The sequence below is a fragment of the Clostridium sp. D46t1_190503_E9 genome, assembly GCF_015555225.1.
In the GTDB taxonomy this organism is placed as follows: Bacteria; Bacillota; Clostridia; order Clostridiales; family Clostridiaceae; genus Clostridium.
Genome location: NZ_JADNKB010000006.1, coordinates 57,672 through 270,434 on the forward strand (window position 1 = coordinate 57,672; position 212,763 = coordinate 270,434).

Below are 212,763 nucleotides of genomic sequence, written 5' to 3' on the forward strand. Positions count from 1 at the left end.
TGACATGTATCCTAGGCATTGTGATATAATTTACTTTGATTTAATTATAATGGGGGTGAAGTGACTATTAACCAAAAATCCGGTTGTAGTTTTATATATGAGTAGTAATAGACAAAAACATATTAGAAATTTTTCAATAGTTGCCCATATAGATCATGGGAAGTCAACCCTAGCGGATAGATTATTAGAAGCCACAGGAACTCTAACACAAAGAGAAATGGAAGAGCAAATCCTTGACAATATGGAAATAGAAAGAGAAAGAGGAATAACTATTAAGTCTCAAGCAGCAAGACTTATATATAGAAGATCAGATGGAGAAGAGTATATATTAAACTTAATAGATACTCCTGGTCACGTAGATTTTACATATGAAGTTTCAAGAAGCTTAGCTGCATGTGAAGGTGCAATATTAGTTGTAGATGCTACACAAGGTGTTCAAGCACAAACTTTAGCTAATTGTTATTTAGCATTAAACAATGATTTGGAAATAGCTCCAGTAATAAATAAAGTTGACTTACAATCTGCAAGACCAGATGAAGTTAAACAAGAAATAGAAGATATAATAGGAATAGAGGCACAAGATGCTCCAATGATTTCTGCTAAAACAGGGTTAAATATAGGAGATGTTTTAGAAACAGTAGTAGAAAATATACCTGCGCCAGATGGAGATGAAGATGCACCTCTTAAAGCTTTAATATTTGATTCATATTATGATAGTTATAAGGGTGTTGTTTCATATGTAAGAATATTCGATGGTGTAGTTAAGCCAGGAACTAAAATTAAGTTAATGGCTACAAATAAGGTATGCGAAGTTACAGAAGTAGGTGTATTTACTCCTAAGACACTACCGATAGGTGAATTACGTGCAGGAGATGTAGGATATATCGCTGCATCTATTAAAAATGTAAGAGATGCAAGAGTTGGTGATACTATAACTGAAGCAGATAGACCAACAGCTGAAGCTATGCCAGGATATAAGCCAGCCGTACCAATGGTATATTCAGGAATTTATCCTGTAGATGGAGCAAAATACCAAGAGCTTAAAGATGCTTTAGAAAAGCTTCAAATAAACGATGCTGCTTTAAGTTTTGAGCCAGAAACATCTATAGCTTTAGGGTTTGGATTTAGATGTGGATTCTTAGGATTATTACATATGGAAATAATTCAAGAAAGAATTGAAAGAGAATTTAATTTAGATATAATTACAACTGCACCATCAGTTATATACAAGGTAATAAAAACTAATGGTGATATAATAGAACTTACAAATCCTACAAACCTTCCAGAAGCAACAGAAATAGAATACATGGAGGAGCCAATAGTTAAGGCAAGTATAATAGCACCTTCTGATTATGTTGGAGCTGTAATGGAATTATGTCAAGAAAGAAGAGGAACCTTTATTGACATGCAATATTTAGAGGAAACAAGAGTTTCTATAAATTATGATATTCCATTAAATGAAATAGTATATGATTTCTTTGATACATTAAAATCTAGAACAAGAGGATATGCATCATTAGATTATGAATTTAAGGGATATACTCAAACTGAGCTAGTTAAGCTTGATATAATGTTAAATGGAGATGTTGTAGATGCTTTATCTATGATAGTACCAAGAGAAAAAGCTTACGAAAAAGGAAGAGGAATTGCTGAAAAGCTAAAAGAAATAATTCCTAGACAAATGTTTGAAGTTCCAATTCAAGCAGCAGTTGGTTCAAAGATAATAGCAAGAGAAACAGTTAAGGCTATGAGAAAAGACGTTCTTGCTAAATGTTATGGTGGAGATATATCAAGAAAGAAGAAACTATTAGAAAAGCAAAAAGAAGGAAAGAAGAGAATGAGACAAGTGGGGTCAGTTGAAATACCACAAGAAGCATTCATGGCAGTTCTTAAAGTAGATAAATAAATTTAAATATCAAAAAGGCTAAGTTTCATAAGGAGACTTAGCCTTTTTGATAGATAACTGTAAGAGTAAGGTGGTAATATTATAGTTTATTATATTCAAGTTTATCTAAAATTGTGAATGCGAATTATTTTAAATAAATGTTTTCGATGTAATTGTATAAAGATGATAAGTCATAAGTATCAGCTACTAACTTTAAATAAGGAATAAATTTATAATCATCCATTTCAATAAACTTAGATATTTTTGGATTTATTCTAAAATATTTAGATTTTAGAATTTCTTTGCAGTACATGTCTTCTAAATCTGACATCCCATCCATTAAAAGAGCTAATAATGGGGATTTCATTTTAGCTAATGGGTGGAATGACCATTGAAGTATTCCCCATTTTTCCGTTTTGCCATTGATTTTTTCAGGACTATCACCAGTACCTATTGAAAGTAGTCTTATTTGATCTAGGCTATAAGAAGGGCCAAGAGAGGCCAAAGCAGTTAATAATGAAATAGCAGTAGGAGAATTAGCAATAACGCCACCATCTATAAAACCCTTATATGATGGAAAGTATGTAGGAGCAGCTGAACTTGATAAAATAGTATCTTTTACACTAAAATCACATGTTGAATTTTTAGATAAATTATTAAAAAATACTGGTTCCCAAGAATTTCCGGTTAATCCCTTTACATGAAATGCGGGAATAAAAATAAATTTTTTTAAGTCTCCAATTTTTAGATTATCATCGAAATAATTCGAGATAATATTCTCTAAATTAATATTATTAAACTTCGGACGAAATAGATTAAAATGAGAGGGAGAAAAAATTTTTTTTGCAGTAGGATTACTATATAAATTATTTATTTCATTAATAGAAACCCCTGTTGCTAATAAGGAAGCAATTATTGAACCAGTTGAAGTACCGGTAAATAAGTCAACTTTATCTAAAAAGTTTGGATATTTAGAACAAATTCTACTTAAAATTTCTACACTTAAGGCACCCTTAATTCCACCACCATCGAAGGCGAGTATTTTAAATGTTTTCAAAATAGACATCTCCTTATACAAACTATTTTTTTAGTGGTAATCTATAAATAATATATTCAATAAAAGAATTATTGATATATAGTACAATAAAAATTTAGCTATTGTATGCCATTATTTGAATATAAAAATTTTTATAAAATTAACTACTTAATAAATATATTAGTAATTAAAGTTAATAAAAGAAAATATACTTAAATTGTATAAAATATTTAAGTGGGGTGTATATTATGTTAGAGGCAAAATTGAGAGACGTAAAGAAGAAGGGAAAGGTATTAAGAAATTCGGGTCTAGTAACTGGTACTATTAAAAGAAAAAATGGAGAAATATCATTAATATCAATGGTTGGTTATAAATTAGAAACATATATTTCAAGAAATGGATTAAAAACAAGAATGAAAATAAATTTTGAAGGCGATATAATTGATACAATTATTGAAAGAGCTCAGAAGGATGTAGTGTTACACAATATTATTAATATAGATCTTATAGAAGTATAAAAATAGGAGAATAAATTATATTATATAATTTATTCTCCTATTTTTATCTTTTCATTTTAATGCATTTCTGTATAATAGCAATAAAGAGAAATTTAAATGATAGAAAGAGTGATTAGAGAAATGAAAGATTTAAAAGAAGTAGCACTTTATATACATATACCATTTTGTAAACAAAAATGTTTTTACTGTGATTTCCCTTCTTATGCCTCATTAGATCATCTTAAAGATGATTATGTAGAGGCATTATGTAAGGAGATAGAAGAAAAAGTAATAGATTATAAAATTAAAAGCATATTTATAGGTGGAGGAACTCCATCATATTTAGAGACTAATCAAATATATAAATTATTGAAAACTATAAGTAAACTTAATTTAACAGAAAATATGGAATTTACAATGGAATGTAATCCTGGAGCCTTGGAAAAAGAGAAATTAGAAACTATGCTAAGAGGTGGAGTAAATAGAATAAGCATGGGACTTCAAGCAGTACAAAATTCACTTTTAAAGGATATAGGAAGAATACATAGTTTTAAGCAATTTGAAGAAAATTTCAATTTAGCTAGGGAGGTTGGATTTAAAAATATAAATGTTGATTTGATGTTTGGATTACCAAATCAAAAAGTAGATGAATGGAAAGAATCTTTAGAAGTAATTGCAAAGTTAAATCCAGAGCATATTTCTGCTTATAGCCTAATAATAGAGGAAGGAACAGCATTTTATAAATTATGGGAAAGAAATAAACTAATATTACCGTCAGAAGATGAAGAAAGAGAGATGTATTCAATTACTAAGGAAATACTTAAGGAGCATGGATACGAGCAGTATGAAATATCTAATTATGCGAAATCAGGATATGAATGCTATCATAATAAGGTTTATTGGCAATGTGATGACTATTTAGGAGTTGGATCTGCTTCAAGTTCGTTTATTGATGGTAAAAGAATAAAAAATATAGAAAATGTGAAACTCTATATAGAAAAAATTAATAATAATGAAAGTATTATAGAAGAAATAATTAAAAACTCTAAAGAAGATAATATAGAAGAGTTTATATTTATGGGACTTAGAATGAATAAGGGGATAAGCCTTAATGAATTCAAAAAAAGATTTGGAATAGATATAAATAGTATATATAAAGATATTATAGAGAAAAATATAAATAAAAAATTACTCGTATTAGAAAAGGATAATTTAAGGTTAACTGACAAGGGAATTGAGTTATCTAATTTAGTTATGAGTGACTTCATACTGTAAAATGTGGTACGTAGAAAACGAGAGCGTGTTTTAGAAAACGAAAGAAAAATAAAAATAAATTAATAAAATTAAATGAGATTATTTAATTTATCAGTTATTCCAATTGACAAAAAAGGTAATAAGGAATATATTGATATTGTAGTCATTAGCACTCGACGATAATGAGTGCTAACAGATAGAGGTGATGTAATGGCTATTGATGAAAGAAAAATAAAAATACTTCAGGCTATCATTAATGACTATATCATGACAGGGGAACCAGTAGGTTCAAGAACAATAGCTAAGAAATATGATTTAGGAGTTGGATCAGCAACAATAAGAAATGAAATGGCTGATCTAGAGGAAATGGGTTATCTAGAACAACCACATACATCCGCAGGTAGAATACCTTCTAATAAAGGATATAGGCTATATGTAGATAAGTTAATGGAAACTGGAAGATTAACTCGAGAAGAGGAACTCAAAATAAGGGAGTACATTATAAATTCAGCAATGTATGAGGTTGATAAGATAGTAAAGCAAGCTTGTTCATTGTTATCAGAGCTTACTAATTTAACGACTGTAGTACAGACTCCATCTGTGAGAAGTAGCTATATAAGATCTATTCAATTGCTCGCTATTGATAGTCATAATTTGGTTTCAGTAATAGTAGCAGATAGTGGAATTATTAAGAATCATAGAATAAGAGTAAACAATATGCCAAAGCCTGAAACTATTCAAATGATAAATGAAGTCTTAAATATGAGGCTAAGAAATTTAACCATTGAAGAAATTAACTTGGAAGTAATTAATAAGCTCAAAGTAGAATTAAATGGCTATGATGAACTATTTAATGGAATATTACCAGCTCTATATGAAACATTAAAAGAAGCTAACAATACAGAAGTGTTTGTTGAAGGTGCTACAAATATTTTTAATTATCCTGAGTATAATAATATCGAAAAGGCTAAGGAAATTCTTTCTTTAATTAATGATAAGGACAATTTGATAGATTTGATAGAACCTAGTAGTGATATAACCATAAAAATAGGCGATGAAAATTATTTTCCAGAGGCTAAGGAGTGCTCAATTATATCGGCGGAATATTCATTAGATGGAAGACCGATTGGTAAGATTGGATTAATTGGACCAAAGAGGATAAATTACTCTAAGGTTATAGCTATTATGGGGCAAGTTATGAAGGAGTTAAATAAGAGCTTAAGAAATCAAATTATAGAATAAAAGAGATGAGGTGTTGTTGTGGAAGATAACAAAGAAGTAATAGAAGACTTAGAAGAAACAATTGAAGCAGAAAATGTTGAAGATATAAATTCTACTACAGAAGAAGTAGAACAAGAAACAGATCAATCTTCAGATGATATAGTTGAAGAAAATAATGATAAGGAAAATGATCTAGATATTATGAGAAAATTAAAAGATGAAAATAAGAAGCTAAATAATGAAGTTGAAGCTTTGAAAGAAAGATTACTTAGAATATCAGCAGAATATGACAATTACAGAAAAAGAACAACTAAAGAAAAAGAAGGCATTTATACAGATGCATGTACAGATGTATTAAAAGAAATGATACCAGTACTAGATACATTAGAAAGAGCAATAGCTGTTGAAGGAAGTGTGGAAGACTTTAAAAAAGGAATAGACATGACTATAAAAGGATTTAAAGGCTCTTTTGAAAAATTAGGAGTTGAAGAAATAGATGCAACTGGTGAATTCGATCCAAATCTTCATCAAGCAGTCATGCACGTTCAAGATGAATCACTTGGTACTAACTCAGTAGTTGAAGTATTCCAAAAGGGATATAAAAGAGGCGAAAAGATAATTAGACATACAATGGTAAAAGTAGCTAATTAATTATTGATATTAACTAAACTTATATTAAAAAGATAGTTTTTAGGAGGAAATATATTATGGGAAAAATAATAGGAATTGATTTAGGAACAACTAACTCATGTGTAGCTGTTATGGAAGGTGGAGAACCAGTAGTAATCAGCAATTCAGAAGGTGCAAGAACTACTCCTTCAGTAGTTTCATTCCAAGCAAATGGAGAAAGATTAGTAGGGCAAGTAGCTAAAAGACAAGCGATTACAAACCCAGATAAAACAATAATATCAATAAAGAGACATATGGGTACAAATTATAAAGTTAATATAGATGGTAAAGATCATTCACCACAAGAAATATCAGCAATGGTACTTCAAAAAATAAAGGCTGATGCAGAAGCTTATTTAGGTGAATCAGTAACTCAAGCAGTTATAACAGTTCCTGCATATTTTAATGATTCAGAAAGACAAGCGACTAAAGATGCTGGTAAAATAGCTGGATTAGAAGTATTAAGAATAATAAATGAACCTACAGCTGCAGCTTTAGCTTATGGTTTAGATAAAATGGATACAAACCAAAAAATCTTTGTTTATGACTTAGGTGGTGGTACATTCGACGTATCTATCCTAGAACTTGGTGATGGAGTATTCGAAGTTTTATCAACAAATGGAGATACTAAATTAGGTGGAGATGACTTTGACCAAAGAATAATGGATCATATAGCTGAAACATTTAAAGCTGAAAATGGAATAGATTTAAGAAATGATAAAATGGCACTTCAAAGATTAAAAGAAGCTGCTGAAAAAGCTAAGATTGAATTATCATCATCAATGCAAACAAACATTAACTTACCATTTATAACAGCTGATGCAACAGGTCCAAAGCATATTGATATGAACTTAACTAGAGCTAAATTCAATGAAATTACACATGATTTAGTTCAAAGATCAATAGAACCAATGAAGAAAGCTTTATCAGATGCTAACCTTTCATTAAGCGACATCAATAAAGTAATATTAGTTGGTGGATCAACAAGAATTCCAGCTGTTGTAGAAGCAGTTAAAAACTTTACAGGAAAAGAACCTTCAAAGGGAGTAAACCCAGATGAATGTGTTGCAGTTGGAGCAGCTATTCAAGCAGGTGTATTAACTGGAGAAGTTAAAGATGTATTATTACTAGATGTTACTCCATTAACATTAGGAATTGAAACATTAGGCGGAGTTGCTACACCACTTATTGAAAGAAATACTACAATTCCAGCTAAGAAGAGTCAAACATTCTCAACTGCAGCAGATGGTCAAACATCAGTTGAAATTCACGTGGTTCAAGGTGAAAGACAAATGGCAGCTGACAATAAGACTTTAGGTAGATTTACATTATCAGGTATTGCACCAGCTCCAAGAGGAATTCCTCAAATTGAAGTTACATTTGATATAGATGCAAATGGATTAGTTAAAGTATCAGCAGTTGATAAGGCAACTAATAAAGAAGCTAATATAACTATTACAGCTTCAACTAACTTAAGCGAATCTGAAGTAGAAGCAGCAGTAAAAGAAGCAGAAAGATTTGCTGAAGAAGATAAGAAGAGAAAAGAAAAAATAGAAGTCAAGAATAATGCAGATCAAGTTGCATATCAAACAACTAAAACTTTAGAAGAACTTGGTGATAAGGTAACAGCTGACGATAAAGCTAAGATCGAAGCTAAACTTGATGAATTAAATAAAGTTAAAGATGGCGAAGATTTAGAAGCTATCAAGAAAGCAATGGATGAATTAAATCAAGAATTCTATGCAATATCATCTAAGATATATGCTGATGCTAATGCAAATGGTGCAGCAGGAGCAGGATTTGATCCAAACAACATGGGAGGAGCAGGTGCAAGCCAAACTCCACACGATGATAATGTTGTAGATGCAGATTTTGAAGTTAAAGAAGATAAATAATACTTTGAGACAATAAATAGTTGTAACCTATTAGTCTAATAGATATAATATATGAGGGAAGGCAAGAGTCGTCTTCCCTTTTATAAAGTAAAAAAATGGTGGTGAAAATAGATGGCAAATAAAGACTATTATGCATCCCTTGGGCTTGAAAAGGGAGCTTCAGATGAAGAAATAAAAAAGGCCTTTAGAAAGCTAGCTATAAAATATCATCCTGATAAAAACCAAGGAGACAAAGAAGCAGAGGATAAGTTTAAAGAAATAAATGAAGCTTATCAAGTGCTTTCAGATCCTGAGAAAAAAGCAAGATATGATCAGTTTGGAACGGCTGATTTTGATGGAAGTGGATTTGGATCAGGTGGATTTGGTGGCTTTGACTTCTCAGATATGGGAGGTTTTGGAGATATATTTGATAGCTTCTTTGGTGGTGGCGGCGGTGGCAGCAGAAGACGAAATGGACCACAAAGAGGTGCTGATTTAGAATATACAGTTAATTTAACGTTTGAAGAGGCAATATTTGGAGTAGAAAAGGAAATTTCTATAAATAGAAGTGAAACTTGTGATTCATGTAAAGGTAGTGGAGCTAAAACTGGAACTTCAGCAAAGACTTGTCCAACATGTAATGGGCAAGGTCAAGTAAGAGTACAAAGACAAACACCTTTAGGAAGTTTTGTTAGTACTTCAACATGTAATACATGTGGTGGTAGTGGTAAAGTAATAGATGAACCATGTAATACATGTCATGGAAAAGGAAATGTTAGAAAGAATAGAAAAATAACTGTTAATATTCCAGCTGGAGTAGATACAGGAAATGTTATGCCGCTTAGAGGACAAGGAGATCATGGAACTAATGATGGCACTCCAGGAGATTTATATGTAAGAATAAATGTTGCTCCATCTAAGAAATTTACAAGAAAGGGAAATGATATATATATAGATACTCATATATCTATGGGAAAAGCAGCATTAGGAACTGAAATAACTGTTGCAACTGTGGATGGAGATGTAAAATATACAATCCCAGCAGGAACACAATCAGGTACTTTATTTAGATTAAAAGGAAAAGGTGTTCCAAGAGTAAATTCATCAGGTAGAGGAGATCAATACGTTAAGGTAATTGTTGATATCCCTAAGAACCTAAATGACAAGCAAAAAGATGCGCTAAAGGCATTTATGGAAGCATGTGGAGAAAATGTTGGTGATGTAACTCCTCATAAAAAAGGACTTAAAGATTTATTTAAATAAAAGGATTAGCGTGACGCTAATCTTTTTTTATAAAATCTATAATATATGCACACAATACTAAAAGTGATATACTTACATTATAAGTTTTCCCTATCATTACTATAGGAATATCTAATAAATGCAGATTATATTTAGTGATATAATTAACAATAGTATGAATTTAATAAAGAGGTGGTAAAAAATGAATAAACTAAAAGAAGTTCTATATGGAGAAATAGAAGAATTTAGAAAAGAAGGACACAAATTTTTAAATGGGGAATTAAATGTAATGCAATTTAAACATGCATCTGGAGGATTTGGTGTATATGCACATAGGGGTGGTAAGGAATTTATGATAAGGCTTAGAATTCCTTCAGGTATAACTAATGTTGATGAGATGTATAAAGTCTATGGCTTTGCGGAAAAGTATGGATTAGATAAAATACATTTTACAACACGACAAGCAATTCAATTACACGGACTAAGTATAGATGAAGTTTGCGATTTAATGAAGGAAGCTTTAGATAATGATATATATACTAGAGGTGCAGGTGGTAATTATCCAAGAAATGTTGCTATGTCACCATTATCAGGTGTTGATCCAGAAGAGGAATTTGATGTAACTCCTTATGCTATAGCTGTAGGAAATTATTTTTTAGAAAGAATATATACTTATAAGCTTCCTAGAAAACTAAAGGTTTCATTTTCAAGCAGTGAATATGATGCAGCACATTGTACAGTTCAAGATTTAGGTTTTGTTGCGGTAAATAAGGATGGAAAAAAATATTTTCAAATATATTTAGGTGGAGGATTAGGACAAAATCCTAGAAAAGCAGTTAAATATTATGATTTAGTTGAAGCAAAAGATGTACTTTATTATGTAGAAGCAATGGTAAGCTTATTTAAAGCTGAAGGAAATTATGAAAATAGAAATAAAGCGCGTGTTAGATATATTTTAGATAGAATGGGCGAAAAGGATTTCTTAGAATGTTATAAAAAACATATCGAAGAAGTCATGGAAAAGGGTAATTTAGAAATACAAGTTGAAGATAAGGTTTATAATAAAGAAGGAATAGAAGTAGCAATTAATAATCCAAGAATTATCAAACAAAAACAAACAGGATTATATAGTGTTTATCTTCATCCAATTGGAGGACAATTACCTGTTAGTGATTTAAAAGCAATTTTAGATACTATAAAAAACTTTGAAGATGTAGAAATTAGATTAGCTATGACAGAAGGAGTTTATTTTAGAAACTTAAACGGCAATGAAGCAAAAGAGTTATTAGAATTAACTGAAAACATGGGTGCTAAAACTGATTTCGAACAAAGTGTATCTTGCATAGGGGTTCCAACATGTCAAATTGGTATATGCAATAGCCAAGGAACTTTAAACTCAATAATGGAATACTTTAAAGAAAAAGAATACAAATCAGATGTATTACCAAAAGTTTACATATCAGGATGCGGTAATTCTTGTGGAGTTCATCAAATTGGGGCTATAGGATTTACAGGAAAGAAAAAGAGAGTTGGAGAAAAGATAGAAGAGTGTTTTGCTATGTCTGCTGGTGGATCATTTGGTGTAGGAAAAACAAACTTAGGAAATCCTTATGGTGATATTCCAGCAAATAGGATTCCAGAACTTTTATATGAACTTTCTAAAGAAATAGAAGCTAGCAATTTAAAATTTGAAGAATATCTAGAAGAAAAAGAAGAAAGTTTTAAAGAAATAGTAAATAAATACGCAGTATAGATATTTAATTAACTACCTTCGCCTTATAGTAGAAAATAATTATGATAATAAATATTTACAAATAATTATTATCGGGTATAATTTAAATATATAATTATATGAGATTTTGGAAAAGATAAAATAGAAATCTTAAAGTAAGGAGAAGGGAAAATGAAACAAGTAAAATTTCAAGGATCACCAATAACATTAGAAGGAAATACATTAAATGTTGGAGATAAGTTACCAAACTTTTCAGTTACAACAAATGATTTAGGAGAATTTACTCTTAATGATACAAAGGGTGTTAGAGTATTTTTAACAGTACCTTCAATAGATACACCAGTTTGTGATATGGAAGTAAAGAGATTTAATAAAGAAGTAGATAGTTTAGATGGAGTAACTTGTTATACTATTTCAATGGATTTACCATTTGCACAAGCAAGATGGTGTGGATCAGAAGGAGTAGAAAAAGTTAAGACTTTATCAGATTATAAGGATAGAAGCTTTGCTAAGGCTACTGGAACTTATGCTAAGGAATTAGGTTTATTAACAAGAGCGTCATTTGTTGTAGATTCAAATGGTATTGTAACCTTTGTTGAATATCTTGATGAAATAACAAGTGAACCAAGTTATGATAAAGTTTTAGAAGCAGCTAAAGCAGCAAAATAATATATATTAAAAATTAAAAGTATTTGGGTTTACCAAATACTTTTAATTTTTATATTTTATTTAAAAGGAATTAATTACTTTAGTTTTAAATATAGACAGAAAGTTAACATAAGTGTAAAATAATAAATTAGTCAAAGTATGTTTGAAAGGACTGATTTAATAAATGCAAGGAACTTGGATAGAGGTTAGAGTTATAACTAAAAGTGAGGCACTAGAACCTGTTTCTGGAATATTTTATGGATTAGATTGTAAAGGAGTTGCAATTGAAGATCCAAATGACATATTAGAAAGAGAACAAGGACCATTAACTTGGGATTTTGCAGATATCAATGTATTAGAACATAAAGGAAAAGTTGCAGTGGTTAAAGCTTATTTTTCAGAAGAAGATAATATAGATGAGATAATAAATTATGTAAATGAAAAAATGAGTGAAATTAAGGAACTTGGAATTGATACAGGAGTAGCTAAAGTAGAAAGTGAAAAAATGTTTGAAGAAGACTGGGCTAATACATGGAAAAAGTATTATAAGCCAACTAAGGTTGGAGAAAAGATAGTTGTAAAGCCTATATGGGAAGAATATGATGCCAAGGGGGAGGAGCTAGTAATAGAGCTTGATCCTGGTATGGCATTTGGAACAGGTACACATGAAACAACAAGAATGTGTATGCAATCTTTAGAAAAGTATGTAAAGGAAGATAGTACTGTTTTTGATGTTGGATGTGGATCAGGAATTCTTGCTATAGCAGCAGCAAAACTTGGTGCTAAAATGGCTGTTGGAGTTGATTTAGATCCAGTTGCAGTTGAATCTGCTAAAGAAAATGTTGGATATAATAATTTAGATAATATACAAATACTATATGGTAATTTAGTAGAAGTAATTGATGGGAAAGCAGACATAGTTGTTGCTAATATAATTGCAGAAGTTATATGTATATTAACAGAAGATGTAAAAAGAGTTTTAAAGGATAATGGATACTTTATTACTTCTGGAATAATACATGATAGGGTAGATATGGTTACTAAAAAGCTTGAAGAAACTGGCTTTGAAGTAGTAGAGATAAATAAAGATGGGGAATGGAACTGTATAGTTGCCAAAGTAAAATAGTTTTAAGGAGAATGAACAATGCATAAATTTTTTACTCCTAAAGAAAATTTTATAGACAATAAAGCCAAAATCTTAGGTGATGATGTAAAACATTTATATAAAGTATTAAGGCTAAATGAAGGGGATAAAATAGTCTTAAATAATTGTGCTGGTGAAGAATTTTTAGCTACTATTTCATCTATAACAAAGCAAGAAGTACTTGTTGAAATAGAAGAAAAACTTCAAATAAACAATGAAAGTAGTGTAAAGATATATTTATTTCAAGGATTGCCAAAGGCGCAAAAGATGGATTTAATAGTACAAAAAGGTACAGAACTTGGAATTGCTGAGTTTATACCAACTTTAACAGAAAGAGTTGATATAAAGCTAAAAGGCGATTTTAAAAAGTTAGATAGACTAAATAGAATAGCTTTAGAAGCAGCTAAGCAAAGTAAAAGAAGTTTAATACCAAATGTAGTGGAGCCAATAACTTTTAATGAAGCTTTAGATAAAATGAAGAATTTAGATTTAGTTATAGTTCCATATGAAAACGCAGAAAACTTTGGAATTAAAACTTTATTTAATAGCACTGATATTGATAAGACTAAAATAAAAACTGTTGGAATACTAGTTGGTCCTGAAGGTGGATTTGAAGAAGATGAAATAAATAAACTAAAAGAAAATGGTGCTTATATAGTAACTTTAGGAAGTAGAATCCTTAGAACAGAGACAGCAGGTTTTGTAGCTACTTCTTTAGTTCAATATGAGCTAGGAGATTTAGGAGGAAATTAATAATGAAAGTTGCATTTTCTACATTAGGATGTAGAGTTAACGTATATGAATCAGAAGCAATGGCTGAAAAGTTTATAAGAGAAGGCTATGAAGTTGTGGATGCGAGTGAAGCAGCTGATGTATATGTAATAAATACTTGTACTGTTACTAATATGGGTGATAAAAAATCAAGACAAATTATAAGTAGAGCAAGAAGATTGAATGAGAATGCTACAGTAGCAGTTGTAGGATGTTATTCACAAATTGCACCTAAAGAAGTTTCAGAAATACCAGGAGTAGATGTAGTTCTTGGAACAAGAAATAAAGGCGATGTTGTTTACTATGTAAATAAGGCTAGAGATGAAGGAAAGTCACAAGTTCATGTTGAAGGTGTACTTAAAAATAGAAAGTTTGAAGAATTAAATATAGAAGAATATCAAGATAAAACAAGAGCATTCTTAAAAATACAAGATGGATGTAATAGATTTTGTACATATTGTATAATTCCATATTCAAGAGGATCAGTATGTTCAAAAGATCCTAAGAAAGTATTAGAAGAAGTTAATAAATTAGCAGAGCATGGATTTAAAGAAATAATATTATCTGGAATACATACAGCTTCTTATGGATTAGATTTAGAAGGAAGTGTAAACTTAATAGACATAATAGAAGAGATAGAAAAAGTAGAAGGAATAGAAAGAATAAGAATAGGATCAATTGAGCCTGCATTCTTTACTCCTGAAGTTATAGAAAAGATAAAGAAGTTTAAGAAGTTATGCCCACATTTCCATTTATCACTACAAAGTGGATGTGATGCTACACTTAAGAGAATGAATAGAAGATATACTGCTAAAGAATATGCGGATTCTGTAAAGCTACTAAGAGAAACTATGCCAGATGTATCTATAACAACAGATGTTATAGTTGGTTTTCCAGGAGAAACGGAAGAGGAATTTAATGAAACATATGAGTTCTTAAAAAATATTAAGCTTACTAAAACTCACGTATTTAAATATAGTCCAAGAAAAGGAACTAAAGCTGCAGATATGCAAGATCAAATTGATGGAAGCATAAAGGAAAAAAGAAGTAAGTTATTAATAGAATTAAGCAATAAAAATGAAAAAGAATTCATAGAAAAATTCATAGGAAAAGAAATGGATGCACTTATAGAAACAGAAGTAAAAGGTAAAGATGGTATCTATGAAGGATATACAAGAAACTATATAAAGGTTCAAGTACCATGTACATGTGCAGATGTTACTGGTAAAATAGTTGATATAGAAATTATAGAAGTAGAAAATGAAATAGGAATAGCAAAACTGTTATAGAATTGATAGGTTACAATGCATAATGGATAATTAAGGTGATAATTTAACTTTGTTAAATTATTGGAATAATTATTATATTTTATATAAAAATAAGTTTATAATCAAACTAATAAAAAATTATCAATTGTCAATTAACCATTATCAATTAAAGAAAGGGGTGAATTTATGGATTGTATTTTTTGCAAAATTATAAATGGGGAAATACCAAGTAAAAAGATTTATGAGGATGAAAAGGTCATAGCTTTTCATGATATAAGCCCTGAAGCTCCTGTACATTTTTTGGTTATACCTAAGGAGCATATACAAAATGTAAATGAATTAAATGAAGAAAATTCTAATATTATTTCACACATTTTCTTAGTTATTAATAAACTAGTAAAGGAGCTAAATATAGCTGAATCAGGATATAGAATTGTTAATAACTGTGGAAAAGATGGTGGTCAGACAGTTGACCATATTCATTTTCATGTGCTAGGACAAAGAGAATTAAAATGGCCACCAGGCTAAAGAGTTTTTTATCTCAGAGGTTGACTTTAAGATGTGCCTATTGTATAATATAGCGTGTGTTATTAAGCCCGTAGCTGAGTTAAATTAATTAATTTGAGCTAGCGGAGGGAGGGATAATAGATGTCAGAAATAAAAGTTGGAGAAAACGAAACACTTGAAAGTGCATTAAGAAGATTCAAGAGAAAATGCGCTAGAGCTGGAGTTCTTTCAGAAGTTAGAAAGAGAGAACACTATGAAAAGCCAAGCGTGAAGAGAAAGAAAAAATCAGAAGCTGCTAGAAAGAGAAAATTCAAGTAGGAACTATTTTGGTTTGAAATTTTAATAGAACTTAATTAGAAGCTATTATTGGAGGCTACAATTTATCCAATAACTCTGAATGTATTATTTATAATACATTAAGGTTGAGGACTATAGTTATATATTTTAGCAAAAATAAGTGTAAGAATTATTATACTTGAATTAAAGGGAATAAACAGGATTTAATTAATTGGATATTCTAAAGAAGTAGATCTTGTTATAGTACCTTCCTCAGCAGTTATAAAAGAAAAAATAAAATTATTAAAGGAACGGCTACACCATAGGTGTTAATAACATTTAAGATATAGCTAGGTTTTAATTAGCTTAGTTATGACAAATTAAAGTCAATTTATAATAAGAATATTAACTAATAAATAAAGCAAAAGGAACTTATTTAGTTCCTTTTGCTTTTTTGTTATTCAGAAATATATTTTATAAGGCATTGAAATTCTGACTTTATAAACTCAAATAAATTATAAGTAATTTTCTGTATATCTTTATCATAAAGTACTATTAGGAAAGATATAAGGAGAGAAGATTATGCAAAGAAAAATGGAGAAGAGCAGAGAAATAATAGCAGAAACTTTTGACTTACCTAAAGATATAGTTTTAAATGTTCCTAAAATAACTATTATAGGAAATGATGAAATAACAATAGAAAATCATAAAGGAATAATACTATTTGAGAGAAATATTATAAAAGTAAATACAAAAGTAAAGACAATTAATATTGAAGGTGAGAATTTTGAAATACTTTATATTGGAGACTCTACAATAACAATTAGCGGAAAATTTAAATCTATATCATACGAGGTGTAATATGGCAACAGGAGTTTTTGATAGTGGAAAAGTAGTAGTTGAAGTTAACATATTAAAACCAGAAAGACTTTTAAACATATTATGGAGCGAAAATATAAATGTTATAAATGTTAAGAGGATAGATATAGCAACGATTAGAGTAACAATTGATTATAATGATTATAGTGTTTTAATGGATGCTGTAAAAAGACTGAATGGAAAAAGTAGAGTTGTAGGAAGTACTGGTATCTTATTTTTTATAGGAAAATTAAAGAGTAAATTGTTTTTAGCCATAGGAGGAGGAATATTTATAGTAATGTTATTATATCTTTCTACTTATGTATGGAGTATAGAAATAACTACTAAAAAGAATGTATCACCTTATGAGTTAAGACAACAATTATATGAAATAGGAATAAAGCCAGGAATAAGCAAAGATAAAATAGATGTTAAAGATGTAGAGAAGAAACTAGAGGACGTGAATTCAGATATTTTATGGTTAAGAGCCAGAATAGAAGGTTCAACACTTAAGATATTTATAGAAGAGAAGGTAAATCCGCCAGAAGTTAAAGAAGCAAAACAAGGGAATTTAGTTGCAAAGATGGATGGAGAAGTAAGTAGGGTTTACGCTTTTTCTGGTAGATCAGCAGTTCATGTTGGAGATATGGTGAAAGCTGGGGATGTCGTTATAGAAGGAATTAACGGTAAAGAGGAAGATCCATATGAAGTTGTACCAGAAGGTGTAGTTATGGCAAATACTTTTTATGAAAAGAGTATGACTACTAAAGTAGAGGGAACAGAACTAAAAAGAAGTGGTGAGAAAGATAGTGATATATATATAGAAATATTAGGAAAAAAAATTTATCTGAAAAAAGCTATAAAAGATTTTGAAGAGTATGATAAAATAGAAGAGAGTGGAAAAATTATAAAGAAGGACAATTATTTTGAAAAGAAAGAGTTTCCGGTTACATACACAAAAGAAGAGGCAATTGATAATGCAGTAAAGCAATTAGAGGAATCTCTTTATAATAATTTAACTAGAGAGGCTAAAGTGGTCGATAGAATAATAAGCACAAAGGACAGTTCTGATGGGAATATAATAGTAAATGTAGTATTTGTTGTAGAACAAAATATAGTAAATAATGAGCCAGTAGATTATTAAAAACAAAAGGGATTAGAGGGTGATGGACTTGTTTTGGAATAAAGAAAAGAGAAAAGATGATATAAAATACAAAAGAGGATTTACTTATCTAACTGTATTCTTAGCAATATACTTACTTTTATTAACAGTGATTGCACCTAAAAGGCATAATCTTTCAGTAGGAGATATAGCAACTGTAGATATAAAAGCACCTATTGATACTGTTGATGAAATTGCAACTAAGCAAAAAGAAGAAGAGGCTATGGCCAAAGCGAGAGAAGATAAGCAGTATATAGTTAAAAGTGAGGTAAAGACTCAAGCAATTGAAAATGTTAATAAACTATTCAATAAGATTGTATCTGAAAATTCTTCTAACAAGGAAGAAAAGGATAAGATAGCTGAAATAAAAAAAATCGAAGAATTTAGTTTAACTGATGATGAGTATAAAATATTAGTTGAATTAAAGGAAAAAGCATCTGAAATACAACATTTAGTAGTAGATGTACTAGAGACAGTTTATAAGGAAGAAATAGAAGAAAATAAATATGAAGATTTATTAGAAGCAAAATCAATAGCAGATAACCAATTATTTAATAGTAATATAGACAGAGAATTAGAAGATGTTTTGAAGAATATATGCCATACGCAAATAAAACCAAATAAGTTTGTTGATAATGATAAAATGGAGGAAGCTGTTAAAGAAGCTCAAAAGAGCGTTCCAAAAGAAATAATAAAGAAAAATCAAATAATAGTAAAAGAAGGTGAACCTGTAACTGAAAGACAAATAGAAGTTTTAAAAGAATTAGGTCTTTTAAATAATGGTACAACAAAAAGTTATTTATTTTCATTTATTTCTTTAGGAATATTAGTTGCTTTAGTATTAGCTATTCAGTATAGATATATCTTTAAGGAAAAGCCTGAAGTATTTAAAAATACTAAAATGATAATACTTATAAGTAGTATAAATCTTATAATAATTTTGATTTCAATTGGATTAAATGTAATTTCTCCATATTTAATACCATTAGTTTGTAGTGCTATGCTTATGACAATATTAATTGATTATAAGATATCTTTAGTTATAAACTTATTAAACATAATATTTATAGCTATAATAGTTGGATTTAATCCATCGGTAGTTGTTTTATCTATATTAAGTGTTGTTCTTGGATCAACTGGTCTTAAAAAAGTTCAACAAAGAAATGATATTATATATTCGACTGTTTATATAACTGGTATATTAGCCTTATTCTCATTTACTTTAGGGATGATTTCATCCAATAATATAAAAGAGATATTGATTCAAACTGGATATACAGCAATAGGAATTTTGCTTTCAGGAATTCTAGCAGTTGGATTATTACCTTTCTTTGAGTCAATATTTGATGTAGTTACTAATATAAAGTTATTAGAATTATCAAATCCAAATCAGCCATTAATGAAAAAACTATTAATGGAGGCACCAGGCACATATCACCATAGTATGATGGTTGCTAATTTAGCAGAAGCTGCTGCGGAGGCTGTTGGAGGAAACCCAGTTGTTGCTAGAGTAGGTGCTTATTATCATGATATTGGAAAAACGAAAAGACCATACTTTTTTGGGGAAAATCAAATGGGAAAAGAAAATCCACATAATAAGATAACACCTAATTTAAGTACATTAATTATCTTATCTCATACAAAAGATGGTTTAGAAATGGCTAGGGAGCATAAAATTCCTAAGGTAATTCAAGATATGATAGAACAACATCATGGAACTACGTTAGTTAAATACTTTTATTATAAACTTAAGAATTCATCAGATAAACCAGAGGAAATTAAGGAAGAGGATTTTAGATATCCAGGTCCAATTCCATCTTTTAAGGAATCAGGAATTTTGATGCTTTCAGATAGTGTAGAAGCTGCTGTAAGGTCAATTAATGAGCCTACAAAGGGTAAAATAGAAGAGATGGTAAATAATATAATAAATGATAAACTTAACTCTAGACAGCTTGTGAATTGTGATTTAACATTAAAAGATATAGAGATTATAAGAAAGACTTTTCTTAAGACATTAGATGGAATATATCATCATAGAATTGAATATCCAACTGAAAAGAAAGTTAAATAACTAAGTAATTAAATTTTATAAGGGATTTGATAGGGGAGGGTATCATACCTTTCCCTTTAATTTTAGAAAATAATAAAGGAGATAAAAATGTTATATACTGAAAATAGACAAGATAAATTAGAGGTTACAGAAGATTTTATAGAAAGATTAAGTGATGTATGTGATTTTGCATTAAAAGAAGAAGGGGTAGAATGTCAATATCAAATTTCTTTATTGTTTGTTGATAATGAAGAAATAAGAGAAATTAATAATGAAACAAGAAATATTGATAGAGCAACAGATGTACTATCTTTTCCTATGTTAGATTTTGAAGATAAGAAAGTTTTTAATGAAATGTATTTAAACTATGATTTTGATGAGACTTTCAAAGATGGAGATGAATTAATTTTAGGAGATATGGTTTTATCTTTGGAAAGAGCTTTAGAACAAAGTGAGGAATATGGTCATTCATATGAAAGAGAAGTTGGCTATTTAGTAGTACATTCAATTCTTCACTTATTAGGTTATGATCATATGGAAGAGGATGATAAAAAAAGAATGAGAAAAAGAGAGGAAGAAATATTAAATAAATTGCAAATTAGAAGATAATACTATAAGTGGGGGTAGCTTATGAAAATAAAGAAGATGGTGGAGAGCTTTAACTATGCGATAAATGGGATTATAGAAACTGTGAGAACACAAAGGAATATGAAAATTCATATATTTGCAGCATTATGCGTACTTTTATCATGTTTTTTATTCGATGTATCGAAGATAGAATTTCTTATTTTAGCAATCACAATCACATTAGTACTCGGAGCTGAAATAATTAATACAGCAATAGAAGCAACTATAGATATGTCTACAAATCATTATCATCCTTTAGCAAAGATAGCAAAAAATGCATCAGCAGGAGCAGTATTAGTCACGGCTATAAATGCTTTGCTTGTAGGATATATAATATTTTGGGATAAGATATCTGATTTGTCTTATGATGTAATACACAAAGTAAAGCAATCAGAACCTTATATGATATTTATAGCATTAGTATTTGTAATTTTAGCTACTTTAATAATAAAATCTATTTTTGGAGAAGGAACGCCGTTAAGAGGTGGAATGCCTAGTGGACATAGTGCTCTTTCATTTTCAATAGCAACAGCAATTTCGTTGATAACAGAAGAACCTATATGTATAGTATTAAGTTATTTAATGGCATTAATAACAGCGCAAAGTAGAGTAGATTCTAACATTCACTCTATCTGGGAGGTTATTGTTGGTGCTCTATTTGGAACTTTATTAACATTATTGATATTTGTTATATTTAAGATATAATATAGTATCTCGGTACTTATATAAATCTTATTAACAATGCTTTAATTTTGTAAAAGTAATGATATAATAAAAGATACAATAATTTTGAAAATACAAAGAGCAAATAATATTAATAAAAATAAGGATAAATATCTAATTAAAACTTTTGAAAAGTAATGCTAAAAGCATTGATTAAAAGAATTAGATAATTAGGAGGAAAAATGTTTAAATCAGGATTTGTAACAATAGTAGGTAGACCCAATGTAGGAAAATCAACTTTATTAAATCATATAATGGGAGAAAAACTATCCATAGTATCAAATAAACCACAAACTACTAGAAATAATATACAAACAATATTAACAGGGAAAGATCATCAATTAGTATTCGTAGATACACCAGGAATACATAAACCTAAGCATAAATTAGGAGAATACATGGTTAACTCAGCAAAAGATTCTATAAAAGAAGTAGATCTTGTATTATTCTTAATAAATCCTGAAGAGGAGATAGGAAGAGGAGATAAATTTATAATAGAGACTTTAAAGAATCAAAAAGCTCCTGTATTTTTAGTAGTAAATAAAATTGATGAATTTACTCAAGAGAGAGTTGCAAAGACTCTTCAAATGTATTCATCAGAATTAGATTTTAAAGAAATAATTCCTATTTCAGCACTTAGAGGGAAAAATGTTGATAAATTAGTTGAATTAATGATTGAAACAATGCCAGAAGGACCTAAATACTATCCGGATGATATGATAACAGATGTACAAGAGAGGTTTGTTGTATCAGAGATAGTAAGAGAAAAGGCTTTAAGAACATTAAGAGAAGAAATTCCACATGGAATTGCAGTTGATATAATTCAAATGAAACAAAGTCCAAGTGGAACATGGCATATTGAAGTAGATATGCTTTGTGAGAAGGATTCACATAAAGGAATAATTATAGGTAAGAATGGTCAATGCTTAAAGAAAATAGGCGAAAGTGCAAGATACGAGATAGAAAAATTTTTAGGTGCTAAGGTTAATCTGAAAATTTGGGTAAAGGTAAGAAAAGAGTGGAGAGATAATCAAAACCTATTAAAAGAATTAGGATATAAAAAGGTTAAATAAAATAAGGGGATGGTGTTTCTGTCACTACATAAGTTAAATGCAGTAGTAATAAAAACTAAAGAATTTAAAGAAAATGATAAACTAGTATGGTTATATACAAATAAATTGGGAAAAATAACAGCTATAGCAAAAGGATCAAGAAAAAGTAAGAGTAAGCTTTTATCTCTTACTTTACCTCTATGCTATGGGGAATATGTTTTATTTAAAGGAAAAAGTTTATTTAATCTTCAAGAAGGTAAAATAATTAATTCTTTTCAAGGTTTATTAGATAATTTAGATAAATTGACTTATTCATCCTACATATGTGAGTTAATAGATATATGTGTAGAAGAAGGAGAAACTAATGAAGAGTTATTTAGAGATTTTCTAACTTGTATGTATCTACTTAATACAGATGCATTAGATTATGAAATGCTTATTAGATCCTTTGAACTTAAATTATTAAAAGCAACTGGGTATGGGTTAAACTTAGAAAGTTGTATAAGTTGTAGGAAAAAAATATCGGTATCAAATTATATATCTTTATCACATTATGGTGGGGTTTGTGAGGAATGTTCAAGAGAACATGGAATTTATATTTCAAAGCCTGCATATAATGCTATAAGGTTTTTGATGAAGACTCCTATGGATAAAATATATAAATTAAATGTAAATGCAGACGTAAAGAGGGATATAAGTAAGGTCACGACATTTATTATATCTTCAAACTATTCTAAAAAGCCAAAAAGCTTAGAAATGTTAAATTATATAAAGGAGTGAATAAATATGGGAATAACTTTAGAAAAGGTAGATCAAGTTAAAGAGAGAACTGGTGTAAGCTATGCAGAGGCAAAATATGCTCTTGAAGTAAGCAATGGAGATGTACTAGAAGCGATAATATATATTGAAGGAATAAAGGGAATTAAGCCGGATTATATAGAAGATAATCCAGGAAAAGAAAAATATGAAACTATAGATGAACTTAAAAAGTGGTTAAAAGACTTAATAAATAAGGGAAATGTCACTAGAATTAGAGTTAGCAAGGACGGAAAAGAACTTGTAGATGTTCCTGTTAATGCAGGGATAGCAGCAGGGGTAATTGCTATTATTATTCCACCTATATTAGCTTTTGTTGTTATTGCAGCAGTTGTAACGCAAATAACTATAGAAATAACTAAAGCTGATGGTAGTGTTGAAGTTGTTAATAAATATATAAGTAAGGCTGCAAATGAAATAAAGGATGCTGCTACAGATGTTGCTTGTATGGTTAAAGATAAAGTAAGTGAAGTTAAAAATGAAAAATTTAATAAGGCTAGTGACAATAATAATGAGAAAAAGCAATACGATAAAAATAAACAAGTAGATGAAAATGTATTTACATATACTGTAAATTTCGAAGATGAGGACTAAATTGAAGCAAAATTGAGATAAACAGGAGATACAGTAGAATAAAATAAACAGAAAAGGAATATTCAGCTAATATGACTAATTTTTCGGGAAATTAACTATAGTCAAAGTTTTATAAAATGTTATAATTATAGTGTAAATATCACACTAATCAAACAAATCAAAATTATCTGAATATTCCTTGTAAATGCAGAAAGAGGGATAAATTTGAAATTATCACAAAGGCAAGAGGAAATCATAAGGATAGTAAAAGAAGGACAGCCTGTTACAAGTGAATCTTTAGCAGAGCATCTTGGTGTAACTAGAGCAGCGTTAAGAGCAGATTTAGCTATTTTAACAATGATAGGGATACTTGATGCTAGACCTAAGGTTGGTTATGTATATTTAGGAGAGGCACAAAATACTAGAATATTAGAGAATATTTCTAAGGTTTTAGTTGGAGAAATTATGTCTAAACCGGTTACAGTAAGTGAAGAAACTACAGTGTATGATGCAATCGTATTCTTATTCTTAAATGATGTAGGAACATTGTTTGTAGAAAGTAACGGAGTTTTAGTTGGTGCAGTTTCTAGAAAAGATTTCTTGAAAAATGCTATAGGGGGAACCGATATTCATAAAGTTCCTGTTGGAGTTATAATGACTAGAATGCCAAATATTATATGTGGATATGCGGAAGATAGTGCTTATAGCTTAGCAAAGAAAATTATTGAGCATGAGATCGATAGTATCCCAATAGTAGAAAAAATAGAAACAACAGCTAATGAGAAAAGTCAATTTAAAATAATTGGGAAAATATCAAAAACTAACATAACAAAGCTTTTTGTTAAGCTTGGAGAAGGCAATTAAGAGAAGACTATGGGTAATTTATTAGGGTAACTACAGTGCAAAAGTACTGTTAGTATATATATTCAATTTGATTGAACGGAGGAGTATTGAGATGGAGAAAAAGAAGTACGTTTACCTTTTTAGTGAAGGAAATGGTTCAATGAAGAACCTTCTAGGAGGTAAAGGGGCAAATTTATCAGAAATGATTTTACTAGGAATTCCAGTACCACAAGGATTCACAGTTACAACAGAGGCTTGTAATAAATATTACGAGGATGGAAAAATAATATCACAAGAAGTTATTGAAGAAATCCACGAAAAAATTACAGAACTAGAAAAGCTAACAGGAAAAGAGTTTGGTAGTTTAACAAAACCATTATTAGTATCTGTAAGATCAGGTGCAAGAGTATCAATGCCAGGTATGATGGATACAGTATTAAATCTTGGACTAAATGATCAATCAGTAGTTGCAATGGCTGATTTAACTAATAACCCAAGATTTGCATATGATTCATATAGAAGATTCATTCAAATGTTCTCAGATGTTGTTATGGGTATTGAAAAGAGATTATTTGAAAATCTAATAGATGAGATAAAAGAAGAAAAAGGTGTTGAATTTGACACTGATTTAACAGCTGATGACTTAAAGGTATTGGTTGGAAGATATAAAGAGCTTTATAAAAAAGAAATGGGAGAAGAGTTCCCACAAGATCCAAAAACTCAATTAATTGAAGCTATTACAGCAGTATTTAGATCATGGGATAATCCAAGAGCGATAGTTTATAGAAGATTAAACGATATTCCAGGGGAATGGGGTACAGCAGTTAACGTACAAGAAATGGTATTTGGTAATAAAGGAGAAACTTCAGGTACAGGAGTTGTATTCTCAAGAGACCCAGCTACTGGAGAAAACAAAATATATGGTGAGTACTTAATGAACGCACAAGGTGAAGACGTTGTTGCAGGTATAAGAACACCACTTCCAATAGCTAAATTAGAAGAGCAAAATCCAGCAATATATAAACAATTTACTGATATAGTTCATACATTAGAAAATCACTATAGAGACATGCAAGACATGGAAATAACTATAGAAGAAGGAAAGTTATATTTCTTACAAACTAGAAATGGTAAGAGAACAGCTCAAGCAGCTTTAAAGATAGCTGTTGATTTAGTTGAAGAAGGAATGTTAACTAAAGAACAAGCAATATTAAAGGTTGAGCCAAATCAATTAGATTCTTTACTTCACCCAGCTTTCCATACAGAAGATTTAAAGAAAGCTACACCAATTGCAAAAGGACTTCCTGCATCTCCAGGAGCTGCTTGTGGTAAAATAGCTTTCACAGCTGAAGAAGCTAAGGAAAGAAAAGAAAAAGGTGAAAATGTTGTTTTAGTTAGATTAGAAACTTCACCAGAAGATATAGAAGGTATGATAGCAGCAGAAGGTATATTAACTGTTAGAGGTGGTATGACATCTCATGCAGCGGTTGTTGCTAGAGGAATGGGAACTTGCTGTGTTGCAGGTTGTGGAACTTTAAAAGTTGATGAAGAAGCTAAGACTTTAGAGGTTAACGGAAAAGTTTATACTGATAATGATTATATTTCAATAGATGGTTCAACAGGAAATATATATGGAGAAGCTGTTAAGACAGTTACACCAGAAATATCAGGACATTTTGCTACATTCATGGGATGGGCAGATGAAATTAGAAAATTAAAGGTTAGAACTAACGCTGATACTCCAAGAGATACTAAGCAAGCAGTAGAGTTTGGAGCAGAAGGTATAGGTTTATGTAGAACTGAGCATATGTTCTTTGCAGAAGATAGAATAATGGCAGTTAGAGAAATGATTGTTGCTAAGAATGAAGAGCAAAGAAGAAAAGCTCTTGAAAAATTACTTCCAATGCAAAGAGAAGACTTTATTGGAATATATGAAGCTTTAGGTGGAATGCCAGCAACTATAAGATTCTTAGATCCACCACTACATGAATTCTTACCACATAACGATGAAGACATAACATCATTAGCTAAGGAAATGGGATTAACATTTGAAGAGTTAAAATCAACTGTTCAAGAATTACATGAGTTTAATCCTATGATGGGTCATAGAGGATGTAGATTAGCAGTTTCTTATCCAGAAATAGCTGAAATGCAAACTAGAGCTGTAATTGAAGCAGCAATAGAAGTTAAAAACTCAAAAGGCTTTGATATTGTTCCAGAAATAATGATTCCACTTGTTGGAGAAATAAAGGAATTAAAATATGTTAAAGATATAGTTGTTAAGACAGCAAAAGAAGTTATGGCAGAAAAAGGTGTTGAATTAGAGTATAAAGTTGGTACTATGATAGAAATACCAAGAGCTGCATTAACTGCTGATTCAATTGCTAAGGAAGCAGAGTTCTTCTCATTTGGAACAAATGATTTAACTCAAATGACATTTGGATTCTCAAGAGATGATGCTGCTAAATTCTTAAAGGATTACTATGAAAAGAAAATTTACGAACAAGATCCATTTGCTAAGCTAGATCAAACTGGAGTTGGAGAATTAGTTAAGATTGCAGTTGAAAAGGGTAAATCAACTAGACCAAATATTAAACTTGGAATATGTGGAGAACATGGTGGAGATCCATCATCAGTAGAGTTCTGTCATAATATTGGATTAGATTATGTATCATGCTCACCATTTAGAGTTCCATTAGCAAGACTAGCAGCTGCACAAGCACAAGTTAGAAATAAAAGATAATTTATAAAAGAGGAGGTGTTAAACCTCCTCTTTAAAATTTTACATTATAATGTTTTTCAAATGAATTCATAAGCTCATAAATAAATTCTAATTGATTAGCTGTCCTATCTAAACCTTTTTCAAGAAGCTGAATAAAAGCATTTTTATTACATTTCCTTATATTTTTATAATAATCTCTTGATAATTTCCAAAATTTTTGAGGAAAAGCAATATAGGCTAAGATATATTTTAGGTCTGAACTAGTTAAAGTATTTTCCTCCATATATTTACCAAGAACTTCTAAAGTTAAATTTATTTGCCAATTAGTACTTTCTCTTTTCAATAATCTTCTTAAAAAATATGATATATCTCTAGAACAATAATCCATTTTACACTTATCAAAATCAATAAGAGATATTTTATTGTTGTCTATTAGTATATTTTTATTTACGTAATCTCCATGACAAAGAGATTTTGAAAGTTCATTAGGAATAATTGATGATGATACTTCAAATGAAATTTTGGCAAGTTCTAAGTTTTCATTAATATTTTCTAGGAATATTTTTGAAAATCTATCGTTGTATTTGTGAGCATTATTAATGCTTAATAGTAGTTGGTTAAAATGTTTTGATATAGTTTCGTTATAATTTTCAAAACCTTCTCTTAAGCTACTGCCAGCTATTGGAGAAAAGTTTTTAGAAGCTATATGTAGTTTGCCTAATGTTTTCGATGATAATAAAACATGGTCTAAGTTATCAAAATCACATTTTTCACCCTTAAGCCAAGGTGTCAATATAAATAGCATATCTTTATATTTAACATATCTATTTCCATCAATAGTAGGTAATAATTTAGGAACATTGATTCCATTCCTATAGCACCATTCCATAGCAGAATATACATATAAAAGATTTGCTTCATTATAATAAACTTTTTTCAAACAATAACTTTTGTTATTAAAATCTATTCTATATACAGCCCTTTGTTTTTCTGTATCTTTAAATTTAATACTGAATATAGATGCTTTCTGAAGGTTATAATGAGATAAAATATTATTCTTTATTTCATTAACAGGAAGCAGTTCTTCTCTTAAATCTGATAATAGGTTTTCCATTACTATCTCCTTATATAATTATTCATTATTAAGATATTAGTAAAAAAAGGAAAATATACTTGATATAAAGAAAATATAATTGGTATTAAATATATTATTATAAAATATGTTTAAATAGAGGAAAAAAGAGAAAAATATAGAATATGTAATATAGAGGTGAGATATATGAATGTAAGAGAAAAAATAGAGAATTTCGAAAGGTTGACATTAGTTCCTCATGCTACTTTTAGTACCTCAACTTTAGGAAGAAAAAGAGATGAAAAAAGTGATGCTATAAGAACCTGCTTTATGGTTGATAGAGATAGAATCATTCATAGCAAGTCTTTTAGAAGATTGAAACACAAGACTCAGGTTTATATAAAGACTTTTGGTGATCATTATAGAACAAGGTTAACCCATACATTAGAAGTATCTCAAATTGCAAGAACAATAGGCAGTGGAATTGGCTTAAATGAATATTTGATTGAAGCTATATCATTAGGACATGATTTAGGGCATGTAGCATTTGCACACAATGGTGAAGAAGTATTGAATGAGTTTTTGGAAGGTGGATTCAGACACAATGAACAAAGTGTTAGAGTAGTTGAAAAACTTGAAAAAAACGGCTTAGGATTAAATTTAACAACAGAAGTTATAGATGGAATATTACATCATAGTGGTCTTGATAATGGAAATAATAAAGCTAAAACATTAGAAGGAAGAGTAGTAAAGGTAAGTGATAAAATAGCATATCTAAATCATGATATCGATGATTCGATAAGGGCTGGACTTTTAAGTGAAGATGTATTGCCAAAGGAAGTAATAAAGGTATTAGGTAAAACTCATTCTCAAAGGATTGAAACTTTAGTTACAGACGTAATAGAAAATACTACACAGGCGTTAAATAACAATGAAGTTGATATAAAATTTAGTACTGAGGTTTGGGAGGCTATGACAGAGCTTAGAAGATTTATGTTTAAAAATATTTACTTAGGGGATATTTTAAAAGTAGAGAGAAATAAAGCAAAATTTATTTTAGAAAACATTATAAATTATTACTATACTCATGTGGATGAATTACCAACTATATATAAAGAAATAGCTAAAGAAGAAGGATTAAAAAGAGCAGTTGCAGATTATATAGCTGGAATGAGTGATGATTATTGTTTAAATAAATTTAACTCTCTATTTGTACCAAAATTAGTAATATATTAAATAAATGGGTACAATAAAAAGTGTAGATTTAAAAGGAATTTTGAATTTGATAAAGAATATAAATAAAGAAGATTTAATAAATTTTCATAAAAAATTTCCTTTAAAGAAGGAAATAGAGAAAAAATGTCGAAATGAATATAAGTTGACGAAAATTATTAGTAAGGAGGTGAATCTCCTTGCAGATTTCTGAAGAGATTCTAGAAAAGGTAAAAGAACAAAATGATATAGTAGATGTAATATCTGAGTCGGTTAGACTAAAGCGATCTGGAAGAAACTTTTCAGGACTATGTCCATTTCATAATGAAAAATCACCTTCATTTTCAGTATCACAAGATAAACAAATATATAAATGTTTTGGGTGTGGAGAATCAGGAAATGTAATTACTTTTGTTATGAAAAATAAAAATATGCCTTTTGTTGAAGCAGTTAAGTATTTAGCTGATAGAGTTAATATTACAATAGAAAGTGATAAAGGGAGAATAAGTCCGGCTGCTAAAAAGAGAGAATTACTCTATAAAGTTAATGTTGAAGCAGCAAGGTTCTTTTATTCAAACTTAAGATTAACAAAAGAAGCAAAGGAATATTTTTTAAATAGGGGTATTAAGGAAGAGACAATAAAAAGATTTGGATTAGGATTTGCAAAGGATAGTTGGAATAATTTATTGTTTCATTTAAGAAAGTTAGGTTTTAAAGATGATTTATTGCTTGAAGCTGGATTAATATCAACATCTGAGAGAACAGGCAATAAATATGATAGGTTTAGAAACCGGGTTATATTTCCCGTATTTGATTACAGGGGGAAGGTAATAGGTTTTGGAGGAAGGGTTTTAGATGATTCAAAACCTAAATATTTAAATTCTCCTGAAACCTTGGTCTTTCAAAAAGGAACTAATCTTTATGGACTAAACTTTGCAATAAAAAGCAAGATGCAAGAAAGATATTTCATTATTGTCGAAGGATATATGGACTTAATAACTTTGCATCAGTATGGAATAACAAATGTGGTGGCTTCATTAGGTACAGCTTTAACTACAAATCAAGCAAGATTATTAAGACGGTATGCAGATAAGGTAATAATCTCATATGATGCGGATATAGCAGGGCAAGCAGCAACTATGAGAGGTCTAGATATATTAAAAGAAGCAGGATTTGACGTTAGAGTTTTAAGTATTCCACAGGGAAAAGATCCAGACGAATATGTAAGAAGTAATGGAAAAGATGCATTTATAAAATTAATAAATAATGCTGAAGGCTTAATTGATTATAGGCTTAAGAAGGCAGAAGAAGGGATTAACATTAAAGATAGTAACGATTTAATTAAATATGGAAAAAGAGTTACAGAGATATTAGCAAGTGTTAATTCTATAGAAAAGGATGTTTATATTAAAAAAATATCTGAAAATACAGGTATAAGAGAGCAAACATTATATGATTTATTATCAAAAGAAATGACAAAAAATATAAAAGAAAATAATTTTATGAATAATAAGGAAGAAAATGGAACAAAATTATATTTAGAGCCAGCGTTTATAAAAGCTGAGAGATCTTTAATGAAATTATGTTTAAACGAGGAGTATTTTGATTATATTAGTCAATTAATAAGCCAAGATGAGTTAATTCTTCCAGAACATAAGGAGATTTTTTCTATTATTAAAGAAGCTAAAAAGGGAAATATAAATAATATAATTACTTTTTTAGAATCAAAATGTACAAATGTAAAGACAATCGAAGAAATTGTAAAAATAAAAGAACATCATGTACTAACAGGTAAAGATAATAAAAAATTAATACAGGATTTTATCAAGCAATTGGATAATTATAAATTGAATCAAAAACTAAATGAATTAAAACGCAAGCAAAAAGTATTGGAATCACAGGGGAAAATTGAAGAATCTATACAAATCGCAATTGAATTAAAAAGTGTTAATGATCAGTTAAAGAGAGGTGCAAAGTAGTAGGTGGCAATAACGGAAGGAGGTAACAAAATGGTAGATGAAAAAACAAAAGCTAAACAAGGCAAAAAAGAGAATGAGGACAAAAATAGCAAAATGACTATAGTTAAAAATCTACTAGATAAAGGAAGGAAAAGTGGTACTTTAACATATAAGGAAATAATGGATGAGGTTGAGCATATTGACTTAAGTCCAGAACAAATAGAAAAAATTTATGAAGTGCTAGAATCAATGGGAATTGAAGTTATAGGTGAGCCTAATGGAGCAGATGAAGTTGAAGAAGAATTAGACTTAGACTTAACTATTCCAGAAGGAATTGCAATAGATGACCCAGTAAGAATGTACTTAAAAGAAATTGGAAAAGTTCCTTTATTATCTTCTGAAGAAGAAATAGAATTAGCAAATAGAATAGAACAAGGGGACCAAAGAGCTAAGAAAAAATTAGCTGAAGCAAATTTAAGACTTGTTGTAAGTATTGCTAAAAGATATGTTGGAAGAGGAATGCTATTTTTGGACCTTATACAAGAAGGAAATCTAGGGCTTATAAAAGCAGTAGAAAAGTTCGATTATAGAAAGGGCTTTAAATTTTCTACTTATGCTACATGGTGGATAAGACAGGCAATTACAAGAGCTATTGCTGACCAAGCAAGAACTATTAGAATACCTGTACATATGGTAGAAACTATAAATAAGCTAATAAGAGTTCAAAGACAATTGTTACAAGAACTTGGAAGAGATCCATTCCCCGAAGAAATATCAAAGGTTATGGATTTACCAGTAGATAAAGTAAGAGAAATTCAAAAGATAGCTCAAGAACCAGTATCTCTAGAAACTCCTATAGGTGAGGAAGAAGATTCACATCTTGGAGACTTTATACCAGATGACGATGCTTTAGCACCAGCAGAAGCAGCTGCATTTACAATGCTTAAAGAACAATTAATAAATGTATTAGATACTTTAACTCCTAGAGAGGAGAAAGTATTAAGACTGAGATTTGGGTTAGATGATGGAAGAGCAAGAACTCTAGAAGAAGTTGGTAAAGAGTTTAATGTAACAAGAGAAAGAATAAGACAAATAGAAGCGAAAGCTCTTAGAAAGTTAAGACATCCTTCAAGAAGTAAAAAATTAAAGGATTATTTAGATTAGCACCAAAAGGTGCTAATTTTAATTTAGCAAGGAGAAGAATTATGGAACTAAGCGAAAGATTAAATTTTATAATTAAACACATTGAAAACACATCAGTATTAGCAGATATAGGAACAGATCATGGATATATTCCTTTATATGCACTGAAAAATGGAATTTGTAGTAAAGCAATTGCAGTAGACATAAATAAGGAGCCTTTAGATAAAGCAAGATTAAATGCTATATTAGAAGGCATGGGAGATGAATTAGAGTTTAGGCTAGGTGATGGGCTTAAAGCATTAGAAAAAGATGAAGTTGAAGTAACTGTAATTGCAGGTATGGGTGGGAATTTGATTAGAGATATACTTGAATCACAAATTGAAAAAGTTGACTCTATGAAATACTTAATACTTCAACCAGCACAAAATCCGGAAGTGTTGAGAGAGTATCTTTATAATAATAATTATGAAATAATAAGTGAAGATCTTTGTTTAGATGAAAACATATATTATGAACTTTTTAAGGTAAGACGAAAAGAGGGCGAAGCTACTAGTTTAGATTCAATATATTATGAAGTAAGTCCAAAACTTTTAATGCAAAAACATCCTTTAATGAAGGAATACTTAATTTCAAAAGTTGAAAACTATAAAAGAATTATTAGTTTTATTACAGAAAGTACTGTTAATGCAAGTGAAAGAAGAAAATCTATACAAGAAAAAATAGATGTTATTACTAATATGATTAATTTTCTATAAGGAAGATGCTTATGAAAAATGTTAAAGATATTATTAAGATAATGGAAGAATTTGCTCCTAAAACATTAAAAGAAGATTTTGATAACGTAGGATTAATGGTAGGGGATAAAGAAAAGAAGGTAGAAAAAATACTTTTAGCTTTAGATTGTACCTTAGATGTTATAGAAGAAGCAAAGGAAAAAAAGATAGATTTAATAATAACTCATCATCCTCTTATATTTAGAAAACCTAATAGTATAACTACTGATACTTTAATAGGTAGAAAAATAATAGAACTTATTAAAAATGATATCAGTTTATATTCTAGTCATACTAACCTAGACTCAGCTGAGAAGGGTTTGAATGAAACTATAGTAAATATATTAGGGTATGAATCTAAAGAACTTCTAGAGGTTAATAAGAGGGCTAGAAATAGTAATGAAGGTCTAGGAAGAATTATTAGATTAGAAGATTATATTCAATTGGAAGATTTAATTAAAGATATTAAAGAAAAGTTAAACATAAAATCTTTAAAGGTTGTTAGAGGTAGCGAAAAAGTAAAAAATATTGCAGTTATAAATGGAAGTGGCAGTGACTTTTTTGAAAGAGCATACCAAAAAGGAGCAGATTGCATAATAACTGGTGACACAACTTATCATTATGCATCTGATTATAAAGAAATGGGAGTATCTATAATAGATACAGGTCATTTTTCATCTGAATGGATTGTTTTTTTAGAAGTTATAAACAAAATAAAAGATAAATTACAAGACTTAGAAATATTAATATCTACTAAAAGTGAAGATCCTTACACATTTGTGTAAGGTCTTTTTTTATACACAAAATTTTGAGGTTAAGCATAATATTAATAATAAGAATATTATTGGGAGATGAACTATGAGTAAATCATATTATAAAAAGAAAAACAAATCATGGACAAAAGTATTTCAAGATGGTTTTAAAGATATATGTGATGGTATAGGTAAAAATATTGGAAAGGGTGGAGTCTTTTTTAAAAACTGCGTAAATCCAGGCGCTAGGTTATGTATATTCATACTTATATTATTAACTTTATTACTTTCTGGAATAGGATTTTACTCTTGGGTTATATTAATTATGTTAGTATTAATACTACAATTTGTGTAAATTGTAAAAAATATCATTTGCATTATTAATTAAATTATGTTAAGATAATCTTCGCGAGTAAGACATGCAATCGCTGCTAGACTAGATCTAGGAGAGGAAAGTCGGAGCTCCATAGGGCAGGGTGCTGGATAACGTCCAGTCAAGGCGACTTGAAGGAAAGTGCAACAGAGAGATACCGCCTAAATTTTTAGGTAAGGGTGGAAAGGCGAGGTAAGAGCTCACCAGCATCATGGTGACATGATGGCTATGTAAACCCCACCTGGAGCAAGGTCGAATAGGGAAACAATTAGGAGTTGCCCGCTCCGTTTCCGGGTGTACCGCTTGAGCTTATTGGCAACAATAAGCCTAGATAGATGATTGCTTAATACAGAACTCCGCTTACGGCTTATCTCGTAACATGAAAAACACTAGGTTAATGTCTAGTGTTTTTCTTTTTTTATGCACCATAATGTTTAACAAATATAAGCATAATATCATATTATGTTTATATAGATGAATCCTTTTAGTTATTAAGGAGTTTATCTAATTATGGAGGGAAACTTATGATGAATTTTTGTAGAACTTGTAATGAATTTGCTAGGATACTTGGTGCTAATATTTTAAGTAAAGATAATAATGTCTGTACAGTAACATTTATGAGAAATATAAGAGCAGAAATATTAGGAAGAAGAACACGATCACCATTAGCTTTGTCAGCATTATTTTCTTTTGAGTCTCCAGATAATAATGGTAGAACTCTTAATTTAGGAGAAACAGTTATACTTCAAAGTGAAATAAATGATTTTATATCTGCGTTAAGAGCGAGAGGAATACTAGTAACTGCATTGCATAATCATTGGCTATTTGATAATCCTAGACTTATGTATATTCATTTTGAATCAATAGATAGACCATTGGATTTTGCTAGAAAGGTTGCAGAAGCTTTAAAGGTATTAAGGAGATAGTATAATAGTTTAAACAATTTTTATGGGATATCTATATTTTTAGATATCTCATTTTTAATAAAAATAATAGAGAAAAATAATATTTTTTTATTAAAAAAATATCAAATTACATAGGCTATATTAGGATAAGTGTTAATTCGCTTAAGAGTATTAATGAGTATATTTTTACTAGCATAATATTTATCATTATTAGAAATATATTAGTTTTGTTTAAGCATATTAAAATTGTACACGAGATATGTAAAGGAGAATGATATTTATGAAAGTAAAGATTGTATGTGATAGGGATAATGAAACAAAAGAAGTGGATTTGCCTATGAATGAAGATATATTATTAAAAATTCAAGGCAGTGTACTTGATAGAGATACAGTAGGATACATAGCAGGAGCAAATGTGAAATATTATGATGAGAATGGTAATGAGATAGAAAATATTTTTCTTTTAAATAGATAGTTGAAAAAGTGAATATTTAGCATATAAATTTAATTTTGACTTGATAAAAATAAATAGCACTTAGGATTGATATCCTAGGTGCTATTTTTAGTTGAACTTTAAGTATCTTAGAATACCAGGTAGAAAGCAGTATGAAAAAAATCTACCTGGAAAATAATTAACTACTTGATATAGATAATAAATCAAAGACAAGTTTTATGTCAATTAGAACTTTAATAAATTAAGAAATTTTAGTTTTAATAATAATAAATTATGGTTATAAAAAGTGTATTTAAATAGTATTAAATAATGTATATAAATTATAAAGGAAGGGTACCTAATATTAGAATATAACTCGCAATATTAAATAAGTTAAAGAATATAAAAAGAGGTGAGTTTAATATGGAAAATTTGATAATATTAATTTTTGTTTCTTTATTAGCAGAAAGTGTTTGGGAAACTTTAAAAATGATATGGCAAAATGGTAAATTATCCATAGATAAAATAGGAGCGCTTTGTATAGCTTTAGTAATAACTTTTTCAACTAAATTAGACTTATTAGAGCTTTTAAGTATAAAGTCAAGTATACCATTTCTGGGAATAATACTGACTGGAATATTAATAAGCAGAGGATCAAATTTTATACACGATCTTTTAGTTACTATAGGAACAGTGAAGATAAATAAAAATGGAAGCTAGTTTTATATAAGGAATAATATGAAGTTTAATAATTTTTTGTAGTAGTATCTAGAATTAAATATAGTAACAAATTTAATTATTATATTAAGTGTATTTAAATAATAAAAATATATATTAATAAATTTATATTAAAATTAGATTTTAAGTTTTTTATTTAAGAAATAATTTTTTTAATTTAGTTAATACTATAAATAACTAATAAAATCTTACGAAGGAGGAATTATTATGGGACAAAATAATAATGTAAAAGAAAAGAATAATAGTAGCATCTTGGGATGGATTGGAAGATTAATATTAGTAGCAGTTATTTTAGGAATAACATCATTTTTAACTCCTGGATTTAGTATTCATGGATTATGGTCTTATTTATTAGCAGCAGTTGTTATAACTGTGTTAGATTATTTAGTAGAGGCATTTATGGGTGTAGATGCATCTCCATTTGGAAAAGGAGTAAAAGGGTTTGTAATTGCAGCTGTGATTTTATATTTAGCACAATTTTTGGTACCAAATATGAGAGTATCAATAATTGGAGCGTTAATAGCTGCAGTAGTAATAGGAGTATTAGATGCTATATTCCCATCAAGAGTTATGTAGATTTAATTAGTTTAATTATTATAAAATTGTAAAGTAATAGAACTCTCAGTTAGAGAGTTCTATTACTTTAGAAGTATACTAACTTAAAAGTGCGTACTTGATTTGTAAAAGTATATTTCTTATACTAAATATAGATTAAACTTATAAAGAAAGGTGATTAGAGATGAAGGATTTATTTACACCCTATAAGATAATGGGTTTAGAATTAAAAAATAGAATAGTTATGCCACCAATGTGTCAATACTCAGTTGAAAAGAAAGATGGAATAGCAACAGAATGGCATTATATGCATTATGTAAGCAGAGCAATAGGTGGAACTGGTTTAATAATAGTAGAAATGACAGATGTTGAACCAGATGGACGTATTACAGATTATGATTTAGGATTATGGTGCGATGAGCAAATAGAACCATTAAAGAGAATTATAGATGAATGTCATAAATACGGAGCAAAGGTTGCAGTTCAAATTGCTCATGCTGGAAGAAAAGCAGAAGATGCTGAAATCCCTGTAGCACCTTCACCAATACCATTTGATGATACTTGTAAAACTCCAAGGGAATTATCTACAGAGGAAGTAAAGGAAATGGTAGAAAAGTTTAGACTAGCTGTTAGACGTGCTGTTAAAGCTGGATTTGATGCTATAGAAATTCATGGAGCACATGGGTACTTAATACATCAATTCCATTCTCCATTAACAAATAAAAGAAATGATGAATATGGAAAAGATTTAACAAAGTTTGGTTCAGAAGTTATAAAAGCAGCTAAAAGTGAAATGCCAGAAAACATGCCTCTAATAATGCGTATTTCAGGAAGAGAGTATGTTGAAGGTGGATATGGAATAGAAACAGGAATAGAACTTGCAAGAGCATATCAAAAAGCAGGAGCAGATATGTTCCATATAAGTGCAGGTGGAGAAGGTCCAATAGCAGCAGCAGGAAGACCAGGTACTCATGCAGCTTATCAAGTTCCATATGCAAGAGCCATAAAAGAAGCGTTAAACGCAGAAGTAATTGCAGTTGGAAAGTTAGACGAGCCAGATCTTGCAAATGCTGTAATAGGTAATGAAGAAGCAGATCTTGTAGCAGTTGGAAGAGCTATGTTTAGAAATCCATATTGGGCATTGCAAGCAGCAGTTAAACTAAATAAGAAAACTGATTTACCTAAACAATATGAGTTAGGCTTTCCAAGAAGCATTCAAAATAAATAAGGAGAATGATATGAGAGATTTAAAATATCCAGCTATTTATAAGCATTTTAAAAATAATTATTATGCCGTTATGGGAATTAGTAATATTCAAGAAGATAAAAATATTCTTAATGATAGTGAGATACTTCAAGCTTTTCATACCGAATTAAATTCAACGATAGATATTTATAAAAAAGGAAATTTATATTTTCACTTAGAAAATTACTCAAAAGAATTGGTATTATATAAAGCACTTTATGATGATAAGGGAATATATGCAAGACCTATTGAAATGTTTTTAAGTGAAGTAGATAGAAAAAAATATCCAAATGTAGATCAAGAGTATAGATTTGAATTATTTAGATATTAATTAAAAATAGCTGATAGTAATGTTATTACAAGTACTATCAGCTATTTTTTGTTACAAACTCAAATATTTATGTATATTTTTATCTGTCTCTAGTATATGTACTTTTATCCAGTTAGAAACAACATCTAGTATATTATTAATATACTGTTTTTGATCGATATCTATTGAATAAATATCAAAAGAATTAATTTGTTCTATAAATGAATCATGAGCAAATTTATGAGATAAAAATTTGGAATACCCATTTTTTAGCATAAATTCTTCCTCAGTTTTAAAATGATAAATAGTATAATCTTTTAGTTGCTCTAAAATTGCTATTATCTTATCATATTTATCATCGTCATGATTCTTAAGTAATAGTTCATAGCAATTATCAAGGATATCGAATAATTCTTTATGTTGACTATCGATAACCTCTATGTTTACAGAAAAATTTTCGGACCAAGATCCCATATTATTATACCCCCCAGTATAATATATATGATTCAATTTTAAAATGATATAAAGTTTAATTTTAAATTATAAAAAATTATAGCATTTAAATAGTGTGCAAAATTGAAACATATATTTTATTTTTTATGTTAATCATTTAAGTGTATACTAAATGTTTAGTAAAAGTTTATAATATTAGTATAGCTTAAATAATTTACAAATTTATTATAATATGTGCAAATTAAATACACAATGATAAAAGAAGAACATAACAAAGAAGTTATAAATTAGGATAAATTAGTAATATATAATAAATTTTTATATAATTTAATTTAAAATATGGATTTGATATACATAATATAAAATATAGTAATAATTTACTATATAGAAAATATATCTATAGTAGATAATTAAATTATTATGAAAGAAGTAAAAAGTAATAAGAGAATATAGTAACTTTACTGAAAAATTAATTAACTAATTGACTCTTCTATTTTATGGGTATATATTATGGATATGGTAATAAAATTAGGTATAGAAATAAATTATAAATCCTTCAAATTTAGTATTAAAGATGAAGAGTAAGAAATCGAATATAGTTTAATAAAATATTTAAAAAGTTTAAGTTTTAGGAGTGAAACTATGGAAATTTTAAAGGTATCAATTGGAGAATTTAATGGAAGAGCTGTTGAAAGCTATAATCTAAGGAACTCAAAAGGATTTGGCATAAATGTATTGAATTATGGAGCGATATTAACTGATTTATTGGTGCCAGATAAAAATGGAGTAATAGAAAATGTAGTTTTAAAATATCAAGATTTAAATAAGTATGAGGAAAATCCTTCATATTATGGAGCTTTAATAGGTAGGACTGCTGGAAGAATAGCAAATGGAAAAGTTCATCTAAATGACAACGTTTTATACTTTAATAAAAATTATGGAGTAAATCAAGGGCATGGAGGAAATATAGGATTTAGTAAGAAGTTTTTTGAAATTGAAACATATGCAAATGAAAATGAAGCATATGTTGAACTTTATTACTTAAGTCCATCTGGTGAAGAAGGGTATCCAGGAAATTTAAATTTAACTGTAAGATATACTATTACAGAAAATAATGAATTTAAAATATCATATAAAGCAAAAAGTGATGCAGATACGCTAGTTAATTTAACAAATCACAGCTATTTTAATTTAAGTGGAAATTGCAAGGAAGATATACTAAGTCATTATTTATATATAGATAGTGATTTCTTAATTGAGCTTAATAAAAATTCAGTTCCAACTGGAGAAATTATAAATATTGAAGGAACTCCATTTGACTTTACAAACCCTAAGACAATAGGAAGAGATATAGAAGATGATGATTATCAACTTGAAATTGGACAAGGATACGATCATCCATGGGTTTTAAATGGAGGAGATGATATAAAGCTTAGATTATATCATAAAGCATCTGGTAGACAAATGGACGTTTATACAAATCAAAATAGTGTAGTGCTATATTCACTTAACTTCCCTGACAATGAGCTTTTAGATTGTGGGAAAAAGCCAGGAAGAAGAGGTGCATTGGCTATAGAAACTCAATGTCCACCTATAGGAGAAGATAATACTTTTGCTAAATACTCTATTTTAAGAAAAGGTGAAGAATATAATAAAGAAACAATATATAAATTCTCTATTATATAAACTGTAATATATAATAAGATAAAAGGCAGTACTATTAAAGTATTGTCTTTTTTTATAAAGAGAAATATTTGGTATTAAGAAAAAATAATTTAATCTATAGTGGTTTACTTAATTTTTTTAGTTATATTTTTGTTAAATATCATTTTTTCTAAAGTTACTATATAAAATATAAGTATATAACTGTGGGAGAGGTATTTATATGCAAAAGAGATTAGCTTATGATATATTTATTGGTTTACTATCGCTAATGAGTGCAATAATGATAATATTAGATCTTATGTATAAGCTTCCAATTAGTGTAATAGAAACCTTTTATTATATAAATTTAATAATTTGCTGTATATTTTTTATAGATTATTTATTAAGATTAGTTTTATCTATGAATAAGACTAAGTTTATAGTTAATAATTTCATAGATTTAATTTCTATAATACCTATTATTGGAGTAGGTAAATTTATTTATGCTTTAAATATAGGAGGAGCCATAGACTTAAAATTATTATTAAAGTTATTAAAAGTTATAATGTTGATAATTCTAATAATTAAGTTTAAAAATAAAATAAGGGAATCTATAAGATTAAATAAGTTTAATCATATGTTAATTCTAACAACTATTATAATAGTACTGGCAGCTGTAATTATTTCCTTATTAGAAAATATGAGTTTTGCTGATGCTATTTGGTGGAGCTTTGTTACATTTACAACTGTTGGATATGGGGATGTTTTGCTTACAACCAATTTAGGTAGAGTAGTTGCAATTTTTTTAATGGTTTTTGGAATTGGGTTTATAGGGGTAACGACAAGTACCATAGCTGCCTATATAATAAATAATGATGGAAAAAAGAAGAGAAAAAAAGATTTTAAGACTGAAACTATAGATTTTATTAAATACAAAATAGATAACCTAGATTCTTTATCTGACTCTGAACTTGATAATATATATAAAACATTAAAGACTTTAAAATCAGATAAAAAGAACTAATTAGAATAACATTTATAAGGAGAAAAAGATATATGAAAAAAACTAACAAATTAATTAGTATAGTAGCAGTAATATTACTATTTGTAACAATCTGCATCTATTTAAGTTATATATATTTATTTAAATATATAAAAAATATTGAAATAAACTCAGTTATATCAAGAGAAGAAGTAAGTAAAGAAGAAAATATATTAAATGAGTTTATAAGCAAAAAGTTAATGAGTGAATTAGGTGGTATATACACTAATTATAATAATATTTCTACAGAAGGAGATTTAACTAAAGGCCATGATATTTTATCTGAATCTCAAGGACTTATATTAAATTATTATTTATATAAAAATAATAAAGATGAGTTTTATGATTCATTTAAATACATAAAGGAAAATATGTTTTTAAAAAATGGACTTATTAGTTGGAGAATAGAAAATAATAAAAGTTCAGAAGTATCTGCAACTATAGATGATTTAAGAATAGCAAGAGCATTAATAATTGGAGCAGAGGAGTTTGATAATTTAAAATATAGATATTATGGAATAAAAATATCAAATGGAATTTATAAAAATTTAATTCAAGAAAATAGATTAATAGATTTTCATGATGGATATGGGAAAAGTAATGTAACTACACTATGCTATTTAGATTTATATGCATTAAAGTTGTTTTCTTTATTTGATGATAAATGGAATGATGTGTACAATAAATCAATTGAGATTATAAATGAGGGATATATAAGCGATGAATTGCCTTTATATAGAAAGTACTATGATGGTAATGTAGAAAGTTTTGATAATGAAGAAAATATCGATACTTTACTATCAATTTTAGTTATTCTTAATAAGGCTGAGGCTAATGAAGATATAAGTAAAAGTGTTGCTTGGATTAAAGAAAGATTGAAGTATATTGGTTATATATCAACATCTTATAATGTAAATACTATGGATGAAAGCAGAATAGAATCTACATCAATTTATGCAAATATAGCGCAAATAGCAAAAGTTATAAATGATGAAGAACTTTATGATATGGCAATTAACAAAATGAAAAATTTTCAAGTAATAAATGAAAAAAGTAATATATATGGAGCATTTGGTAATGAACAAACAGAAGATGTTTATTCTTATGATAATTTAAATGCTTTATTAGCATTTAGAAGAAAATTTAATAAATAAAAAGTGAAAAAAATTTAATTATAAGTCCATAATATTATTTAATTTTCATATTATTTATTAAGAAGATAACTTTATTAATATATTATTGTCTAGAGAAATTTTTATTGTCTAAAGAAATTTTAGCAAAGTAAAAAATCTTTATTTGTACTTATATAATAATTTAAATGCAAAATGAGAAAAATAGTACTGGTTGCAGATAACATTATTGGAGGATTACAAATGAAGAACATATTTAGAATATTTTCAAGAGATATAAAAAGCATAGCAACTAATTGGGTTGCATTAATAATTATTGTTGGACTTATGATATTACCATCTTTATATGCATGGTTTAATATTAGAGCTAGTTGGGATCCTTATGGAAATACAGGAGGAATAAAAGTAGCTATAGTAAATAAAGATAAAGGTGGTAGTCTTCAGGGAAAAAATTTAAATGTAGGAGATGAATTAGTAAATAAACTTAAAGAAAATGGTAGTCTTGGATGGAATTTTGTTAGCGAAGAAGAGGGAAATCAAGGCGTAGAAAAAGGAAAGTATTATGCAACGATAATAATACCTGAAAACTTTACAGAAGAAACATTATCTATAATTAGTAAAGAGATTAAAAGGCCTACTTTAATATATAAGGTAAATCAAAAAAGTAATGCTATCGCACCTAAGATAACTGATAAAGGTATAACTACAATTAAATCTCAAGTTGATAGTAATATAATTGAAACTGTAGATGGAACTATCTTTAAAATATTAAATGAAGCTGGGGTTAGTCTTGAAGGATCAAGAGATAAAATATTAAAGCTAATAAATGGTGTAATAAATATTAATAGCAGAATGCCAGAAATAGAAAATATAATAAATCAAGCTTATGATGGCAGTGCTAAAGCTGATGATTTAGTTAACAAAGTAAAGGATACTTTGCCTTTGCTACAAGATACATTAAAGACTAGTAATGATTTATTAGCTGACACTAAAAATGCATTAGAAAAGTCTAAAGAAGGTTTAAAAGAAGTTGCACCAGTAATAAAAGAAGATTTGGAATTTATAAATAATGCGTTAAGTGGAATAGAAGCTGGTATTGATGGTCTTATGAATATTAATATTGATAAGGATGCTATAATAAGGAGACTTGATAATGTGAGTCTACATATTACAGAGGTTAGCGATAAGATTAGTAATATAATAAAGGTTTTAGAGCCGTTATCAAAATTTAATGATAACTTAAAAGCTGTGATAAATGATTTAAATTTAGCAAGCTCAAAATTGCAATCAATTAATAGTATTATAGGTGAAATTCAAAACTCAGTAGGTGACAATAACCCGATTGATAAAAATAAACTTCAGCAAATTAAGGATTTAGTGACAAGCAATAAAAATATAATTTCTAATATTTTAAATAATTATGATTCACAATATATTCCTGCTATTAATAAAGCAATTGATCAAATGAATACAATTGCTGATAACAGTATTAAACTAGTTGGAGAAGCTACTACTTCTATTCCTGATATAGCAAGTTTATTAGAAAAGTTAGATAAAGGACTTAAAGTAGGAAGAGAAGATATAGGAAAGCTAAAAGAAGAAATGCCAACTATAAAATCAAGTTTAGCTAATATATCTTCAAAATTGTCTTCTATAAATAATGAAGAAGAAATAAATAAAATATTAAGTTTAATGAAGAATGATTGGCAAGCGATAAGTGATTTTTTAGGTAGTCCAGTAGAAATAAAAGAAGAAATATTATTTTCTATTCCTAATTATGGTTCTGCAATGTCTCCGTTTTACTCAACACTTGCTTTATGGGTGGGGGCCTTAATTTTAGTTTCTTTATTAACAACAAATCCGCATGGATTTAATGAAGAAATAAATTTTAAACCTTACGAAAAATATTTTGGAAAGTTTTTAACTTTTGCATTTATAGGAATATGCCAATCTTTAATATTAAGCTTAGGAGATATATATTTGTTAAAATGTTATGTGTTAAATAAGTGGTTATTTATAGGAATAAGTATTTTAAGTAGCGTAGTATTTATATTAATAGTTTATACTCTAGTTTCTATATTTGGAAATGTAGGTAAGGCAATAGCAGTTATACTATTAGTTATTCAAGTTGCTGGAGCAGGAGGAACTTTCCCAGTTGAAGTTATGCCTAGCTTTTTCAAAAAGGTAAATCCATTTTTACCATTTACATATTCAATTTCAGCTATGAGGGAGTCTGTAGCAGGAATTGTAAGGTCAAATTTAACTAGAGATATAACTATGATAGTTATTTATGGAGTAATATCTGTAATAATAGGATTATTCCTAAAGGGACCTATAAATAAGATAAGTAAAAAGTTTATTGAAAAATTAAATGAAAGTGGATTAGTAGGTCATTAATAATTAGTAATAATAAAGAAATATAAGGAATTCAGAATATCTGAATTCCTTATATTTCTATTAGAGTTTAGTAGAACATATCAATTAATAATTTTAGAAGTGATTTGATATAAAATTATTATAAATCTTTAATAGATTTAAGAAAGAATAATGAAATAATATCTGAAGGAAGTTTTCTCCCTGTATTAGAGGACCATTCAAAGATACTGGCTTATATTAGAGAGTATGAAGGTGAGAAAATCTTAGTTGCATGTAATTTTTATGGAGAAAAGACTATGGCATCTTTAAAGGAGATAGAAAATATAAAAACTACTGTAATGTTAAATAATTCAGACGAGAATAAAATTGTTGAAGATAAGATATTCTTAGCACCTTATGGATGCATAGTGGTTTCTTTAAATAAATAAGTGTTGTTTTAAACATATTTATAAATGAACAACCATGTATGAAAAAGTATATTAATCTTTCTTATACATGGTTGTTATATTTTTTATATAAGGATTTTATAAGTTAAATAATTTAATAAATGATTGAAAAGTAGTATTAGATAAATTAAAATAGACTATATAAGTTGTAGTAAATATTCTACATTTATCTTTACTATATTTATAATTGATAGTATTTAAGTAAAGTAATTATTATGCAGATGTGGCGGAATGGCAGACGCATCATCTTGAGGGGGTGACGGGGAATTCCTCGTGCGGGTTCAAGTCCCGCCATCTGCACCAGATTTATAGGAAGCTCGAACTTTCTATTCGAGATTAATAAAAAACTAGACGTTATCGTCTAGTTTTTTATTTTCTGTACTAGTATTACTTTATTAAAGCAGTTGGTAAAAACACTAAACCAATAAATGACAAGACAATAAATAATATACTTACTATTAAAAATATTTTTATACAAGGACTTTTTAGAAATCTTAATACATAACTTTCTTTTGGATTGCTTGGATTATAGTAAACATCTAATTCAGTTCCTATTGGAAATTTATCTTTTAATACATTTGTAGAAGTATGAATATTTTTACTAATAACTAAATTAGTATCTGAAATGTTATTTTCAACCTCTGAATTCACATTTTTAAAAGATGATGATTTGCTAATAACGAAGCTATATCTTAAACGTTGATTATAGGTTATATTATTTACAATGTATTCAACAATAGGAAAATATACTCCATTATTACTCCATAATGTATATTTAACAACTTTTCCTTTCGCAACTTGAGTACATCTTTTAAGAATATTTGTATCTCTATTCTTAAAAATTAGTGCTAACAATAAAAAAACTAACCCATCAATAAAAAACATTATAAAAAATAAAATGTTTATTTTTATAAATTCTCCCTACCTTTCTATAATAAATTTAACAGATAATCATAAAATTTTATCCTAAATTAGTAAATGCAATTTAGTTCGTTCATTATTTTTGCACCTATAGCAGTCATAGGTATTTTTTTCATTGGAGACGTATTAGATAAAATAACTACTCCAGTATTTTTTTCTTTATTAAATGCAATATAACTATTAAAATTACTCGTTCCTCCATTATGCCAAATAATATCATTTTTTGTGTCAATAATCCAAGCCATTCCTATCTTATCCATTTTTATATTCATTTTTTCATACATAAAATTATTAGCATTTATTTCTTTTAATTCTTTACTAGTATTATTTATATAATCTGTATCAGAATTCATATATAATTCCAAGTATTTTGCCATATCTTCTATATCAGATATAATCGCTCCAGCTGGAATATATCCATCATCTTGCTTCCAATTCCAATAACCTTTTAAATTTCCAGTACAAGTAGCAACTTTTGTATTTTCAAGATTTAATTCGTTGGTAATAAATTCATTCATTAGAGTTACAAAGTCTTTGTTATAGACTTTTTCTAAAACAAGTCCTATAACAGATATGCCAAAGTTTGAATATTGAAATTTATAATCTTTATCCTCTAAATCAATATTTTTTACTTTGTTTAGTATATTTTCTTTGCCAATACCATAAAAGTCGTTATCTTCATTAAACTGATTATTTATCATTTGTTTATCAAAATAATAGGATTTATAGCCAGATGTATGGGTTATAAGTCTTTCTATTGAAGGATAATACTTATCTTTGTCAAGTTCTAAATATTCATTAATAGAATCGTTAATGTCTATTTTGTTTTCACTCATAGCCTTTGAAAGAATTAGAGATACGAAAGTTTTACTAATTGAGCCAATTTCATAATCATATTTTGTATATTTTTCTTGTTTTCCATCTTTATTATAAATTTCATAATCTATTGTTCCATCTTTTATTATAGCAACAGAAATTTTACTATTATCATCATCTTTAGTTACATATTTTATCATATCCTTCGAACTCATTTTTTCTAGCCGACTTAATTGATACATTTTGTTGATAAATATTATTATTCCGATTAAAACAACTATTCCTAATAATATTAAAATAACTTTTAAAATCTTTCTTTTCACTCAAATACAACTCCACGTTAAATTAATTTTTTAATTAGTAATTAATATAAATATATTATTAAATTTAAATATATTTCCAAATTATATCACTTATACTATAATTTATTTAGTGATTGATATTTAAGGTTATGAATCAGCAGGCGCTCCTAAAATTCTTTGGAACGAGGTCCAGACACAAGTAAGAAGGATTTTAAAAGTGAAATTTGGATACCAGTAGTAAAATCTAATAATAATTTTTAAAATATTATAAATATTAAGAGTTTATAATATGAACATTACTATATTTATAATATAATATTTAATATGGAAAAAATAAAAAATGAATTTTATAGACTACATTTCTAATAATTAATTATAGAGTGTAGTCTTTTTAATATATGGGAAAGGATAGAACCTATATATTATTAATAAATTGTGTTTGGGTGATAATATGAAGGGAAATAGGCTATTTGAAATAATATATATTTTACTAGATAAGAAGAATGTTAAGGCAAAAGAGTTAGCAGAGTATTTTGAAGTATCACAAAGAACTATTTATAGAGATATAGAAGATTTATCTCAGGCTGGGGTTCCTATTTATATGACTAAAGGTAAAGGTGGAGGAATAAGTCTTTTATCTGACTTTATATTAAATAAAACAGTTTTATCACATGAAGAAAAGAAAGAGATATTAGCAGCTATGCAAGGTCTTAATGCTGTTAACCAAAATGAGTTTAATGGAGCATTATCTAAATTAAGTTCATTTTTAGGCTGTAATAATGAAAATTGGATAGAAGTTGATTTTTCAAATTGGGATAAAAATAATGATTTAGGAGATAAATTCACATCTATAAAGAATTCTATAATAAATAAAAAATTAATATCCTTTGAGTATTTTAATTCAAAGGGAGAATCACTAGAACGAAGTGTTGAACCTTTGAAATTAGTTTTTAAAGGCCAAGGATGGTATTTATATGCTTATTGTAAGCAAAGAAAAGATAATAGATTCTTTAAGCTTACAAGAATGAATAATGTAAAGATTAGTTCAGAGAAGTTTACTAGAACTGCTCCTAATAAATTATTTTCAGAAGAAGATATAGGATATTCTAATAAATTAATACATCTTAAATTAAGAGTAAATAAGAAGCTAGGCTTTAGGATATATGATGAATTTCAAAATCATTCTTTAGATGATAATGGTGATTTTATAGTTGATTTAGATTATCCATCAGGGGATTGGCTATTTGGATATCTAATGTCTTTTGGAGAAAATATAGAAGTTCTTGAGCCTTTACATATAAGAGAAGAAATAAAAAAAAGGCTAATATCTGCTTTAAATAAATATTAATATGACAGAATGGTGTCATATTAAAGCTTATATAATATAACTATAGTTACTAAAATTACTTTATCAATTGATACTTAGATATATTATAAAAGATAAGCTAGGGGGAATAGAAATGGAAAAATTAGATTATAAAAAAGCTTTTAAGGATTTATACTTACCTAAAACACAACCTATGGAAATAACTGTACCTGCAATGACATTTATAATAGTAGATGGAAAGGGAAATCCGAATGATAAAGATGGAGAATACCAAGCTGCCATTGAATTATTATATTCTTTGTCTTATACAATAAAGATGAATAAAGACATAAGAAATAAAATAGAGAACTATTTCGATTATGTTGTACTACCTCTTGAAGGACTATGGTGGTTAAAAGATGATGATATGGATTTTAGTAAAAAGGATAAATATATTTGGACTTCTATGATAAGACAACCGGATTTTGTAACAAAGGAAATATTTAATCTTGCTTGTGAAGAACTTAAAAAGAAAAAGTCTAATATTGATGTATCGAAAGCTAGATTAGAAATATTTAATGAAGGATTATGTGTTCAATGTATGCATATTGGACCATTTGACCAAGAGCACATAACTACTGAAAAAATTGATAAATATATTGAAGAAAATAACTTAATTAATGATATTTGTGGAATTGACGGAGAGGGTAAAATTAGAAGACACCACGAAATTTATTTATCAGATCCAAGAAAAGTTAATAAAGAAAAGATGAAAACTATTATAAGACATCCTGTTAGGAGGAAGTAATGGAGGAAATTATAACAGTAAGTTATAACAATATTGATTGTGAACATATTTGCTGCTCTTTATCAGATAAAAAAGGTGAATGTGGAGTATATTTAAAGAAGGAATGGTTAAAAGAAAGATTTAATGATGGATTGATATTTAATAAAATAAATGTGAGGGGTAAAGCATTTATTGAATATATTACAATAGAAAATGCATGGGTACCTATTGAAGGCGATAATTATATGTATATAAATTGTTTTTGGATATCTGGAAAATTTAAGGGCAAAGGGTATGCTAACAGATTATTAAATGAATGCATTGACGATTCAAAAAGAAAAGGAAAGAATGGTATTATAACTCTTTCATCAAAAAAGAAAATGCCATTTTTATCAGATCCAGAATACCTAAAGTATAAAGGTTTTAAAGTATGTGATATAGCTAATCCTTATTATGAGTTATTATATTTACCATTTTCAGATGAATATAATGTACCTAAATTTAAAAGTTATGCAAAGTATGGAATATGTGATGAGAATGGACTAATAGTATATTATTCGGATCAATGTCCTTATACAAGCAAATATGTTGATTTAATAAAGAAGATTTCAAGAGAAAATGGAATTGATATAAAGGTAATTAAGTTTGAAACTAAAGAACAGGCACAAAATTCTCCATGTCTATCTACAACTTATAGCTTATTTTATAATGGAGAATTTATAACAAATGAAATATTATCAGAAAGCAAGTTTAATAAATTTATTATAGAGAAAGGGCTTGTTTAGGAGAGATTTATATGGATTATATAGCTTCAAAAAGTATTATATCAGGATATAGGGAAAGTAATAATTGGTTTGGGATTAATTATAACATGAATATATACAAGGGATGCAGTCATGGATGTATATACTGTGATAGTAGAAGTGAGTGCTATGGAATAGAAAATTTTGATATTGTTAGAATTAAAGAAAATTCTTCAGAAATAATAAGAAGAGAATTAAAATCTAAAAGGAAAAAAGGAGTTGTTGGAACAGGGGCTATGAGTGATCCTTACAATCCTTTTGAAAAGAAGCTTTCTTTAACACGCAGTGCATTAGAAAGCATTGATAATAATGGATTTGGAATAGCAATTGCGACAAAAAGTGATTTGATTGTAAGAGATATTGATGTTTTAAAAAGAATTAAAAATCATTCACCTGTGCTTTGTAAAATTACAATTACAACAGCAGATGATGACTTGTGCAGAAAAATTGAACCTAACGTAGTAGCTACATCTAAGAGGCTTGAGGCAATAAAAAAATTATCACAAGAAGGCATTTATACTGGAATTTTATTAATGCCAATTTTACCATTTATTAATGATACAGAAGAAAATATAATTAATATTGTAAGGATAGCAAAAGAAAACGGAGCTAAATTTATATATCCTGCATTTGGTGTAACTTTAAGATCTAATCAAAGAAACTACTTTTTTGATATGATAGATAAATCTTTTCCAGGAGTTAAAGACAAATATATAAGAAATTTTGGGAATGAGTATAGATGTAGTAGCCCTAATGCTAGAAACTTATATAAAGTTTTTACAAATGAATGTAGAAGATTGGGGTTACTTTATAATATGGAGGATATAATTTATGTCTATAAAAGGGAATATAATAATGAGCAATTAAGCTTATTTAATATTTAAATATAAGGTTTAAGTATTTTAATTATGTATTCCTTATTTATAATTTCATTACTTCATATTTGGGTGGATATATGTAAATTTGTACTTAGTTTAAGTCACTAGGTAATAAGCCAATTTACATATGTCCATCTTTTTATTTCAATTAATATAGTTAATTTTGTACAAGCATCTTTTATATGTTATTATAATTATAAAGTTTATTAGCATATGATAAAGGTTAAATTTAGGAGGATAAACATGATTAAAGCAGTATTATTTGATTTAGATGGAACATTATTAGATACAAACGAATTAATATATAATTCATTTGATAAAACTTTTAAAGATAGATTAGGAATAGAATTAAAAAGAGAAGAAATAGTAGACTTTTTTGGAAGGCCTCTAGGAGAGCCATTTAAAAAGCATGCTAAAGAAGAAGATGTTGCAGATTTAGTAGCTTATTATAGAGAGTATAATGAAGCAATACATGATACTATGTGTTTTGCTTTTGATGGAGTTAAAGAACTTTTAACTAGTCTTAAGGAAAAGAAAATTAAGATAGGTATAGTAACATCAAAAAGAGCTGAGCTTGCTATAAGAGGAATGAAGATAGCAGGAATATATGATTTTATGGATATAATTATAACTCCAGAATCAACAGAGCTTCACAAACCAAATCCAGATCCAGCACTTAAAGCATGTAGTGAATTAGGAATAGAACCAAATGAAGCTATTATGGTTGGAGATAGTCATTATGATATATATTGTGGAAAATCAGCAGGATGCAAGACGTGTGCAGTAAATTATACTTTTATAGGAATAGATAAATTAGAAGAATCTGAGCCAGATTATTTTATAGATAAGCCAATGGAGATTTTAACTTTATTATAATTAGGAGGATAAAATGAAAAAAATAGTAATTTTAGATGGAAAAACTTTAGGGGAACTAGATTTTACTAAATTAAGAGAATTTGGAGAATTAGCTTATTATGATACTACGAGATCAGAAGAGGTAGTAGAAAGAATAAAAGATGCTAATATAATTTTAACTAATAAAGTAGTATTAAATGAAAATAATCTAAAAGAAGCTAAGAACCTAGAACTTATATGTGAGACTGCTACAGGCTTTAATAATATTGATATAGTTTATGCAAAGAAGAATGATATTGCAGTTACAAATGTTGCAGGATATTCAACAAATACAGTAGCTCAACATACTTTTGCAACAGTTTTATCTTTATATGATAAATTATCTTATTATGATAATTATGTTAAATCCGGAGATTATGCAAAGTCTGGTCTTTTCACTAATGTTAGTAAGCCATTTTATGAATTAGAAGGTAAAACATGGGGAATTATAGGTTTTGGAGCAATAGGAAAAAGAGTAGCAAAGATAGCAGAAGCTTTTGGAGTTAATGTAATTTACTATTCTACTTCAGGAAAAAATTCAAATAGTGAGTATAATAGAGTAAGCTTTGATGAATTATTAGATAAGTCTGATATAGTTTCTGTTCATGCGCCACTAAATAAAGATACTCAAGGTTTAATTAACTATGATGCTATTAAAAAGATGAAAAATTCAGCTATATTAGTTAATATGGGGAGAGGTCCAATAGTGGTTGAGGCAGATTTAGCAAAGGCAATGGATGAAGAGCTTATTGCTGGTGCTGCTTTAGATGTATTTGAAGTAGAACCTATTAAAGAAGATAATCCATTAATATCTATGAAAAATAAAGAAAATTTAGTTTTAACACCACATATTGCTTGGGCAAGTGTAGAAGCAAGAGAAAGATTGTTTGAAGAAGTGATTAAAAATATTAGAGCTTTCTATAATGATGAAATAAGAGGAAGAGTAGAACTATAAATATAATAGAATTATAGTTAGAAATATTTGACAAAAAAATAAAATTATAGTATATTACTAATTAACTCAATATTGAAAGGCTTAGAATGAGAATAGTAGAAAGTAAGAGATGTTAAAGAGAGTAGGGAGATGGTGAGAGCCCGCATATTATCGCTTTTGAACTCGCTCAGGAGCTACAAGACTGAATGGGGAAGTAGGTTTTGTCGGCATTGTTATGCCGTTATTTCAATTAAGTTAAAACTTGGATGGTACCGCGTAAATCGCTCCAATTAGGAGTGTGTTTATGCGGTTTTTAACTTTCCGTATTTATAAATAAGGGGGCATTAAAATGAATTATCAAAAGTATAAAAGGTTTCAAACAATCAAGTTAAAGGAAAGAACATGGCCAGATAATGAAATTAAAAAAGCGCCTATATGGTGTAGTGTTGATCTTAGAGATGGAAATCAAGCATTAATTAATCCTATGACAGTAGAAGAAAAAATAAAAATGTTTAATCTTTTAATAGAATTAGGATTTAAAGAAATAGAAGTTGGATTTCCATCAGCATCTCAAATAGAGTTTGATTTTTTAAGAACTTTAGTAGAAAATAACTTGATTCCTGAAGGGGTAAAGGTTCAAGTTTTAACACAAGCTAGGCCACATTTAATACAAAAGACTTTTGAAGCTTTAGAAGGAGTAAAAGAAGCTATAGTTCATATATATAATTCCACATCTATATTACAAAGAGATGTTGTATTTAATATGAGCAAAGATGAAATAAAGTCTATAGCAGTAGAGGGAACAAAATTAGTAAAAGAGTATGCAAACTCTTTTAATGGAAAGTTATACTTAGAATATTCACCAGAAAGTTTTACAGGAACAGAGGTTGATTATGCACTTGAAGTATGTGAAGCTGTATTAGATACATGGGGAGCTAGTAATGATAATAAAGTAATAATAAATCTTCCATCTACAGTAGAAATGGATACACCTAATGTATTTGCAGATCAAATAGAATGGATGTCTAGAAATTTTAGTAATAGAAATAGATTAATATTAAGTGTACATCCACATAATGACAGAGGAACAGGAGTTGCAACTGCAGAGCTTGCAATGTTGGCAGGGGCAGATAGAGTTGAAGGAACTTTATTTGGAAATGGAGAACGAACAGGAAATGTTGATATATTAAATTTAGCATACAATATGTTTTCTCATGGCATAGATCCTGAGCTAAAATTAGACAATATAAACAAAATAATAGATATATATGAAAAGTGTTGCAAAATACCTGTTCATATAAGGCATCCTTATGCAGGAGAACTTGTATTTACTGCATTTTCAGGTTCTCATCAAGATGCAATAAATAAAGGAATGAAAAAGTATATAGAAAGAAATAGTGATATATGGGAAGTACCATATTTACCTATAGACCCTAGTGATTTAGGAAGAGAATATGAAGCCTTAGTTAGGATAAATAGTCAGTCAGGAAAAGGTGGAGTAGCATTCGTTTTAGAAAGCCATTTTGGGTATAAGATGCCTAAGAGTATGCATAAGGAGTTTGGAGATATAATACAAAAGATAACAGAAAAACGTGGAGAAATATCACCAAAGGTAATTATGGAGAAATTTAAAGAAGAGTATTTAGATGTTGAAGGACCATTTAAATTATTAAAATTTAAGATAGAAGATAGTGATAGTTTAAATATTGAATCACAAAATACTAAAATAGATGTTACATTCTTATTCAATGGAGAAGAAAAGAGTTTTATAGCAGAAGGAAATGGACCAATAGATTCATTAAAGAAAGCATTAATTAAAAGTAATTTAATTAAAACTACAATACTAGATTATGCAGAACATTCTTTAGGAGAAGGATCAGAGGCTAAAGCAGCTGCTTATGTTGAGATGAAAAGGTTAGATAATTCTAAGGTTACTTTTGGAGTAGGGGTAGATAGTAATATAACTATAGCATCAATAAAAGCAGTATTTAGTGCTATAAATAGACTTTATAGAAATTAGAAAATTAGATATTAGATTATTTCAGCGAGCTCAAATTTGGGGTTGAAAATTTAAAAGCACATTAAATTTAGCATTAAAATTCAAATTCAAATAGCTCTAAAGCAACTATTTAACTAGTTTTAATGCTATTTTTTATAAAAAACACATGTAAATTAAAAACAAGTTCGCAGCGTTAATAAATTTATTAATGTTGTGAACTTTAATGTGATTTTTTAATGTGAATAAATTAGAAAAAATAAATGGAATATATTTGAAAATTGTGTTATTGTAATATTAAATAAGCATTTCGAAAGAGTATTAAATTATTCTCTATTTATATTTAAATGTGAGGAGTTATATGGTAACTAAAAAGAAAATAGAAAAATTAGGATATAAGTTAGCGATAATTTTTTTTGTAATACAAATAATAATTCTTTGCACATATAAAGAAATAACTGTTATTTCTAATGTGTTCTTAACTATCGCATCAATTTTATTAGCTACTACAACTGTCTATAAATATTTTTTTAACAAAAATGATTTCCAATAAAATATGTATCATAAAAGTAAGATTCAGATAATATTTTTATCGAAGGCTATGATAATAAACAACTTTAATATATTACAAACTAGAAAAGGTCGAGCATAAACCCGACCTTTATTTTTGTGATTTTTATTATATATTAAAGTATTAAATAGTTTTATAAATTTTCAGCTTTTTCTTCTGACCATTGATTTTCTTGCCATTCTTTAAGTAAATCATCAAGAATTTTTCTTAAAACTTTACCTATGATATAGTAGCAATTATCATTTAGATTAGCTAGTGAAACTCTTAGAGACCATTCAGAAGAAGCAAATCCATCTCCATTTAATAGAATCACAGAGTAATTTTTAGCTAAATCATATAATATATCAAATGGCGTATAATTTGATAATATATAGTTAGCAAAATCTTCATTAAATTTACTTCTTGCCCAATCAATTATGTTTAATTCAGTATAATAAGAAGCATCATTAGGATTTTCTACTAGGTCTAATTCCATACCTTCAAATAATAAAGCTTTACGTTTTTTGCATATCTCAATAGTGAAATTTTTATACCTATTATTAGAATCAACAAGAGCAAATGCACAAAATAATGCCATTTGAACTTGCTGTGGAGTTGATAAACCAGCAGTATGATTTAAGGCAACTTGTCTACTATCTGCAACTAATCTGTCAATGAATTTTATATAATTAGGATTAGATGACATATGTTTATATCTTTTATTTATTTCAATTTTATCATCAGAAGAAAGATTTAATAAAAGATTATTAAATACATTATTTTCACTTAATAATATTGTACCAAGTCTCCAACCTGTAACACCAAAGTATTTTGATAAAGAGTACACTCCTAATGTATTGTATGGTAAATGTGCAATTATAGATTTGAAATTATCTATAAATGTACAATAAACATCATCAGTTATTATCATTAAATTTGGATTGTAGTTTTTAACTACATTAACTAAGTTGTTTTTACATTCATAACTTAATGCTATTGAAGCAGGATTATTTGGATTAACAATAAATAATGCTTTTATGCCAGTATCTTTAAGTTTTTCTAATTCTTCAATTGGATACTGCCAAGTTGGATTATTATTTTCATCTAATTCATTTGCATGAATTCTTACAACTTCAAAATTATAATTAGGTAAGTGAGGAATTTCTAAGTATGGTGTAAATATAGGTGTCATTAAAGCAATTTTATCACCTTTATTTAACAGCTTGTTTGCTGTTAGAGAATCAAAAATATAACACATTGCAGCAGTTCCACCTTCTACAGCAAAAACATCAAATTTATTATTAAATTTAGTATCACCACATAATTCCTTTAGTAAGTATTTATTAACTATCTTTTCCATATGTATAAGCATTCTATCTGGAACTGGATAGTTATCACCAATAATTCCATCAGTAATTTCAAATAAAAAATCATCTGGATTAAAATTAAGTTCATCAATACAATAGTTTATTATTTCTTTTAATAAATGAATTCCTGGTAAATTAGTATTCTTATTATAATAATCTAAAAATCTTTCATAAATACCAGATTTGCTAACCATACCTGCTAAATCATCCATACATAAGTTTCTTTGGCATTCTAATACTGCAAATTGCCCAAGAGTGAAGAAGGCTTGTCTAGGTGTTGAAGAAGTCCAGTTAGGATTACCTCTACCAGCATCTAAAATATTTCCATTAAATTTTTCTTTATTAAGGTTAGCTAATTTTATTAATTTATCTTTAAATTCGAAAGGGCTTATTTTACCATAAAGGTTTGATAAGTAATCCTTTGTTAATGTTATATCCATTATGGGTACTCCTTTTCAAATATACTATTAATTCCTACTAAATAGTATATAGCCATATTCTAAAAAATCAAGGAATTCTTGCAAAAAATATAATTACTGAAATAAAAGATGCAAAAAATGCTAATTTATTAAAATATATAAGTCATAAAAGATATAAAATTATTAATATGTTAAATGTTAATAATTATAAAATTAAAAATTATTAAGTTGATATTTTATAATTAATACAAAGAATAGTTGAAATTTTTAGTATAAGCGTATATAATTATAATACAATTTAATAATGTTCGGTTGAAGGTAGTGGGAGAGAGATTTTTAGATAAATCCACCGAAGAAGTAAATCTTTCAGGTATTAGGACCGCTATTGGACGAACCTCTGGAGAGACTCAGAGATGAGCACCGAAGGAGCAAGATAATTTAAATTTTAAATTATTGAAACTCTCAGGTAAAAGGACAGGGGATAAGATAGGTCTATAAAGTTTTATTATTTTTTAGGGCTTATTTACCTATCTATTCTCCTCCGTAAATTTCAATTTAAGGGGGATTTTTTTATGTTAAATCAAATTCAATCAATTTTAAGTACTATTGATAGTATAATATGGGGACCACCTTTATTAATACTGCTAGTAGGGACAGGAATATATTTGACATGGAGATTAAAGCTTCTGCAAATATTTAAATTACCTTTAGCACTAAGATATATATTTTCAAAAGAGGAAGATAATGATCAAGATGCAAAAGGTGATGTATCTAGTTATGGAGCATTATGCACCGCTTTATCAGCAACTATAGGAACAGGGAATATAGTTGGAGTCGCTACTGCAATTAAAGCTGGAGGACCAGGGGCATTATTTTGGATGTGGATAGCAGCATTTTTTGGTATGGCAACTAAATATGCAGAAGGATTACTTGCTATAAAATATAGAGAAGTAGATGAGAATGGACAAATGTCTGGTGGACCAATGTATTATATAAAAAATGGTTTAGGATTAAATTGGTTAGCTAAATTATTTGCAATATTTGGGGTAGGAGTTGCTCTACTTGGAATAGGGACATTTGGACAAGTAAAGTCAATTGCTGATGCTGCACAAATAGGATTTAATATTCCATTAGTAGTAACAGCAATAGTAGTTACTATATTAGTTGCTTTAGTTACTCTAGGAGGAATAAAAAGAATTTCAAGTGTATCAGAAAAAGTTGTTCCTTTCATGGCTATACTATATATAGTAGGAGTTATATTGGTTTTAGGTTTTAATTTTACAAAAATACCGTCAGCTATTAGTTTAATAATAAGGAGTGCATTCAATCCTGAAGCAGCCTTAGGTGGAGCTGTAGGAATAACAATTTCAATTGCTATGCAAAGAGGAATTGGAAGAGGAGTATTTTCAAATGAAGCAGGGCTTGGTAGTGCTCCTATAGCAGCTGCGGCAGCAAAAACAAAGTCCCCTGTTAAACAAGGATTAATTTCAATGACAGGAACATTTATTGATACGATAATAATTTGTACAATGACAGGGCTAGTTATAGTTGTTACAGGAAGCTTTAGTGGAAATTTGGAAGGTGCCGCTTTAACTACAGCAGCTTTTGAAAATGGATTACCAATAGCTTTATTAGGAAAGTATATAGTTAATATAGGACTGATGTTCTTTGCATTTACAACTATATTAGGATGGAATTATTATGGTGAGAGATGTATAGAATATCTATTTGGTGTAAAGGGAATAAAACCTTATAAAGTTATTTTTATAGCCTTTGTAGCAGTAGGACCTTTTTTACCATTAGAGATGATTTTTATTATAGCAGATATAGTTAATGGACTTATGGCATTTCCCAATCTAATTGGATTGATAGGATTGAGACATGTAATAATTTTAGAGACAGAAAGATTTTTTCATGATTTAAAAGAAAAAGATAATTCAGCAGTTGAAGAGAAAATGACAGTTTAAGGTGGAGAAATCCACCTTTTTTATATAAATAAAAGAGTGATTAACTTAGAAAGCTAAGTAGTAATTTATAGATATTGAATTTTATATTTTATATGGTTTGATTAATAATCTATATAAATAGAATTGGTAGAATTTTCAAGAGTTAATAAACATATTTTAGTAAATTAGCATAAATTTAAGTAAATATAATATTAGTTTATTAAATATTAATTAAATTTTTATAATAAACTTTATATAAATAAAATATTGTTTATAATGGATGTATATATTTATATAGAAAACTATTTTGGAGGTGAGTTTTTGGAGTATAAAGGTACATATAAAGGTATAGGTGATTATAAGGAGAATTATATTAAAGGTGGTATAAAGAAAATATTATTAATGATAATTTTTATTGTTACATTTATAAGCACATTAGTATTTATAACATCTAAATTTATTAATAATGGTAGTGAAGAAACGTTACTTTCAAATGATGATATAATTAAATATATAAATATATGTGATGACGCAAGTAGTGGAGGATTTCAATTAAATTGGCAAGAAATAGCTTCAATAAGTGGAGCCATAAATAATGGAAATTTTGAGATAGATAATGATGTTATAAGTAAAATAGTAAATTCATTTTATAAAAAGGATAATAACGGGAATGTTGCTGACTTAAATAGCTTTAAATCAGTAGTTAAATCCTTAAAATTAAATAATGAGGAAGAAGAAAAAGCGAATAAATATCTTGAAGGACTAAAAAATAATTATATTAATAGAGAGTTAGTAAAAGATAATTCTAAACTTGAATTCATAGATAATATATCAGAGATTGCTTTTGATAATTATGAAAGCTATGGGATACTACCTTCAGTTACGATTGCTCAAGCTATTTTAGAATCAGGATGGGGAGAGTCTAAATTATCATCGCAGTATAATAATCTTTTTGGTATAAAAGCTGACGAAAGATGGAGCGGAGATAGTGTTGATCTTGAAACTAAAGAAAATTATGATGATGTTATTGTTGGAGCATTTAGATCATATAAAGATATAAAATCATCTATAAAAGATCATGGTAAATTTTTATGGGAAAATGAAAGATATTCTGCAAATGGATTATTTGAAGCTAAAAGTTATAAAGAACAAGCACAAGCTTTAGAAAATGCCGGCTATAGTACTGCAAAAGATGAAGAAGGGAATTTAATTTATGGAGATAAATTAATAAGAGTTATTCAAGAAAATAATTTAATGTTATATGATACTGAGGTACAAAGAAAGCAAAAATAGAGCATTGGAAAACTAATGCTCTATTTTATTTTAAATTTAGTTTCTGATGGAACTAAATCAATTTCTTTCTTAGATATTGAATCTATTCTTATAAAATAATTTCCTTTACTTATTATACTAATAAATTTCACTAATATCTTATCATCACCTTGAACTTCCATTTCTACCATACCATTATCCATATTACGAACCCATCCTGTTAAGTTAAGGTTAGTTGCATTCATTTGACAAAAATATCTAAATCCAACGCCTTGAACCCTACCTTTAACAATAATATAATATCTGACCATAATCTCACTCCTTTATTAGAATAGTTATAAAAATTATAACATATCTACAATATTATTATGAAGAGAGGATTATTATTTTATATAAAAAATGGTATAATTTAGATGAGAATTTAAAAAAAGAGGGGGAGTTTTATGGAAAAGTCATTAGTACTTATAAAGCCAGATGCTGTAGAGAAAAACCTAATAGGAAAGATTATTAGTAAATATGAGGAAAATGATCTCAAAGTAACTGCGCTGAAAATGGAAACGATATCTAAGGAATTTGCGTGTAGACATTATGAAGAACATATTGGAAAAAGTTTTTTTGAACCATTGATAGTTTTTATTACTAAAGGACCACTATGTGCATTAATATTAGAGGGAGACAATGCAATTGAAAAAATAAGAAAAATTAATGGAAGTACCAACCCGGAAGAAGCTAAAGAAGGAACTATAAGACAATTATATGCAGCAAACAATAGAGAAAATTGTGTTCATGCTTCTGATAGCATAGAAAGTGCTAAAAGAGAGATTAAATTATGGTTTGGAAATTCAAATTTATAAACTTAAAAAATATATTGTAGAGAATACTTAATTTAGTATATAAAATTTAAAAAAATATGGTAGCATTTCTTAATGAAAGGCTACCATATTTTTGTTATTTAAAAAACTACTGTTAAAAGTTTTTAGTCTATCTTTACTTTTAACCATGCATCATCATATAGTTTTATTTTATTTCCTAAATCTTTAAATATTTCACATTTATCAAGAACTTCTTCAGCTGGATAAACAGTTTCATCTTCTTGAGTTTCTTCATCTAATAATTTATAGGCAGCTGTATTAGGTGTTGCATAACCTATATATTCAACATTTTCTTTTGCATTTTCAGGATCTGATAAGAAGTTTATAAATTCTTCAGCTTCTGATTTATGCTTAGCGCCTTTTGGTATAACCATAACATCAAACCATTTATTAGAACCTTCTTTTGGAACTATATATTGAAGGTTTAAATCAGGAGCTTCTTCTTGAATAAAAATAGCATCGCCAGAATAAACAGTAGCAAAAGTAGCTTCGCCGTTAATCATTTTATCCTTAACTTCATCCATGACATACGATTGAACTAAAGGCTTTTGTTTAATTAATTCATTTGCAGCTTCATCTAATTCATCTTTATCAACTGAATTTAAAGAATAACCAAGTTTAACTAAGGAAATAGCAAGCGTATCTCTTATTGAATCAAACATAAATATTTCACCTTTATATTTAGGATTCCATAAAATATCCCAGCTATCTACAGGATCATCAACTTTATCAGCATCATATATTATTCCTATTGTTCCCCACATATAAGGAACAGAGTATTCATTGTTAGGATCATAAGGAAGGTTTTTAAAGTCTTCACCAATATTCACATAGTTAGGTATGTTATTAAAATCAATTTTTTCTAACATATCTTCATTTATCATTTTTTCAACCATATAATCAGAAGGGAAAATTAAATCATATGTTCCAGGGCTATTTTTCACCTTTTGATACATAATTTCATTAGACTCATAAGTATCATAAATTACATCTATACCAGTTTCTTCTTCAAATTTTGCAATTAAATCTTCATTTATGTAATCTCCATAATTAAATACATTAAGAGTTCTTGTGCTTTTAGAACTATCTTCATTTTTAGAACATCCTACAAAAGATGAAGATATTAAAAATAATGAAGATAAAATAGCAATAGACTTTTTAAGCTTCTTCAATTTTATCACCTCTTGATGTAAATTCTTTTCTATTAGCAATTAATAGAAGAGTTAGAACAGTCACAAACATTAAAGTAGAAAGAGCATTAATTTCAGGTTTAATACCTCTTCTTGCCATAGCAAATATTTCTATAGAAAGGTTTGTAACTCCTGGACCAGCTGTAAAGAAACTAATAACAAAATCATCAATAGACATTGTAAATGCCATTAGCATACCAGCAAAGATACCAGGCTTAATTTGAGGTAATATTATTTTTCTTAATGTATAAGATGGTGTAGCACCTAAGTCTAATGCAGCTTCTTCAACATTCTCAGGTAATTGTCTAAGCTTTGGCAAAACAGCTAAGATTACATATGGAATATTAAATGTAATATGAGCTAGCAGCATAGTAGTAAATCCAAAATCTAATTTTGTAAGTGGTCTTATGAATATAAATAAGCTCATTAAGGCAATACCGGTTACTATATCAGGATTTAATACAGGTAAATAATTTATATTTAATAAAAGAGCCTTCTTAGGTCCTTTCATTTTATTTATACCAATAGCTGCTAATGTACCAATTACTGTGGCCACGACAGAAGAAATTATAGCTATAACAACTGTAAAGAATAAAGCTTGCATGATTCTTTCGTTCTTAAAAAGCTCGCCATACCATTTCAATGTAAATCCAGACCATTTTCCCATAGTCTTAGAATCATTGAAGGAGAAGACTATTAAGGCAACTATAGGCGTATATAAAAATATGAATACAAGTAATAAATAAAATTTCTTAATAAAATTTTCAAACTTTTTTACCATAATTGACCGCCTCCTTCTTTAGAATCAGAATTATCAAATTTACTCATTATAGCCATAGAAATTAATATTATTATCATCATAAATATTGAAATAGATGAACCAAAGTTCCAATCACCCATCATAGTAAATTGTTGCTCTATTAAGTTACCTAAAAGCATATATTGTCCACCACCAAGTAATCTTGAAATTACAAATGTAGAAACAGCAGGCATAAATACCATAGTTATTCCTGAAACTACTCCAGGCATGCTCAATGGAAGTACTATCTTTCTAAATACTTCACTTCTATTTGCACCTAAATCAGCAGCTGCATTTAATAAGTCCTTATCCATTTTTGATAAAACAGTATATATTGGAAGTACCATGAATGGTAAGAAATTATAAATCATACCAAGAATTACAGCGCCATCATTATATAAGAAGGTAAAAGGACCAACTCCGAAATAGCCAAGAATATTATTTATAAATCCGTTTTTACCTAAGATAGGTAACCAAGCATAAGTTCTAAGTAAGAAATTCATCCACATAGGTACTATAAAAAGCATTATTAAAATGTTACCTTTAGAAGGCTTCATTTTAGATATAATATATGCAACAGGATATCCTAAAACTAGGCACCAGATAGTAGATAATAAAGCAAGCCATAAGCTTCTTCCGAAAACTTTTATGTATTGAGGTTGAAGTAGTCTTGTAAAGTTTTCTAGGGAGAATGCATAATCTCCTTCAGGTGTTGTTACAGTAAAGCCGAAGAATAAAACTATTAATAAAGGAATTACAATAAATAATGCACTCCAGATTATGAAAGGAGATGCAGCAAAGTTTCTATTAGCTTTTTTTGCTTTACTCATTATTTGCAACCTTTCTCATAATATGAATATCTTCTGGATAAATATCTAATCCTATAACAGAATTTACTTCTGCAAATTTAGTATTATGGATTATCCATGTATTGTTTCCTTCTTCAACTTCTATTTCATAATGAACACCTTTAAAAATTATAGATTTAACAATTCCTTTTAGCATTCCTTTATCAGGAGATACGATTTTTATATCCTCTGGTCTTATAACTACATCAATTAATTCGTTTTGGTCAAATCCTTTATCAACACATTCGAAAGTTGTATTACAAAATTCTACTTTAAAATCTTCTAACATAGTACCATCTAAAATGTTACTTTCACCTATAAAGTCAGCAACAAAAGCATTAGCAGGCTCATTATAAATATCTTCAGGAGAACCCATTTGTTGAATTTTACCTTTATTCATAACAATGATAGTATCAGACATAGTTAATGCTTCTTCTTGATCATGTGTTACAAATATGAAAGTAATTCCAAGTCTTTGTTGTATTCTTTTAAGCTCAATTTGCATTTCTTTTCTAAGTTTTAAATCAAGTGCGCCAAGAGGTTCATCTAAAAGAAGAATTTCAGGTTCATTAATTAGAGCTCTTGCAATGGCAACTCTTTGTTGTTGTCCACCACTTAAAGAATCAACGCTTCTTTTTTCAAATCCTTCTAAAGAAACTAATTTAAGCATTTCTTTAACTTTTGAATCTATTTCATTTTTAGGAGTCTTTTTAATTTTTAATCCAAAAGCTACATTTTCATATACATTCATATGAGGAAATAAAGCATATTTTTGGAATACGGTGTTTACTTGCCTTTTATATGGAGGTAAAGTTGAAATATCAGTTCCATTAAATAAAACTTCACCTTTATCTGCATCTTCAAATCCAGCAATTATTTTTAATGTTGTTGTTTTTCCACATCCACTAGGGCCAAGTAATGTTAAAAATTCATTCTTTTTAATGTTTAATGAAAGGTTGTCTAAAACACAATTATTTTCAAAAGTTTTAGAAACACCTTTCATTTCAATTATATTTTGTTTCAAAATAAACACCTCTTTCTATAGATTTAAAATGATGGTGGAGTACTTACCCAAATAACTTTGGCTTGTGTTTTTCCCCCATTTGAAATATAGTGATTAGACCTAGGCTTAAAATAGAAGCTTTCGCCCTTTTTAACTTTGAACTTCTTTTTGCCTAAATGTAATATTATAGTTCCAGATAAAACAAAACCAAATTCTTCACCCTCATGAGGCTCTTCTTCTATATATTGCCCACCTGGTTCTAAAGTTATCATAATTGGTTCCATTTCATTTTTTTGAGCATTTGGTATAAGCCACATTAGCTTATATCTTAAATCTTCATTTTCAGTTTCAAACATATCTTCATATGTATATGTAACCTTTTCCTCGCTAGCATCACTAAAGAACTCTGTAAGATTAGTTCCTAGTATTTCTAATATATCTATTAATGTTGCTATTGATGGAGAAGTTAAATCATTTTCTACTTGGGATATGAATCCTTTAGATAATTCACATCTATTAGCAAGTTCTTCTTGAGTTAATTGCTTTTCAATACGTAATCTACGTATCTTTTCTCCGATTTCCACAACTACACCTCTACTTTAATAAATTTTATAATACTAAACCTTAGGTTTAAAATTACTAAACAAACAATAGATATTATATATTTTAATTTGATATAAATCAATATTTTTTATAAAAAAACATATAAAAAATTTCCTCTAAAATTTTTCTAGAAGTGTTGATTCTATTAAAGTATATTAGATTGCTTAAAAATTTAGTTTAATAAAACAACACTAAAAGTTTAGAAATACTAAATAAAAAATAAGGTGTTTGAAATTACTGAAAATTATTATATCTTTAAAATGCAGAAGAAATCAATATTTTCAAATTATTACCTCTAATAAGATTAATTAGTATTATTAAAAAAATATTAAATTTAAATTACTTAGTTCTTATATTAAGTCTATATATCTTGATAAAACGTGGATTTTATGAGATAGTAGACTATATATTAACTGGAAGAATAAAGTAAATATTTATAGGTGAGATAATGAATGAAAAGTTAAGTTTATATAGAAGAAATGGAAAGATAGCGTATATAAGGAAACCTAGCTTTGAAGAGCTATCTTTTGTTAAGGAATTATGGGGAAATAAAGAGAATATGGGTGAGGTTGGTGAAGCATATTCATTTCCAAGAGAAAAATGGGAAATGTTTTACAAGAAAATGGTGCAACCTACCGATGGAAAAAACTTTTATTGTTTGGTGTATACTACTGATGATAAGGCCATTGGGGAAGTAAGTTTTCATGGATATAATTCTGCAACTAAGGTGGCAAGAATAAATATAAAAATACATCATGAATATAGAAGAATGGGATATGGAGAAGAAGCCTTAAGATTACTTTTAGAGTATTATTTTTTAGAGTTCGGTGGAGAAGCAATAATAGATACAGTAAAAACAAGTGAAGCTAAATCTTTATTGAAAAAAGTTGGATTCGAAGAAATAAATAATTTTAGAAAGCAATACACATATAAATTAACTAAGAATAATTTTTTAAATTGTAAAATAAATAATAAGAAAAAGATTGCTCTTTTAGTTTACGATGATATAGAGATAATGGAATATTCAATTGCATTTAGTATATTCAATAAGATAAATGAACTTTTGGAAGATGATTACTTTGAAATACATTCCGTATCAAGTAAAGCAAAAATTAAATCAAATAATATAGATATAGCAGTTGATAAAATAGCAAGTAAAGATATGTATAATCCTAATATAGTTATAATTCCTGGGGGCGTAGGGGTAGCTAGTGCTACTAATGATAGTGTGCTGATGAATTATATAAGAGAAAGATATAATGAGTGTGATTATATAACTACTTTTTCTAACGGAATCTATTTTCTCGATAAGTTTAATGATATAAATGGAGTTGCAATTCCTGAATCTAAATGGAAAATAGAAGGTGCAATAGAAATTAAGAAATCATTTGTTGATAACGGTAAATTAATGTTTGCTTCAAATATGGTTGGAATTATAGAACTTTGTGTAGAAATTGTTAAAAAGTTTGCTGGTGAAGATATAAGCAAGGAACTATATAAAGAATTAGGAGCTATATAAGGATCTTGGAGCTATATAATATAGAAAGTTATTTATGAAATTTAATAGAATATATGGAATCATATGAGATATATTTATTAGATGTAGATATATCTTTTCTATTAAAAATATAGTAACTAAAAAAAGCAAATGAATTCAGATAATTTTTAATGAAACAGGAGAGTCTTAGACATCCGCTTTAAATAATAGACAATTTGTTGTATAAAAATTATAATAAATAAGACAATATGATTTTGTTGTTAGTTGTCCAAAAGAGGAGAAGATAAATATGCTAAAAGGTAGAATTCATTCAATTGAAAGTATGGGGCTAGTTGATGGACCAGGGATTAGAGTAGTAGTATTTTTTCAAGGGTGTAAATTAAGATGTCTTTATTGTCATAACCCAGATACATGGAGTGAAAATGAAGGTGATGAGTATACTTCAGAAGAATTAGTTAAAAAAATAAAAAGATTTAAAAGTTATTTTACGACTTCAGGAGGAGGAGTTACTTTTTCAGGTGGAGACCCATTAAGACAATCAGAGTTTTTATTAGATGTTCTTAAGGAATGTAAGGGAGAAGGAATACATACGTGTTTAGATACATCAGGTGTAGGATTCGGAGAATATGATGAAATTTTAAAATATACTGATTTAGTATTATATGATGTCAAGCATTTATCAGAAGTTGGATATAAAGACATGACAGGTTTTAAAATAGATGAAACAAATAAATTTTTAGAAGCATGCAAAAATGCTGGTACTAAGCTTTGGATAAGACAAGTAGTTGTACCAGGAAAGACAGATAGTGAAGAGTACATGCAAGAACTTAAAGAGTTTGTTAATTCATTAAAAAATGTTGAAAAGGTAGAATTATTGCCATATCATTTATTAGGTGTAAATAAATACGAAACATTAGGATTAAAATATAGATTGGATGGAACGCCAGCTATGGATAAAGAAAAGTGTAAATTACTTAAAGAAAAGTTTTTTAGTGAATTTTAAAGCTTATTTTAAGTAATAATAAATCCCTAGAAATTTTTCTAGGGATTTATTATTAAAAAATTATTTTTTTAATAGATTTGAAAAATATCCTGCAGGAATCAATCCTTTTTTCATACCTTGTATAACTGTCAAATAAGTAGCTGCTGTATCAAATCTAGCATCATGATAGTTTCCACTACCCTCAAATAGTTCATTTGCCTTATTTGCTATTTGATCCTCAGAAATTTGAAGAAAATCTATAACTTCTGCAAGTTTAGGATTTTTTATATTTCCAGATGGACTTGGTAAATTGCAAAGAGACTTATAATATGCCATAGTACAAAATGTATTTTTAGGCTCCCAAGTTGTATCTATAAGACCTGCTTCCCAAAGTTGTTGTAATTCATGTTTTAAAAATTTTATATCGAATTGAACATTATGTCCTATTATAAAATCTGCATCAAAGAAATCTGGCATAAACTCATGGACACAATCTAAAAATTCTTTACCTTCTGAAAGGTCATATAGTTTTTCAAGTGAAAATCCATGAATAGCTTCAGCACCTTCATCCATACTATCAACTGTGAAGAAAAAGTTTTTTCCTGTAGTTTTTTGTGGTTTAACTGAAGCATCTATAACTATATAACTTAACTGACATATATTACCTGGCTTTATGCTAGTTGTTTCTGTATCAAAAAATAGTAGTTTCATTTTATCCTCCTAAGATTAAGTTTCTTATTATATAATAACATAAATTTAAAGAAAGTCCTAAAACATAATTATGGAACTAAGAGATATATTTAATAATAAAAAAATAACTAATAGAAATCTATTAGCTATTTTTCTTATTTATTTTCCTTCAAAAGCTTTAGAAATTACCTTTAATAATTCAAGACAAGTTTCTAATGTCTTTTTATTATCATCTAAGGCTGGATTAAATTCTACAAAATCCATAGCTCTAACTAATGAAGTGTTTATTATAGTTTCAATTACTTGTTTTCCTTCTGAGAAGGTTAATCCATCTTCTACTGGAGTTCCTGTTCCTGGAACATAAGAAGGATCTAGGCTATCAATATCAAAGCTAAAATGAATATTTTTTACATTTCTCATTTTTAAAGCTTCTAAAAGTTCTTTTAATACAATGTCTATGCCCTTAGTTTTAATATCTTTCATGGTCCATACGTTAAGATTATATTCCTTGATTAATTCAAGTTCACCTAAATCTAAGTCTCTGCAACCTAATAAAAATACATTTTCAGGTTTAACCTTTTTGCTAGAAGAATAAAGGTTAGTCAAAATTTCATGGCCTATTCCCATGGAACTAGCTAAAGGCATTCCGTGAATGTTTCCAGATGGGGAAGTCTCGTGTGTATTTATATCACCATGAGCATCCACCCAAACTACTGCAAGATCTTCATCAAAAAATTTACTTGAGCCAGCAACACTACCTATAGCAAGTGAATGATCTCCACCTATAACTAAAGGAAGATATGACTTACTTAATGACTCATAAACTTTATCAGCTAGTCCAACATTTGATCTCACAACTTCATCTAAATACTTCATTTTTGCGTTAGCTGCGTATTTATCATTTGAAGAAACATTTTTTACATGAACTTCGCCCATATCACAGACTTGGTGGCTTTTATTAAAGATATCTAGAAGGTTGTTCTCTCTTAAAATTTTTGGCCCATTTTCAACTCCAGGATTATCACATCCATAGAATATAGGCATATCAATAATACTAATATTCATAAAACAAACCTCCGATTTGGAATAATTTTTTTAGGGCAATAAATATATATTAATAGCTTCAAATCGATATGTAAATAAAAAAATGTGAAAAAAATATTACAATTACACAATTTTTAAATATATTATGAAAATATTAACTAAATACATATTATAATTATACTTTTTTGTCTTAAAATGTGAAAAAAAATCAAAATAGAAAGAAAAAAATTATAAATTCTATTTTGACTTATATAAAAATTCTATTTATTCATATAGTATTTAATATATCTAAAAATTAGGGGAAAGATATATAATTATTTTATCAATATACTATATAATTATTATTCATAATATATCTTTACATATAATTTAGATAGTATTTGATTTGTAAAGCCCCAGCATTTCCACTATTATTTAGGATTATGAATAAAATTTAGAATGTATGCTTATAAATTAATAAGAGTGTTTCTTAAATAAATTAGTTTATAATTTATTTATTCCCTTATTGAGATTTGTTATTCTTTATCTATAAGCAAATAAAAAAGGAGCATATGCCCCTTTTTATGTTAATGAAGGTATTTATTATGATATCATTTCACTTAACTTTTGTAGTGCTTCTTCTCTTGTATCAAAAGAAAATTTATTATCTTTAATATAGTTTTGATCTATTTCTGGTAAATTTGATAATGGCTTAGAATCAGAGTAAACCTTTTTTTCAGATTCAATTATATTACCATTAGAATCTGTTTTGAATAAGCTTATAAATCCATTTTCTTCGCCTAAATAGTATTTATTAGATTCAAATTTACTTGTATTTATAGCGGTATCTCTTGTATAAACTAATTTATTACTATCCCATTCGGAAAGAACATATCCCTGAACTGATAGTTCTTCGCTCAAATCTTCTTTTGTAAGATTTTCATTTAAATTTAATTTGCTTTTTAAATTAATTAGATTTTCAGCCATATCTATATTATCATTTGTTTTTAGCATTATATAAATATTATCATCTAAATATTTATTATTTTCACTATATACAGTTTCATTTTGAGCTTCTGCATTATTTATATCTCTATTTGGATTAGTTACATAATCGGTTATAAAGTAACTTAAGCAAAAGCAAATTGCTAATAATGAAACAAATGAAACCAACATAGCAGCTTTTTGTTTTTTACTAATATTCTTTTTAGTGGATTTGAAGTTTGATTTATTATTTAAATTATCCATATTTATCACCCCTTGTTCCTATTATTGACAAATAAGTATAAATTTAAACTGCATAAAATAAAAAAAGTATATTATTTTATATAGATATTTATGATTAAGATTAAATTTCGTAATATAGCAAATGCTAATATAGAGGTTAGAAGAGGAATTAATCTTTAAAAAAAGATACATTTTCGTATGAATGATGTAAATAAATGATATAAATAATATAAATATGAAGAATAATATAGTTTGTTATATATTTGTAACAAAGATGACAAATAAATTTAGTATAATGTAATGGATATTGTTGTAAAAATAGAGGTCTTGGTTATATAATAATAGAGTAGAGGGAGGAATTAGGATGAGCGAAAATGATTCAGTGAAAAGAAAAAGTTCTAATAGTAAAAAGAAAATTAAAAAAAGAAATAAAAAGAAAATTATATTAATATCTATCATAAGCATATTAGCAGTAGTAGCAATACTTATAGCGACAGGTTGGGGGTATTATAATCATATTAGAAATAAAATTTATGTAGAATATAATCCGGAAAATAAGAATGAAACTAGCTACAATGAGGTAGATGGAATTACAAATGTTTTATTAATAGGAACTGATGGAAGAACCTTAGATGAGCCAGCAAGATCGGACTCAATTATTGTAGCTACATTAGATAATAACAATAAAAAAGTTAAGTTAACATCAATAATGAGAGATACAGTAGTTAACATACCTGAATATGGAGAAAATAAAATTAATGCTGCATTTGCATTTGGAAGTTCTGAAGAAGATGAAAATGGAAAACTTAAAGGAGCTGAAGGTGGAGCAGCCTTAGTAATGGAGACTATAGAAGAAAACTTCAATTTACATTTAGATAAATATATTATAGTAAACTTTTGGGGGTTTGAAGCTATAATAGATGAAATTGGCGGAATTGAAGTAGATATAAAAGATTATGAAATAGATGAAGTTAATAAATATATAGGTGAATCAACAGGAGTGAATTCTCCTCCAATTACTGAAACAGGACTTCAAAAAGTAAATGGACAACAAGCTCTATCTTATGCAAGAATAAGATATGTTGGAAATGGAGATTTTGAAAGAGGACAAAGGCAAAGTAAAGTATTACATGAAGTTGCTAAAAATTTAAAGGAAGTAAATCCTTTAAAATATGTAAGCATAGCTAATACTTTATCAGAGCATGTTAAAACTAACATAGATATACCAGAAGCTTTAAATTTAGCTTATACAATTTATAAGTTACCAAGCTTAGACTTTGAGCAATTACAAATACCACAAACAGAGCTTATTGCAAGGGACAATCTATATAAGGATAGAGGATGGTGTTTATTAATAGATTTAGAACAAAATTCTAAGGTTCTGCATGACTTTATTTTTAATAATAAACTACCTAATCCAGAAGAATTTGATTTATTATCAGTTGAAAATGTTGCTGCAGCTTATAATGCAGAAGAAGCTAGATATAATTCTTTATACAACATCAAACCAGAAGAATATAATGATAAAAATACAGATGCTATTCCAGAGCCAACTCCAGATAGGGATGTTGTAAAACCACCAGCAAGTGGAGGAACAACTAATCCACCGACAGGAGGAACAAGTAATCCACCAGCAAGTGGAGGAAATGGAACAGTTAATTCACCAGCAGGTGGAGGAAACGGTACAACTAATCCACCAGCAAATGGGGGAAATGAAACAACAAAACCGCCAGTAAATGGAGGAAACGAAACAACTAATCCACCAGCAAGCGGAGGAAATGAAACAACGCCACCAGCAAATGGAGAAAATAATCATGAAAAACCTCAAGGCGAAAAACCAAATCAATAAAATTTTAAAGGGCTTTACTATTAGTAGAGTCCCTTTTTATTAAAAAAATATAAACAAGAGTATTAAGTTTAATAAATATGGTATAATCATAAAAAAGAATAAGGAGGACTAGGATGTTAGGATCAAACTATTTATTAACTAAGATATTAACAGTGCCTGCAATTTTGATAGCTTTTGTTGCTCAAGGATATGCAAAAGCTAAAGTGGCAGATAAGTTAGGAGATAAAACGCCAAGATTTCAGGGAAGATTAACATTAAATCCGATAGCTCATATAGATATTATTGGATTTATTATGATTTTATTAGTAGGATTTGGGTGGACTAAACCAGTGGATACTAATCCAAGTGCATATAAGAGAGGTCAGAAGGATGCAATAAAGGTAACTATGGCAGCTCCTCTTGCAAATTTATTAGTTGGATTTGTAGGAATGTTCATATATGCATTATGGTCTTATATAGCATATAGCATTTTACCATCATCAACTTATAGTATAGTTGGTATTGCCCTATATCTTATATCAGCTATAAATATAAACTTATTTGTATTTAATTTAATTCCACTTCCAGGACTTGCAGGATTTGAATTGTTTAGGGAGTTAAACCCTAGAAGCTTTTATAAAGTTGCAGATAAGCTTTATCAATATCAAATGGTTATTCTTTTAGCAATTGTTGTAGTAGGTCAATTTATCTTGACAATTCCATCAAATTTAATCATTAATCTATTTAGTAAAATAGCTTTTGGAGTTTTAGGAATAATATTTTAATATAAAAGTAGATTCAATAGAAAGAAGTGTAATTAAAAGCCAGATTTACTAAGTTCTTAACTACACTTAAATGAATCTACTTTTTTATTATTTTAGCAATTTTCTTGAATATGGGTAAATTATAATCAAATTCTATTAAGTTAATAATTTAAATAGCTGTTATAATAAGCTCTTTCCCATATATTTCTTTAAATTTTTCACCTGCTCTTAAGGCTTGGCGAATTTCAAAGTCAACATCTATATCTGAAGAAACTTTAATTGTTACTGTATTACTATCAAATGATACGTTAAGTTCTTTAACTGCACCAACAAGGCTTCTATCTAAACCTTCAGCTATTTTAACAAGTACTCCAATAAGTTTTGCAGAGCGTAAATCTAATTGACTAATAACTGATGAAAATGGAGCTAAAGGTGTTTGATAGTTATTAAACCTATGTGAAGCTGCAATAGCAGCACTCATAAGAAGTTCCTTATGTGTTAACCCATTTATATAAGAATTTAATATTATATAAAATGAATGTTTATGATGTCCATAATAGTTAATACTAATACCACAATCATGTAGCATAGAAGATGTTTTTATAATATTTAAATATTCATCTCCTAAATGATGTAGTGGTTTTAAAGAATTAAATAAATTATAAGCTATTTTAAATACATTTAGTGCATGGCTCTTGTCACTATTTAACGTTTCTAATATTCCATTTATACTATAATCTAGCATGTCTTCTGGTATTGTATATTTATTATTAAGATATTCATACATTAAGCCTTCTCTAAGGCCTCTTCCTGAAATTATTATCTTATTACATTGAACCATATTAGCTATTTTCTTAAAGATAGCGGTTCCTCCAACTATTATATCTGCAAGCTCTGGGTCGATTCCATCTAATTTTTGTCTTTGCTTAAAGTCCTTACATTTTAATAAATTAAATATTTCTTGAACATCAATATCAGAAAGCTCGTAGTTATGAGGAATATCAAAAGGATATCTTTTTCTAACTCTATCTATTTTACCAATATTTCTAACTATAGATGCAATACCTATTATTGAGTCAAATTTAGTTTCCATAAGCCAGCTTATATCATTTAACTTTTCAGATATGAAATTAAGTGCATCAGTTAAATCTTTAGGTAATATTCTATCTTTTAAATTAAATTTATATGTTAGATTTACACTTCCTATAGGTAAGGTAACACTTTTTATTATTTTATCCCCTTGAACCCAAGCTAAATGAGTATCTGTACCAGCAACTTCAATCATTAAAGAATTGCCTATATAAATGCTTCTTCTTATTCCAAAAAAGTTATAATAAATTTCTTCGTCGCAACTTAAAACTCTAATATCAATATCTAATTCTTTTTTAATAAGAGGAAGAAGAATATCTTTATTTTTAGCTTCCCTTAAAGATTCAGTAGCAACAGCAAATATTTTATTTGCACCTGAAACAGTACAAAGTGATTTATATGCTCTAAGTGTAGAAAGTATAGTTTTAGAGTTTTCGTTACATATTCCGTAATCAGTAACTAAATCATGACATAATCTGATAGATGTTTTTAATTCATCTATTATTTTAAAATATCCATTTTCATTAACTTCCGTTAACATAAGTCTAAGAGAACTTGGACCTATATCGATAATACCAACTCTATCCATATTGACTCCTTAAGTAAATATTATGAAAATTATTTTTGTTATAGATATTATATCACTTTAATTAATAAAGTATAGGTAAGAGTTAAATATATTTATATAAGTATACCTTTTTTATTGACAATAAAAGTTTTGTTTATGTATAATGTTTATATTAAATTAGAATAAGTATTAATATCTATGAAGAGGAGAGTACTATATTTGATTCTTTAAGCGAGTAAGGGGTGGTGTAAGCCTTATAAGATAGAATATTAGGAAGAGAGCCTTGGAGATAGCTACTGAAATTTTATTAGTAGGATAGTTCGTATTGCTGCGTTAAAGCATTGAGTGGCATTTTATGCAATCAGAGTGGTACCGCGGGATTTTTTCCGTCTCTTATTTATTTAAGAGACGGATTTTTTATTTTTCAAATTATTAGTAAAAATTAAGGAGGATACATAATGGATTACAAGAAAAAAGTTGCAGAAGCAATAAGTAAATATGTTGATATGGATATTGAAAACATAGAAAAATTAATAGAAATTCCACCAAAGAGTGATATGGGAGATTATGCATTTCCATGCTTTCAATTAGCAAAAACTTTTAGAAAAGCTCCTAATATGATATCAGAGGAGTTAGCTGGTAAAATAGACAATGATGGATTCGAAAAGATAATTAATGTTGGGCCATATGTTAATTTCTTTGCAGATAAAAGTATCTTTACTAAAAATACAATAGAAAAAGTATTAACAGAAGGCGATGAATATGGTTCATCTAATGTAGGAGAAGGAAAAACTATTTGTGTTGAATATTCATCACCTAATATAGCAAAGCCATTCCATGTTGGACATTTATTTACAACAGCAATAGGAAATTCATTATATAAGATATTTAAGAAAGAAGGATATAATGTTGAGGGAATAAATCATTTAGGTGACTGGGGAACTCAATTTGGAAAGCTTATATCTGCATATAAAAGATGGGGAAATGAAGAGGCATTAGAAAAGAATGCTATAGATGAATTATTAAGAATATATGTTAAGTTCCATGATGAAGCAGAAAAGGATCCTGCACTTGAAGATGAAGGAAGAGCTTACTTTAAAGCATTAGAAGATGGAGATAAAGAAGTAGAAGCTTTATGGAAGAGATTTAGAGATTTAAGCTTAAAAGAATTTGAAAGAATATATGAAATTTTTGATGTTAAATTTGATTCATATGCAGGTGAAGCATTCTATAATGATAAAATGGATGTTGTAGTAAATGAATTAAAGGAAAAGAATTTGTTAGTTGAAAGTAATGGTGCACAAGTAGTTATGCTTGATGAATACAATATGCCTCCATGTATAGTACTTAAAGGTGATGGAGCATCAATATATGCAACAAGAGACTTAGCTGCTGCAATGTATAGAAAGAAGAAATATGATTTCTATAAGAGCATATATGTAGTAGGAACACCACAAGCACTACACTTTAAACAAGTATTTAAGGTATTAGAGCTTGCAGGCCATGAATGGGCAAAAGATTGTGTTCATGTAGGCTTCGGACTTGTAAAATTTGCAGATAGAAAACTTTCAACTAGAAAAGGTGAAGTTATTTTATTAGATGACTTAATAAAAGAATCTATAGATAAAACATTAGAAGTAATAAATGAAAAAAATCCAAACTTAGAAAATAAAGAGGAAGTGGCTAAAAAGATAGGTGTTGGTGCAGTAGTATTTACTTATCTAAAAAATTCTAGAGAAAAGGATATAGTATTTGATTGGAAGGAAATGCTTTCATTTGATGGCGAAACAGGTCCTTATGTTCAATATTCATATGCAAGAGCAAACAGTATATTAACAAGAGCAGGAGAGCTTAAAGGAAATGCTAATTATTCTAAGCTTTCTTCAAAGGAAGAGTTTGAATTAGTAAAGACATTAGAAGGATTTGCAAAACAAATACATTTAGCAACAGAAAAGTTAGAGCCATCAATTATTACAAGATATGCAATAGAAGTTGCAAAATCATTTAATAAATTCTATAATGCACATTCAGTATTAAACTTAGAAGATGAAGAATTAAAAGAAGCTAGATTGAGTTTAGTAAAAGCAACATGTCAAGTTATCAAAAACTCTTTAGCTTTATTAGGAATTGAAGTTGTAGATAAGATGTAACATAATTGTTTAGGGATGCGAGAATTCGCATCCCTATTTGCATCTAATTTTTATAAAAAATTAACAATAATATGAAAGACTAAATAATACTATTATGATATAATCTATAGAAATCTAAGAGAGGAGTAGATAATTATTTTTAATAATATAAAAAATAAGGATTTGTTAATTACTATTGTTATAGCAATATTAGTTGGGATAGTTGGATTTAAGATTATAGAAAATTATCCGTATTTTTTTAGTATATTGAAGAAGTTTTGGTCCTTAATGTTGCCAGTTTTATATGGGTTAGTATTTGGATATATTTTAAATCCTTTAGTTAAGCTTATAAAAAGAAGGTTTAATGTAAAAGAAGGTGTTGCAATATTAAGTACTTATTTATTGGTATTAGCAATAATAATATTAGCATCTTTATACTTAATACCTAGTATAATAGATAGTGCTGTTGACATAACAACAAAAATGCCTTCCTATATCCAAGAAACTCAAGAATGGTTAGATAAAATTTTAAATAATCAATCTGTAAAAGAATTTATAAATACTACAGGAACTACGGATAATATTAATCATATCATAGCTCAATTTGGAACAATGGCAGTAACTTTATTAGAAGGTTCAATATCATATATATTTACTATTTCTAGTCAGTTACTTAAACTATTTTTAGGATTATTAATATCTATATATGTTCTGGTAGATAAGGATAGGTTAATAAAAGAAAGTAAAAAAGTAACATTCTTAATACTTAAAGAAAAGAGAGGGAAAAAATTAATAGAAGCTGTTAGAATATATCATAATATGATAGGTGCTTATATAGGAATAAAAGCAGTGGATTCTTCAATTATTGCAGCTATGGCATTAGTTTTACTAACCATAGTTAAGTCAGAATATGCTTTTTTATTAGCTGTTATAGTTGGAATAACTAATATGATTCCATACTTTGGACCATTTATAGGAGAAATAGTGGGATTTTTATTTAATGTTTTTGTATCACCAACTAAAGGATTAATTGTATTTTTAGTATTATTGGCGCTTCAATTATTTGATGGCTGGTATCTAGATCCTAAATTAATAGGAAATAAAGTAGGAGTAAGACCTTTATTTATAATAGTAGCAGTATTAATAGGCGGAGGATTTTATGGAGCTTTAGGGATGCTTTTAGCATCACCAACAGCTGCAACTTTAAAAGTATATTATGAAAGAATAATGAAAAAGAATGAAGCTTTAGTAAAAACTGCAGAAAACAGTTAGTAGTAATAAAAAATGGCTTAATAAAATATCATTGATTTTATTAAGCCATTTTACTTTTAGTTTTTCTTCTCAAGTTTAATTCCATTTTCTTCTTCTTTATAGGCTGAACAATGATTTGAACAGCTTCCACAATTACATTCACCTTTAGAAGATTTTCTTATGTTCTTATATATTGTAAAGCCAGCAAAAGCAACAATAACTAATGTAATTAATATTTCCATAGAAACACCTTCTTTTATATAAATAATTTAGTTATGTTAAAAATTATAAATGAAACTATCCAAGCCAATATAAGTTGATATGAACTTGCAAATAAAGTGAACTTAGTACCATATTCTTTCTTCATTGCACCTAAAACTGATATACAAGGAGTATACAAAAGTACAAAAACTAAGAAAGATATTGCTGATGCTGTAGTAAAATAAATTGGTAACACTACTGATAAGTCACCTGCAAATATGATTCCCATTGATGCGACAACAGTTTCTTTAGCTAGTAATCCAGTTAATAAAGAAACTGAACTTTGCCAGTTACCAAATCCTAAAGGACTAAATATTGGAGCTATTAAGTTTCCGATTGATGCTAAAATACTATCATTAACATCTACCATACCTGAGAAACTGAAGTTCGATAAGAACCAAATAACAACACTCATAGCAAATATTATAGTTCCAGCTTTTACTAAGAAGCTTTTAGCTTTTTCATAAACTTGTTTACCAACATTTTTTATAGAAGGAGCCTTATATTCTGGTAGTTCTATAATAAATGGTTCTTCATCTTTTTTAAATAAAGTATTCTTAAATATTATTCCTAAAATAAATGCTAATATTACACCTAATAAATATAAAAGTGCAACTACTAATCCTGTATAGTTTGGGAAAAATACTGCTGCAAATACAGCATAAACAGGTAATCTAGCGTTACAACTCATTAGTGGAACTAATAAAGCAGTAAGTTTTCTATCTTTTTCGCTTTCTAATGTTCTGGCAGACATTATTGCAGGAACTGTACAACCAAATCCGACAATCATAGGTATAAAAGCTTTACCTGAAAGTCCCATCTTTCTCATTAACTTGTCCATGATAAATGCAACTCTAGCCATATATCCACTATCTTCAAGTATTGATATACATGCAAATAGTGCAAGTATTATAGGTAATAAAACAATAATTCCTCCAACACCAGCTACAATACCATCAACTATCAAAGATTGAAACCATGGAGCGGTATTAGAAAGTAAATCTGATAAATAAGGTAAAAATGAATCATTTAAAAGTCCATCTAACAAATCAGATAATGGTTGTCCAATCCATGCAAATGTAATTTGAAACATTAATGCCATTATTATTATAAATATTGGATATGCAAGCCATGGGTTTAATAAAAAGTTATCTAATTTATCTTTTAATGTAGTTTTAGACTTATCTATTGTTTTATTACATTTATTAAGAATTGATTCTATAAATTCATAAGTTTCTTTTTCGCTATTAAATTCATAATTATATTTATCTATTTTAGATAAATAATTATCTTTCTCAATAACATCTTTAATTTTATCAATGCCTTGTCCTTTAGAAGCAACAATTGGAATTACTGTAACATTCATAAGTTCTGATAATTTAGTATAATCTAAATTAATTCCTTTTTTCTCAGCAATATCAATCATGTTTACAGCTAAAATAATAGGTTTTTTAAATTGTTTTAATTGAGTAGTCAAATAAAGATTTCTATCAATATTTGAGGCGTCTATTATATTTAATATAACATCAACATCGTCATTTTCTAAAAATGCTTTAGATATTTTTTCTTCATTAGAATAAGTATCCATTGCATATATACCAGGTAAATCGACTATTCTAGTATTTCCGAAAAATCCTTCCTTCTTATCTACTGTAACTCCAGCCCAGTTCCCAATTCTTTGGTTTGAACCAGTTAGGTAATTAAAAAGTGTAGTTTTACCTACATTTGGATTTCCAAGCAATGCTACTGTTTTCATTTGTTATTCCCCCTATACAGCTAAAAATATATTTTTAGCATCCTTTTTTCTAATTGCTAAATCAAATCCCCTAAGATTAACTATTATTGGATCACCTAAAGGAGCTACCCTTTTAAGTTCAATTTCAGTTCCTTCAATGCAACCAAGAGCTAATAATCTTTTTGTAAGTTTATCATCACCATTGATGTATTTTATTATAGCTTTTTCCCCTAAATTTAATTCACATAGACTCATATCATCACCTCGTATTGAAAATCATTATCATATTATTATAATACCAAAATGTTAAAATGTAGTCAATATTTTTAAGTGTATAACTGATAAATATTATCAATTATAAAATGTTTTTTATATTTAAACTTAGTTATATTTTTGTTGAACATATAATAAATTACATAATATTATATTAAGGTAGGAAGATTTAATTATATTTATTTTTATATTGTTATAAAAGATGATATAATATTATAAGATAAACTAAGGACTTAAAAGGTGATAAATGATAAGGAAGAAAGAGTGGTAATGTGATTATAAGAGAGAATATAATAGAGGTGGATTATTTAGCAAGAGATTTTATGCTAAAAACGGATACAATCAATAGGCCTCCGGAAGAACTAATATTTTTTGATTTAGAGCATTATGTATATAAGAAGCCAAAATGTATAGGAGTCTTTGGAGCTTGTATTTTTGAAAAAAATAAATTGTATGTAACTCAATATATGATTGAAAATAAAGGTGAAGTAATCCAAATTCTTGATTTAGCTAAAAAATATTTTGTTAATATGAAGAGAAAAGGGAAGAAAGCAATTGTTACTTTCTCAGGAAATAATGACTATACAGTTATAAATTATTTGTTTAAAAAATATGGAATAGAATTTAATTTTTCTAAGGAATTTGAGGATATAGATATTCAAAGAGAATATGAAAAAGAAAATGGGCACTCTATAGGTTTGAAGAATCTTGAAAAAGAGTTTGATATTCATAGAGAGGGAGATTTAATTAGTGGATCTAATTTGGCAAAAACTTTTAATAAAGTATTAAAAGATAGAGAGTATATACTAAGAATGCCAAAAGAGAAAATAGAAACTATACTTCTATATAATGAACAGGATGTCACCAATTTATATAACATTTATATGAGATGGACAGCATATCTAAAGAAAGAAGAGGAAATCGAAGAAGAGGAAATTGAAGAAGATGAATATATAGAAGATATAGAAAAAATAGATGAAAATAAAGAATTAGAAAATAACTTTTTTAATATACAAAATAAAAATTTAAAAGATATAAACAAAACGAAAGAAAAAACTTGCATAGATAAATAATAGGATGCATTAAAGGAAAGAAAAGAAAGTTAAAATATTAATTTAAGATTAAAATCTTAAATGATAGATGCTCCTAATAATTTTAGGAGCATCTATCATTTTAAGGATAAACCATCTGATGTTATTACGATGTTTCCATTTATATCTGTTCTATAAATTTCAGCTTCCTTTAATCTTGATAGAACAACATCGGTTGGATGTCCATAAGTATTATCTTCTCCTACGGAAATTACTGCGATAGAAGGATTACTTGCATTTAAGAATTTTTCAGAAGTCGAACTAGAAGATCCATGATGACCTATTTTTAACACATCGCATTTCAAATCAAAGCCAGCATTTAAAACTTCATTTTCAGCAAGCTCTTCAGCATCACCAGTAAATAAAAACGAAGTATTTTTATAAGATATTTTTATAATAGGAGAATAATTGTTTAAATCCTCATATCTGTTAGAGAGAGGAGAAAAAACATCTATTATCACATTATTACCAAGATCTATTGATTTCATATTTGCCTTTAGTATTTTGATTTTTAAATCTTTTCGAATAAGAGATTCTGCCATTGTTTCAAAAGCCTTTGTAGAATTTTCAACCTTAGGTGCATAGAAATTTATAACTTCAAAATTATTAATTATATAGCTCATATTTCCTATATGATCTTCATGGGGGTGAGTTGCAATTACATAATCAAACTTAGATATATTTAATTTCTTAAGATATTTTTTTAACTTATCTTCAGATTCATTAGGTCCAGAATCAATAAGTAAGTTCTTTTTATTTACTTGGATTAATATAGAATCACCTTGACCAACATCAATAAAATGTACTAGCATAGTATTTTTATTAGTTTCTAAATTATTTTCTTTGATATTAATGCTGCATTGGAAAAGCAAAATTATGAGAATAAAGTTTACAAACATATAGAATAGTTTCTTAATCAATTCCTGTCTCCTTGAATAATATAAAATTTAATTATTAGATATTTAAGTAGAGTATTATATATAAGAGATGTAATAAATTTTTTAATGATATATTCTAGTTTAATTTTAAGTTCAAGTTCTTAATAATATATATATATTATAGACATATAGTAATAAAAATATAATTGAAGAAAAAAATATAAGCATTTATAATAAAGTAAGAAATAAAATATGGTGGTGAAGAATAATGAGTATTTTTAAAATTATTAATTATGGTATATATATGATATTCATGCAATTTAAAGCTATAAAACGTTGGTTTTTAGAAATTACAAAGGGAGAAAAAGCTGCAGTAGATTATAGTGGGAAGGTTGGAGAAGATTGGGCAAGATATACAATACATAATACTCTTAATATGAATGTTACTATAAAAGGTAAAGAGAATATTCCAGATGTTCCATGTTGTTATATAGGAAATCATACTAGTATTCTAGATATTCCTCTTTTAATAAACTCAGTAGGAAAATGTATGGGATTTGTTGCTAAGAAGGAAATGATAAAGGCTCCTGTCTTAGGATATTGGATGAAAAAGTATAATTGTGTTCCTTTAGATAGAGAAAATGCAAGAGAAGCAATTAAAGTTATAAGAGAAGGTGCAGAGAATATAAAAAAAGGCTACAGTATGGCTATATTTCCTGAGGGAACAAGAAGCAAGGATGGAAAGTTAAAAGAATTTAAAAAGGGAAGCTTAAAATTAGCTACAATGGCTAAGGCTCCTGTAGTGCCAGTTTCTATTGATGGGGCATATAGAGCTTATGAAATAGATGGAAAATTTAAATCAATAGATATAACTGTTACATTTGATAAGCCTATATATACTGAAAATTTAACTAGAGAAGAAGAAAAAGGGTTAATGGAAAAGGTCAGAGAAGTAATTGCAAAAAATTTAGGACAATAAAATCATAGTAAGAATAATATATAAACTATACCGTTAAAAGAAAATTAAAGGTATAGTTTATTTTTTTATATTCAAGAAATAATCATATTATAAAAAATATATCTCTAAAATAATTCGGATACGTTGTGAATATATATGATTATTATTAGAAAAGTATTCGCGAATTTGATAAATTTATAAAAATATCTAAGGAAACTTAATATGATTACGTTTTCCTTGTTAAAAAATATAAAAAAGTCGTAATAATTTTTGAAAATTGAAAAAGACTTCTTCCTAAACTTGCAAAATATATGTTATAATATAAAAAAATAGTGCAAAAATGAAATTTTCAATTTATATATATTTCAAAAAGGGGGCAATTGTATGCGTAAAGAGTTTTCAATAAGTAATGATAAGGTATTAATTAATTTTACAGCTAAATATTGTAGTACATTTGAGGAGTTAGTTGAAAGTGAAGGATTTAGAAGGGTAATTGAAACTTATTTAAAAAAGTCTAAAAAGAAAGTTACATTAAGTTGGAGATATTTAAAGTCCGGTTTAAAAACAGAAGATGTTTCACAAATATCAGAAGATTTATCTAAAATATTTAAATATTGTACAGTTTTAAATGTAAATGAAATTGTAGAAGCTAATCCTAATTATTGCGATTTATTTTCAGATAAAGATAAATTCATAGCTTTTGTGGAGGATTTATATTTATTTTGGAGAAGATTAGAAAGATATACAATCATTCATAGTAATAGACGTCAAGCAGGATTATCCGTAGTAAACTTTACGCAAGCTAACTCAGCATTATCTAATTTAATATTAAAATTATATAGAAAAGTTGAAAAAAATGTATTAGGATATAGGCCAAATGTATTTAGACAAATACCTGTTGGGGGAAATGCATCAATCATAATTAATAAAATTCTATGGCCACTACCAAAAGGATATGAAGCTTTAGAAGATATAGAATTTATTGATAGTATTTTATTAGAGACTCCATTTATAACATACCCAAAGAAAAATACTAGAAGTGGAATGTTCACCGAAACTGATAGTAACCCATTAAAATATGCATCTTTAAATAAAGATCATTGGTTCTGTTATCCAGCTAAAGTAGGTGAGCTTATGGCATTTATATACTTCCATAGAGATTTCATGCAGCATGGGATAACTTTATGTAATTTATTTGAAATGGCTAGATGTGAAGAATATAGAGGTAAAAAACCAGATTTAGTCTATGTATTTGGAGCGACAGATGATGAAAATGAAAAGAAAACTGTATTTTATGATGATAAAGAAAATGATATTATGGTAGGTTACGTTAACCATTCCGTAGATATTGATTACTTTGGATATATGAAGAAAATGACGCTTACATTACACAATTTAGTAATGATAAAGAGGGGATATTTACCTATACATGGGGCAATGGTTAATATCGAGCTTAAAGATGGGAATACAGCAAATGTTGTTATAATGGGAGATAGTGGAGCAGGAAAATCAGAAAGTTTAGAAGCGTTTAGAACTTTAAGTGAAGATTATATTAGCAATATGACTATTATATTTGATGATATGGGAACATTTAAAGAAGTAGATGGCAAAATAATTGGATATGGAACAGAAATAGGAGCATTTGTTAGATTAGACGACTTGGATCAAGGATATGCTTTTAAAGAAATTGATAGAAGTATTTTCATGAATCCAGATAAGATAAATGCTAGACTGGTAATGCCAGTGGCACCATATAAAGAAATAGTAAAGGGATATGAAGTTGATTTATTCCTTTACGCAAATAATTATACAGAAGTTAAAGAAGGAGAAAATTCAATCGAATACTTTAAAACTCCAGAGGAGGCTATAAAGGTATTTAAGTCAGGCGCAAGAATGGCTAAAGGAACAACATCAGAAAAGGGGTTAGTTGAAAGCTATTTTGCAAATCCATTTGGACCAGCCCAAAAGCAACAAGAAACGGACATATTAATAGAAAAATACTTTGAAGATATGTTTAACGGAACTGTAAAAGTTGGGCAAATAAAAACCTGTTTAGCTTTAGAAGGCCAAGAAAAAGAAGGACCAAGGAAAGCAGCAATAGAATTATTTAATATTATAAAAAAATTGAAATAAAGAATTCAAATTTTCAATAAAAGATATTAAAAATATATAATAATATATTATATAAATTAGATTTGTAAGAATATAAATGTCTGTTAAAATTAAGAGAGTGTGAAAAACCACACTCTCTTAATTTAATTAAATAAACTTTAATTAAATTGCTTAGTTAGAACCCATAAATCTATCTTTAGCAAAGAATGATAGAGAATATAGACCTGCTATTCCGACTAAAGCATAAATTATTCTGCTAAATGCAGTCATTGTTCCAAATAGTGTATCAACTAAGTTAAATTGAAAGAATCCAATTAATCCCCAGTTAACAGCTCCAATTATAACTAAAATAAGTGCTATTGAATCTAAAACTTTCATAAAAAACACTCCTTTTAAAATAGGTTTACAATAAATAGTGTAACCAAAAGGAATTATTTTATGTATTTTTATATAGATATATTTCTATCAATAGGTTGGTCTAAAGAAATTATTGTATCTGTTCTTTGTATTCCATTGATAGTATTAATTTTATTTAATAATATATCTTGTAGGTCAGTAATATTTCTACAAACTACCTTAGCAAAAATGGAATAATTTCCAGTTGTTAAGTGTAACTCGACAACTTCTTTAATTCTAGATAATTCATCAAAAACTGAATCAAAAGAAGAAGTTTTATCAACGTATATTCCAACGAAACAACATACATCATAACCTAACTTAGGTAAATTTAAAAGAATTCTAGTTCCTTTTATTATTCCAAGTTCCTCCATTTTTTTCATTCTAACATGTATCGTTCCCCCACTTACATGGCAAATTCTTGCTATTTCTAAGTAAGGAGTTCTACAATCTTTTATCAATAAATCTAGTATTTGTAGATCTAATTCATCTAATTGATAGGGCAAATTTAAACTCATAGAATCACCTCATATTAACATTTTATAATTTCTTTCTTTATTCTATCAAAAAATTTATTAAAATAGAAGGGAATTATAATAAATTTAATAAATTTAACTAAAAATATTAATATATTAGTAATAATTAGTAAAACATGGGTATTTAAAATGTATCAAAGATTTTATTAGCTGTAATATGGTATAAAAATATATAATGTTGTAAATATTTAAAGGCATATATCTTGAAAATATCTACTATTTCTTTTAATATAGTATATAGAAGCTTTTTAAAGGAGGAATAATACCATGCAGATATTAATTACTATAGCATATTTTGCAGTAACTATCGGGTTAATGATCCTGCTATTTACTTTAGGTAAAAAATATGTATTTTCAAAGGTAAGAATAAATAAATGGATTCCATTAGCCATAGCACTAGTTCTATTTTTAGCCCAATTTTTTATAAAACCAAATAATATGTGGATAAATATGGGGCTTACTTTAGTAATAGTTTGGTTCTTCTTATGGTTCTTTGATATTCAAAGTACAGGTGGACCAAAGAAGAAAGAAAAGAAAATTGAAATAAGACCTAAAGCTAAGCCTAATAGAGTTAAACATATGCAAAATCAAAAAGATAATTAAAATTTTGGATATAAATATGGCATACAATTATGAAGTAAACATAATGTATGCCATATTTATTTTTATATTTATTTTAAAACTTATTAAACTATATCATCATTATTATTTATGAAAATAGGAGAGCTAAAAGCAATTTTATTATTTTCCTCAATAACTTTTATTATATACCAATTTTCATGGGGTTCTCTTTTATGCTCATAAAGATACTTAATGCTACTTAAATTAATATTTTCGATTGTTCTTATTATAGTACCTTTATTAGTTATTATTTGAATTTCTTTTATTTTATATTTGATATCTTCTGTAAATATCATAAATCTAAGCTTATCATCAGAAATAGTAATTTCTTCACCCATAAAACTATCATTTATAGTAAAATATAATTTTAAATATCGTGATTCAGTAGAATATGTCCTTCTTTCCCTAAAAGAAGATATAATATCATTAGTGGAAAGACTATTACATATGCAAACTGTCAAGTTTTCAGAATCACCAAAATTAATTTTATGGTTATCTTGACCATTAATAGCACCAAGTTTCCACCCATCATCTAGGAGGCTAAAGTAGTAGCGATCATGCCTTGTATATTTACTAGCAGGATTTCCATTTCCAACTTCTATAGATGTTATTAATTTATTTAATACTGAATTATAAGGTAGAGCTTTTATATTTTTATGTGGATGATTTATAGAAATAAATGAATCAGGATTATTTAGCATCCATAATGCCAAGACTTTTAAATCTCTTACGGCTCCAGTAAAAAAGTTTGAAGAATTCATTATATTCAAATCTCCATAGAGATAGGTCTTACATTCAAAACCAACTAGGGGTAAAAAACTATCATATTTCTTTTTTATTTTAGAGGCATAAACCTTAGTTCCTTGGAACTTAGAGTATTTATCATCTTTAATAGTTATTTCATTAGATAAATAAGAGTTATGATCTGTTATAAACATGAAATCTAGACCAGATCTATAACCGTACTCATAAGCTTCGATGGGAGAACCTTTACCAGTTGAAAATTCAGTATGACAATGCGGAATACCATAATAAAATTTTATGTTACTTTGATCAAATTCTTTTGATTGTTTATGTTTTTTTCTTCCCAAAATAAGCTCCTCAATAAATTATTACTTATCTATATATAGTATTGAATAACTATAAATAATGACAACAATATTCAGTAATGATAAAATAACTTTAAGGATTACTTACTAGATTGGAGGAAGTAAAAATGATAAAAGAATTTAATGGAATAAAACCTGTAATAGATAAGACTTGCTATATATCTGAGAGTGTTGATATAATAGGAGAAGTCGTTATTGAGAAGAATGTTAATATTTGGTTTGGAACACGATTAAGAGGTGATATGAACAAAATATATATAGGTGAAAATACCAATATTCAAGAAAATTCAGTTGTTCATGTTGATTTTGATTATGAAACTATTATAGGTAAAAATGTAACTGTAGGTCATGGTGCTATAATTCATGGATGTACAATTTCTGAAAATGTTTTAGTTGGAATGGGTTCAATAATATTAAATGGAGCTAAAATAGGGAAGAATACTATAATAGGAGCTGGCTCTTTAGTACCTCAAGGTAAAGAATATGAAGATGGAGTTCTTATTCTTGGAAGTCCAGCAAAGGTTATAAGAAAACTTACAGAAGATGAAATTGAAAATATAAAAAAATCTGCTAATAATTATGTTGAGTTAAGTAAAAAATACTTATAAAATCAGGAGGAAAAATGATTAATATAGGAAAATATAATGTTTTAGAAGTTAAGAGAGAAAAAGAATTTGGATTTTATTTAGGAGATGAAGGGAAGATAGATGTTTTACTTCCTAAATCTATGACAGAGGATAAACAAATACAAGTAGGAGATAAAATAGAGGTATTTGTATATAGAGATTCAAAAGATAGACCAATAGCAACTTTTAAAAAACCTTTGGTTACTGTTGGAGAAGTTGCTTATTTAAAAGTAGTATTCCAAACAGAATTTGGGGCATTTGTTGATTTTGGGCTAGATAGAGATATTTTTGTTCCAATAAAAGAACAAAGATTCAAATTACATACAGGAAGCAAATATTTATTTTACATATATGTAGATAAAACAGGAAGACTTGCAGCAACTACAGATGTAGAAAATTACTTATTAAATGCACAAGAAGAAGAAAAAGAATTTAAAGTTGGAGACGAGGTTATAGCTCAAGTATACTCTAAGAGTGAAGGTGGAACTGTCCATGTGGCTATAGATTCAAAGTATAAAGGTATAGTATTACCAAATGAATATTATACTGAAATTTATCCGGGAACTGAAATGAAGTTAAGGATAAAAAGAATATATGAAGATGGAATTATAGGTTTAACTCCAAGAAAAACAAGATTAAATGAAAGAGAACAAATTCAAGAAGATATACTTAAATATTTAAATAAAAATGGTGGTTTTATGCCATTTAATGATAAATCAAATCCAGAAGATATCAAGGCTACTTTTAATACAAGTAAAAATTACTTTAAGATGGCTTTAGGTGGTCTTATGAAGAGTGGAAAAATAGTTCAAGAAAAAGAAGGAACAAGATTAAAATAATTTTTAAAAGAGACAGTTTGTACTGTCTTTTTTTTATAGGCTGATTTATCAGGAAAAAATATATACAAAATGAAAAAGATATTAAATAGATTTTTGAGACTGCGCCTTCTACGAATAATTATTTATCTTATGTTTATTATAACGTCTATAATAGTGAGTAGTATAAAAATAAAGAAATAAGAACTAAATAAAATATATGCTAAAGTTAAAAATAATAAGAATAGGTAGTTTTTAAAGTGTTAATACTAGTAATGTATATAAAAAGGAGCTAGATTTTAATGACTAAGAAAAATAAAAATATAGATATAATAATTTCGGTATTTATAATATATAATTGCTTTTTAGCTATTTTTTCAAATATTATTAGTACTAATTTTAAATATGAAAATTTTATTATGCTTGGAGTTATATATTTAACTTCTTTAATAACTTATTTTATAACTATAGAAAGTTCAATTATATTTATTATCTTCATAGATTTTATTTATTCAAGCATAATTTTATACAGACATTTAGTAAAATTAGAAGAATTACAATTAGGTACCTTTTATTGGATATTAATAATTCCAATTACAACTATTATTATATATAATTTAAGAAAAATAATTAAAAGTTAGCAATAAAAATGCAGTAATAGAAATAAATTATTGTATTTTTTATTGACTTTATTACTTTACTGTGATAAAGTAATAAATAAATAAAGAGATAAGCAAAATAAAGGGGGATTTAATCATGAAAATATTAAAAAGATTATTAATTAGTTCATTATTAGGAGTAATGGCATTAGCATTAGTATCTTGCGGAGAAAAGAAAGTTGAAAATTCTATGGATAAAGAAGAATTAGTATTGGGGTTTGATGATACTTTTGTTCCAATGGGATTTAAGGACGATAATGGTGAATATACAGGATTTGATATAGAACTTGCAAAAGAAATTAGTAAAAAATTAAATAAAAAAATTATATTTCAACCCATAGATTGGAGTATGAAAGAAACAGAACTTAACAATGGCAATATAGATTTTATTTGGAATGGATATAGTGTAACTGAAGAAAGAAAAGAAAAGGTTGCATTTTCAAAAGAATATTTAAATAATAGACAAGTTATTATAACATTAGCTAATTCAAAAATTAATTCAAAGAAAGACTTGAAAAATGCAGTAGTTGCTGCACAAAATCAATCAAGTGCAGTAGATGCAATAGAATCTGATGGGGAGGATATAGTTAATAGCTTTAAAGATGGAAAAATAGTTACATTTGAAACTAATAATGAAGCTTTGATGGACTTAGAGGCAGGTAGAGTAGATGCAGTTGTGGCCGATGAAATATTAGCTAAGTATTATATAAATCAAAGAGGTGCTGAAAAGTATAAGGTTTTAAAAGAAGACTTTGGTAAAGAATCATATGCAGTAGGAATGAGAAAAGATGATAATGAATTAGTTGAAGCCTTTAATAACGCTTTTGATGAACTAGTAAATGAAGGTAAAGCTGGAGAAATATCAGAAAAATGGTTTGGAGAAGATATAATAGCTAAATAAACTTATAAATAACTAAATTAATTTAAGACGAGGTGTTTTCTTTGGAATTAATGAACGAAATAATAGCTTTTATTCCACAAGTTTTAGAAGGATTAAAAGTTACAATAGAAATATTTATAATTACTTTGATTTTATCTATACCATTAGGTGCCATAATTGCACTTGGAAGAATATCTAAAATAAAGATATTAAAATCAATAACAGGAATATATGTATTAATTTTAAGAGGAACACCTCTTTTATTACAAATTCTATTTATATTTTTTGGATTACCATTAATAAATGTAAGTATTCCAAGATTTCCAGCAGCAATATTAGCAATGGTATTAAATTATGGAGCATATTTTGGAGAGATATTTAGGGCAGGAATTATATCTATAGATAAAGGACAATTTGAGGGGGCAGAGGTATTAGGATTAAGCAAAAAAGATACTTTCTTTAGAATTATAATGCCACAAGCATTAAAAAGAATATTTCCACCAGTTGCAAATGAAATTGTTACTCTAGTTAAAGATACAGCTTTAGTTTATGTTGTAGGGTTAGATGAATTATTAAAAATAGCAAAGATAGCTTCAAATAGACTTTCATCTATAATGCCATTTGTAGTAATAGCAGTTGTTTATTTACTATTTAATGGGATAATAACAAAAGTGTTAGAGAGTATTGAAAAAAGATTTAGTTACTATCAATAGGAGGGATTGCTAATGCTAAAAATTCAAGGATTAAGGAAGAACTTTGGTAAATCTGAAGTCTTAAAAGGAATAAACTTAGAAGTAAAAAATGGAGAAATAGCAGTTATAGTTGGACCTTCAGGTGGTGGTAAAACAACTTTGTTAAGGTGTGTAAATGGATTAGAGTTTTGTGATGAAGGGACTATAGAAATAGATAATAAATTTTTATGTAAAGAAGGGGACTATAAAGAAAAGCAAGAATTTAATGAAGCACGAAGAGAAATTGGTTTAGTATTTCAAAACTTTAATCTATTTCCACATATGAGTGTATTAGAAAATTTAATTGAAGCACCAAAAAGAGTTTTAGGAGAATCAGATGAATTAGCAAGGAAAAATGCAGCAGAAGTTTTAGGGTTTTTAGGACTAAAAGACAAATTAGACAGCTATCCATATGAATTATCAGGTGGACAAAAGCAAAGAGTTGCAATAGGAAGAGCATTGGCACTCAATCCAAAGTTAATGTGTTTTGATGAACCTACTTCTGCATTAGATCCAGGGCTAACTGTTGAAGTAGCAAGCTTAATAAGAAGCCTTGCAAAAGAAGGGATGAGTATGCTTATAATAACACATGACATGGCTTTTGCAGAAAAAGTAGCAGATAAAATTTATTCAATGGATAATGGAAAGCTTAAAGAAGGAAACATATTTTAATGGATAATGGACAAGGGACAATTGATAATTAATGAAAGAATGAAAGAATTAAAAAATGAAAGAATTGTGGAATAAACTTCTCAGAAGTTTAGAAAAATTTATTTCCTTAATTCTTTCATTTTATATTTAATACTAAAGTATCAAATTAAATACTAAGTTTTTAATTCTAAATTATTTTTTCCTTTCATTCATTCTAAAGAATATTTTTATTATTTCATTTATAACAAATGGAATTAAAGATATTAATATTACTATTCCCCAATCCTTAAAGGCTAATCTATAAACCTTAAAGACTGATGCAGTAAATGGTATAGTTATTATAGCAAATTGTAATAAGATACCAAATACTATTGATCCAATTAACCATTTGTTTTTAAACACTCCAACTTGGAATAGGGATTTGGTTTCATTTCTCATTGCTAAGGAATAGAATAATTGTGAAACACTAAGTACAACAAATGCCATAGTTTGAGCATGTCTTAGTGAATCTGGATATAAATATTCTCCAAGTACAAAGGCAAATAATGTAGTTGCACCTATTAAAATACCATTTAATATTAATAATTTACCCATTTTTCCTGCAAATAAGCTTTCTTTTGGGTTTCTTGGTGGAAGATCCATAACTCCCTTATCTCCAGGATCAACACCAAGAGAAAGAGCAGGAAAGCTATCAGTAATTAAATTCACCCAAAGAATGTGTATTGGTAGTAGTGGTGCAGCCCAATTTAATAATATAGCTACAAATAAGGCAACAATTTCACCTAAGTTACAACTTAATAAGAATAAGATGGATTTCTTTATATTATTAAAGATATTCCTACCTTCTTCTACAGCACTAACTATAGTTGTAAAATTATCATCAGTTAATACCATATCTGCAGCTCCTTTTGCTACATCTGTTCCTGTAATACCCATAGCAACTCCTATATCAGCTGCTTTTAATGATGGGGCATCATTAACGCCATCACCAGTCATAGACACAATGTTACCATGAGCTTTAAAGGCTTTAACAATTTTAACTTTATGCTCAGGTGATACACGGGCAAAAACTCTATAATTATTAACTATTTTAGTAAACTCTTCATCTGAATAAGTATCTATTTCACTACCAGACATAGCTTCTGAAATATCGCTTGCAATTCCAAGCTCTTTAGCAATAGCTACAGCAGTATTTTTATGGTCACCAGTTATCATTATCGTTCTAATTCCTGCATTTTTACTCTTTTGAATTGAACCTTTGACTTCTTCTCTTGGAGGGTCTATCATGCCCATAAGGCCAACAAAAATTAAGTCTTGTTCAAGTTCATCGATAGAAACATGTTCATTATCTATAACTTTATATCCTAATGCTAAAACTCTCAATGCATCATCAGACATTAAATTTGAAGCATCTAGAACTTTTTCCTTTTCTTCTTTGGTAAACTCTTTAATTTCTCCATTGATTAATATTTTATTTGATATTTTTAAAATACTATCTATAGCACCTTTAGTAAAAACATTAAATTTTTTATCATAAGCATTTACAGTGGTCATAAGTTTTCTGTCAGAATCAAATGGAATTTCATTTACTCTTCTATGGATATTATTAAGTTCTTCCTTAAATATGTTAATCTTATTACCTACATCAATTAATGCAACTTCTGTAGGATCACCAGTTTGAACTCCATCTTTTGAGGTGGCATCATTACATAAAATCATACCATCAATTAGTAATTTACTTTCATTATTTTTTATATCTATTTCGTCAAGTGGTTTAGTATTTCCATTAACATAGAACTTTTTTACTGTCATTCTATTAATAGTTAAAGTACCAGTTTTATCTGAACAAATTATATTAACAGAGCCTAAGGTTTCTACTGAAGGAAGCTTTCTAATAATAGCATTTTCCTTTATCATTCTTTGAACTCCAAGAGCTAGAACTATTGCTACTATAGCTGGTAAGCCTTCAGGAATAGCTGCAACAGCTAAACTAATAGAAGTCATAAACATTTCTAAAAAATCTCTTCCTTGGAACATGGAGACTATAAACATAATTATGGAAATTCCAACAGCAGCAAATCCAAGAATCTTACCTAATTGAGCTAATTTCTTTTGAAGAGGGGTAGTGTTTTCGTCTTCTTCATCTAGCATTTTAGCAATCTTACCTATTTGAGTATCCATTGCTGTAGCTATTACTATACCTGTTCCTCTACCATAGGTTGCTAGGGTAGACATGAATGCCATGTTATGCTGATCTCCAATAGGAACATCTTTTTCTTCTTCTATGATATTTGAGTTTTTTTCAGCAGGAACAGATTCACCTGTAAAAGCAGATTCTTCAATTTTTAAGTTAGCAGATTCAATTAGTCTTAAATCAGCTGGAATATATCTTCCTGCATCTATTATTACTATATCACCAACAACGACTTCTTCGGATGGAATTTCAATAATTGATCCATCCCTTTTAACAAGAGCTTTGGGAGTTGACATATTTTTCAGTGCTTCTAGAGCTTTTTCAGCTTTAGACTCTTGGATGACTCCAATGATTGCATTAACAAATATTACTATTAAAATAATGATTGCATCGCTTACTTCACCTACAATTGCTGATATTATTGCCGCAACTATTAAAATATAAATCATAGCATCATTAATTTGAGATAAAAAAAGCTGAAAAGTTGATTTTTTCTTTTTCCCTTGAAGTTTATTTAGACCATTTTTTTCTAACCTTGCTTTTGCTTCACTTGAGGAAAGTCCATTAATTACATTTGATGATAACTCTTTAACTATTTCCTCAGGACTTTTATTAAACCACATTAAAATACCTCCAAACTTTCTAATATTTGTAAAATTAAACTTTTTATATAAGTATAGCATATTTACTTTTATTAATATTAATACATGGAAAAAAAAGTGAGAAAAGATATTTTTTAATGATATAATATATATGTTTTAATTAATAATTTATGTAATTATATTAAATTTGAAGTAAAGGGCTAATATATATATATTTAATCTAAATAGAAAACTTAAACTATATATTATAAAAAAAAGGTGGGTATTATGGAAATTAGTAGAATAAATAGGAAGAGTCCAATTAAGCAAGATAAGAGAGTTGTCTCTGAAAAAAAAGATTTTTCACAAAGTTTTAATCAGGCTAGAGAAAGAAAGTCTGAAGAGCAATTGAATCAAATGATTGAAGAAATACATAAAAAAGGTAATAGATTAGTAATTACTAAAACATATGGTGATGTTATAGCTTATAAGAAAATAATAAAAGAATATTTAGAGTCTATTTTAAAGTTTATGTATGATACCAAAAAGGATATAAGCTTTTGGCAAACACAATATTTTATAACAGTAGATACCATAGATCAAAAGCTTGAAGAGCTTACTAAATCACTTTTAGTGGGGGAAGAAGATAATTTAAATATAGCTGCTTCAATTGATGAAATTCAAGGATTAATAGTTGATATATATAGATAGAAATAATTAAAAATAACTATACTTATAAATTAATATGCATTTAATTTGTTTAATAAATAGATAAATTATCTCGAAATAATAAAGATTCCTTGAAAATTATTATCAATAAGTCTATTATTAAATAATAACAAAATAAAATGTACTAATAAAAGGAGGTTAGTTATGGTAAAAAGATTTATTAGCTACTATAAACCATACAAAAAATTATTTTTCTTAGATATGTTTGCGGCATTTATAGCAGCAGCATGTGATCTTGTATATCCTATGATGACAAGAACATTAGTAAATGACAGCATTCCAAATAAAAATCTAAGAATGCTAGTAGTATTTGGAGTTACTTTATTAATTATATATTTAATAAAAGCAGCTTGTGGCTATTTCATGCAATATTATGGACATGTTATGGGTGTACATATGCAAGGAGATATGAGAAAGGACATGTTTTTACATCTACAAAAACTACCTAATTCATATTTTGATAATAATAAAACTGGTGATTTAATGAGTAGAATGATAAATGACCTTATGGAAGTATCAGAGCTTGCTCACCATGGTCCGGAAGATTTATTTATTTCTCTTGTTATGTTAATTGGTTCATTTACTGTATTATGTACAATTAATATACCATTAACTCTTATTATATTTGCATTTATACCTTTCATTGTGTTATTTACTTGGAAACAAAAAAATAAAATGATGAATGCTTTTATGGAAACTAGAGTAGAAACATCAGCTGTAAATTCAAATTTGGAAAACTCACTTTCTGGCATAAGAATAACAAAGGCATTTGTATCACATGATCATGAAATAGATAAATTTGAAAATGGAAATAATAAATTTAAGAATGCTAGATCAAGAGCATATAAGGTAATGGCAGAATATTTTGCAGGTGTTGGCTTTGGAATAGATATTTTAGATTATGTTGTACTAATAGCAGGTGGAATATTCACATATTTTGATATAATAAATATAGGAGATTTCTTTGCATATCTTTTATATATAAAACTATTTACGCAACCAATTAAAAAGTTAGTTAACTTTATGGAACAATATCAAAATGGAATGACTGGATTTAAGAGATTTATATCTATAGTAGACGAAAAGATTGAGAAAGATGGAAGTATAGAACTAAAGAATGTTGAGGGTCATATTAAATTTGAAAATGTTCACTTCAGCTATGATGAAAAAAGCATTTTAGAGGGAATAGATTTAGATATAGAACAAGGAAAAATGCTTGCATTAGTAGGACCATCAGGTGGTGGTAAAACAACTTTCTGTAATTTGATTCCTAGATTTTACGATGTAACTGAAGGGAATATAACTATTGATAATATAAGTATATATGATGCTAAATTAGAATCTTTAAGAAGAAATATAGGAATAGTTCAACAAGATGTCTTCCTATTCACTGGAACAATAAAAGATAATATATTATATGGAAGGCATGATGCTACTGATGAAGAAGTAGTAATAGCAGCTAAAAGAGCTAATATACATCAATTTATTATGTCATTACCAGAGGGTTATGATACTTATGTAGGAGAAAGAGGCGTTAAACTTTCTGGTGGACAAAAGCAAAGAATTTCAATTGCAAGAGTCTTCTTGAAAAATCCACCTATATTAATTTTAGATGAAGCAACATCAGCATTAGATAATACAACAGAATACATGATACAGAAGTCTTTAGAAGAATTATGTGCAGGAAGAACTACAATAGTTGTAGCACATAGATTATCAACAATAAAAAATGCAGATGAAATCATAGTATTAACAGATAAGGGAATTGAAGAAAAAGGAAGTCATGAAGTCTTACTAAAAGAAGAGGGATTATATAAAGAATTATATGAATCTCAGTTTTTACATTTAAAAAAATAGCAAATAAAATAGTTTTTATTGGGGAGAATAAATAGGGAAAATAACCCTAGAATCTATTGACTATAAATAAATAATTGTGTAAAATAAATACAAAGGATACCCCTTAGGGGTATATTAGGAGGTAAATTTATATGGTTCAGCATGTATCAGAAACAGATTTTAATGAAGTAGTACTAAAACATGAAGGAGTTGTATTAGTAGACTTTTGGGCAACTTGGTGTGGTCCTTGTAAAATGATAGCGCCTGTATTAGAGGAAGTATCTAATGAAATAAATAATGCAAGATTTGTAAAAATTGATGTAGATGCAAATCCAAATTTAGCTAATAAATATCAAATAGCAAGTATTCCAACTTTAATGATATTTAAGAATGGTGCTCCAGTAGAAACTTTAGTTGGTTTTATGCCTAAAGATTCTTTAAAAGAAGCTGTAGTTAAGCATCTATAAAATAAAGAGGTAGAAAAGTGAGCGAAAGATATGATATTGCAATAGTAGGTAGTGGTCCAGCTGGTTTATCAGCAGCTCTAAATGCAAAGATAAGAAATAAGAAATTTATTATCTTTGGAAATAAGAACTTAACTAATAAGCTTGTTAAAGCGCCGAAGATCAATAACTATTTAGGCTTTTATGGAATAACGGGAGAAGGCGTTAAGGAAAGATTTCAAGAACATCTACAGGCTATGGATATAGAAATAACAGAGGAAAGAATTAATAGTATTTATGCAATGGGTGAGTACTTTGCTTTAATGGCAAATGATAAAACCTTTGAAGCAAAATCTGTTATTTTAGCAACAGGTATAGAATATACAAGACCTATAAAAGGTGAAGAAGAGTACCTAGGTAAGGGTGTAGGATACTGTGCAACATGTGATGCACCTTTATATAAAGGCAAAGTAGTAACTATAATAGGTCATAATAAGGAAGCTGAGGAAGAAACAAATTATGTTTCAGAACTAGCTGGAGAAGTATATTATGTTCCTATGTATAAAGATAAATATAATTTAAGAGATAATATAAAAGTAGTTGAAGATAAACCACAGGAGATAGTTGGTGAATTAAAGGTAAATAAATTAATTTTAAAGAATACAGAAATATCAACTGATGCTGTCTTTATATTAAAAGATTCAATTTCACCAGGTCAACTAGTTCCAGGTTTAAAAATAGAAGAAAATCATATCTTTGTTGATAGACTTATGAAAACTAATATACCAGGATGTTTTGCAGCTGGTGATTGTGTAGGTAAGCCATATCAATATATAAAATCTGCAGGCGAAGGTAATGTAGCTGCCCTTAGCGCAGTTCAATATTTAGATACAATTTCAAAAAAATAAATTAAAGTATACAGTACTTAGTTTTAAGTACTGTATATTTTTTTGTAAAAATATCTTAAGAAAAAGGCTAATATTATTTGGAAATATGAACAAAATGTTAAGGAAAGATGTATAAATTATAAAGATTGAATAAAATTAGACACATACTAAATATTGTCTAAATACTTTATTATTTGGGTAAACTATAATATTAAGTATATAGATGAATCAAATATAAGGAAAGTTGAGGGATATTTATGGGTAAGAAATCAAAAAGTAATATAAATCCATTATTAGCAGTTGGTGCAATTGCGGGAGCAGCAGCAGTTGCTGCTTTGGCAGCGAAGAAGATGAAGAAGAATGAAGAAAAAGAATCATCATTTGAAACATTCACTCAAAATTTTAATGAAAATAATGAACGACAAGTATATTTTGTTGGTGGTGGTTTAGCATCTTTAGCGGGCGCTGCATACCTAGTAAGGGATTGTAATTTTAAAGGTGAAAATATTCATGTTATAGAAGGAATGCATATATTAGGTGGAAGTAATGATGGAGCTGGAGATGCTATAAATGGATTTGTATGCCGTGGTGGAAGAATGTTGAATGAAGAAACATATGAAAACTTTTGGGAGCTTTTAAGGAGTGTACCATCATTAGAAATGCCAGGTATGAGTGTTACAGAAGAAATATTGAATTTTGACCACTTACATCCAACACATGCACAAGCACGTTTGGTAGATAAATATGGTGTGATACAAGATGTAGAGAGTATGGGATTTAATAATGCTGACCGTACAGCTCTTGGAAAATTAATGATTACTCCAGAAGAAAAGCTTGATGATTTAACAATTGAAGATTGGTTTAAAGATACTCCACACTTCTTTACAACAAACTTCTGGTATATGTGGCAAACAACTTTTGCATTCCAAAAATGGTCAAGTTTATTTGAATTTAAGCGTTATATGGAACGTATGATATTTGAATTTTCACGTATTGAAACATTAGAAGGTGTAACACGTACCCCATATAATCAATATGAATCAGTTATACTTCCATTAAAATCTTATTTAGATGGTTTTGGTGTTGATTTTAGCATAAATGCAACAGTTACAGATTTAGATTTTAAACCAGGTGAAGGTATAACAGTAACAGCAATGCACATAGAAGATGAAGAGGGTGAAAAAATAATAGAATTAAATGATGGAGATATTTGTATAATTACTAATGCTTGCATGACTGATAGTGCAACATTAGGAGATTTTAAAACAGCTCCTGAGTATAATCCTAATAAACCAATTTCAGGAGAACTTTGGGCAAAGATTGCTAAAAAGAAATTTGGGCTTGGAAATCCAGAACCATTTTTTAACCATCCAGATGAAACTAACTGGGAAAGCTTTACAGTAACATGTAAAGGGAATAAATTATTAAAATTGATTGAACAGTTCTCAGGTAATGTAGCTGGTAGTGGAGCATTAATGACATTTAAAGACTCTAATTGGTTAATGAGCATAGTTGTTGCAGCTCAACCACATTTTAAAAATCAACCAATGGATACGACAATATTCTGGGGATATGGACTTTACACAGATAAAATTGGAGACTATGTGAAGAAACCTATGAGAGAATGTACTGGTGAAGAGTTATTAATTGAACTTTTACATCACTTACATTTTGAAGATAAAATAGATGAAATTATGGAAACTGTAGTAAATGTAATTCCATGTATGATGCCATACATTGATGCACAATTCCAACCACGTAAAATGAGTGATAGACCTAATGTAGTACCAGAAGGTTCAACTAACTTTGCAATGATAAGTCAATTTGTTGAAATTCCAGAAGACATGGTATTTACAGAAGAATACTCAGTACGTGCAGCAAGAATAGCAGTTTACACATTATTAAATGTAAAAAATAAAAAGATAATACCAGTAACACCTTATAAGAAAGATCCAAAAGTATTATTAAAAGCATTAAAAAAATCATATAGCTAAATTGAAAATGAAAAGTGAATAGTTAATGCTGAAAGAGTTAAGGCTGTTTTGCTCTGCAAAACTTATATTAGATTTTTGTAAAGCAGGAATCATTAAAAAATCTTTTAAGGATTTTTTCCTTAACTCTTTCACTATTTCATTCTTTAACTCTTTAATGTTTTTCAATTGATAATTATCAATTACCATCAATTATCAATTATCAATTGTCACTTTTCCATTGTCTAAGTATGGTTGATACATCATAAATGCATGATTTTCAGCGACATATTCATCATTAATTTTATCACCAACAAGATTAAAAACTTTTCTATGTATAATATTATTTCTAATATAATGACCATAAAATCCAGGAGTCATTGAGTGTTCTTTTTCATAAACTTCATATCTATAATTACATGCTTCTATTGAACGCCATTCACCTACAAGGTTTTCATTTGTAAGATACAATTTAAGTTGATAAGGTTTATTTGTAGTATTTTTAATTTCTAAATCTAAATAATTAAAAAAACATGTAGCACCAGAACCGAAAGGTTGAGTCCTATTTACATCAGGAAAAACATCATGACTATGTCTATATCGTTCAGTAACAATTAGAGGAGTATGTAAAGTAATCCAATAAATTAAATTAGATAATTGGCATAAGCCCCCACCAACTCCAGGTTTAAAATCACCATTAGGGCAAAGAACCAACCCATCTTTATAACCTTTTCTATAGGTAGGTTTACCAATTAGTTTCCAATAAGAAAAGTATTCACCAGGCATAATAGTAACACCATCTAGCTTTTTTATTGCTAACCTTAAATTATCAACTTTATTACGTTGCAAATACATATCAACATCTTTTAACTTTCTATAAAGAGGTGTACTGTGAGTAAAAATTACATGCTCTAAATCTTCTTTAAGAATATTTTTACTATATATATTTTTAGAAAACCACCAGTAAAAATATTTTCTCATCTTATAGTAGGTTTGTCCTAAAAATAATCTTAATTGACTGCGCTTAATAGGCTTTTTTTCAATATAAGGCATAAATTCAGCTCCTAAAAAATTATATGGTTTAATTGTAAAATATTAGTGAAGTATATACAAGTAGGTAGATTATTTAAATTTACTTTTATTTTGTGGGTTAAGGTAATATTTAGTGAAGAATAAAGAAATGAAGGTTATGAAATGAAAAAATTAAAGAGTTAAAATTTAATTCAATACTAAAGCATTAAATGTAAAATGAAAGAATTAAGGAAGTAATTTAGCATAGCTAAATTAAAAAACAATTTATCTAAACTCCTAAGGAGCCTAATTCCATAATTCTTTCACTTTTTAATTTTTTTACTATTTAATTAAATATAAAACTATCTGAGTTTTTGCATTAATTATAAATTTTAAATTTTAAATTAAAGCTTTCCTATTAATTCATCTATAAGTTCCTTTACGGAAATTATCGTATTTATTCGATGAGCATTTGCACCACAGAAAACCAATCCATTTTCAACATCGCCTTTTACAGCGTTGATTAAAGCTGAACTTATACAATATGGTGTTGTTGCTGGGGTACAAGGAATCAAGCAATTATAACATTTAGTTATTTTTACTTTTTGATTTTTTAATGTTTCTGTTAATTTATTTTTTATAGCTCTACCTGGCATTCCTACTGGGCTTATAGTTAATTCAATATCTTCTTTTTTGCAATTAACATAAGCATTTTTAAAATTAATATGTGCATCACATTCATGAGTCGCTACAAATCTTGTTGCAACTTGTACGCCATTAGCTCCAAGATTTAGGTATTTAATCATATCATCATGAGTAAATACACCACCAGCAACGACAACAGGGATTTCGGTATTGAATTCATTTTCAAAGTTTTTAACTTCTTTAATTATGTTTATAACATTATTATCGAAATTCTTAATTTCATCAGTTAGGTTATTAGCTTTAAACCCAAGATGTCCACCAGCCATTGGACCTTCAACAATTATGGCATCAGCAGTTCTATTAAAATGTTTTTTCCAATAGCCTAGAATCACTTTTACAGCTTTTGAAGATGATACTATAGGAGCTATCTTTATTGAACTTTCTTTTACAATTTCAGGTAAGTTTAATGGAAGTCCAGCGCCAGATATAATTAAATCAGCTCCAGCTTCAATGGCTGCTTTTACATGCTCAACATAATTGTTCATTGCAACCATCACGTTAACACCTATTATTCCATTTGAACTTATTTCCTTAGCTTTCTTTATATGATTAGCTAATCCTCTTAGATTAGCTTTTAATGTATTAGTTTCAAAATCTTCCTCCATATAACCTGCATGAGCAGCAGAAATAACACCAATAGCACCATTCTTTGCAACATTACCTGCAAGATTTGATAGAGATACTCCAACACCCATTCCCCCTTGAATTATAGGGACTTTAGCTATTATATCACCAATTTTTAATGGTTTAATATTCATAATTTTACTCCTTTAAATTTTAAGAATAATACTTTGATAATCAAAATATTATTAATAGTATAGTTCAGAATTTTGAAAAAAACAATAGATAGTTTAATTAATAATTTATATTAATAGATATTAATTGTGCTGTGGAAAATAAAATAAGAGAACGGGAAAGCTGTAAAATAAATGAATTGAGGATGTTTTGCTATGTAGTACATAAGGAAAATATAAAATTAAATATATGAAAAGAACATTATAGATTGAATTTATAATTAAAAAAATATTACGAATGTTGACAAATTAAAAAAATGGTATTATCATAATGACATTGCTTTGATAGTCAAAATATTTGAAAAGAGGAATTTAATCAATATTTCTGTATTTTTATTTATTTAATAGTATCTATTGATAAAATAGTATGACATCGAAGTAATTGATTGAGTATGTAGAAGTCAAAGGTACATCTACTAAAAAATTCAAAATAACAACTTAATATAAAATAATATTTTGATAATAAAAATATTTGATATTTGAGTTAAATGTAACTTAAAAGTTGAATTTTTAGAAAGAGGCGTTAAATGAAAGGAGTAAAGGTAGTTGGATTTGGTCATTACTGTCCAGATAATATAGTAAGCAATAAGGATTTAGAAAATATAGTTGAGACTACAGACGAATGGATAGTAAAAAGAACCGGAATAAAAGAAAGAAGAATATCTAGTGGAGAAGGCACAGTTGAACTAGCATATAAAGCAGCATTATCTGCTTTGAAAAATAGTAATTGTGATAAGGATGATATAGATTTAATTGTTGTAGCTACCACTTCACCAGATAAAATTATGCCATCTACAGCTTGCAGTGTTCAAGGACTTTTAGGATGTAATAATGCAGCTGCATTTGATATATCAGCAGCATGCTCTGGTTTTGTTTATTCTTTGATAGTTGCATCTAGTTTAATTAGAGGAACTGATAAAAAAAGAGCATTAGTAATTGGATCAGAAGTCTTATCTAGAATAATAGACTGGAGTGATAGAAGTACTTGTGTATTATTTGGAGATGGAGCTGGAGCTGCAGTAATTGAGATATCAAATGATGAAGAAGGAATTATAAGTACTTGTTTTTCATCTGATGGAAATCGTGGAGAAAAAAGCTTAGTTGCTGGTGAATTAGAGTTAAATACACCTTTTGCAAAAGAAAAAAAATTAGAAAAAAGATATATAGAAATGAAAGGTGCAGAAGTTTATAAATTTGCAGTATCAATAGTACCTCAAATAGTTAATGAATTGTTAGAAAAAGCAAATGAGGATTTAGAAAACATAAAATATATAGTTCCTCATCAAGCTAATTCAAGAATAATAGATGATGCTGCTAGAAGATTAAAAGTAGATAAAGATAAATTTTATACTAATTTAGATAAGTATGGAAACACTTCATCAGCAAGTGTACCAGTAGCTTTAAGTGAAATGTTTGAAAAAGGCCTTATAAAAAGAGGAGATAAAATAATTTTAGCTGCCTTTGGTGGAGGATTAACCTGGGCAGGAGCATTAATTAAATTTTAGGAGGATTTTAAAATGGTATTTGAAAAGATTAAGGACATAGTAGTAGAACAATTAGGTGTTAATGGAGATGAAGTAAAATTAGAAACTAATTTTATAGAAGATTTAGGTGCAGATTCACTTGATTTATTCCAAGTTGTAATGGACCTTGAAGATGCATTTAACGTAAAGGTTGATAATGTTGAAAGTATTAAGACTGTAGGAGATGCAGTGAAGTATATAGAAAGTGTTATAGAAAAATAGAGTAGAGAGTGGAGGAAATCTCATGAACAATAATATTTGCAAATTGTTAAATATTAAATACCCTATTTTTCAAGGGGGGATGGCATGGGTTTCAGATAGTTCTTTAGCAGCTGCAGTTTCTAATGCAGGTGGACTTGGAATAATAGCAGGAGCAAATGCTCCTGCAAGTTTTATAAGGGAAGAAATTAGAAAGACAAAAGAACTAACTGATAAACCTTTTGGTATTAATATAATGTTACTTTCTGAAAATGCAGATGAGATAGCACAAATTGTAATTGAAGAAGGGGTAAAAGTTGTTACAACTGGAGCTGGAAATCCAGGAAAGTACATTGCAAAATGGAAGGAAGCTGGAGTAAAGGTTATTCCGGTGGTTGCATCAGTTGCATTAGCAAAAAGAATGGAAAGAGCTGGAGCAGATGCTGTTATAGCAGAAGGGTGTGAAGCTGGGGGACATATTGGTAAATTAACTACTATGGTTTTGCTTCCTCAAGTTGTAGATGCAGTAAATATTCCAGTCATAGCAGCAGGTGGAATAGGTGATGGAAGAGGTGTAGGTGCAGCTTTCATATTAGGTGCAAGTGGAGTTCAAGTTGGAACGAGGTTTCTAGTTGCCAATGAATGTAGTATTCATGAAAACTATAAGGATGCTGTAGTAAAAGCAAAAGATATAGATACTGTTGTAACTGGTAGAGTTACAGGCCATCCAGTTCAAGTTATAAAGAATAAACTTGCAAGAGAGTATTTAAATCTTGAAGGTAAAAATACTTCAATAGAAGAGTTAGAGGAATTAGGCAGAGGGGCACTGAGAAAAGCTGTAAAAGATGGAGATATAGAAAATGGATCTCTTATGGCAGGTCAAATTTCAGGGATGATTACAAAAAAGCAAAGTGCTAAGGAAATTATAGAAGAAATGTTTAATGAATATGAAAATATAAGAAAGAGCCTTTAAAGAGGAGGTAGTATGAAAACAGCTTTTGTTTTTGCAGGTCAGGGATCTCAATATATAGGAATGGGAAAAGATTTATATGAAAATGTTCCAAGATGTAAAGAGATTTTTGATAAAGCAAATGATATATTAAGTTTTGATATAAAAGAACTAATATTTAATGGGAATAAAGAAGATTTAGATATTACAGAAAATACGCAACCAGCTATTTTGATAACCTCAATTGCAGCAAAAAAAGCATTTGAAGAAAGTGGAATTAAAGCAGATGTTGTTGCAGGACTAAGTCTTGGCGAATATTCAGCTTTAGTATGTGCAAATGCTTTAAGCTTTGAAGAAGCAGTTGTTTTAGTGAAAAAGAGAGGAAGATATATGCAAGAAGCAGTTCCTATTGGAATTGGATCTATGGCTGCTATAATTGGATTACCTTTAGAGAAGATAAAGTTAGCGATAGAAAATTCAAAAGATAAAGGCATAGTAGAAATTGCTAATTATAATACCAATAATCAAATTGTAATTGGTGGAGAAAAAGAGGCAGTAGAAAAAGCTAAAGAATTATGTTTAGAAGCTGGAGCAAAAAGAGCTATTGAATTAAAAGTATCTGGACCTTTTCATACATCCTTACTAGAAGAAGCATCAGTAAAACTTAAAGAAGAACTTAAAAATATAGAATTTAATGATCCTAGCACAAAAATTATATCTAATGTTACGGCTGAATTTATAGATAATAAAGCAGATATAGAAGAATTACTTTGTAGTCAAATAAAATCATCTGTTAAATGGAGTGAAAGCATAGAAAAAATGCTTAATATGGGTGTTGATACATTTATTGAATTTGGACCTGGCAGAGTATTAAGTAGCTTTATCAAAGAAATAAGTAGAGAAAAAGGCTTAAAAGTAAATATTTATAATGTTGAAGATATGAAATCTTTAAATAAAGCATTAGAAGGGATAGGAATTTTAAATGGTTAAGGATAAAAATGCAATAGTTACAGGTGGAACTAGAGGTATAGGTAGAGAAATAGCAAGGACATTAGCGCAAAATGGAGCTAATATTGCTATAAATTATAGAAAATATAATGAAGAAGTAGAAAGTTTAATAGAAGAATTAAAGAGCTTTGGCGTTAAAGTAGTAGCATGCAAATGTGATGTAAGTAATGAAGAAGAAGTGATTAACTTTATAAAGGAAGTAAAAGATAAATTTGAAAGTATAGATATCTTAGTTAACAACGCAGGAATAACTAAAGATGGATTAATTATAAGAATGAGTGAAAAAGATTTTGATGATGTTATAGATGTAAATTTGAAAGGGACTTTCAATACAACTAAAGCAGTTTCATCTATTATGGTTAAGCAAAGATACGGAAAGATAATAAATATATCTTCTGTTGTTGGAGTAGCTGGGAATGCAGGTCAATGCAATTATGCTGCATCTAAAGCTGGTGTAATAGGATTTTCAAAATCAGTAGCAAGAGAGCTTGCAGCTAGAAATATAAATGTTAATGTTATTGCTCCTGGATATATAAATACAGATATGACAAGTGTTTTACCAGATAGAGTAAAAGAAGAAGTAATAAAGACAATTCCTATGAGAAAAATAGGAGAGCCTAAGGAAATAGCTAATTTAGTTTTATTCTTATCATCTAATTCATCAGATTATATTACTGGTCAAGTAATAAATGTAGATGGTGGAATGGTTATGCTTTAAAAGGAGAGTAGTTTATGAAGAGAAGAGTAGTAGTTACAGGATTAGGAGCTATAACACCAATTGGAAATTCAATAGATAGTTTTTGGAATGCTGTTAAAGAAGGAAAAAATGGTATAGATAAAATAACATTCTTTGATACAACAGATTTTAAAGTTAAGGTAGCAGCAGAAGTAAAGGACTTTAAGGCAGAGGACTATTTAGGAAAGAAAGATGCTAAAAGATTAGATAGATATACACAATTAGCGTTAGTTGCGGCAAAAGAGTGTATGAAAGATAGTAACATAGATTTAGATAATGTAGATAGAGAAAGATTTGGTGTAATATTTGGTTCAGGAATTGGTGGACTTATCACTATAGAAAATCAAATAAGAACTTTAGTAGAAAAGGGTCCAAATAGAGTTTCACCATTAACTATTCCAACATCAATATCTAATATTGCAGCTGGAAGTATAGCAATAGAGTTTGGACTTTTAGGATCATGTTTAAGTGTTACTACAGCATGTGCAACTTCAACTCATTGTATTGGTGAAGCTTATAGAAGTATAAAAGATGGATATTTAGATAGAGCAATAGTTGGTGGTGCAGAAGCATCAATTAATGAGTTTGGTATTGCAGGATTTCAAGCTTTAACAGCACTTAGTAAAAGTGAGGATCCAAACAGGGCATCTATACCATTTGATAAAGATAGAAATGGATTTGTCATGGGAGAAGGAGCAGGAGCATTAATTCTAGAAGAATTAGAAAGTGCAATTCAAAGAGGAGCAAAGATTTATGGAGAAGTTGTTGGATATGGAACAACTTGTGATGCTTATCACATAACTTCACCAACACTTGATGGAGATGGAGCTTATAGAGCAATGAGAGATGCTATGAATGATGCAGGTGTAATGCCAAATGAAATTGGATATATAAATGCTCATGGTACATCTACTGAAATAAATGATAAAGTAGAAACTTTAGCAATAAAAAAGGCTTTTAAAGATTCAGTAAAAGATGTTTGTGTAAGTTCAACTAAATCTATGACAGGACATTTACTTGGAGCTGCTGGAGCTGCTGAAGCAATAATATCTATAAAGGCTTTAGAGGATGGGTTTATACCTGCCAATATTAATTACTTAAATTCAGATGAAGAATGTGATTTAAATTTAGTTGCTAATGTTGGAAAAAATAAAGAAATAGATTATGCATTATCTAATTCATTAGGATTTGGCGGACATAATGGAACAGTTATATTCAAAAAATGGAGGGGAAGATAGAAGTGTTAACTTATGAACAAATAAAAGAATTAATAAAGTCAATAGATTCATCTTCTCTTAGAGTATTTGAATTAGAAAGTGAAGGTATTAAATTAAAGCTTAGTAAAAATGAAGAAAGTTTTAAAGAAGTATCAAAAGATGGTAATAGAAATGGTGTGGCAATAAGTTCAGCTGAAAATAATGCAATAGTTATAAATAATAAAGCAGAAATAAAAGAAGAATCTATTGAGAGAGACGATTTAAATAAAGATGAGTTTAAGGCAATTAAGTCACCTTTAGTTGGAACATTTTATTCTTCTGGAACACCTGGAGGAAAACCATATGTAGAAGTAGGCTCTAAGGTAAAAAAAGGTGAAGTTCTTTGTATTGTTGAAGCAATGAAAATAATGAATGAAATAACAGCAGAAGAGGATTGCGAAATAGTAGAAGTTTTAAGAACTGATGAAGATATTGTAGAGTTTGGAATGGAATTATTTAAGATAAAGTAGGTGAAATATTTGGATATAAAAGAAATTATGGAGATAATCCCTCATAGATACCCATTTTTATTATTAGATAGAGTTGAAAGTTTAGAGGATAATAAAATAGTTGCAATAAAAAATGTAACAATGAATGAGTATTTTTTTCAAGGACATTTTCCAGTAGAGCCAGTTATGCCAGGAGTGTTAATAGTTGAAGCACTTGCACAAGCTGGAGCAGTTGCACTTTTAAAAAGAGATGAATTTAAAGGGAAAATAGCATACTTCGGGGGGATAAATAACGCAAAGTTTAGAAAAAAGGTTGTTCCTGGAGATACATTAAGGTTAGAAGTAGAGCTTACTAAAATAAGAGGATCAGCAGGGATAGGAAAAGGAATTGCATATGTAAATGATAAAAAGGTTTGCGAAGCAGAATTAACCTTTATGGTAGGATAGTAAAGAGGTGTTTTTATGATTAGAAAGGTATTAATAGCTAACAGAGGAGAAATAGCAGTAAGAATAATTAGAGCTTGCAAGGAGCTTGGAATACAAACAGTAGCTATTTACTCAGAAGCTGATAAAGATGCTATGCATACTCAGCTTGCAGATGAAGCTATTTGTGTTGGAAAACCTAAATCAAAGGACTCATATTTAAATGAAAGCAACATTGTTAGTGCAGCAGTTATAACTAAGTGCAATGCAATTCATCCAGGCTTTGGATTCTTATCAGAAAATGCTGAATTTGCATCTATTTGTGAAGAGTGTAATATAAAGTTTATAGGACCAAGTAGCAAGACTATAAGCATTATGGGAGATAAAGCTAGAGCCAGAGAAATTATGAAAAATGCAGATGTTCCAGTAATACCTGGAAGCAATGGAATAGTTAAAAGTATCGACGAAGCATATATAGAGGCTAAAGAAATAGGATATCCAGTAATGATAAAAGCAGCTTTAGGGGGTGGCGGTAAAGGAATTAGAATAGTTCATAAAGAAGATGAACTTGAAAATGCATACTTTACAGCTAAATCAGAAGCTAAAGTGAATTTTGGCGATGATACAATATATATTGAAAAGTTTATAGAAAATCCTAGACATATAGAATTTCAAATCTTAGGTGATGAATATGGAAATATTATTCACCTAGGGGAAAGAGATTGTACTATACAAAGAAGAAATCAAAAGGTGTTAGAGGAAGCACCATCATCAATTTTAAGTGATAATTTAAGAGAAGAGATGGGAAGGGCAGCAATTAATGCAGCTAAAGCAGTAAATTATTTTAATGCAGGAACAATAGAATTTTTAGTAGATAAATACAGTAATTTTTATTTTATGGAGATGAATACAAGAATTCAAGTAGAGCATCCAATAACAGAAATGATAACATCAACTGATATTGTAAAGGAGCAAATAAAGATTGCTAATGGAGAAAGACTGAGTTTTTCTCAAGGTGAAGTTGAGATAAAGGGGCATGCTATTGAGTGTAGAATAAATGCAGAAAATCCTAGAAAAGGATTTATACCTTCACCAGGAAAAATTGAATTTTTAAATTTACCTGGAGGTAATGGAATAAGAGTAGATACAGCAGTTTATTCAGGATATACTATTCCTCCAACTTATGACTCAATGATAGCTAAGCTTATAGCTTATGGAAAGAATAGAGAAGAAGCAATTAATAAAATGCTTAGAGCACTAGATGAGTTTGTTATAGAAGGTATTGATAATAATATAGATTTTCAAATGGATATTTTAAATAATGAGAAATTTCGCTTAGGGGACTTTGATACTAGTTTTATAAGCAAAGAATATAATTTATAGTTGGTGAAAATTATGGGGATTTTTAAAAAGAGACAATACGGAGTTATTAACATAACTCCACAAGAAGATGAAAAAGATATACCTATAGTTCCAGATGGAACTTGGGTAAAATGTAATAAATGTGGCAAAATTTTATATAAAAAGTCTTTAGAAGAAAATCTTAATATATGTTCAAATTGTAATCATTATTTTAGGTTAGGTAGTTATGAAAGATTATCATATATTTGTGATAAAGATACTTTTAAAGAGTTTAATAAATATATGAAGTCTAAAAATCCAATGGATTTTCCAAATTACGAAGAAAAATTAAAGGCTAACGAAGAAAAGAGTGGTCATTCTGAAGCAGTAGTAACAGGAGAATGTCAAATTGGTGGAAATAAAACAATTATTGCAGTTATGGATTCAAACTTTCTAATGGGAAGTATGGGAACTGTAGTAGGAGAAAAATTAACATTAGCAATAGAGGAAGCTACTAAAAGAAAATTACCTATTATAATCTTCACAGCTTCTGGAGGAGCCAGAATGCAAGAAGGAATATTTTCTTTGATGCAAATGGCTAAAATAAGTAGTGCACTTGCAAAACATAGTGAAGAAGGACTTCTTTATATAACTGTTTTAACTGATCCAACAACAGGTGGGGTTACAGCAAGTTTTGCTATGCTTGGAGATATTATACTAGCAGAGCCTAATGCATTAATAGGTTTTGCAGGAAGAAGAGTAATAGAAGGAACTATAAAAGAGAAATTGCCTGAAGATTTCCAAAGTGCAGAATTTTTATTAGAAAATGGATTTATAGATAATATTATAAAAAGAGAAGATTTAAAAAAGGCTCTTTCAACTCTTTTGAAATTTCATAGGAATAAGGAGGTGTAGTTGTGAATAAAAAAATCAAGGCTTATGATAGATTATTAATAGCAAGAATGGTAGAAAGACCAACTACACTTGATTATATAGATAAAATATTTACTAACTTTTTTGAATTACATGGAGATAGATGTTATAAAGATGATAAATCTATAGTAGGAGGAATTGGGCTTTTAAATGGAAATCCAATTACTATAATAGGAATTCAAAAAGGAAAAGATTTAAAAGAAAATATGGAAAGAAATTTTGGATCTCCGCATCCAGAAGGATATAGAAAAGCTCTAAGGTTGATGAAGCAAGCCGAGAAATTTAATAGACCTATAGTTTGTTTTATAAATACATCTGGTGCGTACTGTGGTGTTGGGGCAGAAGAAAGAGGGCAAGGAGAAGCAATAGCAAGAAATTTAATAGAAATAGCACAAATTAAAGTGCCTATAATTTCAATAATTATAGGTGAAGGTGGAAGCGGTGGGGCTTTAGCTTTAGCTTGTGGAGATAGAGTTTGGATGCTTGAAAACTCAGTTTATTCTATACTTTCTCCAGAAGGATTTGCTTCTATACTTTTAAAGGATCCTTCAAAATCAAAGGATGTTTCGGAGATTATGGGAATAACTTCATATGAGCTTTTAGAAAGAGGAATAATTGAAAAGATAATAAAGGAGCCTAGAGGTGGAGCTCACAAAAATATAGAGTTAGTTGCAAGTTCTATAAAAGAAGAATTAATAAATGAATTTAAGATATTAAATAATAAATCTAAAGAGGCACTTTTAGAAGAACGTTATTTAAGATTTAGAAAGTTTAAATAAGTAATTTAATATTAATAAAAATGACTATAATGTAGATTTAATATATAAGGAGATGTCTTAGAAAATTATTGAATGTAGAATTTAGAATGCAAAATTGAGGTGGTATTTAATACTGAAATGCTTAAATTTATATTAAAAACTACTTTCAGTAGTTTTACTTTCATTCTAAACTTTACATTTTTAATTTTGAGATATCTCCTTTATTTATAAACTTTAATCTGTCATATAGTTATTAACTAATTCATAACATCTATTTTTTGTTGATTCATATAAAGATATATTATATGCAACAAGCTCAAATGTCCCACCTTTATATTTATCAGCTTCCTCATTTGCTAAAGCTTCTTTGTCTTCTATCCATTTTATTTGTTCATTTTGTAAGTTTTGCATTGTTTCTGGTGATAACTGATCTTTTAGTAAATCATAAATTTCGTTTAATTCTTTATCATACATATCATAGGATATTCCATAGTAACTTCTCATAGCATTTGTTACTCCAGCATCTGAATCTTTCTTTTCAGGTAAGGAATCAAGTTCTTTTTGTATATTATCTAATTTTTCTATAAATTCTTTTCTTCGTCCTTCTATTTTAGTCACTTGAATTGGTGAATTAGATTCTTGAGTATTTTCATTTGTTTGTCCATTATTTGTCGAGGAACCGCTGTTTGTTGAAGAATATGAATCAGCGTTATTAGCATTATCAAATTCATTAGCAGTATCTTTTATTTGTTGCTTTTCTTCAATTTGTTGCTTTTCTTCAATTGGGTTTTTATTATTTTTTGAGCATGATGTAAGTGGAGCAGCTGATAATAAAATTACCATAATAAAAGCGATTTTTTTAATTTTCATTGGTACTCTCCTTTTAATTTATATACATATATATATTTTAATAATATATAACAATAAAGTTTACTATTTTTAAATAGATAAAATTATTACATTTATAATTTATTCTATAAATGGAATGATTTAATTATAACACTAATTCTAATTTAATTAACATATTTGTAATTCTGTCAAAAACAGTATTATTATAGGTTCTAAATTATTTATTTTTGTTAGATAATATAGAATCTTTTAAAATTAATGCTATAATAAAAATATATTTTAAAAGTAATAAAAATGTATAATTTATAATAAAAATTAATTAACTAAATTCCAAGTTTAATATATTTATACATAATAAGTTTTATCTTTAATTCTTAGTTATCTTAGGGGGGATTTAAATGAAAAGAAATGATTACATATCTTGGGATGAATATTTTATGGGGGTAGCAATTCTTGCTGGAAAGAGAAGTAAAGACCCGAGTACTCAAGTTGGGGCTTGCATAGTCGATGATGATAATAAGATTCTAAGTCAAGGATATAATGGATTACCAAGAGGATGTTCAGATGATGAGTTCCCATGGAATAGAGAAGGTGATGTTCTTGAGACAAAATATCCATATGTAGTACATGCCGAACTTAATGCTATCTTAAATAGTAGAGGAACTAACCTTTATGGCTCTAAAATATATGTTGCTTTATTTCCATGCAATGAATGTGCAAAAGCAATAATACAAGCTGGAATAAAAGAAGTAGTATACCTTTCAGATAAATATTCAGATTCAGATAATGTTAAGGCATCTAAAAGATTATTGAATGCTGCAGGAGTAAAGATGACTAGATTAGAGCCTAAAAACAAAAATATAAATATATCATTAGATATAAATGATATATAAATTATAAAATAATAAATACCATATTGTTTGGAGCTCTATTGGTTATAGAAATATGACATTTATTAAATAACTATATAATAAAATTAAAAAAATATATTGATAAAAAGTTATTGTGATGATATAATTAAAACAAATAGAATATTATTTGTTTTAATTAGGATTGTTACTGGTTAGCAGGCAAGACCTAAACATTAAGTAAGTATATATTTATGTATATTTGCTTAATGTTTAGGTTTATTTTTATTTTCTGTAATATTACAGTAGGAGGCATCTATGAGGATTACACGTATAATAAACAATAATGTAATATGCGCTGTTAATGAAAGAAATCAAGAAAGGATTCTTTTAGGATCAGGAATAGGATTTCAGAAGAAAAAAGGCGATGAAGTAGATAAAAAGAAAATAGAGAAGGAATTCTTCTTAAAATCAAAAAATGTAGCAGGAAAACTATATTCTCTCTTAACCCAAATTCCAATGGAGTACATGAGAGTTACTGAAAATATCATAAAATATGCACAACAAAAGTTAGATCATGAGCTTAATGAAAATGTTTACCTTACATTAACAGATCATATTAGTTTCGCTGTTTCCAGACAAAAATCTGGGTTGCAATTTAGTAATGCACTTCTATGGGAAGTAAAAAGATTTTATCCAGATGAATTTAACATAGGACTAAAGGCTTTAGAATTAATAAATGAAGAATTTGATGTAGAATTACCTGAAGATGAGGCAGCATCTATTGCTATGCATGTTGTGAACTCAGAGTTGGGTTCTGAAAGTAATAGAGATACAATCAAGGTTACAGAGTTAATACAAAATGTGTTAAATATAATAAGATATCAATACAAAATAGACTTTAAGGAAGATGATTTATATTATACAAGATTTATTACTCATTTAAAGTTTTTTGCTTATAGGGTATTGAATAATAGTGAAGAAGTAAAAGAAGTAGATAAAGATTTTGAAGAAATAGTAAAGGTTAGATATCCTAAGGAGTATGGATGCAGTTTGAAAATTGCAGATTTAATAAAGAACAAATATAATAGAAGATTATCAGGTGATGAATTAGTATATTTAACTGTTCATATAAAAAGAATAACTATAAATGAAAATTAAATGAGATTATTTTTACTAGGATTGTTACTGATTAAGCAGGCAAGACCTAGAGTGTATGTAATAAATGGACTATTAATTATTTATTACATACACTCTAGGTCTTTTTTAATAAATAAAAATAATAGAAAAGGAGAAGGAAAATATGAACTATAAGAATTTAGCAACTGATTTATTGAAATTAGTTGGAGGAGAAAAAAATGTTGCAAGTGTTACTAATTGTATGACACGTTTAAGATTTAACTTAAACGATATTAGTAAAGCAGATGCTGAAGCAATTAAAAAACTACAAGGAGTACAAGGTGTAGTAAATAAAAATGGACAATTCCAAGTTATAATAGGAACTAATGTAAGTAAGGTTTGTGATGAATTTCATAAGCTTGGTAACTTTGGAGAGAATGAATCATCTTCAGAAGATAATGAGACAGGAATAATAAATAAGATATTAGGAACAATAACTGCTATATTTACTCCGGTTATACCAGCACTTGCAGGTTCAGGTATGATAAAAGCTGTATTAGCTATATTAAAGGCCTTTGGATTTGTAGATGCAGGTACTCAAACTTATATATTCTTAACATTTATAAGTGATACTGTATTTTATTTTTTACCAGTAATATTAGCATTTTCAGCCGCTAAAAGATTTAAATGTAGCCCATACTTTGCAGCTATATTAGGAGCAGCGTTACTTCATCCAAGTTTTTCTGCTCTAAATACAGGAGATCCAGTAAAGTTTTTTGGAATTCCAATAACTATGATTTCTTATGCATCTAGTGTTGTACCAATATTATTGATCATATATGCGCAATCATATATAGAAAGATTTGCTAAAAAAATATCACCTAATTCAGTGAAAGTATTCTTAGTACCGCTTATTACTATTTTATTAACTTCTATAATTGGATTTTCAATTTTAGGGCCATTAGGAAACATTGTAGGTAATGGTTTAGCAGTAGGAATGAACTTTATTAATGATAGAGCAGGATGGCTTATACCAGTAATAATGGGAACATTTACTCCATTCTTTGTAATGACAGGAATGCACTATTGTTTTGCACCAATACAGCAAATTCAATATGCTACATTAGGTTATGGGACTATTTTAGGACCAGGTATGTTAGCATCTAATATCGCACAAGCAACATCAGCATTAGTAGTTGGATTAAAGACTAAAAATAAGGACTTAAAGCAATTAAGTTTATCAAGTAGTATGACTGCTTATATGGGAATTACTGAACCAGCACTTTATGGTGTTAACTTCAAATTAAAGACACCACTTTATGCATCAATGATAGGTGGCGGAATAGCAGGGCTTTATGCAGGATTAACAGGAATAAGAACTTATGCATCTGCAACAGCAGGTTTAGCAGCTATACCAGTTTATATTTCAGATGACTTAGCAAATGTTAGAAATGCATGTATTACAATAGTTATATCAATTGTAGCAACAATAATTGCTTCTTTAATACTTGGATTTAAAGATGCACAAAGTGAAGATAATAAGACAGAAAAAAGTGACAAAAAAGAAAATAGTGCAGCTTCAGTAGTAGGTGAATTAGTAGTAAATAGTCCAATAAAGGGTGAGGTTCTTCCTTTATCAGAAGTTAAAGATGATGTTTTTTCTCAGGAACTTATGGGAAAAGGAATAGCAATTTTACCAACAGAAGGAAAGGTTTATTCACCAATTGAAGGAACTGTGGAATCTATATTTAAGACGAAGCATGCTATAGGATTAAGAAGTAAAAGTGGAGTTGAAGTTTTAATTCATATAGGAATTGATACAGTTCAATTAAATGGAAAGTATTTTACTTCTCATATAGAACAAGGAAATAATGTAAAAGTTGGAGATTTATTATTAGAATTCGATAAAGAAGGAATAAAAAATGAAGGTTATGATATAATAACTCCTGTTATAATAACAAATACAGCAGATTATATGGATGTTCTTCCAACAGAAAAAACATTCATAAATAAAAAAGAAACTTTAATAAGAATTCTTAAATAAGGAAGGGATATAAAGTGAGATCAATGTTTAATGATAACTTTCTATGGGGAGGTGCCATTGCAGCAAATCAATGCGAAGGTGCGTACTTAGAAGATGGAAAAGGATTATCAATTCAAGATATTATGCCAAATGGAATAATGGGGACTATATCAGAAGAGCCGATAGAAGACAATCTAAAGTTAATAGGTATAGATTTTTACCATAGATACAAAGAAGATATAAAGCTATTTGCAGAGATGGGATTTAAGGTTTTAAGATTTTCTATTGCATGGTCAAGAATATTCCCAAAAGGTGACGAATCAGAACCAAATGAAAAAGGCTTAGAGTTTTATGAAAATGTAATTGATGAATGTTTAAAATATGGAATCGAACCACTTATAACACTTTCTCATTATGAAACACCACTTCATTTAGCTAAAGTTTATGATGGTTGGAGGGATAGACGATTAATAAAATTCTTTGAAAACTATTGTAGAGTAGTATTCGAGCGTTACAAGGGAAAAGTTAAGTATTGGCTAACATTTAATGAAATAAATTCAGTACTACATTTTCCTTTATTGGGAGCAGGAATTTTAACACCTAAAGATAAGTTAACAAAGCAAGATTTGTATCAAGCTGCTCATCATGAATTAGTTGCAAGTGCTTTAGCTGTTAAATTAGCTCATGAAATTATGCCAGATGCAAAGGTTGGGTGTATGGTACTTGGAGTAGTTAATTATCCTATGACTCCAAATCCTGATGATATGATAGCATCTATGGAAAGAGATAGAGACTTAATGTTCTTTACAGATATTCATGTAAGAGGAAAATATCCGTCATATACTAAAAAGCTATTTAAAGATCTTGGAATAAGCATAAATATGGAAGATGAGGATGAAGAAATTTTAAGAAATACTGTTGATTTTATTTCATTTAGCTATTACATGAGTAAATGTACAGCTAAAGATATAAATAAATATGAAAAAGGAAGAGGAAATTTAACTTCAGGAGTTAAAAATCCATATTTAAAGGAATCAGAATGGGGATGGCAAATAGATCCTCAAGGATTAAGATATATTTGTAATTACTTTTATGATAGATATCAAAAGCCACTATTTGTAGTTGAAAATGGATTGGGAGCAATGGATAAACTTGTAGAAGTTAACGGTGAAAAAACTGTACTTGATGATTATAGAATTCAATATTTAAATGACCATCTTTTAGAACTAGGTAAAGCTATTGAAGACGGAGTAGAAGTTATGGGATATACTAGTTGGGGATGTGTAGATTTAGTAAGTGCCTCAACAGCTGAGCTTAAGAAAAGATATGGATTTATCTATGTTGACCGTAATGATGATGGTACAGGTAGTTTAGAACGTTATAAAAAGAAAAGTTTCTATTGGTATAAGGAAGTAATAGAAAGCAATGGAGAAAATTTAAAATAATAATATAAAAAAGATGATTCTAGATTTAAGAGAATCATCTTTTTTATATTATTTAATAAGGCAAATGTATTTATTTGTAAGCATGTTTATATGTATAATAGAATTAATATAATTATAAAATTTACAACTTGGAAATAAGTTGCTAATATATGTTAATATTCATACTATATAATTTAGTTAGATAGTAGATTTGGGAGAGAAATATGAGAGAAAATATATTAATTATAGAAGATGATAGAGATATAAGTGAAATACTAAGATTTGCTTTAATGAAAGAAGGATATAAGGTAAAAGTAAATCCAAATGGATTAGAGGCAAGAGATGAAATAAAGAGTTTTAATCCAGATTTGATCTTACTAGACATAATGTTAAATGATACAGATGGGTTTAGTGTTTGCAGAAATATTTCAAGTTATAAGATTCCAATAATTATGCTTACAGCAAGAATTGATATAATGGACAAGATATTAGGATTAGAGCTTGGAGCAGATGATTATATTACAAAGCCATTTGATATAAGAGAGGTTATAACAAGAGTTAGAGTAGCAATGAGAAGAAGAGAAGAAATAAAAAAGTTTATTACTTCTAAAGATCAAGAGAAAATAATTGTAAATAATATAATAATTAATGAAAATTGTAGAAGTGTTCATGTAAATAGTGAAGAAATTCAATTAAAGCCTAAGGAATTTGAATTGTTAGTGTTTCTTTGTAAAAATACAAATAAGGTCTATTCCAGAAATCAATTATTAGACTTAGTTTGGGGATATGATTTTTTAGGAGATACAAGAACAGTAGATGTCCATATAACAAGATTACGTAAAAAACTAAAAGACAACTTTAATATAGAAACTATATTTGGAATAGGTTATATGCTAAAGGAGAAAAATGTTAACAATAAGGCGTAAGTATGGGATAGTTTTAGCACTGATATTTATTTTATCAATATTATTATTTAATTTAATTATAGATAATTTTTTTAATAAAAATTTTAAAGATACTATATCAAAAGATATGAGTAATATTTATAAAGTTTCAGCTAAAAACTTAGAGGATTATATAGTAATAAATAGTATAGAAAAAGAAAAGATGTTAAAAGATGATTTTAACAATAAGGTTTTAAAATTTATTATAGAAAGAGTAAATTGCCAAGGAATTTTTTATAGCTTAGATGGTGATGTATTAGCAATAGGAATTACTAATGAAAAAGTAATCGATTTAAATATATTAAAGGAAATACCATTTTCTTTTGAAGCTGCAAAAAATAATAAAACTGTAGTAGATATAGAAAGTAAGAATGGAAATATAATAGGAAAATTAAGCTCTCCTATTTATGGTAAAGATAATGAAAATATAGGAATTTTAGTTTTAATAAAAGATTATACTTCTGAGTATTTAAGAAATAAGGACATAAAAAATCTTGTTAATGTTATAGTATTAATATTATTTTTATTAATATATATTTCAATATACTTTTTATCATCGACTATTATAAAGCCAATTATAATTTTAAAAGATAAGATTTCTCAAATAACTAGAGGAAATTATCCTGAAAAGATAAATAAAACATCAAAAGATGAAATAGGTGTACTTATTAATACATTCAATAATATGAGTGAAAAGCTAAAGTTGAAAGATGAGCAAGAAAAAAATATATTTAGAAATATTACTCATGAATTAAAGACACCATTAACTAATATATCAGGATATGCACAAATTTTAAGAGAAGATGATTTTAATGATAAAGAATTTAAAAATAACGCCTTAGATAGAATTATATTTGAAAGTAACAGAATGCATGATTTAGTTATATCACTATTAGATATCTCAAAACAAAGTAGCGATATAGAAGAATATGCTTTTGAAGAGGTTAACTTAAAAAATATTATAGAAGAATTGATACAATTACAACTTCCTAAAGTAAAAGAAAAGAATTTAAATATAGAATGTAACATTGATGAAGAATATATAGCTGGAAATAAACAATATTTAAGAATGATGGTTAGTAATTTAATAGACAACGGAGTTAAATATTCTAGTAATAATACAACTATAGAAATTAGTCTTAAAAAAATAGAAAGCAATGTGGAATTTTCTATTTCTTCTAAAGGGAAAATCATCCCTTACGAAATAAAAGAGAAAATTTTTGAACCATTTGTAAAAGTTGAAGAAAAAGGTTTTTCTTCAAAGGAGTCAAATGGATTAGGTTTATATATATGTAGAAATATAGTTACAGGACATAAAGGAACAATAAATGTTAACTTAAATGGAGATGAAACTAAATTTATAGTAAATTTACCTAAAGGTTAACAACTTGGAAATAATCTAGCATTAGTTTAAAAACAATCCCTTATTAAAATGAAGTTATAAGAAAGGGAGGAGATAATATGAAAAATAAAAAATTATCTATATTATTAATAGCTTTTACTTCAATCGTAATGATAGGGTGTTCAAATAAAATTTCACTGGAAGATAGGGTTATTGATAGTGTGGTAATAGATGAAGATGCAAAAGATACAGCTATTTCTAATGATGGATTTAATATTGTTAAGCTAGTAACAACTGAAAATCTTCATGGTAATAAAAGTGGTGCTATGATAAGAAATGATGATAAATTAATTGAAATTCAATATAGTGAAGATTTTGGAGAGAATAAAGGAACAATTTATCAGACTCAATTTCCAAAGTTATATATTGATAGTTTAGAAGTAGGAACTATTACAGATGATGTTGAAAATGATAGAAATGTGGTTAGTTGGGAGCGTAAAGAGGTTAGAGGGCAACTACTTGCGGAATATATGGGCACTGGAGGGCTCTTTAGAATTCTAACTGATAACAAAGTTTATATGTTAGACAATAATTATAACTTTAAGGAAATTACTGCATATAAAAAATTAATAGAGGAGACTAATGGAGATATAAATAGGTTTCAACAAAGCTATGATGGGAAATTAGATATTTATTTCTTAGATGAAGAAAATGGAATCCATAAAATGGTATTAATTGATACAGTAAATGATAATTACTATGAGATAAGTGGAGAGGTAATGCAAGATATAAGGGAAAGACAATTAAATATTTTAATGGCAGAAGATGATAAAATTTATATTTCTTTATCTGATACAACAAACGAAAAGCCTACTATTATAGGATATTTTGAAAATAATAAATTAAACACATTTTTTGATGAGGAAAGTACAATAAAGGTTAAAGTTACAGGGGATGTAGTTTATAGTAATGATAATATATTATTCTCCGGGGATGTAGAAGATGAGTTTGGTGTTTGGAGGTATAATATAAAAACAAAGCAATTAGAAAAAGAGTTAGAATTAAAATATGATTACTCGTACTTTAAACTTAATGAAGATAAAGATTTTGTAATAATTACAAATACAGATTTAAATGGTAGTTTCAATATGAGTTTAGCAAGAATAAATGATAATTTAAAGATATCTAATATTCAAATTATGACCAATTCAATCTTGACTGATATAACTAACGATAATTGGCTTTCTGTAATTGGGTGGAGTAATAATGGTAATAGGTTTTATGTAAATCATGTTAAATCCAAAAATGTAGATGGTGGAATAAAAATAGATGATAGCTATTACGAAATATACGAAGTTAAGTAGTATAAAAATGAAATATTTATATTTCATAGCTATATGAAGCATAGTATTATCAAGAAGTGACGTGGTAACAGATAGAAAGGTATAAAATTGGAATAGAGGATAAAGTTGAAAAAAAATATTTTTAAAATTGAATAGATGATGGAAGTGGCTTTTACACATATGCTTTTACTTCAGCTAAGGGTAATAAACCAATAAATTCACTAAATGTTTATTATGAGATTTATGAAGTAGAAAACTAAAATAAAGCAAAAAAATAGGACATATGTAAGTTTACTCTTATACTATAGTGAAACTATATAAAAGTAAACTTACATATGTTCATTTTTTTTATTCTAAAATAATATAGCATCATTAGTTAATCTTTTTATAATAAGTCCTTAACTATAAAGGTTTTAACATAGATTTATTTATAATCAAATGATATACTTAATTTGTAAATAATAGTCAATTGTCAACAATAGAAATATAAAACTTTATAGTTAAAAGCGGTATATTTTATGAGGTTTATTAAATGAAAAGATTATCGAGGAGAGTTAGAGTGCTAATATCAAGTATTTTATTTATTATTGTACTAGCAAATTTTGCTATATGGCAGAACAATAGTATTGAGGTTTCAAATTTTGAATTTTATAATTCTGAAATTCCTTCAGACCTTAATAATTTTAAGATTGTACATATTTCTGATTTACACAATAAAATGTTTGGGAAAGAACAATCAAATATATTAGATAAATTAGAGTTAATGGAGGAATTATGTATATAGATGCACACACACATTTAGATTTTTTTGAAGAAAATATAGAAAAAGCAATTGAAGATATAAATAAGAATGGAATATTAACTTTAGCTAATAGTATGGATGTAGAAAGCTATATTAAGAATAAAGAATATAGCAAACAAAGCAAATTTATTAAGCCATGCTTTGGTATCCACCCATGGAAAGCAGCAGAATATAAAGGAGGTTTAGAAGAGCTTATACCATATATAGAAGAAAGTGAAATAATAGGTGAAATAGGCCTAGATTATGTTTGGGTGGAGGATACAAGCACTTATGAAGCACAAAGAAGGATTTTTAATTTTATATTGAACGAAAGTATTAAAAGAAATAAGTTTGTAAGTATTCATACGAAAGGTGCAGAAGAGGAAATTTATAATACTCTTAAAAAGTATAATTATAATAAGGCTATTATACACTGGTATAGTGGGGAAATAAGTACATTAGAGAAATATATTGAGCTTGGTTGTTATTTTACAATAAGTGTAGATATAGGTTATTCAGATAAAACTAATGAAGTTTTAGATAAAATACCATTAAATAAAATACTTATAGAAACTGATGGACCAACAGCATTAGAATGGGTAAATGGAGAGTATGGTTATCCAAGTGCAATAATAGATGTAGCTAAAAAAGTTGCAGATTATAAGAAGATAGATCTTAATGAATTACTGAAAAGTATAGAGAAAAATTATTCAAAAATCATTAATTAGAATAATTTAATTATAGGAGATATCGCAAAGACATTTAATTAAATTGTTTGATAACTCCTGTGTATAAATAAAGTCTTGTGTTGAGATATACATTAGATTTTGAAAGGGGGGAAGTTAAATGATGAATCTTATGTTTGTTGGGATACCAATGCTAATTATGATAGCAGTTTTAATTTTATTAGGTATGTATGTTTATAAAGTTATTCAAAATCAATCATCGTCTTTAAATATTATGATAATTGGAATATCAGTAATATTATTTTCTATTTTAATTTCAATGGCAACTATAAAAATAATAGTAGGAATTTTAGGACTTATAATTGTGCTATATGGAGCAAATAAAAGTAATAATTAGAATAAGTATATAATAATTAATTTATTTCTTAAATTTATTAGATAATAGGCTTCTTTAATTGATAAGAATTATTGATTAACTTGACATTTATAGTAAAGATGAATAAAATGGAATTATAAAAAGTAAATAGAAATCTGGGGGGGCAGCGAACTGCCTGAGATAAAATTGTTACTATTTTGACCCATGAACCTGATTTGGATAATGCCAACGTAGGGAGATTATTTGTTATTGAATAAAAATATACAAATTGAACTATAAAACAGTATTTCTAATCAGAGATACTGTATTTTTTTACGCTATGGACAAAATAGGATTTGTTTACTTTTAAATATATTAAGAAGGAGGAGAGGGCTATGTCACTTTGTAATGTAAGTCTTCAAGTTATACCAACAGTAAGTGAGGATAGAATTTATCCTGTTGTGGACAAGGTTATTGAATATATAGCATCTACTGGAGTTAAGTATGAAGTAGGGGCTATGGAAACAACAATGGAAGGTGAACTTGAAGAACTATTAGAGATAGTAAAGAAATCTCAAGAAATTTGTACCGAAGAAGGTGCATCAAGAGTAGTATCTATGGTTAAAATAGATTATAAAAAAGAAGGCGTGACGATGGATGAAAAGATTAAGAAGTATAGGAAATAAGATAGCACCTATAGTTTTTATTTTAATTTTGTTAATTATATGGGAACTTATAGTTAATGTTGGAGGAATAGAAAAGTATATATTACCTGCTCCAACTGATGTTATAGAAGTATTAATTAAAGATTTCAAAAATATGATACCACATATTTTTGCAACTCTATATGAAGGTCTAGTAGGATTTTTAATTGCAATAGCATTATCTATTATATTAGCAATAATTATGGATATGGTTCCATTAATTAAAAGAGCTTTATATCCAGTTCTTGTTATTTCTCAAACTATACCAACAGTTGCTCTTGCACCATTATTTATAATTTGGTTTGGTTTTGGGGCGTTACCTAAAATAATAGTTGTAGTTATAGTGTGTTTTTTCCCTATAGTAATAAGTATAGTTGATGGACTTGAAGGTGTAGATAAGGATTTAATAAATCATTTTAAATTGATGGGAGCATCAAAATTTAATGTATTTTTACATTTGAAATTACCTTATGGAATGATAAATTTCTTTTCAGGTATGAGAATTGCAGCAACATACAGCATTATGGGAGCTGTAATTGGAGAGTGGCTTGGAGGCGATAGAGGTCTTGGGGTATATATGACAAGAGCAAGAAGCGCATATGCATTAGATAAGATGTTTGCATCAATAGTAATTATAGTTGCTATAAGCATGGGAATATTCCTTTTAGTTTCTTTAATGGAGAAGGTATTTACTCCATGGAATAATAAAAAACTAAGTATGAAGAAATAAAATTAAGAACAATGAATTTAGAGGTGAAATAGTAATGTTAAAAAAGAAAATTATATCAGTAGTATTAGCGTCAGTAACAGCACTAACAATATTTACTGGATGTAGCAAAAAAGATGAAGGGGTAAAGAGTTCTGAAGGTTTAGAAAAGGTAACTGTAATTTTAGATTGGACACCAAATACTAATCATACTGGATTATATGTTGCACAGGAAAAAGGATATTATAAAGAACTTGGCTTAGATGTTGAAATAATACAACCATCAGAAGGATCATCACTCCAACTTTTAGCTGCTGGTAAGGGAGATTTTGCAGTAAGTTATCAAGAAGATTTAACATATGCAAGAACATCAGATAGTCCACTTCCAGTTAAAGCTATAGCAGCAATAATTCAACATAATACATCAGGCTTTGCGTCTCCAAAAGAAAAGGGCATTGAAACAGTTAAGGATTTTGAAAATAAAGTTTATGGTGGATGGGGAAGTCCATCAGAACAAGCTATATTAAAGGCTGTAATGGAGAAAAATGGAGCAGATTTTAGTAAATTAAAAATTGTAGATGCGGGAACAGAGGATTTCTTTATTGCAACTAAGAATAATTTAGATTTTGAGTGGACATTTGAAGCTTGGACTAATACAGAAGCTAAGCTAAGAGGTTTTGATATAAACTATATACCAGCTAGAGATTTAGATCTAGCTTTAGATTATTACACACCAATTATTGCAGCAACTGAAGATACTGTTAATAACAAAAAAGATTTAGCTAAGAAGTTTATGGAGGCAACTACTAAGGGATATGAAGAGGCTATAGCAAATCCTGAAGAAAGTGCAAAGCTATTAGTAAGTAAAGTACCTGAAATTAGTGAAGAGCTTGCAATAGAAAGCCAAAAGTATCTTGCAGATAAATATATGGAAGATACTAAGATTTGGGGAGAAATGAAAGATAGCGTGTGGGATAACTATACAAAATTCTTATATGATAATAAATTAATCAATAAGGAAATGAAAGCAAGTGAGGCTTATACAAATGAGTTCTTATCAAAATAAAATTGTGTTAAAAAATGTATCTAAGTCCTTTGATGAAATGGAAATATTAAGAGATATTAATATAGATGTTAAAGAGGGAGAACTTATATCTATTCTAGGACCATCAGGTAGTGGTAAAAGTACAATATTTAATATTTTAACTAACATAATAAATAGTGATAGTGGAGAAGTAGAGGTAAATGGAAAATTAAGCTACATGTATCAAAAGGATATGATGGTACCTTGGAAAAAGGTTATAGATAATATAGGTATTCCACTTATATTTAAGGGAAATAGCAAAAAGAGCGCAAGAGAAGAAGTAAAAAAACATATAGATGAATTTGGGCTTAAGGGATTTGAATATAAATATCCATTGCAATTATCAGGTGGAATGAAGCAAAGAGCCAACTTTTTAAAAACTTATTTAACATCTAACGATATAATGCTTTTAGATGAACCCTTTGGAGCATTAGATTCTATGACGAGAAGAAAGATGCAAAAATGGCTTTTAGATTTAACTAAAAAAATGAATTCAACTATATTATTTATAACTCATGATATAGAAGAAGCGATATTACTTTCTAACAGGATATATATAATATCAGAAAAACCTGCAAGTATAAAAGGTGAAATAAAAGTTAATTTACCTAAAGAGAGAAATGAAGATATAGTTACTAGTGATGAATTTGTAGCTATAAAAAAAGAAATATTAAAGCTTATGTAAAAAGAAAAAGATGCAGTATTATACTAATGTTATTAATTTAAAATTTTGTAACATTGATATGATACAGCATCTTTTTTTATTAGGTTATTAAAATACTCTAATTATATATAAAGAGTATTATCATCATTAATGTAGATATTAATGTAGATATTAATGTACATAGAAGAAATTTATGTTACAAATATTCTAAATTATTAAATGAAAAGAATTTTTGGAAAAAATTAAATGATATGGTAATATTATTATAAAGGTAAATTTAAAATCTATAAAAAGGGGGAGCTTGGTTTTAGAGCCAAGGAAGTATATGGGCAATAAGATTAGAATAGGTATTGTAGGTTATGGAAATATTGGTAAAGGTGTAGAATTAGCTTTAGAACAAAATCCAGATATTCAATTAGAGGCTATTTTTACAAGAAGAAATCCAAAGAAATTAGTAACTACTTCAAAGGTAGAACATATTTCAGAGATTGAAAGTTATAAGGGGAAAATAGATGTTATGATTCTTTGTGGGGGTTCTGCTACTGATTTACCAAGGCAAACACCTGAGATAGCAAAAATGTTTAATACAGTAGATAGTTTTGATACTCATGCAAAGATTCCAGAATATTTTAATGTCTTAGATAATGTAACTAAAAATGCTGGTACTATTTCACTTATATCAGTTGGTTGGGATCCAGGTTTATTTTCATTAAATCGTCTTCTAGGTCAGGTAGTACTTAAAAATGGAAAAGATTATACCTTTTGGGGTAAGGGTGTAAGTCAAGGACATTCAAATGCTATTAGGAGAGTTAAAGGTGTTAAGGATGGAGTTCAATATACTGTACCAATTAAAAGTACTATTGAAATGATTCGTACAGAAAATAATAAAGATTTTTCAGCTAGAGAAAAGCATGAAAGAATTTGTTATGTTGTACCAGAAGATGATGCAGATTTAGATTATATTAAAAATGAAATTATAAATATGCCTGATTATTTTTCAGAGTATAACACAACAGTAAATTTTATAACTGAAGAAGAAATGAATAAAAATCATAAGGGTATGCCTCATGGGGGATTTGTTATTCGTACAGGGATTACAGGAGATGGTACAAAACAAAGAATGGAATTTAGTTTAAAGCTTGATAGTAATCCAGAGTTTACTTCTTGTGTGCTATTATCTTATGCAAGAGCTGTGTATAGATTACATAAAGAAGGGCAAACAGGAGCACGTACAGTGCTAGATATCCCATTTAGCTATTTATCTCCAAAATCAGGAGAAGAACTTAGAAAAGAATTATTATAAGATTAAAATAGGATATCTCAAGGTATTTTGAGGTATCCATTTATTTTAAAAATATGAAATAAATATATTAGATTGGGGATAGAATTATGAGATTTAAAATATTACATACCAATGATGTACATAGTAGGTTTGAGAATTTTGCTAAAATTACTACTAAAATAAAAGAATTGAGAGATGAAAATACATTGATTTTAGATGCAGGAGATTATCATGATTTTAAAGACGTAATGCTTCAAGGGACGATGGGGCAAGCTGGAGGAGAATTGCTTTTAGAAGCTGGATATGAAGCTATTGCAATTGGTAATAATGAAGCCTTTGAAAGTTTAGAAATATTAAATGCTATGGTGAATAATGATAAAGTACCATTCTTATCTTGTAATTTAGTTAAGTTAGATAGAAGTAGAATTTTAGGAGTTAAAAGAAGTATTATAATAAATAAATCTGGTGTAAGATTTTTAATAATAGGAACATCCCCCAATTATAAAACCTTTCTTAATCTCTTAGGTATGGATAGTTTAGATTATAAAGAAGAGATTAAGAAAGAATTAAGTGATAATAAAGGTAAGTATGATGTGTGCATTTTACTTTCACATTTAGGACTTATTGAAGATACCGATATAGCTAATACTATGGAGGGAATAGATATTATAATTGATGGTCATAGTCATGAACTTATGATAGAACCTAGGTTAGTAAAAAATACTGTAATTCATATGTCAGGATGCTATGGTGAAAATTTAGGGCTTTTGGGATTTGATTATAATGGAAAGATAAATGATATTAATGGAATAAATATTAATATAAAAGATGTAGAAATGGATAAAAATATTATAAAAATCATTGAGGAAAATAAAAAAATTGCAAATGCTAGTCTTGGAGTACCTCTTTATAGTATTAATAGAGATATGTGGCATGATGTTATAGAGGAAAATCCAATAACTAATTTATTAGCAGATGCTATTAAGGATGTACTTAAATGTGATATTGGTTTAATTAACAGCGGAATTATGAATAGTGGTATAAGAAAAGGAAAAGTATCATTTAAAAAGTTAATTGAAATATGTCCATCACCATTAAATCCAACTTATATGGAGATAAAGGGGAAGTATATAAAAGAAGCTTTAGAGGAATCTTTAGATCCAGAATTGTGTTATAAAGAGGGTAGAGGCTCAGGTTTTAGAAGAAGATTCTTAGGAAGACTTCATATATCAGGTGCTATAATTGAACATGATGATAATAATATTAAGAGAGTAATTATAAATGGTAAAGATATTGATGAAGAAAAATATTATAGTGTTGCTACTTCAGACTATTTACAAAGGGGAACTGGATACAAGTCTTTAGCTAATAATAGGAATGTTAGATATAATCCAGAATATCTTAGAATAACACTTAGAGATTATCTATCTAGAGATATTTTTTTGAATAAGTCTTATATTGATAGATGGATTAAAATATAAAGTAATGTAGTACTTTTTGTTTATTAAAAGTCATATGCCTATATTTATTATAATGCGATAAATATTTTTATTAATGGTTTTGATGATTATTTTTGCTGCTTTGTAAGAGCAGCTTTTTTAATGCACATTTTAATATATTTGCCTTGAATATAGTCCATTAATGAACCAATAGCTTGAATTAAATATGATTTACATATAAAATTAAAACTTATTGATAATTCAAATAAATGTGAATATATAGATTTTAAGAATAGTATAACTACTACATAAGGTATTTTAAGAATAGAATAAATACTATATATGGTATAAAAATAAAAGTCAAGACTTGAAAGTGAATTTTAAATTATGTAATATAGAGAAAGACAAAAAGTAAAGGATAGGTGAAGCATGTTGATAGTTGTTGGTGGTATGATAGGTCTTGGGAAAAGTTCTGTGGCTGAAATTTTAGGGGAGCACTTTAAATCAGATGTATTTTATGAAAGTGTAGATGATAACCCTATTTTACCTTTGTTTTATAGTGAAAATGAAGAAGAAATCCAAAAGAAGAGATATCCATTTTTATTACAACTTTATTTTTTAAACACTAGATTTAAAAGTATAAAAGAAGCATTAGTACATAATAATAACGTTTTAGATAGATCAATTTATGAAGATTGGTACTTTGCTAAGAAGAACATGGAACTTGGCAGAATTAACGACTTAGAAATGAAAATATATGAAGATCTTCTACATAATATGCTAGAAGAATTAGAAGAACTTCCTAAGAAAGCTCCAGATATAATGGTATATTTAAAAGGTTCTTTCGAAACAGTTTTAAATAGAATAGCATTAAGAGGAAGAGAATTTGAAATTGATGAAAGCTTAAAGGAATATTATCACTTCCTATGGAAAGATTATGATGCGTGGGTAGAAAATTGTTACAAGGCATCAGAAGTTTTAATAATAGATATGGATAATATGGATGTAGTAAATAACGAAGCTGATAAAGAAAAGCTTATAGAGCTAGTAGAAGAAAAACTTAGAGAAGTTAGAGCTATTGAAGAAATTGCATAGTAGTAGCTTATAGAAAAGTAGAGCAACAAAATAGGTTGCTCTACTTTTTTTAGGATAATAACTAATACCTATATATAACATGTATTTTGTTAGAAAAATTTAAGTAATAGAATGAGATTTTTGTAAGTTTTTAAATATAAGATATTAATATTAGGATATAGAATTGAAATAAATAAGAAAATGATAAAGTTAATAAGAGGAGTTATTTTGAAAGATAATCTTAAAAGTAAATTGGAACTAAAGATTAAAAAAGTATGGATTCTCATTGTAGGAATATTGAATATTATTACCTCTTTATGCTTAAATTTTAATGAGTTTTTAATGGGAGGACCAGTAAAGTTTAAAAATATAATAGTATCAATAGTATATATACTATTTTGGCCTGCAATTATTTTACTAGCAAATTGGTTGAAAAGTAAGAAGTTATTAAAAATATTTTTAGGATTTTGGATACTTGATTTAATATTAATAGTATTAATGATAATTATATCAAAGTTAGATATTTATCTTCCATTAATTATACCATTTATATTACTTTGCTTTGGCCCAATGTATGGATTAGATGGATTAGATGGATTTAGTAGTGTCATAAGAACTATAATTTCTATTTTTAGTTGTGTATTTATTTATTATTTAATAAAAAGGAAAAATGCTAAGTAAAGAAATTAGAAAGATATATAATAACAGGACATATTCTTATGGATATTTAGATAAGGTTTATAAAAGAGATATTAATTTAAAGTAGCTTTTTTATGGGAAAGATTTTATAAAAATATTAAATATTTAGTTTTATGCATATTTAAATAATAGATAAAAAAAATCTCATTAAAAACTCTTTTAAGTAAGGAAAATCAATAACTTAAAAGGGGCTCGCGTTTCGCGAGCCCCTTAGAAAAGTAATAAGAAAGTGTAAAGGGAGTCGCGTTACGCGACGTCCTTAATAAAAGTAAGCTATTAACTTTTGAGTAAATAGTTCTCTGTGATTTTCCTTTTTTATGTTATAATTATAGCAATTTGTGATTATTTAAAGATACTGGCTTTGAACAGAAATAAAAATACATTTAGTGAGGAGGAATTAATAATAGATTATATATAAGTTGTAATAAATATCATACATTTATATAATTATACTTATAATTGATGGTATTTAAGTAAAGTAATTATTTTACCAACTTATATAAAAATTCAAATAATTATATGCTTTCAATTTTGCTAATTTACTTAGATAAGAATATTAACTTTTAATTATATAACACTAAAGTGATGAAGAGAATTAATTGAAACATATATATATTGAAATTTATTATTAAAGTATTTATGAGAAATCTGAATGAAATAAAAGAAAGAATAAGCAAAGAAAGTTACGAAGTAATAAATAATGAAATAGATAGGGATTTATTTAAATATCTAGTAGAAGATATTTTAGAAAATTATAAAGCTTTTGATAAGGGACATGGTATAAATCATATAGCAACTGTAATAGATTCATCAATTAAATTGTCAAAATATTTCCCAGTAAATAAAAATATGGTATTAACTATTGCAATATATCATGATTTAGGAATGAGTATAGATAGAAAAACTCATCAAATACATTCAAGGGATATGCTTATAAATGATAGTAATCTAAAAAAATGGTTTACCAAAGAAGAACTTATATTAATGGGGGAAGCATGTGAAGATCATAGGGCATCAAATGCTCATGAGCCAAGAAGTATATATGGATATATAGTTTCAGATGCTGATAGAACAACAGATATATACGATATGATAGAAAGATGCTATAACTTTTCAAGAAAGAATTACAATGATTTGAATGAAGAAGAGACATATAGAAGGGTTTATTCACATCTAGTAGAAAAGTATGGTGAAGGTGGTTATGCTAAGTTCTATTTAGAAGAAAGTAAAGAAGTAATAATGAAGCCTTACATAGAAGCACAAGAAATCTTAAAAAAAGAGGAGAATTTCAAGGTTTATTACAATAAAATTGTATTTAATTAGAATTTTTATAAAAATATGAAGATTTTAAAGATATTTTTTGAGAATTAACGTAGGTTTAAGCCTACGTTTTTTTTTATGGATTTTCATTTTAAAAAAATAGGAGTATTATATAATGATTAAATGTAATAGATAGACTAGGAGATGAACGATATGAAGATAAAAAAAGAGTGGGCTATACTTCTTACAGTATTACCTATGACTTTTATGACTACTCTTGATAGTAGTATTGTAAATGTAGCGCTACCAACAATGGCTAGAGATCTTGGTACAACGATGGCTGGTATTGAATGGGTTGTTACAAGTTATTTAATAACAATATGTGCAACTATTCTTTTATTTGGTAGACTTGGAGATATAATTGGAAAAAGTAAAGTATTTAAAATAGGAATAGGAGTTTTTACTTTAGGTTCACTTCTTTGTGGATTATCAAATAGCCTTATAATGCTTATTATATCTAGAATAATTCAAGCAATAGGTGCAGCAGCAGCAATGGCAACTAATCAAGGAATAATTACAGAAACATTTCCTCCTACAGAAAGAGGAAGAGCTCTTGGAATGACAGGAACAGCAGTAGCTTTAGGAACTATGGTAGGACCAACATTAGGTGGACTTATAGTATCAGTAGCACCTTGGGAATACATATTTTTAATAAACATACCTATAGGAATTTTAGTTTATATTGGTGTAGTAAAAGTATTAAACTTTGAAAAAGTTAAAGAAAAAGTTCCATTTGATATAAAAGGAACTATTTTATTTATGTTTGCAGTAATATTATTATTTACATCTATAAACTTTGGTCAAAGTTTAGGATATACTAACCCTATGATTATAGGCGTTCTTATACTTTCTTTAATATTATTGTTAATGTTTATAAAGATAGAGCAAAAGATACAAAGCCCTATGTTAGATATAAGTATATTTAAAAATAAGTTATTTTCATTAAGTATATTTTGTGGATTTACATCTTTTGTAGCCATAGGTGCAATAAATATAATTTTACCATTTTATTATCAAGATGTATTAAAGCTTAGCCCAAGTGCAGCAGGATTTATGATGACAGTTTCACCAATAATACTAGCTATTGTAGCTCCTATAAGTGGACATCTTTCAGATAAAATTGGAAGTGAAAAAATATCTGCTTTAGGATTAAGTATTTTAACAATAGGTGTATTTTGCTTAACTATATTTACAGAATTCACATCACTTATAGTTGTTGCAATATTTGTAGGATTATTATCTTTTGGAAGTGGGATTTTCCAATCACCAAATAATTCATTGATAATGTCAACAGTAGACAAAAATAAGCTTGGTATTGCTGGAAGTATAAATGGATTAGTAAGAAATTTAGGAACAACAACTGGAATAGCACTTTCAACAAGCCTCTTATATAGTAGAATGAGTAGTAAAATTGGATATAAAGTTACAGGATATATAGAAGGAAGAGCAGATGCTTTTATATATGGTATGAGATTTGTATTCGTTGGAATTGGATGTATTTGTTTAGTTGGAGCTATTTTAACATTACTTAGAGTTATAAATAAAAAATCGAAGTCATTAAGTTAATTGAATTTATAAACATAGTAGAAAGGTATAGAATTGAAAAAGTATTCTATACCTTTTTGAATATAAAAGTATTAAAATTTAGAAAAGGTTGTTTGCGAACGAGATAATGTTACTGCAATATGGTATTATAGTTATTATTTGCAAATATATTTGGTATAGATATTAAAATAATATTTTGAATATACCAGTGTTCTATAAAAATAACTAATAAATTTGGGGAAACAATACTACTATGAATTTTTATAGTATAAAAAGGGGGAAAAATGAAAATTAATCTTTTGAAAGACAAAAACTTTTCACTTCTAATGTTTGGAAAAATAACATCTTTAATTGGGTCATATATGCAAAGTTTTGCATTATCACTATTTGTATTAAACACTACGGAATCAGCATCTAAATTTGCATCTATACTTTCTGTTGCTTTAATTCCAGAGCTAATATTATCACCATTTGCTGGAGTAATAGTTGATTGGTTTGATAGAAAGAAAATTTTAATTATTTTAGATTTAGTTAGTGGATTAGTAGTAACAATTTTCGCTATCATGTATTTTATTACAGGGGAAATGCCATTAAGTTATATTTATATTTTAGTAATAACGCTTTCTTTAATTTCTACTATAGATAATCCAACTCTTCAGACAATAATTCCTACCATAACAAAAAAGGAAGATTTAGTAGAAGCTAATGCGTTGAATTCACTCATAATGTCTATTGGAAATGTAATATCACCTGCTATTGCTGCAGTAGTTTATGGAGGTTTTGGATTAGAGGCTGTTTTTATAGTAAATTCAATTTCATTTTTTATTTCAGCGATTTCAGAAATCTTTTTAGTTATTCCTAAAAATATTAAGGAAAAAGGTAAGCTTTCTTTAAAGAGCTTTACTAGAGAATTTAAAGAAGGAATAGGCTTTATTAAAAAAAGAAAAGATATTATAAATATAATTAGTTTAGCAATGATTTTAAATTTTTCTTTTGGTGCTTTTACTATAGGAAGTATTTATATCAGTAAAAGTATCCTTAAAGTTTCAGATTTTCAATACGGGATAGTAGATTCTATTGGAGTAATAGGAATGATAGTTGCAACTTTTTTTGTAGGATGGCTTTCTAAAAAGAATTCTGTTGGAAAGAACATTTACAGCAGTTTGATGATATCGTCCATAGCTTTATCAGGATATGCTGTTGTAGCTTTTGATTCTTTAGTTTCAATAAGTGGTAGTAAAATATATTTATATTTATTAATGTTAATAGTAACTTTTACTATATGTTTATTTATAGCACTTGCAAATACATTTTTAAATACAAATTTTCAATATATTGTTCCATTAGATTTTATGGGAAGGGTATCGACAGTTATGGGAACTGGCTGTATGATTGCAATGCCATTAAGTAATATGATGTATGGATACCTTTTTGATAAAATAAGTGTGCCAATTATATTTTTAATTTCATCTGGAATAATGATATTAGCAGTGCTTTCATATAAAAGAAAATTGATTGCTATAACAATGGAAGAAGAAAAAGCAAAGTTAGTTGATATCGAGAAAATATAAAATTAAATGAGAATATAAAATGAAAAATACTAATAATTTTACTTAAAACTAAAATTATTAGTATTTTTTTCTATAATATGTATTGTTGTTAAGAAAATTTATAAATGATAAAATTTTATTGTATAAACTAAATAAGCAAATTTATTTGCTTATTTTTTTGGTTTATAAGGGGATATTTTGATATAAATACAATTTTAACAATTATATTTTGATGAGGGGGATTTGAGATGATAGATAAAAATAATGATATGTATTTAGCTTGGCTTAGTCATAGAGAAATTAAAAATTCTAATTATAAGGAATATTTAAAATGTATATTTGTAGATTACAAATCAAGTGATATTATAAAAAATTCTTTATTAGAGTTAGAAAAAGCATTAAAGCATGCTTATGATGAAAAGGTAACTCAAAGTTTATATGTAAATAAAAATGATATACAAGCTAGTAAGTATATAAAACTAGAAATTAAAAATATTAATACATTAAGAAAAAATGGCTATGAAATTAAACAAAACTTTTTAGAAGATAAGAGCTTTATAAGTGTTTCATCACCAGATGAAAGTGGAATTTTATATGGAGTATTTCATTTATTAAGACTATTAGAACAAAACATGGAATTTACTGAAGATCCTATAATAGAAAATCCAGAAAATGAACTAAGGCTTATAAATCAATGGGACAATATAGATGGAACAGTTGAAAGAGGCTTTGCTGGAAGTTCTATATTTTATGAAAGTGTAAGAAATAAAAATAAAATGAAGGAAATAATGAAGGTTATAGGTATACCTGCTAGTAGTGATTTAATAAGAGAAGCATTTAATGATGAATATAAACTTGCAGAGGACTTAGATAGAATTAATGATTATGCTAGGCTTTTAGCATCTATAGGCGTTAATGGAATAGTTATAAATAATACTAATGTTCATAAAGAGGAAACTTATTTTATTGATGATAAAATAGATATGATAAAAATAGTTAGTGACATTATGAGTAAATGGGGAATTAAAATATATCTTAGTATTAATTTTGCTGCGCCTATAACTTTGAAAGCATTAGATACTTCAGATCCATTAGATACAGAAGTTATTAAATGGTGGGAAGAAAGAGTTAAATTTGTTTATGACAATATACCTAACTTGGGTGGGTTTATGGTGAAAGCTGATTCAGAAGGAAGACCAGGACCCTTTACTTATGGAAGAAATCATGCTGATGGTGCAAATATGTTGGCAAAATCTTTAAAGTCATATGGAGGAATATTGATTTGGAGGTGTTTTGTATACAACTGCAAGCAAGATTGGCGTGATTATTCAACAGATAGAGCTAAAGCAGCTTTTGAATGTTTTGGTCCACTTGATGGAGAATTTTTAGATAATGTATATTTACAAATTAAAAATGGTCCTATGGATTTTCAAGTAAGGGAGCCTATTTCACCTTTATTTGGAGGAATGGATAATACAAATAAAATATTGGAACTTCAAATAACTCAAGAATATACAGGCCAACAGAAAGATGTTTGCTTTTTAGTTCCATGGTGGAAGGAAATTTTAGATTTTAAAACTTATGCAAACAATAGAGATTCAAGTGTTAAAGAAAGAATCAAAGGTGTAGCAGCTATATCTAATATTGGTAATGACTTAAACTGGACTGGAAATTTTTTAGCCCAAGCTAATCTTTATGGATATGGGAGATTAATCTGGAATAGTAAAATAACAAGTGAAGAAATAGTAAATGAATGGATTAATCTTACTTTTGGAAATAATGAAATAGTATTAAGGAATATTAAATTTATACTATTAAATTCATGGAAAAGCTATGAGAATTATACATCACCTTTAGGAATTGGATGGATGGTTTCACCAGGGCATCATTATGGGCCTGATATTGATGGATATGAATATTCTCCATGGGGAACCTATAATAGAGCAGATTGTAATGGTATAGGAATAGATAGAACGATAAAAAATGGGACAAGATATATAGAACAATATAAATCACCATTAAAAGAAATATATGAGGATATAAATAGATGTCCAGATGAATTATTATTATTTTTCCATAATGTTAAATACACTCATTTATTGAAAAGTGGAAAAACAGTAATTCAGCATATATATGATTCACATTTTGAAGGTTATGATTTAGTAGAAAAATTTATAGATAAACTAGATGAAATAAAGGAACTTATAAATGAAGATATATATTTACATCTTAAACTGAAGTTTAATGAGCAATTAGAAAATGCTAGAGAATGGAGGGATAGAGTTAATACTTATTTTTATAGAATGTCAGGAATAAGTGATGATAAAAATAGAAAAATATATTAATCTATAATTTGTGGTATTTTTTACTATAATTTGGAAGGTTGTTATTTAAAGGGTAAATGATAAAATTTAATTAATAGATTTAAGTCTTAAAAATAATTGTGTGCACGCAATGTAAACGAAAACAATGTGAGGGGATTTGAATAATGAGAACTAAAAAGTTATTAAGTTTGGTTTTAACTTCAATGGTAGCTTTAAGTATTTTTACTGGATGTTCTAGCAAAGGGTCAGATGAAAATTCAAATGTTAATAAGGATGGAATAAAAGAATTTAGTGCTTTTTATGCAACAGCAGGTAAAGAAGTTCCAGATAATAGGCTTAAAAAGGCTATAGCAGAGAAAATAGGAGCTAAAATTACTGAAACATGGCTTACAGGTCAAACTGCAAAGGAAAGAATAGGTGTAATGATAGCTGGTGGAGAGTATCCAGATTTTATTGATGGTGGAGATGGAACACAAGCTTTAGTTGATGCAGGTGCTTTAGTAGCTCTAGATGAATATATAGATAAATATCCTAATATAAAGAATCTATGGTCAGAAAGTGACTGGGATAAAGTAAGAAAAGAAGATGGACATATTTATTATATACCTCAATTTGGTAATATAAAAGGAAAGGATATGCAAACTAAGCACAATGATGAAGCCTTCTGGATTCAAAAAGCAGTGCTAAAGTGGGCTAATTATCCTACAATTAAGACTGTTGATGAGTATTTTGATTTAATTGAAAAATATAAAGCAGCAAATCCAGAAATAAATGGACAACCTACTATTGGATTTGAAATATTATCAGACGACTGGAGATATTTCTGTTTAGAAAATCCACCTCTATTCTTAGCAGGATATCCTAATGATGGTAAAGCTGCTATAGATCCAAAACCTGGTGATGGTACATCTATAGATGTAAACAAAATAACTGTAAAGAGTTATGATACTTTACCAGAAGCAAAAAAATATTTTGAAAAACTTAATCAAATGTTTAATAAAGGAATAATAGATCCGGAAACATTTACATCATCTTATGACCAATATGTTTCTAAACTTTCAACAGGTAGAGTTTTAGGAATGGTAGATCAAGGATGGCAATTCCTAACTGCTGAAGCATCATTAGTACAACAAGGATTAGACGAAAGAACTTATGTACCTCTAGGATTAACTTTAGATCCAAACGTAACATCTAATTACAGAAATAGATCAGCAATAAATGCTGGTGGTGGACTTGGAATATCAGTAAACTGTAAAGATGTTGAAGGTGCTTTACAAGCAGTTAATGATTTACTAAGTGATGAAGTAATGATATTAAGATATTGGGGAGAAAAAGATGTAGATTATAAGGTTGGAGATGACGGATTATTCTACAGAACAGAAGAACAAAGAGAAAATAATAGAAATCAAGATTGGGTTAATGAAAATTTATGCATGTACACATATATGCCACAATTTAAAGGATTATTAGAGGATGGAAAGAATTCAGTAATACCAAGCGAACAACCAAAAGAATTCTATGATTCTTTAAAACCAGTAGATAAAGAAATATTAGATGCTTATGGATTTAAAAAGTTTACAGACTTTATGCCAGAACCTGCTGAAAAGAATCAACCTTGGTTCCCAATTTACTCTTTTGCAGGTACTTTAACAGCAGAAACACCTGCTGGAATAGCAATGCAAAAAATGGATGAAATAAAGAAACAATGGCTTCCAAAGGTAGTTATGAGTGGAACAAGTGATTTTGAATCAACTTGGAATGAATATCAAACTACTTTAACAACTCAAGCTGATGTAAAAGCTTATGAAGAAGCATTAGCTAAAGAAGCTAAGAGAAGAGCAGAATTATTTAATAAATAAAAAATAGGGGAAGTATAAAAGCTTCCCCCTTATTTGAAATTAAGAAAATTAAGAAGGAGAGTTTTGGGATGCAATTAGAACTTAAAAAACCAACTTTAAATGTAGAAAAAAACCTAACAAAAGTTTATGGAATACAATAAAGAAACAGAAGAGTCTAGTTTTAATGTCAATTCCATTTATAATATATGTATTTATTTTTTGCTATGCTCCTCTTGTCGGATGGGTAATGGCATTTCAAAATTTTAAGCCTGCAAAAGGCCTTTTTAATCAAGTATGGGTTGGACTAGATCAATTTAAATTTTTATTTGCAGACCCTACTTTTTTAAAAGTAATAAGAAATACTTTAGCTATGAGCTTAATAAACTTAACGTTAAGTTTTGTTTGTTCCATAGGATTTGCTTTACTACTAAATGAAGTGAAGAATATGTTGGCCAAAAAATTTGTGCAAACAGTATCATATTTACCACATTTCTTATCATGGATAATAGTAACAGGAATTGTTGCTGAAGTTTTATCACCTGAAACAGGAATAATTAATCAATTATTAGTTTGGTTTAATGTATTAGAAAAACCTATTAATTTCTTTGCAGAAACTAAGTATTTCTGGGGAATAGTAGGCGCAGCTAATGTATGGAAGGAAGTAGGTTGGGGAAGTATAATTTACTTATCTGCCATAACTTCTATAAACCCTGACTTATATGAAGCAGCAGAAATAGATGGAGCAGGAAGATTTCAAAAGATGCTACATGTAACCTTACCAGGAATAAAACCTACGATTTTTATATTATTACTGATAAATATAGGAAATATATTAAATGCTGGATTTGAAGTTCAATATTTATTAGGAAATGGTTTAATACAAGAAGTATCACAAACTATAGATATTTTTGTTCTGAAATATGGAATAAGCCTCGGAAATTATTCTTTGGCAACAGCAGCTGGTATATTTAAAAGTGTAATAAGTATAGTCTTAATATTCTTAGCTAATAAGTTTGCAAAATCAATGGGCGAAGAAAGATTATTCTAAGGGGGAGGATTTATGTTAAATATAAATTTAAAGAGGAAAAGCAAGAGTGATATAATTTTCAATATAATTTTATTCATATTTATGATTTTTTTCGTAGTAGTAACTTTATATCCAATATTAAATACTCTAGCCATATCTTTTAATGATGGAATAGACTCAGTAAGAGGCGGTGTATATCTATGGCCTAGAATGTTTACATTAAAAAATTATCAAACTGTCTTTAGAAATAATAACTTAATGCAAGCAGCATTTATTTCAGTTTCAAGAACAGTAATTGCAACTGTTGTACAAGTATTTTTAACAGCTATGTTAGCTTATGTTTTAAGTAGAAAGGATTTTGTATTTAAAAAGCAAATATCATTTATTTATGTGTTAACTATGTATGTTAATGGAGGAATGATTCCAAATTATATTTTAATTAAAGAATTAGGTTTATTAAATAACTTTTTAGTTTATATTTTACCTGGACTAGTTAGTGCTTTTAATATGATAGTAATTAGAACATATATAAACGGATTACCTGAGAGTTTAATAGAATCAGCAAAAATTGATGGAGCTGGAGAACTTAGAATTTTTATGCAAATAATACTTCCATTATGTAAACCAGTTCTTGCAACAGTAGCTTTATTTATAGCAGTAGGTCAATGGAATTCTTGGTTTGATGCTATGTTATATGCTTCCGGAAACCCTAAACTTACAACCTTGCAATATGAATTAATGAAACTTTTATCATCATCAACACAACAAGGTGGAACTGGAACAGCTGAAATGGTGAAAAATGCAGGTAATTTAGTAACTCCAAAATCTCTTCGTGCTGCAATAACAATTGTTACAGCCTTCCCAATAGTATGTTTATATCCATTTTTACAAAAATACTTTGTATCTGGTTTAACTATTGGAGGTGTTAAGGAATAATGAGTATTAAAAATGAATATACAAATTTATTTTTAGAATATGGTTACTCTTCAAATGAAATAGAAAGAAGATTAGATGAAATATATCAAACAATTTTTTATGATGAAGAAGAAAAATTTTATCATATTTTAGATGAGAATACAGCTTGTTTTATTGATACTGGAAATAATGATGCAAGAACAGAAGGAATGTCCTATGCAATGATGATGTGTGTCCAAAGAGATATGAAAAAAGAATTTGATTCATTATGGAATTTCTCTAAAAAATATATGTATCTTGAAGAGGGTATTAATGCAGGGTACTTTGCATGGTCAGTAAGCCCAGAAGGAGTTAAGTATTCAGACGGACCAGCTCCCGATGGAGAAGAATATTTTGCAATGGCATTATTTTTTGCTTCTCATAGATGGGGAGATGGCGAAGGAATATATAATTACTCAAAAGAAGCAAAAGATTTATTGTATACATGTATTCATAAAGGTGAAAATAATGATGGGTATCCTATGTGGGAGCCAAATAATAAATTAATAAAATTCGTTCCAGGGTGTAATTTTACTGATCCATCATATCACTTACCTCATTTTTATGAATTATTTTCCCTTTGGTGTTATGAAGAAGATAAAGAGTTTTGGCAGGAAGCTGCAAAGAATAGTAGAGAGTATTTGAAAAAAGCATGTCATCCTGTTACTGGTTTAGCACCAGAATATGCTCATTATAATGGTGATCCATTTAGAAGAGATAATAGAGAAAGATATTATAGTGATGCATATAGGGTTGCTGCTAATTTAGGGCTAGATTATGAATGGTTTAAAGCATCAGAGTGGGAAAGTGATTGTGCTGATAATATTCAAAGATTTTTTTGTGAAACAGTAAAAGGAAAAGAAGACTTAATATATGAAATAGATGGAACAATCATAAATGAAAAAGCGCTTCATCCAGTTGCTATTATTGCAACAAATGCAATGGCATCTTTAGCAAGTAAAGGTAAATATAAAAAAGAATGTGTAGATAAGTTCTGGAATACTCCATTAAGAAAGGGAGAAAGAAGATATTATGATAATTGTCTATATTTATTTGCCTTTTTAGCTTTAAGTGGAAATTATAAAATTTGGTGATAAATAAAAGTGAGGTTATGAAATGAGCACATTAATGAAAAATCCAATACTAAAAGGATTTTATCCAGATCCATCAATATGCGTAGTTGAAGAGGATTTTTATCTTGTTAATTCTACTTTTGCTTATTTCCCTGGAGTTCCAATTTTTCATAGCAAGGATTTAGTCAATTGGAATCAAATAGGTAATGTTCTTGATAGAAATTCTCAAGTAAACTTAAATGATATAGAGCATTCACAAGGTATTTATGCTCCTACTATACGTTACAATAATGGAACATATTATTTAATAACAACTAATGTTACTCGTGGAGGAAATTTTATTGTAACTTCTCAAAATCCAAGTGGTCCATGGTCAGATCCATATATAATCGAGGGTGCAGAGGGGATCGATCCGAGTTTATTTTTTGATGAAGATGGAAGAGCCTATTATATTGGAACTAGACCTAATAGAAAAGGTGTAAAATACAATGGCGATTGGTATATATGGATTCAAGAAATAGATTTAATAAATATGAAGTTAGTTGGAGAAAGCCACGACGTGTGGAATGGGGCAATGAAAAATGTTATTTGGCCTGAAGGACCGCACTTATATAAAAAAGATGGATATTATTATTTAATGATAGCAGAAGGTGGAACAGGTCCAGATCATTGTATTACTATTGCAAGAAGTAAATTTATCTATGGAGAATATGAAAATAACCCTAGAAATCCAATAATTACTCATAGACATTTAGGAAAAGACTATCCTATTAAACATGTTGGACATGGGGATTTAGTAAGAACAAAAGATGATGAATGGTTTATTGTAATGCTTGCTAGTCGACAAGTTGATGGGCACTGTAATTTGGGAAGAGAAACATTTTTGGCTAAAGTAGATTGGGAAGATGGATGGCCAATTATTAATAAAGGAAAAGGTATACTACAATTAGAGCAAGAAATTCCAACAAATGAATTTAAAATAGAAGATAAAGAAAAGTGTTATCATTTTTATGGAGATAGGTTAGACCATAGATTTTTATTTTTAAGAAATCCAAGCAATAATTTATATTCCTTAACAGAACGAAAAGGTGCATTAAGACTGTATTTAAAAGAAGAAAATCTAAATGACTTAGGAAATCCTGCTTATATAGGAGTAAGGCAAGAAGAATATAAGTTTTTAGCATCAACAATGATTGAATTTGAACCTAAAAATGAACATGAAAGTGCAGGGTTAGCAATAATTCAAAGTAATAATTATAATTTGAGATTTGAGTATTCTATAGTAAATAAAGATAAAGTACTTAGAATCATTGCACTTAAAGATGGGAAAGAAGAAGTAGTTAAGCAAGTTTTTTTAGACAGTGAGAATGTGTTTCTTAAAATCATTGGTAGAGACCTAAAATTAGATTTTTATTATAGCAACGATGGCATTAAATATAATTTATTAGAAGAAGGTTTTGATATTAGATATTTAAGTACAGAAGTAGCAGGTGGGTTCGTTGGCTGTACTATAGGTATGTTTGCTACAAGTAATGGTGTTAAAAGTAAAAACTACGCTGATTTTTTATGGTTTGAATATAATAATATTTAATTATGAAAGGATATAAAGATATGAATGGTATTAGATTATCTAGCATATTAAGCGATGGAATGGTTCTTCAACGTGGAGATAAAACTAAAGTTTGTGGGAAAGCAGATAATAATATAAAAGTAGAAATAGAGTTTTTAAATGAAATATATGAAACAATTTCAGATAATGAAGGAAATTGGTCAGTTTTATTAAGGCATTTGGAGGCTGGCGGACCTTATAATATGACGATAAGAGGAAATGAAGAATTAATAATTAAAGATATTTTAATTGGAGATGTCTGGGTATGTAGTGGACAATCTAATATGGAATTGCAAATAGAAAGAATATTAGAACTATACGAAGATGAAGTTTTGGAATATTCAAATAGCAATATAAGACAATTCTTTGCAAGCAAAAATTATAATTTTGAAGGACCACAAGAGAATTTAGAATATGGTTTTTGGAAAACTTTGAACCAAGAAACAGCACTAGAGTTTAGTGCTGTTGGGTATTTTTTTGCAAAAGAATTATATGAAAGATACAAAGTACCTATAGGTCTAATTGCAACAGCAATTGGTGGAACACCAATAGAATCTTGGATTAGTGAAGAAAGCTTAAAAAATTTAAATAGATTTGACGAGATAATTTCAAATTGCAAAAATAAACAATATGTATTAAGTAAACAAAAAGATGATGATGATAGAATTAATGAGTGGTATAAGGATTTAGATTTAAATGATAATGGATTAATAAATAAATGGTATTCAAAAGACATAGATGATTCATTATGGGAAGAGTTTGTTATTCCTGGTATGTGGAGAGATACTTCTTTAGATAAAGTAAATGGAGCAGTTTGGTTTAGAAAAGAATTCTTTTTACCTAAGCATTTAAGCAATTGTGATGCTAAACTATATCTAGGAACTATCATAGATAGTGATCAAGCATATGTAAATGGAGTATTAGTTGGGAGAACAGAGTACAGATATCCTCCAAGAAAATATTTAATAAATAATGAAGTACTTAAAGAAGGAAAAAATGTTATATCTATAAGAGTTATAAGCAATACAGGTATAGGCGGTTTTATAAAAGATAAACCTTATAAACTAGTGTTTGATAATGAAGAAATTGACTTATCTGGTGGATGGAAATATAAAATAGGATGTGAAATGAATAGTATTTCTGATAGAACTCATTTTGAATATATGCCTACAGGGTTATATAATTCAGTTATTTATCCTTTAAAGAATTATGCTATAGCTGGTGCAATATGGTACCAAGGAGAGTCGAATACAGGGTATCCAGATGATTATGAAGAGTTATTTGAAATACTAGTAAAAGAATGGAGAAATAATTGGAATATAGGTGATTTCCCATTTTTATATGTTCAACTTGCAAATTATTCTGAGCCATCTGATGTTGGAAAGCATGATGATTGGGCAAAGTTGAGGGAAGCACAAAGAAAATCGCTAAAAATAAAAAATACTGGAATGGCTGTTTCAATAGATATTGGAGAAAATAATGAGCTACATCCATTTAATAAAAAAGAAGTAGCTAGAAGATTAGCATTATTAGCAATTAATAAATTATATGAGGAAGATATAGTATGTAATGGCCCTTTATATAAGGAAAAAAAGTCAAATGGAAGTAAAATAAATATATACTTTAATAATGATGGAAGTCAGTTATTAAATTTAAAGGGTGATTTGAAGAATTTCGAGATATGTGGAGAAGATAAAAGATATTACAAAGCAAATGCTGAGATAAAAGGAGATTATATAGAGGTTTGGAGTAAAGCGGTGTATGATCCTAAGGATGTAAGATATGCATGGGAAAATGGGCCTAAAGATATAAATCTTTATAACAAGGAAGGGTTACCAGCTTCACCATTTACTACTGAAGAGAACTTTTAATTTGTTTTTATGCTTAGAATATTACTGAAAATAATTGACTTATGGTATAAGGATAAAGGTTAAAGAGATGAAAATAAAATATTTATTAAATAACTGTAGTATTAAATCTAAATTATTAATTATATTTATTTTTTGTGTATTAATTCCTGTTATTATTACTAATAGTTTAATGTTATATACAGTTAGAAATAATGAGGAAAAGGAGCAGAAAATTAATATTGATCATGTAATCGATAGAGTAACTTATAATTTAAATGGTGTTATCGCGGAATGTATGATGCTTAGTAATCATATAAATTCGGATGAAGATTTAAATACTATAATATCAACTGAATATAAGTTACCAGTCGATTACTATGATAAATATTTTGATCTTTTAAGAAATACGGCAATAAAGGATTATTATAATCCTCAACATATATATAGAATTAATATTTATGTTGAAAATGATAGCATCATTAATAGTGCAAATATTTTTAAACTTTCATCAGAAGTAAAAAATAAAGAATGGTACAAACAGTATAGAAATAATAATGAAAGTACAACTATTACAGTTGAATATGATGCAGATAGAAAATTATTTGCAGATAATATTCCTTGTAGAAATATAAGTGTTGTAAGAAAGTTGGACTATTTCAAAGATGGAAGAGAAAAAATAGTAAAAATAGATATAAATTATGATGCTTTACTAGGTAATATATTAAACGAGCAAATGAATGAAGGTTTATATATAGTAAATAATGATTTAATACTATTATCTAATAAAGGAATATATTCTCCAAAAGAAGATTTTAAAAAAATGGATATAATAAATACGAATAATATTTTAGTACATGAAAAATTAAAATTAAATGAATCAAAAAATGATTGGAAAATAATTTTTACTGAAGAAGATGAATCTATATTCATAAACTTAAAAGATTCGGGAAAATTATTTATTAGCTTAATTATATTTAATTTAGTATTGCCAACTATAATAATCAGTTTAATATCAAAATCATTAGGAAATAGAGTTAAATTGATAAATACTTATTTAGGTAAAGTGAAAAATGAAGAGTTTTACGTAATAGATAGTGTTGAAGGAAACGATGAAATTGGAAGCTTAATAAAAAGTTATAACTTAATGGTTTTGAAAATTAAGGAGTTAATTGAAGTAGTTTTTAAAGAAGATGCAGAGAAAAAAATCCTACAATTAGCTAAAAAGCAAGCTGAACTTAATGCATTGCAAAGTCAAATTAATCCTCATTTTATGTTTAATACTTTAGAAACGATAAGAATGAGAAGCCTTATAAAAAAGGAAGATGAAACTGCAGAGATAATTGAGAAGCTTTCTATGCTTCTTAGAAGAACGATAAATTGGGGTAATGATAATATTACAATTGAAGAAGAAATGATGTTTGTTAATAACTATATTGACATTCAAAGATATAGATTTGGAGAAAAGTTATCCTATAATTGCTATATTATGGAGGATTGTAAGAAGTATAAAATACCAAAGTTATCATTATTAACATTTGTTGAGAATTCATGTGTTCATGGAATAGAGAGAATATCTTATAATGCAGGTGTTAGTGTTTCTATTTTTAAAGACGAGAAATATCTATACATGGAAATTTCTGATACTGGCGAGGGAATGTCTGAAGATTTATTACAAAGAATAAGAAAACGTATAGAAGAATTTAAATTTGATTCAATAAGTGAAGAAAAGAGTATAGGTATTTTTAATGCATATATGAGAATGAAAATGTACTTTAATAATAACATGTATTTTGAGATAGAGAGTGCAGAGCAAGAAGGAACAGATATTACAATAAAAATATCTATGGAGGAATTTTGAAGAGGAGAGAAAATTTATGATTAAAACTTTAATAGTAGATGATGAACCATTTATAAGGCAGGGGCTACGGGTTTTAATTGATTGGTCAAAATATGGATATGAAGTTGTAGATGAATCTGAAAATGGATTAAATGCTATAGAAAAAATAAAAGAAAAAGAAATAGATTTGGTAATTACAGATATAAAGATGCCTAAAATGGACGGACTTGAACTTATAGAGTATGTCTCTAAAAATATAAAAAGAGAAATAAATTTTATAGTTTTAAGTGGATTTTGCGAGTTTGAATATGCTAGAAAAGCAATAAAATATAATGTAGAGGATTATATTTTAAAGCCAATACAAAGAGACGAGCTTATAAATTCTTTAGGGAAGATAAGGGAAAGATATGTTAGGATACTTCTTGAAAAAGAAGAAAAAGAAAATAATGAAAAGCTTATTTATGATAAATATATAAGTGAGTTAATTGCAGGAAGATATGATAAGAATAGTTTAAATTATATAAAGAAAAGATTTAATCCTAGAAGTGAGATTAGATATATAAATATAGAAGTTAACTATAATTATGGTAAGTATTTAAATATTTCACATGAAGAAAAGAGACTTGGACAACACAACTTATATAAAAAAATTAAAGAGTGGTTAGGTAAAGATTGTTATAATGTTATATTTGATGTAACGAATGAAAAGGATTGTTATGATATTGGATTAATTTATGAAAATAGATTATCAAGAGAAAAATGTATTACTGAGAAAGAATATATATCAGAGTTGATAAATTATATAAAAGAAGGGTATAAGTACGATTTTTTCATTTATATAGGACAAAAGGTTAGAAATATTGAAGAACTTGAAATATCATATAAATCATCTATTATAGCAAAAATGTTATCTAATTTTTCAATAGATAATAAAATATTATATTATGATGACGTAATGAATAATCCGAAAACGTATACTATTGAAAAAAGATACATGGATGATTTAATTAAAGCAATTGAAGAAAATGATACAGAAGAAATTATGAGGTGCATAGATAAGTTTTACAATAGTTTTAAAAATCATTTTATAGACTTAGAGATGATAACAATTAATATTAATTATTTATTATTTAACCTTATTAATATAGCAAAAAACATTGATGAAAATGTTGATCAAGAAAAGATAGTTCAATATATAAGTCTAGGAGTATTTAAGGAAAATATGAGTAGGGGAAGTGCTAAGCACTTAAAGAAGTTTTCATTAGAATTTTCGAATTATTTAGTTCAACTTAGACAAAGTAATTCTCAAGGAATATTAAATCATATAAATAAGGAAATATCAGAGCATTATATGGAAAAGTTAAGCTTAAAATCATTAGGCGAAAAATATTATATTAACAGTGCATATTTAGGACAAGTATTTAAAAAGCAATATAACATGTCATTTAAGGATTATTTAAATTCATATAGAGTTGATGTAGCAGAAGAGTTACTAATAAATAGTGATGAGAAGATATATAAAATTGCAGAGCAAGTAGGATATAACAATACAGATTATTTTATAAATAAATTTGTACAATTGAAAGGGAAGACTCCATTACAGTATAGGAAAAAGAATAAGGCTTAGATAATAGTTAGTAAGAAAATTTAGTTGAAAATTAAAATTTCATTTTAAGGAAATTGCATTAAATGTAGGAGATATGGTATGAATAAAGGGAATAGAATTACCCATAAAGAAGCTTTAGAAAAAGCAAAAGGATTTATATGAAACGTATTTACCAGCTTTTGAAGCGGCAGTAAGGGAAGCCGATGTTGAATCTGTAATGGAAGCTTATAATCGTACAAATGGAGAACCTTATTGTGGCAGTAAAACTTTGTTAAAGGATATATTGAGAGGAAAGTGGGAATTTCAAGGGCATGTAGTTTCCGATTGCTTTGCAATAGCGGATTTCCATTTGCACCATCATATAACAAGTACAGCTACAGAATCAGCAGCATTAGCTATTAAAAATGGATGTGATTTAAACTGTGGTAATGTATATCTTCAATTGCTATTAGCATATAAAGAAGGTTTAGTTACAGAAGAATATATAACAACAGCGGCAGAAAAATTAATGGAAACAAGAATAAGACTTGGAATGTTCGATGAAAATTGTGAACATAATGATATACCATATGAAATAAATGATTGTAAAGAGCATAATGATTTATCTTTAGAAGCTGCAAAAAATCTATGGTTTTATTAAAAAAAGATGGAATACTACCATTAAATAAAGAAAAACTAAAATCTATTGCAGTTATAGGACCAAATGCAAATAGTGAAATTATGATTCTTGCAAATTATTGTGCTACCGTTTAAAAATATGTAACTATATTAGAAGGTATTCACGAAGCAGTAGGAGAGGATATTAGAGTATTTTATTCAGATGGATGTCACATGCTTAAAGATAGAATCTCAGTATAAGGTCAAGCTGATGATAGATTTGTTGAAGCTGAAATAATAGCCGAAAAGGCAACCTTCTATAAAAATGAAGAAGATCTTTCTGATTTCACAGATTACTCAATGAAGGGAAGAACCTATAGATATGTAGAATCAGAAGTGCTATATCCATTTGGATATGGATTAACTTATTCAAAAGTAGAATTAGCAAACTTAAAGGTAGAAGATATTAAAAATGATTTTGAAACTGTAAAGGTAAGTATAGATATTAAAAATGCAGGAAACTACGATACTGATGAAGTAGTTCAATGCTATTTAAAAGACTTAGAATCAAAATATGCAGTATTAAATCATAGCCTAGTTGGATTTAAACGTGTAAATATAAGAAAAGGTGAAAATTACTAATGTATTTAACTCAATTTAAATTATAAAATAAGAATCTGTTGTGCGGAAAGTTGCATTATTACAGGGAACTAGAGTTTTATAACTTGGCGGTTTAAGTTTTCGTTAAGAATTACCATTGTCTGAGCGCATGCGAGTTATGGAAATTTAGAAAATTTAAATAAGATAATGTGATAAAAGTTAGATGAAGTGCAATTAGTTTTATATAAAAAGAAAGATATTGTATGGAAAGTAGTATTATCATGAACTGTTGGAGTTTTATAATTCTATGTTTCAAAATACCGTTAAGAATTACTATTGTCTGAGCGAATGAGAGTTATGGTAATTTACTAATATATTTAACTCAATTTAAATTATAAAATAAGAATCTGCTGTGCGGAAAGTTGCATTATTACAAGGAACTAGAGTTTTATAACTTGGCGGTTTAAGTTTTCGTTAAGAATTACCATTGTCTGAGCGCATGCGAGTTATGGTAATTTAGAAAATTTAAAACGCCAAGTTATAAAAACTCTATCCGAAGTAATATTAGCAACTTGAAGCACAACAGATTCTTATTTTATATACTATTTAAAAGAGTTAAAGGAAGCATCAGAAGGCATTCTCCAATCACCACGTGGACTCAATGATATGCTTCCAACTTTAGGTCCATCAGGTAAAGCACTTCTCTTAAATTGTTGTGTAAAGAATCGATAAATAAATTTATCAAGCCATTTAGCAATTTCTTCTTTGCTATAATCATCTTTAAATGCTTGTTCTGCAAGAAGCTTTATCCTTTCTTTTGAAGAACCATGTTTAATAAAGTGATATAGGAAGAAGTCATGCAGTTCATAAGGTCCAACTATATCCTCAGTTTTTTGAGTAATTTCACCCTTATCACTCTTAGGTAAAAGTTCAGGACTAACTGGAGTATCTAATATATCTAAAAGTGTATCTGAAACTTCAGTAGTTGATTCCTTTTCTGCTACATATCTAACTAAATATCTAACAAGAGTTTTTGGAATTGATGGATTAACAGAATACATACTCATATGATCTCCGTTATAAGTACACCATCCAAGAGCTAATTCAGAAAGATCTCCTGTTCCAATTAATAATCCACCTTCTTTATTGGCTAAATCCATAAGAATTTGAGTTCTTTCTCTAGCTTGAACATTTTCATAAGTAACATCATGAATATTTTTATCATGACCAATATCTTCAAAGTGTTGAAGAGCAGCTTTTACTATATTAATTTCTCTTAAATCACAACCTAATTCCTTACATAATGTTAAAGCATTATTATAAGTTCTATCAGTAGTCCCAAAACCAGGCATTGTAATAGTAACAATATTTTTATTATCTAAACCTAGAAGTTCAAAGGTTTTAACCACTACAAGTAAAGCTAAAGTGGAATCAAGTCCTCCTGAAATACCTATAACTGCTTTTTTCAAATTAGTATGTTCCATTCTCTTAGCTAAGGCAGCAGCTTGAATATTAAATATTTCCTTACATCTTTCTTCACGTAATTTAATATTAGCTGGAACGAAAGGATGCTTATCTATAAATCTATCGAAGTTATTTATTTCAGTATTATTATAAGTGAAGTTTATTATTTCAGCTTCAAATGGTACTATTCTTGAAGCATCTCTAAAGCTTATATTTTTAAGCCTTTCACTGTTTAATCTAAATACATCTATACATGAATAGATAACTTCATTATCTCTTTGGAATCTTTCATTTTCTTTAAGAATAGTACCATTTTCGGCAATTAACATATGTCCACTAAATAAAAGATCTGTTGTGGATTCATGAACTCCAGCAGATGAATAAATATAAGCAGACATACATCTAGCACTTTGGTTAGATATAAGAGCTTCTCTATAATCTTTTTTGCTTACAAGTTCATTAGATGCTGAAAGATTTCCTATTATATTTGCACCAAGAAGTGAAAGATATGAACTTGGAGGGATTGTAACCCAAAGGTCTTCACAAATTTCAAATCCAAAACTATATCTTCCTGAAGTGAAAATTAAATTAGTTCCAAATGGAACATCCTTTTGAAAAGCAAAATCTACCTTTTCATCTATTATTCCAAGACCTTCACTAAACCAACGTTTTTCGTAAAATTCACTGTAATTTGGAATATATGATTTTGGAACTATTCCAAGAAGTTTTCCGTTGAAAATTATGTAAGCACAATTAAACAATACATTTTTAAAGCTTAAAGGAGCTCCTATAGCAATCAGCATATCTAGGCCAGTGCTCTTTTTAATTAGTTTTTCTATTGCTAAATTAGCTTTTTCTAATAAGCTGTATTGCATAAATAAATCACCACAAGTATATGAAGTAATAGCTAATTCAGGAAAAACTATTGACTTAGCCCCATTTTTATATGCTTCATCTAAACAAATAAATATATTTTCTAAATTATAGTCTATATCTGCTACACGAGTGATAGGACATGCAGCTGCAACTTTTATAAAATCCATAAAATCTCTCCAATCCATATTAAATTAAACAATACTTAGTATATAAGTATTGTAACTCTTTTTTATATTTAAAATTCACAGTGATAAAAAAACTCCTAGCAATTTATAAGTGAAAAGTTAAGGAGGTTTTAATTTGCAAAACTAAAAACATCCTTGTAAAGTAATTTCTGTTTAAAAATGTCTTAATGATTTTCTTTAGTTAAATAGCAAATATAATTTTAAAAATTTATTTAATAAGAATATTAATAATTAAATATACTATTTGTATTAAATATATAAGTATTAATTAAATGATATATTTAAATAATAAAAGGAAAACTATAGAAAATCAATGATAATAAAAGAAAGATGTCTTTAAACGAAACAAAAGGTTATAAAATACCTTATAAAAAGATAAAAGAGATATTGTAATAAAGTAATGCATATATTATAATGAATTCATAAGTTAATCGAATTCAAATTTTTACTAAAAAATGATATAATATTCTTAAATGAAAAAAGGAGGGGGAAATAATGGGAGCGGTAATTTTTTGGATTATAGTTGCAGCTGTAGTAATTGCTATAGATATAGCAACAAGTAATTTTTTATTTGCTTGGTTTGCTGTAGGAGCATTTGTTGCAATGATAGCTGATTTACTAGGAGTAACATTTGGGGTTCAAGTAGTACTTTTCTTAGTAGTAAATCTAATAACTGTTTCAGTAGGTTATCCATGGGCAAAACGTAAATTTAAAGAAGGTGTTAAACGTACACCTTTAATGGAAGAAACTTATATAGGAAGAGTTATGAAAGCAGAAGAAGATATAATAGATAGGGCTAAAATTAAAGTTGACGGAATATACTGGACTGTACAAAACTCAGGAGAAGTGATAAGAAAAGACGAAAGTTTTAAAATCACAGGTATTGAGGGTATTAAATTAATAATTAAAAAAGAGGAGGAAATTTAGATGAATGGTTTAGTAGGGTTAATAATTACAGGAGTAGTAATACTTTTTGTATTAATAGTAATCTTATCATCAATTAAAATCGTAAACACAGGATACTTATACGTTGTAGAAAGGTTTGGTCAATATCATAAAACTTTAGAACCAGGATGGCACTTCTTAATTCCTTTTGCTGACTTTGTTAGAAAAAAAGTTTCAACAAAGCAACAAATTTTAGATGTACCACCACAATCAGTTATTACTAAAGATAATGTTAAAATATCTGTAGATAATGTTATATTTTATAAGCTATTAAATGCTAAAGATGCTGTATATAATATTGAAGACTATAGATCAGGTATCGTATATTCAGCAACAACTAATATGAGAAATATCTTAGGTAACATGAGTTTAGATGAAATTTTATCAGGAAGAGATAAAATAAATCAAGATCTTTTAAGTATTATAGATGAAGTTACAGATGCATATGGTATAAAGATACTTTCTGTTGAAATTAAAAATATAATACCTCCAACAGAAATTCAAGAAGCTATGGAAAAGCAAATGAAAGCAGAAAGAAATAAGAGAGCTATGATTCTTGAAGCAGAAGGTCAAAGACAATCTCAAATTGAAAAGGCTGAAGGTGAAAAGAGATCTAAGATACTTGCAGCAGAAGCTGAAAAGGAAGCAAATATCAGAAGAGCTGAAGGTTTAAAAGAATCTCAATTGCTTGAAGCAGAAGGTAAAGCTAAAGCTATAGAAGAAATAGCTACAGCAGAAGCTGAAGCTATAAGAAAGGTGAACCAAGCAATTATAGAGTCAGGTACTAACGAAACAGTTATTGCTTTAAAACAAGTTGAGGCTCTTAAAGAAATGGCTAATAATCCAGCTAATAAGCTTATATTACCAAATGAAACTTTATCTTCACTTGGAAGCATTGCAGCTATAGGCGAAATGCTTAAAGGAAGCAAAGAATAAAGTGAAATAATGAAAGAATAAAAAAGCGAAAGAGTTAAGGTGTGAAAAATCCATTAAGGATTTTTGAACAGAAAATGATTCGTGTAAGTTTAAATTAAGCTTTGCGAAGCAAGACATCCTTAACTTTTTTGCTTTTTTTGTATGATTCAATATGGTGGAATTGCAATTATAGCAGATATTTTTACTTCTCTCATAGGTTATATTTTTACTGTAATTATAATAGGAAGTAGAGTTTCTAAAAGAGTGATTGATAAAGAATTTAAATTTATACCAAGAGATTTAAATAAGGATACAAAGATGATGAGAATATCTGTTGCAACGTCTGTTTTATTATGTGCATTTTTGATGATTTTTATTAAGTAATTAATATGTATTGAAATTGCTTTTATTTCAAAAGATATAATATAGTTTAAAATAATCTGGAGAGATAAAATATGAAAAGTTTAATCAAAAGAAAAGTAAATTTATTTTTATTATTATTTTTAATGTTAGTATTATTTATAGCAAGTATAGATATGCAATCTATATCAGCAGAAGTTAAAAATGATAATTATAATAGAGAGTTAGCTCGAGAATATGCAATAAAATGGGCAACATCATCTAATAGTAAATATTATAATTACGTAAATGATGGTGGAGATTGTACTAATTTTGTATCTCAAGTTTTAAGGGCTGGAGGAATGGAGTTTGTTGGGGATAAATCAACTGCAACAAGTATAAAATCTTGGTTTTACTATTCTCCTAACTTACCTAATAGGAGTTCAACGTGGACAGCTGCACAGCCTTTTCATTTACATTTTGGAGAAGAATATAAAAGAGCTCATTCATATAAGGAATATAAAATAATAGAAGCATTAGTAAATTGGGATGAAATTTATTTAAATTTATTGCCAGGAGATATAGTTCAGTATTCTAGACCTAATAATATTACGTTTCATTCACAAGCTATTACTGACTTAATAGATAAAAATAAAACTATATACTTTTGTCAACATTCTAATTCGATGGAGAACTTTAAAAAGAATGGAAATCTCAGATATTACTTAATGGGGAAACCGAATGATTATAATTTTTATATATATCAAATAAAGGATGATAATCAAAGAACATCTATTGAAGTAATAGCGAACAATAAAGATAATAAAAGTAATGAGGATTATAGAAAAGAATTAATTGAAGCTATAGATATAATTAAATTGAGCTTAGATGATACCAGAGTTGATAATGAAGAACTTAATAGTAAAGAAACAAATGACTTTATTAAAAAAATGGAAAATAGAATAAAAGAAGTTGAATTTCATATGAATTCTAGAGGTAAAACTCCAAAAGAACTATTAGAAATATTATGTGATAGAGAAGGTTTATAGTAAAAATGTTCATGAATCAAAATAAAATCACATAATATATAAATAAAATTATTATAAAACTAAGAATATAAACATATAAATATGATAAGAATAAAAATGACCCCACGGGGTTACGTAGGTTTCTTTGCCGGTAGTTAAAGCTACCGGTATTTTTTTGAAAAATAAATTAAAAAATAGTAGCTTTTTTAATTTAAGTATGTTATTATGAATAAGTAGTCGATAAGACTAACAATATTTTGTTTAAAGATTTTGAAAGATAATGATATTCTCCGTTATAGAGATTAGTAATTACTTGAATAGTCTTTAGAATGGAGGATTTAAAATGGAAGATAAGAAATTAGTATGTAAAGATTGTGGTTCAGAATTCGTATTCACAGTAGGAGAACAAGAATTCTACAAAGAAAAAGGATTCGATAACGAACCAGTAAGATGTATGGATTGCAGAAGAGCAAGAAAAGCTCAAAACAACAGAAGATAGTTGTAATTAATAAAAGCTATAGGTTTTCCTATAGCTTTTATTTTTGTAAAAAATTAAAAATAAAATGTAAAAGAAATGAATATAATATGTTGACAAATGCTATTATATACTAACAGAAAGTGTGTTAAATTATGATTAATATAATAAAAACTACTAGCAAAAAAAAAAAATATATGATAAAATATAGTAGTGAGTCATGAGACTTCGAAATATTTGTTTAAAGATTGAATAGAAATTAGCTTTCTCCATTGTAGAGATTTGTTGATATTATATTGGTCTTTAGAATGGAGGATTTAAAATGGAAGATAAGAAAATAATTTGTAAAGACTGCGGTAAGGAATTCGTATTCACAGTAGGAGAACAAGAATTCTACAAAGAAAAAGGATTCGACAACGAACCAGTAAGATGCGTTGATTGCAGAAGAGCAAGAAAAGCTCAAAACAACAGAAGATAGTTAACTGAAGACTGTAGGTTTTTCCTACAGTCTTTTTATTTTATTAATCTTTAAATCCATAAGTTGAAGTTCTTGTTGCATGTAATGCTTCATTAACATTTGCTAAAGTATCTTGAATAAGTTGCTTATTATCATCTTGCTCTACAGATTTAATAGCATCATGTAATAATTGTTGAGCGTGAGTAACATCAGAAAGAGCACATTTTAATTCATCTTTTGCATTTGCCTTATGTCCCATATTAAATACCTCCTTCTAATCTTTATAATTTTTCAAAGCAGTTTGTGCGGAATCTACAGCGCTACCTATAGCTTCAAGTGCAGTATGAATTTCATTTCTATTATGATTTTCTTCTGCATGTAAATAAGCAGTGTTTAGATGATTTTGACATGAACAAAGCTCATCTAAAGCTATTGTTAAATTTTCTTTTGCGTTATGTTTCATATTAACACCACCTTCAATTATCTCCATATTAGTTTGTGTAAAAATGATATTTAAATAACAAATTTAAAAAAATAATTAATACATAAGTTCACATAAAATGGATATAAAATAAACTTTAAATAAAATCGAATTATTATTAAATATATCTGCAATATAATTCGTTATTATACGAATTATATTGCAAATATATTTAATAAAGTTGACAATTATATAACGAAGTGGTAGTCTTTAGATATAAATAACGAAATATATATTTATATTATAAATAAACATTCGTATGTTTAATTTTGGAATATACTAGCTTGGGAGGTATGAAGGTTGAAGGTGAGTTGTATATTTGTAGAGAAAAAAAGATGCTTCGATGTTGAAGGAAAAAGTATGCTTGAAGATTATAAAAATAACTTAGGAATTAATTCTTTAGAAGAAGTTAGACTTGTAAATAAATATACTTTAGGGGAAATGAAAGAAGAAGATTATAAAAAAGCTCTTTATACAATATTTTCAGAACGAACTGTAGATAATGTTTACGAAAATAATTTTGAAGTAAAAGATAATGAAGTAGCTTTTGGAGTTGAATATCTACCGGGGCAATATGATCAAAGAGCAGATTCGGCTGCGGAGTGTTATCAATTATTGACTTCAGGAGAAAAAGTAGAAGTTAAATGGACAAAAATAATAATATTAAAAGGTAATTTATCAAGAAATGAAGTAGAAAAAATTAAAAAATATTGTATAAATTCGGTTGATTCAAGAGAGGTAAATATAGATAACTTAGAACTAGCATCAAAACTTCCAGAGCCAAAAAGTGTGAAAATATTAAATGGATTCACTAATAAAAATGATAACGAAATACAAGAGCTACACAGGAGTATGTGCCTTGCTATGAGTGTAGATGATATAAAACTTATAAGAAATTATTTTAAAGAGGAAAACAGAGATCCAAGCATTACAGAGATAAAAGTGATAGATACATATTGGTCAGATCACTGCAGACACACAACTTTTTCAACTGCTATAGAAAATGTAGTTATTGAAGAAGGACTTTATACACATCCAACATCGAAATCTTATGAAGCGTATTTAAAGTCAAGAAATTTTGTTTATGGTGAAACTGATAGAGATGAAACATTAATGGATATTGCAGTTATAACAATGAAAGAAATGAAAAAAAGAGGTTTATTAGAAGATTTAGACGTATCTGATGAAATAAATGCTTGCTCAATAAAGGTAAATATAGAAACAAACAAAGGAATAGAAGAATATCTAGTAATGTTTAAAAATGAAACACATAATCATCCGACTGAAATAGAACCTTTTGGCGGTGCAGCTACATGTCTTGGTGGTGCAATTAGAGATCCATTATCAGGAAGAACTTATGTATATCAAGCAATGAGGGTTACAGGAGCTGCAGATCCAACTGTTAATATAGGAGAAACATTAAAGGGAAAATTACCTCAAAGAACTATAACTTTAGGAGCAGCTCATGGATATAGTTCATATGGAAATCAAATAGGGCTTGCTACAGGCCAAGTTTCAGAAGTATATCATCCAAATTATGTTGCTAAGAGAATGGAAATTGGAGCTGTTATAGCAGCAGCACCAAAAGAAAATGTAGTTAGAGAAGAGCCGAAGGCAGGAGATGTTGTAATTCTTTTAGGGGGAAGAACTGGAAGAGATGGATTAGGTGGAGCAACAGGGTCATCTAAAGAACATACAGAAAATTCAATCAATGAGTGTGGAGCAGAAGTTCAAAAAGGCAATCCTCCTACTGAAAGAAAGATTCAAAGATTATTTAGAAATTCTAAAGTTTCGAGGATGATAAAAAGGTGTAATGATTTTGGAGCTGGTGGAGTTTCAGTTGCAATTGGAGAATTAACAAGAGGTTTAGATATAAATTTAGATAAAGTTCCTAAAAAGTATGAAGGTTTAGATGGAACAGAAATTGCTATTTCAGAATCACAAGAAAGAATGGCAGTTGTAGTTAGCAAGGAAAATGAAAAAAGATTTATAGATTTATGTGAAGAAGAAAATTTAGAGGCAGTTAAAGTTGCAGATGTAACTAATAATGAAAGACTTAGAATGTTCTGGAGAGGGAAAAAAATCGTAGATTTAAAAAGAGAATTCTTAGATACAAACGGGGCGAGACAAGCAATAGAAGTAGAAGTGAAATCTCCAAAGGAGTACCCATTTAGCATAAAAGGTGTGGATGTAAAAGAAGAGTGGATTAATATATTAAAAAATTTAAATGTATCAATGCAAAAGGGCTTAGTTGAAAGATTTGATTCAACTATAGGGGCAGGAACTGTACTTATGCCTTTTGGAGGAAAATATCAAACAACACCAGCAGAAGGTATGGCAGCTAAGATACCAGTTTTAAATGGAGAAAGTAAAGATGCAACATTAATGACATATGGATTTAATCCAGACATGGGGATGTGGAGTCCTTACCATATGGCATATTATTCAGTGATAGAAGCAGTAACAAAACTTTCAGCTATGGGTGGGAACTATAAAAAAGCAAGACTAACATTACAGGAGTATTTTGAGAGATTAGGAAAAGATAAAAACAAATGGGGAAAACCTTTTTCAGCATTACTTGGAGCATATCAAGCACAAATGGATTTAGGAATACCAGCTATTGGTGGTAAGGATTCTATGTCAGGTACTTTTGGGGATTTAGATGTACCTCCATCATTAGTGGCATTTGCAGTGGATGTTGCTAAAGCTAAAGATATTATATCTCCAGAATTTAAAAATAATAATTCTAAGATAGTACTTTTAATAGCTGAAAAAAATGAAGATATGATATTAAAAGTAGACGGATATAAGAAGAACTTAGAAAAGTTACATGAACTTATTTTAAATAAAAAAGTTATTTCTGCTTCATCATTAAAATTTGGTGGAGTAGCAGAAGCTTTAACTAAAATGAGTTTAGGAAATAGAATTGGGGTAGAGTTTGAAGGATTAAGTAAAGAGGAATTATTTGAACTTAATTATGGCAGCTTAGTTTTAGAAGTTAAAAAAGATGTTGAAATAGAAAAAGAATTTAATGGTTGCGCTTATAAAGTAATAGGTAATACAACAGAAAATAGGGCTATAGTTTCAAAGGAATATGATATTAATTTTGATATAGAGTTTTTAGAAAAGATACTAGAAGAAAAGTTATCAGATGTATTTAAGGTGAAAACAGAAGATAGAAAAGAAAAAATTCAAACAGTATTATATGAATCTAAAGAAGTAAAGACACCTTTAATAAAGGTTGCAAAACCAAAAGTATTTATTCCAGTTTTCCCTGGAACAAACTGTGAATATGATTGTGCAAGAGCTTTTCAGAATGAAGGTGCAGAAGTATCAGAGTTTGTTTTAAATAATATGAACAAGGATTTATTAAACCAATCGATTTTAGAAATGGAAAAGAGCATAAGAGAAAGCCAAATAATTATGTTACCAGGTGGATTTTCAGCTGGAGATGAACCAGATGGATCAGGTAAATTTATAGCAACAGTATTTAGAAACGAAAGAATAAAAGATGCTGTAATGGATCTGTTGAAAAATAGAGATGGTTTAATGCTTGGTATATGCAATGGCTTCCAAGCACTAATAAAATTAGGATTAGTACCTTATGGTGAAATTGTAGATATAGAAGAAGATATGGCAACTCTAACTTACAATGAAATCAATAGACATATGAGTTCAATAGTTAGAACTAAAATAACATCAAACAAGTCACCATGGTTTAATGAAGTAAATCTTGGAGATATACATTCGATTGCAATTTCTCATGGAGAAGGAAGATTTGTTGCTCCACAAGATTTAATAGAAAAGTTAAGAAAAAATGGACAAATAGCAACACAATATGTTGACTTAAATGGTGAAATATCTAGTGATATGCCTTTTAATCCAAATGGCTCAATGTTAGGTATAGAAGGAATCACAAGTCCAGATGGAAGAATACTTGGTAAAATGGGACATTCAGAAAGAATAGGAGAAAACCTATATAAAAATGTTCCAGGAAACTTTGATCAAAAGATATTTAAAGCAGGAGTGAAGTACTTTAAGTAATGGACAATGGACAAGGCGCAATTGTCAATTATCCATTATAAATTAATAAAACGGGGGTTTTTATATGAAGGTAGCAATATTTTTTGGAAGTAAATCGGATACTGATGTTATGAAGGGAGCTGCTAATTGCTTAAGAGAATTTGGAGTAGAGTTTAAAGCTTATGTATTATCAGCTCATAGGGTTCCTGAAAAGTTAACGGAAACTTTAAAGGAAGCTGAAGAAAAAGGGTGTGAAGTTGTTATTGCGGGAGCTGGGCTTGCAGCTCATCTGCCTGGTGTTATAGCTTCTCAAACTACTATGCCTGTAATAGGAGTTCCAATAAAAGGAGCAGTGGAGGGGTTAGATGCTTTATTTTCAATAGTTCAAATGCCAAAATCAATTCCAGTTGCAACAGTTGGAATTAATAACAGTTATAATGCAGGAATGCTTGCTGTACAAATGCTTGCAATAAAAGATAGTTCGTTAAGAGAAAAATTAAATGAATTTAGATTAGATATGAAAAGTAAGTTTATAGAAGAAAATGGAGAAGGGGTAGATTTATAATGGAAAAATTAGAAATGATGTATGAAGGAAAAGCAAAGAAAATATATGCTACAGAAAAGGCAGACGAAGTTATTGTGTACTATAAAGACGATGCAACAGCATTTAATGGAGAAAAGAAAGGGCAAATTGAAGATAAGGGAGCCTTAAATAATGCAATTACTTCCATGATTTTTGAAATGCTAAATGAAAATGGAATAAAGACACACTTTATAGAAAAATTAAATGAAAGAGAGCAACTTTGTAAAAAAGTTGAAATAGTACCTTTAGAAGTAATAGTTAGAAATGTAGCAGCTGGATCAATGGCTAAAAGATTGGGATTAGAAGAAGGATTTGAACTTAAAACTACAGTATTTGAATTATCATATAAAGACGATTCACTAGGAGATCCATTAATAAATGATTATCATGCAGTAGGAATCGGTGCTACTACATTTGAGGAACTAAACAAGATTTATGAAATGACTGCAAAAATTAATAACTTACTAAAAGAATTCTTCATAAAGCAAAATATAAGATTAATAGATTTTAAATTAGAATTTGGAAGATACAATGGAGAAGTTATATTAGCAGATGAAATTTCACCAGATACATGCAGATTCTGGGATGCAACAACAGGAGAAAAATTAGATAAGGATAGATTCAGAAGAGACCTTGGAAATGTAAAAGATGCTTATATAGAAATATTAAACAGAATACAAAAATAATTAATAATGATAATGGACAATGGAAAATGCGCAATTAAGGTAATAACTCAGTCAAGCTGAGTTATTAAAGTTAAAATTATAAGCAATTCAGCTAAGCTAAATTGCATCAATAATTATCCATAATTATCCATTGCCCATTATAAATTGTCAATTAATATTGGGGGTGTTTTTTTGAACTCAAATTTAATTTTGGATCCGAGTAATGATAAATTTAAGGATGAATGTGGTGTTTTTGGTGTTTATGTAAATAAGCCTATGGATGTTGCATCTATGACTTATTATGGGTTGTATGCACTTCAGCATAGAGGGCAAGAAAGTGCAGGAATAGCTGTGGCAAATGGTGAAAGTGTTGATATTCATAAAGGAATGGGGCTTATTACAGAAGCTTTTTCTAAAGATGATTTGAATAGACTTAAAGGGTTTGCAGCAATAGGGCATGTTAGATATTCTACATGCGGAGATACTAGAATTGAAAATGCACAGCCATTACTTAGCCAAACTAAGCTTGGTTCAATAGCAATGGCTCATAATGGTACTTTAGTAAATGCTGATGTAATTAGAGAACTTTTAGAAGATGGAGGACATGTCTTTCATACATCAATAGATTCAGAAGTTATAGCAAATCTTATAGCAAGAGGAGCTAAAAAAGGTCTTGAAAAGGCGATATTTGATTCTATACAAGCAATAAGAGGATCTTTCGCAATGGTAATTTTGACAAATGATAAGCTTATAGGAGTTAGAGATCCACATGGAATTAGACCATTATGTCTTGGAAAGACAGAAGAAGGTTATGTACTATCATCAGAAAGTTGTGCTTTAGATGCAATAGGAGCAGAATTAGTTAGAGATGTAGATCCAGGCGAGATAATTATTATAGATGATAATGGAATTAAATCCTATAAGTATTCAGAAAATACACAATGTCAGACATGTGCTTTTGAGTATATTTATTTTGCAAGACCAGATTCAACAATTGATGGCTTAGATGTTCATGAATCAAGAGTGAGGGCAGGAGAACAATTATTTAGAGAATATAAAATAGATGCAGATGTGGTAGTTGCAGTTCCAGATTCAGGAATACCAGCAGCAATAGGATATTCAAAGGCTTCAGGAATACCTTATGATACTGGATTTGTAAAAAATAGATATGTAGGCAGAACCTTTATAACACCTTCTCAAGAAATTAGAGAAAGAGCTGTAGCAGTAAAATTAAATCCACTTAAAGCAAATATAAGTGGAAAGAGAGTTGTACTAATTGATGATTCAATAGTTAGAGGAACAACATCAAAGCACTTAGTTGATTCTTTAAGAAGGGCAGGAGCAGAAGAAGTACATTTTTTAGTAGCTTCACCAATAGTTAAATTTCCTTGCTACTTTGGAATAGATACTCCATATAGAAGTGAGCTTATAGGAGCTAAAAAATCAATTGAAGAAATAAGAGAAGCAATAGGATGCGATAGCTTAGGATATTTAAGTATGGAAGGTATGTATAGTTGCTTTAAAGAAAACTGTGGATATTGTGTTGGTTGCTTTAATGGAATATATCCAGTAGCAACACCTATAGAAGGAGCAAAATAAAAGCTGAAAGGTAGTGTGTTAAATGATAACTTATAAAGAAGCTGGAGTTAATATAGAAGAAGGATATAGATCAGTAAAGCTTATAAAAGAATATGCAAGTAGAACAATGAGTGATTATGTACTAAATGGACTTGGAAGCTTTGCTGGAATGGTTGAGCTTCCAGAAGGATACAAGAAACCAGTTTTAGTTTCTGGGACAGATGGAGTTGGAACCAAACTTGATATAGCTTTTAAAACTAGAAAATACGATACAGTTGGAATAGATTGTGTTGCAATGTGTGTTAATGATATTTTATGCCATGGAGCAAAGCCACTATTTTTCTTAGACTATATAGCTTGTGGAAAGTTAGAAGCTGAAGTTGCAGCAGATTTAGTAAAAGGTGTATCAGAAGGATGTCTTCAAGGAGAATGTGCCTTAGTTGGTGGAGAAACTGCTGAAATGCCAGGGTTTTATAGAGATGGTGAATACGATATGGCAGGTTTTGCTGTAGGAATTGTAGATAAAGATAAAATAATAAATGGTAAGAATATAAAAGAAGGAGACAAGCTTATAGGTATTGCATCTTCAGGTTTACATTCTAATGGCTATTCACTAGTAAGAAAATTATTTGAAGATTTAAATGAAGACTTAGGTGGAAAAGAAGCTTGGAAAACTTTAATAACTCCAACAAAAATTTATGTTAAACCAATTTTAAAATTACTTGAAAGCTTTGAAATAAAAGGAATGGCACATATTACAGGTGGTGGATTTATAGAAAATATTCCAAGAATGTTTAATGGAGAAAATTTTACAGCAGTAATAAAAAAAGATAGCTATCCATTGCCGTTAATATTTGAAAAGATAATAGAAAAAGGTGTAGATAAGGATCATATGTACAATACTTTCAATATGGGGATTGGGTTTGTACTATGTGTTAATGAAGCAGATGCAAAGCCTGTTATAAAAGCGTTAATTGAAATGGGAGAAAAAGCTTATGATATAGGTTATGTAACATCTGGAGGTGAAGGTGTTTGTTTAAAATAGCAGTACTTGCATCAGGTGGAGGAACAAACCTTCAATCAATAATAGATTCAATAGAAGATGGAAAATTAAATTGTAAGATAGAAATGGTTATAGGAAGTAAAGAGGGAATATTTGCTTTAGAGCGAGCGGAGAAAAAAGGAATAAAGACTCATGTAGTATCTAAAAAAGAATATAAAGATACTGCATGTGATAAGATATTAGAATTAACTAAGGGGAAAGTTGATTTAATAGTTCTTGCAGGATATCTTTCAATATTACAAGGAAATATCCTAAAAGAATTTAAAGATAAAATAATAAATATACATCCATCATTGATACCAAGCTTTTGTGGGCCAAGAATGTATGGATTAAAAGTTCATGAAGCAGTTATAAATTCTGGAGTAAGATATTCAGGATGCACAGTTCACTTTGTAAATGAAGAGGTAGATGGTGGAGCAATACTACTTCAAGAAGTGGTGCCAGTTTATTTTGAAGATACAAAAGAATCATTACAAAAAAGAGTGTTAGAAAAAGAGCATGAAATATTGCCAAAAGCAATTGATTTAATTAGTAGAAATAAAGTTGAAATTATAAATGGAAAAACAAGAATAAATACAATTGATAATTAATAATGGAAAATTGATAATTAAGGATATAACTCAGACAAGCTGAGTTATGAAATTAAATTCAATTGATGAAATTCCGTAGGAATTTCATCAATAATTGTACATTATCAATTATCAATTGTCCATTAATGGAAGGGGTTTTTAAGTTGATAAAAAGAGCTTTAGTTAGTGTTTTTGATAAAGAAGGTATTTTAGAATTTTCTAATTTTTTAGAAAGCAAGGGTGTTGAAATAATATCTACAGGTGGTACTTATAAACATCTTAAGGATAATGGAGTTAATGTTATTGAAGTTAATGAAGTTACTAACTTTCCTGAGATGTTAGATGGAAGGGTTAAAACTCTTCATCCTATTATTCATGCAGGAATACTTGCTATAAGAAATAATGATGAACATATGGAAACTATTAGAGAAAGAAATATTAATCCTATAGATATGGTTATAGTTAATTTATATCCATTTTTTCAAAAGGTTAGAGAAAATTTGAGTTTTGATGAAAAGGTTGAGTTTATAGATATTGGCGGACCTACAATGCTTAGAGCAGCAGCTAAGAACTTTAAAGATGTAGTAGTGATTTCAGATAAAGAGGACTACAGAGCTGTTATGGAAGAAATATCTGAAAATGGAGATGTCTCATTAAAGTTAAGAAAAAAGCTTGCAGGAAAAGTATTTAATTTAATGAGTGCTTATGATGCAGCAATATCTAATTTTTTATTAGAAGATGAAGAATATCCAGAATATCTTTCAATATCATATAAGAAAAAGCAAAGCTTAAGATATGGAGAAAATCCACATCAAAGTGCAGCATACTATAGTTCAACAGAATTTGATGGAGCTATGAATAGTTTTGAAATATTAAATGGTAAAGAGTTATCTTACAACAATATTAAAGATTTAGATATAGCTTGGAAGGTTGCATCTGAATTTGATGAAGTAGCTTGCTGTGGACTTAAACATAATACCCCTTGTGGAGTAGCTATTGGAGAAACTCCATTTGAAGTTTACAAAAAGGCACATGATGCAGATGAAACATCAATATTTGGTGGAATAGTTGCAATAAACAGAAAAATAGATAAGGCTACAGCTGAAGAAATGGTTAAAATATTTTTAGAAGTAGTAGCTGCACCAGATTTTGATGAAGATGCTTTAGAAGTACTAAGAACTAAAAAGAACTTAAGAGTAATTAAATGTAATAATACTCCAAAGGATAAAAAATATATGGTTACAGTTGATGGTGGCATATTATTACAAGAAGAAGATAAAAATTTAATTGATGATTTAAAAGTGGTAACAGAAAAATCACCAACAGAAGAAGAAATGAAAGATTTATTATTTGGTATGAAGGTAGTTAAATACGTAAAATCTAATGCAATTGTTGCTATAAAAGATGGAGTAGCAGTTGGAATTGGTGGAGGACAAGTTAATAGAATCTGGGCAACAGAAGAAGCACTCCAAAGAGGGAAAGGTGCAACGGTTTTAGCTTCAGATGCCTTCTTCCCATTTAGAGATGTAGTAGATGAATGTGCTAAAAATGGTATTAAAGCAATAATACAACCTGGAGGATCAATAAGAGATCAAGAATCTATTGATGCTTGTAATGAACATGGAATTTCTATGGTATTTACGGGTATTAGACACTTTAAGCATTAATATTAACTAGAGGAACAGAGAGAATCTTATTTCAGGATATTAAGTAATTTCACAGAGTATTTCGACTGTTGGTAAAAGAAAAATAACTAAATTTCTGTAACTCCCTACGGTCAAACAACAGAAATTCTTAACGCAATTTTTATTCTAACAACAGGAAATACTAACTGTTCATTACGATATATCCCTCCATAAGATTTTCTCTGTTTCTTAGATGTTAAATTAATGTTTAGGCGTTTTTAATGTAAATGTTATAGAAATGGAATAAAATAAAGAGTATTTGTTGGAGGTTAGTATATGAAGATTTTATTAATTGGATCTGGTGGTAGGGAGCATGCTTTGGCTTGGAAGCTTGCTAAGAGTAAGAAGGTAGAAAGAATATTTGTTGCTCCTGGTAATGGGGGAACTGCTAGGGAAAATAAGTGTGAAAATATAAATATAACTGATATAGATGAACTTTTGAAATTTGCTTTAGATAATTCTATTGATTTAACTGTTGTTGGACCTGAAGATCCTTTAACTAATGGGATCGTTGATAAGTTTAAAATGAATGGACTTAAGATTTTTGGACCTAGTGGAAAAGCTGCAATGCTTGAAGGTAGTAAGAGTTTTTCTAAGGATTTCATGAAAAAGTATGGAGTTAAAACTGCAGAGTATGAAGTATTTCATGATGTTAATAAAGCTTTAGATTATTTAGAAACTTGTCCATACCCTACGGTAGTTAAGGCTGATGGATTAGCTGCTGGAAAAGGTGTTGCTATTTGTGAAAATAAAGAAGAGGCCATAGATGCAGTAAAATCTTTTATGGTTGATGACATATTTAATGGAGCAGGGCAAAAAATAGTTATAGAAGAGTTTTTAGAAGGTGTAGAGGCATCTATTCTTTCAATTACAGATGGAAAAACTATTATACCATTTATATCTGCAAAGGATCATAAACAAATTTTTGATGGTGGTAAGGGGCCAAATACTGGAGGGATGGGAGTTGTAGCACCTAATCCATATGTAACAGAAGAGGTTTTAAAGGATTTTGAAGAAAATATAATGAATAGGACTTTAGTTGGAATAAGAGAAGAAGGATTTGATTATAAAGGTATAATATTCTTTGGTCTTATGATAACTAAAAAAGGATCATATCTTTTAGAATATAATGTGAGAATGGGAGACCCAGAAACACAATCAGTACTTAATTTAATGGAAAGCGATTTACTAGAACTTATAGAAGCTTCATTAATAGAGAATTTGAAAAATACAGAAGTTAAATGGGAAAAAGGAGCATGTGTAAATGTAGTTTTAGCATCAAAGGGATATCCTGGAAGTTTCCCTAAGGGATATGAAATTACTATAGATGATGAAATTAAAGATAAAGTTTTTCTAGCAGGTGCAAAACTTGAAAATGGAATTTTAAAAACTAATGGGGGAAGAGTTCTTTCAGTGGTTGGATTTGGAGAAACAATAGAAAAAGCAAGAGAAGATGCTTATAATACTATAGAAAAAGTAGAATTTAGAGATAAATATTTTAGAAATGATATAGGATTAATTTAAAGATTAGAAAACTATTTTAAATATAAAATAATAAAGATAGAGAGAAAGGATACCGAAATGGTGTCCTTTTAGGTTAGTTAGATATATAAAACTAATAAATAAGAAATCGGTATATTATAAATTTACTTTTAAAATGTAATAATTAATATAATTTTTCCCAATAATATAAAGGTAAATAAAAATAAATTGAGCTATAAATGCTTAATAAAACCTTGGAGGAAAAAATGAACAGAGAAACTAAAAATCAAGTTTATGCAAAAGCAAAGGAAATGATGATAGCAGGAGAGTCTTGGGATAAAATAATGGAAGAAACAAGATTAAGACAAAAGGATTTAAGAAGGATACAAATTAATGAAATAGATCCTAAGTTCTAAAAAACTTAAACATTATTAAAAAATATATATGGTCTAGAAGAAGTGGATTATTGTAATCTGCTTCTATTTTTTATAAAAATAATATTACTATATATACTTTTAATAAATAAGCTGTAATATTATTCTAAGATTTTTATATTATGCAAAAAAAATGCTTTCCTTTTTCATATATTTTTGGCATAATATAAAGGTATTTATAAAAAAAATATGTCTAATTATGTTAAACTGAAAAATGGATATACTAACTATATAATAATAAATACAATAAAAAGAAGGAGAGTACGTATGAAGAAAAAATTGTCTAAAGAAGCTTATGGTGGCGTACATGGTAAAGATTATGTACCATACATAACAGATAAATCGAAGAGTGGAACAAACCTATCTGTTATAATAATAGGAATAGTATTGTCTGCTGTATTTGCAGCATCAACTGCTTATTCTGGAATGAAGTCAGGATTAACTGTTGCGGCAGGAATACCAGGGGCAATAATAGGTTCAATGCTTATAGGAGCTTTTGCTCGTAATAAAGGTATTCTTGGAAAAAATATAACACAAGGTATGGCAAGTGGTGGAGAGTCTGTAGCTAGTGGTATGATTTATGTATTACCTTCAATTATCTTAATAGGAAGTAATATTACATTCTTAGAAGGATTAATTGTAGGTGTAGGTGGAGTTCTATTTGGAATGGGATGTCTATCTTTAGTTTATAAATATCTAATAGTAGAAGAGCATGGAAAACTTATGTATCCAGAATCTATGGCTATATCTGAAACACTTATTGCTTCAGAAGGTGATGGGGATGCTATAAAGTTCATGGGAATTGGATTTGTAATAAGTGGTATTATAAATGTATTAACAGGATCATTTTTAAACATTATAAACAACAGTATAACTTATGTAGGAAGTAAATTTTATAAATGGAAGTTTTCTACTGAAGTAAATCCACTTTTACTAGGTATAGGCTTTATAGTTGGATTAGAAGTATCACTAACTATGTTTGCAGGTTCAATATTAGCTAATTTTGGTGTTTCACCATTAATAGGATATTTTACTGATATGGCAGCAAATAATATGCATTCTTGGAATGATGCTTCATTATTACTTAACCAAATGGATGTAAATGCGATATCAGGAAGTTACGTTAAGTACATAGGTGCTGGAATGATGCTTTGTGGAGGTTTAATAGGAGCTATTAAACTTATACCAACTATAGTTGTTTCAATTAAAGAAACATTAAAAGCAAAATCAGGCAAAGATAGTAACTCAGAAAGTGATTCAAGTGAAATAATAATACTTTTAGCAGGTAGCATTATTGCATTTATAGCTGCATTTATGATATCTCAAAGTATTAAGATGGCTATAATAGCTGTTATTGTTTCTTTATTATTATCTTTACTTTTTGTAATAGTTTCTGGACGTTTAACAGGTACAATAGGAACATCAAACCTTCCTGTATCAGGTATGACAATTGCTTCATTAGTTATATTAACATTAGTTTTTGTTATAATGGGATGGAGTAGCCAAGCGGATAATAAATCATTGCTTTTATTTGCAGCATTTATGGTTGTTGCAATATCTGTAGCTGGAGGATACAGTCAATCTCAAAAAGTATCTTACATAATAGGTGGAAGTAAAAAAGAAATGCAAAATAGCTTTTTAATTTCAAGTATAGTAGGTGTTGTTGTTGTTACAGGAACAATAAAGATACTATCAGAACAATTAGCAGTTACTGGTGCAGATGCACAATTTGCATTACCACAAGCTAATTTAATGGCTACATTAACATCAGGTATTATGTCAGGTGATTTACCTTGGCCTATGATACTTGTAGGTATTGTTATGGCATTATTCTTATTCTTACTAAATCTACCAATAATGACAATAGCAATTGGATTCTACTTACCTATATCAACAACTTCAATAATATTAGTTGGAGCATTAATTCGTGTGTTTGTTGAAAAGATGAGTAAGAACGAAAAAGAAAAAGAAGCTAAAGTTGCAAATGGAATAAGCTTATCTTCAGGGCTTGTTGCAGGAGGTTCAATAATAGGACTAGTAGGAATAATCTTACAAGTAACAGGTTTAATAACTCCTAAAACTCCAGTTGGATTTGCTTCTGGTAATATGATGGCTATAATATTATTAGTTATTTTAGTTATAGCTACTACAGTACCAATTATGAAATCAAAGGTTAGTAAAACAGAATAATAACTATTAGAAATTATATTTAAATTTTTAATAGTTTAGATTAAGAAATATAAATTAATATAAAAGAGGCTATCTAATTAACGGATATAAAACCATTAATTATGATAGCCTTTTTTTATTTTATATAAAATGAAATGAAAGATATAATAAAAGAATATATTTAATATAGATTGCAGTGGTATAATAAAAAATGATTAATATTTTCTTTTAAGTATTTAAACCTTAATGAAGATAAGGTTGAGTTATAGTTAAATTAAATATAAAAAAGTTATAACAAAGAAAAAAGTATTTAAAAGCAACAAAATATATTGACAAAATTTACAAATAGGAATATGATGGTAAAGTAATAAAGTAAAAATATAAAAAGGAGGTAGGAAAATGTCAAACATTATGTTTAATTTAGAAATGTTATTTAAAGATAATAAAAGTAAATATATTAAAAACTATATTAATAATCCTATCTCATTGTGTAAGTTTATATGTAGGTGATTTATACAATATTACTTTATAAAAGTATATATTCGTTAAAAATATAAGAATATTACTTGAATTTATATAAAGATAATTAGGGCCAAGGGTTATTACTCCTGGCTTTTTATTTTGTTTAAAATTATAAAAACATATAAGTAAAAGGTCATGGGTAACTGTGGCCTTTTTGTCTTTTTAAGAAGGAGAGAGGGGTGTATGTATAACAAATAATCAAAAATAATATTAGTAATGAATTAAAGGGGGAAAATTTTATGACTAGAGTACTAAAATATGTTTCAAAATACAAGTCGATGCTAATAATTGGAACATTATCTATGCTTGCAGTAATTGGGGTAGATTTATTTATACCATACTTGCAACAAATCTTTATAGATGATGGAGTTATAGCAGGAAACAACAATATAATAATTAAAGTTTTGTTAGGAATGCTATTAATTACAATAATAAAAGCTATTTTTGGATATTTAAAAGAATTTCTTTATGATCTTTTAAGTGTAAGAGTTCATGAAGATATAAAAAATGATTTATTTAATCATATTCAAAAATTAGAATTTAAGTATTTTGATAATATGAATACTGGTGAGCTAATGTCAAGAATAGGAGAAGATGTAGAAAATATATGGCAAACTATAGGGTTTGGACTTAGATTGTTTATAGAAAATATAATATACTTTGTAGTTTCTACAGTTATCTTATTCAAATTAAATTTTACCTTAGCTTTAGCTTGCTTTATCATAATGATACCAATAGGTTTTATAGCAATAAAGTTAGAAAATAAATTTGGGAAATCTTATGAAGAGATAAGTGATCAAACGGCTAAGATTAATACAACAGCTCAAGAAAATATAGCAGGGGTAAGATTAGTAAAAGCATTTTCAAGGGAAAAATATGAAATAACAAAATTTTTAAAGATGAATAGAAGTTACTATGATTTAAACATGAAACAAGCTAAAATAATCGGTGACTTTTTTCCACCAATAGAATTTTTAACAAATATATCATTGGTTATAATGATAGTTTTTGGTGGATATCTTGTTATGAAAGAAAATATTACTATAGGAGTTCTAGTAGCATTTAGTGGGTATATTTGGAATCTTATATGGCCAATGAGAATGTTAGGAGAATTAATAGATTTACTTTCTAGAAATAGTGCTTCAGCTAAAAAGATATTTGAAATAATGGATAGAGAACCTGAAATTAAAAGTAAAGAAAAAAGCTATAAAAATGATGACTTAAAAGGAGATATAACCTTTAATAACGTTAGCTTTAAATATAATGATGAATATGTTTTAAAGAATATAAATTTAGATATTAAATCTGGAGATACAGTAGCTATAATGGGAACTACAGGTTCAGGTAAATCAACTTTAATTAATTTGATAGGAAGATATTATGATTTAAGTGAAGGAAATATAAAAATAGATAATGTAGATATAAAAGATTATGATTTAGACTTTTTAAGAAAAAATATGTCTATAGTTCCACAAGATACATTTTTATTTTCAGATTCAATAATTAACAATATAAAATTTAGTAATGAAAATGCACAAACAAAAGAAGTTGAAAAAGCAGCTTCATTAGCATGTGCCTTAGATTTTATAGAAGAACTAGAAGAAGGTTTATATACAGAAATAGGAGAAAGAGGACTTGGTTTATCAGGAGGACAAAAACAAAGAATATCAATAGCTAGAGCATTGGTAAGAAACTCTAAAGTATTAATATTAGATGATTCTACATCTGCATTAGATATGGAAACAGAACATGAATTATTAAAAAATCTATCAAAAAGAGATGTAAAGAGCACAACTTTTATTATAGCTCATAGAATTTCTGCTGTAAAAAATGCAGATATAATAATCTATTTAGAAAATGGTGAAATAAAAGAAAAGGGAACCCATGAAGACCTATTAAAGCTTAAGGGAAAGTATTTTGATATTTATTGCAACCAATTTAAAGACTTTAATGAAATAGAAGAGGAGGTGGTTTAAGATGGAAAATACAAATTTAATAAAAAAAGATGAAGAAGTAATAAGAAGAAGTAAAAGCGAAATAACAGTAAAGCTTTTAGAATATCTTAAACCTTATAAATTTAAATCCTTTATAGTTATATTACTTATGATATTTGTTATGATATCTTCAATAGTTAATCCATTGCTTTTAAAGATAGCAATAGATAAGTATGTAGTAAATAAGGATGTAAAAGGATTGATTTTAATAGGAATAATACTAATAGTATTAAATTTACTTGCATGGGGTTTATCAAAAATTAGATGGAATATGATAACTTCAATAACTAATAATATTTTAGTTAATATAAGGCATGAATTATATAGTCATATACAATACTTATCATTTGATTTTTTTGATGGAAGACCAGTTGGGAAAATACTTTCAAGAGTAGTTTCAGATGTTAATTCATTAAAAAATTTATTTTCTCAAAGTATTCAATCTCTTATACCACAATTATTAAATCTTTTATGTGTAGCTATTATTATGTTTTTTCTTAACTATAAACTAGCTTTAGCCTCAGTAGCATTACTACCAGTACTTGGTATAGCTATGTTTTGTATTGAAATATATTCAAGAAGAAGATGGGAAATTTATAGAAATAAGAGGTCAAACTTGAATGGTTTTACTCATGAGGATTTTTCAGGAATAAAAATAGTTCAAGGGTTTGCTAAAGAGAAAGGAACAGAAAATAATTTTAAATCAATGGTAAAGGAATTAAGTAAATCTTTTGTAAGAGCTGTTATGTTAAATGATTTCTTTTGGCCACTTGTAGAATTATCATGGGGAGCTGGTACTTTAATAGTATTTGCAGTTGGATATAAATTAGTTATAAATAATGAAATACAAATAGGAACATTAATAGCATTTTCAATGTATGTAGGAATGTTTTGGAGACCTATAATGAATCTTTCAAGTTTTTATAATACTTTAATCACAAACTTTTCAGCAGCAGATAGAATATTTGATATTTTAGATATGAAGCCAGTAATAAAAAATGAAGAAAATGCAAAGAAAATAGGAAAGATTCAAGGTATTGTAGAATTTAAAGATGTTAATTTTTCTTATGATGAAAATACAAAAGTTTTAAAAGATATAAACTTCAAAGTTAATAAAGGTGAAAAAATAGCGTTAGTAGGAGCAACTGGTGCAGGAAAAACAACTATAGTTTCTTTATTAAGTAGATTCTATGATCCTACATCTGGAGAGGTTTTAGTGGATGGAAAGAATATAAAAAATGTAGATTTAGAGTCTTTAAGAAGTCAAATGGGAATAATGCTTCAAGATACATTTTTATTTTCAACAACTATAATGGAAAATATAAGATATGGAAGATTGGATGCAACTGATGAAGAAGTTATAAATGCAGCAAAGGCAGTTAATGCTCATGAATTTATTTTAAAATTAGAAAATGGATATAACACAGAAGTAAATGAAAGAGGTACAAGATTATCTTTAGGACAAAGGCAGTTAGTATCATTTGCAAGAGCATTACTTGCAAATCCTAGAATATTAATATTAGATGAAGCAACATCTAATATAGATACAGAAACAGAAAAATTAGTACAAGAAGGAATAGAAAAACTGCTTCATGGAAGAACATCCTTTGTTGTAGCACATAGATTATCTACCATAAGAGATTGTGACAAAATTATGGTTATAAATGATGGAAGAATAGAAGAAGTAGGTAGCCATAATGAGTTACTAAATAATAAAGGTAGCTACTATGACTTATACATGACACAGTATAAATTCTTAAATGAAGGAGCATAAGAAATATAATTAAAAATCTAGGCTCTGTTTTAAACTGCTATTGATAATGGAAAGTATAAAGTGGATAAATAAATTTATCCACTTTTAATTCGTAATAGTTTAATAGAACTAAATCGCTAAAAGCGACGGCAGATGGCAGTGATTAAACTTAATTTTATATGGAAAAAATAAGAAGTGAAGTTTCTTTCTCAAGGAATCTTCACTTCTCACATTTTATACACCTTTTAAGGAGTGATAAAATGTATCAAAAAATTGAAAAAATGATTAAGGATTTAGAACTTCGTGGTCGTAGTAAAGATACTATTAAAAATATGGTCTGTACTATGAGATGTTTTTCTAAATTCTATAATCAATCACCTGAAATGTTAGGTGAAAAGGAAATTATCCAATATCTAGATTATTGCATTAATGTTAGAAAATTATGCAGAGGGACCGTAAATTATATCAATAGTACTCTAAAATTCTTTTATGTTGTGACACTTGAAAGATCCTGGAGTGATTTAAGAGTTCCAAGGCTTAGATATGATAAAAATTTACCTAATTATTTAACTAAGAAAGAAGTAAAACTTTTATTGGAATCTACTACTTATTTAAAGCATAAAGCAATATTATCAACCATATATTCTGCCGGCTTACGCGTTAGCGAAGTTATAAATTTAAGAATATCTGATATTATAAGTGCTGAAATGAAAATTAGAGTTAGAAATGGCAAACGAAACAAAGAAAGATATACTTTATTATCACAGAAAAACTTAGAGTTATTAAGACTGTATTGGAAGAAGTTTGGATATAAAAATTACTCTCCTAATGATTACTTATTTATATCAAGACAAACAAAGAAAAAGCTAACTAGTCGTGGAGTTCAAAGTGCAATTGAAAAAGCTGTGAAAAATTCAGGAATAAGTAAAAAAGCTACTCCACATACTTTAAGACATTCTTTCGCCACCCATCTAATGAATGATGGTGTTGATTTAGTAACTATCCAAGCTTTAATGGGACATTCAAATATGAAAACAACCTCAATATATTTACATGTAAGAGATTATAAAACATTAAATATAAAGAATCCATTAGATACATTGGAGTAGTTTCATGAATTCACTTCAACATATTATGGAATTACACGGTGAATCTTATACTAAATCAAAAAAATTACCATCTAATATTCTAAAAGCATTATATTCTATTAAAGATTGTAGAACTGCTGCGCTTGGCGGCCATGTATATGAGTGCGACCAGTGCGGAGAAACAAAGGTTTCCTATAATTCTTGTAGAAATCGTCATTGCCCTAAGTGTCAGTCTTATGCTAAAGAAATATGGATTTATGAGAGAAGTCAATCGTTGTTACCAACTCACTATTTTCATATTGTTTTTACTATACCAGAACAATTAAATTCTTTAACTTTATTTAATCAAAAAGAAATGTATTCTATCCTTTTTTCAGCTGTTTCCGAAACTTTGCTAGAATTAGCAAAGGATAAGAAATATTTAAATGCTGATATAGGATTTACAACAATTTTGCATACTTGGGGTCAAAACTTAATGTTTCATCCTCATATACATTGTATAGTACCCGGTGGGGGATTAAGTACAGACAACAGTAAATGGATAAAGTCAAAGAAGAAATTCTTTATTCCGGTGAAGGTGCTTTCAAGAAAATTTAGAGGAAAATATTTATTTTATTTAAATGAACTTTACAAAAATAATAAGATGAAATTTCCAAACAGTATTAAAGAATTTCAATTTAAAGAAGTCTTTAATGTATTTAAAGATAATTTATACAAAAAAGAATGGATTGTTTATAGTAAAGCACCTTTCAGTAGTGCGGAATATGTATTGCAATATTTAGGTAGATACACTCATAGAGTAGCAATATCAGATAATAGAATTATTAAAGTTGATGAAGAAAAAGTTATATTTAAGTGGAGAGATTATAGAGATAAAAATAAAGAAAAAGTAATGACCTTAAAACCAGAAGAATTTATCAGAAGATTTTCAATGCATGTATTACCAGATAGATTTGTAAAAATAAGACATTACGGTATTCTAGGAAATAGAAATAAAAAACTAAAATTTAAGCGCTGCATAGAGATCTTTAGGATTAAACCAAAAGATTTTGAGAATCTATCGTCAGCGGAGCTATTTTTTAAATTAACAGGAATAAATATAGGTAAGTGTAGTAAATGTGAGAATGGAAATTTAATAAAAATAGAGAAAATCATGCCCAGAAGCGCTTCCCCACCATAAATAAAAGTAAAAGTAAATAAGCACTTGATTATGGGGAGGGGGATGCTATATACTAAAACAAGATATAACCTTAATTTTCCAAATACGAACTGCAGAATATTAAGTGAATTATATAAATTATAAATTTAAAACATGGTCGTGAATTTTTGAATCCCCATACGGGGCGGCAGCTTTTAGCGACTTCGTTCTAGTAATTGATTGCGATATTGAGATGCATATATTTAACTTTAACCAAGTTTAAACCACTTGTAAATGCTTATATATATGCTATTTTTTTAACTCAACATCGCAATCAAGCCAACTCAAATTGCAAATTAGTTATTAATAATTTTATTAACTGTCATGCTATAAGTTAAGAATATAAATACAACAAGTATTGCTATATAACTAACTACTAAAAATATTTTTTCTTTGTTGGTCAAATTAACTCTATTACCTAATATCGTTCTATTCAAAAAAGCAAAAATAGGTATGACTAACCAAATAACATATATAAGTTAACGACTATGTAAATATGCGTATAACAACATAGTTAACAGACACAGTATTATAGAAAATGTTATTCGTTTTTTATAAACTATAGATTTCATATTATTAATCCCTTTATTAAATTCGTAATAAATTACAATTGCGCGATAATATATATTTTAATTATACATTTATTTGAAATATAATTCTACAATAAATGGAAATAATGTATCCTTAATTTTACATCTTCTGTGATAGGCCTTATTTTAAATTAAAGCTGTATAAATATATTTATGTAATTAAAGGCGTAAGGTCAATAAAAGAATTATTATTAATATAAAATATATACATTTAAAAAATAAAGTAAAAGATATATAATTAATATGAAAATAAAATAGATATTATAAAAGGGGAGTTAGAGATGATATATGAGAGAATAAATCTAAGGGATATTTCAAGTAAATTAAAAGATAGCAATGCTATAATGAGTACTTATATTCCAGAAAATAGTGAAGAAATTAATATAAATAAGAAAAGAGAAACTATAATTATATGCCCAGGAGGGGGATATGTAGGAACATCTGATAGAGAAGCGGAACCAGTTGCATTTAAATTTATTGCAGAAGGGTTCAATGTGGTTGTCTTAAGATATAGTGTTGCTCCAAATAAATTTCCTAAAGCATTAACAGAACTTGCAGCTACTGTTAATTATATTCGTAGTAAAGGTGAAGAGTGGAATGTTGATAGTAATAAGATTATAGTATGTGGATTTTCAGCAGGTGGACATCTTGCAGGAAGTTTAGGAGTTTTATGGGATAATAAAATTTTAGAGGAAACTTTAGGATTAAGCAAAGATGATATAAAACCAAATGCAATGATACTTTGTTATCCAGTTATAACTAGTGGTGAATTTGCTCATAAAGGTTCTTTTGATAATTTATTAGGAGAAAATACAAGTGAAGGTGAAAGAGAAAAACTTTCTTTAGAAAAATTAGTATCAAAAAATACACCTAAAACATTCTTATGGCACACTTTTGATGATGGAGCAGTTCCAGTACAAAACTCTTTATTTTTTGCAAATTCATTAGCAGCTAATAATGTACCTTTTGAACTTCATATATATCCAAGCGGTGTACATGGATTAAGTCTTTGTGAAGAACTTACTGCTATGAATGGGCAAAGTGAACACATCAATGATCATGTATCTACTTGGTTTAATTTAGCAGTAGAATGGATTAAAAAACTTTAAAATTAGTTATAAATTGAGAATTAAACATAATGATATGTATTAACTTGTAGTTTCTCATTATAATAAAATCTCCAATTTAATGCATATCATTAATGAGGCTAATTCCTAATTTAACTGTGTAAAGTGGCAGAATATAAGTTATCGTAGCATTTATATTCGTAATTTATAATTATTATTTTTGTTTATCTGTTAAACATATATTTTATTTAAGATATTTTAAAAATACAAAAATAGTTAGGAACCTAAATATTTTTGTTAACATTTATGGAAATAGTAGCATATACTAAAATTAGTTAGGTGCCTAAGTAATTTAAAATAGTTTGGAGGAATTAAAATGACAGATAAAAATTCAAGTGAATTATATGATGCTATGCAAAAGTTAAATAGATATATGCACAGAAGTAGACATAAAGCAATGAAATCAAAAGATGGGATTCATCATGGGAAAATGAGGTTATTAGCTTTAATTTCAGAAAATGATGGAATTATACAAAGAGATTTAGCAGAAATGATTGATATGAGACCATCATCAATGACAGAAATGCTTTTTAGTTTAGAAAAGAATTCATTAATTAAACGTGAGCAAGATGAAAAGGATCGTAGAATTATGCATGTTTATTTAACTGAAGCTGGAAAGTCATCATTAGAAGAAGTTGAAAATATAAATGATAATTTATCAAATTCAATATTTAATTGCTTAACTGTTGAAGAAAAAGAAAAAATGTTAGGTATTATAAACAAAGTAAATAAGAATCTTGAATCACTAAATAATATAGGTGAGGATGATGACAATTGTGGAGAGGGGCATCAAGGACATAGTTGCCATCATAGAAAATGTGGAGCAGGAAGATGTCACCATCATCATGGATAAAAGAAAATTTATTATAGTTTAGTAAAAATAACTATAGATGGAATTATAAAATACTATTGTAGGAGATCGTGGAATTAAGTTATCAGAAAGAGAAAAGCAACTTATATATCTATTGCTAGAGTAATTTTTAAATTTAATGCGTATTTAATAAGAGTAGTATGTATCCTAAAAAGTTGACGTGAAATGCCTTTTTATTTATAATTTCAGTAGTATTAAAGTTTATAAGGAGAAATAGCTAATGACAAACTTGGATTTTATTTATAATCGTAAAAGTATAAGACAGTTTAAGGACATACCAGTAAAAAAGGAAGATATATTAGAAATAATAAAGGCAGGGACTTATGCACCATCTCCAAAGCATCAACAAAACTGGCACTTTGTTGTATTACAGAATAAAGAAGTAATAGATGAAGTAGCTAATATAGTTACTAAAAGCCATGAAAGAATTGGACAACTTGCAAAAAATGAAAAAGATTTTAAAAGACATATGAGTGTAATAAACTATTATACATGTTTTAAAAATGCGCCTGTTGTGATATTAGTATATGGTAGTGAATATAAAATGATAGAATATAAGATATTAAAAGAAAATAATGCACCAAAAGAAGTTTTAGATGTATTATTATCACCACAATCAGCAGCTCAAGGAATAGGAGCAGCAGTGGAAAATATATTGCTTGCAGCAACAGAAATGGGATATGGAACTTGTTACATGACAGGACCTACACATGCAAAAAGTGAAATTGAAAGTTTAATTAACTTTAATAAATATGGTTACGAGCTTATGTCTATGGTCGCTTTAGGTGTACCTGAGGATAATACTCCAAAACAGCCACCACGTAAAGCATTAGAAGAAGTTGTAACATTTATAGATTAATCACAAAGGGGCTAACGAAACGCGAGCCCCTTTTAAAAAAATTATTATTTAAGATTTATTATTTTTCAGATTCTGGCATATTTTTAATAAGTTTTATTATATAACTTAGAGTATAAAAATCTCTATCTAATTCATTAGTAATATAATTTAACCCTTTAATTAATGTTTCTTCATTAAAGTTTTCTAAAAGAATCATAATGTTTAAGTAATTAAGATCCCCATCTTTTGTGTCTAGAATTCTTGAAGTTTTTATGTATTTATTATTGAAAGTATTAAAAGCAGCATTTTTAAGTTCTTCACTTATTTCTATTTTAGGCATTTCATCAAAAATTCTTATTTCAGTATTATTAATATCTAAATTTTTAGCTTTACCTATATCTGTTGATACAAATATAGTATTTATAAATTTTGCATCTTTAAAGTCAACATCTTGTAATTTAACGGAGTCAAATATGGTGTTTTCAAAAATTGCATTTTTAAAATTACTCTTTCTAAAATTTGTTCCTATAAATTCAGACCATTTAAAACTACATTTCATAAAGCTAGATGATTTAAAGTGTGCTCCTCTAAAATTTACATAATCAAAGTTTGAACCAGCAAAATTACAGTTATAACAATTACTTTTTTCAAGATTTTGATACATAAAGTTCTTATCTTTCTTTTCTATATTATTATAATGAAAATTTCTTTTTGTGTTTTGGTTTACAGCCATTATTGCCTCCATCTTAATCCATTTGGATAAATTAAATTGTATTTTAGATTTATTTAGTCTAGTTAATATTATCATACTGGTGAGATTATTACTAATAAATAATGTATATATAGGGTTACTTTAAATATCAGGCAATATTATTATACATATTTTCTTATTGCTTTAGCGACACCTGCATTTGTATTAGATTCCGTAATAAATGTTGCAGCTTCTTTAACTTTATCAATAGCATTTCCCATTGCAACCCCAACTTCAGCAAACTCAATCATAGAAAGATCATTTTCACTATCACCAATACACATAACTTCACTTCTATCTAAGGATAAATATTTTGTAAGATATTTTACGGCCTCTCCCTTAGAACTACCTTTTTTCATAATCTCAAAATTATCATTCCAAGAAGAAACTATTTCTAAGTTAGGACATTTTTCTTTAAGTTCCTCTTTAGCTTTTAATAACTTAGCAGTGTCATTTTTTTCTATGCAGACTCCTTTTAAAATTTGACCATCATATAATTTATAAATATCATGAATATTATTTAAAACCTCTAATTTAATTTTATCTTCTTCCTTAAGTGTTTTATTTAATATTTTATAAATATTATTTTCAGGTAAATCTTCCATAGAAACAATTCCAAAATTAGCTGTTAAATATGAAAATAAATTATATTTTTTAGAAATTTCTAGGAAACTTTCAGCATCATAAATATTTAAAGGGTTATTATATATTTCTTTTCCATCACTACCACCAATAAATGCACCATTAGAAGCAATAATAGGCGTAGTTAATCCTATTAAGTCTGAATAAAGCTTAGCACAGTTATAAACCCTTCCTGTAGTAATTGCAACATGAACACCTTTCTTTATGGCATATTTAATTGCATTTTTATCTTCCTCTGAAACATTATGTTGATCCATTAAAAGTGTTCCATCCATGTCAATGCATATAAGTTTAATACTCATAATAAAACCTTCTTCCTAAGTGAAATAATATAGTTATTATAGACTTTTCTTGTTTAAACTAGAAATAGGTATTTTAAATGTTAATCATAAAATAAGTTTATATATTAATAGTATGCCATAATAGAAGTTTATTTAAATAATGATCTTGAAAATTCAAAATTTGAAGTTTTGATACCGATAAGAAAGAAATAGAGATTAAATAAGCAAAGGGAGTCGCGTTTCGCGACCCCGTTTCTAGTTATTAGGTATCCACATTTTTAAAGTAATTAATTTTATAGTCAGCCCCCCATTCAAGCATAGAATCTAATATAGGTTTTAAACTATGTCCAAGTTCTGTTAAAGTATATTCAACTCTTGGTGGAACTTCAGCGTAAACTTTTCTGATTAATAGCCCACTTTCTTCCATTGAGCGGAGGTTTGAAGTTAGAACTTTTTGGGTTATAGTACCTAAAGATTTTTTTAATTCCCCAAATCTTTTTGTTCCAGTAAGTAAATCACGTATAATCAATACCTTCCACTTATCTCCAATAAGTTGTAGTGTAACTTCAACAGGACAAGCCGGTAGTTTTTTATTCATATAATGTACATCCCCCTTCAATAGTATCTAAATAGATACTATAGCACTTTCAAGTGCTTACTATACAATTGATATTATTGAATTTATTATTATATTGCAAGGGAAAATTATAATAAATTAATGGGGGTTAATTTAAGATGAATGAAGTAGTAGAATTTTTAAAAGAAAATCCAGTTCAATATTTTGCAACTGTAGGTTTAGATGGAAAGGCGAAAGTACGTCCATTTCAATTTATGCTTGAAAAGGAAGGAAAGCTATATTTTTGTACAAATAATAAAAAGGATGTGTTTAATGAAATTAAGAATAATCCTTATGTAGAAGTATGTGCATCAAGCCCTAAATTTGAGTGGCTTAGACTAAATGGGAAAGTAGTATTTTCAAATGATTTAGATATAAAAAGGGAAGTTATAGAATCTAGCAGCCTTGTTAAATCCTTATATAAAAATGCTGAAAATCCAATTTTCGAAATATTTTATCTTCAAGAAGTTAAGGCTGTAATATCAGATTTTTCAGGAAATCCACCAAGAGAATATAATTTATAAAATTATATAAATAGTAATAAAAGTTCCTTAATCATATTTTAATATATGTTTTAAGGAGCTTTTTTGATTTTTATAATATTTAATGATTAATATGAATTTGAAAGATTAATTATTATATGATTATTTTAATATTATCAGTATTTTGAAGATAAGCAATTACAATCTGAAGTTGATAGTAAGGAGACAAGCATGGATTTGAAATATAAAATTGATTTAAGTTATAGATAATAGTGTATAATTTATCTATATTAACAATATTTAAGAAGGAGGAAAATTTAAATGAAAAAGTATAAAGCAATAATAATGTTTAGAACATTTTTATCAATGATAATTAATCCAATATTTGTAATAGTATATTTGATATCACTATATGAATTTTATACTTTGTGTAGATTTGGAAGAGTTAATCATAATATTACAATTTTAAAAATATGTATGATATTCTTTTTGTCATGTATTATATATTTAATTGACATGACTAGGCGGAGATACATGATTTCTTCAGGGCGTATTATAGATAATTATATATTTTACAGTGATAGTATAATAATTTTAAAAGATACAGAAATAAGATTTGATTTTGAAGAAATTAAATTGTTTAAAATAAATAATAAATATGCTTATATAGAATTTAAAAATAGAGAAATTTTAGTTTTAAATATGAGGAATAAGACTCCTTATGAAATAAAAAATATAAGGGACTCTATAAATAATTATGTAAGTACATTGAATAAATCTTCTTTAAAAACAATTTGGACATATATAGCAATAATTATTATAGTTATTACAACATTATTTTATGGGGCAAAAATATATCATAGTGCAACCAACTTTAGAGGAAAGCTTTCATGGGTTTTATATGATTTAGGTCATAAAAAAGAAATAAAACTAGAACATAATAATATTTATGAAGATGGTATAGAAGGCCTATTTAATGATATTAATGACAAGCTTCATATGCCAGAAACTTTATATCTTTCTGATGACTTTAGTCTTGAGTTTGATTTGGAAGGAACAATTCAGTCTTTTTATTGCTTTCTTTATGGAAAGAATGATAAAGATGAATTAGAAAGTTATTTAATTTCGTATGACAGTAATAAGTCTAAAAAGATAAGTATATCTTTAAATGGATATGTTAATGCAGATTTTAATGAGGATAAACTTCTAGAACCATTAATTAAAACATTGAAAGTTATTCCGATTAAAGATACAGTAAGTAAATGGAATGAAAATAAGTTTGGAATTCTTTATTATGGAAAAAGAAGCTTTGGTTTTAATAAAGAAGGGGTTGTTTATATAGATAAAGAGGGTAATACAAAGTCACCAGATGAAATAAATTCTGAAATAATAGGCTATACAGTTTCTGTATATGTGCCAGGAAAAGAGGATATTTATACTCCTATTAGATATAACTTAGTGAAAGATTTAAATAATATAAAAGGCGATAAGCTAAATAAAACTGAAAATAGAAAACCTGTGAGTACAGCAAATAGTGAAGATAAAGAATTCTATTTATCCGACAGTACTGGATATAAATTAAGAGTTGTTGGGGCAGCAGCAGGTAGTAGCTTTTATTCTTTAGAAGGAACTAAGGATGGGGGAGATACATGGGATATTATAAATGAAGATCCATTTAAGGGAAGAGGTGGAGGAGCATCAGGAGTAGCCTTTATAAATGAGAAGCTTGGCTTTATAGCTTTATCACATAGTGGTGGTAGTTATGGTGAACTATATCGTACTGAAGATGGAGGTTTATCTTTTGAAGTAATAGATATTCCTAAGATAGAGGTAACTCTTGATAATGGAAGTGTTATTTCTCCATTTGATTTTCCTGAAATGCCTTATGAAGAAAATGGAGTTTTAAATGTATTAGTTGGTCAAGGTGCTGATGGAGATTATAATGGGAATTCTAGTGCATTATATCAATCAAAGGATTATGGAATAACATGGGAATATATTGAGGAAGTTAAGAAATCAAGAGAATAAATAATAAAAATATAGAAGTTTCTAAAAAAATGATATAATTTAAATAAAATATAAATTTTACGGAGGAGAAATATGCTTACAATTGGTTATATAGGAAATGGTAAAAGTACTAATAGATATCATTTACCATTTGTTTTACAAAGAAAAAATATAAATATAAAGACAATATATCAAAGAAATCCCAAAAATGAAGCTTGGGATAGAATAGAAGGAGTAAATTATACATCTGACCTAGATGAATTATTAAATGATAAAGATATACAATTAATCGTAGTTTGTACAAGGCAAGATAGTCATTATAATTACGCAAAATTAGTATTGGAGCATAACAAGCATTGTTTAGTTGAAAAGCCATTTATGAAAACTTATGATGAAGCAAAAGAAATATTTGACTTAGCAAAGGAAAAAGGGCTAATAGTTCAAGCATATCAAAATAGAAGGTTTGATAGTGACTTTTTAACAGTTCAAAAGGTAATAGAAGAAGGTAAGCTTGGGGATTTGCTAGAGCTTGAGATGCATTTTGATTATTATCGTCCAGAGGTGCCAGAATCAACTAATAGTTTTTCACCTTATGATTCATATTTATATGGTCATGCTTGTCATACATTAGATCAAGTTATAAGTTATTTTGGAGAACCAGATAAAATTAATTATGATGTTAGACAATTACTAGGAACAGGTAGAATGAATGACTATTTTGATTTGGATTTATATTATGGAGTATTAAAAGTATCTGTTAAATCTAGTTACTTTAGAATAAAAGAAAGACCTAGCTTTGTTTTATATGGTAAAAAAGGATGCTTTGTAAAAGAAACTAAAGATAGACAAGAAGAGCATTTAAAGATGTTTTATATGCCAACAAATAAGGATTTTGGAGTTGATACCTTTAATCATTATGGAACATTAACATATATGGATGATGAAGGAACAATCCATGAGGAAAAAGTTAAATCTGTTAATGGTGATTATGGAAGAGTATATGATGATTTATATGAAGCAATAGTAAATAATAAAGATAAAACTATAACAGATGAGCAAACTTTACTTCAACTAAAAATATTAGAAGAGGGAATTAAGAATTTAAAGTAAGATAAATTGTAGATATCTTTAAATACATTAGATTAAAGATATCTTTTACTTTAAATTTTATAGTATACATTCAGATAAATATGTGAATATATGGCTTTGAAGTTGTGAACTTATAAGTTAGTATGGAGGTGTATGGTTATATGAAAGTTACATTAATTACAGGAGCAGCAAAAGGAATAGGATACCACTTAGCAGAAGGTTTTGCTGATAAAGGATTTAAAGTAATTGCAGTAGATATTTTAGATGCTAAATATAATAATGAAAATATTGAATTTTATAAAGCAGATTTAAAAAATGAAAATGAAATAAAAGATGTTTTTGCTAAAGCAATTGAAAAATATGGAGCTATTCATATATTGATAAATAATGGAGCGATAAGTTCATATAGTAAATCAATATTTAATATTAACATAGAAGAATTCGATAATGTTATAAATACAAATTTAAGGGGAAGCTTTATTTGTTGCAAAGAATTTGTGAAAGCAAATAAGGGTCAAAGCTTTGGAAGAATTATAAATATAGCTTCAACTAGATATAATCAAAATGAATCAGATTGGGAAGCATATGGAGCATCAAAAGGTGGAATTGTTTCCTTAACTAATAGTTTAGTTATATCTTTATCAAATACACCGATAACTGTAAATGCTATAAGCCCTGGATGGATACAAGTAGATAATTATGAATATCTTAGAGAAATAGACCATAAACAACATCCATCAGGTAGGGTAGGAAAGCCAAGTGATATATTAAGAACATGTTTGTTTTTATGTGAAGAAGAAAATGATTTTATAAATGGAGCAAATATTATCATAGATGGTGGAATGACAAAAAAGATGATTTATGAAGAATAATTGTTATAAATTGCGACTTAAACATAATGATATGTATTAACTTTCCGATTTTTATATAATATCGAATACAATTCTAAATTTAACTGTGTAAAGTGGCAGAATATAGTTGGCGAAGATAAATAGACTGTGGAATAAGCATATAGCGAGCAATTAGAAGCACTTGGCGAAGGAAGAACTACTAGGCCTTAGTTTTGCTTAACTATTTAGCTTATGGAACATATCTATTTATCGTAGCCTTTATATTTGTGCTACAGGCACTTTTGCTATTATAAAATTTCTAATATTTCAACTGTATATTTATCTTCAGGAGCTTCAACTTCAACAATATCTCCAACTTTCTTGCCTTTTAAAGCTAACCCAAGATCTGATTCTATGCTTATGCACATATTTTCAGGGTCTGAATCCATAACAGTAACTAAAGTTATAACATCTTCAAAATCGTCTTCTATAAACTTAATTTTAGCTTTACTATTTATTCCTAAAGCAGATTTATCAATTTCTTCATCATCTATAACAGTTGCTGTTGAAATCATGTTTAATAAGTATTGAATTCTATTATCATTTTCTCTATAGTTTGCACAAGCCTCTTTATACTCTGCATTTTCTGATCTATCACCATGTGCAGCGGCTATTGCTTTTTCTTTTGCAATTTCAGCTCTTTTTACTGTCATTCTATATTCTAATTCTTCTCTTAATTTTTTTATATTTTCTTCAGTTAGCGTATTATTCATAAAACTAAACCCCTCTCAATAGATATCATGTTAATATTATATAATATATAGAAAAAAATAAAAGATTTTTTATATAAAAGCTATAGCAAGTAATATAAGGTAACTTATCAAAAATAAATTTGATTCATTTACTATAATTTTTATTTATAATATGGATACTTAAGTTAATACAAAATATAATAACAGTATTACTAAGTTAATAAGCATTAACACAAAAGAAATAATATAGTATATAAATAGTTTTAAGGAGGATAAAAATGAATAAGAAGTTATCTATAATAATTGCTTCTATAGTTTCTGTTTTAATTATATTTATAGTTACAGTTATATCCCTTAATAAAATCAATAAAAACAAAAGTGAAAATATTAATAAGGATAATAATGAGATAAATAATATGGCAGAAACAGAAAATAAAAATGAAAATGAAATATTAAATTTTATAAGTTCAATATCTGGACTTCAAGCTAATAATATAGAAGTGATAAATAATCCAATAGGAGTTAAGGGAGAATTATTTGCTTCAGAAGAAACTATATTAAATGGAATGGATTATTTTTTAGAAAAAACTAATAACGAAAAAATGAAAGATGTTAATGTAAGAATAGATGATGATTATATCAGTATTTATGTAAATTATGAAATTTCAAATGACTTAAAAACACCAATTGAAGTAAAGATTAAGCCAAGTGTTAATAGTGATGAAGATTTGGTAATAACAATAGATGAAGTAAAGTGCTTAGATTTAAGAATATCAAATTGGATAGTTAATTTAGTTTTAAAAAGTTTTGTGAAAGATTGGTTTCCTGAAGATGGAGAAGTAAATGTAGAGTTCGATAAAGGAGATGCAATAGTATATAAGGATAATTTTAAAGGAATTAATTTGAAATCAATTTCTTTAGAAGAAAATGGGCTTAAAATAAATGCTATTATAGATTTAAAACATATTATTAATAAATAAGATTAAAATTGAGATGTTGTTTAGTTTTAATTTAACATTATAGGTTTTTTATTAAAGGGCTGTTTGTAACAGCTCTTATTTTATTTGTTTGTAAGTTGCTTTCTGTATTGATTGAATTGATACTAAATAAAAAAAGAAATATTTACATAAACTATAAGGAATACTTTTATATAAAGAACTTTATAATTAAATGTATAAATAAATTAGTACATTAAAAATATGGGAGGTATAAATATGTTTGATTTAAAGGGAAAAATTGCAGTAGTTACAGGTGCATCAAGTGGACTTGGAAGGGATGCCGCAATAGCATATGCTAAAGAAGGTGCAAATGTTTGTGTTTTAGCAAGAAGAGTTGAAAAAATAGAAAGTTTAGCAAAAGAAATAGAAGCTTTAGGAGTAGAATCCATTGCAGTTAAATGTGATGTCACTAATGAAGAGGAAGTGAAAGCTGCAATAGAAGCTGTAATTAATAAATTTGGAAGAATTGATATATTATTAAATAATGCAGGAATCGCAGTACGTGGTGGTGTAGATACCCTTAGCGAAGAAGATTGGGATAAGAGTATGGATACTAACGTGAAAGGTATTTATTTAGTTAGTAAATATGTTATTCCAGTTATGAAAAAGCAAAATTACGGAAAAGTAGTTAACGTTAGTTCAATAAATGCGTTATTAGCAGATAAAGCGGATGTATTTATTAGACATTCTTATAATGCTTCTAAAGCAGCAGTTTTAGGATTGTCAAAAGGTATGGCTGCATCTTATGCTCAATTTGGTATAACAGTGAATTCTGTTTGCCCAGGGTTATTTGAATCTGAAATGACTGAAGATACTTTATTTAAATCACAAGAATTTTTAAAGAGTTATAATACACTTTGTCCAGCATCTAGACCTGCAAAAAAAGGTGAGTTGAATGGAACTATTTTATATTTTTCTTCTGATGCATCAAGTTATGTAACAGGACAACATATTGTGGTAGATGGTGGGCTATCAATAGTTTAAAGTAGATAGAAATATTTTTAATTAAATAATTAAGAAATGAAAGAATGAAAAAATTAAGGTGAAAATCTTTATGGATTTTAGAATAAATAATGCTTTACACAAATAATCTCCCCATATTTTTTATAATTTAGTTTAGAATATTCTTCAAGAGATTGAAAATGAAATAGAGAAATATATTTATTATTAAGTTATTATGATAAAATAATAGTATTAAATTAATAGTAAGGATAGATATAACAACACTTGAAAATAATAATAAAATTGGGGAGGAATTTAAGATGAAAAAATTATTAGTAGTTATTGATTATCAAAAGGATTTTGTTGATGGGGCATTGGGATTTGAGAAAGCTATATCTTTAGAAAATGGAATTTATAATAAAGTAAATGAATATATAAAGGAGAATAACAAGGTGTTATTCACATATGATACTCATTTAGATAATTATTTAGATACTAGAGAAGGAAAAAACTTGCCAGTTGTTCATTGTATAAAAGGTACTAAAGGTCATGAACTATATGGTAGGTTAAAAGAGTTCTCAAATAGAGAAAATACGATTCATTACGAAAAATACGGATTTGGAATGGCACCAAGTGATATGATTAAACTTGCAAACGAAATAGGTGAGGATATTACTGAAATAGAGATAGTTGGAGTAGTTACTAATATATGTGTAATAAGCAATGTAGTGATGTTCCAATCACAATTTAGAAATGCAGAAGTAGTAGTTGATGGAAGTCTTTGTGCTAGCTTTGATGAATCATTGCATGAAAAGACTTTAGATGTAATAGAAGGATTACAAGGTAAGGTAATAAATAGATAAAAATGATAGTATAAAAATGACTAATAAACTTATTAATTTGATAAGGGTATTAGTTATTTTTATATTATCATATAAAGACATACAAAAAGTTGATAGTGCAGAAAATATTATTTCTTGGAATGCAGATAAGTGGAAGCATATAGCAACTTCTAAAATGTTCGAATTATTCTCACTTTTTGGTGACTACTATGGTACAGTTGCACCTATAGGTGAATATCATAGTCATGAAAGGAGTTGATAAAAAATGTCTTTGGAAAGAATTGATTATTACAGAGACTTACAACCATTACACGATAAATGTAAAAGGCTTATGTCTTTTCACGTTATTATTACACTGACAGATGGAAGTACAATTGACGGAATTATTGAGGATGTAGATAGAGATCGTGTTATAGTGTTAGTTGGAGAAGATGTTATGGAACCAGAAGATGAAAATGAATCTAATCAACAACGACAATTCCCAGGTGTCGGTCGTCCAAGAAGAAGATTTAGACGTTTTAGGAGGAAAGGTTTTCCACTTGGAAATTTAGCTGCATTGGCTCTATTAGGATATCCTTATTTTGTCCCACCATTTCCATTTTTCTATACTTTCTAGACTTATCAGAGAAAATACTTAATAAGAAACAATAATTAGAATTAGAAGCACATAGGTATTGTTGTTATATACTAACAGCAGATTTTCTAATAATAACTGGAATCAATTTTAAAATAAAAAAATGATTCCAGTTATTATTTTATTTAGAAGGTATTAAAAAGTGTAAATAAAAGTTATTTAAATTTGTTCCATGTATTGACAGTTGATACGCGATAACATATAATGAGTTATAATATAACTCATAGGGGTGAGAATATATGAAATTTGATATGATATATCTGATTCAATTAGTTTTTATTTTTAGTATTGCAACTTACATATATATATGTTTTAAAGGCTATGTTTATAGAAATAAGGAGAAATTTAATAAAGCAATTTTCAATAATTTGATTAATAAAGAAAGATTAGATTTTTCCAAGATTTTAAATGCTGATGGATATAAGACCTATGAGAAAATAGATATATGGCGGTACTGTACTTTATTTTAAAAGGATGTCTTATAAATTAATTTCAAATTATTTAAATAATTAGGAGGATTTTTATGGACATCATTATAAATATATTTAAATCTATGATAGAGTTTGCTTTTAATATAACAGGGGATTGGGGGATAGCTATAGTATTGATAACAGTAACTGTAAAGCTATTGATGTTACCTTTTTCTATAAAGCAAAGAATTTCTATGAAAAAGCAAATAAATTTTTCTAAGCAAGTAGAGATTGTTAAGAAAAAGTATAAAAATAATAAAAGAAGACAAGATGAGGAATTAAATAAGCTTTATTTAAATAATTCTAAAGGAATGTTTGGATGCTTTCTTTCATTATTGCAGTTACCAGTAGTATCTGGGTTATATATGTCTATAACAAGGCTTCAATTTGAATCTATGACAATGTTAATTCCTTGGGTTATGAATATTGGTAGCACAGATGATAAATTTATTGTTCCTTTGATTTATACAATAGTTTCTATATTACCAAGTATAATTTCTTATTTTAAGATTTTTAATATTAATGAAGAACCGATAAGTATAAAATCTATTATTCCTATGTTGATATTTGGATTAGCTATAACTGTAAAAGCACCTGTGGGAGTTGGAATTTACTTTATAACTTCAAGTATATTTACATTAATAGAGGATACTGGATTTAAGATATATAGTAGAAATAAAGTTTTCGCTTAGATTAAAAAGGATTTAAAGTTTTGCTTTAAATCCTTTTATGTAAAGTAATTAATAAAATTTAAACACTTAAAGGGGAGAGAGTAATGAAGAAATTTAAAGTTAGTAATTTTCTAAAAAGATTTTCAGCAATAATAATGGTGATTTTGGTTGTTAATGGACCATTAGTTGCTTATGCTAGAGCTGGCGGTGGAGGAGGCGGTGGTGGAGGCGGTGGCGGTGGCGGTGGAGGTGGAAGCCATAGTTCCTCTCATGGAGGTTCACCAAGTGGAAGTTATAGAGGAAGAAGTAATCCAATCACTTCAATAATTAATCTTGGCATGTTTGCTATTGTTGGATCAGCAGGAACAATTGTTTTAAAGGTAAGACTTAGTAAAAAGAAAGCAAAAAGTATTTCGGCTATTAAGAATTTATCTAAGAATGATTATAATTGGGATTATAATAGTATAAAGAATGATATAGAAGAAGCTTTTTATAAAGTTCAAGTTGCCTGGATGGAAAGGAATCAAGATTTAGCTAAAGAGTATATGAGTGAAAAGTTATACATAAGGCATAAATCAAAAACAGAATGGATGAAAGTAAGAAAAGAAAAAAACATCCTAGAAAAAATGAAGTTAATAAGCGCTATTCCTATTGCATTGCAGGATCAAGATGGAACTAATGAAGATTCTTTATGGGTTCATATAAAAGCAAAATCAATCGATTATACAATAAAAGAGGAAACAAATGAAGTAATAGAAGGTAATAAATATAGACGTACTCATTTTGAAGAGTACTGGAAATTTATAAAAAATGAAAAGAGATGGATATTAGATGAAATAAGGCAAATTGACGATATTAATGATTTAGATTTTTTTGATATAAATATAAAAAATAAGAAATCTAAGTAATATTATAAATATACAGATATTTTATCTTTTTAAAAAGAAGCTATCTATAATGTTTTATTGTAGGTGGCTTCTTTGTGATGTTGTAGAAAATATTAAAATAAAAATAATTCTCACCTAAATTTAAAGTTTTTTTAAATATTATTTTTACTAGATTTAATCACTATTATTATTTTTATTTGTAAGGTATAATTGATTTATTACACATATGACTAAGATTAGGTAACAAGGAGAATTAACATGAACATTATTATAGTCGGTGCAGGTAAAGTAGGATATACCTTAGCAAAATACTTATCTATGGACGGAGATAATATAACTATTATAGATAATAAGGATGGAGCTTTAGAACAAATTAATAATAATTTAGATGTAATGTGTGTTAAAGGAAACTGTACTAGTTTAAAGGTTCTTGACGAAGCGGGAATAAGAGGTGCTGATTTATTAATTTCAGTAACAGATAGTGATGAGTTAAACATGCTTTGTTCTTTAGCATCTAAAAAGTTAGGAGTTAAATATACTGTAGCTAGAGTTAGAACTCCAGATTATGATGAAGATATAACCTTATTAACTGAAGCAGTAGGAATAGATTTAGTAATAAATCCAGAAAAAGCTGCAGCAATGGAAATAGCTAAGTTAATTAAATATCCATCAGTGTGTAGTATAGATAGTTTTTCCGGTGGTAAAGTGAATTTAGTTGGATTTAAGGTGTCTAATGATACAGATCTCGAAGGTAAAAGGGTAAGTGATATTACTTTTATTAGAGGGAATGTACTATTTTGTGGAGTAGAGAGAAATGATGAATTTATAATGCCTAGAGGAGACTATATTTTTCATAAAGATGACAGAGTATATGTTATAGGTGAACATAAAGATATTCAAAATTTATTTAATAAACTAGGAAAATATAAGAAAAAAGTGAAAAGAGCCATGATTATTGGTGGAGGGAAAATAGCATATTATCTTTCTAAAATGCTTAGTGAAGTTGGAGTGAATTGTAAGATAATAGAAAGAGATATAAAAATTTGTGAAGAGCTTAACGATCTTTTACCAGATTCTATAATAATTAATGGAGATGGTATGGATGAAGAGTTATTATTATCTGAAAGTTTATTAGAAGTTGATAGTTTTATTACTTTAACAGGTAGAGATGAGGATAATATTATAGCGTCTCTTCTAGCAAGTAGCAAATCTGTAAGTAATGTAATAACTAAAATAACAAGAAATAATTATAGAGAAATAGGAAAGACAGTAGGAATAAACTCTATAGTAAATCCAAAGTTAGTTACTGCATATAAGATATTAAGATATGCAAGAACTTTAAGAAATAAGAAAAAATGTTCCATAGAAAATATATATAGAATCTGTAATGATAACGCAGAGGCAGTGGAATTTGTAGTTGGCAATGATACTAAAAATATAAATATAAAATTTAAAAATATTATCTTTAATAAAGATATATTAGTAGCAACAATTGTTAGAAATAATAAGATAATCATTCCAACAGGAGATGATTCTTTAAAAGTAAATGATAGAGTTATTATTGTAACTAAGAATATGAATATCCTTCATATTGATGACATCTTCTCTGGAGGTGGCAGATAATATGAATTATAAAATTATTCTAAAGGTAATAGGTAATGTATTGCTTTATGAATCAATACTTTTACTAATTCCCTTTGGAATATCATTAGCTTTTGGAGATGGAGATAGCTTTGCATTTTTAATTACTATGATTTTAATGATGCCAATAGCTTTGTTACTTAGAAGAATAGAAATTAAAGAAAAAGGGATGTATGCAAAGGAAGGTTTTTTGACTGTAGGATTAGCGTGGATTGTAATAGCAGCATTTGGAGCTTTACCATTTGTTATAAGTGGTGCAATCCCATCTTTTGTAGATGCATTTTTTGAAACTGTATCTGGTTTTACAACAACAGGAGCATCAATATTAACAGAAATTCAGTCATTGCCAAGAGGAATATTATTTTGGAGAAGTTTCACACATTGGATAGGTGGAATGGGATTCTTAATTTTTATATTAGCATTAGTACCATCACTTGGTTCTAATACAATATATTTATTAAGAGCAGAAAGTCCAGGACCAAACCCTGGAAAAATAGTTCCTAAGATAAGAGAAACAGCTAAAATCTTATATATAATATATTTAATTTTAACTGTAATACAAACAATTTTATTGATGGCAGCAGGTCTTTCTCCATATGATTCGGTAATACATGCATTAGGAACAGCAGGAACAGGTGGTTTTTCTAATATGAATTCAAGTGTTGCTGCGTTTAATAACCCTGCTGTTGAGTGGATTATAACAGTATTTATGATATTATTTGGAATTAATTTTGCCTTATATTTTCAAATAATAAAAGGAAATGTTAAGAACTTTTTCAAGAGTGAGGAACTAAAATATTATTTATTAATGATTTTGATATCTATAATATTTATAACGATAAATATTCTGGATTTTAATAATGGAAATTTAATTGAATCAATAAGGCAATCATCATTTCAAGTTGCATCTATAGTTACTACTACAGGATATGCGACAGTAGATTTTAATTTATGGCCAACACTAAGTAAAATTATAATAATGATACTTATGCTAACAGGTGCAATGGCGGGATCTACAGGTGGTGGAGTAAAAACAATAAGAATAGTTATAATACTTAAGGCTATAAGACGTGGTATAGATAAAATATTACATCCTAAAAGAATACAAAGTGTTAAAGTAGATGGAAAATTAGTTGATGAAGAAACTATATCAGGTGTATTTTTATTTATAGGAGCACACATTGTAATTTCGTTAATAGCGATGTTTATTGTTGCCTTTGATGGGTTTGACTTAGTTACAACATCAACATCTGTATTAACAACTATAAGTAATGTTGGACCAGGATTTGAAATGGTGGGACCAATAGGTAACTTTTCAGCATTTTCACCATTAAGTAAAATAACATTATCTTTTTGTATGCTTGCTGGTAGGTTAGAAATTTATCCAATGTTAATTATGTTTAGTAAATCAATTTGGAAAAAGACTTATTAAATTAAACTTGATATAAAAAAAGATATTTAAAGTTAGTAACTTTAAATATCTTTTTTTATTAATTTAAATCTCAAAATTAATAAGAAGCCTTAAAATATGAACTAGTTTACTGTAGGTAGAATAAGATAATATGTAGAATATTCCTTAATATTTCTATTTAGATTTTTATCAAATGAATAATTGAAATGAGTGGTAAATTATGTTTAACAAGAGAAGAATGTTTTATAGATACATTGGTTCAGGTTCGGCACGAAGAGTATTTGACCTAGGAAATGGATATGTGATAAAAATTGCAAAAAATGAAGCTGGAATAGCGCAAAATAAAGTTGAATATCAAATTTCATCAATAGATTCCTCAGATTTATTTGCAAAGGTGAAGGAAGCCTCTTATAATTTTGATTATCTAATAATGCAAAAAGCAGATAAAATAAACAATATTAAAGATATTCTTTATTATTTTAATGTTAGAAGCATTGACGAACTCTTTAGCTTAAGAGAACTTCAGAATATTGTATATAGATATAATTTATTAGCAAATGATCTCTGCAGGACTAGTAGCTGGGGAATAGTTAATGGGGAACCAGTCATTATTGATTATGGTTTTACAAGAGAGGTTAGAGCAAGATATTATTAAGAGGTACAATTGAGAGTGTAAAAATAATTTTAAGCATTTATTTTAAGGAGTTACTGCATCGATCTATGAAGTTTACACTCTCTTAAATATATATGTATAATATAAATTAATTAATAATACTTTTTGGTTTTTACTGTAGAAAAATGCTATATCATTGAGTATAATTATTTTGTGAAACCCTATATTAAATTATAAGACAACTTTAAAAGTCGCAATTAGAAAAAGAGTACAAATAAATACAGATTAATAATTTATTTTATGGTTAGGGGGATGTAATGGGTGGAAATTTGAAAAAGAAGATGTTTTCCTTCATAATATTTTTATTTATTATCTTGAATTTTCAAGTTCCTATAAAGGCTGAATCAAATAAAAAAATATTAATTTTAAATTCATATAGTGAAGAGTTACAGTGGACTAGAGATATTGAGGAAGGTATACAAAAAACTCTAGGAGTAAGAGATGATTTAATATTATATTATGAATTTATGGACTTAAAAAATAATAGAGGCGAAACTTATATATGCATATTAAATGAACTTTATACTGAGAAATATAAGAATACTAAATTTGATGCAATTATATGTTCAGATAATGATGCATTAAATTTCATGATAAATTATGGGGAGGATATTTTTGGAAGCATACCAGTTGTATTTTGTGGAATAAATAACTTTAATGATGAAATGCTTAAAGGAAAATCCAATTATACAGGAGTAGTGGAAGCTATAGATGTGCAGTCTACAATAGATAGTATATTATTTTTTCAGGAAGATGTAAAAGAGGTTATGGTAATTTCAGATTCTATGTCTTCTGGGAAGCTAAATGAGGAATTAGTTAGAAAAGCTATATCTAAATATAGCTATGATATTAATTTTAATTTTTATAGAGATATTGATTTATCTGAAATTTTAGATAAAAGAAATAATTTAAATAAAGAAACTGCTATTCTAATGATAGGACAATTAAAATCAGAAGCTGGTAATTATGTACCTTATGGTGAAATTAATAGCTATTTAAAAGAATTAAATATACCCGTTTATGTGTGCTGGGATTTTATGTTAACAGATAATATTATAGGCGGGAAAGTAATAGATGGATATAGTCAAGGGAAAATTGCAGCAGAGATGACATTAAATATTTTAAATGGAGAGAATGTGCAAAATATACCTATTGAAAGAGAATCACCTAGTAAGTTCATATTTGATTATAATGAGTTAAATAAATATGATATATCTATAGACAAGATTCCAAGTACATATAATATTATAAATAAGCCATTCTCATTTTATAGTACATATAAAATAGAAATATATATAGTTTCTATCGTAATTTTATCTTTAGTAATTCTTATAGTAATATTAATTATTAATATAAAAAAAAGAATTATAACTGAAAAAGAATTAAGTAGAAATTATGATGAACTAAATGTTGTTTATGAAGAACTTGCGGCTACAGAAGAGTCATTAGAAATGCAATATAATGAAGTACAAGCTAGTGAAGAGAGATATAAGCTTGCTGTTGATGGAGCAAATGATATAATTTGGGAATATGATTTTAAAAATAAAGAACATTATTTATCAGATAAGTTTGGAAGCTTACTTGGATATACAATTTATAGTTCAGAAGATTTAATAGATACATTTAAAAAAATAATATTAAAGGAAGATTTAGAAAAAGTATTATTATTGTTTGAAGAACATTTAAATAAAAAATCTTCTTATTTTAATGTTGAATGTAGGGTAGTTGACATACTTAATAATATTAAGTGGGTATTTATAAGGGGTAAAGCATTAATTGATAGTGAAAATAATCCAGTAAAGATTTCGGGCTCTATTTCAGATATTACTGAAAGAAAAAATGCAGAAGAAAAAATTGAAACTTTAGCGTTTTATGATCAATTAACTAGATTGCCTAATAAGCATATGTTCTTAGATAAAGTTGATGATGAATTATTAGGGGATTTAGAAACGGAATATAGAGGAGCAGCATTTTTAATTGATATAGATAATTTTAAAAATATAAATGATACTTTAGGACATGATTATGGAGATGAATTCTTAAAATGTATTGCAAAAGAATTTATAAAAATTTTAGATAATGATGAATTTATATGTAAATTAGATGGAGATGAATTTCTAATATTAAATTTAGACATCAATGGAAAATCAAAAGTTGAAGAACTAGCTATTAAAATTCTAGAATTATTTAAAAATCCATTTAAAGTTAAGGGAAAAAACATTTTTACTAGTGTAAGTATTGGTATAAGTATTTTTCCAAATGATGCTTCAAATAAATCAGAGCTTCTTAAAAATTCAGATATAGCTATGTATAAAGCTAAAGAAAATGGTAAAAATAGATATTTATTTTATCATGAAAGTATGTCTAAAGATATAGTTAGAAAATCGCAATTAATAGATGGTCTTAGAAATGCTATTTGTAAATCAGAATTTAAATTACTATATCAACCTCAAATAGATATTAATGATTCTAAAGTTATAGGAGCAGAAGCTTTATTAAGATGGATAAGCAATTCCTTTGGAAATGTTTCACCAATAGAATTTATACCACTTGCAGAGCAAAGTGAATTAATAATATCAATTGGGGAATGGGTATTATACAATGCTTGCATAAAGAATAAGGAGTGGCTTGATAAAGGAATTACTCCAATGACTATAGCTGTTAATGTTTCAGTTATACAACTTTATCAAAGTAATTTCTTAAATACAATAAAAGAAATATTAGATAAAAGTGGGTTACCAGCAGAATACTTAGAAATTGAAATAACAGAAAGCATAGTTATGAATAATATAGAAGAAAATTTAAAGGTACTTAATGAAATAAAAGATTTAGGAGTTAAAATAGCATTGGATGATTTTGGAACTGGATATTCATCTCTTAGCTATTTAAGATTACTTCCAATAGATAAGCTTAAACTAGATAAATCATTTATAGATAATATACATAAAAGTGAAAATGATAGAGTGATAGCTGAATGTATAATTAAACTTGCACATGAAATGAATATAATTGTTGTTGCAGAGGGGGTAGAAATAAAAGAACAGTTTGATATTTTATATGAAATAGGGTGTGATAGAATACAAGGATATTATTTTAGCAAGCCTATTTCATCAGATGAATTTGAATTAATTATGAAATTATGATAAATAAAAATATAGGATTAAATATAAATAATATAAGAGTATGAAGAGCATTTATACTCTTATATTATTTTGGCATTATATTAATAATTATTTGAACTTTTCTGGAAATTGCTTGATTATTCCGTCAGAAAGTATATCTGCAAACATAATTATATGAGCTTCTCCTCTATCAAATGCATCGATATCTGACTTCCAATCTTTCTTTAATCTAGCATTGACTGCTTCTAAAATCAAGTCTAAATGTTTGTGTAACATACTTTTTAAAGTTTTGTTTGAGTACTTAGGATTAGCAGAACTTAGGAAGTCGGCTATTTGGTCTGCATTTTGATACCATAATTTATTATATTTTTCAAAATCATTCTTGTTGCCACTTTGAGCTGCATCAAGAACTTGCCCAGCAAGCTGTATATGTTCTCTCAATATAGAAGATAGCTTATTTCCTGCTTCTTCACCATAGTAGGGTTTTATATAGTTTCCAATATCATCCTGATTTTTAAGAAGTCTTTCTAAGGCTGGGCCCTTATCTTCAAGAGAATCTATATCAGCTATAATATAATTCCTAGTCCATAGAACATGATCGATCCATAGTTTTCTTTCATTCATTTTTAAATCACATTTTGATTTAGTTAAAGTATCATTAGTGAAAGAAGTATTTTCTATGGCGTTAGCTTTTAATGGAATAAAAAATAAATTTAATAAGGATAGTAGGAATAAGGATTTTTTGAAAGTTTTCATCATTTGTATAATCTCCTTCTAGTTGTAGAATTTAATGTTAGTTTTTTCAAATATATGTTGATATATACTGATGAAAATACTGATATTTATTGAAATTTCTACTTAAGGGGAATATTTTTTTATAGCAATAGAAGTTGTAGAGAATGATATTAGTAAATCAAACTTAAAAGATTGGGTACATTATGTTTCATATTATACTGATATAAATGCTAATATTTTAGTGTTTGCAACCTGATAATGCCTATAGAAAAAATAATAGTGTGAATTTAAAATTTCTAATATATATAAAGTTACACTAGAAGTAAAATTAGAAATAAATATGTATATAAAAATTAATTTTATAAGAACAAATAAGTATAATAATTGTAAATATAATGTGATTATGATAGTATAAAAATATATAAGGATTGCCTTATATATTTTTTTGTAAAGAACAATATTTTAATTAATATATTGTACAAGTTTAAATATTTAACTAATGGAGGAAATGGATTAATGATAAGTTTACCAAATTGCCCAAAATGTAATTCAGAATATACTTATGAAGATGGAAGTCTTTTAATATGTCCAGAATGTGCACATGAATGGACTTTAGACTCCGTAAATAATGATAATGAAGATGAAAAAGTAGTAAAAGATGCAAATGGAAATATTTTAAGCGATGGAGATTCTGTTACTATAATAAAGGATTTAAAAGTTAAGGGAAGTTCATCACCATTAAAGCAAGGTACTAAAGTAAAGAATATACGTTTAGTTGATGGAGATCATAATATTGATTGTAAAATTGATGGCTTTGGTGCTATGAAGTTAAAGTCAGAATTTGTTAAAAAGATTTAAAGATAATATTTCGGTATAAAAAATTATATTGTATTAGTATATAAAGTTGTATCTTTTGATACAACTTTTTTTTATAAAAAATAGAAAAAGGGGTTCATAAGTTACTTTTTTGGCAAATCAATTTCATAGCTAATACAGTATAAACGAATATAAATTGTACATCATATTAATGTAATTTAATTTATAGGAGGGATTAAAATGAAAAATAAGCCTGATGATAGAAGCGATAATGTAGAAAGAATACAAGAAAATATCAATAACGTTTTAGAAAATATTCATTTAGCTAATGAAATGATTGATAAAACAGATGATCCCAAAACAATTGAAAATCTAGAAGAAAGAAATGAAAGAAGAGAAAGAGCGCTAAAAGGACTTCATAAGGAAATCAGAGATGAAGCAATAGCAAATGAAATTAAATCAAAAGTACTACCAAATGAAAATTCTTATAAATAATTAATTTGTAATAACTACAAGAAAAAATAAAAGCCATGCAAAGATGAAATTTAACATTAAAAATTAGTTTAATTTCATTTTTATGTATGGCTTTTGTTATTTTCTAAATGTTTTATTAATTTTAATGTAAAGTAGTTTAACAAATTAGTATAAATATTAATAATAAAAAGATTTTATATTATAATTTAATTATTATTGACTAGAACCTAAGGGAATAGATTAGCATAGATTTGAGGTGATAGTATGTTAATAAATGAAGTTGTTAATTTAACAGGACTAACTAAAAAAGCTATTAGTTATTATGAAAAACATGAGCTAATAAAATCAAAGAGGAATAAAAATGGATATAGAGAATATTCAAAAGAAGATATATCGTTATTAAATGAAATATCTTTGTATAGAAAGTTAGATATATCTATTAAAGATATTAAAAGAATAATAAATAGCAATAACAAGAAGGAAATATTAAATAATGTTATTAAAGATAAATATAAAAAAGAAATTGAAATAAAAATACAAAGGGTATATTTAAATAGGATTATATCTGGAGATTTAAGTGAAGAAAGCATTAGAAATTTAAATGAAGAAATTATAGTAGATGAAAAAAGTAGTGGTGAGTTTATAAAGAGAGAATTAAAAAGATCCTTTCCAAGTGGACTAGGGTTATATTTAGCCCATCACTTTTCACCATATCTAAACGAACCAATAGATACTTTGGAAAAGTATGATGCATGGCTTAAAATAGTAGGTTTTCTAGATGATATGCCAGATATAAAAATACCTAAATTTATTGAATTAGCATATGAAAATATGTCAGAGGAAATACAAAAGAATATAGCTGAAAATACAAGAAAAGAAATATACAATATGTTAAATGCTGAAGGAGAAGAATTAGAAAAATATAAAGAAAAGCTTATAAAAAATATCGATATGCAAAATGATAAATCTATATTAAAAGTTATGCAACCTTTTTACAAGTTTAAAAAGAATATGCTTGAATTTTTTAATAGCAGTGGGTATTATGATATATTTATACCGAATATGAGAATTCTAAGTAGTGAATATAATGAGTATCAAGATAACCTTATAAAATTAAATGATAAGATATCAAAGGAATTAGGAATAAAATATGATGAAAATATGAGAATAGTAAGAGAGAAGATTTGAGGAGTAGAATTATACTACTTTTTATTTTTATGATAAAATCAAAATAAGAATAAACTTAGTATAATACTGGATGAAGTATATTTATAGAAATGGAGAATAGAAAATGGATTATAGAGTATTTGATGAAAGAATTGTTTTAAGATTAGAAAAGGGAGAAGAAGTTATTGAATCTATTAAAAAAGTTTGTGAAGAACAAAAAATAATAGCAGGTTCAATATCAGGGTTAGGGGCTACTAATCATGTAGTTGTAGGCTTATTTAAGCCAAATGAAAAGAAATATTATTCATCTACTTATGAAGATGACTTTGAAATTACAAATATTACAGGAAATATATCAGTAATGGATGAGGAAGTATATTTACATATACATGGAACTTTTGCAAATTTAGAGGGAAAATGTATAGGTGGACATTTAAATAAAGCAGTTATCAGTGCTACAGCAGAAATAATAATAAATAGAATAAATGGAGCTATAGGAAGAAAATTTGATGAGAATATAGGCTTAAATCTTATTGAATTTTAACTGACTTAGTTTAAATCAGAATATTTAATAAATATTTAAAATTCATATAGTGGAAATATTTACAATTAATATACAAACTTTTTTTCTAATTAATTAAAATTAATTATTTAATAACCCCGAAAATAAAGAATCCTATGTATTTGGATTCTTTATTTTTTATTTTAAGGCTTTATTATGTAAGTTTAAAGAATTTACTTAATAGTATAGAAGTTTTTTAAAACTTATAGAATGAAAAAATTTCCATAAAATCGTTGACTGGTGGAGTTATTTTATATATAATGTAAAAGTAAGTTAAAATTTGTTAAAATTTAGCGTGTAATCTAATTAATTTAGAGCATTAGCTGGAAAAGGTAAGTATATCTTTTCCAGCTTTTTTTTATTAGTAATATTGTTTAATTTAATATGATTAATTATTATTAAAAGCTTAATTTATATTAAATTACATTATTATATAATTTTTATTAAGGGGGACCAAATAGTGAGATTAAAAAGTAAAAAACTAAAGAGATTCATAGCAAAGGCTATGATGGTAATTATGTTATTTACATTATTACCAAACGTATTTACACTAAGGGTTAAAGCTTTAGATGGAAAGGAGGTTAAAAATGTAGAGTATGAAATATACCCAATTCCTCAAAGTATTGAATATGGCGATGGTAATATAAATTTTCAAAATAAGGCAAATGTTATATTTGAAGATGGAATTGATGATGCAACTAAAAATAGATTATTTGAAGTATTGAATATTAAAGGTATTTCATACGAAGTAGGTACTGAAATAAAAAGTGACCAAACAAATTTTTTAGTAGGAATAAATAATTCTAAAGGTATTGTAGATAATTATTTTAATAATAGAAATTTAGGTGATGATGCTCATTTTGAGAAAATAGATTCTCATATAGTATCAGTAGATGATAATGTAATTGCAGTATTAGGTAAAGATACTGATTCAGCATTCTATGGGCTTACATCATTAAAATTAATATTTAAACAAATAGAAGGTAATGAAATAAGAGAACTATTAATTAAAGATTATTCAGATGGACATTGGAGAGGTTTTATAGAAGGATATTATGGTATTCCTTGGAGTAATGAAAATCGTATGGATTTAATGAAGTTTGGTGGAGACTTTAAGATGAATGCATATATTTTTGCTCCAAAAGACGATGAATATCATAGCCTTAAATGGAGAGATTCATACCCAGCAGAAAAGCTAGAAGAACTTAGACAATTAGCTGAGGTTGGAGCAAAAACAAAAAATAAATTTATATGGACAATTCACCCATTTTTAAAGGATGGAATGAAGTTCGATACAGATGAAAACTATCAAAGTGATTTATCAAAGATTATTGCAAAGTTTGAACAATTATACAGTATAGGTGTTCGCCAGTTTGGAGTACTTGCCGATGATGCTGAGGGAGAAGCAAAAGATCAAGTAAGACTTATGAATGATCTAGAACAATGGAGATTATCAAAAGGTGATGTATATAGTTTCATTTTTGTTCCTAAGGTATATACAAAAGAGTCAGCAGGTGGAGATGTTAATAATGAATATTTAAACACAATTTCTGCAATGCCTGAAAGTACTGAAATATTATGGACAGGCGATACTATACTTGGATATGTAAAAGAAGATAGTTTCGATTTCTTTAAAGAAGCAGTAGGAAGAGAACCTTTCATGTGGTTAAACTGGCCTGTAAATGATATCAATAATAGTCGTTTATTAATGGGTAAGGGTGAAATGTTAGATAAAGATGTTACAAACTTTAGAGGAATTGTAACTAATCCAATGCAAGAGGCACAAGCTTCAAAGGTAGCTCTATTTGCAATTGCAGACTATGGTTGGAATCGTGCAGGTTTTGATATGGACAAGAGTTGGGAAGATTCATTTAAATATATTGAACCAGATGCAACTGAAGAATTACACACATTTGCAAAGCATATGAGTGATCCAGCTCCAACTTGGCATGGATTAACTTTAGAGGAGTCTGAAGAATTAAGACCAATAATTCAAGAATTTACAAAGAAATTATTCAGAAAAGAATCAATAATAGAAGATAGTAAGATTGTTTTAGCAGAATATAAAGAAATTTTAGATGCAACTAATAATTTTGCACAAAAGTCTAAAAATGAATTGATGAAAAATGAAATTAAGGCATGGGTTGATTCGTTAAGAGATTTATCTGAATCAACAGTTGCATACGTTAATGCGGCACTTGCTTTAGAAGAAGGTAACTATGAGGAAGCTGTTAAATATTATGCTTTAGGTGTAAGTGAATATACTTCTTCAAGAAGTTATAGAGTTCAAGGAATTAATGGACAAATTAGACCAGAGCCAGGTAGTAGACATTTAGTACCATTTGCCAAGGATTTATCAAGAATAATTGGTGAAAAAATTAATCAAGAAATTAATCCAGACACTGTTAAGCTATCATTATTCCCCTATACAAATATGGGATATAATTTATATTGGGGACATGTTCAAAATATAGTTGATGGAGATAATTCTAGATTATCAACTATGTGGATTCGTAGAGCTGCAAATGAAGATGACTATGTTGCTTTAGAATTAAGTGAAGTAACAGAAGTTAACAGTATTACATTTGAACAAGGTGAGCCAGGTGCTGGAGATAAATTTAACTTTGTTAAGTTCCAATCTTCAATGGATGGAGAAACTTGGACGGATATAGATGGTGTTGCATATGGACCAGAAAAAGAAAAAATAGTTGTAGAAAATCTTAAAGTAAAAGCTAAATATGTAAGAGTTATTCCAACAGGGGAAATCAAAAGTAACTGGATATCAGTTCGTGAATTCTCAATTAATAAAGAAGATGAGAGCAATTTATTTAGAGATGTTTATACAAATATAGAAGCTTTAACTAACAATAAAGTAAATATATTACCAGAAACAGCTATACTTGAAAATATAAATGATATTACATTAGCAGAAAATGAATATGTAGGTATTAAGTTAAACAAAATAAAAGAATTAAAAAATATTATTGCTGAATATACAAATAAAAATAATCTAACTTTAGAAACATCAATTAATGGTATTGAATGGACAGCTGTAGAAGATTTGAGCTCTAGTGTAAATGCACGTTATATTCGTATTATTAATAAAGGTAAGGAGTCAGTTAAAACCAATGTTACAAAGTTAAAAATAGAAAATACAACTAATGATGTAACGTTTGATGTTAGACCAGCAGCAGAAGCTAAGTTTGAACCAACTAATTTAATAGATGGTAAATTAAACACAGCATTCAAACCTAATGTAAATTCGCCAAAAACAGGACATTTAACATATTATATTTCAGATAACACAGAGATCAAAAAGTTCACTGTATTACAAGATCCAACTACAGTATCAAATGCAGCAGTATCTATAAGAACTGAAGATGGATGGAATAATATAGGGGAATTAAGTAAGACTCTTAATGTATTTAATACATCACAATTCAAAAATGTATTTGAAATAAAAATAGAATGGAATGGAATGGCTCCAACTCTAAATGAAATCGGAATTTCAACAGTTGAAGAAAGTATGGATGTTAACAAAGAAGCATTGACAAAAGCAATAGAAAAAGCAGAAACTATGCTGACATCTGATAAATACACTGAAGAATCAATAGCTAACCTAAAAGAAGTGCTAAATGTAGCAAAAGAAGTTATGATAAATGCAAATGCTACTCAAGAAGAGATAGATAAAGCAGTAGAAGATTTAAACAAAGCAATATCTTCTTTAGTTGAGAAACCATCAGTTCCAGGTGAGGAAGAAAATCCTGGAGAAGATGAAAAACCAGGTGAAGATAATACAGATAATGATAGTAAGCCAGGCGAAGATAGTAACCCACTTCCTCCAACAGGTGATGAAAATAATAATTCAGGAAAAGGTGATGGAAATTTACCTAATACAGGAGGAACATCACCAGTTATGGTTCTAGCAATAGGAGGAATTATTTTAATAGTTGGAGTAGTAACATTAAGAAAAAAATCTGCAAATAATTAAATAAAAGTTTTACAATAAAGTTTGTTTATTAAGAAAAGATAATTTTTTTGAAAAGGTGCAATCTTAGAAATCTATTTAATATAAAGTTTATTCAATTTCAAGTAAGCTTTATTGCCTTAAAAAAGTTAATTTCTTATTTTTATAAAGGGGCTCGCGTTTCGC

The 212,763-nt window shown here is 27.8% G+C and carries 195 protein-coding genes, 1 tRNA gene, 1 other RNA gene, 1 pseudogene, 2 riboswitches and 2 other annotated features; of the genes and pseudogenes, 163 read left to right on the forward strand and 35 right to left on the reverse strand.

What is annotated here, in order from left to right:
• Nucleotides 1-97 precede the first annotated feature (97 nt).
• On the forward strand, nt 98-1,906 hold the full coding sequence (gene lepA / locus I2E83_RS08410) for a translation elongation factor 4 (protein ID WP_195263256.1): 1,809 nt from the start codon (nt 98-100) through the stop codon (nt 1,904-1,906).
• 124 nt (nt 1,907-2,030) lie between these two features.
• Here the strand turns inward: lepA and I2E83_RS08415 are convergent, their stop codons facing one another.
• Nucleotides 2,031-2,942, reverse strand: coding sequence for a patatin-like phospholipase family protein (locus I2E83_RS08415; RefSeq protein ID WP_195429407.1), 912 nt, complete (start codon nt 2,940-2,942; stop codon nt 2,031-2,033).
• Nucleotides 2,943-3,169: 227 nt separating this feature from the next.
• Here I2E83_RS08415 and I2E83_RS08420 point away from each other — a divergent pair, with 227 nt between their 5' ends.
• The 23 genes from I2E83_RS08420 to ppdK all read left to right on the forward strand — a co-directional run bounded on the left by I2E83_RS08420 (nt 3,170) and on the right by ppdK (nt 27,471).
• Nucleotides 3,170-3,439 carry a hypothetical protein gene (locus I2E83_RS08420; RefSeq protein ID WP_195429409.1) on the forward strand — a complete coding sequence of 90 codons (270 nt, stop codon included), beginning with the start codon at nt 3,170-3,172 and terminating at the stop codon, nt 3,437-3,439.
• A 120-nt stretch (nt 3,440-3,559) separates the two neighbouring features.
• On the forward strand, nt 3,560-4,693 hold the full coding sequence (gene hemW, locus I2E83_RS08425; protein ID WP_195429569.1) for a radical SAM family heme chaperone HemW: 1,134 nt from the start codon (nt 3,560-3,562) through the stop codon (nt 4,691-4,693).
• Between the two features lie 189 nt (nt 4,694-4,882).
• Nucleotides 4,883-5,914, forward strand: a complete 1,032-nt coding sequence (gene hrcA, locus I2E83_RS08430; RefSeq protein WP_195263382.1) for a heat-inducible transcriptional repressor HrcA — start codon at nt 4,883-4,885, stop codon at nt 5,912-5,914.
• An 18-nt stretch (nt 5,915-5,932) separates the two neighbouring features.
• Entirely contained in the window at nt 5,933-6,544 is a 612-nt protein-coding gene (gene grpE / locus I2E83_RS08435; protein WP_195263259.1) for a nucleotide exchange factor GrpE, read from the forward strand.
• Between the two features lie 56 nt (nt 6,545-6,600).
• The gene (gene dnaK / locus I2E83_RS08440) at nt 6,601-8,457 is read left to right on the forward strand and encodes a molecular chaperone DnaK (protein ID WP_195263260.1); all 1,857 of its coding nucleotides are present in this window, start codon (nt 6,601-6,603) and stop codon (nt 8,455-8,457) included.
• 111 nt (nt 8,458-8,568) lie between these two features.
• Entirely contained in the window at nt 8,569-9,699 is a 1,131-nt protein-coding gene (gene dnaJ, locus I2E83_RS08445; protein ID WP_195429411.1) for a molecular chaperone DnaJ, read from the forward strand.
• A gap of 181 nt (nt 9,700-9,880) precedes the next feature.
• A complete protein-coding gene (locus I2E83_RS08450; protein WP_195263262.1) occupies nt 9,881-11,431 on the forward strand; it encodes a nitrite/sulfite reductase in 1,551 nt (516 codons plus the stop codon).
• 150 nt (nt 11,432-11,581) lie between these two features.
• Nucleotides 11,582-12,079, forward strand: coding sequence for a thiol peroxidase (tpx, locus tag I2E83_RS08455; protein WP_195429413.1), 498 nt, complete (start codon nt 11,582-11,584; stop codon nt 12,077-12,079).
• 163 nt (nt 12,080-12,242) lie between these two features.
• Complete coding sequence (gene prmA, locus I2E83_RS08460) at nt 12,243-13,184, forward strand: 50S ribosomal protein L11 methyltransferase (protein ID WP_195263264.1); 942 nt, start codon at nt 12,243-12,245, stop codon at nt 13,182-13,184.
• Between the two features lie 18 nt (nt 13,185-13,202).
• Nucleotides 13,203-13,955, forward strand: a complete 753-nt coding sequence (locus tag I2E83_RS08465) for a 16S rRNA (uracil(1498)-N(3))-methyltransferase (protein ID WP_195429415.1) — start codon at nt 13,203-13,205, stop codon at nt 13,953-13,955.
• Between the two features lie 2 nt (nt 13,956-13,957).
• Nucleotides 13,958-15,262: a tRNA (N(6)-L-threonylcarbamoyladenosine(37)-C(2))-methylthiotransferase MtaB gene (gene mtaB / locus I2E83_RS08470; RefSeq protein WP_195429417.1), complete on the forward strand. Its 1,305-nt coding sequence runs from the start codon at nt 13,958-13,960 to the stop codon at nt 15,260-15,262.
• Nucleotides 15,263-15,427: 165 nt separating this feature from the next.
• Nucleotides 15,428-15,769, forward strand: coding sequence for a histidine triad nucleotide-binding protein (locus tag I2E83_RS08475; RefSeq protein ID WP_195429419.1), 342 nt, complete (start codon nt 15,428-15,430; stop codon nt 15,767-15,769).
• 120 nt (nt 15,770-15,889) lie between these two features.
• Nucleotides 15,890-16,066: a 30S ribosomal protein S21 gene (gene rpsU, locus I2E83_RS08480; protein WP_003441547.1), complete on the forward strand. Its 177-nt coding sequence runs from the start codon at nt 15,890-15,892 to the stop codon at nt 16,064-16,066.
• A gap of 540 nt (nt 16,067-16,606) precedes the next feature.
• Complete coding sequence (gene yqfC, locus I2E83_RS08485; protein WP_195263268.1) at nt 16,607-16,885, forward strand: sporulation protein YqfC; 279 nt, start codon at nt 16,607-16,609, stop codon at nt 16,883-16,885.
• Between the two features lies 1 nt (nt 16,886).
• The gene (yqfD, locus tag I2E83_RS08490) at nt 16,887-18,026 is read left to right on the forward strand and encodes a sporulation protein YqfD (RefSeq protein WP_195263269.1); all 1,140 of its coding nucleotides are present in this window, start codon (nt 16,887-16,889) and stop codon (nt 18,024-18,026) included.
• Nucleotides 18,027-18,048: 22 nt separating this feature from the next.
• Complete coding sequence (locus I2E83_RS08495; protein ID WP_195429570.1) at nt 18,049-20,115, forward strand: HDIG domain-containing metalloprotein; 2,067 nt, start codon at nt 18,049-18,051, stop codon at nt 20,113-20,115.
• Nucleotides 20,116-20,202: 87 nt separating this feature from the next.
• The gene (gene ybeY, locus I2E83_RS08500; RefSeq protein ID WP_195263270.1) at nt 20,203-20,703 is read left to right on the forward strand and encodes an rRNA maturation RNase YbeY; all 501 of its coding nucleotides are present in this window, start codon (nt 20,203-20,205) and stop codon (nt 20,701-20,703) included.
• Nucleotides 20,704-20,724: 21 nt separating this feature from the next.
• Entirely contained in the window at nt 20,725-21,426 is a 702-nt protein-coding gene (locus I2E83_RS08505; RefSeq protein ID WP_195263271.1) for a diacylglycerol kinase, read from the forward strand.
• Between the two features lie 200 nt (nt 21,427-21,626).
• Nucleotides 21,627-22,517: a GTPase Era gene (gene era, locus I2E83_RS08510; protein ID WP_195263272.1), complete on the forward strand. Its 891-nt coding sequence runs from the start codon at nt 21,627-21,629 to the stop codon at nt 22,515-22,517.
• A 9-nt stretch (nt 22,518-22,526) separates the two neighbouring features.
• Entirely contained in the window at nt 22,527-23,276 is a 750-nt protein-coding gene (recO, locus tag I2E83_RS08515) for a DNA repair protein RecO (protein WP_195263273.1), read from the forward strand.
• Between the two features lie 6 nt (nt 23,277-23,282).
• Nucleotides 23,283-23,906 carry a DUF4342 domain-containing protein gene (locus tag I2E83_RS08520; protein WP_195263274.1) on the forward strand — a complete coding sequence of 208 codons (624 nt, stop codon included), beginning with the start codon at nt 23,283-23,285 and terminating at the stop codon, nt 23,904-23,906.
• Between the two features lie 204 nt (nt 23,907-24,110).
• Entirely contained in the window at nt 24,111-24,749 is a 639-nt protein-coding gene (locus I2E83_RS08525; protein ID WP_195263275.1) for a helix-turn-helix transcriptional regulator, read from the forward strand.
• A 91-nt stretch (nt 24,750-24,840) separates the two neighbouring features.
• Entirely contained in the window at nt 24,841-27,471 is a 2,631-nt protein-coding gene (ppdK, locus tag I2E83_RS08530; protein ID WP_195263276.1) for a pyruvate, phosphate dikinase, read from the forward strand.
• 31 nt (nt 27,472-27,502) lie between these two features.
• Here ppdK and I2E83_RS08535 read toward each other — a convergent pair whose 3' ends face one another.
• On the reverse strand, nt 27,503-28,564 hold the full coding sequence (locus I2E83_RS08535) for a CotS family spore coat protein (protein WP_195429421.1): 1,062 nt from the start codon (nt 28,562-28,564) through the stop codon (nt 27,503-27,505).
• Between the two features lie 165 nt (nt 28,565-28,729).
• Between I2E83_RS08535 and I2E83_RS08540 the strand changes: the two genes are divergently transcribed.
• The 13 genes from I2E83_RS08540 (at nt 28,730) to I2E83_RS08600 (ending at nt 38,941) form a co-directional block, all read left to right on the forward strand.
• Complete coding sequence (locus I2E83_RS08540) at nt 28,730-29,758, forward strand: deoxyguanosinetriphosphate triphosphohydrolase (protein ID WP_195263278.1); 1,029 nt, start codon at nt 28,730-28,732, stop codon at nt 29,756-29,758.
• Nucleotides 29,759-29,934: 176 nt separating this feature from the next.
• Nucleotides 29,935-31,713 carry a DNA primase gene (dnaG, locus tag I2E83_RS08545; RefSeq protein ID WP_195263279.1) on the forward strand — a complete coding sequence of 593 codons (1,779 nt, stop codon included), beginning with the start codon at nt 29,935-29,937 and terminating at the stop codon, nt 31,711-31,713.
• Nucleotides 31,714-31,743: 30 nt separating this feature from the next.
• Nucleotides 31,744-32,856 (forward strand): RNA polymerase sigma factor RpoD, encoded by a 1,113-nt coding sequence (gene rpoD / locus I2E83_RS08550; protein ID WP_195263280.1) that lies wholly within the window; start codon nt 31,744-31,746, stop codon nt 32,854-32,856.
• A 41-nt stretch (nt 32,857-32,897) separates the two neighbouring features.
• Nucleotides 32,898-33,590, forward strand: a complete 693-nt coding sequence (locus I2E83_RS08555) for a class I SAM-dependent methyltransferase (protein ID WP_195263281.1) — start codon at nt 32,898-32,900, stop codon at nt 33,588-33,590.
• 11 nt (nt 33,591-33,601) lie between these two features.
• Nucleotides 33,602-34,393, forward strand: coding sequence for a Nif3-like dinuclear metal center hexameric protein (locus tag I2E83_RS08560; RefSeq protein ID WP_195429423.1), 792 nt, complete (start codon nt 33,602-33,604; stop codon nt 34,391-34,393).
• 73 nt (nt 34,394-34,466) lie between these two features.
• Nucleotides 34,467-34,715 carry a hypothetical protein gene (locus I2E83_RS08565; RefSeq protein WP_195263283.1) on the forward strand — a complete coding sequence of 83 codons (249 nt, stop codon included), beginning with the start codon at nt 34,467-34,469 and terminating at the stop codon, nt 34,713-34,715.
• Between the two features lie 54 nt (nt 34,716-34,769).
• Nucleotides 34,770-35,112, forward strand: an RNA gene (gene rnpB / locus I2E83_RS08570) — RNase P RNA component class A.
• 145 nt (nt 35,113-35,257) lie between these two features.
• A complete protein-coding gene (locus tag I2E83_RS08575; RefSeq protein ID WP_195263284.1) occupies nt 35,258-35,659 on the forward strand; it encodes a DUF1259 domain-containing protein in 402 nt (133 codons plus the stop codon).
• A 259-nt stretch (nt 35,660-35,918) separates the two neighbouring features.
• A complete protein-coding gene (locus tag I2E83_RS08580; protein WP_195429425.1) occupies nt 35,919-36,113 on the forward strand; it encodes a hypothetical protein in 195 nt (64 codons plus the stop codon).
• Nucleotides 36,114-36,494: 381 nt separating this feature from the next.
• Nucleotides 36,495-36,791 (forward strand): hypothetical protein, encoded by a 297-nt coding sequence (locus I2E83_RS08585; protein ID WP_195429427.1) that lies wholly within the window; start codon nt 36,495-36,497, stop codon nt 36,789-36,791.
• Nucleotides 36,792-37,016: 225 nt separating this feature from the next.
• Complete coding sequence (locus I2E83_RS08590) at nt 37,017-37,385, forward strand: phage holin family protein (protein ID WP_195263287.1); 369 nt, start codon at nt 37,017-37,019, stop codon at nt 37,383-37,385.
• Nucleotides 37,386-37,548: 163 nt separating this feature from the next.
• Nucleotides 37,549-38,592 (forward strand): NADH:flavin oxidoreductase/NADH oxidase, encoded by a 1,044-nt coding sequence (locus I2E83_RS08595; RefSeq protein ID WP_195263288.1) that lies wholly within the window; start codon nt 37,549-37,551, stop codon nt 38,590-38,592.
• 10 nt (nt 38,593-38,602) lie between these two features.
• A complete protein-coding gene (locus tag I2E83_RS08600; RefSeq protein WP_195263289.1) occupies nt 38,603-38,941 on the forward strand; it encodes a DUF1653 domain-containing protein in 339 nt (112 codons plus the stop codon).
• A 51-nt stretch (nt 38,942-38,992) separates the two neighbouring features.
• On the opposite strand, the gene I2E83_RS08605 is transcribed toward I2E83_RS08600, so the two are convergent.
• Nucleotides 38,993-39,394, reverse strand: coding sequence for a bacteriohemerythrin (locus I2E83_RS08605; protein WP_195429429.1), 402 nt, complete (start codon nt 39,392-39,394; stop codon nt 38,993-38,995).
• A 621-nt stretch (nt 39,395-40,015) separates the two neighbouring features.
• On the opposite strand from I2E83_RS08605, the gene I2E83_RS08610 reads away from it, so the two are divergent.
• From I2E83_RS08610 to I2E83_RS08635, 6 genes are all read left to right on the forward strand, one after another.
• Nucleotides 40,016-41,059 (forward strand): aldose epimerase family protein, encoded by a 1,044-nt coding sequence (locus tag I2E83_RS08610; RefSeq protein WP_195263291.1) that lies wholly within the window; start codon nt 40,016-40,018, stop codon nt 41,057-41,059.
• Between the two features lie 199 nt (nt 41,060-41,258).
• The gene (locus tag I2E83_RS08615; RefSeq protein ID WP_195429431.1) at nt 41,259-42,041 is read left to right on the forward strand and encodes a potassium channel family protein; all 783 of its coding nucleotides are present in this window, start codon (nt 41,259-41,261) and stop codon (nt 42,039-42,041) included.
• A gap of 32 nt (nt 42,042-42,073) precedes the next feature.
• Entirely contained in the window at nt 42,074-43,213 is a 1,140-nt protein-coding gene (locus I2E83_RS08620) for a glycosyl hydrolase family 8 (RefSeq protein ID WP_195429433.1), read from the forward strand.
• A 219-nt stretch (nt 43,214-43,432) separates the two neighbouring features.
• Nucleotides 43,433-45,586: a YhgE/Pip domain-containing protein gene (locus I2E83_RS08625; RefSeq protein ID WP_195429435.1), complete on the forward strand. Its 2,154-nt coding sequence runs from the start codon at nt 43,433-43,435 to the stop codon at nt 45,584-45,586.
• Nucleotides 45,587-45,801: 215 nt separating this feature from the next.
• Nucleotides 45,802-45,993 carry an alpha-glucosidase C-terminal domain-containing protein gene (locus tag I2E83_RS08630; RefSeq protein ID WP_347707753.1) on the forward strand — a complete coding sequence of 64 codons (192 nt, stop codon included), beginning with the start codon at nt 45,802-45,804 and terminating at the stop codon, nt 45,991-45,993.
• A gap of 235 nt (nt 45,994-46,228) precedes the next feature.
• Nucleotides 46,229-46,314: transfer RNA gene (locus tag I2E83_RS08635), tRNA-Leu, on the forward strand.
• Between the two features lie 84 nt (nt 46,315-46,398).
• On the opposite strand, the gene I2E83_RS08640 is transcribed toward I2E83_RS08635, so the two are convergent.
• Together I2E83_RS08640 and I2E83_RS08645 are read right to left on the reverse strand one after the other, a co-directional pair.
• Nucleotides 46,399-46,923: a DUF3592 domain-containing protein gene (locus I2E83_RS08640; RefSeq protein ID WP_347708058.1), complete on the reverse strand. Its 525-nt coding sequence runs from the start codon at nt 46,921-46,923 to the stop codon at nt 46,399-46,401.
• 59 nt (nt 46,924-46,982) lie between these two features.
• Complete coding sequence (locus tag I2E83_RS08645; protein WP_195429439.1) at nt 46,983-48,071, reverse strand: serine hydrolase domain-containing protein; 1,089 nt, start codon at nt 48,069-48,071, stop codon at nt 46,983-46,985.
• Nucleotides 48,072-48,501: 430 nt separating this feature from the next.
• Between I2E83_RS08645 and I2E83_RS08650 the strand changes: the two genes are divergently transcribed.
• From I2E83_RS08650 to I2E83_RS08685, 8 genes are all read left to right on the forward strand, one after another.
• Nucleotides 48,502-49,398, forward strand: coding sequence for a YafY family protein (locus I2E83_RS08650; protein ID WP_195429441.1), 897 nt, complete (start codon nt 48,502-48,504; stop codon nt 49,396-49,398).
• Nucleotides 49,399-49,510: 112 nt separating this feature from the next.
• A complete protein-coding gene (locus I2E83_RS08655) occupies nt 49,511-50,164 on the forward strand; it encodes a GyrI-like domain-containing protein (RefSeq protein WP_195263297.1) in 654 nt (217 codons plus the stop codon).
• Entirely contained in the window at nt 50,164-50,928 is a 765-nt protein-coding gene (locus I2E83_RS08660) for a GNAT family N-acetyltransferase (protein ID WP_195429443.1), read from the forward strand. The genes I2E83_RS08655 and I2E83_RS08660 overlap by 1 nt, the downstream gene beginning before the upstream one ends.
• An 11-nt stretch (nt 50,929-50,939) precedes the next feature.
• Complete coding sequence (locus tag I2E83_RS08665) at nt 50,940-51,830, forward strand: radical SAM protein (RefSeq protein ID WP_195429445.1); 891 nt, start codon at nt 50,940-50,942, stop codon at nt 51,828-51,830.
• A gap of 237 nt (nt 51,831-52,067) precedes the next feature.
• A complete protein-coding gene (gene ppaX, locus I2E83_RS08670; RefSeq protein ID WP_195263300.1) occupies nt 52,068-52,700 on the forward strand; it encodes a pyrophosphatase PpaX in 633 nt (210 codons plus the stop codon).
• Between the two features lie 13 nt (nt 52,701-52,713).
• Nucleotides 52,714-53,673, forward strand: coding sequence for a D-2-hydroxyacid dehydrogenase (locus I2E83_RS08675; protein WP_195429447.1), 960 nt, complete (start codon nt 52,714-52,716; stop codon nt 53,671-53,673).
• Nucleotides 53,674-53,746: 73 nt separating this feature from the next.
• Nucleotides 53,747-53,944 (forward strand) — a binding site (T-box leader).
• 57 nt (nt 53,945-54,001) lie between these two features.
• Nucleotides 54,002-55,672: a 2-isopropylmalate synthase gene (leuA, locus tag I2E83_RS08680; protein ID WP_195429449.1), complete on the forward strand. Its 1,671-nt coding sequence runs from the start codon at nt 54,002-54,004 to the stop codon at nt 55,670-55,672.
• Between the two features lie 337 nt (nt 55,673-56,009).
• A complete protein-coding gene (locus tag I2E83_RS08685) occupies nt 56,010-56,201 on the forward strand; it encodes a hypothetical protein (RefSeq protein ID WP_195429451.1) in 192 nt (63 codons plus the stop codon).
• Nucleotides 56,202-56,352: 151 nt separating this feature from the next.
• Here I2E83_RS08685 and aspD read toward each other — a convergent pair whose 3' ends face one another.
• Nucleotides 56,353-58,005: an aspartate 4-decarboxylase gene (gene aspD / locus I2E83_RS08690; protein ID WP_195429453.1), complete on the reverse strand. Its 1,653-nt coding sequence runs from the start codon at nt 58,003-58,005 to the stop codon at nt 56,353-56,355.
• 366 nt (nt 58,006-58,371) lie between these two features.
• Nucleotides 58,372-58,472: riboswitch (glycine riboswitch) on the forward strand.
• Between the two features lie 84 nt (nt 58,473-58,556).
• Between aspD and I2E83_RS08695 the strand changes: the two genes are divergently transcribed.
• Together I2E83_RS08695 and I2E83_RS08700 are read left to right on the forward strand one after the other, a co-directional pair.
• Nucleotides 58,557-59,951: a sodium:alanine symporter family protein gene (locus tag I2E83_RS08695; protein ID WP_195429455.1), complete on the forward strand. Its 1,395-nt coding sequence runs from the start codon at nt 58,557-58,559 to the stop codon at nt 59,949-59,951.
• Between the two features lie 300 nt (nt 59,952-60,251).
• Nucleotides 60,252-61,223 (forward strand): glucosaminidase domain-containing protein, encoded by a 972-nt coding sequence (locus tag I2E83_RS08700; RefSeq protein ID WP_195263307.1) that lies wholly within the window; start codon nt 60,252-60,254, stop codon nt 61,221-61,223.
• Nucleotides 61,224-61,243: 20 nt separating this feature from the next.
• Here I2E83_RS08700 and I2E83_RS08705 read toward each other — a convergent pair whose 3' ends face one another.
• Nucleotides 61,244-61,513: an acylphosphatase gene (locus I2E83_RS08705; RefSeq protein WP_195429457.1), complete on the reverse strand. Its 270-nt coding sequence runs from the start codon at nt 61,511-61,513 to the stop codon at nt 61,244-61,246.
• 132 nt (nt 61,514-61,645) lie between these two features.
• On the opposite strand from I2E83_RS08705, the gene ndk reads away from it, so the two are divergent.
• Complete coding sequence (gene ndk, locus I2E83_RS08710; protein ID WP_195263309.1) at nt 61,646-62,056, forward strand: nucleoside-diphosphate kinase; 411 nt, start codon at nt 61,646-61,648, stop codon at nt 62,054-62,056.
• A gap of 122 nt (nt 62,057-62,178) precedes the next feature.
• On the opposite strand, the gene I2E83_RS08715 is transcribed toward ndk, so the two are convergent.
• The 5 genes from I2E83_RS08715 to I2E83_RS08735 are packed head-to-tail and all read right to left on the reverse strand — an operon-like array spanning nt 62,179 to nt 66,498.
• Nucleotides 62,179-63,246: a spermidine/putrescine ABC transporter substrate-binding protein gene (locus I2E83_RS08715; protein ID WP_195263310.1), complete on the reverse strand. Its 1,068-nt coding sequence runs from the start codon at nt 63,244-63,246 to the stop codon at nt 62,179-62,181.
• Nucleotides 63,233-64,045 (reverse strand): ABC transporter permease, encoded by an 813-nt coding sequence (locus tag I2E83_RS08720; protein WP_195263311.1) that lies wholly within the window; start codon nt 64,043-64,045, stop codon nt 63,233-63,235. Before I2E83_RS08720 ends, I2E83_RS08715 begins: the two co-directional genes overlap by 14 nt.
• Complete coding sequence (locus I2E83_RS08725; RefSeq protein WP_195263312.1) at nt 64,039-64,893, reverse strand: ABC transporter permease; 855 nt, start codon at nt 64,891-64,893, stop codon at nt 64,039-64,041. Before I2E83_RS08725 ends, I2E83_RS08720 begins: the two co-directional genes overlap by 7 nt.
• Nucleotides 64,886-65,938: a spermidine/putrescine ABC transporter ATP-binding protein gene (gene potA / locus I2E83_RS08730; RefSeq protein ID WP_347707754.1), complete on the reverse strand. Its 1,053-nt coding sequence runs from the start codon at nt 65,936-65,938 to the stop codon at nt 64,886-64,888. Before potA ends, I2E83_RS08725 begins: the two co-directional genes overlap by 8 nt.
• 20 nt (nt 65,939-65,958) lie before the next feature.
• Nucleotides 65,959-66,498 (reverse strand): XRE family transcriptional regulator, encoded by a 540-nt coding sequence (locus tag I2E83_RS08735; RefSeq protein ID WP_195263314.1) that lies wholly within the window; start codon nt 66,496-66,498, stop codon nt 65,959-65,961.
• Nucleotides 66,499-66,965: 467 nt separating this feature from the next.
• Between I2E83_RS08735 and I2E83_RS08740 the strand changes: the two genes are divergently transcribed.
• The gene (locus I2E83_RS08740; RefSeq protein ID WP_195429459.1) at nt 66,966-68,036 is read left to right on the forward strand and encodes a GNAT family N-acetyltransferase; all 1,071 of its coding nucleotides are present in this window, start codon (nt 66,966-66,968) and stop codon (nt 68,034-68,036) included.
• A gap of 268 nt (nt 68,037-68,304) precedes the next feature.
• Complete coding sequence (gene pflA, locus I2E83_RS08745) at nt 68,305-69,018, forward strand: pyruvate formate-lyase-activating protein (RefSeq protein WP_195263316.1); 714 nt, start codon at nt 68,305-68,307, stop codon at nt 69,016-69,018.
• Nucleotides 69,019-69,078: 60 nt separating this feature from the next.
• On the opposite strand, the gene I2E83_RS08750 is transcribed toward pflA, so the two are convergent.
• From I2E83_RS08750 to I2E83_RS08760, 3 genes are all read right to left on the reverse strand, one after another.
• Nucleotides 69,079-69,708 (reverse strand): 3'-5' exonuclease, encoded by a 630-nt coding sequence (locus I2E83_RS08750; protein WP_195263317.1) that lies wholly within the window; start codon nt 69,706-69,708, stop codon nt 69,079-69,081.
• A gap of 138 nt (nt 69,709-69,846) precedes the next feature.
• Nucleotides 69,847-70,752 (reverse strand): arginase, encoded by a 906-nt coding sequence (gene rocF, locus I2E83_RS08755; protein ID WP_195263318.1) that lies wholly within the window; start codon nt 70,750-70,752, stop codon nt 69,847-69,849.
• Between the two features lie 561 nt (nt 70,753-71,313).
• Nucleotides 71,314-71,958: a hypothetical protein gene (locus I2E83_RS08760; RefSeq protein WP_195263319.1), complete on the reverse strand. Its 645-nt coding sequence runs from the start codon at nt 71,956-71,958 to the stop codon at nt 71,314-71,316.
• Between the two features lie 343 nt (nt 71,959-72,301).
• Between I2E83_RS08760 and I2E83_RS08765 the strand changes: the two genes are divergently transcribed.
• Nucleotides 72,302-73,786, forward strand: coding sequence for an LCP family protein (locus I2E83_RS08765; protein WP_195429461.1), 1,485 nt, complete (start codon nt 72,302-72,304; stop codon nt 73,784-73,786).
• 113 nt (nt 73,787-73,899) lie between these two features.
• Nucleotides 73,900-74,550 (forward strand): site-2 protease family protein, encoded by a 651-nt coding sequence (locus I2E83_RS08770; protein WP_195429463.1) that lies wholly within the window; start codon nt 73,900-73,902, stop codon nt 74,548-74,550.
• Nucleotides 74,551-74,698: 148 nt separating this feature from the next.
• Here I2E83_RS08770 and I2E83_RS08775 read toward each other — a convergent pair whose 3' ends face one another.
• Entirely contained in the window at nt 74,699-76,207 is a 1,509-nt protein-coding gene (locus I2E83_RS08775; RefSeq protein WP_195263322.1) for a Ppx/GppA phosphatase family protein, read from the reverse strand.
• Nucleotides 76,208-76,375: 168 nt separating this feature from the next.
• Nucleotides 76,376-76,583 (forward strand) — a binding site (T-box leader).
• 61 nt (nt 76,584-76,644) lie between these two features.
• On the opposite strand from I2E83_RS08775, the gene argS reads away from it, so the two are divergent.
• Nucleotides 76,645-78,336: an arginine--tRNA ligase gene (gene argS, locus I2E83_RS08780; protein WP_195263323.1), complete on the forward strand. Its 1,692-nt coding sequence runs from the start codon at nt 76,645-76,647 to the stop codon at nt 78,334-78,336.
• A gap of 162 nt (nt 78,337-78,498) precedes the next feature.
• Nucleotides 78,499-79,587 (forward strand): AI-2E family transporter, encoded by a 1,089-nt coding sequence (locus tag I2E83_RS08785; RefSeq protein WP_195263324.1) that lies wholly within the window; start codon nt 78,499-78,501, stop codon nt 79,585-79,587.
• A 56-nt stretch (nt 79,588-79,643) separates the two neighbouring features.
• On the opposite strand, the gene I2E83_RS08790 is transcribed toward I2E83_RS08785, so the two are convergent.
• From I2E83_RS08790 to I2E83_RS08800, 3 genes are read right to left on the reverse strand one after another with little or no spacing between them, the layout of a single operon-like run.
• Nucleotides 79,644-79,808: a FeoB-associated Cys-rich membrane protein gene (locus I2E83_RS08790; protein WP_195263325.1), complete on the reverse strand. Its 165-nt coding sequence runs from the start codon at nt 79,806-79,808 to the stop codon at nt 79,644-79,646.
• Nucleotides 79,809-79,822: 14 nt separating this feature from the next.
• Nucleotides 79,823-81,583, reverse strand: a complete 1,761-nt coding sequence (feoB, locus tag I2E83_RS08795) for a ferrous iron transport protein B (RefSeq protein WP_195263326.1) — start codon at nt 81,581-81,583, stop codon at nt 79,823-79,825.
• A 12-nt stretch (nt 81,584-81,595) separates the two neighbouring features.
• On the reverse strand, nt 81,596-81,817 hold the full coding sequence (locus I2E83_RS08800) for a ferrous iron transport protein A (protein WP_195263327.1): 222 nt from the start codon (nt 81,815-81,817) through the stop codon (nt 81,596-81,598).
• 290 nt (nt 81,818-82,107) lie between these two features.
• Here I2E83_RS08800 and I2E83_RS08805 point away from each other — a divergent pair, with 290 nt between their 5' ends.
• Nucleotides 82,108-82,908 carry a ribonuclease H-like domain-containing protein gene (locus I2E83_RS08805; protein WP_195263328.1) on the forward strand — a complete coding sequence of 267 codons (801 nt, stop codon included), beginning with the start codon at nt 82,108-82,110 and terminating at the stop codon, nt 82,906-82,908.
• 95 nt (nt 82,909-83,003) lie between these two features.
• On the opposite strand, the gene I2E83_RS08810 is transcribed toward I2E83_RS08805, so the two are convergent.
• Nucleotides 83,004-83,846 (reverse strand): ComEC/Rec2 family competence protein, encoded by an 843-nt coding sequence (locus I2E83_RS08810; RefSeq protein WP_243249616.1) that lies wholly within the window; start codon nt 83,844-83,846, stop codon nt 83,004-83,006.
• Between the two features lie 226 nt (nt 83,847-84,072).
• On the opposite strand from I2E83_RS08810, the gene I2E83_RS08815 reads away from it, so the two are divergent.
• Nucleotides 84,073-84,783: a lysophospholipid acyltransferase family protein gene (locus I2E83_RS08815; protein ID WP_195263329.1), complete on the forward strand. Its 711-nt coding sequence runs from the start codon at nt 84,073-84,075 to the stop codon at nt 84,781-84,783.
• Between the two features lie 363 nt (nt 84,784-85,146).
• Nucleotides 85,147-86,895 carry a phosphoenolpyruvate carboxykinase gene (locus I2E83_RS08820; RefSeq protein ID WP_195429465.1) on the forward strand — a complete coding sequence of 583 codons (1,749 nt, stop codon included), beginning with the start codon at nt 85,147-85,149 and terminating at the stop codon, nt 86,893-86,895.
• Between the two features lie 150 nt (nt 86,896-87,045).
• Here the strand turns inward: I2E83_RS08820 and I2E83_RS08825 are convergent, their stop codons facing one another.
• The gene (locus tag I2E83_RS08825) at nt 87,046-87,252 is read right to left on the reverse strand and encodes a DUF378 domain-containing protein (protein WP_195263331.1); all 207 of its coding nucleotides are present in this window, start codon (nt 87,250-87,252) and stop codon (nt 87,046-87,048) included.
• Between the two features lie 68 nt (nt 87,253-87,320).
• Nucleotides 87,321-87,788 carry an Lrp/AsnC ligand binding domain-containing protein gene (locus I2E83_RS08830; protein ID WP_195263332.1) on the reverse strand — a complete coding sequence of 156 codons (468 nt, stop codon included), beginning with the start codon at nt 87,786-87,788 and terminating at the stop codon, nt 87,321-87,323.
• Nucleotides 87,789-88,073: 285 nt separating this feature from the next.
• Here I2E83_RS08830 and I2E83_RS08835 point away from each other — a divergent pair, with 285 nt between their 5' ends.
• A complete protein-coding gene (locus tag I2E83_RS08835) occupies nt 88,074-88,409 on the forward strand; it encodes a hypothetical protein (protein ID WP_195263333.1) in 336 nt (111 codons plus the stop codon).
• Between the two features lie 83 nt (nt 88,410-88,492).
• Here the strand turns inward: I2E83_RS08835 and I2E83_RS08840 are convergent, their stop codons facing one another.
• On the reverse strand, nt 88,493-89,518 hold the full coding sequence (locus tag I2E83_RS08840) for a PHP domain-containing protein (protein WP_195263334.1): 1,026 nt from the start codon (nt 89,516-89,518) through the stop codon (nt 88,493-88,495).
• Between the two features lie 125 nt (nt 89,519-89,643).
• Between I2E83_RS08840 and I2E83_RS08845 the strand changes: the two genes are divergently transcribed.
• The 6 genes from I2E83_RS08845 to I2E83_RS08870 all read left to right on the forward strand — a co-directional run bounded on the left by I2E83_RS08845 (nt 89,644) and on the right by I2E83_RS08870 (nt 93,919).
• Complete coding sequence (locus I2E83_RS08845) at nt 89,644-90,144, forward strand: gamma carbonic anhydrase family protein (RefSeq protein ID WP_195263335.1); 501 nt, start codon at nt 89,644-89,646, stop codon at nt 90,142-90,144.
• A gap of 14 nt (nt 90,145-90,158) precedes the next feature.
• Entirely contained in the window at nt 90,159-91,001 is an 843-nt protein-coding gene (locus tag I2E83_RS08850) for a S1-like domain-containing RNA-binding protein (RefSeq protein WP_195263336.1), read from the forward strand.
• Between the two features lie 278 nt (nt 91,002-91,279).
• A complete protein-coding gene (locus I2E83_RS08855; protein WP_195263337.1) occupies nt 91,280-91,618 on the forward strand; it encodes a hypothetical protein in 339 nt (112 codons plus the stop codon).
• A 115-nt stretch (nt 91,619-91,733) separates the two neighbouring features.
• Nucleotides 91,734-92,537 carry an amino acid ABC transporter substrate-binding protein gene (locus I2E83_RS08860; protein ID WP_195429467.1) on the forward strand — a complete coding sequence of 268 codons (804 nt, stop codon included), beginning with the start codon at nt 91,734-91,736 and terminating at the stop codon, nt 92,535-92,537.
• A 50-nt stretch (nt 92,538-92,587) separates the two neighbouring features.
• Nucleotides 92,588-93,229 (forward strand): amino acid ABC transporter permease, encoded by a 642-nt coding sequence (locus I2E83_RS08865; protein WP_195429572.1) that lies wholly within the window; start codon nt 92,588-92,590, stop codon nt 93,227-93,229.
• 12 nt (nt 93,230-93,241) lie between these two features.
• Nucleotides 93,242-93,919: an amino acid ABC transporter ATP-binding protein gene (locus tag I2E83_RS08870; protein ID WP_195429468.1), complete on the forward strand. Its 678-nt coding sequence runs from the start codon at nt 93,242-93,244 to the stop codon at nt 93,917-93,919.
• A 171-nt stretch (nt 93,920-94,090) separates the two neighbouring features.
• Here I2E83_RS08870 and I2E83_RS08875 read toward each other — a convergent pair whose 3' ends face one another.
• Complete coding sequence (locus I2E83_RS08875) at nt 94,091-96,715, reverse strand: calcium-translocating P-type ATPase, PMCA-type (protein ID WP_195429470.1); 2,625 nt, start codon at nt 96,713-96,715, stop codon at nt 94,091-94,093.
• 246 nt (nt 96,716-96,961) lie between these two features.
• Here I2E83_RS08875 and I2E83_RS08880 point away from each other — a divergent pair, with 246 nt between their 5' ends.
• The 5 genes from I2E83_RS08880 (at nt 96,962) to I2E83_RS08900 (ending at nt 102,562) form a co-directional block, all read left to right on the forward strand.
• Nucleotides 96,962-97,384 (forward strand): YaaR family protein, encoded by a 423-nt coding sequence (locus I2E83_RS08880; protein WP_195263341.1) that lies wholly within the window; start codon nt 96,962-96,964, stop codon nt 97,382-97,384.
• A 162-nt stretch (nt 97,385-97,546) separates the two neighbouring features.
• Nucleotides 97,547-99,259 carry an ABC transporter ATP-binding protein gene (locus I2E83_RS08885; RefSeq protein ID WP_195263342.1) on the forward strand — a complete coding sequence of 571 codons (1,713 nt, stop codon included), beginning with the start codon at nt 97,547-97,549 and terminating at the stop codon, nt 99,257-99,259.
• A 131-nt stretch (nt 99,260-99,390) separates the two neighbouring features.
• Nucleotides 99,391-99,705, forward strand: coding sequence for a thioredoxin (gene trxA / locus I2E83_RS08890; protein WP_195263343.1), 315 nt, complete (start codon nt 99,391-99,393; stop codon nt 99,703-99,705).
• A gap of 17 nt (nt 99,706-99,722) precedes the next feature.
• A complete protein-coding gene (locus I2E83_RS08895) occupies nt 99,723-100,589 on the forward strand; it encodes an NAD(P)/FAD-dependent oxidoreductase (protein WP_195263344.1) in 867 nt (288 codons plus the stop codon).
• Nucleotides 100,590-100,825: 236 nt separating this feature from the next.
• The gene (locus I2E83_RS08900) at nt 100,826-102,562 is read left to right on the forward strand and encodes an oleate hydratase (RefSeq protein ID WP_195429472.1); all 1,737 of its coding nucleotides are present in this window, start codon (nt 100,826-100,828) and stop codon (nt 102,560-102,562) included.
• A 192-nt stretch (nt 102,563-102,754) separates the two neighbouring features.
• On the opposite strand, the gene I2E83_RS08905 is transcribed toward I2E83_RS08900, so the two are convergent.
• Nucleotides 102,755-103,591, reverse strand: a complete 837-nt coding sequence (locus I2E83_RS08905; RefSeq protein WP_195429474.1) for a VanW family protein — start codon at nt 103,589-103,591, stop codon at nt 102,755-102,757.
• 362 nt (nt 103,592-103,953) lie between these two features.
• Nucleotides 103,954-105,012 (reverse strand): nitronate monooxygenase family protein, encoded by a 1,059-nt coding sequence (locus I2E83_RS08910; RefSeq protein WP_195429475.1) that lies wholly within the window; start codon nt 105,010-105,012, stop codon nt 103,954-103,956.
• A 563-nt stretch (nt 105,013-105,575) separates the two neighbouring features.
• On the opposite strand from I2E83_RS08910, the gene I2E83_RS08915 reads away from it, so the two are divergent.
• Genes I2E83_RS08915 through I2E83_RS08965 form a run of 11 tightly spaced genes read left to right on the forward strand, consistent with a single transcriptional unit; the run spans nt 105,576 to nt 114,643 of the window.
• Nucleotides 105,576-106,553, forward strand: a complete 978-nt coding sequence (locus I2E83_RS08915; protein ID WP_195263348.1) for a beta-ketoacyl-ACP synthase III — start codon at nt 105,576-105,578, stop codon at nt 106,551-106,553.
• Nucleotides 106,554-106,565: 12 nt separating this feature from the next.
• Complete coding sequence (acpP, locus tag I2E83_RS08920) at nt 106,566-106,793, forward strand: acyl carrier protein (RefSeq protein ID WP_195263349.1); 228 nt, start codon at nt 106,566-106,568, stop codon at nt 106,791-106,793.
• A 22-nt stretch (nt 106,794-106,815) separates the two neighbouring features.
• A complete protein-coding gene (gene fabK / locus I2E83_RS08925; protein ID WP_195263350.1) occupies nt 106,816-107,742 on the forward strand; it encodes an enoyl-[acyl-carrier-protein] reductase FabK in 927 nt (308 codons plus the stop codon).
• Between the two features lie 12 nt (nt 107,743-107,754).
• Complete coding sequence (fabD, locus tag I2E83_RS08930) at nt 107,755-108,708, forward strand: ACP S-malonyltransferase (RefSeq protein ID WP_195429477.1); 954 nt, start codon at nt 107,755-107,757, stop codon at nt 108,706-108,708.
• Nucleotides 108,701-109,444 carry a 3-oxoacyl-[acyl-carrier-protein] reductase gene (gene fabG / locus I2E83_RS08935; protein ID WP_142691250.1) on the forward strand — a complete coding sequence of 248 codons (744 nt, stop codon included), beginning with the start codon at nt 108,701-108,703 and terminating at the stop codon, nt 109,442-109,444. The genes fabD and fabG overlap by 8 nt, the downstream gene beginning before the upstream one ends.
• Nucleotides 109,445-109,458: 14 nt before the next feature.
• The gene (gene fabF, locus I2E83_RS08940; RefSeq protein WP_195263352.1) at nt 109,459-110,700 is read left to right on the forward strand and encodes a beta-ketoacyl-ACP synthase II; all 1,242 of its coding nucleotides are present in this window, start codon (nt 109,459-109,461) and stop codon (nt 110,698-110,700) included.
• Between the two features lie 2 nt (nt 110,701-110,702).
• Nucleotides 110,703-111,188 (forward strand): acetyl-CoA carboxylase biotin carboxyl carrier protein, encoded by a 486-nt coding sequence (accB, locus tag I2E83_RS08945; RefSeq protein ID WP_195263388.1) that lies wholly within the window; start codon nt 110,703-110,705, stop codon nt 111,186-111,188.
• Between the two features lie 9 nt (nt 111,189-111,197).
• Entirely contained in the window at nt 111,198-111,614 is a 417-nt protein-coding gene (gene fabZ, locus I2E83_RS08950; protein ID WP_195263353.1) for a 3-hydroxyacyl-ACP dehydratase FabZ, read from the forward strand.
• Nucleotides 111,615-111,629: 15 nt separating this feature from the next.
• The gene (locus tag I2E83_RS08955) at nt 111,630-112,973 is read left to right on the forward strand and encodes an acetyl-CoA carboxylase biotin carboxylase subunit (protein ID WP_195429479.1); all 1,344 of its coding nucleotides are present in this window, start codon (nt 111,630-111,632) and stop codon (nt 112,971-112,973) included.
• Between the two features lie 12 nt (nt 112,974-112,985).
• Nucleotides 112,986-113,846 carry an acetyl-CoA carboxylase, carboxyltransferase subunit beta gene (gene accD, locus I2E83_RS08960; protein ID WP_195263355.1) on the forward strand — a complete coding sequence of 287 codons (861 nt, stop codon included), beginning with the start codon at nt 112,986-112,988 and terminating at the stop codon, nt 113,844-113,846.
• Between the two features lie 2 nt (nt 113,847-113,848).
• A complete protein-coding gene (locus I2E83_RS08965; RefSeq protein WP_195429481.1) occupies nt 113,849-114,643 on the forward strand; it encodes an acetyl-CoA carboxylase carboxyltransferase subunit alpha in 795 nt (264 codons plus the stop codon).
• Nucleotides 114,644-114,856: 213 nt separating this feature from the next.
• Here I2E83_RS08965 and I2E83_RS08970 read toward each other — a convergent pair whose 3' ends face one another.
• Complete coding sequence (locus I2E83_RS08970; RefSeq protein WP_195429483.1) at nt 114,857-115,492, reverse strand: lysozyme inhibitor LprI family protein; 636 nt, start codon at nt 115,490-115,492, stop codon at nt 114,857-114,859.
• Nucleotides 115,493-115,869: 377 nt separating this feature from the next.
• Here I2E83_RS08970 and I2E83_RS08975 point away from each other — a divergent pair, with 377 nt between their 5' ends.
• The 33 genes and pseudogenes from I2E83_RS08975 (at nt 115,870) to I2E83_RS18035 (ending at nt 153,760) form a co-directional block, all read left to right on the forward strand.
• The gene (locus I2E83_RS08975) at nt 115,870-116,364 is read left to right on the forward strand and encodes a dCMP deaminase family protein (protein ID WP_195429485.1); all 495 of its coding nucleotides are present in this window, start codon (nt 115,870-115,872) and stop codon (nt 116,362-116,364) included.
• A gap of 273 nt (nt 116,365-116,637) precedes the next feature.
• Entirely contained in the window at nt 116,638-117,480 is an 843-nt protein-coding gene (locus tag I2E83_RS08980) for a PRD domain-containing protein (RefSeq protein ID WP_195263359.1), read from the forward strand.
• A gap of 142 nt (nt 117,481-117,622) precedes the next feature.
• Nucleotides 117,623-119,482: a beta-glucoside-specific PTS transporter subunit IIABC gene (locus I2E83_RS08985; protein ID WP_195263360.1), complete on the forward strand. Its 1,860-nt coding sequence runs from the start codon at nt 117,623-117,625 to the stop codon at nt 119,480-119,482.
• Between the two features lie 14 nt (nt 119,483-119,496).
• Nucleotides 119,497-120,906, forward strand: a complete 1,410-nt coding sequence (ascB, locus tag I2E83_RS08990) for a 6-phospho-beta-glucosidase (RefSeq protein WP_283158266.1) — start codon at nt 119,497-119,499, stop codon at nt 120,904-120,906.
• Nucleotides 120,907-121,109: 203 nt separating this feature from the next.
• A complete protein-coding gene (locus I2E83_RS08995; protein ID WP_195429487.1) occupies nt 121,110-121,811 on the forward strand; it encodes a response regulator transcription factor in 702 nt (233 codons plus the stop codon).
• Nucleotides 121,792-123,213, forward strand: coding sequence for a HAMP domain-containing sensor histidine kinase (locus tag I2E83_RS09000; RefSeq protein ID WP_195429490.1), 1,422 nt, complete (start codon nt 121,792-121,794; stop codon nt 123,211-123,213). Before I2E83_RS08995 ends, I2E83_RS09000 begins: the two co-directional genes overlap by 20 nt.
• Before the next feature lie 77 nt (nt 123,214-123,290).
• Nucleotides 123,291-124,535, forward strand: coding sequence for a hypothetical protein (locus I2E83_RS09005; RefSeq protein ID WP_195429492.1), 1,245 nt, complete (start codon nt 123,291-123,293; stop codon nt 124,533-124,535).
• 511 nt (nt 124,536-125,046) lie between these two features.
• On the forward strand, nt 125,047-125,298 hold the full coding sequence (locus I2E83_RS09010) for a hypothetical protein (RefSeq protein ID WP_195429494.1): 252 nt from the start codon (nt 125,047-125,049) through the stop codon (nt 125,296-125,298).
• Nucleotides 125,289-126,023, forward strand: coding sequence for a TatD family hydrolase (locus I2E83_RS09015; protein ID WP_195429496.1), 735 nt, complete (start codon nt 125,289-125,291; stop codon nt 126,021-126,023). Before I2E83_RS09010 ends, I2E83_RS09015 begins: the two co-directional genes overlap by 10 nt.
• A 118-nt stretch (nt 126,024-126,141) precedes the next feature.
• Complete coding sequence (locus I2E83_RS09020) at nt 126,142-126,378, forward strand: hypothetical protein (RefSeq protein ID WP_195263362.1); 237 nt, start codon at nt 126,142-126,144, stop codon at nt 126,376-126,378.
• Nucleotides 126,379-126,503: 125 nt separating this feature from the next.
• A riboswitch (TPP riboswitch) is annotated at nt 126,504-126,611 on the forward strand.
• Between the two features lie 120 nt (nt 126,612-126,731).
• Nucleotides 126,732-127,022 (forward strand): thiamine-binding protein, encoded by a 291-nt coding sequence (locus I2E83_RS09025; RefSeq protein WP_195429498.1) that lies wholly within the window; start codon nt 126,732-126,734, stop codon nt 127,020-127,022.
• A complete protein-coding gene (locus I2E83_RS09030) occupies nt 126,994-127,770 on the forward strand; it encodes an ABC transporter permease (RefSeq protein WP_195263364.1) in 777 nt (258 codons plus the stop codon). The genes I2E83_RS09025 and I2E83_RS09030 overlap by 29 nt, the downstream gene beginning before the upstream one ends.
• A 34-nt stretch (nt 127,771-127,804) precedes the next feature.
• Nucleotides 127,805-128,812, forward strand: coding sequence for an ABC transporter substrate-binding protein (locus tag I2E83_RS09035; RefSeq protein ID WP_195429500.1), 1,008 nt, complete (start codon nt 127,805-127,807; stop codon nt 128,810-128,812).
• Nucleotides 128,793-129,515, forward strand: a complete 723-nt coding sequence (locus I2E83_RS09040) for an ABC transporter ATP-binding protein (protein ID WP_195263366.1) — start codon at nt 128,793-128,795, stop codon at nt 129,513-129,515. The genes I2E83_RS09035 and I2E83_RS09040 overlap by 20 nt, the downstream gene beginning before the upstream one ends.
• Nucleotides 129,516-129,819: 304 nt before the next feature.
• A complete protein-coding gene (locus tag I2E83_RS09045; protein WP_195429576.1) occupies nt 129,820-130,797 on the forward strand; it encodes a diaminopimelate dehydrogenase in 978 nt (325 codons plus the stop codon).
• Between the two features lie 86 nt (nt 130,798-130,883).
• Nucleotides 130,884-132,257, forward strand: a complete 1,374-nt coding sequence (locus I2E83_RS09050; RefSeq protein ID WP_195429502.1) for a bifunctional UDP-sugar hydrolase/5'-nucleotidase — start codon at nt 130,884-130,886, stop codon at nt 132,255-132,257.
• A gap of 387 nt (nt 132,258-132,644) precedes the next feature.
• Nucleotides 132,645-133,310, forward strand: a complete 666-nt coding sequence (locus I2E83_RS09055; protein ID WP_195429504.1) for a deoxynucleoside kinase — start codon at nt 132,645-132,647, stop codon at nt 133,308-133,310.
• Between the two features lie 207 nt (nt 133,311-133,517).
• Nucleotides 133,518-133,970 (forward strand): hypothetical protein, encoded by a 453-nt coding sequence (locus I2E83_RS09060; protein ID WP_195429506.1) that lies wholly within the window; start codon nt 133,518-133,520, stop codon nt 133,968-133,970.
• A 657-nt stretch (nt 133,971-134,627) separates the two neighbouring features.
• Nucleotides 134,628-135,311 (forward strand): HD domain-containing protein, encoded by a 684-nt coding sequence (locus tag I2E83_RS09065; RefSeq protein WP_195429509.1) that lies wholly within the window; start codon nt 134,628-134,630, stop codon nt 135,309-135,311.
• Between the two features lie 150 nt (nt 135,312-135,461).
• A complete protein-coding gene (locus tag I2E83_RS09070) occupies nt 135,462-136,874 on the forward strand; it encodes an MFS transporter (protein WP_195429510.1) in 1,413 nt (470 codons plus the stop codon).
• A gap of 263 nt (nt 136,875-137,137) precedes the next feature.
• Complete coding sequence (locus I2E83_RS09075; RefSeq protein ID WP_195429512.1) at nt 137,138-138,424, forward strand: MFS transporter; 1,287 nt, start codon at nt 137,138-137,140, stop codon at nt 138,422-138,424.
• A 227-nt stretch (nt 138,425-138,651) separates the two neighbouring features.
• Nucleotides 138,652-140,748 carry an alpha-glucuronidase gene (locus tag I2E83_RS09080; protein ID WP_195429514.1) on the forward strand — a complete coding sequence of 699 codons (2,097 nt, stop codon included), beginning with the start codon at nt 138,652-138,654 and terminating at the stop codon, nt 140,746-140,748.
• Nucleotides 140,749-140,891: 143 nt separating this feature from the next.
• Nucleotides 140,892-142,586 (forward strand): sugar ABC transporter substrate-binding protein, encoded by a 1,695-nt coding sequence (locus I2E83_RS09085; RefSeq protein WP_207738496.1) that lies wholly within the window; start codon nt 140,892-140,894, stop codon nt 142,584-142,586.
• A gap of 163 nt (nt 142,587-142,749) precedes the next feature.
• Nucleotides 142,750-143,613 carry an ABC transporter permease subunit gene (locus I2E83_RS09090; RefSeq protein WP_195429515.1) on the forward strand — a complete coding sequence of 288 codons (864 nt, stop codon included), beginning with the start codon at nt 142,750-142,752 and terminating at the stop codon, nt 143,611-143,613.
• 12 nt (nt 143,614-143,625) lie between these two features.
• Complete coding sequence (locus I2E83_RS09095; protein WP_195429517.1) at nt 143,626-144,528, forward strand: carbohydrate ABC transporter permease; 903 nt, start codon at nt 143,626-143,628, stop codon at nt 144,526-144,528.
• Nucleotides 144,528-145,640 carry a glycosyl hydrolase family 8 gene (locus I2E83_RS09100; protein ID WP_195429519.1) on the forward strand — a complete coding sequence of 371 codons (1,113 nt, stop codon included), beginning with the start codon at nt 144,528-144,530 and terminating at the stop codon, nt 145,638-145,640. The genes I2E83_RS09095 and I2E83_RS09100 overlap by 1 nt, the downstream gene beginning before the upstream one ends.
• A gap of 22 nt (nt 145,641-145,662) precedes the next feature.
• The gene (locus I2E83_RS09105) at nt 145,663-147,210 is read left to right on the forward strand and encodes a glycoside hydrolase family 43 protein (protein WP_207738497.1); all 1,548 of its coding nucleotides are present in this window, start codon (nt 145,663-145,665) and stop codon (nt 147,208-147,210) included.
• Nucleotides 147,211-147,230: 20 nt separating this feature from the next.
• Entirely contained in the window at nt 147,231-149,099 is a 1,869-nt protein-coding gene (locus I2E83_RS09110) for a sialate O-acetylesterase (protein WP_195429521.1), read from the forward strand.
• A 67-nt stretch (nt 149,100-149,166) separates the two neighbouring features.
• Nucleotides 149,167-150,936, forward strand: a complete 1,770-nt coding sequence (locus tag I2E83_RS09115) for a histidine kinase (RefSeq protein ID WP_195429523.1) — start codon at nt 149,167-149,169, stop codon at nt 150,934-150,936.
• Between the two features lie 16 nt (nt 150,937-150,952).
• Nucleotides 150,953-152,542, forward strand: a complete 1,590-nt coding sequence (locus tag I2E83_RS09120) for a response regulator (protein WP_195429525.1) — start codon at nt 150,953-150,955, stop codon at nt 152,540-152,542.
• A gap of 181 nt (nt 152,543-152,723) precedes the next feature.
• A pseudogene (locus I2E83_RS18025) lies at nt 152,724-153,161 on the forward strand (glycoside hydrolase family 3 N-terminal domain-containing protein); the annotation flags it as partial.
• Entirely contained in the window at nt 153,149-153,274 is a 126-nt protein-coding gene (locus tag I2E83_RS18030; RefSeq protein ID WP_243249619.1) for a glycoside hydrolase family 3 C-terminal domain-containing protein, read from the forward strand. The pseudogene I2E83_RS18025 and the gene I2E83_RS18030, both read left to right, overlap by 13 nt.
• Before the next feature lie 204 nt (nt 153,275-153,478).
• Nucleotides 153,479-153,760 carry a hypothetical protein gene (locus I2E83_RS18035; protein ID WP_243249620.1) on the forward strand — a complete coding sequence of 94 codons (282 nt, stop codon included), beginning with the start codon at nt 153,479-153,481 and terminating at the stop codon, nt 153,758-153,760.
• Between the two features lie 560 nt (nt 153,761-154,320).
• Here the strand turns inward: I2E83_RS18035 and I2E83_RS09130 are convergent.
• Complete coding sequence (locus I2E83_RS09130) at nt 154,321-156,225, reverse strand: NAD(+) synthase (RefSeq protein WP_195429527.1); 1,905 nt, start codon at nt 156,223-156,225, stop codon at nt 154,321-154,323.
• A 513-nt stretch (nt 156,226-156,738) separates the two neighbouring features.
• Here I2E83_RS09130 and I2E83_RS09135 point away from each other — a divergent pair.
• The 6 genes from I2E83_RS09135 to I2E83_RS09160 all read left to right on the forward strand — a co-directional run bounded on the left by I2E83_RS09135 (nt 156,739) and on the right by I2E83_RS09160 (nt 160,423).
• Nucleotides 156,739-157,170: an NfeD family protein gene (locus I2E83_RS09135; protein WP_195263394.1), complete on the forward strand. Its 432-nt coding sequence runs from the start codon at nt 156,739-156,741 to the stop codon at nt 157,168-157,170.
• Nucleotides 157,171-158,124, forward strand: coding sequence for an SPFH domain-containing protein (locus I2E83_RS09140; protein WP_195263395.1), 954 nt, complete (start codon nt 157,171-157,173; stop codon nt 158,122-158,124).
• Nucleotides 158,125-158,265: 141 nt separating this feature from the next.
• A complete protein-coding gene (locus I2E83_RS09145; protein WP_195263396.1) occupies nt 158,266-158,487 on the forward strand; it encodes a hypothetical protein in 222 nt (73 codons plus the stop codon).
• Between the two features lie 71 nt (nt 158,488-158,558).
• Nucleotides 158,559-159,491, forward strand: coding sequence for an amidase domain-containing protein (locus I2E83_RS09150; RefSeq protein ID WP_195263397.1), 933 nt, complete (start codon nt 158,559-158,561; stop codon nt 159,489-159,491).
• A gap of 322 nt (nt 159,492-159,813) precedes the next feature.
• The gene (locus I2E83_RS09155) at nt 159,814-159,969 is read left to right on the forward strand and encodes a zinc-ribbon domain-containing protein (protein WP_195263398.1); all 156 of its coding nucleotides are present in this window, start codon (nt 159,814-159,816) and stop codon (nt 159,967-159,969) included.
• A 298-nt stretch (nt 159,970-160,267) separates the two neighbouring features.
• Nucleotides 160,268-160,423: a zinc-ribbon domain-containing protein gene (locus tag I2E83_RS09160; protein WP_195263399.1), complete on the forward strand. Its 156-nt coding sequence runs from the start codon at nt 160,268-160,270 to the stop codon at nt 160,421-160,423.
• A gap of 43 nt (nt 160,424-160,466) precedes the next feature.
• On the opposite strand, the gene I2E83_RS09165 is transcribed toward I2E83_RS09160, so the two are convergent.
• Nucleotides 160,467-160,661 carry a hypothetical protein gene (locus I2E83_RS09165; RefSeq protein ID WP_008677525.1) on the reverse strand — a complete coding sequence of 65 codons (195 nt, stop codon included), beginning with the start codon at nt 160,659-160,661 and terminating at the stop codon, nt 160,467-160,469.
• Between the two features lie 15 nt (nt 160,662-160,676).
• Nucleotides 160,677-160,865 (reverse strand): hypothetical protein, encoded by a 189-nt coding sequence (locus tag I2E83_RS09170; RefSeq protein ID WP_195263400.1) that lies wholly within the window; start codon nt 160,863-160,865, stop codon nt 160,677-160,679.
• A gap of 318 nt (nt 160,866-161,183) precedes the next feature.
• On the opposite strand from I2E83_RS09170, the gene I2E83_RS09175 reads away from it, so the two are divergent.
• From I2E83_RS09175 to I2E83_RS09255, 17 genes are all read left to right on the forward strand, one after another.
• Nucleotides 161,184-164,927 carry a phosphoribosylformylglycinamidine synthase gene (locus I2E83_RS09175; protein ID WP_195429530.1) on the forward strand — a complete coding sequence of 1,248 codons (3,744 nt, stop codon included), beginning with the start codon at nt 161,184-161,186 and terminating at the stop codon, nt 164,925-164,927.
• Nucleotides 164,928-164,991: 64 nt separating this feature from the next.
• Nucleotides 164,992-165,471, forward strand: a complete 480-nt coding sequence (gene purE, locus I2E83_RS09180; protein WP_195429532.1) for a 5-(carboxyamino)imidazole ribonucleotide mutase — start codon at nt 164,992-164,994, stop codon at nt 165,469-165,471.
• Nucleotides 165,471-166,175, forward strand: a complete 705-nt coding sequence (purC, locus tag I2E83_RS09185; protein WP_195429534.1) for a phosphoribosylaminoimidazolesuccinocarboxamide synthase — start codon at nt 165,471-165,473, stop codon at nt 166,173-166,175. Before purE ends, purC begins: the two co-directional genes overlap by 1 nt.
• 171 nt (nt 166,176-166,346) lie before the next feature.
• Nucleotides 166,347-167,753: an amidophosphoribosyltransferase gene (purF, locus tag I2E83_RS09190; protein ID WP_195263404.1), complete on the forward strand. Its 1,407-nt coding sequence runs from the start codon at nt 166,347-166,349 to the stop codon at nt 167,751-167,753.
• Nucleotides 167,754-167,775: 22 nt separating this feature from the next.
• Nucleotides 167,776-168,777 (forward strand): phosphoribosylformylglycinamidine cyclo-ligase, encoded by a 1,002-nt coding sequence (gene purM, locus I2E83_RS09195; RefSeq protein ID WP_195429536.1) that lies wholly within the window; start codon nt 167,776-167,778, stop codon nt 168,775-168,777.
• Nucleotides 168,765-169,385, forward strand: a complete 621-nt coding sequence (gene purN / locus I2E83_RS09200; RefSeq protein WP_195429538.1) for a phosphoribosylglycinamide formyltransferase — start codon at nt 168,765-168,767, stop codon at nt 169,383-169,385. The genes purM and purN overlap by 13 nt, the downstream gene beginning before the upstream one ends.
• A 143-nt stretch (nt 169,386-169,528) precedes the next feature.
• Nucleotides 169,529-171,031 carry a bifunctional phosphoribosylaminoimidazolecarboxamide formyltransferase/IMP cyclohydrolase gene (gene purH / locus I2E83_RS09205; protein WP_195429540.1) on the forward strand — a complete coding sequence of 501 codons (1,503 nt, stop codon included), beginning with the start codon at nt 169,529-169,531 and terminating at the stop codon, nt 171,029-171,031.
• 294 nt (nt 171,032-171,325) lie between these two features.
• Nucleotides 171,326-172,573 (forward strand): phosphoribosylamine--glycine ligase, encoded by a 1,248-nt coding sequence (gene purD, locus I2E83_RS09210; RefSeq protein WP_195429542.1) that lies wholly within the window; start codon nt 171,326-171,328, stop codon nt 172,571-172,573.
• A gap of 224 nt (nt 172,574-172,797) precedes the next feature.
• Nucleotides 172,798-172,947, forward strand: a complete 150-nt coding sequence (locus tag I2E83_RS09215) for a hypothetical protein (protein ID WP_195429543.1) — start codon at nt 172,798-172,800, stop codon at nt 172,945-172,947.
• Between the two features lie 285 nt (nt 172,948-173,232).
• A complete protein-coding gene (locus I2E83_RS09220; protein WP_195429545.1) occupies nt 173,233-175,155 on the forward strand; it encodes an oligopeptide transporter, OPT family in 1,923 nt (640 codons plus the stop codon).
• Nucleotides 175,156-175,895: 740 nt separating this feature from the next.
• Complete coding sequence (locus tag I2E83_RS09225) at nt 175,896-177,632, forward strand: ABC transporter ATP-binding protein (RefSeq protein ID WP_195429547.1); 1,737 nt, start codon at nt 175,896-175,898, stop codon at nt 177,630-177,632.
• A 1-nt stretch (nt 177,633) separates the two neighbouring features.
• Nucleotides 177,634-179,424 (forward strand): ABC transporter ATP-binding protein, encoded by a 1,791-nt coding sequence (locus I2E83_RS09230; RefSeq protein WP_195429549.1) that lies wholly within the window; start codon nt 177,634-177,636, stop codon nt 179,422-179,424.
• A gap of 239 nt (nt 179,425-179,663) precedes the next feature.
• Nucleotides 179,664-180,512: a tyrosine-type recombinase/integrase gene (locus I2E83_RS09235; RefSeq protein ID WP_195429551.1), complete on the forward strand. Its 849-nt coding sequence runs from the start codon at nt 179,664-179,666 to the stop codon at nt 180,510-180,512.
• 4 nt (nt 180,513-180,516) lie between these two features.
• The gene (locus tag I2E83_RS09240; protein WP_195266933.1) at nt 180,517-181,671 is read left to right on the forward strand and encodes an IS91 family transposase; all 1,155 of its coding nucleotides are present in this window, start codon (nt 180,517-180,519) and stop codon (nt 181,669-181,671) included.
• Between the two features lie 889 nt (nt 181,672-182,560).
• Nucleotides 182,561-183,388 carry an alpha/beta hydrolase gene (locus tag I2E83_RS09245; RefSeq protein WP_195429553.1) on the forward strand — a complete coding sequence of 276 codons (828 nt, stop codon included), beginning with the start codon at nt 182,561-182,563 and terminating at the stop codon, nt 183,386-183,388.
• Nucleotides 183,389-183,722: 334 nt separating this feature from the next.
• A complete protein-coding gene (locus tag I2E83_RS09250) occupies nt 183,723-184,259 on the forward strand; it encodes a MarR family winged helix-turn-helix transcriptional regulator (protein WP_195429555.1) in 537 nt (178 codons plus the stop codon).
• Between the two features lie 238 nt (nt 184,260-184,497).
• Nucleotides 184,498-185,136, forward strand: a complete 639-nt coding sequence (locus I2E83_RS09255; protein ID WP_195429557.1) for a nitroreductase family protein — start codon at nt 184,498-184,500, stop codon at nt 185,134-185,136.
• Nucleotides 185,137-185,194: 58 nt separating this feature from the next.
• Here the strand turns inward: I2E83_RS09255 and I2E83_RS09260 are convergent, their stop codons facing one another.
• The 3 genes from I2E83_RS09260 to I2E83_RS09270 all read right to left on the reverse strand — a co-directional run bounded on the left by I2E83_RS09260 (nt 185,195) and on the right by I2E83_RS09270 (nt 187,387).
• Nucleotides 185,195-185,848 (reverse strand): pentapeptide repeat-containing protein, encoded by a 654-nt coding sequence (locus I2E83_RS09260; RefSeq protein WP_195429559.1) that lies wholly within the window; start codon nt 185,846-185,848, stop codon nt 185,195-185,197.
• Nucleotides 185,849-185,988: 140 nt separating this feature from the next.
• Nucleotides 185,989-186,810 (reverse strand): Cof-type HAD-IIB family hydrolase, encoded by an 822-nt coding sequence (locus I2E83_RS09265; protein ID WP_195429561.1) that lies wholly within the window; start codon nt 186,808-186,810, stop codon nt 185,989-185,991.
• A 241-nt stretch (nt 186,811-187,051) separates the two neighbouring features.
• Nucleotides 187,052-187,387: a helix-turn-helix domain-containing protein gene (locus I2E83_RS09270; protein ID WP_195429563.1), complete on the reverse strand. Its 336-nt coding sequence runs from the start codon at nt 187,385-187,387 to the stop codon at nt 187,052-187,054.
• Nucleotides 187,388-187,524: 137 nt separating this feature from the next.
• On the opposite strand from I2E83_RS09270, the gene I2E83_RS09275 reads away from it, so the two are divergent.
• From I2E83_RS09275 to I2E83_RS09290, 4 genes are all read left to right on the forward strand, one after another.
• A complete protein-coding gene (locus I2E83_RS09275; RefSeq protein WP_195429564.1) occupies nt 187,525-187,929 on the forward strand; it encodes a pyridoxamine 5'-phosphate oxidase family protein in 405 nt (134 codons plus the stop codon).
• A 279-nt stretch (nt 187,930-188,208) separates the two neighbouring features.
• Nucleotides 188,209-189,915, forward strand: a complete 1,707-nt coding sequence (locus tag I2E83_RS09280) for a hypothetical protein (RefSeq protein WP_195429565.1) — start codon at nt 188,209-188,211, stop codon at nt 189,913-189,915.
• Nucleotides 189,916-189,987: 72 nt separating this feature from the next.
• Nucleotides 189,988-191,004 (forward strand): oxidoreductase, encoded by a 1,017-nt coding sequence (locus tag I2E83_RS09285; RefSeq protein WP_195429566.1) that lies wholly within the window; start codon nt 189,988-189,990, stop codon nt 191,002-191,004.
• Between the two features lie 140 nt (nt 191,005-191,144).
• Complete coding sequence (locus I2E83_RS09290) at nt 191,145-191,855, forward strand: SDR family oxidoreductase (protein ID WP_195263422.1); 711 nt, start codon at nt 191,145-191,147, stop codon at nt 191,853-191,855.
• Between the two features lie 266 nt (nt 191,856-192,121).
• On the opposite strand, the gene I2E83_RS09295 is transcribed toward I2E83_RS09290, so the two are convergent.
• Entirely contained in the window at nt 192,122-192,586 is a 465-nt protein-coding gene (locus tag I2E83_RS09295; protein ID WP_195263423.1) for a GreA/GreB family elongation factor, read from the reverse strand.
• Between the two features lie 257 nt (nt 192,587-192,843).
• Here I2E83_RS09295 and I2E83_RS09300 point away from each other — a divergent pair, with 257 nt between their 5' ends.
• The 12 genes from I2E83_RS09300 (at nt 192,844) to I2E83_RS09355 (ending at nt 204,877) form a co-directional block, all read left to right on the forward strand.
• Nucleotides 192,844-193,545, forward strand: a complete 702-nt coding sequence (locus tag I2E83_RS09300; protein ID WP_195263424.1) for a hypothetical protein — start codon at nt 192,844-192,846, stop codon at nt 193,543-193,545.
• A gap of 234 nt (nt 193,546-193,779) precedes the next feature.
• Complete coding sequence (locus I2E83_RS09305) at nt 193,780-194,547, forward strand: SDR family NAD(P)-dependent oxidoreductase (protein ID WP_195263425.1); 768 nt, start codon at nt 193,780-193,782, stop codon at nt 194,545-194,547.
• 278 nt (nt 194,548-194,825) lie between these two features.
• Nucleotides 194,826-195,368 (forward strand): isochorismatase family cysteine hydrolase, encoded by a 543-nt coding sequence (locus tag I2E83_RS09310; protein WP_195263426.1) that lies wholly within the window; start codon nt 194,826-194,828, stop codon nt 195,366-195,368.
• 16 nt (nt 195,369-195,384) lie between these two features.
• The gene (locus tag I2E83_RS09315) at nt 195,385-195,606 is read left to right on the forward strand and encodes a hypothetical protein (protein WP_195263427.1); all 222 of its coding nucleotides are present in this window, start codon (nt 195,385-195,387) and stop codon (nt 195,604-195,606) included.
• A 6-nt stretch (nt 195,607-195,612) separates the two neighbouring features.
• The gene (locus I2E83_RS09320) at nt 195,613-195,963 is read left to right on the forward strand and encodes a hypothetical protein (protein WP_195263428.1); all 351 of its coding nucleotides are present in this window, start codon (nt 195,613-195,615) and stop codon (nt 195,961-195,963) included.
• 257 nt (nt 195,964-196,220) lie between these two features.
• Nucleotides 196,221-196,451: a hypothetical protein gene (locus I2E83_RS09325; RefSeq protein WP_195263429.1), complete on the forward strand. Its 231-nt coding sequence runs from the start codon at nt 196,221-196,223 to the stop codon at nt 196,449-196,451.
• 53 nt (nt 196,452-196,504) lie between these two features.
• Entirely contained in the window at nt 196,505-197,143 is a 639-nt protein-coding gene (gene yidC / locus I2E83_RS09330) for a membrane protein insertase YidC (protein ID WP_195263430.1), read from the forward strand.
• Between the two features lie 83 nt (nt 197,144-197,226).
• Complete coding sequence (locus I2E83_RS09335; RefSeq protein ID WP_195263431.1) at nt 197,227-198,030, forward strand: Tim44-like domain-containing protein; 804 nt, start codon at nt 197,227-197,229, stop codon at nt 198,028-198,030.
• 237 nt (nt 198,031-198,267) lie between these two features.
• Nucleotides 198,268-199,632, forward strand: coding sequence for a Trk system potassium transporter TrkA (trkA, locus tag I2E83_RS09340; RefSeq protein ID WP_195263432.1), 1,365 nt, complete (start codon nt 198,268-198,270; stop codon nt 199,630-199,632).
• A 1-nt stretch (nt 199,633) separates the two neighbouring features.
• Complete coding sequence (locus I2E83_RS09345) at nt 199,634-201,082, forward strand: TrkH family potassium uptake protein (RefSeq protein ID WP_195263433.1); 1,449 nt, start codon at nt 199,634-199,636, stop codon at nt 201,080-201,082.
• Between the two features lie 199 nt (nt 201,083-201,281).
• Nucleotides 201,282-201,716, forward strand: a complete 435-nt coding sequence (locus I2E83_RS09350; protein WP_195263434.1) for a hypothetical protein — start codon at nt 201,282-201,284, stop codon at nt 201,714-201,716.
• Nucleotides 201,717-201,991: 275 nt separating this feature from the next.
• On the forward strand, nt 201,992-204,877 hold the full coding sequence (locus I2E83_RS09355; RefSeq protein ID WP_195263435.1) for an ABC transporter substrate binding protein: 2,886 nt from the start codon (nt 201,992-201,994) through the stop codon (nt 204,875-204,877).
• A gap of 87 nt (nt 204,878-204,964) precedes the next feature.
• Here the strand turns inward: I2E83_RS09355 and I2E83_RS09360 are convergent, their stop codons facing one another.
• Complete coding sequence (locus tag I2E83_RS09360) at nt 204,965-205,612, reverse strand: glycosyltransferase (RefSeq protein ID WP_195429582.1); 648 nt, start codon at nt 205,610-205,612, stop codon at nt 204,965-204,967.
• Nucleotides 205,613-206,107: 495 nt separating this feature from the next.
• Between I2E83_RS09360 and I2E83_RS09365 the strand changes: the two genes are divergently transcribed.
• The 5 genes from I2E83_RS09365 (at nt 206,108) to I2E83_RS09385 (ending at nt 212,601) form a co-directional block, all read left to right on the forward strand.
• Nucleotides 206,108-206,449 carry a zinc ribbon domain-containing protein YjdM gene (locus tag I2E83_RS09365; protein WP_195263436.1) on the forward strand — a complete coding sequence of 114 codons (342 nt, stop codon included), beginning with the start codon at nt 206,108-206,110 and terminating at the stop codon, nt 206,447-206,449.
• 198 nt (nt 206,450-206,647) lie between these two features.
• Entirely contained in the window at nt 206,648-206,902 is a 255-nt protein-coding gene (tlp, locus tag I2E83_RS09370; RefSeq protein ID WP_195263437.1) for a small acid-soluble spore protein Tlp, read from the forward strand.
• Between the two features lie 243 nt (nt 206,903-207,145).
• Nucleotides 207,146-208,069, forward strand: a complete 924-nt coding sequence (locus I2E83_RS09375) for a MerR family transcriptional regulator (protein WP_195263438.1) — start codon at nt 207,146-207,148, stop codon at nt 208,067-208,069.
• 103 nt (nt 208,070-208,172) lie between these two features.
• Nucleotides 208,173-208,592 (forward strand): PPC domain-containing DNA-binding protein, encoded by a 420-nt coding sequence (locus I2E83_RS09380; RefSeq protein WP_195263439.1) that lies wholly within the window; start codon nt 208,173-208,175, stop codon nt 208,590-208,592.
• A gap of 478 nt (nt 208,593-209,070) precedes the next feature.
• Nucleotides 209,071-212,601: a beta-N-acetylglucosaminidase domain-containing protein gene (locus I2E83_RS09385; protein WP_195429567.1), complete on the forward strand. Its 3,531-nt coding sequence runs from the start codon at nt 209,071-209,073 to the stop codon at nt 212,599-212,601.
• Nucleotides 212,602-212,763 lie beyond the last annotated feature (162 nt).

Coding starts and splice junctions, on each gene's coding strand:
- lepA (WP_195263256.1), top strand. CDS start 98: ATGAGTAGTAATAGACAAAAACATATTAGAAATTTTTCAATAGTTGCC.
- I2E83_RS08420 (WP_195429409.1), top strand. CDS start 3,170: ATGTTAGAGGCAAAATTGAGAGACGTAAAGAAGAAGGGAAAGGTATTA.
- hemW (WP_195429569.1), top strand. CDS start 3,560: ATGAAAGATTTAAAAGAAGTAGCACTTTATATACATATACCATTTTGT.
- hrcA (WP_195263382.1), top strand. CDS start 4,883: ATGGCTATTGATGAAAGAAAAATAAAAATACTTCAGGCTATCATTAAT.
- dnaK (WP_195263260.1), top strand. CDS start 6,601: ATGGGAAAAATAATAGGAATTGATTTAGGAACAACTAACTCATGTGTA.
- dnaJ (WP_195429411.1), top strand. CDS start 8,569: ATGGCAAATAAAGACTATTATGCATCCCTTGGGCTTGAAAAGGGAGCT.
- I2E83_RS08450 (WP_195263262.1), top strand. CDS start 9,881: ATGAATAAACTAAAAGAAGTTCTATATGGAGAAATAGAAGAATTTAGA.
- tpx (WP_195429413.1), top strand. CDS start 11,582: ATGAAACAAGTAAAATTTCAAGGATCACCAATAACATTAGAAGGAAAT.
- prmA (WP_195263264.1), top strand. CDS start 12,243: ATGCAAGGAACTTGGATAGAGGTTAGAGTTATAACTAAAAGTGAGGCA.
- I2E83_RS08465 (WP_195429415.1), top strand. CDS start 13,203: ATGCATAAATTTTTTACTCCTAAAGAAAATTTTATAGACAATAAAGCC.
- mtaB (WP_195429417.1), top strand. CDS start 13,958: ATGAAAGTTGCATTTTCTACATTAGGATGTAGAGTTAACGTATATGAA.
- I2E83_RS08475 (WP_195429419.1), top strand. CDS start 15,428: ATGGATTGTATTTTTTGCAAAATTATAAATGGGGAAATACCAAGTAAA.
- rpsU (WP_003441547.1), top strand. CDS start 15,890: ATGTCAGAAATAAAAGTTGGAGAAAACGAAACACTTGAAAGTGCATTA.
- yqfC (WP_195263268.1), top strand. CDS start 16,607: ATGCAAAGAAAAATGGAGAAGAGCAGAGAAATAATAGCAGAAACTTTT.
- yqfD (WP_195263269.1), top strand. CDS start 16,887: ATGGCAACAGGAGTTTTTGATAGTGGAAAAGTAGTAGTTGAAGTTAAC.
- I2E83_RS08495 (WP_195429570.1), top strand. CDS start 18,049: ATGGACTTGTTTTGGAATAAAGAAAAGAGAAAAGATGATATAAAATAC.
- ybeY (WP_195263270.1), top strand. CDS start 20,203: ATGTTATATACTGAAAATAGACAAGATAAATTAGAGGTTACAGAAGAT.
- I2E83_RS08505 (WP_195263271.1), top strand. CDS start 20,725: ATGAAAATAAAGAAGATGGTGGAGAGCTTTAACTATGCGATAAATGGG.
- era (WP_195263272.1), top strand. CDS start 21,627: ATGTTTAAATCAGGATTTGTAACAATAGTAGGTAGACCCAATGTAGGA.
- recO (WP_195263273.1), top strand. CDS start 22,527: ATGGTGTTTCTGTCACTACATAAGTTAAATGCAGTAGTAATAAAAACT.
- I2E83_RS08520 (WP_195263274.1), top strand. CDS start 23,283: ATGGGAATAACTTTAGAAAAGGTAGATCAAGTTAAAGAGAGAACTGGT.
- ppdK (WP_195263276.1), top strand. CDS start 24,841: ATGGAGAAAAAGAAGTACGTTTACCTTTTTAGTGAAGGAAATGGTTCA.
- I2E83_RS08535 (WP_195429421.1), bottom strand. CDS start 28,564: ATGGAAAACCTATTATCAGATTTAAGAGAAGAACTGCTTCCTGTTAAT.
- I2E83_RS08540 (WP_195263278.1), top strand. CDS start 28,730: ATGAATGTAAGAGAAAAAATAGAGAATTTCGAAAGGTTGACATTAGTT.
- rpoD (WP_195263280.1), top strand. CDS start 31,744: ATGGTAGATGAAAAAACAAAAGCTAAACAAGGCAAAAAAGAGAATGAG.
- I2E83_RS08555 (WP_195263281.1), top strand. CDS start 32,898: ATGGAACTAAGCGAAAGATTAAATTTTATAATTAAACACATTGAAAAC.
- I2E83_RS08560 (WP_195429423.1), top strand. CDS start 33,602: ATGAAAAATGTTAAAGATATTATTAAGATAATGGAAGAATTTGCTCCT.
- I2E83_RS08565 (WP_195263283.1), top strand. CDS start 34,467: ATGAGTAAATCATATTATAAAAAGAAAAACAAATCATGGACAAAAGTA.
- I2E83_RS08575 (WP_195263284.1), top strand. CDS start 35,258: ATGATGAATTTTTGTAGAACTTGTAATGAATTTGCTAGGATACTTGGT.
- I2E83_RS08580 (WP_195429425.1), top strand. CDS start 35,919: ATGAAAGTAAAGATTGTATGTGATAGGGATAATGAAACAAAAGAAGTG.
- I2E83_RS08585 (WP_195429427.1), top strand. CDS start 36,495: ATGGAAAATTTGATAATATTAATTTTTGTTTCTTTATTAGCAGAAAGT.
- I2E83_RS08590 (WP_195263287.1), top strand. CDS start 37,017: ATGGGACAAAATAATAATGTAAAAGAAAAGAATAATAGTAGCATCTTG.
- I2E83_RS08595 (WP_195263288.1), top strand. CDS start 37,549: ATGAAGGATTTATTTACACCCTATAAGATAATGGGTTTAGAATTAAAA.
- I2E83_RS08600 (WP_195263289.1), top strand. CDS start 38,603: ATGAGAGATTTAAAATATCCAGCTATTTATAAGCATTTTAAAAATAAT.
- I2E83_RS08605 (WP_195429429.1), bottom strand. CDS start 39,394: ATGGGATCTTGGTCCGAAAATTTTTCTGTAAACATAGAGGTTATCGAT.
- I2E83_RS08610 (WP_195263291.1), top strand. CDS start 40,016: ATGGAAATTTTAAAGGTATCAATTGGAGAATTTAATGGAAGAGCTGTT.
- I2E83_RS08615 (WP_195429431.1), top strand. CDS start 41,259: ATGCAAAAGAGATTAGCTTATGATATATTTATTGGTTTACTATCGCTA.
- I2E83_RS08620 (WP_195429433.1), top strand. CDS start 42,074: ATGAAAAAAACTAACAAATTAATTAGTATAGTAGCAGTAATATTACTA.
- I2E83_RS08625 (WP_195429435.1), top strand. CDS start 43,433: ATGAAGAACATATTTAGAATATTTTCAAGAGATATAAAAAGCATAGCA.
- I2E83_RS08650 (WP_195429441.1), top strand. CDS start 48,502: ATGAAGGGAAATAGGCTATTTGAAATAATATATATTTTACTAGATAAG.
- I2E83_RS08655 (WP_195263297.1), top strand. CDS start 49,511: ATGGAAAAATTAGATTATAAAAAAGCTTTTAAGGATTTATACTTACCT.
- I2E83_RS08660 (WP_195429443.1), top strand. CDS start 50,164: ATGGAGGAAATTATAACAGTAAGTTATAACAATATTGATTGTGAACAT.
- I2E83_RS08665 (WP_195429445.1), top strand. CDS start 50,940: ATGGATTATATAGCTTCAAAAAGTATTATATCAGGATATAGGGAAAGT.
- ppaX (WP_195263300.1), top strand. CDS start 52,068: ATGATTAAAGCAGTATTATTTGATTTAGATGGAACATTATTAGATACA.
- I2E83_RS08675 (WP_195429447.1), top strand. CDS start 52,714: ATGAAAAAAATAGTAATTTTAGATGGAAAAACTTTAGGGGAACTAGAT.
- leuA (WP_195429449.1), top strand. CDS start 54,002: ATGAATTATCAAAAGTATAAAAGGTTTCAAACAATCAAGTTAAAGGAA.
- I2E83_RS08685 (WP_195429451.1), top strand. CDS start 56,010: ATGGTAACTAAAAAGAAAATAGAAAAATTAGGATATAAGTTAGCGATA.
- aspD (WP_195429453.1), bottom strand. CDS start 58,005: ATGGATATAACATTAACAAAGGATTACTTATCAAACCTTTATGGTAAA.
- I2E83_RS08695 (WP_195429455.1), top strand. CDS start 58,557: ATGTTAAATCAAATTCAATCAATTTTAAGTACTATTGATAGTATAATA.
- I2E83_RS08705 (WP_195429457.1), bottom strand. CDS start 61,513: ATGGTCAGATATTATATTATTGTTAAAGGTAGGGTTCAAGGCGTTGGA.
- ndk (WP_195263309.1), top strand. CDS start 61,646: ATGGAAAAGTCATTAGTACTTATAAAGCCAGATGCTGTAGAGAAAAAC.
- I2E83_RS08720 (WP_195263311.1), bottom strand. CDS start 64,045: ATGGTAAAAAAGTTTGAAAATTTTATTAAGAAATTTTATTTATTACTT.
- I2E83_RS08725 (WP_195263312.1), bottom strand. CDS start 64,893: ATGAGTAAAGCAAAAAAAGCTAATAGAAACTTTGCTGCATCTCCTTTC.
- I2E83_RS08740 (WP_195429459.1), top strand. CDS start 66,966: ATGAATGAAAAGTTAAGTTTATATAGAAGAAATGGAAAGATAGCGTAT.
- pflA (WP_195263316.1), top strand. CDS start 68,305: ATGCTAAAAGGTAGAATTCATTCAATTGAAAGTATGGGGCTAGTTGAT.
- I2E83_RS08750 (WP_195263317.1), bottom strand. CDS start 69,708: ATGAAACTACTATTTTTTGATACAGAAACAACTAGCATAAAGCCAGGT.
- rocF (WP_195263318.1), bottom strand. CDS start 70,752: ATGAATATTAGTATTATTGATATGCCTATATTCTATGGATGTGATAAT.
- I2E83_RS08760 (WP_195263319.1), bottom strand. CDS start 71,958: ATGGATAATTTAAATAATAAATCAAACTTCAAATCCACTAAAAAGAAT.
- I2E83_RS08765 (WP_195429461.1), top strand. CDS start 72,302: ATGAGCGAAAATGATTCAGTGAAAAGAAAAAGTTCTAATAGTAAAAAG.
- I2E83_RS08770 (WP_195429463.1), top strand. CDS start 73,900: ATGTTAGGATCAAACTATTTATTAACTAAGATATTAACAGTGCCTGCA.
- I2E83_RS08775 (WP_195263322.1), bottom strand. CDS start 76,207: ATGGATAGAGTTGGTATTATCGATATAGGTCCAAGTTCTCTTAGACTT.
- argS (WP_195263323.1), top strand. CDS start 76,645: ATGGATTACAAGAAAAAAGTTGCAGAAGCAATAAGTAAATATGTTGAT.
- I2E83_RS08790 (WP_195263325.1), bottom strand. CDS start 79,808: ATGGAAATATTAATTACATTAGTTATTGTTGCTTTTGCTGGCTTTACA.
- feoB (WP_195263326.1), bottom strand. CDS start 81,583: ATGAAAACAGTAGCATTGCTTGGAAATCCAAATGTAGGTAAAACTACA.
- I2E83_RS08800 (WP_195263327.1), bottom strand. CDS start 81,817: ATGAGTCTATGTGAATTAAATTTAGGGGAAAAAGCTATAATAAAATAC.
- I2E83_RS08815 (WP_195263329.1), top strand. CDS start 84,073: ATGAGTATTTTTAAAATTATTAATTATGGTATATATATGATATTCATG.
- I2E83_RS08820 (WP_195429465.1), top strand. CDS start 85,147: ATGCGTAAAGAGTTTTCAATAAGTAATGATAAGGTATTAATTAATTTT.
- I2E83_RS08825 (WP_195263331.1), bottom strand. CDS start 87,252: ATGAAAGTTTTAGATTCAATAGCACTTATTTTAGTTATAATTGGAGCT.
- I2E83_RS08830 (WP_195263332.1), bottom strand. CDS start 87,788: ATGAGTTTAAATTTGCCCTATCAATTAGATGAATTAGATCTACAAATA.
- I2E83_RS08835 (WP_195263333.1), top strand. CDS start 88,074: ATGCAGATATTAATTACTATAGCATATTTTGCAGTAACTATCGGGTTA.
- I2E83_RS08845 (WP_195263335.1), top strand. CDS start 89,644: ATGATAAAAGAATTTAATGGAATAAAACCTGTAATAGATAAGACTTGC.
- I2E83_RS08850 (WP_195263336.1), top strand. CDS start 90,159: ATGATTAATATAGGAAAATATAATGTTTTAGAAGTTAAGAGAGAAAAA.
- I2E83_RS08855 (WP_195263337.1), top strand. CDS start 91,280: ATGACTAAGAAAAATAAAAATATAGATATAATAATTTCGGTATTTATA.
- I2E83_RS08860 (WP_195429467.1), top strand. CDS start 91,734: ATGAAAATATTAAAAAGATTATTAATTAGTTCATTATTAGGAGTAATG.
- I2E83_RS08865 (WP_195429572.1), top strand. CDS start 92,588: ATGAACGAAATAATAGCTTTTATTCCACAAGTTTTAGAAGGATTAAAA.
- I2E83_RS08870 (WP_195429468.1), top strand. CDS start 93,242: ATGCTAAAAATTCAAGGATTAAGGAAGAACTTTGGTAAATCTGAAGTC.
- I2E83_RS08875 (WP_195429470.1), bottom strand. CDS start 96,715: ATGTGGTTTAATAAAAGTCCTGAGGAAATAGTTAAAGAGTTATCATCA.
- I2E83_RS08880 (WP_195263341.1), top strand. CDS start 96,962: ATGGAAATTAGTAGAATAAATAGGAAGAGTCCAATTAAGCAAGATAAG.
- I2E83_RS08885 (WP_195263342.1), top strand. CDS start 97,547: ATGGTAAAAAGATTTATTAGCTACTATAAACCATACAAAAAATTATTT.
- trxA (WP_195263343.1), top strand. CDS start 99,391: ATGGTTCAGCATGTATCAGAAACAGATTTTAATGAAGTAGTACTAAAA.
- I2E83_RS08900 (WP_195429472.1), top strand. CDS start 100,826: ATGGGTAAGAAATCAAAAAGTAATATAAATCCATTATTAGCAGTTGGT.
- I2E83_RS08905 (WP_195429474.1), bottom strand. CDS start 103,591: ATGCCTTATATTGAAAAAAAGCCTATTAAGCGCAGTCAATTAAGATTA.
- I2E83_RS08910 (WP_195429475.1), bottom strand. CDS start 105,012: ATGAATATTAAACCATTAAAAATTGGTGATATAATAGCTAAAGTCCCT.
- I2E83_RS08915 (WP_195263348.1), top strand. CDS start 105,576: ATGAAAGGAGTAAAGGTAGTTGGATTTGGTCATTACTGTCCAGATAAT.
- acpP (WP_195263349.1), top strand. CDS start 106,566: ATGGTATTTGAAAAGATTAAGGACATAGTAGTAGAACAATTAGGTGTT.
- fabK (WP_195263350.1), top strand. CDS start 106,816: ATGAACAATAATATTTGCAAATTGTTAAATATTAAATACCCTATTTTT.
- fabD (WP_195429477.1), top strand. CDS start 107,755: ATGAAAACAGCTTTTGTTTTTGCAGGTCAGGGATCTCAATATATAGGA.
- fabG (WP_142691250.1), top strand. CDS start 108,701: ATGGTTAAGGATAAAAATGCAATAGTTACAGGTGGAACTAGAGGTATA.
- fabF (WP_195263352.1), top strand. CDS start 109,459: ATGAAGAGAAGAGTAGTAGTTACAGGATTAGGAGCTATAACACCAATT.
- I2E83_RS08955 (WP_195429479.1), top strand. CDS start 111,630: ATGATTAGAAAGGTATTAATAGCTAACAGAGGAGAAATAGCAGTAAGA.
- accD (WP_195263355.1), top strand. CDS start 112,986: ATGGGGATTTTTAAAAAGAGACAATACGGAGTTATTAACATAACTCCA.
- I2E83_RS08970 (WP_195429483.1), bottom strand. CDS start 115,492: ATGAAAATTAAAAAAATCGCTTTTATTATGGTAATTTTATTATCAGCT.
- I2E83_RS08975 (WP_195429485.1), top strand. CDS start 115,870: ATGAAAAGAAATGATTACATATCTTGGGATGAATATTTTATGGGGGTA.
- I2E83_RS08980 (WP_195263359.1), top strand. CDS start 116,638: ATGAGGATTACACGTATAATAAACAATAATGTAATATGCGCTGTTAAT.
- I2E83_RS08985 (WP_195263360.1), top strand. CDS start 117,623: ATGAACTATAAGAATTTAGCAACTGATTTATTGAAATTAGTTGGAGGA.
- I2E83_RS08995 (WP_195429487.1), top strand. CDS start 121,110: ATGAGAGAAAATATATTAATTATAGAAGATGATAGAGATATAAGTGAA.
- I2E83_RS09000 (WP_195429490.1), top strand. CDS start 121,792: ATGTTAACAATAAGGCGTAAGTATGGGATAGTTTTAGCACTGATATTT.
- I2E83_RS09005 (WP_195429492.1), top strand. CDS start 123,291: ATGAAAAATAAAAAATTATCTATATTATTAATAGCTTTTACTTCAATC.
- I2E83_RS09010 (WP_195429494.1), top strand. CDS start 125,047: ATGAAAAGATTATCGAGGAGAGTTAGAGTGCTAATATCAAGTATTTTA.
- I2E83_RS09015 (WP_195429496.1), top strand. CDS start 125,289: ATGTATATAGATGCACACACACATTTAGATTTTTTTGAAGAAAATATA.
- I2E83_RS09020 (WP_195263362.1), top strand. CDS start 126,142: ATGATGAATCTTATGTTTGTTGGGATACCAATGCTAATTATGATAGCA.
- I2E83_RS09025 (WP_195429498.1), top strand. CDS start 126,732: ATGTCACTTTGTAATGTAAGTCTTCAAGTTATACCAACAGTAAGTGAG.
- I2E83_RS09030 (WP_195263364.1), top strand. CDS start 126,994: ATGAAAAGATTAAGAAGTATAGGAAATAAGATAGCACCTATAGTTTTT.
- I2E83_RS09035 (WP_195429500.1), top strand. CDS start 127,805: ATGTTAAAAAAGAAAATTATATCAGTAGTATTAGCGTCAGTAACAGCA.
- I2E83_RS09040 (WP_195263366.1), top strand. CDS start 128,793: ATGAGTTCTTATCAAAATAAAATTGTGTTAAAAAATGTATCTAAGTCC.
- I2E83_RS09045 (WP_195429576.1), top strand. CDS start 129,820: ATGGGCAATAAGATTAGAATAGGTATTGTAGGTTATGGAAATATTGGT.
- I2E83_RS09050 (WP_195429502.1), top strand. CDS start 130,884: ATGAGATTTAAAATATTACATACCAATGATGTACATAGTAGGTTTGAG.
- I2E83_RS09055 (WP_195429504.1), top strand. CDS start 132,645: ATGTTGATAGTTGTTGGTGGTATGATAGGTCTTGGGAAAAGTTCTGTG.
- I2E83_RS09065 (WP_195429509.1), top strand. CDS start 134,628: ATGAGAAATCTGAATGAAATAAAAGAAAGAATAAGCAAAGAAAGTTAC.
- I2E83_RS09070 (WP_195429510.1), top strand. CDS start 135,462: ATGAAGATAAAAAAAGAGTGGGCTATACTTCTTACAGTATTACCTATG.
- I2E83_RS09075 (WP_195429512.1), top strand. CDS start 137,138: ATGAAAATTAATCTTTTGAAAGACAAAAACTTTTCACTTCTAATGTTT.
- I2E83_RS09080 (WP_195429514.1), top strand. CDS start 138,652: ATGATAGATAAAAATAATGATATGTATTTAGCTTGGCTTAGTCATAGA.
- I2E83_RS09085 (WP_207738496.1), top strand. CDS start 140,892: ATGAGAACTAAAAAGTTATTAAGTTTGGTTTTAACTTCAATGGTAGCT.
- I2E83_RS09090 (WP_195429515.1), top strand. CDS start 142,750: ATGTCAATTCCATTTATAATATATGTATTTATTTTTTGCTATGCTCCT.
- I2E83_RS09095 (WP_195429517.1), top strand. CDS start 143,626: ATGTTAAATATAAATTTAAAGAGGAAAAGCAAGAGTGATATAATTTTC.
- I2E83_RS09100 (WP_195429519.1), top strand. CDS start 144,528: ATGAGTATTAAAAATGAATATACAAATTTATTTTTAGAATATGGTTAC.
- I2E83_RS09105 (WP_207738497.1), top strand. CDS start 145,663: ATGAGCACATTAATGAAAAATCCAATACTAAAAGGATTTTATCCAGAT.
- I2E83_RS09110 (WP_195429521.1), top strand. CDS start 147,231: ATGAATGGTATTAGATTATCTAGCATATTAAGCGATGGAATGGTTCTT.
- I2E83_RS09115 (WP_195429523.1), top strand. CDS start 149,167: ATGAAAATAAAATATTTATTAAATAACTGTAGTATTAAATCTAAATTA.
- I2E83_RS09120 (WP_195429525.1), top strand. CDS start 150,953: ATGATTAAAACTTTAATAGTAGATGATGAACCATTTATAAGGCAGGGG.
- I2E83_RS18030 (WP_243249619.1), top strand. CDS start 153,149: ATGGTTTTATTAAAAAAAGATGGAATACTACCATTAAATAAAGAAAAA.
- I2E83_RS18035 (WP_243249620.1), top strand. CDS start 153,479: ATGAAGGGAAGAACCTATAGATATGTAGAATCAGAAGTGCTATATCCA.
- I2E83_RS09130 (WP_195429527.1), bottom strand. CDS start 156,225: ATGGATTTTATAAAAGTTGCAGCTGCATGTCCTATCACTCGTGTAGCA.
- I2E83_RS09135 (WP_195263394.1), top strand. CDS start 156,739: ATGGGAGCGGTAATTTTTTGGATTATAGTTGCAGCTGTAGTAATTGCT.
- I2E83_RS09140 (WP_195263395.1), top strand. CDS start 157,171: ATGAATGGTTTAGTAGGGTTAATAATTACAGGAGTAGTAATACTTTTT.
- I2E83_RS09145 (WP_195263396.1), top strand. CDS start 158,266: ATGATTCAATATGGTGGAATTGCAATTATAGCAGATATTTTTACTTCT.
- I2E83_RS09150 (WP_195263397.1), top strand. CDS start 158,559: ATGAAAAGTTTAATCAAAAGAAAAGTAAATTTATTTTTATTATTATTT.
- I2E83_RS09155 (WP_195263398.1), top strand. CDS start 159,814: ATGGAAGATAAGAAATTAGTATGTAAAGATTGTGGTTCAGAATTCGTA.
- I2E83_RS09160 (WP_195263399.1), top strand. CDS start 160,268: ATGGAAGATAAGAAAATAATTTGTAAAGACTGCGGTAAGGAATTCGTA.
- I2E83_RS09165 (WP_008677525.1), bottom strand. CDS start 160,661: ATGGGACATAAGGCAAATGCAAAAGATGAATTAAAATGTGCTCTTTCT.
- I2E83_RS09170 (WP_195263400.1), bottom strand. CDS start 160,865: ATGAAACATAACGCAAAAGAAAATTTAACAATAGCTTTAGATGAGCTT.
- purE (WP_195429532.1), top strand. CDS start 164,992: ATGAAGGTAGCAATATTTTTTGGAAGTAAATCGGATACTGATGTTATG.
- purC (WP_195429534.1), top strand. CDS start 165,471: ATGGAAAAATTAGAAATGATGTATGAAGGAAAAGCAAAGAAAATATAT.
- purM (WP_195429536.1), top strand. CDS start 167,776: ATGATAACTTATAAAGAAGCTGGAGTTAATATAGAAGAAGGATATAGA.
- purD (WP_195429542.1), top strand. CDS start 171,326: ATGAAGATTTTATTAATTGGATCTGGTGGTAGGGAGCATGCTTTGGCT.
- I2E83_RS09215 (WP_195429543.1), top strand. CDS start 172,798: ATGAACAGAGAAACTAAAAATCAAGTTTATGCAAAAGCAAAGGAAATG.
- I2E83_RS09220 (WP_195429545.1), top strand. CDS start 173,233: ATGAAGAAAAAATTGTCTAAAGAAGCTTATGGTGGCGTACATGGTAAA.
- I2E83_RS09225 (WP_195429547.1), top strand. CDS start 175,896: ATGACTAGAGTACTAAAATATGTTTCAAAATACAAGTCGATGCTAATA.
- I2E83_RS09230 (WP_195429549.1), top strand. CDS start 177,634: ATGGAAAATACAAATTTAATAAAAAAAGATGAAGAAGTAATAAGAAGA.
- I2E83_RS09235 (WP_195429551.1), top strand. CDS start 179,664: ATGTATCAAAAAATTGAAAAAATGATTAAGGATTTAGAACTTCGTGGT.
- I2E83_RS09240 (WP_195266933.1), top strand. CDS start 180,517: ATGAATTCACTTCAACATATTATGGAATTACACGGTGAATCTTATACT.
- I2E83_RS09245 (WP_195429553.1), top strand. CDS start 182,561: ATGATATATGAGAGAATAAATCTAAGGGATATTTCAAGTAAATTAAAA.
- I2E83_RS09250 (WP_195429555.1), top strand. CDS start 183,723: ATGACAGATAAAAATTCAAGTGAATTATATGATGCTATGCAAAAGTTA.
- I2E83_RS09255 (WP_195429557.1), top strand. CDS start 184,498: ATGACAAACTTGGATTTTATTTATAATCGTAAAAGTATAAGACAGTTT.
- I2E83_RS09260 (WP_195429559.1), bottom strand. CDS start 185,848: ATGGCTGTAAACCAAAACACAAAAAGAAATTTTCATTATAATAATATA.
- I2E83_RS09265 (WP_195429561.1), bottom strand. CDS start 186,810: ATGAGTATTAAACTTATATGCATTGACATGGATGGAACACTTTTAATG.
- I2E83_RS09270 (WP_195429563.1), bottom strand. CDS start 187,387: ATGAATAAAAAACTACCGGCTTGTCCTGTTGAAGTTACACTACAACTT.
- I2E83_RS09275 (WP_195429564.1), top strand. CDS start 187,525: ATGAATGAAGTAGTAGAATTTTTAAAAGAAAATCCAGTTCAATATTTT.
- I2E83_RS09280 (WP_195429565.1), top strand. CDS start 188,209: ATGAAAAAGTATAAAGCAATAATAATGTTTAGAACATTTTTATCAATG.
- I2E83_RS09285 (WP_195429566.1), top strand. CDS start 189,988: ATGCTTACAATTGGTTATATAGGAAATGGTAAAAGTACTAATAGATAT.
- I2E83_RS09290 (WP_195263422.1), top strand. CDS start 191,145: ATGAAAGTTACATTAATTACAGGAGCAGCAAAAGGAATAGGATACCAC.
- I2E83_RS09295 (WP_195263423.1), bottom strand. CDS start 192,586: ATGAATAATACGCTAACTGAAGAAAATATAAAAAAATTAAGAGAAGAA.
- I2E83_RS09300 (WP_195263424.1), top strand. CDS start 192,844: ATGAATAAGAAGTTATCTATAATAATTGCTTCTATAGTTTCTGTTTTA.
- I2E83_RS09305 (WP_195263425.1), top strand. CDS start 193,780: ATGTTTGATTTAAAGGGAAAAATTGCAGTAGTTACAGGTGCATCAAGT.
- I2E83_RS09310 (WP_195263426.1), top strand. CDS start 194,826: ATGAAAAAATTATTAGTAGTTATTGATTATCAAAAGGATTTTGTTGAT.
- I2E83_RS09315 (WP_195263427.1), top strand. CDS start 195,385: ATGACTAATAAACTTATTAATTTGATAAGGGTATTAGTTATTTTTATA.
- I2E83_RS09320 (WP_195263428.1), top strand. CDS start 195,613: ATGTCTTTGGAAAGAATTGATTATTACAGAGACTTACAACCATTACAC.
- I2E83_RS09325 (WP_195263429.1), top strand. CDS start 196,221: ATGAAATTTGATATGATATATCTGATTCAATTAGTTTTTATTTTTAGT.
- yidC (WP_195263430.1), top strand. CDS start 196,505: ATGGACATCATTATAAATATATTTAAATCTATGATAGAGTTTGCTTTT.
- I2E83_RS09335 (WP_195263431.1), top strand. CDS start 197,227: ATGAAGAAATTTAAAGTTAGTAATTTTCTAAAAAGATTTTCAGCAATA.
- trkA (WP_195263432.1), top strand. CDS start 198,268: ATGAACATTATTATAGTCGGTGCAGGTAAAGTAGGATATACCTTAGCA.
- I2E83_RS09345 (WP_195263433.1), top strand. CDS start 199,634: ATGAATTATAAAATTATTCTAAAGGTAATAGGTAATGTATTGCTTTAT.
- I2E83_RS09350 (WP_195263434.1), top strand. CDS start 201,282: ATGTTTAACAAGAGAAGAATGTTTTATAGATACATTGGTTCAGGTTCG.
- I2E83_RS09355 (WP_195263435.1), top strand. CDS start 201,992: ATGGGTGGAAATTTGAAAAAGAAGATGTTTTCCTTCATAATATTTTTA.
- I2E83_RS09360 (WP_195429582.1), bottom strand. CDS start 205,612: ATGAAAACTTTCAAAAAATCCTTATTCCTACTATCCTTATTAAATTTA.
- I2E83_RS09365 (WP_195263436.1), top strand. CDS start 206,108: ATGATAAGTTTACCAAATTGCCCAAAATGTAATTCAGAATATACTTAT.
- tlp (WP_195263437.1), top strand. CDS start 206,648: ATGAAAAATAAGCCTGATGATAGAAGCGATAATGTAGAAAGAATACAA.
- I2E83_RS09375 (WP_195263438.1), top strand. CDS start 207,146: ATGTTAATAAATGAAGTTGTTAATTTAACAGGACTAACTAAAAAAGCT.
- I2E83_RS09380 (WP_195263439.1), top strand. CDS start 208,173: ATGGATTATAGAGTATTTGATGAAAGAATTGTTTTAAGATTAGAAAAG.